The following is a 230,686-nucleotide window of genomic DNA, read 5'->3' on the forward strand; positions in this document are numbered from 1 at the left end:
GAATGGCATCACCAATAAAAAATTCATTGAAGAGTCGGTGGAACGTTCCCTCCGCCATGCTGCGTTGTGGGAGGAAGTGAAGGATGATCTGAAAAAATCTGCGTTGTCAATCTCAGGCGGACAGCAACAAAGGTTATGTATCGCAAGGGCTTTGGCGGTGGAACCGTCCGTAATCCTGATGGACGAACCTTGTTCTGCCCTTGACCCGATCAGCAATGCCAAAATTGAAGAACTGATCTATGAACTGAAGAAGCAGTACACCATCATCATTGTAACACACAATATGCAACAGGCTGCCAGGGTGAGCGACCGTACCGCATTTTTCTACCTGGGAGAATTGATTGAATACAACGACACGAAAGAAATCTTTACCAATCCAAGAAATGAACGTACCCAGAATTACATCACGGGAAGATTCGGATAAAACCATCCACTGTTAAAAAAAAGATAACATACCACGGAGGAGTGGTATAGATGCTTCGCATTAACTTCCATCTGGTGAATCAGCTGAAACACTGTAACACCTGGTGATTCAAAACAACTGAAGAACAACAAACCATGCCAAACGAAGAATTGACAACCCGGAAAACCACCCACCTCGATGCTGAACTGGACCGGCTGAAAGGCCAGATTGAAGAGATGGGAACACTGGTGCAGAATCAACTGAAGAAAAGCATACTGGCCATCACAAAACTCAATAAGGAAATTGCGCGCGAAGTAATCTTCCAGGAACGCAGGGTAAATGCGGAGGAATTGAAAATTGACCGCGACTGCGAAAACATCATGGCACTCTTTAATCCCGTTGCCATAGACCTGCGGCTGGTTTTTGCTTCTTTCAAAATCAACAGCCACCTCGAACGTATCGGTGACAACGCAAAAGGCATTGCACGCTATGCCGTGCAGATTGAACAACCCTATGATGCCAAGTTGCTGGAAAACCTGCGGATCATGAAGATGTATGAGATAGCAGATGCAATGATCAGCGATAACCTGCTGGCATTCGCCAAATCAAATGCGTTACTGGCCAGGAACATCTTCAGCAAGGATGAACTGATGGATGAAATCAACAAGAGCGCCGACCAGGTGATCGCTGATTACCTGAAGTATCATCCTGAAGAAGTGGTGAACGCGCTACATATCGCATCGGTCATACACAAGCTGGAGCGCATCGGTGATCTGAATAAAAACATCGCTGAAGAAATCATCTTCTTCGTGGAAGCGAATGTGTTGAAACATGAAAAAGAAAAAATCTGATGATGTTCACGCTTGGTAATCCGACACCGCTTCATAAAACGCGCCTTATGGAAAATGTTTCCAAAATCCTGATTGTTGATGATGAAATTGATGTGCTGGAGTTTATCGCTTACAACCTGGAACGGGAAGGATTCAGAACGTTTATTGCCAAAGACGGGCTGGAAGCCATACGCATTGCCAAACAGGAGAAGCCCGACCTTATCCTGCTTGATGTCATGATGCCCAATCTCGACGGTTTCGCCGCCGCTGAACATTTCCGTAATCTGCGCGATCTTAAAAATACGCTGATTGTATTCCTGACCGCACGCAATGATGAAGAATCAGAATTGAAGGGATTTACGGTCGGCGCTGATGATTATATCACCAAACCCATCAAACCGAAACTGCTGGTGAGCCGTATCAAAGCACTGCTGCGCCGTAAGTCAGCCGGCAGCGACACGGAAATAGTGATGGTGGGTAATATCTCCATCGACCGCGACCGTCATGTGGTGAAGGTGAAGGAGGAGGAGATTTTTCTTGCCAGGAAGGAATTTGATCTCCTGTCATTGCTCGCTTCAAAACCCGGCCGTGTTTTTCCAAGGAATGAAATCCTCAATAAAGTCTGGGGCGATGATATTATCGTTGGCGACCGTACCATAGATGTTCATATAAGGAAGATACGGCAAAAGATCGGTGATGAGGTTATCAAAACAGTGAAGGGTGTAGGCTACAAATTTGAAATGTGATGTGAATAACAGGCCACACCAGGCCATTGCGGATAGCGTAGCTTTACCGCACATCAAATCTGCTGGATGCATACATGAAGAATCAGAATCCAAGGACACTTGCTTTCTATATTTCGCTGGCGGTAGCTCTCGTGGCAACCACAGTGGTCGCTGCCACCCAAACATTCCGCCTTGCCAACTGGCTGAGTTGCTTTGTACTATTCATAGTGGTGATGGGCATTTCTTATTTCCTTTTTTATTATGTACTCGAGGCCTTTATCTACCGCAAAATCAAACTCGTTTATAAAACGATTCATAATCTTAAGCTGAACCGTTTTACCAAAGATATACTGGGCAAATCGCTGCGTTCTGATGATCCGCTCACCGATGTGCAGGAAGAAGTGCAGCAATGGGCGGAGGACAGCCATAAAGAAATTGAAGGATTGCGAAAAGCGGAACAATACCGCAAAGAGTTTCTTTCTAACCTGTCACACGAATTCAAAACACCGCTGTTCAGCATACAGGGATATGTGCATACCCTGTTGGATGGCGCCATGGACGACAGTGAAGTGAACCGGCACTTCCTCGAAAAAACAGCCGGCAGCATCGAACGCCTCTGCAACCTTGTGAACGACCTGGAGGAAATTGCCAAACTGGAAAGCGGGGAAGAACAACTGGAATACGTGACGTTTGATATCTATTCACTCACTAAAGATGTATTTGAGGAAATGGAGTACAAAGCCAATATGCACGGCATCCATTTTTCTATTAAGAAAGGATGCGAAAGGCCTTTCTATGTTTCTGCCGACAAGGACAAAATACGGCAGGTAATGGTGAACCTTATTGATAACTCGATCAAATACGGAAATGAAAACGGCAATACCATCGTGAGTTTTTATGATATGGCCGATAACCTGCTGGTAGAGATAACCGATGATGGCATCGGTATCTCGGAAGAACATCTGCCGCGTCTGTTTGAACGATTTTACCGTATTGACAAGAGCCGCTCCCGCGAACAGGGCGGAACAGGCCTCGGACTTGCCATCGTAAAACACCTCATTGAGGCGCACGGTCAAACCATCAATGTGCGCAGCAAGGTTGGCGTAGGTTCTACATTTGGATTTACACTGATGAAAAATCCGGATAGCTGATCTATCATTAACCTTCCATAATAAAAAAAGACGGGCATGCTTTCTCGTCTTGCTGCTGCGATGATCTCTTGAATACCATTGTTGAATGGCAATCTGTTTAACTCTTTGCAATATTAATTATCCAAAGTATAAAGAACACCAGCGCCGCAATGCCAGCAACAGTTGCGAATACGCCGAAAACCCATGACGCGGTGATCAATAAACTTAATACAATTGCCGCGCCTGCAAGAATGATCCACAGCAATAACAACTTGTGCTGATCCTGGGTGATATCTGTCGGGGCTAAGGCCTTCAGCTTTTTGAATGTAGGAGTGAAGTCATACGACGGTTGTCCTGTAATACTGCCATTGGCATTGCTTTCAGAGAGGGGAGATTGCAAAGCTCCGGTCAGTGGTTGCTCAGCAGGCGCAAGGAAATTATTGCTGCTATTGATTTTCCTGAGATCAGGTTTTACTTCCACAGATGCCATATCGCTTTCGGGTGACTGGAGCAGGGATGGCAATGTTTTATCTGTCTTTTTCAAATCCTCTTTACTAAAGTTTTGCACTGTGCCCGCTTGCTCAGTATCCTGTTGCTTTTTTACATACTTAAGATGCGAATACCTGCTCGCTTCGTAACCCGTTGAACAGGAATTCAACAGGGAAGTAACTAACAGCAGCAGGCACAGGGTTTTCAGGGTAGCATAGTGATTCATGACACAAGAGGTGGTTTGGATGAAATTATGTCTTCAAAAATAATTCATTGCCCTTACAAGTGTAAAATTTCCTTCGTTCCTTTTCAGGAGGCGAAGGGTTCTGTTCTTCGCTGGCTTACTTTTCCTATTTTCGTACCAACGAACAATCACCTCACTTCATCTTTGGAGGATTATACAGCATCAACATGAAAGGAATCATTCTCGCCGGCGGGTCAGGAACCCGGTTATATCCGATTACTTATGCAATCAGCAAGCAGATCATGCCCATCTACGACAAACCCATGATCTATTATCCGCTGTCAGTGCTGATGATGGCGGGCATTAATGAAGTGCTGATTATTTCAACCCCGCAGGATATGCCGCAGTTCAAAAGATTGCTCAGCGATGGTTCACAACTCGGCTGTAACTTTCAGTATGCGATCCAGGAAAAACCAAACGGGCTCGCCCAGGCATTTGTAATTGGCGAAAAATTTATTGGAGGCGGCAGTGTGGCTTTGATCCTCGGCGACAATATTTTTTACGGATCAGGGCTGGGTACTTTCCTCGAACACAACACACAACCGGATGGCGGAATTATCTTTGCCTATCACGTAAGCGATCCTCAACGGTATGGTGTAGTTGAGTTTGATGATAAAAATACAGTGCTCTCCATCGAAGAAAAACCTGTTCATCCCAAATCAAACTTTGCGGTGCCCGGCTTGTATTTCTACGACAATGCTGTGGTTGAAATTGCAAAAAACCTGCAGCCGGGCAGCCGTGGAGAATATGAAATCACCGATGTAAACAAAGAATATCTCCAAAGAGGAAAATTGAAAGTGGCCATCCTCGACCGAGGTACGGCCTGGCTCGATACCGGCACTTTTGACTCACTCATGGCAGCCTCACAATTTGTGCAGGTAGTAGAAAACCGGCAGGGATTAAAAATAGGATGCATTGAAGAAATTGCCTGGCGCAAAAAATATATTGACGATCATCAATTGAAACACTTGGCGGAGCCATTGCTGAAAAGTGGTTACGGAAATTATTTGATGGAGTTGATGCGTTTAAAAACAAATAACTAAATTTAAACAGAACTGCAAAGTGCGTAAAATATTAATCACCGGCGGAGCAGGATTTATTGCCAGTTGCCTGGCTGATAAATTAGTGCAGGATGAAAACAATTACGTGGTGATTGTTGACAACCTGCTTACCGGTACGAAAGAAAAACTGCCGTCGAAGCAATACAAAAACTGGCACTTCATCAAAGCCGACGTCAACAAATTCGCTGATGTTTCCTCCATCATGGTGGCGTATCAGTTTGATTATGTGTTTCACTATGCAGCCGTGGTCGGCGTACAACGGACATTGAATAATCCGGTGAATGTTTTGAACGATATAAAAGGCATTCGCAACATTCTCGATCTTTCCAAAAACACCGGCGTGAAATGCGTCTATTATTCCTCCTCTTCCGAAGTATATGGTGAACCGGTTGAGTTTCCGCAGAATGAAGAAACGACTCCATTGAATTCAAGACTTCCTTATGCGATAGTAAAAAACGTAGGCGAGTCCTTTCTCAAATCTTATCACAAAGAATACGGTTTGAATTACACGATCTTTCGTTTCTTCAATACCTACGGCCCTAAGCAATCGGTTGACTTCGTGGTTTCCAAATTCATCCGCGCGGCATTACATCATAAGGAAATTGTGCTGTACGGCGACGGAAAACAAACACGCACCTTTCTGTTTATAGATGACAATATTGAAGCCACTGTAAATGCCCTCAACCAACAGAAATACCTGAATGCCGTTGTGAACATCGGTTGCGACGAGGAAACCACCATCATCAGCCTGGCAAAAAAAATCATCCGCATTACCAAATCAAAATCCAAAATCATTCATCATCCGCCATTAAAGGAAGGTGATATGCTGCGCCGGAAACCGGATGCTGAAAAAATGAAACAATTGATTAACCACCCTTTGGTGACACTGGATGAAGGATTGCGCAGAACGATTGCCTCCGGCAATTTCTGACGAAGTCATTGAATTGCTTTATGGGCTTTATATTTGAACTTGTATTGACGGTCAGCGATATAATAAAAGTGCCTGCCATAGCAGCAGCTATTCAACCCGGGTTGTTATAGGTTTGATGCAACAAGGAAGATGAGATATGCAGCCGGAGGCACCGGCAAATTATAGAGAAGACAACTGCTAATTAAACTATCTTGTGACAATATGATCAAGCGCTGGGTACTTAAAGAAACAGATCCGCATCAACTGGCAAGATTGCAGACTGCGCTGAATATTCACCCTGTATTATTACAACTGCTGGTACAAAGGGGCATCTCCACTTTTGAAGAGGCCAGGAAATTTTTCCGTCCTTCACTCGCCGACCTGCATGATCCGTTGCTGATGAAAGATATGGACGTCGCCGTAAAGCGAATTGAAAGGGCCATAGCAAACCATGAAAAGGTTTTGATTTACGGCGACTATGACGTTGACGGAACCACCTCCGTAGCTACTGTATATTCCTTCTTCCTGGCCTTGGGTGTGATGGTGGATTATTACGTTCCCAACCGTTACACGGAAGGATATGGCATCTCTTCACAGGGAATTGACTGGGCAAAAGAGAGAGGGTTCACCCTTATTATCGCATTGGACTGCGGGATAAAATCGATTGATAAAATCGAATATGCACGACAACGGTCCATTGATTTTATCATCTGCGACCATCATCTACCCGGCGAAACAATTCCTGCAGCCATTGCGGTGCTTGATCCTAAAAGAAGCGACTGCAGCTACCCTTATAAAGAGCTGAGTGGTTGCGGCATAGGATTTAAACTGATCAGTGCATTCGCGCAGCAAAACAATCTTCCTGATGAAAGCTATCTCCGGTACCTCGATTTTGTGGTGGTAAGCATTGCATCCGACATTGTACCGATTACCGGCGAAAACCGTGTGCTGGCCCATTATGGTTTATTGAAGATCAATCAGCAGCCCAGCGAAGGCCTCCGCGCCCTGATGCAGTCTAACACGGTTAAAAAGGAATTTACCATCTCCGACCTTGTATTCGTGATCGGGCCGCGCATCAATGCCGCAGGAAGAATGGATGATGCACGCAATGCCGTGCAACTGCTCATCTCCGAATCTGCTCATCATGCTGCGGGCAATGCGGAAGTGCTGAACAAACACAATACCGACCGGAGGGAGTTTGACAGTTCCATCACACTGGAAGCACTGGCCATGCTGGAAGCCGATCCTGCTCAGGCCGGTAAAAAAAGCACGGTGCTCTTTCAGCCGCACTGGCATAAGGGTGTAATCGGAATCGTCGCCTCCAGGCTGATTGATAAGTGGTATCGCCCTACCATCATCCTCACCGAATCAAATGGGCTTGCTACCGGTTCTGCACGTTCCGTGGCCGGCTTCGATATTTATGAAGCGATTCTCGCCTGCTGTGATTTGCTGGAACAGTTTGGCGGTCATATGTTTGCAGCCGGGCTTACCATGCGCATCGAAAATATTGAAGCATTTACCAATCGGTTTGAAGAGGTAGTGGCATCAACCATTGAAGAAAGGTACCTCACGCCGGAAATTGAAATCAATGCGGAACTGGAGATGGAAGAAATCACACCAAGGTTTTACAGTGTACTGAAACAGTTTGCTCCGTTCGGTCCGCAGAATATGAAACCGGTTTTCATGACAAGTAATGTGGAAGATACCGGCTGGTCGCGCATCGTAGGCACGGATCATCTTAAATTTTCGCTTAAAAAGGGGCATGGATCTTTGAATGGCATCGGCTTTGGCATGGGGAGTTTGCTGCCCATCATTAAAGGCGGCCAGCCATTCGACATCTGTTACAACCTTGATGAGAATGAATGGAACAACAAGAAGAAGATTGAGATGACGGTTAAAGATGTAAGACCATCCCGCACTGTCAGCTGAAGTGAACTGATGAAAATTCACGACACCGGTGCATAACAATTCCCGAAGAAGTAAATGCCGGGATCACCTGCTGTGAGTATTCATCAACCAATACAAGAAAACATGATCCTCCGTACAGAAAATCTGGTAAAGGCATACAGGCAGCGCAAGGTGGTAGACCATGTGTCTGTCTTTGTGCAGCAAGGTGAAATTGTCGGACTACTTGGTCCTAATGGTGCCGGAAAAACCACTACGTTTTACATGACGGTGGGGCTGGTAAGGCCTGATGAAGGAAAAATTCTGCTCGATCAGCTCGACATCACGCATCAGCCCATGTATAAGCGCGCGCAGGAAGGAATTGGTTATCTGCCGCAGGAAGCGTCCATCTTCAGAAAGTTATCCGTGGAAGACAATGTTTCCGCCGTGCTGGAGATGACACGACTATCCAAAAAGGAACAGAAAGAAAAACTGGAGATCCTGCTGGATGAATTCGGCCTGAATCACGTGCGGAAAAACAGGGGCGACCTGTTATCCGGCGGCGAAAGAAGAAGAACGGAGATTGCCAGGGCATTAGCCGTTGACCCCAAATTTATACTGCTCGATGAGCCCTTCGCAGGCATTGACCCGATAGCCGTTGAAGATATTCAAATGATTGTCGCCAAGCTGAAATTCAAAAATATCGGCATCCTCATCACCGATCACAACGTGCAGGAAACATTATCCATCACCGACCGCGCCTACCTGCTTTTCGAAGGAAGGATATTGAAGCAGGGAACGGCGGAGGAACTGGCGGCCGATGAACAGGTACGTAAGGTTTATCTGGGGCGCAATTTTGAACTGCGGCGTAAAAATCCTGTTCCATGACCATGGAATTCCGCTGACCGATATATATTTCCGAATTTCTTTCCCATCTTTCAGCAATTGGTTTTGCGGTTAACCATCATTTCACCTTCATACACTATTGTTTGTCTTTTCTCCCATAGTACAATGGTTTCTCCGACAGCGTATCAGCCAGATTCAGCTGTGGATGGATTATCCGCTTGACGCACAGCAGAAAGTTTTTCAATACCTCATAGAAACAGCACGGGACACTGAATGGGGAAAGGCATATGGCTATGCCGACATCCGCTATGCTGATGATTTTAGAAAGCGTGTACCATTGCAGGACTATGAATCCCTGAAACCTTTTATTCAACGCCTGATGGATGGGGAACAAAACATCCTCTGGAACTCGCCTGTAAAATGGTTTTCAAAATCTTCCGGTACCACTTCGGATAAAAGCAAGTTCATCCCGATGACGGAAGAGTCGATTGAGGATTGCCATTACCGTGGCGCCATTGATCTGTTATCCGCCTATTGCAATGCCAATCCGAATACAAGGCTGCTGAGCGGCAAAGGATTGATCGTTGGTGGCAGTCATCAAATCAATCCGATGAACAGAACTGCCGTGTATGGCGACCTGTCGGCTGTCTTATTGCAGAACATGTCCTTCTTCGCGCAATGGTACCGTACACCCGACCTGTCTGTTGCACTCATGAATGACTGGGAGATGAAACTGGAAGCACTTGCCAAAGCTACCGTCCATGAAGATGTGACCAATATCTCCGGCGTGCCGACATGGACCATGCTGCTGATAAAAAGACTGTTTGAGCTAACCGGGGAAAATAACCTGAAAACCATCTGGCCAAATCTTGAATTGTACATACATGGCGGCGTTAGCTTCAAGCCATACCGTGCAGCATTCAGGTCTTTAATTCAGGCAAATGATATGTACTACTATGAAACATATAATGCCTCGGAAGGATTCTTCGGATTTCAGTATGGCCTGGAAGACGACGATCTCCTGCTGCACCTGAACAATGGTATCTTCTATGAATTTATTCCATCCACCGAATTTGGCAAGTCAGCTCCCCGGACGGTTTTGCTGCATGAAGTAATACCCGGTGAAAGTTACGGGCTTGTGATTTCCACCAATGGTGGCTTATGGCGATATGTGGTGGGTGATACGATCAGGTTTACTTCCGTACGACCTTTTAAAATACAGGTAACCGGCAGGTTGAAGCACTTCATCAATGCTTTCGGCGAGGAGGTTATCGTGGATAATACTGACCGTGCTATATCCGAGGCATGCCGGCTGACTGGCGCAGCGGTAAATGATTATACGGTGGCACCTATTTATCTCACCTTACAAAACCGTGGCGGACATGAGTGGCTTATAGAATTCTCAAAGCAGCCTGATGACCTTGCACACTTCACGCGGGTACTGGATGATACGCTCAGGGCTGTCAATTCAGATTATGATGCCAAACGCTCGCACGACCTTGCACTACTGCTTCCTGTGATTCATGTACTTCGGCCTGATACATTCTATAATTGGCTTAAATCGAAAGGGAAGCTCGGTGGTCAAAACAAAGTTCCACGCCTGAGCAACGACAGAACTTATGTGGAAGAAATATTAGCCTCAGCCAACCTGCAGCAGTCATCCTGATATGCAGCATGCACCGTTGAAGTTCTACTGCCGGAAGAACTCCTTATACGATTCGAAATTCGCCATAAATTTTTGCTTCTGCTCTGCTGATAACAAATCCTGGACTTGTGCTTTTAAATCCTGCCTGATACCCTGCATCTGCGATTTAATGTCGCCACCACCTGTTTTTGCGGCTTTGCGCTGCTCACGAAACTGCTGAAAAGCAGCCTTCATTTTTTCCAGTTGCTCTCCCGTAAGGTTAAGATCGGTTGTCAGCTGCGATAACATTTGCGCCGCCATTCCCTGTTTATCCGCTTTGGCACCGCCAAATAATTTATTCAGAAATCCCATAAAGGCATTTTTTACGAAGTACTTCATTAAATCTCAATAAACCAAACAGCAACCGGATGATCCACCTTTTGCGGACTTAACTAACAGCTGCAATTCTGCCCTGTGGTGAAATTCATTTCGATTTATGCCGGTATGCTTTCTTGAGCAGCCCCTTTGAAAAAGCATGTGCGAAGTAACAGCCTGCTAAGGAGTGTAAACATGAAGCTGCGTGCCGATCAGCTGCGTGGCATATTGTGGCAACGGAGAACTGGCAGGGCCCATTGTCACATTGCCGGAAGTATCAAAATGAGAACCATGGCAAGGACAAGTCATTTCATTATAGGACACATTATACTCTACATTGCAGCCCTGGTGGGTGCAAACTTTCGAAAGCGCATAGTAATTATTATCGAGTCCTTTGAAAACGATTACATTGCTGATGTACACATATCCGCCTAAATTCATCAGTATGCTGTACTGAGGATCCAGCAGATCAATGTAAAAATCCACATCCGGAATCGCGTCAATCTTGGAGCAACCGCTTAAAAAATCGGCTATAAAAAGTGCAGACGCACTATATCCCAGCTTCTTTAAAAATTCCTTTCTATCCATAATTTAAGAGGGCGAATTAATTAATTGAAGTCCCTGCCGACTGAAGCACATCATACGTTCCGGCCGATTTCGATACAAACCCAATCACCCTGCAATTGCCGGCATTCCATTCGACAGGAAGGGTAATGCTTCTTGTAATGGACCAGCTGCTGCCGGCCGTCTTTTCAGCATTCACCAGCTCACCGCTGTGACTGGTGAGAAATGTTCTCAACACATCTTCATGCACATAGTCTTCCACCACATCCGTAGGGCCGCTATCCTGTGCCGCCACCATTCCGCTTTCCGTAAGCAGCAAGGTGGCATTGATAATATCGCTTACATCTTTCAGGAAATCCACTTTCATGGTAACGGTTAATAACCTGCTGCCTGCATTGTAATCCTTTTCGATAGAGATCTTTACGGATGGCAGACTGTCCAGCTCCTGCCTGACCATCAGGTTCCAGTAGTTGCGGTCAATAAGGCGTTGCACATTTCCGGGCGTCAGCTCCCATGATTTGCGGTCAATGGCCGCTGAAGGCTGAAACGGAAATGGTCCGAGATAGGCTGTAATATTATCCGCATCCTCACATCTGAAATCAGGATCGGTGTTATGGATAGGAACAGCAAGATCGCCGCTATGTATCTCCACTACTTCAATCCTGCCGGGAAAGGAATCCAGCAGGTCGTTAATTATTTCGCGACCTGCGGGGCAATTAACACACCGTACGGCCGTAAATACTTCCATCAGCACCACTCTTTCATTCGTGGTGTCAACATTGCCACCGCCTCCGCCATAGTTTATATTCGGACCAATCTCATCACAGGAATGAAATAAACATCCGGCAACAATCAGGAAAAAAAGTAGGAGCGCTTGCTTTTTGAACATAATCTGATTACAAAATGAAAAAACAGCAATCACGACACTTCCAGTGATGATGATTTATGTTTTAAGAACGGTCTAAAATTAGTTTAAAAAGTTGATGTAAGATTAAACTTCAACCCTGCAAAAGCGGGCTCATACCTGCATACGCCTCCGGTACAATTGATGCCTGCCACCTGCCTCACATACGATAATGTGAAACGGTTTGCACTTTTTGTGTAGGCGACGAAGAAGTTATAGTAATGATTCTTATCGGTTGTTTTTTCAGGATTAGGATCGATATTGTACATGTCGGAAACTGCGAACGACCAATTGGGGGCGATGTTATATTCCGCAAGCGCAAATAGCCACGACCCGTAATCTTCCTTCGTAACCTGATATTGCAATTCAAACCGCACTGACTGCTTCCTGGTTGGTTTATACGTGAATTCCGCAAATGGCGTGACTGCCGTTTGATCGGGCAAAGGTTCACTGAGATACACCTGCTGATTATAAAAAATATATTGGCCGCCAATGAGGTACTGGAATTTTTTCGATTTGGTAATTTCCATCTGACCGTATAGTTCCGTCCATAGATGGGTATTGTTCAGGTCGCGGATATTGGAAAAACTGGCTTCTATGGTATATCCTTTTACCGGTGTGTACACGGCATCAAACTGGTAAGCCAGTTCACCGAGATATTGTGTAGCCGGCTGATAACGGGCCGGTAAGCGGAGAGAGTTCTGCCGGGCCATGGGCGGAATGTAATTCAGCACGCCATTCAGCAAGGTTTCGTTGGGTGAAGTGCGCAGCACAAAATTATCGGTGCGTTTAAACTGGCCTGTGAGACCAAGGCCTTTCTGCGAAAAAGACAATGAGGTATAAATGACATTGCCGTCTTCATCTACCAGTTTTCCGGTAGCATCCTTGATAGCTTCATGCGTTTTGGCTGCGGCTTCCAGGTACCAGCTGAATTTTTTGAAGCTCAGTGTGTAGTATCCGGAAAAAGCATAAACATTATACTTGGGAACAAACCGGTCAATAGAGTCATAACTGTTGATGGTAGCCACCACCACATCCATCGATGCCTGGTCCATGGTTCGGTTCAGAAAAGCTGCGCCGGGTAAAAGCCGGATATCTTCGCTCACATCAATACTGCCATCCACATTAAGTCCCTTGATGGTGGGCTTGTAAAATGAAAACAAATTTTTCTCCAGCCCCGCAATACCTTTTAACTGCCAGCGGTCATTCAACTGATACTTAAGATTAATTCCGTAGGTGGCATAATCGATACCCAGCCCGCGGTCTTCATAGGAACGATAGATGATTCCGCTTCCGAACTGATCATAGAAATGCCCTCCATGCACCGTCAGTTTTCCCACCTGCTTTTCCAGGTAATAATATCCGATGCCGACGCCGGTATAAGCGCCGGTTGGATTAAACAGGTTTGAATTGAGGAAACCATCGAGCCTGATGCCTGCATTAAACCCTGAAATGCTGTAGTTCACGCTCAGCCATGATTCAATACCGGTGAAATAATTATCGTACAAAGGCGTGTTGTAGGCGCCAATAGAGGAGTCGCGCTGGAAAATATTCACATTGGTTTGCAGGTCACCGGAGAGCGACCCCTGTTGCGCAAAAGAGTCTGCAGCAGTGAATAGTGCAAATACAAGGAAAATAAAATTTCGCATCATTATTGAAAAAGAGGCCTGGTAAAACTTATTACCTGTTAGGGTTTCAAAACAATATCAGGGTTCAAAGAAATCAAAATATTTCCGCAATCAGCTATTCTTTACCGATCAAATTCAGCGCACGTGGTAAAGATAATTTTTCGGGAATCGAAAATTCAACTGGTACATCAGCAGGTTGCATATCCGGCCGTAAGGTTTGTCCTGCAGGCAAATACGGCCAATCCGAATTTTGGTTATAAATTTGCCCGCCACCCTAAAAAAGAATAATCATGAATAAGCATCTCCTGTCAATTTTTTCATTATTGCTTTTAGTATCCCATGCGCATTTTACTGCTGCGCAGGAAAAGAAACTGCCTTCCGTTACCCTATCGGACATTGATGGCAATAAAGTAGATATCAGTCAGCTTGGCAATGATGGAAAAATCATTATTCTCAGTTTTTGGGCCACATGGTGTGTTCCCTGCAAGAAAGAACTCACCAATATCACCGATATATACGAAGACTGGCAAAAAAAATACAATGTGGAGCTGATAGCCGTTTCCATTGATGATTCCCGCAATGTGACCAAGGTGAAGCCTACCGTAGATGGCTCAGGATGGCCTTACCGGGTTTTACTTGATCCTAACCAGGATCTGAAACGAGCGCTCAGTTTTCAGAATGTCCCTTATACTGTGGTGACGGATAAATCCGGAACAATTGCCCTGGTACACAGCGGTTATGTGGAAGGGGATGAGTTTGAATTGGAAGAAAAACTCAAAGAATTATCTGCACAGTAATTTGAATGAAAGGGATTTGATTCACTCCGTTTCAATCCATCTTTAGTGGCAGCCATTGTTCAATGTATTTGAAATGCTAAGCGTTTGCTCAGCATTATGCTATTTCTTCAACAAATGGCTTTGAGCCTGCCATCCATAAGTGGAAGCTTGCAGGGAAATTTCCAGAAGCTTTCTCAAAATACCCGGAGTCATCCTGTCCCGATTGATCTGCATCAGGATCTCTTCAATTCATTGAAAGATGCCGAAATAAATTCTGCATGACCGCATAGATTGCCTGTTTTGAGATAGCTTCTGTTATCATTCAGGTTAACAGCGAGCTAAAAACCTGCTCATACCGCTTCAGGCAAAAAAAAATGCCCTGTCGCCAGGGCATTTTATCATAAGCTATGGTCTTTATTCTTTGGTAAAGGTTTTGGTTACCACTTCTTTATTGTTGCTGTAAACTCTTAAGAAGTAAACTCCCTTTTTTAAATCAGCTACCGGAACAGCTACGGATTTGCTGCCCGCATACACATTCACCGATTTCATTTTCTGTCCAACTACATTATAGATAGCAATGCTGTTTGCATTATTTATCCCATCAAAATTAATGTTAAGAATGTCTTTAGCCGGAATAGGATACATGGTTAAAGAGGTGCCAATGGGATCTGCTATTCCTGTAAAATCCTTCCCCACAGCATTCACATGAAGAACGGCATTGGTATTTGTGCTGTCGTAGATATCAAAAACCACTATCTGGTAATGGCCTTCACCGGTAACCAAATTGGGATTTACCGTCAGTCTTAAAAGTCCGCCGGCATTCGCTGCCAATACAAAATCCTGGCTGGCCGTAGCACTTGAATAGCAGTTGTTTTTATCACAGACCGTGGTTGTCCATTCTGCAGGCGCATCTTCCACAATCCGTATCCAGCGAAAAGTCCTGGTCGTATTGGTATTATTAGTTACTGTTGCATTAGCGTCGCCGTAATCATCGTAGCTGACCGTAAGGTCAAAATTACTTGGGCTGATGGTAACATTTTGTGATTGGGAATGCAACACAAATGACACTACAAACAGTGCAAGCGTAAAAAGTTTTTTCATGGGATGTAAAAATTTATACCTGTGGCCTGAAAAAATTATGCCGTAAATGTACAAACTACCTCTTAAACAGCGAATTTTTATTATAAAATATATTAGCGGCCTCCCACCGGCTTCCTTTTCTAACAAAACCATGACAATTGCAGTCAGCCTTACATAAGATTGGGCGCTTTCAAAGCGCCACTACATGAGTTATCACATTGCCGTAACATATTTATTATGCCGCAATGAATGATCTTCTTATCTTCGGGGTTTCAATTTTTCTCACCCCCAAACAAAAAATAGTACCGTGAAAAAATCTACTCTTGCATTCATTACCCTTGCGTTATTACTGCTGGCAGAAGCAGGATCGGCGCAGACAACACTGTATTCTCAAAATTTTGAGGGTACCGGACTTCCCTCCGATTGGTCACAAGTGACCAACGCTGACGACGGTGGCTGGAAATTTGGCACTAATACACAGCTGCAAAGCTCCAGCTTTCCCATTTCGGCGCATACTAAAATGGCATGCACCAACGATGATGCCTGCAACTGCGATAAAAGCAATGATATGCTGATCTCTCCCGCAATGGATTTTTCCGGATACAGCTATATCTTCATGAGCTTCGATAATTACTATTATAATTTATCTTACGGCGGCGCCACGGAATCGGCTTCCATAAAAGCTTCAACAGACGGTGGTACCACCTGGTCAACAGTAACAGAACTGGCCGGTAACACCGGTGACTGGGAAACACGTTTTGTTGACCTTTCGGCGTATGCCGGGCAAAGCAATGTAAAAATTGCATTCGCCTATGATGACGGCGGTGACTGGTTGTACGGATGGGCGATGGATAACATGCTGGTGTATGCACCGGTAGCCGGACTCGATGCCGGTGTTTCCACTTTTCAGATCGGCAAACTGGATCCTACACCTACTTTTACCGCATTCTCAAAATATATCACCAACCTGCCGTTGAGTGTTACTGCTACCATTTCAAACCTCGGCACGGTTCCCATTACTTCTTTTGATGCAACATGGACTGATGGAACAAACACCTATCCCGAAACCATCACAGGCATCAATATCGGAACATTTGAAAGCTATACCTACACTGCCTCTGCGGAATATGTTACCTTACCCGGAAGTCATAATCTGTCGCTCACCATCTCCAATATCAATGGCGGCTCAGCAGAGCTTGACGCCGACAATAACGATGGCAGTTTTACCATTTCCGGTGTAGTGCCGAATCCTGATCAGCATTATGTTGCCGAAGAAGCCACCGGCACCTGGTGCGGCTGGTGTGTCAGAGGCATCGTTTTTATGGATTACATGCGCGAAGCATATCCTGATCAGTTCATTGGCATCGCAGTGCATAACGGCGACCCGATGAAGCTTACGGCATACGACAATTGGGTGGGCTCCTTCCCCGGCTTTCAGGGCTACCCGAGTGTGATTATCAACAGAAACTACATCGTTGATCCTTCAGAACTGGAGGGAGATTTCATTAACAGTATCTCGAATGCACCTGCTGTGAAAGTTACGGTAGATCCGGTATATAACAGTACTACCAAAGAGCTCACGGCCACATTGACCGGTGATTTTCTTCAAAACCTCAGCGGAGATTATCGCTTTGTAGCTGTTTTGAGAGAAGACAGTGTACATGGCACAAGCGGCACCTATGCGCAAACCAATTACTATTCCATCGCAGATTATGGATATGCCGGACCGATGCAGGGATATGAAAATCAGCCGGGACACATACCGGCAGCACAGATGTATTATGATTTTGTAGGCAGGGCATTGCTCAGCAGCGTGGATGGAACTGCAGGAAGTCTTCCGGGCACCCTGAACAGCGGATCCAGCTATTCCTATGAATTCACCTATACGGTACCTGCTGCCTATAATGTCAACCGGTTGAAGGTAGTCGGCATGGTGGTTGACTATTCAACAGGTGAAGTACTGAATGCAGGCATCAACGGATTGAAATTCACCACGGGAATCGATAATCAACCTGTCAGTGGGTCTGTGTTTTTATATCCTAACCCGGCTAACCAGGCAGCCTACCTCGATTTGAAAATTACGCAGCCGGCTGATGTGACCTACCAGGTGGTGAACTTACTTGGGCAGGTTGTGGCTGATGAACATATGGGAACCCTCAGTGGCAGTCAGCTTGTGCCGGTTGATGTAAGCCATCTTCCTACCGGCATTTACCAGGTTAAGGTTACTATCGGCGATCAGCTGCTTACCCAAAAGCTGGAAGTCGTTCGGTAAGAAATTACAACAATCATCATTAAGCCGTTCCGCTTACCGGGAACGGCTTTTTTTGTGCATACTTTGTTAAAAACACTAACAGGATTCTCCTACTTTTGCCACTTGATGAAAATGCAGCAAGGTCCGCTACTTTCCACCGTATTTATCCATCCACGCATCCTTGCTTTTACCTGGTGTCTGATCATCCTGACCGGTTATTTGTTTTCAAAATTTGTACGCAAACCTGTCAGCCGGGTTAAAGCTGTAACCATGCTATGCCATGATTATTTTTTTCCCGCAGGAATTTTAACTGTTCCCCCTTCAGCCCTTATCTGTTTATCTTCAACTTTTTCAAATGCCCAGAGATAATACTATTCAGCATGTGCTCATTATCGGCTCAGGCCCCATCATTATCGGGCAGGCCTGCGAATTCGACTATTCCGGTTCACAGGCGGCGCGTTCCCTGCGCGAAGAAGGCATTAAGGTTTCGCTGATCAATTCCAATCCGGCAACCATCATGACCGATGCAGTTACGGCAGATCATATCTACCTGTTGCCATTGACTGCGAATTCGATTGTACAGGTACTGGAAGAATCAACAGAGTCAGGAAGAAGGATTGATGCCGTATTGCCAACGATGGGTGGTCAGACAGCGCTTAATCTGGCCAAAGAAGCTGATGAACTGGGTATATGGAACAAATACCAGGTGCGGATGATCGGTGTCGATATTAAAGCCATTGACCTTGCGGAAAACCGGGAAGCCTTCCGCAACCTCATGGGTGAAATAGGTATCTCCGTAGCACCCTCCAAAGTGGCTAACTCCATGCTGGAAGGGAAAGAGATTGCACAGGATATCGGATTCCCGCTTGTAATCCGGCCATCGTATACTTTAGGAGGAACAGGCGGCGGATTTGTTCACAGAAAAGAAGAATTTGAGGCGGCGCTCGATCGTGGATTGAGGGCATCACCCACCCATGAAGTGCTGGTTGAAAAAGCGGTTTTGGGCTGGAAAGAGTTTGAGCTCGAGCTGCTCCGCGATTCCGGAGATAATGTAGTGATCATCTGTACGGTTGAAAACTTCGACCCGATGGGCGTACATACCGGCGATTCCATCACGGTGGCACCTGCCATGACACTGAGCGACACCGGCTTTCAGCGAATGCGTAATATGGCCATGCTTATGATGCGTTCACTGGGCAACTTCGCCGGCGGCTGCAATGTACAGTTTGCCATGGATCCTGAAACGGAAGATCTGATCGCCATAGAAATCAATCCGCGTGTATCACGTTCTTCCGCCCTGGCTTCCAAAGCCACCGGTTACCCGATAGCAAAAATTGCGGCTAAACTTGCCATCGGTTATCACCTTGATGAATTGCGTAACCAGATAACCGGCACCACTTCCGCCTATTTCGAACCATCGCTCGACTATGTAATCGTGAAAATTCCACGATGGAACTTCGATAAGTTTGCCGGCGCCGATGAAACACTCGGGCTGCAGATGAAATCGGTGGGTGAAGTAATGGGCATCGGCCGCACTTTCATCGAAGCGGTTCAAAAAGCATGTCAGTCGCTTGAAAATGATGCCATCGGACTCGGTGCTGACGGCAAACACTGGAAACGCTCGGAAGAAATTCTCGAAAAACTGCAACACCCTTCCTGGGACCGCATCTTCAGAATCAAAGATGCAATGTCACTCGGTGTTTCCATCAACACAATTTATAAGTGGACACTCATTGACAGGTGGTTCCTCGAGCAAATCCAGGAACTGGTGAACACTGAAAAAGAAATAAAAAAATATACGCTGGATACCCTGCCCCGGCATTTCTTCCTGCAGCTCAAACAAATGGGTTATTCCGACCTGCAGCTCACTCACCTGCTGGGCAACGTCAGCGAAGAGGAGGTGTATGCGAAAAGAAAATCACTGGGTATCCGCCGTACTTATAAATTGGTGGATACCTGTGCAGCTGAATTTGGGGCGGCCACGCCCTATTACTATTCCACGTTCGACGTGGAAAACGAATCAGTGGTTTCCAACCGGAAAAAAATAATCGTGCTGGGGTCAGGCCCCAACCGTATTGGCCAGGGTATTGAATTCGATTATTGCTGTGTGCATGGCTTGCTGGCGATCCGTGAATCCGGCTTCGAAGCCATCATGATCAACTGTAATCCGGAAACGGTATCCACTGATTTTGACATCGCCGACAAGCTTTACTTTGAACCTGTATTCTGGGAACACCTGATTGAAATTATAGAACTCGAAAATCCGGAAGGTGTGATTGTGCAACTGGGCGGGCAAACCGCGCTCAAACTGGCAAAGCAACTGTCGGAGCGAGGAATCAGGATTATAGGCACTTCCTTCAAAGACATGGATCTTGCCGAAGACCGTGGTGCATTTTCCGATCTGCTGAAAGCGCTGGAAATTCCGTACCCGGAATACGGTGTGGCGCTCACGGTGGAAGATGCCGTTGCAGTGGCACGACGGGTAGGTTATCCTGTTTTAGTGCGGCCTTCTTATGTGCTCGGTGGTCAGCGTATGCGCATCGTGCTAAATGATGATGAACTGGAACAGGCCGTGCTGAAGCTGCTCAAGCACATGCCTGACAATAAAATTCTGATTGATCATTTCCTCGACCGTGCCGAAGAGGCCGAGATTGATGCCATTTGTGACGGGGAGCAGGTGCATATCATGGGCGTCATGGAACACATAGAGCCGGCTGGTATTCACTCCGGTGATTCAAGCGCGGTATTGCCTCCTTTCAATCTCACATATGAGGTGATTGATAAAATGGTGGAATATGCAGAAAAACTCGCCCTGCAACTCAATATCCGCGGACTGATCAACATTCAGTATGCCATCAAAAACGGAAAGGTGTATGTTATTGAAGCTAACCCGCGGGCATCAAGAACAACACCATTCATCGCGAAGGCCTACCAGATTCCCTACCTGAATGCGGCAACTAAAGTGATGATGGGTGTTAAGAAAATCAAAGACTTCAAATTTGACCGTAAGCTCACCGGCTATGCCATCAAAGAACCGGTTTTCTCTTTTGATAAATTTCCCAACGTGAATAAAGAACTCGGGCCTGAGATGAAATCTACCGGTGAAGCCATCCGGTTCATTAAAGATTTGTTCGATCCTTTTTTCAGGCAGATGTATAAGGAGAAAAGCATGTACCTGAGCAAATAAAGGCCGGCTTCAAAAGCCTTGTGCAAAAGACCGGCTAACTGCAATTTATCTACTTTTGTTTCGTCATTCCCGATCATGTTAGTACGCATTTTTGAAACACCTGTATTGGATGTCCTGCTGATTGTGCTCGCCATCCGTTTTATCTGGCCATCCTTATTTGGTATCAGGAAAAAGAAAACTGCAGCGGGCAGCGGCGAACAAAGTAATTATGTGAAACAGCCTCCTGCTGCCAATCCTCCCAAATCAACTGATCGCCGCGGAGAATATATTGACTACGAAGAGATCAAGTGAATTGATCATTCGCTTAATTACTGTTTGAATCATTGCCGCATTCAGCAGTGAATAACAACGGGTGATATACAACTGTATCATTGTTGCCGCTCAAAATAAATTACCGGAACAGTAATATTACCTTTGCCGGAAATTCAAACAATTATGTCGCTGGAAGAAAAAATAAATGGCGATTTGAAGCAGGCGATGCTCAGTAAAGATGAAGCCGCTCTTCGCGCCATACGTGCTATAAAATCCGCCATCATCCTGGCAAAAACAGAGAAAGATGCCAAAGAAGCGGATGCAGCATCGGAGATAAAGTTGTTGCAGAAACTGGTGAAGCAACGAAAAGATGCATTGGAAATTTATGAAAAGGAAAATCGTGCTGACCTTGCCAAAAAAGAACGCGAGGAAATTGAAGTGATCGAACGATATCTCCCTCAGCAGATGAGTGACGATGAATTAAGAAGCATATTGTCGAAGATCATTGCAGCAACCGGAGCCACAAAACCACAGGACATGGGAAAAGTGATGGGCATTGCCAGTAAGGAACTTGCAGGAAAAGCAGACGGGAAAACCATTTCAGCCATTGTGAAGGAATTGCTGGCTGCAGGATAATCAAAGCATGCATCCTGCATTTATACATTATCGCTTATGCCGTTCATGCACTGACAACACAGCTCTGTTTTCTTCATAATTACCTACGTAAATTACCTCTTTCATGTGGATTGATATTATCTGGTTAATGCTTGCTTTCTACGGCTGCTGGAAAGGATGGACCAATGGCCTCATTCTCTCCATATTCACTTTGCTGGCCTGGGGCATCGGTCTGCTGGCTGCCGTAAAACTGAGTACCGTGGCGGCAACAGCATTGCACGAACAACTGCATATCACTTCTGCTTACCTGCCGGTTATTTCTTACGTGCTGGTATTCGTAGTGATTGCACTGGTGATCTACCTGGTTGGCAAATCGCTGGAAAAAATTTTTGAACTCGCCCATATCGGTTTTGTAAACAGGATTTCCGGCGTGATCATGTATGTGGCGGTGTATACAGTTCTTTTCAGTGTATTCATCTGGTTGCTTGATCAGGTTGAACTCATCACACCTTATGTGAAGCAACAATCAAAGATGTATGCAGCTATCAACAGCATTTCCGGGTTCATGATAGAGCAGGCTTCGTCCTTCACACCGGTGGTAAAGAACCTGTTTGCAGAGTTTCAGACGATGATTGACAAGATCAGCAAATCCATTCAGCAATAAATGAGTCCGCGTTTATTATCTTCCAATACAGATGCTTAGCCCTTCAACTTCCTGCCGGTGCTCCTGTTGTTCGACAATTATGATTCCTTCACCTACAACCTGCAGGATTATTTTCTGCAACTCGGTAAGCCCTGCCTGGTAATACGGAATGATGAAATGCAGCTGAATGAGATCGAAGCCTTACAGCCTGAAGGCATCGTGATTTCACCGGGACCGGAAACACCTTCAAAGGCCGGCATCCTGCCCGAACTGATCCTTCATTTTCACCATCGGCTTCCGCTACTCGGCATTTGTCTCGGACACCAGGGCATTGGTGAATTTTTTGGTGCCGATCTCGTGCATGCGGCACAACCCATGCATGGCAAAACTTCTGTTATCACACACTCAGGGCATCCTGTTTTTGAGCAGGTCAGTAATCCTTTCACTGCTATGCGGTATCATTCGCTGATCCTGAAAAATCTTGACCGCACGCCGCTGGATGTGATAGCGCAAAGCGAGCATGGCGAACCCATGGCCCTGGCGCATCCTACGTTAAAGATTTGCGGTATCCAGTTTCACCCTGAATCCATCCTGACCCCTGATGGTATCCTGATGCTGCGTAACTGGCTGCAATGGTCAGGATTAAAATGAATGAACACAAACCCGTCAGGAATATTGAATGAAGTGCAGCACCCTTTGCATTGAAGCATATTTTCCTGCATAAATCAATTATCCTGCGCCTGAACAATTTACAGGCAACCAAAATTTTGTCTGTATGTGTGATTCGTGAATGATTACTCTTTTCAAATCCTTATTGTCTGTATCCAGAAACTATCTCAAAATACCTGGAGTCATCCTGTTCCGATTGATTGGGATCAAGGTCTTTTCCATTCATTGACAGATGCCGGAATAAATCCGGCATGGCCGCATTGATTGCCCATTTTGAGATAGCTCCCAGTAAGGTCTTGCACTGCAAACATGCAGGTGCAGCCATCATGTGATAGTTGATGTAAATGCAATGAATACAGCTAACCGGTAAAAGCCTGTAGCAAAACCGCTCATTTTTATCGTACAACTTGCACCATTGTATGTTCATGCTTCGGGTGATAGCCAAAGTATTTTTCAATAAAAAACTTATTTTAGCAGCATTAAGCACTGAAAGGAGTATGGAGATCAGCATAAAACAGGACGGCAAGTTCAGGTATATTGAGGAAGGCGAGGGCGAGGTGCTCCTGTTACTGCATGGACTTTTCGGTGCGCTCAGTAATTTCAAGGGAATACTGGATGAATTCAGCAAACGCTATAAAGTGGTGATTCCGTTACTGCCGATTTATGAAATGCCTGTCCTTGAATCTTCCGTTAACGGGCTGGTGAAATATGTACGGCAGTTTGTGGATGCGCGAGGATACGATTCGATGATCGTGCTTGGCAATTCACTCGGAGGCCATATCGCACAACTATACGCACTCGATCAGACTAAAAAAGTACGTGCCTTAGTGCTCACGGGCAGTTCAGGCCTGTTTGAAGATTCGCTTGGCGGCGGCTATCCGAAGCGTGGCGATTATGAATACATCCGCGACCGCACCGCCTACACCTTTCATGATCCGAAAGTAGCCACCAAAGAACTGGTGGACGAGGTATACGAGATCTGCAATAATCGCGGCAAGGCAATCAGGGTGATCTCTGTGGCAAAGTCGGCCATGCGCGAAAACCTCAGCAGGTCGCTGCATAAATTAACGATGCCTGTATTGCTTATCTGGGGCAAGCAGGATCGCATCACGCCGCCGTTCGTGGGTGAAGAATTTCACAAGTTGCTCGTGAACTCTGAACTGGTGCTTGTTGATGATTGCGGCCATGCGCCTATGATGGAAAAACCCGCCGAGTTCAACATTATTCTCGATGAGTTTTTGCAGAAACTGAACGTAGCCGCCTGACTATGAAAGCAGCCGAGCTGGTATCCAAAAGTATTGCTGCGCTCAGGACTTCCGATACAGGTGCCAGGGCACTGCAACTCATGAATGCCTACCATGTTTCTCACCTGCCGGTTGTAAATGAAAACCAATTGCTGGGACTTGTTTCTGAAGAAGATATTCTGAATTCACACGGCGAAGAAGAAGCCATCGGTAACCTCGCCCTTTCTCTTGCCAGGCCATTTATTCACAGCCATGAACATATGTTTGAAGTGCTCAAGATGGCGGCTGAGTTGCGCCTCACCGTGATACCGGTTACCGATAAGATGGATACCTACATCGGCCTTATCACACGGAATGACCTGCTCAACTATTTCGCAGAACAAACGGACATCCTGGAGCCGGGTGGCATCATCGTACTTGAATTGCAGGTGAAGGATTATTCATTGGCGGAAATTATCCGCATCATCGAAGCGAACCAGGTAAAGATACTCTGCCTGTTTGCCGGAACAGATTATGATATGTCAAAAATTGAAGTGACCATCAAGCTGAACAACGCGGATCTGCAGCCGGTCATATCCGACCTCAACCGTTACAATTATACTGTAAAAGAGACCTTCCTGGAGGCTGAATATTTTGATAATCTGAAAGAGCGATATGATTCACTTATGAATTACCTCAACATCTGATCACAGTTGTCTCCGTCTCCTCAGGATACTGTTTTTGTTTTACTTTCGTTTCTATGCCTCTTCTGAAAAGCGCCGCTGTAACGTTTGCGCTGATGATCTTCTTCCCCGTTATTTTTATAGCAAAGGCACAAACCGATTCATTGACTCTCGGCGATACGGCATCCGCTGATTTTGTGGTGGTTCATAATATTATAATTGAAGGCAACAAGCGAACCAAGCCGCAGGTGATTTTAAGGCAGATAACTTTTTCACAGGGCGATACCATTGCATTTGATGCATTGATGAAAAGAATGGAAGAAAGCCGCAACCACCTGATGAATATCGGCCTGTTCAATGAAGTGGTATTCAATATCAAAAACTGGGAAGGAGTAAATATTGATGTATCGGTAAGCGTAAAGGAAAGATGGTATGCCTTCCCGGTACCTGCACTGGATTTGTATGACCGCAACCTGACCGTCTGGCTTGTTGATCATAATGCCAGCCTGAAATACCTGCAATTCGGCATGCGGTTTTACCAGCAAAATATGCGTGGCCGTGATGAAGACCTGAAGCTGGTGGCACTATTCGGTTACTCACAGCTTTACCAGTTGCAATACAATATTCCATATATCAACCGCAAGCAAAACATCGGACTGAAGGTTACCGCTTCCTACGGCCGCACCCGGAACCTCACCTATGGCTTCAGCCGGAATAAGGACCTGATATACCTTGATGTGGATGCCTATCAGAAAACTAACTTTTATTCATTGATTGATCTTATCTATCAGCCTGCATTCAAATACAAGTACATTTTCACCTTGAGCTACAACGATAACCAGGTTACGGATACCATAGCAAAACTCAACCCCGATTATTTTCTGAATGGTGATACCCGGCAACAGTATTTCACCCTGCGCAGCATGTTCATCCGCGATTACAGGGATATCGCTGCCTATCCGCTGACCGGAAACTACGTAGAGGTATCCGTTTCAAAACTGGGACTCGGCCTCCACGATAATGTGAATATTTTTTCTTCCACCATCATCGCCAACCAATACCTGCATTTTGGCAGAAAATGGTATGCAAGCACCGTCAATAAGCTGAAAGTCTCTTTTCCAAAAAGTCAGCCATATAACCTCAACCGCGGACTGGGTTATTCCAACGACTACGTGCATGGCTATGAATATTACATCATCGACGGGCAAAGCTTTGCCTACAGCAGGTGTGATATAAAAAACGAGCTCTTCAAAATCAAAATAAAAACACCTGAGAAAAATCCCTTCCTGAAAGGAGCGAACATTCCGTTCACCTTATATGGCCGTGCCTTCGTCAGCGGCGGATATGTAAAGGACGATCTCTTTTATGAAGACAACCCGCTCAACAATACTTTTTTAATGGGTGGTGGTTTAGGGCTCGACCTCACGCTTATTTACGACACCACAATCAGGGTGGAATATTCCATCAATAAACTGGGTGAAAGCGGCTTTTTCCTGCACATGAATTCAATGTTCTGATTTTTCCTGTTAAGGCTTTTATCAAAACACCGGCACCTTCCGGAAGAATCGCAACTTGCCACTCCAATAACTTCCTGCCATGAAATGCTTCAGCCAGATCAAGACATTCACGGTGCGCATGCGAGCTGTCGGCCGGATTCCTTTGATGCGGAGCCTTGTTAAGCAGGCACATCCTATTTTTGTTGTTAGCTTTGCCTGTTGTGAATTTGAAAAGAATGAGTTGCAGTTTGACAGTATTCAATGTTTATCGTTTACGCGTATTGCATTAAATCACTAATCCATATACAGGATGAATGTAGCGCTCTATTGCCGGAATATTAAACCGCAGGATATTCCAGTGCTGCAGGAAATACTGGATCAGCTTGCAGCAAAAAAGATCGGCGTCTATATCTACAAACCATTCTTTGAACAGGTATGGCCTGAGATTAAAACCAGGTCGGGCATCAGCACCTTTGTATCGCATGAAGATATCCGTGATAAGATTGAATACCTGTTTACCCTCGGTGGTGATGGCACGCTGCTGGATACCATCAACTTCGTGCGTGATTATCCGATCCTGGTCATGGGCATCAATATCGGCAGGCTTGGCTTCCTTGCTGATATCGGCAAAGAAGAAATCGGGCATGCCATACATGCCATTACCAAGGGCTCCTATGTTACGGATCAACGCACTTTGCTTGAACTGGAATCCAGCGAACCACTTTTTGACGATGTGAATTATGCCCTGAATGACGTGACCATTCACAAAAAAGACACTTCCGCCATGATCACCATTCATGCATACATCAATGGTGAATTGCTGAATTCCTACTGGGCCGACGGGCTCATTATTGCTACGCCAACCGGCTCAACAGGCTATTCGCTCAGCTGCGGCGGGCCGATCATCATGCCTACGTCTGAAAATTTTGTCATCACACCCATCGCGCCGCACAACCTCAATGTGCGGCCTATTGTGGTGTCTGATTCCAGTGTCATCTCCTTTGAAATTGAAGGACGCTACGAACAATTCTACTGTACGCTCGATTCAAGAACGAGACCAATCGACAACCTGACACAGTTGGCCGTTAAAAAATGCCAGCATAAGATCAGCCTTGTCCGGCTTCCAGACCATCATTTTCTTGAAACATTGCGCACCAAGCTCATGTGGGGAGCGCATGCGAGAAAATGATTCAGGCAGTCATTGCGCGGGCTGTATAAACCGGCGGATAGTTTTTTGCATGCTTCACCATCATCCTTCGCCTTCTGCTGGCCGGACAAATAGCTAAAAAACCTTACTTTCGCGCAAGGAAATAAAGCAACCATCACTGCGTTATCGAAACAATCTTTTACTCCGTCGTTTCCATTAAACCTTTCTGTCAATTACTTGAACCAGAAATTCTGCATTCTACTTTCAGGCATTATTTTGCTTTGTTGCCTTTCCGTGCAGGCGCAAAAGAATGATTTTGGCATCTGGTTGGGTGGCGCCAACTATTTTGGCGACATCAATACGGGCACAGATTTCCGGTTTGTAAATCCTGCCGGAGGATTTCTTTACCGCCGCAATTTTGATGAACGTGTATCATTTCGTTTTAACCTCAATGCCGGGCGGGTTTGGGCCGACGATCAATATGCCAACAACTATTATCAGCAAACCCGTAACCTTGGCTTTTCTTCAAATATCCTCGAAACCAGCTTCCAGTTTGAGTTTAACTTCCTGCCTTATACCGCGGCTCCGGGTTCAACAACCGGTGAACGGCATCGCTTCGCGCCTTATGTAATGGCTGGATTTGGGGTCTTCCACTTTAATCCTTCCGCAAATTATAATGGTGAGAAAATACTGTTGCAGCCTGTTGGTACAGAAGGACAAGGCTATCCTCAATACCCGGAACTGAAGAAGTACAAACGAACAAGCTCTGCCTGGTTGCTCGGTGGCGGATTTAAATACAGGATATCAGCACTCACCGGCCTGACCCTTGAATTTGGGGTAAGAAAAACGGCGACGGACTACCTCGACGATGTGAGTGGTGTATATGCCGATCCTGTAATACTGCTCTATGAAGGCGGACCGATGGCGCAGTTTCTCGGTGATCCGTCCGCTGAAGTGCTGGCCGAACCGATTGGTGCAACGGGTAAAATGAGAGGTGACAATGTGAAGAGCGACGATTACCTCTTCTTTGGCATCGGCATCACCCATACATTGAAGCCATACCGTTGTCCTTATCCGCATTAAGATTTACTTCATCAAAATAGATGGTTACTTAGTACCTTGCGTACTTTTTAATTCCAGCCATGTCCTTATCCGAAAAGATTGATAAAACCAGGTTACCGGAACACATTGCCGTCATCATGGATGGCAATGGACGCTGGGCCAGGCTGCACGGCGAGAACAGAATTTTCGGACACCGTAACGGAGTGACTGCCGTGCGTGCTACCGCAGAAGCCTGTGCGGAACTCGGCGTCAGCTTCCTGACGTTGTATGCTTTCTCAACGGAAAACTGGGCGCGTCCGCAGCATGAAGTGGATGCCCTCATGGAGTTACTCGTGACCACCATCAGCAATGAAATGCATACGCTGATGGAGAACAATATCCGCCTGCTTTCCATCGGTAACATCGCATCGCTGCCGCCGAAATGCAACCGTGAATTGCTGGAAGCGATGGAGGAGACCAAACAGAATACCGGGCTCACACTGATCCTGGCCCTCAATTACAGTGCACGCTGGGAGCTGACTGAAGCCATGCGGAAAATTGCCACAGCCGTAAAAGAAGGCAACCTGCTTCCAGCAGAAATAAATGAAACCGTTATCAGCAGTTACCTGGAAACCGCTGACTTCCCTGACCCTGAACTCATGATACGGACAAGCGGCGAACAGCGACTCAGCAACTACCTGCTCTGGCAGCTGGCATACGCTGAATTATATTTCACACCTGTTTTGTGGCCTGACTTTGACAAGGAAACTTTGTATGAAGCCATCATCGACTTTCAGAAACGGGAACGCCGGTTTGGCAAAACCAGTGAACAAGTAAATGTGAAATGATCCGTATTCCTGTACTTATATTACTGCTGATGGCCGTATTATTCCGGCAAGCGACTGCGCAGGTCAACCAGCATTCAGCTGATTCGCTCGTTGTGGACTACGCTAACCCTAAAAGTTACGTCATCGGAGGTATTGAAGTGCGTGGCACGCAATACCTGGATAAGGATATCCTCGCTGCATTGGCGGGCATCAGGAAGGGTGACCGGATTGACATACCCGGAACAGAAATCAGCAAGGCCGTTAAGAACCTCTGGAAACAAGATCTTTTTGCTAATGTGAGAATATATGTGGAGCGTACCGTCAGCGACACAGCCTTTCTCACCTATGAACTGGATGAACGTCCGCGTCTCTCCGGCTTTACCTTTCGTGGCACAACCAAAGGTGAACAGGATGACCTTCGGGAAAAAATTAAGCTGAATAAAGGCAAGGTATTAACGGATAACATCAAGGTTAATACCTACAATACCATCAAGTCATTTTATAATGAAAAAGGGTTTACACATGTCAAGGTGACTATCAGTGAAGTGCCTGATTCCTCGCAGCAAAACAGCATGCTCTACTATATTTATATAGATAAGGGAAACAGGGTTAGAATTGATAATATCTGGTTTAAAGGCAATACGGCAGTCAGCAGCCGCAAACTGCGCGGCCTCATGAAAAAGACCAAGGAGAACCCCGTCTGGTCGGTGTTTACGGTTTCCAAGTTCAGGCCGTCTGATTACGAAGATGATAAGGGAAAGGTGCTTGCCTACTATGCTACCAAAGGTTATCGCGATGCACATATTAAGTTTGATACCGTTTATGAAAATGAAAATGGCAACCTGAACATACAGATCTGGATCGCTGAAGGGAATAAATATTATTTCCGCGACATCAGGTGGTCGGGCAATTCAAAGTATGCTTCGTCGCGACTGGATTCCGCGCTGCATATCAAAAAGGGCGATGTGTATGATGAGGAATTTCTTCAGAAAAGACTCAATGGCGACCCTAACGGCACAGATGTGGGTTCGCTGTATATGGATGACGGCTACCTTTTCTTCTCCGTTACGCCGGTCGAAGTATCCATTGAGAATGATTCCATTGATCTTGAAATAAGGGTGCATGAAGGTCCGCAGGCCACCATTAACAGGGTATTTATTGAAGGCAATACCAAGACACATGAACATGTTATCCGTCGCGTGATACGCACTACGCCCGGCAGCAAGTTCAGCAGGGCGGATGTGATACGTACACAACGTGAAATTTTAGCCACCGGTTTTTTCGATCCGGAGAAGCTGGGCATCAACACCGATCCGCATCCTGAAAACGGAACGGTTGACCTCACCTATTCCGTTGAAGAAAAGCCAAGTGATCAGGTGGAATTATCTGCGGGTTGGGGCGGCTCGGGAACGGGTGTCATCGGTTCACTGGGTGTTAAGTTTAATAACTTTTCCATGCGCAACCTGTTCGACACTAAAACATGGTCGCCGTTGCCTTCCGGTGATGGCCAGGTATTTTCAGTGCGGTTGCAGTCGAATGGCCGTTATTATCAATCATTCAACATTGGCTTTACGGAACCCTGGTTAGGCGGCAAGAAACCCAATTCATTGAATATCGGGTTGTACAGTTCGCGCTATGCAAGAGGCACCAGCAGGGATGATCCGGCCTACGGCACACTGGTAACCACCGGCGCCACCGTCGGGCTCGGTAAGCAACTGCAATGGCCGGATGACTTTTTTACGCTGATATCCGCCGTTAACTTCACCAATTATTCACTGGATAATTATACCACCAATTTCTTTATCAATACAGGCAATGCATACAGCATCAGCCTGAAGGAGACCTTTGGCAGAAATTCAACCGGGCCTGACTTCACTTTCCCCAAGTGGGGATCCAATTTCTATATCAGCCTGGCATTAACGCCACCTTACTCCCTGTTCAATGATAAAGATTATACCGACCTTCCTATTGCCGAAAAATACAAATGGGTAGAATTTCATAAATGGAGATTTGGCGCTGAATGGTACACGAATGTTTTTGGAAAGTTTGTTTTGAAGACAGCAGCCAAAGGAGGATACCTTGGCTATTATAATCCGGAAATAGGCCTCACGCCTTTTGAGCGCTTTGATGTGGGTGGCGACGGGTTGTCGCAGAATTATTCGCTCTACGGGGTTGATATCATCTCGCAGCGTGGATACAAAGAAGTGTATGCCACGGCTGCGCCGATCTTTAATAAATTCACACTTGAACTGCGGTATCCGTTCTCTACAAGTCCGAGCGCCTTTATTTACGGAACAGCTTGGGTGGAAGCCGGTAATGCATGGTATAGCTTCGATGATTATGATCCGTTTAATCTCCGTCGCGCTGCAGGGCTGGGCCTTCGTGTATTCCTGCCCATCTTCGGCACAGTAGGATTTGACTATGGCATCGGATTTGACAAACCACGCCCGTTAGTTGCGCCAAGAACACTGGGCGAATATCTAAGTGTTTATGGTGCATTTAATATCGTGCTTGGATTTGAACCGGAATAGCATGATGCTTACAAAGTTGACTGGTAACAATCAGGCAACGCATAATTGTGTATTGAATACAGCAACAGATGATTGACTTCCATTGATGGCCGCGCAAAAATTTTAGATATTTTTCATTTCATACGCTTTTCACAGCACAAGCTTTTAAACTATTAATCCTAGATTCAACTATGAAAAAATCAATTTTCCTGTTCGGTTTCCTGCTACTGACAATTACCGCCACATTTGCACAGAAGATCGCCTATGTGGATACGGAATATATCCTGAAAAATATTCCCGACTACAAGGATGCGCAAAAGAAACTGGATGACCTCGCAGCGGCCTGGCAAAAAGATATTGATACCAAATATGCGGAAATTGAAAAGCTGTATAAATCCTATCAGGCGGAGCAGGTATTGCTGACAGATGAGATGAAGCAGCAACGGCAGAAAGAAATACAGGACAAAGAAAAAGCCGCCAAGGAATTACAGAAGCAGAAATTCGGTTACCAGGGTGAGCTCTTTGTGAAACGCCAGGAGTTGGTGCAACCTATACAGGATAATGTATATGATGCGGTTTCAAAAATTGCCGTCAGCAAAGCTTATGATTTTGTATTGGATAAGTCTGGCGGTTCGGCAGTGTTGTATGCCAACACCAAGGTGAATATCAGCGACCAGGTTTTACAGTCGATGGGTTATGCACCGAAAACAGGCAGCGCCACCGACAAAACGGATAAAGACATTAAAAAGTAAAAAATTGATACTTTTGCCCACCTAAAATAATGCCGCCGATCCATTCAGGTAACAAAAGAAAAAAGAGCGGCAGACAAATTCGCACCTAAAAAACCAAAACAACAATGAAGTTTCTCTCTTACCTGGCAGTTGTGTTGCTGCTGTTGACGGCTGTATCTACACAGGCACAGTCACTTAAATTCGGACATATCAATTCTGCTGACCTGCTTGCCATGATGCCGGAAATAAAAAAGGCCGACTCCGTACTGCAGGCTTATCAGAAATCACTGGAAGATGCCAACACCTCGATGCTCACCGACTATCAGAAGAAAATACAGGATTTCCAAAGCCTACCGGCAACCACCACTGATGCCGTAAAAGAAATCAAGCAACAGGAAATCAAAGACCTGGAGAACCGTATTCAGCAATTTCAAGGCGGCGCACAGGATAAACTGCAAAACAAAAAAGAAGAAGTGTACTCTCCTATTCTCAAGAAAGCCGAGGATGCCATCAAAGAAGTGGCCAAGGCAAATAACTATGCCTATGTGTTTGATACGAGTGCCGGTGCTGTGGTGTATGCGCAGGAATCCGACAACCTGATGGAATTGGTGAAGAAGAAGCTAATGTTAAAATAGACGAAGTACCAACTCACTCCACACTACTCGCTACTCACTAATCTTTTGACTCCACAAAACCCAATTGGAATTTTTGATTCCGGCATTGGCGGCTTAACGGTCGCCAATGCTGTTTCTAAGCTGCTGCCCGAAGAAGAACTCATCTACTTTGGCGACACAGCGCATCTGCCTTACGGCGATAAATCAGCGGAAGCGATTCAACACTACTCCATCCGCATCGCTGATTTTTTGCTCGATAAAAATTGCAAGCTGCTGTTGATAGCCTGCAACACTGCCTCTGCGGCCGCATTCGATGTGGTGAAAGCGCACGTTGCACAAAAAACCAATGATACCGTACCGGTGGTTAACGTAATTGATCCGGTGGTGGAACGGGTGGCAGCCGATACGACCATTCACAAGATCGGTATCATCGGAACCAAAGGCACCATCAAATCAGGCACGTATGAACATAAGCTCAAGGCGTTACGGCCCGACCTGGAAACCGTTGGACTTGCCACAGCCCTGCTTGCTTCCATGATTGAAGCAGGCTTCTACAACAACAGTGTCAGCCAGGCTGTCATCAACTCTTACCTAGCCTATCCCGACTTCAGCGACATACAGGGAATGATATTGGCCTGCACCCATTATCCGCTGATTGAAAAAGAAGTAGCCGCCTACTTCAATCATCGCATAAAAATATTCGACTCCACCAATATTGTTGCCGGGCAGGTAAAAGACACCCTCGAATCAAAAAAACTACTCAACAACAAGCGCCGCAATCCGCATCACTTCTATGTTTCCGACTTCACTGATTCCTTCGAGCAAACCACCAAAATCTTCTTCGATGAAAAGATTCATTTGGAGCAGAGCGGGATTTGGGAGTGAAGATGAAGGGAGCTATTTAACTGAAACAATTCACTTGCTCCATAGTCGTAAGCCTTGCATTGCGCTGTCTGCTTTTTTGATTCACGCTTATGAAATAGGATCTGAGAAACTATTGTTAGGCTTTCCAATGAATCATACTGGAACTACTGCTTAGCATTTTAAGCAGCATTGTGATTCAATCATTCACAGAGGTAGTTCACAGATTGATGCAACGTGCATTGCAGTAACTAAATCTGATCACTGCAACAAGTTCTCCTCCAGCCACACTTTATGCTTCAATCCTTTCCAGCCATTCTCTTACATGCTCCTTCCATGCAACACTGCCGGAAGCAGTGAAACCATGGTAGTTTCCGGATTCGCTGACTGCCGTTTGCAGATCAAACAACTCCTGTGTTGCAGAGTAGCAGATGCCACGCTGCATGAGATTGTTCGACAGGTATTCCTGTTCCGTTTGCCCGGGCGTGGGAATGAAGATGGCTTTGCCGCCAATGGCTGCAAGGTCCATAATCGTAGTGTAACCCGGCCGTGCAATGATGAGGCCGGCTGAAAGTATCGCCGAATTGAGTTCCCGGGTGAGCAGGTAATCCACCTTCGTGAAATTTTCCGACAGGCTTACGGGCACATCCGTTCCTTCCATCACACCCCTGACCAGCAGCACCTTCAAGCGCGCACGCGAACCGGATGGATGAACAGTTTTTTCATACTGCATGAACTGACCTGTTAGTTTAGTTTCCAGCAGGGTGCGCTGCGGCTCCGGGCCGGAAAGCAAAATGAGGATATCATATTTCCTGCTTTCTTCCCGGCTGTTAAAACGTGAGAGTGGCCCGATAAAAACCACCTTCCCGGTTGCAGGTAACCCTTTCGACAAATCACCGGACCAATTGCCCGGGCCTTCTGCATCGGCAATCCAGCAATTGTCAAATTTTGAAATAAAGAAATGATTAACAACGTTCACGATAGTTGCCATCCATTGCAGTGTAACCGGTAGCCTTATGGTTGCCTGATGCGTAATGAAGACCGACGGGATATTGCGGGCAAATAAACCATACCGGTTGTCAGCAATCACCGCATCAATTTTTTCTGCAGCAATTATTTTTTTTAACTGCCTGTGTTCCGCTATTACAGCAGTCAGCAGTTTCGGCAGTTGCAGCATCAGCCGCAGGGCAAGGCTTCCTTTTTCCTGGTAGCGGACAACAGTGCCCGGCATGTGAATCCATTTTAGGGCGGGAAACTCTTTGCGCAGCAAGGCGAGTGCAGCTCCGTCGGCTCCAATGATTACCTCGGCGCCGAGATGTTGCATTTCACTGATGAGCGGAATGCAGCGGGCGGCATGACCGAGTCCCCAGTTCAGCGGAGCGACGAGGATTTTTTTGCCTTGCTTCATAGCTGATAAAAATAGAACACGGATGATAATGAAGCGGAAGAATTTGCAACAGCAGCAGCGTATCCTTTAGTAATATCGCGGCACTGCAAGCGTACAGCAATTATGTTGCAGAAAAAACAGGCTGTTGTCAGCGGCCATTTCAGCCTAAATCCGATATTTACCGCATGAAGATCAACCAAACATCCACCCTCCTTTTCATGCTGCTGTTGGCAGCCTGTCTGTTCAGCAGTTGCATCTTCAGGAAAAAATGCCAGACCTGCCCTTCCTTCTCCCGCGCGGATAAAAAAGTTCCTGCTGCTTCCATCGTAACGATGCCGTTAAACGGTGTTATCATTTGTGCTTCCCGATAGGATGGATAACCGGGCGAACAGCCACCTATAAACTCTTAATAAAGGTTTTGCATCCGGATAACCGCGGAAGTTTCCGCAGTCAACAGGTTGTCATGAGCTCATCGTTCTGAAATCTTTTAACATGCTGAGCAAGATCATTTTCACCTCTGTGAGAAATTGCTAACTTGCGCTATTTAAATTCAATCTAAATAAGCGGGTGACTCAGTATCGTGCAGTAATGCCACTTGGCAAAATGAAAGAAGGCGATTCCGGCGTGATCGTGGAACTGGAACGGGGTGATCTTTCCCTGAAACTGATGGAGATGGGATTTCTTCCCGGAGAAAAAATATCCATCGATAAAGTAGCGCCACTTGGTGATCCGATATCCGTTAAAATCGGAACCTACCTCCTCAGCCTGCGCAAAGAGGAAGCAAATGCCGTATTGGTGCAATCTGCCACCGTGGCAGGGTGATAATTTCTATGCCTGTTTTGCTGCATGTGCGCCATTTAGTATGGAACATAAGAAAGGAACAAGCCGGCTCAAGCGAATAATTAACCCGTTGAGTGACGCATGAAGAAGAATCTGAAAATCGGACTGGTCGGCAACCCCAACTGCGGAAAATCTTCGCTGTTTAATGCATTGACGGGTCTGCGGCAGAAGGTCGGCAACTTTGCAGGCGTTACCGTGGATAAAAAAACAGGTTACCTGCCATTGTCGAAAGATCTTTCCGCCAACCTGATTGACCTTCCGGGCACTTACAGCCTCTATCCGCGCCGCATTGATGAGTTCATCACCTTCGACGTTTTGCTGAACCCTGATAATGATTCGCATCCCGACCTATTGGTGATTGTAGCAGATGCCTCCAACCTGAAACGCAATCTGCTGTTTTGTTCACAGATCATAGACCTGAAGATTCCCACCATCATTGCCCTCAACATGATGGATGTGGCGCGTAAAAACGGCCTTGCCATTGATACGCAACAGCTGGCGGTAGAGCTTGGCGTAAAAGTGATACCCATCAATGCGCGCGAAGGAAAAGGCATCAACGATCTTAAACGGGCGATACAAACCACCATACCGGTTCCTGATAAGAATTTTGTGGAAGTGAAGCCGCTTTGCCCGGAGGTGATTGATGGAGTGAAAGAAATCACCGGCGTGAAGAGCGATTATACCGCCTTCCAGATTGCCTGTCACTATATCAATATTTTCTGTTTTAACGTGGAACAGAAAGGCCGCATCAAACGCCTGCTGGAGCAACACCATTTTACCATGGCCAAACTGCAAGGCGAAGAAATCCTGAAACGGTACGATAAAATCAATCCAATACTCACCCGGTGCACTTCGCAGGACAGAAGCAGGCAGCAGGCGCTTGATACAACGGCAGGCATTGATGCCGTGTTACTGCATCCTGTTTACGGGTACCTGATTTTTTTGCTGATATTCTATTTCGTGTTCCAGGCCATTTTTTCATGGGCTACTTATCCCATGGAAGCGATCAGCAATGCATTCAGTTACCTGCAGGCTACACTGAACCAATCATTACCGCAGAACATTGTAACGGATCTGTTAGTGGAAGGCGTGCTGGCCGGTATTGGCGGCATTGTGGTCTTTATACCACAGATCATGCTACTCTTCGGATTTATCTCAATACTGGAGGATACAGGATATATGACGCGCGTGAGTTTCCTGATGGACAGGCTGATGCGGAAAGTGGGTATGAGCGGTAAGTCAACCTTGCCATTGGTGAGCGGGATGGCTTGTGCTGTGCCGGCCATCCTCTCCACACGCGGCATTGAAAACTGGAAAGACAGGATCATCACCATCATGGTAACACCGTTGATGAGCTGTTCGGCCCGATTGCCCGTATATGCACTGCTGATCAGCTTTATTGTGCCGGATGAAAAGCTATTCGGTTTCATGAACCTGAAAGGCCTTGCCATGCTTGGTTTATACCTGCTCGGCTGGCTTATGGCATTGCTGGCAGCGCTGGTGATGAAGCTTATTATCAGGGCAAAAGAAAAAAGCTATTACCTGATGGAGTTACCTATCTACCGCTGGCCACGTTGGGGAAATGTAGGCATCACCATGTTGGAAAAGGCGAAGGTATTCGTGATGGATGCCGGAAAAGTCATCATCACCATTTCCATTATCCTGTGGCTGCTCGCATCCTTTGGCCCCGGAAATTCTTTACAGGCCATAGAGGAAAAATTCGCACAGCTGCACCCTACAGAGATGGTAACACAAACCGAACTGAATAACCGGCTGCAGGCAGAAAAACTCGGCGCATCCTATGCAGGCCAGATAGGCCATTTTATTGAGCCGGTGATAAGGCCACTTGGTTTCGACTGGAAAATCGGTATTGCCCTGATCACCTCATTTGCCGCGAGAGAAGTTTTTGTTGGAACGATGTCAACCATCTATAGCATTGGTTCGGCGGATGATGCCGACTTTGAAGCTATCCGCGACAAGATGCGCAATGAAGTTGATCCTTTAACGGGCATGCATGTCTATAGCAGTGCCACCGCTTTCTCGCTGATGATATTCTTCGCATTTGCCATGCAGTGTATGAGTACTGTTGCAGTGGTAAGACGGGAGACAAAATCATGGAAATGGCCATTGCTGCAGATTGCCTACATGACGGGGCTTGCCTACCTGTCGAGTCTGCTGGTTTATCAATTGATGCGTTAGTCACATCCTCAGCTGTTGCATGCTGCTTTCCTGTCACAGCATGTCGTTAGGAAAGTAAATGCTGTTGATTAATTTTCGGAAAATAAATCCATACCATGGCAGCCCGTCAATTTCAGACCATCAGGGAATTTTACCCCTACTATCTTTCGGAACACCGGCGTCCTTTCACCCGGCTGATGCATTTCAGCGGCACCGCGCTGTTGCTTGCGTGTTTTGTTTATGCTGTTTTCACACAACAGTGGAATTTACTTTTTCTTGTTCCTGTGTTGGGATATGGATTTGCATGGGTTGCGCATGCCTTTATAGAAAAAAACAAACCGGCAACTTTTACCTATCCGCTATTCAGCCTTCAATCAGACTTTATTATGTTCTGGCATATGCTCACCGGAAAAATTGGTGAAAAGATGGCTGAAGCGGAAAGAATATATCCGGGAGACCGGGCTTAGACCTATGCTGGCTTTTGCCGGTGAATGAATTCAACGGCAATGGATAACCGAATGACAGAAATCATTGGATTCGCGCTTCGAACTAATATAGCAGTACCGAACTGTTATTCCCTTATTCAATGCCGCCGGTTTCAAGCAGTGGCAATATTCAACGGCAAGCCATGTTTAAAGATCATTTACCTGTATTTATATTTGCCGATCTGATTTAAAAAATATTTTGCCATGTGCAGGATGATTGCGAAGGTAAGTCCCGGACCAAGTTCAATTCTTGATGAAATGCTCTTATGCCCGGTATCATTAAAATACCTGTCGAAGAACGGGCGTCAACTGCTTGATGCATCGAAGAGAGGTGAGCACAATGACGGATGTGGCATGGCATTTTTGCATGATGGACGGATTGAGATCCATAAGCGTGATCAGGCTTCTTCCTGGGACGAAAGTTATCAGGCGCTGATCAGGGAGGCTAGGTCGAGCTTTTTTATTGCTCACAACAGGCGGGCATCACAGGGCCTCAATGCCTCCATCGACGGTGCACATCCATTTTACCATGAGCAGGATGATACCCCGTTTGCATTCAGCCATAACGGTACCGTATTTTCTTATCATGAAGAAGCGAAAGCTGCCGGCACTTCCGATTCGAAAATTTTCCTGCAGCATATCATTGATGAAAAAGCCCGGTATCCACAGAAGAGTACTGAATCTATCGTGACAGCAATCGCCAGGGAAAAGTCGTATGACTCACTTTGTGCCTTTTTATTATCTCCGCAAAAGCTGCAGGCCTGGCGTATCTACCAAGATTCCGACCCGGAAACAGTAAATCTGTATGAACCTTATTACACACTCTACCTTAGCCTGCGCAACGGCAATGCGATTATATCATCTGAACCTCTGGATGATGGCAACTGGCAATTGCTGCCCAATAAAAGTTTTTTGACTTTACAGACAACGGATGGAAAGCTGCAGATTGATTATACGCAGCTCGCTGTTTAGCAGGTTCTTCTTACTGCAACCTGCTATTACAATTCATCACCAGCATTTACGGCTGCTTCGCAGGCATGCTGCGGAAAAAGCCGTCTTCCGCATTGCTGTAACCGCTTTTTCCGGGCGCCATGCCATCCAGAGCCTTATCGGAAATCATGAAGCCACAGGAGATATACATCAGCTGGCTTGATTGTGCATAATCCGGAATGTTCTTCAGGTAAGGTGCAGTAGGAATCTGTATTGTCAATCCGCCAGACTGATACTTGAGAAAATCGTTGAGGTAATATTTATAGCGGATATAGAATCCCTGCCTGAATTTGATTTCCGCAAGCAGTGAAGGGTTAAAGATATTCACGTTATCGGAAAACCACTGCAGCTCTTTCGTCTTAGTGAAATTCGGTACAATGACCTTTCTTTTCCAGGCAAACATCATCTCCAGCTCGCCGCCGATACCGATGTTCATGTTTTTGCTGAAATCACCAATCTTGATGACGATTGGAAGCCCAAGGCCATAAGCTCTTTCCTTTATCTTATATCCTTCTGCGGTATGGGAAATCAGACCAACGTTACGCAGGTCAAGCCCTGTATAAAAACCGAGCGCATTGTTGAAATCAACATTCACCTGTGTCCCGAAATTAAAGACCGGCGAAAAACGAACTATATTATTGATGTTTTCATCACCGGCTTCTACTTTGCCCCAGGAAAACATGGTTTCACCGGACGATGAGAGGTAAACATTAGTGCCGGAAGTTTCGGACTGTGACTTAACCGAAGTCGCAGTGAAAATCAACACAACGAAAAACAGTAAAGAGCTGGAAATACGCATGATTATTTTTTTTCGAAAGATATAGAATAACCGGAAAACAAACAGCCTTTTTATAAACGACTGACTGTGTTTTGAGAAAAGCAGGATCCACCTTTATTTTCAGCAACACAACCTGCAGGTGGCGCTACCTTTTATTTCCGGCTCCAGGCCGGACGGTGCTTCATGGTTTTTTTATAAACAGGGCAACTTTCAATATGAGCGCCCTGCAGGTAACCAATACTCATGAGAAATTCATTTACAATTTCTCCGCCTGTAAATCTGAAATTCTGTTTAAAAATTTTCACCCACTCATCCTTTGTTTTCGGATGATGATGGTCGAGCCAGTTTTTAAAAGATCCGAATTCTTTACGAATAATCTTCAGCCTTTTTGCATTCTCAATGGCTGCCGCGATTTTCAGCCTGTTGCGGATAATACCTGCATCATTCAACAGCCGTTGAATATCCCTTTGCCTGTAACCAGCCACCTTATCAATATCAAAACCATGGTAGGCACGGTGAAAATTTTCTTTCTTGTTGAGAATCGTTGTCCATGAAAGTCCGGCCTGGTTAATTTCCAGTATTAACCGCTCAAACAGCGCATGATCATCGGCAATAGGATAACCATATTCGGTATCATGGTATTTCCTGTGCACATTGCCGGCATCCATTTTTTCCACTGCTTCACAATAGGAGGAGGCCATCTGCTTAAAATTTTTCTTTGAACAACAAAAATAACAGGTTATGATTGCTTACCGCATAAAAAATTGATGCAATCATATCGAATGAATTGCAAATGCAATTGTGTATTTTGTTCCTGTTAAAAATAACCCGATATGAACAACGATCAGCTTTTCAGCGCTGTAAGCATGATGGCACTCTGCAGCTGGCTCATGCTGTTGATCCTGCCAGACTGGAAGTATACAGAGAAGGTTGTTTTTGGCGGAGTCATCACCATATTAGCAGCGCTGTATGCTTACCTGATTGCAGCGCACATCGGTGAAACACCTGAGGGCGGTTTCAGCTCGTTAACAGAAGTAGCAAACCTGTTTCAAAACCAATCATTGCTGCTTGCAGGCTGGATTCATTACCTCGCATTCGACCTGCTGACCGGTTTATTCATAGTGCACAATGCGCGGTTACATAAAATCAACCGATGGGTGCTTGTCCCCTGTCTTTTGCTGACTTTTATGTTCGGTCCTGCCGGACTTCTGCTTTACATCATCATCCGTTTGTTCAGGACAAGGCAATACTTTACAACAAACTATTAATTTATGCTGAAGTCGTTTTATAATGAATTACTCCGCCGTAACCGGCTGCTCGCCCTTTTTGGCCTGCTTGATTTTGCCGCTGCCGCGCTGATGCTGGTTTTAATGCAATCGGACAGCCACGAAATCCTTGGCATCAACAGGTGGATTAAGCCATTCAAGTTCTTTGCTTCTGTTGGTATCTGGAGCTGGTCAATGGCATGGTACCTTGTGTATCTGAAAAATCAACGTGCTGTAACGATCTATAACCGGATGTTTGTCATTTTGATGACACTGGAATTGTCAGCTATTGCCGGTCAGGCGGCACGAGGTGTGCCGTCACATTTTAATATTGCCACTCCATTTGACGGGATGATCTATTCGCTGATGGGAATCGTGATACTGACCGTTACGCTTTGGACATTGTACATGAATGTTCTCTTTTTCCGACAAAAAGAATTTACCATTCCCATGAGTTATGTATGGGGCATCCGGCTGGGGCTGGTATTATTTATTGTAGCCTGCTTTGAAGGCGGCTATATGTCCGGCAGGTTTTCACATTCGGTTGGTGGTGAAGACGGCGGCCCCGGTTTGCCGTTGCTGAACTGGAGCACGCAGTTCGGCGACCTGAGGGTTGCGCATTTTATCGGCTTGCATGCATTGCAACTGTTGCCTTTATTTGGTTACTGGATTTCAAAAAGAAATCCGGCCGGCAGTGTGCGATTTACACAGTCGTTTGCGGTGGCATATTTCCTCGCATTTCTGATACTGCTGCTACAAGCGCTGCAGTCGGTGCCGCTGATTGGATGACCGCAGCTTATACAGGCAAAAATTGGTTTATATATTTTGTCCCGGAATATTACGAAGCATGCTGCTGATTGATTTTGAACAACATCAACGATGCAATATTTCGCGCTCTCACGATGGCTTCATCCGCAATTTTTCCGTTGAACAACTCCTTAACAGTTTCTTCCCATAGCAGGAGCCACCGGTTAAAATGCTCCCGGTCCAGCTTCACTTTTTTGTCAAGTTCCAGGTGCTTCACCATAGGATTGCCGCTATAACCACCACTGCCTAACAAAGTGTTGCTCCAGAAAGCGTACATGACGGGCATATGTTGTTCCCAATTTATGCTGACAGCTTTAGTAAAAATAAAACCTATCACAGGATCTGCTAATACTTTCCGGTAAAAAGCATCTACCAGTGTTTTTACATCGGTCTCAGATTCAATATCATGCATGGTGATGTTTTTATCCTTGTGTCAGCAAACATACACTGTCTTCCAGTGCGGTTACCGAATGTGTTTTGTTAACAGGAATTTCCATTTCATCATATTGTCCCATTGCAGCATTAGTATCCGCATCTATGTAAATCACTTTGCCTTCCAGCACAATCAGTTTCGAAGGATGATGCGCCTGGTGCTCCTTCAGCGCCATTCCTTTCCTGAACCCAATTGCCAGCACTTTGAAATGATCATTCTTATGCAAAGCTTTTGCGACAGGATTGGTTGCAGTCATCAGTTGTAACTTAATTTCGTGTATGGTCATCTGATCGGATTTGATTTAAAAAAAAATTGACCTGCGCTTATTGCCGCCATTCCAAAGATAGTGAGATTAAAGTCCTGACCTTAAGTCCAATCAGGCCATCACTACGGTGTGTTTTGAAAGTGAAAAACAGCAAGGGAAGGTCTGTAGCGTTTCGCTGAATCAAAGACTCATGCCACTGCTTATGCAGCATTTATTCATACGTAATCCTTCACCTGGTATGCCTGTTTTTACAATAATGTATTGTTCACTGTTACATTAATAGCAGGCTATCCGTATCTTTAACCATGACAGAGCAGACATTCTTACTGTATGGCGCGAATGGTTATACCGGGGAATTAATAGCCCGCTACAGCCAACAATATCAGTTACAACCCATCCTGGCAGGCAGGAATGAAGCTGCCATCGCCGCGTTGGCTGCAAAACTCCACCTTCCTTACCGGATATTTGAATTGGAGAACACCTCAGCATTGCTGCAGTCCCTTCGCGAAGTGAAAGCAGTGGTGAATGCCGCAGGCCCTTTCACCCGTACGGCAAAAAAAATGGTTGATGCCTGCCTGCAGACCGGCACACACTATCTTGATATCAATGGCGATATCACTGTTTTTGAATTGTTGAAGATGGCAGATGACGATGCTAAAAAAGCGGGTATCATGGTGTTACCCGGTGTTGGCTTTGATGTGGTTCCGACAGACTGCCTATCGTTATTCCTGAAAAATTCGCTGCCCGATGCATTAAGTATTCAACTCGCTTTTGCCACAGCCGGTGGTGGTATCTCACATGGTACAGCTATCAGCATGCTCTCGAAGCTGGGAAAGGGAGGTGCGGTACGAAAGAACGGAATGATCGTCAATGTGCCGTTGGGTCATAAGCAAATGCATGTTGATTTTGGAGAAAGGAAATTTCTTACCATGTGTATTCCCTGGGGTGATATCTCCACAGCATATTTTACTACCGGCATTTCCGACATTGAAACATACACAGGAACGAAGCCATATATCAGCAACCTGTTGAAATTTCAATCGATGTACAATTGGTTACTTCGCACTTCCGTTATCAGGCAATTGATCGAGAGAAAAATTAACCGGCGGCCTGCCGGACCATCAGATATTCAGCGCAGTAAAGCTACTGCTTACATCTGGGGACAGGTAAAGAATGCTGCGGGTAAAACCATTACAGCAACTATGCGCTGCCCTGAAGGATATACACTCACTGCTATGGCGGCTTTGCTCATCACTCAAAAAGTGTTACAGGGAAATTTTAAAACAGGTTATCAGACACCGGCTTCCGCCTATGGTGCTGATCTTGTGCTGGAGGTGCCGGGCGTAAAACGTGCAGCCGGATAGCGGATTATTAAGCAATGGGAATTCAGTTTATTTTTGTTGTATAAAATGAAGCCGATGGCTTTCAGGAAGATTACACCAGGAGATGTGCTTTATTTTCAATCCGTGTGCGGTGCTGCGCAGGTGATAACTGATGAAAATATACTGTCTCACTACGGACATGATGAAACGGAAGATTTAAAATTCCCGCCTGAAATTGTTGTGAGGCCATCCTCAGCCGAAGAAATCAGTCTTGTATTACGCTATTGCCATGAACAGCTTATACCTGTTACACCACGTGCCGCAGGAACCGGTTTAAGTGGCGGCGCCTTACCTGTTTACGGTGGCGTTCTGTTGTCGGTTGAAAGGTTAAACAGGATATTATTTATTGATGAAAGAAATCACCAGGTAACAGTTGAGCCGGGCGTCATCACACAGGTGTTACAAGAAGCGGTAAAAGAAAAAGGATTGTTCTATCCTCCTGACCCGGCCAGCCGCGGATCTTGTTTCATTGGTGGAAATATCGCTGAAAATTCCGGCGGCCCGAAAGCCGTGAAGTACGGCGTGGTGAAAGATTATGTACTGAATCTTGAGATGGTGTTGCCTTCCGGCGAGGTCATCATGACCGGCGCCAATGTATTAAAGAATGCCACGGGTTATAACCTCACACAGCTAATTGTCGGCAGTGAAGGCACACTTGGTATAGTCACCAAAATAGTGCTGCGACTGATTCCGCATCCGCAACATGACTTACTGATGCTCGTTCCATACCGCAAAGCAGTGGAGGCCTGTGAAAGTGTGAATGCGATATTTATGGCAGGCATTACGCCGTCTGCCATGGAATTTATGGAGCGAGATGCCATTGACTGGACGATCCGATTCACGCATATTCCTTCATTTCACATAGCGAATGATGTGGCAGCACACCTTTTGTTAGAGGTGGATGGCAATGATCCTGATCAGTTATTCAGAGAAATGGAAAAGATAACGGCCATTGTTTCCCGATATGACGTGGGCGAAATATTGTTTGCGGAATCGGCACAGCAAAAAGCTGATCTCTGGAAGATGCGCAGAAGCGTGGCGGAAGCCGTTAAATCAAATGCTGTATACAAGGAAGAAGACACGGTGGTGCCACGTGCCGAGCTGCCTGCTTTGCTGCTAGGCGTGAAAGCCATTGGATTAAAGTATGGTTTTAAGTCCGTTTGCTATGGTCACGCCGGTGATGGCAACCTGCATGTAAATATCATTAAAGATGATATGGATGAATCAGCCTGGACGGTTAAACTGCCGCAAGGCATCCGGGAAATCTTTCAGCTATGCGTCAAACTTGGCGGCACCTTGTCGGGCGAACATGGCATCGGCTGGGTTCAGAAACCCTATATGGATATTGCATTTAATGCCACGCAGACAGGCCTTATGCGGCAGATCAAAGCCGTATTCGATCCGCATGGCATCATGAATCCCGGGAAAATCTTTGCCGATTAGTTTATTTACTTTTGTATCATTAAATCTATATACGGCCATGATGAAAACCCTGCACCTCAGCCTGGTTACATTTTTAGTTTTTGCCCTCAGTGATATCACGCTGGCACAGAATGCAGCAAATATGGGCAGCCCCAAAGTGCCATTCAAGGATCGCATATTTGTTGGCGGCAATTTCGGACTCACTTTCGGAACGATTACCAATATCGAAATAGCGCCTACATTCGGCTATATGCTGAAGCCTAACTGGTCAGCCGGAGTGGGCTTGCGATATTCGTATTACCAGGATAATTACTATACCCCTCCATACAAAACCAATATTTACGGCGGATTATTATTCAGCAGGTTTGTGGTTTACAAAGGATTATTCCTGGAAGCAAATTTTGAAGGCAACAATTTTGACGTGTACAAGTTCGATCCGCTGACAGAACTCTATTATCCTGAACGTGACTGGATTCCATCCTTGCTTTTAGGTGGTGGTTATTCACAGCCTATGGGTGCCAATTCGGCTTTTTTCATCAGTGTGCTGTATGATGTTTTGCAGAATTCCTACAGTCCTTATTATGGCGTTCCCATCATACGCGCCGGATTTGGAATCGGTTTGTAATTACTCCATGGCCGAAGTCCGGTAATCATTTGTTTCCTTTTACGTTGATGACTTTGTTTCAGTCAACCTGTTGTCTGTCGGCTCTCAGGATTTATTAAGTCGTAATGTGTATTTCTAAACCGGTTATATCCGGCCTCCTCAAAGCCATATAAAAGAAAGGAGAGCCGTATTCCATATCTACAGCAATGCGTAGCGATGCTGCAAATGCGGATCGAAAGCCCTTTTAATTTCCCTGCCGATCTATGCGGGAAGCAATTCGCCTGCAGATAATCACAACGGTTAATTCAGCGTGTTACGTTTCAAAAGGATGAAGTCATGCTTCATATGATATACCGTCCGTCAGCACAGCCCCGCAACAATTTTCAAACTTTTATCTATTTTCATTGCAACAATACCGAGGCACATGATCGACTTCACCCGTATTTTCGATGTTATTACCTATCAGCAGAAAAACTTTGCCCGTGAAGACTGTCTTGCCGGAAAAGTGAACGGCGAATGGGTGCGTTACAATACCCACACTGTGGTGGACTATATGAACACCGTCAGTATGGCGCTTGCCGGCTCGGGAATAAAAAAAGGAGATGCGATTTCCATCGTCGGGAATAACCGGCCTGAATGGAATTTTATCGACCTGGGTATCATGCAGATCGGCGGTGTTACCGTTCCGATTTATCCGACCATCAGCGATGAAGATTATGTCTACATAATGAACAACGCAGAAGTCAGGCTACTGTTTGTTTCCTCGCAGGAGCTTTATGAAAAGATGGTTAAGATCAAAAGCAGGATTCCTTCGCTACAGGAAATTTTCACATTTGACCTGGTGGAAGGCGCGGTGCACTGGAAAGAATTCCTGAAACGTGCTGTACACTGCGATATACGTGAAGTGGAAGCTATCCGTAAAACGATCGATCAGCATGATATCGCCTGCATGATTTACACCTCCGGCACCACGGGATTTCCGAAAGGAGTGATGCTTTCCCATTATAATGTGGTGGAGAACATGAAATCGGTTTTTGATGTGCTTCCAATCAATGAAACGCACACGGCACTCAGCTTCCTGCCGTTGAACCATGTATTTGAAAAGCTGGTGATTTATTGCTATTTCATGAAAGGCGTGTCAGTGTATTATGCAGAGAGCATGGAGACGATCGGTGAGAATCTGCGTGAGGTTAAACCGCATTTCTTCACCTGTGTTCCGCGCCTCCTCGAAAAAGTATATGAAAGAATTGTCAACAAGGGACTGGAGCTGAAAGGCGCCAAAAAAGCATTGTTCTTCTGGGCATTGCGGTTGGGAGAACGGTGGGACGGGCAGCGGCAACAGGGACTTTTGCTTAACCTTCAGCTGAAGCTGGCGAGGAAACTTATCTTCAGCAAATGGAAAGAAGCACTGGGAGGGAATATTTTTGCGCTGTGTTCGGGTTCCGCACCACTCAATGTGAAGATAGGAAGAGTGTTTTCTGCAGCTGGCATTGTGGTGATGGAAGGATATGGATTAACGGAAACGTCACCGGTTGTTTCCGTAAACCGATATGACCGTGAAGGCAATATGCTTGGCACCGTCGGTCCTGTGGTTCCCGGCGTAACGGTTAAGATTGCAGAAGATGGTGAAATACTGTGTAAGGGCCCGAATATCATGGTAGGATATTATAAGCTGCCTGATAAAACCACAGAAGCCATTGACAAAGACGGATGGTTCCACACTGGCGATATCGGCGAATTTGTGAATGGAAAATTTTTAAAAATCACCGACCGCAAAAAAGAGCTCTATAAAACTTCCGGCGGCAAATATGTGGCGCCGCAACCCCTCGAGAATAAATTCAAAGAGTCATTTTTCATTGAGCAGATGATGGTGATCGGCGACGGACGAAAATTTGTGTCAGCGCTAATAGTGCCGTCTTTTGCCAATCTGAAATCATGGTGTGAAAAAAACGGGCTGGCGTGGAGTTCCAATGAATCTATAATTGCCAATCAGAAAGTGCAGGAGAAATATCAGCAGGTAATTGATGAAAAGAACAAGGAATTCGGACATACTGATCAGATAAAAAAATTCCGCCTGTTAGCGGAAGAGTGGACGGTTCCCGGCGGGCAGCTTACACCAACCATGAAACTGAAGCGAAAAGTAATCATTGAGCAATACAAGGACCTTATTGAAGAGATGTATATTGATTGATACTTTAATCTGAATGGATCTACTGCTTAGCGTACGTGCCGCTTCTTGTATTAAACCGCTACAATTCACTACCTGGTATTTTTCATTGATTTAAGGCAACAACTTCCCGCCTTTATGTACAAACCTTTCAGACTACCGGTTAACAATAAAATATTTTAGTGGATGGAGCAGCCGACTTTCAGAGCAGCATTAAAATTCTGGATAAACCTTGGGTTTATCAGTTTTGGCGGACCTGCCGGACAAATTGCTATCATGCACGAGTTTTTAGTAGACAAAAAAAAATGGATCAGCGACAGTAAATTTCTGCACGCATTGAATTACTGTATGATTTTGCCTGGACCGGAAGCACAACAGCTGGCAACATATACAGGCTGGATGCTTCACGGTACTATAGGCGGACTTGCAGCAGGCATATTGTTCGTGCTTCCTTCCATGTTCATTCTTCTCGGACTAAGTGCTGTCTACGTTTCGTTTGGAAACCTTCCCTGGGTATTTGCAATATTCAGCGGACTAAAGCCTGCCGTAATTGCCATTGTTATTCTTGCACTAATTAAGATCGGTAAAAAATCTCTGCTAAGCACGTTCCACTATTTCGTTGCGTTTGCGGCATTTGTTTGCATTTTCTTTTTCAATGTTCCGTTTCCGTTAATTATTGTCGGTGCAATTGTTACCGCCACCATTTCCCGGCGGTTTTTTCCCATATTCTTTGAATCTAATAACAAAAAGACAATTCAAAATGAAGAAAGCGAAAAGGAATATTATATAAACAAGCATACCATATCACCAAACACCGGCTTTAACCCCTTGCGATTGCTGAAACAGTTAAGCATGGGTATTTTGCTTTGGTTAACTCCTTTAGTTGCATTTTACTTTCTCACCAGTGACTTTGCATTTTGGAAAAAACTTTCCCTGTTTTTTACGCAAGCTGCATTTGTAACATTTGGCGGCGCTTATGCGGTATTGCCTTACGTAGCACAGGTAAGTGTCGGGCAATTCAAATGGTTAACCAATTTACAAATGATTGACGGACTTGCACTTGGCGAAACAACACCGGGACCTTTAATTATGGTGCTTGTTTTTGTTGGATTCATGGCAGGTTATAATCATTTTGGCAGTTCACTGTTAATGGGAACACTTGGACTCCTAACGACAACGTTCTATACCTTTCTTCCTTGCTTTCTTTTCATATTGGCCGGCGCACCAATCATTGAACGGACACAAGAGAACAAACAAATAAAGCAAATACTTGCACTTGTAACTGCGGCGGTGGTTGGTGTTATTCTCAACCTGACAATATATTTAGCCAGAGCAGTAATATTTCCGACAAATATTTCCCTTGCAGGGCTGGACCTTATCACACTTGGCTGGACAATTATTTCATTCATTGCAATGTATCGCTTCAAGATTGGAATGATAACCTGGATCGGCGTTAGTGCAGTTTTCGGACTTGTATATTATCTGGCTGCGCATTAATAAATGAAAAGCAACGCAGCATTTGAAAGTGATATGACAAAAGTGCCGGTTCATTGTTCGGAAAACAGTTTCGCGGATAATGCAACATTACCTCTCCTCATCAACCTTTGCGGGAAAAATCGCCAGCTTAGTCAAAGTGCAAACCATTGTACCATATCTCTTAAGCAAGGTAATTTCTTGCCGTCCGGCCATGATATTTCAGGCATATTTGCCAACCAATATTACCGATTCAGGCAAGCTATTTTTTCATTCCCGCTCATGGTGCATTTCATCATCTCAAAGATTAGACTATCTTTGCGCGCATTATAGAGATGGACTTTGTCCTGACGACTAAAAAGATTTCAGATCTTCTCGCAGTTTACTTTCTCCCTCTCCTCCATTCGCAGCAAAGCATAATTGCTCACGGGCAAGGATGAATGGCTTTGCGCATTCACGATTAAAAGATTAACACATTAACATGTCATTTGAAGCATTGAATCTTTCCGCGCCTATCTTATCGGCGTTGAAATCAAAAGGGTATGTACAACCCACTCTTGTACAGAAACAAGCTATACCGGTTATCATGGAAGGCCGCGATATTTTCGGCAGCGCACAAACCGGATCCGGGAAAACTGCAGCTTTCGCATTGCCATTGCTGCAATTGATGAGTACAAAACCAGTCACACATCGCGGCGTACGCACCCTCGTTTTGGCTCCTACGAGGGAACTTGCATTGCAGATCGCGGACAGTTTCCGCGACTATGGCAAGCACCTCGGGTTAAAACATGTTACCATCTTCGGCGGCGTGTCGCAACATGCGCAAACCACTGCATTGCGCAATGGCGTTTCCATTATTGTAGCTACACCAGGCAGGTTGCTTGACCTCATGGACCAGGGATTTGTTAAACTGAACGATGTGGAATTCCTGGTGCTGGATGAAGCAGATAAAATGTTTGATATGGGTTTCATAAAAGACATTAAAAAGATCATCGCAAAAGTGCCGGCTCAACGGCAGACCTTGTTTTTCTCGGCTACCCTGCCGTCTGAAATCAAACAACTGGCTGCTGCCATACTGCGTCAGCCAGTTACAGTGGAAGTGATACCTGCAGCAGGTGCAGCCGTCCAGGTGGAACAGAAACTTTATTACGTAGATAAAATCAATAAAACCGCGCTGCTCTGTGATTTGCTGAAAGAAGAAAAAATTCACCAGGCACTGGTCTTCACGCGCACGAAGCATGGAGCAGACAAACTGGTAAAGGCTTTGGGCCGCAATGGAATAAAAGCAGCAGCCATTCATGGCAATAAAGCGCAAAATGCCCGTCAGCGTGCACTGGACGATTTTAAAACCAAACGGATATCCATCCTGGTGGCAACAGATGTGGCTTCGCGTGGCATTGATGTGAAAGAATTGCCTTATGTATTCAACTATGACCTGCCGGACCAGGCTGATTCATATACACACCGGATAGGTCGTACCGGCCGTGCAGGTGCAAGCGGGTTTGCCTTCTCATTCTGCAGCGCAGATGAACGCATGCTGTTGAAAGATGTGCAGAAAGCAACAGGCAAGCAAATTCCCGTAGCGGAACATGCTTACAAGATGCAGGTGAATGAAACTGCTCCGCGACCGGTTGCCGCTCAAGGCCAACCACATCATCAGGCACGTTCCTTTAACAGGCGCAGGAGATTTTCGAAACAATAGTATTGTTATAGCGTACACTGAACCGCCATACAGGATAATCTGTGTGGCGGTTTTTTATAAACCGGAACAATACGGGACACCGTCGTATCAAGCTCCATAATGTTTTTTCAATCCTTCCACTACTTCCGCTACAGCAGGGCATATCATGGTATTGTGATAGGTAATGCTTAATTTTTGTATGATTTTTCTTTGCTGCGTATGCGGATAGTCGCGGCAGGCTGCCGGCCGATCTTCATAAACAGAACAATACTTATCAGTTCCCAAGAAAGGGCAGGGCATCTTCTTAAATACATAATCATGGTCTTCATCAATGCGGAGGTATGCCAGCGTAAAATCTGCAGGCCGCATATTGAAATGCGCTGCCAATCTTTCAATGTCCTTGCGCAACAACAACGGACCTGTGGTGGCGCAACAGTTGGCACACTTGAGGCAATCAATGTGTTCAAAGGCGGCATCGTGGAGCTGATTGGTCACTAAATCAAGGTCAGCAGGTTTCATCTTTTTCAACCGGTCGAGGAATTTTTTATTTTCCTTCCGCCTGCCCATTGCATTTTCCAGTTGCTTACTATACGCTGCTTCCATCGCATCTGTGGTTTTGAAGAAAATTTGTTACCGGTGAATAAAATGAATATAGTGTGATTTAAGCAGCAACTGTCCTAATCATATTGCAAGAGCACATGTTTTTTCCGGTTGAACAATCCATACTATTCATCAGATTATTTCGGTCACTGAGCTGCTTCCTTTTTTCTTTTAAACACATAAACCTGCCGGTCTGAAGTTCCTTTAAAGTTTGCAATCTGTTCATTCCAGTAAAAGGTGCCTGCACGCAGATCATTCGGAATTTCCATAATCCCTACAGGATCATAGTATTGGTCGGAATAAGTTCTGATCCAGTCAAAAATTTCCTGTGGCGATTCGTCACGCATCAGCCATGACTGCGGAATCCGGCAAAACACCATCCATTGCGGCTGCCCATTTTCAATCTCAGCTATCATCTCCTTTTGCATCTGCACATTGTAGGCTTGCTCTTCCATAAGACTGTATGTGTAAATGTATCCGGTAGCAGAGAGCCGGTCGGCATAAAACAGTATTTCCGGTTCTGATCCGAGGATGGCAATCTTTTCCTCCGGCGCTGATTGGCTTTTAATATAACGTGCCATGGTTAATGCCTCCGGAAACGGGTTTCCGCCATATAAGCTTCTTGATACCGTAAACATATTTTGCTGAAACAGGTATGGAAATAACTGTACGATGCCGGCAAGGCAAGCTGCAAGAAAAATCAGTGAAGCTATCGTACGGCCATACTTAAGCTGATACCGCTCTGTAAGCAGTGTACTCAAAAATGCGATGGCGATTCCTGCAAGGAGCGAAAAAGCAGGAATAAACAATACAAAATAATGCTGGCGGAAATACAATCCGGGAAACACGGCAAGTACCGAAACAATCGTGAGCGCCGTAACAAATGCACGTGTGGCGGATGGAAATTTTGCTGTCCATAATACCAACAAGCCAACCGGAGCAAGCAGCCATAGAAAAATGAAATCATGCTGTAATCCATCGAGGTTTACTTGCAGGTTGGCCCATCCCCTGCTCCAGCTTTCCACACTTGCGTACTGACTTCCATACTCCATCGTCCAAAACCAGAAACGGCTGAAGGTGCCGGCTGCGGACATCCACAAAAACAATCCGGCAACAGGCAATACAACTCCGGCTGCCCAGACCATGCCTGAAAAGAACCATTGTGTGATGCTTGTTCTCTTAATGATTAGCTGATCATATAAAAAAACCATTCCGGCAAACAGGACAAAGAATACACCTGATTGCTTCATGAGAATACCCAGGCCGAATAAAAGACCAGAGAGAAATAAGTTAATGCGCCGTTGATTCTTTAAAGCTGCAAGCAAAAGACCTGTGCCGCCTGCTGCAAAAAAAACCACAAAATGTGTGGCATGTGCTGCACTACCCAAAACGGCAGGACTGATTGTGATCAAGCCATAGGTGGCTGCTGTTACTATGGCCACAAGGTTACCGAGGTATTTTCGCACAATGACGAACAGCAAGATAATCGTCATTGCATTCATGATGAGAAATCCGGCATGTATCCCTTGCTGTGTTTCTCCAAAAAGCATCATGAAGAGCGCATACATTAACGAAGTGCCCGGGAATTTCATGTTATAGGCATTCTCAAACGGAGCAAAACCTTTCAACAAAAGCTGCCCGATAAAAGCGTATTCACCTTCATCACGCTCCAGAGATAATCCAAGCAACCGCAACCTGACAACGGCAACGAATAACAAGACCACAACAAGCAGCCACCAAAAGATGGCATTACTGCCCGATTCATACTTGACAGGTTGCCGGGCTTCCTTTAAATGTATCACCGGTTGCTGTTTATTTCTGGCCATGTATAAAGATTGAAAACGACGAAGTTAGTACAGTTAACTTCCAAAAAAATAAGATGCCCGGCAATTCATGGCAGTTGCGGCAATATATTCAGCATGACTAAATTATGTTGAACAGATCGGAAGTTCTTCCGTTACAGTTTCCCATCAAATATTTTATCCAGCAACCTGTTGAGCTGCTTCACTTCCTTCTCCGTAAGATTGTACAGAACGCTTTCGATTTCATGATCGCGCTTTTTTATCTTTTCCAGCAACTCCATTCCTTTTCGTGTAATCGTGATGTCCACATGGCGCCGGTCATCTTTATTGAGTCTTCGTTCCACCAGGTTCATTTTCCGCAACCGCTCCACGATGCGCGACACATCACTGTTCTTGTCGATCATCTTTTCTTTCAGCAGGTTGAGGTTGGCAGGCTGAGGATGCCGGATTTTTAAAATGCGCAGCGCATAAAACTGCTGCCAGGTTATGCCGAAGTGGCCAAGGTGCTGCTGGTAATAGTATTCCATCCAGCGGCAGGTAAAAAAGATGCTGGCAATCGCCTTCTGGTATTCATTCCGGTAGGTGGTATTCCCCAGCGCTTTTTCAATATTGGCCATGCCTGTTGCAGCTTTGGAGGCAAATATATGTGATCACATTAAATGTTTAAACAAATAATTTTATTTTTGTTTCGCAAATGAACAACTATGTAATAACTTCGCCGCGCCTGCAGGTACCGTTTTACAACGGTATACAGCGGGGCATGGGGTGCCTTATTTATTCAAAAAAATATTCAAAGTGAGCCAACGTAAAATCAGGAAAGTCGCGATACTGGGATCAGGCGTAATGGGCAGCCGGATTGCCTGTCATTTCGCCAACATCGGCGTACAGGTGCTGCTGCTCGATATTGCACCTAAAGAACTCACCGCTGAAGAACAGGTAAAAGGACTGACCCTGGAGCACTCCGTTGTAAAAAACAGGATCGTGCACAGCGCATTGCAGGCTACCCTCAAATCCAAACCGGCTCCTTTGTATTCCGCTTCCGCTGTGAAGCTGATCACCACCGGCAATTTTAGCGATAACATGCAGGATATTGCCGGGTGCGACTGGATCATGGAAGTGGTGGTGGAAAACCTGGCCATCAAAAAGTCTGTCTATGAACAGGTAGAAAAATTCAGAACGCCGGGAACACTTGTTTCCTCCAATACCTCCAGTATTCCGATTCACCTGATGGCAGAAGGACGCAGCGATGATTTTCAGAAAAATTTCTGCGGCACCCACTTTTTTAATCCACCCCGTTACCTCCGACTGCTGGAAATCATACCGACACAAAATACAAGCGCGGAAGTAGTAGACTTCCTGCTGCATTTCGGTGATTTATACCTTGGTAAAGCAACGGTATTGTGCAAGGATACCCCGGCTTTCATCGCTAACCGGATTGGCGTATATGCCATCATGCACATCTTTCACCTGATGGAGCAGTTAGACATGACCGTGCAGGAAATTGATTCGCTGACAGGGCCAGCCATCGGGCGCCCGAAATCTGCCACCTTCAGGACAAGCGATGTGGTGGGGTTAGATACACTCGTGAAAGTGGCACAGTTTGTATATGATGCTTGTCCTGATGATGAAGCAAAGGAGTTGTTCCGCATTCCTGCCTGGCTTGAACAGATGGTAAAAAATAACTGGCTGGGCGATAAAACGGGACAGGGATTTTTCAGGAAAGAAAAACAGGACGGCAAAACCGTTTATCCTTCACTCAATATCAAAACACTAACCTATGAGTTGACGCCGAAGACCAGGTTTGCCACTATTGAACAGCTGAAACAAAGCGACGACCTGCGGCAGAAAATGAAGATTGCCGTGCTGGGAAAAGATAAAGCCGGTGATTTCTACCGTCATTTTTTTTATGGACTGCTACAATATGTTTCCTGCCGCATTCCGGAAATAGCTGATGACATTTACAGGGTTGATGATGCCCTGAATGCGGGCTTTGGCTGGGAACTCGGACCATTTGCCACCTGGGATGCCATGGGTGTGGAAGCAACGGTGAAAGCCATGGAAGTCAGTGGCAATAAACCCGCCGCCTGGATTTACAACATGCTTGCGCAAGGCCATACTGCTTTTTACAAGACAGAAAACGGAAGCAAAAAATATTATGATCTGCGAACGGGAAGTTATAAAACCATTCCCGGAACAGATGCCTTTGTGATTTTGGAGCATTATTCAAATAACATCATCTGGAAAAACAGCGGTGCCAGCCTTATCGATATCGGCGATGGCGTTTTGAATCTCGAATTCAAAACCAAGATGAATACAATCGGCGGTGAGGTTTTACAGGCCATCCCCAAGGCCATTGAGATGGCGGAACAGAATTTTGCCGGGCTTGTAATCGGCAACCAGGGAGAGAACTTCTCTGCGGGCGCCAATCTTGCCATGATGCTTATGCTGGCGGTTGAGCAGGACTTTGATGAACTGAGCATGGCTTGTAAAATGTTTCAGCAAACATCTATGCGTATCCGCTATTCCTCCGTGCCGGTAGTGGTTGCACCACATCACCTCACACTTGGCGGAGGCTGCGAATTCTGCCTGCATGCCGACAGTGTGCAGGCCGCAGCCGAAACGTATATCGGCCTTGTGGAATTCGGCGTCGGCATTATCCCTGCCGGTGCTGGCACCAAAGAAATGACGGTGCGTGCAAGCGATGCCTACCGGGAAGGAGAAATTGAATTTCCAGAACTGCAGAAACGCTTCCTCAACATTGCAACGGCAAAAGTTGCCACAAGCGCTGCTGAAGCATTTACAATGGATATCTTCAGAACCGGAACAGATGATATCAGCATCAACGAAAAAAGAGTGATAGCAGATGCGAAGCAGAAAGTATTACAGCTGGCAAGAGAAGGTTATACCATGCCTGCTCCGCGTAATGATATCTATGTGCTCGGAAGAAGTGCATTAAGCGCATTCTATGCCGGAATAGTTGCCATGCAATATGGTAATTACGCTTCTGACCATGACAGGCTGATAGCGGAAAAGCTGGCTTATGTGATGAGTGGTGGCGACCTTACGGCACCAGCTTATGTTAGTGAACAATACCTGCTCGACCTGGAAAGGGAAGCATTTCTCTCACTGGCCACCACAAAAAAATCAATGGAACGGATGCAGAGTATTCTGAATACAGGAAAGCCGCTGAGGAATTGATTTAATGTCAGATTTAACCACCATGAATGCGGCAGCTGAAATGGCGCAGGCGAATCGAAAAAGAATATGTGGTCATGAGCACTGCTGAAGAAATGGTAAAGAAAAACATGACTGCCTGAATAAATACAGCGTAACCCAGGATCTACACTAACAGTTGATCAATCCATAAAAATGTCAAACCAAGAAGCATACATTATTTCCGGTCTTCGCACTGCCGTTGGTAAAGCAAAAAAAGGCGGCTTCAGATTTATGCGGCCGGATGACCTTGCTGTTCAGGTAATAAAACGGTTGCTGTCAGACCTGCCGCAGCTTGATCCCGCAAGAGTAGATGACCTGATAGTGGGTAATGCTGTACCGGAAGCTGAACAGGGCTTGCAGATTGCGCGATGGATTGCCATTCAGGCTTTACCGGTAAGTGTTCCTGCCGTTACGATCAACCGGTATTGTGCCAGCGGCCTTGAGGCAATTGCCATGGCAACCGCTAAAATCAGGAGTGGCATGGCCGATTGCATCATTGCAGGCGGCACGGAATCTATGTCACTGGTGCCCACGATGGGATGGAAAACCGTTCCGAACTACAACGTTGCAAAAGAGCATGCTGAATACTTCATTGGCATGGGACTTACAGCAGAAGAAGTAGCCCGCGACTATCAAATTACACGTGAAGATGCTGACCTCTTTTCCTATCAGTCACATCAGAAAGCCGTTGCCGCCATCAGGGCCGGTAAATTCAAAGACGAAATTGTTCCTGTTACCGTGGAAGAGGTAACTGTTGAAAACGGAAAACGGAAAGTAAAGAACTGGATTGTTGATACGGATGAAGGGCCACGTGCCGATACTACGCCGGAAGCATTGGCAAAACTAAAACCCGCTTTCAAAATGGGCGGACAGGTTACAGCAGGCAATTCATCGCAGACATCAGACGGTGCATCCTTCGTCATTGTAATGAGTGAAAAAATGATCAATGAGCTGGGATTAAAACCCATCGCACGTTTGGTAAGCTGTGCATCAGCCGGAGTCAACCCGCGCATCATGGGTATCGGTCCGGTGGAAGCAATTCCCAAAGCATTGGTACAGGCAGGTTTGAAGTTGACCGACATTGCTGTAACAGAACTTAATGAAGCGTTTGCCACGCAATCCTTAGCCGTAATACGCGCATTGCAGATGGATCCTTCCACGGTCAATCCGAATGGCGGTGCTATTGCGCTTGGCCATCCTTTAGGTTGCAGCGGTACAAAACTGACCGTTCAGCTGATTCATGAACTGAAGCGCACCGGCAGGCAATACGGTATTGTTTCAGCCTGCGTTGGCGGCGGACAGGGAATTGCCGGGGTGATAGAAGCAATAGCATGAATAAAAAAGTAAATCTTAAAGCGTAATATTTTTTTCAGGATTTTTCTAACCAAAACAGATTGTAAAAATGACCACAATGATTGAAGCTGATCAAACTCAGCAATTGAGATTCCCGATCGGAATGTTTGAATTCGGAAAGAGCTATTCGAAGGAAGACATTCAGCAAATGACCCGCAAGATTGATGAGTTCCCGGGCAAATTAAAAAGGATCATCACCGGTTTGACGAAAGAGCAACTGGATGCAACGTACCGTGAGGATGGCTGGAACATCAGGCAGGTGATCCATCATATTGCAGACAGCCATATGAACGCTTTCATCCGTTTCAAACTTGCACTGACGGAAGACATGCCCACCATTAAGCCTTATAATCCGCAGGCATGGTCGGCACTCGAAGATGCTAAAAATGCAGCGCCTTCATTTTCATTCGACCTGCTGTTTAATCTTCACAAGCGCTGGGCAATTTTACTGCGATCGATGAATGACCAGGATTTTGAACGTGTGTTCTATCATCCGGAACATCAGATGAGTTATGATCTCAAGGAAATTCTCGCTTTGTATGTATGGCATGGTGAACATCACTACCATCATATCCTGAAAGCAAAAGAAAAATTGAGCGCGAACAGGGTAAAAACAAAAAAAGCTGTAGTAAAAAGTGCAGCCAAAAAGCCTGCCGTTAAAAAAGCAGACAAAGCGGAAGGGAAGAAAGAGATAAAGAAGTAAAAACAACCTTTTCGAAAATTCAATGAACGCAGCGAAACAGCGTGATTCCGTCAGCAGGTAATTGCTGCGTTCATTTTCAATTACCGTCGTCCGCGACGTTGCAGCCATTCAATCCATCAACCACCTAAAATAATTTTCCATGTCAACCGCAACCATCATCCGGAATGTAACAAGAGGCGGCGAATTCCTGGTAAGGGAAACTTCCGCTGCCGACATTTTTGTGCCTGAAGAAATAAATGAAGAACAGAAGATGATGGTGCAGATGGCGCGTGATTTTGTGGAACAGCAACTCTTTCCCAATGATGCACGCATTGAAAAGCAGGAAGCCGGCATTGCTGTTGAAATGATCAGGAAAGCCGGTGACCTGGGTTTGCTGGGTGCATCCATCCCTGAAGAATATGGCGGCTTCGGAAAAGATTTTATCACTTCCACATTCCTGACGGTAGCATTGGGTGATGCCGGTTCGCTCGGAGTTTCCCTCTCCGCCCACACAGGCATCGGCACTTTGCCGATCCTTTATTTCGGCACGGAAGCACAAAAGAAAAAATATCTGCCCGGCCTTGCCTCCGGTGAACTGAAAGCGGCCTATTGCCTCACTGAACCAGGGTCGGGTTCCGATGCGCTGGCGGCAAAAACAACAGCTGTACTCAGTGATGATAAACAATCATGGATCATCAACGGGCAAAAGATGTGGATCACCAACGGTGGTTTTGCCGACTTGTTTATTGTATTCGCCAAAATTAACGGCGAACAGTTTACCGGATTCATTGTAGAAGGCAACGCGAAAGGCTTGTCACGGGGTGAAGAAGAGCAGAAGATGGGTATCAAAGGTTCCTCAACCCGACAGATATTTTTTCAGGATGTTAAGATTCCGGTTGAAAATTTATTGGGTGAAGCAGGCAAAGGCCATCTCATCGCCTTCAACATTCTCAATATCGGCAGGCTGAAACTCGCGGCCGCCACCATTGGCGGTGGAAAGCGGATCAGCAATACCACCATTCAATATGCAACGCAACGTGAACAATTTAAAAAACCGATTGCATCATTCGGCGCAATACAATACAAGCTGGCTGAGCAGGCCATTCGTTTGTTCGCAGTAGAGTCAGCTATGTACAGAGCAGCGAGTGATATTGAAAATAAAAAATTGTCGTTGCTGGAAGAAGGAAAAAAGTACCATGAAGCGCTGATGGGAGCTGCTGAAGAATACGCTATTGAATGCGCATTGCTGAAAGTGATGGGATCCGAGATGATTGATTACCTGGTTGACGAAGCCGTGCAGGTGCATGGCGGAATCGGCTTTTCCGAAGAATACCTGCCCGCTCGCGCCTATCGTGATGCCCGTATCAACCGCATCTTTGAAGGCACGAATGAGATCAACAGGCTTCTTTCCGTTGATATGTTGCTGAAACGTGCTTTAAAGGGAAAGATCGACCTGATGACGCCGGCTATGGCAGTGCAAAAGGAATTAATGTCGATGCCGGATCTCACAGAACCGGAAGGCGATTATGGCTACGCAAAAAAACTGGTGAGCCAGATGAAGAAAACCACACTCATGGCTGCAGGTGCAGCTGTTCAGAAACTGATGATGGCGCTGGAAAACGAACAGGAGATTCTCATGAATGTTTCAGACATGCTGTCTGACATCTACGCCTGTGAATCCATGGTGTTACGGATTGAAAAGCTGCAATCGACGGGTCATGATGTAGCGCTGCTGCAGGATATGCTGCAAGTCTTTTTGCATGATTCTGTTATCCGGCTGGAGACATCGGCCAGGAATGCAGTGGAGTCATTCGCGGAAGGTGATGAGCTTAAAATGATGCTGGTTGGATTGAAAAGATTTACACGGATGGAACCTTTCAACTGCAAAAATGCAAGGCGACGTATTGCCGGCAAGCTTATAGCTGAAAACAGGTACTGTTTCTGAAGCCGTTCATATTTGCAACCAACTTAAAAAAGCGCCAACTATATCAGGCGCTTTTTTTCTGTATATGGTGCGCGCAGTTTAAATTTTTACACCAAAGGAAATTGTAACCGCTCTCCCGTCTGATGGCCAGATTCCCGGGTCAGGATAAAATGTCGGGCGTTTGGTAAAATATGAACGGTCGGCAAGATTCGTGACATTGAGCTTCAGGTTGAAGTTCTTATAATAACAGGCGAGATTCGCGTCCCAGATGTGATAGGAAGGCACGATACCCAATGTACCACTGGCATTAGGTTCTGCCGTATTGAGCGGATCGGTAAACACCTCGCTCACATAACTGTGCATCAGCGACGCGGCGATGTATTTATACCGGTACGAAATACCCGATCGTAAATTCCAGTCAGGTACGGTTTCCACTTTGTTGCCGGTAATATCCGTATTGATTCCGCTCACCACCACATTGCCCTTTGTATACCATGCATGCATATAAGCCGAAGATGTATACACTGAAAATCCTTTGAGCCATGGAGAAAAGTCACCGGTCATAAACGGGCTTACTTCCATGAAAACTTCTAATCCGTAATTCATGGAATTGCCAACGTTGGTTTTATAAAAGTAGGTGGCTCCGGTATCATCCACTTCCACCAGTGTTCCTATCCTGTCGTTGTATTGTACAGCAAACAGGCTGATATCATAACTTAACCAGGTGGAGATATCTCCCCTCACTCCCAGGTCCGCATTATAGCCGTTGGCATCTTTCAGATCCGGATCAATCTTATCGAAGCTGGTGGCGGGAACAATATCTTTGAGAATCATCGGGCGGTAGGCCTGCGACCAGCCAGCATACACATTGTTTTTGCCGTTAATCCGGTATTCACCACGTATGCCTGCCAGCAAATAGTTGTGATCAATTGTTTGCGGCAGATCGCTGTCGGAGATATAAACAATCTTCCCTTTAAGGTCAGATTGACCGAGCTCAAGGCGCAAACCGGGTGTCACCGAAAAGTTCCTGGTAAGCTGAAACAGATTTTCTACATATAAACCATTAGTAACGGAAATATAGTTGATGTCGCGTTTGAACGGAGGATCGGATACCACAGTGAGATCATAGTCAAAACCTGTTGTGCCGGTGCCTTGTTGCAGGCGGTGCAGGTTATTGTGAATAAAATGATATCCGGCGCTCAACTTATTTTGTTGTGTGCCCAGATGATATTTATGGATCAGCCTGATCTCTGCATTAAAGCTGTGAAAATGATCAATATCAACCTGCCGTGGGTTATAGGAACCAATCTTGGTATTGAAAGTATCAGGCGTTGTGGCAAGAGCGAGCCATTGCACGCTGTTGCGGTCTCCCAGCACCGCTGATGTAATCAGGTTTACCGAAGTCCTGGATTTGATATTCCACGATAAGTTCAGCGCGGGCACATAGATGTTGGGGTTGTAGTAGTTGCGGCTGCGAACAGATTGTCGCGGGTTTTCATAGAACATGGAATCATTTAATGCACCCGGCAGTTTGTTAAGATAATTCATGTGGCTCACCTCCGCTTTTAACCACAGGTTATTCATCAGCGGATAATTCAGACCAATATGCCAGGCATCATAATAATAATTGGAGTTATCACGGTAGCCATCTGCCGACCTGTGATTGTAAAAACCATAATACGACAGCTTACCGGCTTTACCTCCGCCTTCCGTGAATGTACTGATGAAATTGAAAGACCCGCGCGACACCTGCGTATGAAAAGAAAAAGGTTTTGTGGTATCAGCTTCATGCAACTTGTAATTTATCATGCCGCCAAACTGCGCTCCGTATTGCAGTGCCGCGGAGCCCCTGATCAGCTCCACTTTCTCCACCGCTTCCATCGGCGGATTGTAATGATTGGCAGGATAACCGTAGAGATCTGAATTGATCATAATATCATTCTGACGAATATTGAATTCCCAGCTCCGGTGTGGATCCAATCCGCGCGTAGATACGTTGACAGCGTTACCTGATCCGTCATATTCATACACAAATACACCGGGCACCTTGGCAAATACTGACCGCGCATAATTTTGCGCAACATTTAAATCTGTATTTTTAAGTGTAATCACCTCATTCTTGATACCGGCAACCAGGTAATTGCCAGCCACATCATCCAGCCGCTGCATGGTGATATTTTCCCTTGGCGCCTCCACCACAATATTGGAAAGTACAGTAGGATTCAGCACAAGCACAAAATCCAGCACCACCGGTTTGCCTTCTGTTACTGCCACCTGCTTTGACACAGACTGATAACCTAATATGGAAGCCTTTACCTCATAACTGCCGGGCAACAGACTCTTAAGCTGATAGATGCCATTCTCATTCGTGTAAGCAGTTTTACTGTTATCAAGAATGCCAACCAGCACATTATACATTGGAGCGCCGCTTTCATCTTTCACGGTACCGGTAATTCTGCCTGCAGTGTTCTGTGCGTTTAATGGATTACCAAAAGCCAGAAACAGAAGAACTGACACAGCGCATAGGATCCGTTTCATGCCGTTCATAGATTTCAATTTACTTTCAGTAAAGGTAAAAGACAGGTAAGCCTTCTAAGATGCCTGTATTAAACATTAAAGTATCATTAACAAAGCTTGAATCATGTAACGATAGTTACAATCCATGCTATTAATAATACATTTTATGCGCTGACGCCTGACGTTAAATCACCATGGATTATGACCTGCACTTAAACAAAATGTAAAAAATTGTTAATGACCTCACAACCCTGAATCATGGTATCGGTTCTAAAATATCTTTGCCGGATACCAATAAAAAAAACTGCAGATGATACTACAGAACACACAAACTTTTATGAACCGCATTTTATTGGCGGCGATACTTTTTGTTTGCTGTCAAAATGCGCATGCGCAGACACCAACAGATGCCGTGATGATGGATAAAGGCCTTATCTGTTTCGACTTGTCGTATAGTCACGACGCATGGCACGAATACTGGGAAGGCACGAAGAAAAGGGAAAATGGAAATATCGGCACACTGACCAGGCACACAATCTCCCCGATGTTTGACCTGGGCATCACCGACAGGATTAACGTGATGGGCGGCGTTGCTTATGTGCTCACCCGCCCTAGTGCAGGACAGATTGAAGGCACAGAAGGCTTTCAGAATTTGAACCTCGCCGTGAAAGTTTCCGCGCTGGAAACAGCACTGGGACCGGGACGAATCCATGCATTGGCAACCATTGGATTCTCTACTCCGGTCAGCGATTATGTTCCCGACTATGCTTATAGCATTGGCCTCGGCTGCACAGAAGGTTCACTGCGGCCTATCCTGCAATATAAACTGAACAATGGCTTTTATGCGAGAATACAGGGTGCGTACAACCTCCGCGGTAATTGCACACTGCCGCGCGATTACTATTATACTACACAGGCATATTTCAGTAATGAAGTGGATATGCCGGATGCCATTGACTATTCCGCCACTATTGGTTACGAAACGCATGATGAAACATTTAAGTCAGAGATCTTTTATGGCGGATTCAACACACTCGATGGTTTCGATATCAGGGTGCAGGATATGGGATTTCCATCCAACGAAATGGATTATACCAACATAGGCGCTATAGCACATTACTATCCAACCTTTGTGAAAGGTTTAGGTGTACATGTATCCGGAAGCTATGTATTAACCGGGCGAAACGTAGGACAATCTACCAGCATTGGCGGTGGCGTAAGCTATTTCTTCGCACTATGGAACAAAGACAAAAATTAATTCATCCTTACCACTAACAGGTATCATAAACTCAATCAAGATGACCAGAAATTTCTTACCGATTATCATGCTTATCATATCCGTGGCGCTTTTTCTGCAGGCATGCAACACGGATATCCCTACAGGTATGAGCATTCAGCCATACACTTACAAATCGCTGGACGAAAATGGAGGCAACTGGAAACCGGTGTTGCTGAGCAGTGGAAGTGAACTGACAGTTGCCGCACCTGCTGATGTAACTTCAACTGGCTATCAGCAGGAGTTGTCAGATCTGAAAACTTCTATCAGTCAGCTCACCGATGATCAGAAGGCCATTGTTGAATACTGGGGCACCAATTCACTCATCCGCTGGAATGAAATTGCCAGCGAAATGGCGGCCAAATACAATTTGCCGCCAACGCCAAATCCTGATGGCACTTACTCTGCTGCGGATCCGGCTAATCCCGGCAAGTATCCCTATTTTCCGTTTGCTCATCCGCAGTATACCTGCCGGATGTTTGCTTACTGGGGTGCTGCACAGTTTGATGCCTTGATTTCAGTTTGGCATGAAAAATACACTTATAACAGAATGGCTCCCTACAAAGCAGATGCATCCATTCAAACATTGCTGCCCAAAAATGATTTGCCGTCATATCCTTCGGAAGATGCGGCAATAGCAGCCGTTTCTGAAGTGATTCTTTCCGCCATGTTCCCGCTTGAGAAGGACTATATTCTTTCAAAATCTGCGGAACTGAAAAACGCGCGCATCTGGGCGGGCATGAATGTGGCAAGCGACATTGCCGCAGGTGATTCACTCGGCCGCGCCGTTGCTGCCAAATTTGTTGATCGTGCCAAGACAGACGGGATGAAAAATGCGCAGACACCTAAACCTGTTTCTGACTCCATTAAGAATGCAGCGATCGCGAACTTCGGCTGGTCGTGGAAAAACCTGGAGACACCGGAACGGCCGGTTGGCCTGACTCCTTTGTTCAGCAAGGTGAAGCCATGGTTCATTCCCGGCGTGGAAGCAGTTCGCCCTCCGGCTCCACCCGCGCCCGGTTCTGCAGCATTTATTGCGGCAACAGATGAACTGAAAGGTTACATGAAAAATATCACCAAAGAAGAAGCAGATATCGCCTACTTCTGGGCAGACGGTCCGGGCACGTACACTCCACCGGGACACTGGAACAGGTTTGCCAAGGAATATATTGTACAGGACCAGTTGAATCCTTTGCGTACAGCCCGTGTTTATGCCTATCTCAACATGGCCATGGAAGATGCCGGCATCAGTTGCTGGGATGCTAAATATCATTATCACTATCCACGGCCTTCAGGTGCAGATGAGTCTATAAAAACCATCATCGGCATTCCGAGTTTCCCATCTTACACTTCCGGCCATTCCACCTTCTCCGGTGCAGGCTGCAGTGTGCTGACTTATTTTTTCCCTGAAGGATCTGCACAGTTTAAGCAATGGGCGGATGAAGCATCCAATTCGCGGATTTACGCACGCATTCACTATCGCTTTGACTGTGAAGTTGGATTAACAACAGGGGTAACAATCGGCAACTATGCCGTTGAAGCTGCAAGGGCTGATGGTGCTGATTAATGCGCAGAGGCAGGATAGACAATAACAGGCAGCGGGCGCATCAGTCCGCTGCTTTTTTTTGCACGCATTTGTTTGTATCATGTCTTCACAATCCGATATTCAAAAATGTATACTGCCGCTGAACCATTCTTTTCAGAAAAGGTGATTTCATTTTATCGCGCACTCCGGCTGCAACTTCCGGAACACCTGCAAACCACTGTATTGAATCCCTATTGTGAACGCAACGTGATGGATTATGTGCAGCAGTTCTTCCGAAAATATTACAACAACCACCATACACGCACCTTTCTTTTCGGCATTAACCCGGGAAGGTTGGGTAGCGGAGCAACCGGCATTTCATTTACAGATCCTGTTGCCCTCCGGAAATACTGTGGCATCGAAAATGACCTTGGCGATAAACGCGAGTTATCCAGCGAATTCATTTACCAGGTGATTGAAGCCTATGGCGGCGCTGAGAAATATTATAAACGGTTTTTCATGACTGCCATTTGTCCGCTGGGCTTTTTAAAAGGGTTGAAAAACTATAACTACTACGATGACCAAAATCTGCTCAAAGCAGTTTTACCCTTTATCAAGGCCAAATGGAAAGAACAGATCAGCTTAGGGGCTAAACATAAAGTTGCCATCTGTATCGGTTCAGGCAAAAATAAAAAAATGATCACCACGCTCAATCAGGCATATCCATACTTTGAAAAAATCATCTTCCTCGAGCATCCGCGGTTTATCATGCAATACCGTCGGAAACGAATGGCGGAGTATATTGATGCATACCTCGAAGCGATGGAGTCTGCATAATATGGTCGCAGATGCAATGACCCCGACGATCGGAGAAGATACAGAAGCTATCTCAATATATCCGGAGTCATCCGTCCCGATTGATTGAGATCAGGATCTCTTCCATACATTGACAGATGCCGAAATAAATCCGGCATGACAGCATTAATTGCCTGTTTTGAGATAGCTTCTTTTTCCGGCAGCACTTCAGTGACAGCACACATACTATTTTCAGAACTTCTGCCCCGATTCCTATCACCTTTCCCTTTATCAGTTTTCATTTTTGTTAGGATCATCGACGGATAATCTTTCCATTCGAAAATTTTCCCACAGGAATTAATTACCTGACCGTGACCGGGATAGTTGCATCGAAAATGCAACTGTTTTCAGTGATGGCTCCATGATAAGACGGAGACTTCATCCTTCCGCATATTCAGTCGTCTGGCATGATCAACTCAATTCCAGGACCAAATCATCCGCTTCCACCAGTGTCTTTTCATGCAACACGATTCTTTTTATCGTGCCGGCTTTGACGGCAGTAACAGAAGTTTCCATCTTCATTGCTTCAATCACAAACAGCGGTTGATTCTTTTTCACCTTCTCGCCTTCTTTCACAAACATCTTTGATAACATTCCCTGCAACGGAGCACCGATTTGGTTTTCACCGGCTGCCTTTTGATGCGTCTGTTTCTTGACCAGTGATTTCTTATCCAGCATTTCCACAGTACGTGTTTGCCCGTTCAACCGGAAGTACACCGTGCGATACCCGCTTTCATCCGCATCACCTACATATAATAAACGGATCATGAGTGTTTTACCCCGCCCGATTTCAACCAGGATTTCCTCATTACTCTTTAAGCCATAGAAGAATGCCGGCGTTGGAATGGAACTCACATCACCATATTGCCGCTGATGATGATAATAATCTTCAAACACTTTTGGATAAAATTTGTAAGACAGGAAGTCAGGCATGGTTTGAGCAGTATCAAACTGTTGCTGAAAGGCACTGAACTCCTTCTCTATTTCAATCGGTTTCAGGTGTGCATTGGGCAGGTCGGTGAATGGCACCTCATCCTTCAGCACCAACTGCTGCAGCACCTTCGGAAATCCACCGTATGGCTGGCCTATTTCTCCTTTAAAAAAACCCTTTACCGATTCAGGAAATGAAAGCATTCCACCCTTCGACAACACATCTTCTTTGGTTAGTTTATTCGAGATCATGAACATGGCCATATCGCCCACCACTTTGGATGATGGCGTTACTTTCACGATATCGCCAAACAATTCATTTACATCCTCGTAAGCTTTCTTGATTTCATCCATCCTGTCGGCCAGTCCCAGTCCGATAGCCTGTGGCTTCAGGTTGGAATATTGTCCGCCCGGTATTTCATGATGATACACTTCAGCTGTTCCGGCCATCAGCCCGCTTTCAAACGGATAATAATATTCACGCACATTCTCCCAGTAATTGGAAAACCTGTTAAGTGAATGAATATCCATCTTCAGTTCCCGTTCATGACCGCGCATCATCTCTGCAATAGAATTGAAGTTGGGCTGCGATGTAAGCCCCGACAATGAACTCAGCGCAACGTCAATTACATCCACGCCAGCTTCAATGGCCTTTAAGTAAGTGGCGGATTGTATACCTGACGTATCGTGTGTATGAAGGTGAATGGGAATGCTGACCGCTTCTTTTAAAGCGGTAATCAGTTGTGTGGCGGCAAATGGTTTGAGTAAACCGGTCATATCTTTAATACCCAGCAGGTGGGCACCCATGTCTTCGAGTTCACGGGCGAGATCGAGATAATATTGAAGCGTGTATTTTTTCCTGGCCGGATCAGCAATATCACCCGTGTAACAGATGCAGGCTTCGGCAAGTCCGCCGGTACGTTCACGCACGGCATTGATACTTACCTTCATGCTCTTCGTCCAGTTGAGCGAATCAAAGATCCGGAAAATATCCACGCCGCTTTTCCACGATTCCTCAATGAACTTTTCAACCAGGTTATCCGGATAGGCGGAATAGCCAATCGCATTGTTTCCCCGGATAAGCATCTGGAAAAGAATATTCGGAATCGCTTCGCGAAGCAGCTGCAGCCGCTCCCACGGATTCTCATGCAGGAACCGCAAAGCGACATCAAACGTGGCACCGCCCCACACTTCCATCGAAAAAACCTCCGGGTGATGATGAGCAAAGCTCTCGGCAACAGCCAGCATATCACGTGTCCTCACGCGCGTGGCCAGCAGTGACTGATGTGCATCACGAAAAGTAGTATCCGTATAGTGTATCCGCTTCTCCGCTTTCAGCCATGCCGCAAATTTTTCAGGGCCAAGTTCTGTGAGCCGTTGTTTGGTGCCGGGTTGAATGGTTTCAAAATGATTGAAGTCGGGCACCTTTGGTTTTTGAAAGACTTTTGAATGATCGGTTTGCTGCACATCAGGATTTCCGTTCACGACAATGTTGGCGAGATAGCGTAACACTTTTGTACCACGGTCCTGCTTTTGTGAAACTTTTACCAGGTCAGGAAACAACTCAATAAACTTCACCGTTGCCCTGCCTTCGATGAAAACAGGATGCATGATGACTTTCTCCAGAAACGGGATGTTGGTCTTTACACCGCGAATCCTGAATTCGGTTAGCGTGCGGTGCATGCGGGCCGCAGCAGCATTCAGCGTTCGGCCATGCGCCGTAATCTTGGCGAGCATGGAGTCGAAGAAGGGAGACACCTTCACACCCTGGTATGAGCTGCCTTCATCAATCCTGATCCCATGACCGCCGGCATTGCGATAGGCAATGATGGTACCGTAGTCGGGCTTAAAATTATTGGCCGGATCTTCAGTGGTGATGCGGCACTGAATGGCAAAGCCGTAGCAGTGAATCACCTCCTGCGAAGGGATATCAATCTCCGCGGAATGCAGTGCTTTGCCATCAGCAATCAACAGCTGACTGCGTACGATATCGATGCCTGTTACTTCCTCTGTAACCGTATGCTCCACCTGTATGCGTGGATTTACTTCGATGAAGAAGACATTTTCGTCTTTGTCAACCAGGAATTCCGCGGTGCCGGCATTGTTATAATTTACTTTGCGAGCCAGCTGTAAGGCGTAAGCGAATAATTTCTCACGTGTTTCCCGCCGCAGCGAAGTGGAAGGCGCCACTTCCACCACTTTCTGAAACCGGCGCTGCACGCTGCAATCGCGTTCAAAGAGGTGAACGATATTGCCATATTCGTCACCGAGCAGCTGCACTTCTATATGCTTGGGATCTTCTACGAATTTCTCGATGAAAATAGTGTCATTGCCGAAGGCATTGCCCGCCTCACGGCGAGCTTCACCAAATGCTTTCTCCAGTTCTTCTTCTTTAAACAAAACACGCATGCCTCTTCCGCCGCCGCCTGCACTTGCTTTCAGAATCACCGGTAAGCCGATGCGCTTTGCTTCTTTCAGCGCTATCCTGGCATCCGTCAATGGCACTTTATTGTCTTCAATGACAGGCACACCACAGGAACGGGCTACCTGTTTGGAGGCCACCTTATCGCCAAGCTGCTCCATCACCTCCGGGCGCGGCCCTACGAAGATGATACCTTCTTCACCGCACCTCCTGGCAAAACTTACATTCTCCGACAGGAATCCATAGCCGGGATGAATGGCATCCGCTCCGTTCATCTTAGCAATGCGCAGTATCTCTTCAATGTCGAGGTAGGGCTTCAACGGTTCATCATCTGCACCAATCTGATAGGCTTCATCCGCTTTATAACGATGCAATGAATAACGGTCTTCATAGGTGTACACCGCTATGGTACGGATGCCGAGTTCAGAAGCAGCACGCAATGCCCTGATTGCAATCTCACCGCGATTGGCTACGAGTAGTTTTTTTATTTTCTGCATGAAGAGGGAATGAAAAAGTGGAATGAAAAAATGAAGTGAGCACTAAGTTACATGCCACCATCTGAATGAACAATGTACAAATCAAAGCTGTATACGGAATGAGAAGGTGTTAAGATTCCACTCTTTCGATTTCCGCCACCGGGCTAAACAAATATTGCTTTTTTGTCTTTACCTCTACACAGAGGTATCTCTTTCTCAGTTTAGCTCCCTTCCTGAACAACCTTCCGCCTCCATAGAGAAATAATCCATCCTGTTCCATGTCTTCCAAATGAAAGACGGGACGCCTGTTATACTTATTCAGCACTTTGGTCAGTACCGGATCTGCGCAATGTGTTGCCGAAGGATTGATGAAATACCGCTTTAAGGCCATGTGTGCATCCGGGGGAAAAATTCTGCGGCCGGCAAACTCATCCATCAATGCTTTGAATTCCTGCTTCCATTCCTTTCCGTGTGATGAAACGGTATGCCGGTACTTCTCCCATGTGGTAAGGTGTGCCACCTCATGCACGAATGTAACCAGGAACGCATACTTATTGAGATCGCCGTTTACCGTGATACGGTGGCCTTTACCACCACGCGGCCACTGGTAATTGCCCAGTATGGAAGTACGCTTACGGGTGATCGTCAGAGAGATCCTGTACATAACAATCCATTCCACTGCAATATCCACCGCTTCCGCAGGCAGGTAAGGCGACAGATGCTTTGTAATGTTTTCCGGAGCAGCCATTTTTCAGAACTGCATAAATGTCGCAACCATCATGAAGATGTCAAATTATTTCTTCGGCAGGAAGCACAAATATAAGCCGGACTGCAGCCCAAACGCCTGTTATTTTTTGTGTTTCTTATGCTGATGCTGTGCTTTCAGCAATGCACGGACCTCAAATACAGTAAAGCAGATATAAAATGCAAAGAAAGGAAGAATGAACATGGGATCTTTTGGCCTGGCTAAGAGCATATACACGATAATCAGTACTACACTGAGCATCAGTTTGAGCAGCACAATACCGTTTACACTGGCAACAAATCCGTAGCTGCTTTTTCCAAGACCATTTAAACCGATATAGATTGTTACGGCCGTAACCAAAAAGAAGAATGCCATCGAGATCCAGGAAAAGGCTTGAAATGGCAGCAAGGCAGGAATAAAAAAATTGGCAATTGCCGTAAGCACTGCAATGATCGCAGTGAAGATAACCAGTTTGATGAAGGCGGATCTGTACATTATTTCTTATCGTTCATCAGCTCCTTGTAAATAATATAAAGCGCCAGCAATACGGATCCGAAAGAACATACCACTTTAAAAAGGGGAAATGAAAATGCTGTCCATTTATCCAGGTAATAACCCGCAATAAATCCAAGTACCACGCAGGCAATGATCTGGTACGATAAGGAGATATATTTCAAATGAAGAAATCAGACAGCTTTTGATTCCTTCTGCATTTGTTGCGAAACTGGTTTTTCTGCCGGCTTCATCTCTTTAACGCCCATTTTGCAGCTACCGGTGAAACGTGCACCCGCTTCCACGACCAGCTTTCCGGTTACTATATCGCCTTCGAGGTAACCGGTGGCTTTAAGAAACAGCAGGTCACTCACTTCAACCTTGCCAAAAACTTTTCCGGAAATATCAGCGTTTTCGCAAATCATGTCACCATCTACAATGCCGCTCGCGCCAATCACCACCTTTGCCTTGGAGGTCAGCGTGCCTTTCATTTTTCCGTCAACACGGATGTCGTTGTCTGATTTAATTTCACCGTCTATCTGTGTTCCTGCACCAATAATATTAACTGCAGACTGATTGGGTGAAGGACTGGTGGTGATGGGCTTCGTCATGTGGTTTTCTTTCGTGTTGAACATGGCAATGAAATTTTAAAAAGTCAAAAAATTGAGTCGTTATTTAAAAACAAGGTAATCTTCCGGGTTCAATGGCAATCCTTTGTACCAAAGTTCAAAGTGAAGGTGCGGACCGCTGCTTAACTCACCCGTATTGCCGATAATGGCAATCACATCGCCCGCTTTTACGTAGTTTCCTTCTTCCTTTAACAGTACTGAATTGTGCTTGTACAAAGATATTAAATTATCATTATGCTGTATGGCCATTACATAGCCTGTTTCCGCCGTCCAGTTGGCAAAGATAACAATGCCGTCCAGTGTTGCTTTGATCGGTTCATTTTCAGGTGCCACGATGTCGACACCATAATGCTGTTCATTTCCATTAAAGGGTTCAGTAACATAACCTTTAAGGGGAGTAAAGAAATGAAAACCCCTGATGGCTGTTGATTTGCCGGTGAGTGAGGAAGTTTTAGACACCGAAAAACGTTGTTCTTCCTCCAAATCCTTGCGTAGCTTACGCTCCGACGGTGAAACCTTATCAAGGTCGATGGAGTCGTAACTTGGAGGCTGTGCAGGCGATGACTCCTCATTTACCTGTTCTGCATCCAACTCTCCGCTTATCACCCGTTTAATATTCTGCAGAAACAGGTTGTTCGCTTCCAGCACCCTTTCCATCGAATCGCTCCTGAGTTTCAGCTCCATCACATCGCGCCGCATATTTACATCAGCATAACCCGGAATATATTCCCTCAACGGGGTGTACACTATGGCTGAAACAGTCACCAGCACAAGTATGACAAGGATCGTACTCACCAGCACATATACATTCATCCTGGTAAGCTGAAAGGAGGATACTTCCTCAAAGGTCTCATCATTCAGCAAAACCAGCCGGTATTTGTCTGTAAGCCGTGCCATCCACGACTTCTTTTTCTTGATATCAACCGGTTCTTCCGACATAGAGAATTCAGCTGCAAAGATGACATAAACATAGTGTTTGAGGAAAATTTCTTTCGAACAGGATAAACAACTGTACCGCTGTTTTTCCGTCAGTTGGTTAAGTGACGCTTTCAAAAAAATATGCTCCGGGAAGATCAATCAATAAAATCACAGCGTACACTTTCCTGGCAGTATCACCTGTTGGCATGCCGCATAAAGTAACCACAATCACTTTGACGCTAACTCATTATGTTTGCGCTTTCATTATGCATAAACGGCTCAGTTCATTCTTATTCATCGGTGGCATCCTCCTGCTGATTGTTCCGGATGCTATCGTTTTTTACCTGATCATGCCGGTGCCCACGAGCCAGCATTCAGATCAGATCGCAGCAGGTCATTTTCTATATCAAACGCTATGGTATGCCAGGATCTTAGGTCTTTTATGCGTACTGCCGTTGATAATTCGAACCTGGAAACGGGGCCGGCTTATTTCAATTGGCTTCACTACCGGAATACTGGCCATTGCCGTTGTGCTGGTTTACCTGTTAGGGTTTCGCTACATGCCGGAAAATGTCTTTAAAGAACCCGAAACCCTGCTGTTTGCCCCTCCTTCCGGAAATACCATTCCCCTCAACAATTATGTATTGGGTATTGTCATGAACGGCGAAGCCAAAGCATACCCGCTGAAATTTGTAGGATATCACCATAAAATACAGGACCTCGTTGGTGGCGCACCGGTTTTGGTTACTTATTGCACGATGTGCAGAACAGCCATGGCTTATGATCCTGTTATCAATGGTAAACGGGAAAAATTCAGGCTCGTAGGCGCAGCCTTTAACAATGCCGTGATCGAGGATGAAACGACTAAATCATGGTGGTACCAGTCAACCGGCATTGCCGGCGCAGGACCCTTAAAAGGCACGGCCCTTAAAACAATTCCAGTTGAACAGATGACGCTTGCAACATGGATCAGCGAACATCCTAATACATTGATTATGCAAGCTGACCCGGCTTTCACCACGCAATATGCAAAGCTCAGGAACTACGACATCAACGTGCCTGCCGCCAATACAGATCCTTCCCGGAACAAATCCTTTTTGCCGAACAGTTGGGTGATTGGTGTAATAGCAGGTGACAGTTCAGCCGTCTTTCTCTGGAATGAACTAACTACAAAGAAAATCATCAATACTGTAGTCGACACGCAGCCCATTGTTATTGTGCTGCAGCAGGATGGATTTTCCTACCATGCCTTTAAGAGCAGCATGGATGGTGTTGCACTTACATTTACACAACTCAACGACAGCCTGATCACCGATCAGCAAACAAATTCTGCCTGGAGCCTTAAAGGTGAATGTTCCGGAGGACAATATGCCGGCAAAAAACTTGTGTCCATAGCAGCTTATCAAACTTATTATCATTCCTGGGAAAGGTTTTATGGAAATAAACACAAAAACGCACCCTATTCAATAAGCAATAACAAATTCTTAAATGCACCATCTGCCGGCAAACATTAAGCAATGATGTCATCTTTTTTGTGCAGCATACAACGGGCTTAACCTTTACACATTCACCAGTCCTGAACCGCCACCCCACCTGCGGGCTATGAAGCTGATTTTAAACAATAAGTACTTGAAAACCGGTGTGCTGCTATCAGCTATCATTGTTTGTTCCATGCCACTCTTTGTTAAACTCGGCACAGCACCGATTTACATGTGGGATGAAGCAACGTATGCCAACAATGCGCTTGATATGTACCTGGCAAATGATGCAATAGTAGTGCGCATGGAAGGCCAGCCCGACCTCTACAACACCAAGCCGCCTTTTGTATTATGGATGCAGACCATCAGCCTGCATCTTTTCGGATGGAATGAGTGGGCAATCAGGTTGCCTTCGGCGGTTTTTGCCCTCCTTACGATGTGCCTGTTGCTGTGGTTCAGCATGGTGGTGCTGGAAAACGCATTGATTGGCATTATGGCAATGTTTACGCTGGCCTCTGCGAATGGTTTCATAGCTGTTCATGTTGCCCGCAGCGGCGATCCCGATGCCACGCTTGTCTGGTGGACGACCTTATACACTCTCGTATTCCTTAAGTTCCTCTTGAAACCCGGAAATCCGAAGTCGCATTTTCTACTCATAGCGCTTGGTCTGTCAGGCGCTTTTCTGACCAAAGGCATTGCCGGTTGGTTTTTGCTGCCGCTCATGGTGATCACCGCCCTGCTGCATGGAGATTTCTGGAAGCTGTTACGACTGAAGGAAACATACATTGCCGGCTTGGCAGTACTGTTTGTCGCAGCCGGTTATTATCTGCTGCGCGAAAAAATGGCGCCCGGTTATTGGACCGTTGTTTATCACTCGGAAATTCTGCGGTTTAACAATACGGTGATGAGCTGGCATGTGCAACCATACTATTTCTACCTGCTGAATATGATACAGGGAAGGTTTACTCCCTTCTTCTATGTGTTACCCTTTACTTTATTGGCTTTCTGGATGGAACGTGACAGCGTCATCCGGCAATGCCTGATATACCTGTGGATATTATCACTTGGCTATTTGCTGCTCATCTCTTATCCAGCTGATAAACTGGAATGGTATGATGCCCCCATGTATCCGCAGCTGAGCCTGCTGATAGCTATTTTTTGCAACAGCCTTATCAGAACGGTCACCGAAGTCAGGATGAATAATAAATTAAACCGGCTTGTTCTCAGGGGGTTTCTGGCGACTTCCCTGTTTTTGCTTTTTGCTGTGCCTTATCAGCAGATGGTGCAAAGAGTTTTAGAGGAAGATGATATCACCTATGCCTGGGATCACAGCCAGCTGGATGAATTCCGGATAACAGGAGCATTCATGAAATTCCTGAAAGAAAAAAATCCAAACCTTAAAGAATACACTATCCTTAAATCACCACCGGCCGACCCGGAGCATTATGATCAGTTCTTATTTTACAAGCGGACGTATGAGTTAAAGGATCAATATGTAATCAATCTTAAAAACCACCCGAAGGATTTACAACGCGGGGAAAAGGTCTTGATCTGTGAAAAACCACTGATGGATTCGGTTCAGCGGTATTGGTCAACTACTCCTTTGCAGGTATGGAAAGACTGCCGCTTAGACAGCATTGAAGGGGTGATTAACAATGCTCTTGATGAACCAGCCAATATCCAATAAAAGGGCAGAGAATACGTTAGCATCCACCGTGGAACCGATTTCAATAATATTGCAGCAATTTGCCCCTTTTCGAATATTTTTACCGTTTAAGAATTACCTTACTGATCTTCAAACCTGATGCATTTGCGTAGTAAAACACGTTACCTTCTCCCGGCTTTCTTCACCGTTCTCCTTTTATCAGCCTGCTCTTCAGGCAAGAAAGGAGGACAGTCCTATTTCGGCAAGGTGTATCATAATACCAGTGCGCATTATAACGGGTACTATTATGCAAATTTGAAGATGACGGAAGCAGAGCAGCAGATGCGCATGGGCAAAAAAGACGACTACACCAGGCTGCTCCCCATTTATGACATAGGTAATACGGACGATCCTGCCGCAGGAAGTGAGATGGATTCGGTCATCAAGCGCCTTACCATCGTAGTGAAACTGCATCCGAAAAGCAAGTGGGCAGACGATTGTTACTTCAATATCGGCAAAGCCTATTTCTACAAGAAAGACTATGAAGCGGCATTGTCAACTTTCCAATTCGTATCCTCAGAGTTCAAAGAAAAGGTACCATCCGCCGGCAGCAGCAGCAGCTCTTCAGTCAAGAAAAAGCGTAAAGGAAAGCCAATGACAAAGGCGCAACGTGATGCACAGCGCGCCAAGGAAGAAGCAAAGGCTTCATCGGAAAAGGAAGGGGGAGCACTAGATTTTTTAAAGCACAAGCCCATTCGTAATATCGACTTATTATGGATGGTGCGTTCCTATGCCAACCTGAAGAAGTATTCTGATGCCAATGCCATTATCGCCTACCTGGAAGAAGGCAATAAGTTTCCGAAAGATCTGGCGGAAGAACTGGCGCTCACGAAAGCGTACGTGGGTATACAACAGAAACAATACGATAAGGCCATTGATCCGATGGCGAAGGCGGCAGCACTGGCCACCAATAAAAAAGATCAGACCCGTTATACCTACATTCTTGCACAATTGCATCAGCTGAATGGTGACTATAAAATGGCCATTCAGAAGTACGGTGAGATCGCTGCCATGCGGCCTTCCTATGAAATGGAATTCAATGCAAAAATAAATGCGGGAAAAATATTTGTGCAGTCCGGTACAGGATCCTATAAAGAGGTGATGGCGCAACTGACAGAAATGTCGCGCGACGACCGCTATGAGGATTATTATGATCAGATCTATTACTATATGGCGCTGGTCAACCTGCGGCAGGACAAGGATGAAGAAGCAATCAGCAACCTCGAGGTATCCATAAAGAAAAGCTTCAGAGACATCAACCAGAAAGGGCTCTCTTTTCTTAAGTTAGGTGAACTAAGCTTTGCGGAAGAAGACTACCTGACAGCACAACCTAATTACGATAGCGCAGTTGCCTTCCTCGATCCTAAATTTGATACGCTAACACGCGTGAAAGAAATCAATACATTGCTCGATCGCATCGTGGAAGACATGAGAACCATTTTTGTGCAGGACAGCCTGCAAAAACTGGCGAAAATGAGCGAGAAAGAGCGGAATAAGATAATAGACAATGCCATCACCGCTGCTGAACGCCAGAAACAATATGCAGCGAAAGACACCATGCTGAGCCTGGAGACGCAAAAAATTCAGGAACTGCCAGGCAATCAGGCCGGAACATCCGGCAACTGGTATTTCTACAACACCTCCATGAAGGCCACGGGCTACAATGATTTCATCAAGAAATGGGGCAACCGGCCTCCTGAAGATAACTGGCGGCGCAGCAACAAAAAGTCGAACGACGTACAACTCGCAGATAATACTGAGCCAACACCCGATGCGGACAAAGAAGGTGACCTCGCAGCCGGTGCTTCGGCAAGCGACCGAGAAAGAAAAGCCATGTATGAAAATCTTCCGCTGACAAGCGAGAAGCTGGCGGCTTCCAACAATATCATCTTTGATGCGTATTATGACCTGGCCACTATTTACAAGAGTGACCTGAATAATGCTCCGAAAGCCATAGAAATATTTGAAAAAATGGCTGCCCGGTTTCCGGATAATGAGAACATTTACTCCGTGTATTACAACCTCTATCTGCTATACAGTCAAACAGGAAACATTGCAAAAGCTGAGACATACAAGCAACTTATACTGCAGAATCCTTCCAGTGTTTTTGCAATGGTCATAACTGATCCGGACTATCTGAATAAAAAAGAAGCGAAGAAGCATGAACTGAGCAACTATTATGCATCTACCTATGACTATTATATCCAAGAAAATTATAAAGATGTAATGAAACGGATACGGGCAGCTGACAGCCTCTTCAGACCCAATCCGTTGCAGGCAAAATTCGAATTGCTGGAAGCTATGGTAACCGGTAAAACACTTGGGCGCCAGCAGTATATTGATGCCCTTGACTCCATCGTAAAAAAATATCCCGCAGGAGAAGTACACGACAAGGCAATTGAAATCCTGACCGCTTTAGGTGTGCAGCAGACCGTTGTGCCTGCCAACAAGCAGATAAACCCAATGAATAAAAGCAGCCAGAATGCAAAGGCTGCACCCTATCAGATGCATCCCGACAATCCGCATTACCTGGTGATCGTATTCCCGACTATATCGCCGAAAACAAAGGATGTTTCCAATGGGTTGGTTGATTTTAATAAAGCCAAACATTCACTCGACAACTATAAGGTCGCCCCGCAATTGCTGGATACTAAAACGCAGATGATTGTTGTGAAGCAGATGAAAAACCGTACAGCTGCAATGACTTACTACAATGAAGTATCCGAAAGCGAGACACTCTTTGAAACGGTGGAAGATATCGGATACACCGTCTTTGTGATAGACGATAAAAACTTCCCGCTTTTTTACCAGCGTAAAGATGTTGCGGAATATGCAGATTTCTTTTCCAGGAATTATGAAAATGAAGATGATGAAGGTGATGAAGAAGGTGAATGATTTCACTGCTATCTTCTTCGTAGCCAATGCCGCATCAGGGCCGTTGCAAAAAAATCTTTCCTTCATTGCATGATGATCAACCGGTATTGATAATCGGCAATATTGCAGCAACCGGTGTGGCACAGAAATGGTTTCACCTGATGAAAAGCAGGCATAACTTCACTTTATTTGCAAAACAAATTGCCCGACTGCAACTGATCCGTTTGCATCATGCCCCAGCGTAAACAAGGAAAATCCTTTATCAGCTATTTCTGGTACTGTGTAACAGGCAGTGTTATCTTCTTTTTTGCTATGCTGTTGCTGGCGGCGGCAGGCGTCTTTGGTAAAATGCCATCCTTTGAAGAAATTGAAAACCCGCGCAGCTCGCTGGCTACAGAGGTGTATTCGGCAGACGGTGTGTTACTTGGCAAATACTATTTTCAAAACCGCTCCACATCATCGTTTGAAGAGATACCGGTGATGATCCGCAACTGCCTCATCGCTACTGAAGATGTTCGCTTTTACAGTCATTCCGGCATCGACTATTGGGGAACACTCAGGGCGGCATTGTCTACGTTGATTGGAGACCGCGAAGGCGCCAGTACGATTACCCAACAGCTCGCTAAAAATCTGTTTCCTAGGCCTTCATCTAATATATTCGCAACATTACTTTCAAAATTTAAGGAATGGGTGATTGCCATCAAGCTGGAAAGACGTTATACGAAAGATGAAATCCTGAATCTATATCTCCAAACTGTCGCTTTCAGTGAGAATGCATATGGTATCAAATCAGCGGCAAGAACTTATTTCAACAAAACACCTGACTCATTGCGTGTGGAAGAGGCCGCGCTGCTCATCGGCATGTTGAATGGAAGCACCATTTACAACCCGCGCCGCCATCCTGATTTTGCTTTTGCCCGCAGAAACGTGGTGATGTCGCAAATGAAAAAAAATGGCTTTCTGACGCAGCAGGTATATGATTCACTGAAACAGGTTCCTATTAAATTAAACTACGTAAGCCCTGATCATAATGAAGGTGCCGCCACGTATTTCCGTGAATATCTGCGGCAGGACCTTACGCAATTCTGTAAAGATCACCTGAAGCCTGATGGTTCACAGTACAATATTTACAGGGACGGACTCCGGATTTATACCACCATTAACTATAAGATGCAGCGCTATGCAGAGGATGCCGTGCAAAAGCATATGCGTGATTTGCAGAAGCAATTCAATGACAGCTATAAAGGCAGTGCCCCGTGGGGAAAGAGCGAGAAATATATTGAAGATGCAATGAAACGCAGTGAACGCTGGTTAAAAATGAAATCGGCAGGTATGCCGGAAGATTCAATACGTCTTGCATTCCAAACTAAAATCCCGATGACCGTATTTTCATACCGTGGAGAAATTGATACCACGATGTCACCTTATGACTCCATCCGGTATTATAAATTTTTCCTCCACTGCGGTTTCTTAGCCATGGATCCAACCAACGGAAATATTCTTGCCTGGGTAGGTGGTATCAATCATCATTATTTTCAATATGATCATGTAAACTCCAATGCGAAAAGGCAGGTTGGCTCCACCATAAAGCCCATACTTTACACACTGGCAATAGATAACGGATACTCTCCCTGCTTCCAGGTAGCAAATGAAAAAATAACATTTCCCGATTTTCAAAACTGGACACCTTCCAACTCTGATGGCAAGTATGGTGGCGTGGTTACCTTATACCAGGGACTCGAACAATCCATTAATACAGTAAGTGCTTTTCTTATGAAGCAACTCGGGCCTCAGCCCATGATTGACCTGTCGCGCCGTATGGGCATTACCAGTGATATGCCTCCATATCCATCCATTTGCCTTGGCGTGCCTGACATTTCTGTTTATGAGATGACTGGAGCTTATGGCACTTTCGCCAACCAGGGCATTTACACCAAGCCTCGTTACCTGCTGAGAATTGAAGATAACAAGGGAAGCGTGATACAGGACTTTACTTCCAAGCAGGTAGAAGTGATTTCAGACCAGGTTGCCTATGTGATGGTTAAAATGCTTGAAAATGTTGTTGATCACGGAACAGCAAGCCGTCTTCGCGGAAAGTTTCAGATCAAAGGTGAGATGGGCGGGAAAACCGGCACCACACAGGATAATACCGATGGATGGTTTATGGGCATCACGCCACAGGTGGTGGGTGGCTGCTGGGTTGGCGGCGAAGACCGTATTATCCGCTTTAAATCCATGTTTTACGGGCAAGGTGCAAGCATGGCATTACCTGTCTGGGCTTACTTTATTAAAAGCTGTTATGCCGACAAATCACTGAGCATCTCTCCTGATGCGCATTTTGCAATGCCGGAAGGCGAGATGAGTATCGAAACAGATTGCTCGAAATATAATGAAGCAACAGGGCAACAAAACACGGATTTTATTTTTGGAACCGGCGAAAAGAACCAATAAAGATCTGTTCCTGGCATAGAATAACCGGCTGCCATTGGTAATTTTTATCAGATGAATAATCTTGGGAACAAATACAACTATGCAGCGGCTATTGTCAACCTGTTGATTACTGCGTTCGGTGTATTGATCCTGCAATGGAGTGTACAGCCGGTTATTTACCTGTTTTGGATGGAAATAATAATCATTGTGATTGTTGCCTGCATCAGGATGATGGGTGCAATGGATGGAAAACCATTTATACAAACCCTTCCCGGAAAAATTCCATTGCTTATTGCTGCTTTATTTACAGGTGCCATGATAATTTCACTTGCTGTTGCATTCACCATCGGTGTATTTGCCAATGGTACTGATTCAGAGAGTTTCAAAGGCATTGGAATAGCCGTTGCCATACTCTGGTGTAATTACCTCAGCGGGCTGATCATACAGTTTTTCCTGAGCGGACATTTCAGAGTTGCCGTGCCTTTCACTGAATTGATTTTCTCTTTTGTCTACCTGCTGATACTGCTCGCATTCATCATGGCTGTTACACAACACCTCATACCGGCACTTTCTTCCCGTCAGTCGCCAACGCTGACTGGCTTGTCGGTGATTGGCATTAAATTTATCATTGACTGTTTACGGGCTTATCTGACACCGTATGTGACACCAGGTAGTGAGGAGTCACCATCACCGTAATATTGAATACCTGATCTACAGCGCAAAAACAGATGGGCGCTGCATTTCAATAGGAGACTGGCCCGGCCGGATTTTATTGGGAATCCTGATATTCAGTTAAGTGAACAGGCGATCATACTGCTGCATTACAGTAATTCACTTCAGGAAAAATGATGATTAAACTATCATGTAAATAATGAATATTTGCAAGTAGCAAAAATGAGATCAGATGGAGAATAGCAAGTGGGATGTTTTTATTTGCCATGCGGGTGAAGACAAGAGTGATGTGGTGCAGCCGCTTACCATACATTTCAAGGAAGCGGGAATAACCTATTGGCTCGATGAAGGCGAGATTCTGTGGGGCGACAGCATCATCACGAAAATAAATGAAGGGCTCGTCAAATCCCGCTACGTGCTGGTGGTGCTGAGCGATGCATCCGTCAATAAAAACTGGCCGTTGTTTGAGCTGAATGCCATGATGAGCCAGGAAGCGGAAGAAGGCAATGTCAAAATTCTGCCACTGCTGAAAGGTACAGATGAAGTGATAAAAAGCATACGGTCGAAAATGATTTTGCTGAGAAACAAGTCATTCCTGAAGTGGAAAAACAATCCGGCTGAAATTGTTCATGCATTACAAAAAAGACTCGGCATCAATACTTCGCCTGCTCAGTCACAAATGCAGGATAACCTGGCCCTTCAGGCATCCGCCACGGAAGACGTAAACACACTTGTCGTCAGCAAAGCGGCAACCACACCGAAAGACTGGCTGAAATATAAATTAGTTGCCTTTGATCTTGATGGTACTTTATTAAAGGGTTATACCTTTTCATGGACACTGATTTGGGAATATCTCAAGTATCCGCGGAAGCTGCAAAAGACCGGCATGCAACGTTACCGTGCCGGCAAAACTACCTATAAACAATGGTGCGACTGGGCAGTGAATCTGTTTATGGAAAAAAACCTGCGACGCGAAGATTTTTCTGCCATTACACAGCAGGTGACGCTCACCAAAAATTTTATGGATACCATAAAATTGCTGAAACAGGAAGGCATCATCCTGGCTATTATTTCAGGTGGCATTGATACGTTCCTGCATGAAAAGATTCCGGATGCAGAAAAACTCTTTGACTATATTTTCATCAATAAGTTGCAATTCGACGAAGATGGAAGGTTAAGCGGGGTTACAACAACCGACTATGACTTTAAAGGCAAGGCCACAGCCCTGGAACTCATTTGCCGGGTGAATGGCATTGATATTTCAGAGTCTGTCTTTATAGGCGAAGGATTTAATGATGAAGACATTGCCAGCGCCGCCGGATTATGCATTGCTTATCCGCCTTCCACCGCGCAAGGTGTAAGCCAGGTAGCTGATGAAGGCATTGAAGATGATGATCTTTCAAAAATTATTGAATTCATCATCGGCAAATAATACGAACAGCGAATTGCATCATTGAGTGCGCCTTCAAAAAGCATCATACCGTCTAACTGACGCCATGCCATTCAACCGACATCATATAACTCAACCGACGTCACACCGAATTTATTTCGGCATCTCACGTTCAATGATATTGCTCCGCGAATTTTAAAGATCCTGAAACAAGTTCAGGATGACACATCGGTAATTGTACCTGATCACATTGACCGAAGTCATTCGCTTCAACGACGACATGCACTTCAGCCAGCGCCATGCCTTTCAATCCAACTCATGCCATCCAACCGATGTCATACAATCCAACCGACGTCATGCTATCCAACCGACGTCATGCAATCCAGCCGAAGTCATACAATCCAACCGACGTCATGCAATCCAACCGACGTCATGCCGAATTTATTTCGGCATCTTACGTTCAATGATATTGCTCCGCGAATTTTAAAGATCCTGAAACAAGTTCAGGATGACACATCGGTAATTGTAACTGATCACATTGACCGAAGTCATTCGCTTCAACGACGGCCTGCACTTCAGCCAGCGCCATGCCTTTCAATCCAACTCATGCCATCCAACCGATGTCATACAATTCAAGCGACGTCATCCAATCCAACCGAAGTCATGCAATCCAACCGAAGTCATACAATCCAGCCGACGTCATGCTATCCAGCCGACGTCATGCCGAATTTATTTCGGCATCTTGCCATCAAGAACAGAACTCCGGGAATACTAAAGATTGCTGAAAAAAGTTCAGGATGACGCATCGGCCAGTGCAACCAATACAATGAATTAATCGCATGCCATGCTCATAGATCACCCATGAAAACCGGCATTCATTACCATACCTCATAGCTGATTCAGAAACATAAACTTCGCCGAATCATATTTCCCGCTTTCTATCAATTCACGCAGCCTGACTGTTGATTCATAAGGCGCCTTCACGATAAACATATTCACCAGCCAATCCGGGATGTTGCCACCAGGATCAAAACGCACCTGGTAGTTGATGCTGATCGCTCCGCCGGCAAGCGGAGTAATTTCATAACCACCAACAAAAACTGGCAGTCGTACAAGACCTTCCTTAGCAGGAATATAATCGGCCACAGCCACTGAGGAAGTATACACTTTTTTAGTCTGAGCATCCTGCCATATTTTGAAATGTATGGCAATATCACGATCACTGAAAGGGTATGGCAAATCGTTTACCTGGTACTGATACTGCTCCGTTTCACTTATCTTATTAAGAACGGAAGAATACGTGCAGGAATAAATCCATTCACTATACCGGTCGGCATCTGTAATAGCAGCTACAACAGCATTCATAGGCGCGTTAACGGTGACTTGTGTCCGCAGCTCATCTATCGCATACCCTTCCACATGTCGCGTATAAATCCTGATGCCATTCTGATCTCTTGAAAGTTTCCAGTTTTCGTCCTGGCCAATGACGGTTTGACTTGTGAATAGTGCCACAGCCAGCAGTAACATATTTCCCGGTTTCATTTTCATTTCTTGATAGTGCGGATGGTCAAAACTACAAAAGTATAAGGCAATGCCCTTCCAGTCCGGCATCCTGCGAAACGTATCTGTATCAAAAATATTTCCTGTTTATGTTCGATTGATTTGAAAACAATCGCTCACGAAGCATGAGCTCGCTGATGAGTATATAATGTAAAATGCTCTCAAAGGTTACAGTCGCCGTGCAAAGAATTTACCTTCAGCAGCGATAAAAAGACCAAACATATTATTTCAATATCTGTTCAATATCCGGATCACCTTCCAGCTGATACATTTGTTTCACAATCCATGGGTAACGTTTGGCAACCCAACGGCTTAATGGTTTAACTTTATAGACCTTTGGATTGGGCAGGCTGGCAGCAATCATGGCGGCTTCTGTTCTGGATAACTTTGCGGCAGGTTTACCGAAATACGTCTGTGCCGCGCTTTCAATCCCAAATACTCCGTCTCCCATCTCTGCCACATTCAGGTACAGATCCAGTATGCGCTGCTTGCTGTATAAGCACTCAATCATGAAAGTGAAATATACCTCCATCCCCTTTCTAAACCAGGTCCTTCCCTGCCAGAGAAATACGTTTTTCGCCACCTGCTGACTGATGGTGCTGGCCCCACGCACCCTGTTCGGATGCTTCTCATTGTACTTCATGGCCTTTTCAATGCTGGTAAAATCAAAACCGCTGTGATCCGGAAACAATTGATCTTCACTCGCTATTACTGCAAGCTTTGCATGGCGACTGATCTGGCTATAAGCCACATAATCGCGCTTCATCCCATGGCCTTCAAACAAACTGACTAACTGTGTAACAGTTACCGGTGGGTTTACCCACTTCACCAAAAACAAATAAGCCAGCTGAAAAACAAACAACGCAAACAGCGTACGCAGGATGAATCGTCGTATTGTTGAAATCGATTGGGTGAGTTTCATGTTATCTGTCGCTTGCTGATACCCTATGACGTCAAATATAATATTCATCGTGTAGCTTTCCAGATGCGGTTTAACAAGGCTGTCGTCAGGAATGTTTGCCTGCCAGGCAGAAAAGCCAGATGTTATTGCATGATGATATCGTCAATAATAAATGCAGGCAGTACCGCAAATGTTCCTGCTTCGCCCACCGGATAGCAGGGCTATGGTTGCTAAATAAAAAAGGGGAGTACTGTAAAGCAGTTTCTGCTTGCGCCTTAATACACGAATCACTAATTTGACCGCGATTCCAACACATAAATCAAGAGTCATTGCATGAAGCCTCTTCAGCATCTATTCGACAAGAACAAAGCATGGTCGGACCGCATATCTTCCACGCAACCTGACTTCTTTGCCAAATTGCTGCAGCAACAATCACCCGAGTATCTCTGGATCGGTTGTTCAGACAGCCGTGTGCCGGCTAATGAAATTGTTGGATTGCTGCCCGGCGAATTGTTTGTGCACCGCAACGTTGCCAATGTAGTGGTACACACAGATTTTAATTGCCTTTCGGTAATTGAATATGCGGTGGAAGTACTGCGCGTAAAACACATTATCGTGTGCGGTCATTACGGATGCGGTGGTGTGCAGGCAGCGTTAAAAGACAATCAACTGGGCTTAATCGACAATTGGCTTCGTCATATTAAGGAAGTGTGGAAAAAATATGAGAAAGAGATCAGCTTGATAGAAGATGAAAACCAAAAAGTTGACCGCCTTTGCGAGCTGAATGTCATTGAACAGGTGGTGAACGTCTGTAATACTACTATCATACAAAAGGCCTGGGAAAAAAAACAACAGGTTACAGTGCATGGATGGATTTATAGTATCCGTGATGGAAAGCTGAGGGATTTGAATGTGCAACTCTCCAATTCAGACACCTTAAAAACATTTTACCAGGCCGAAGGACCATCTTCACCGGGGCAAGAATGAAATTGCTTACTTAAGCGAACCGTAATTTGACTACAGAAGATTTTAAGAATCTCTTTCCGCATCTCCCGGATGACCCGGGTGTATACCGCTTTATTGATGAAAACAATGTGATGATATATGTAGGGAAAGCCAAGAACCTTAAAAAACGCGTCACCAGCTACTTTGTAAAAAATCATGCGCAGTATAAAACCAGTGTTATGGTGCGCAACGCCAAACGCATCGAGTTTACCATTGTGGCCACCGAGCAGGATGCATTGCTGCTGGAAAACACACTGATAAAGAACTATCAGCCACGCTACAACATCAACCTGAAAGATGACAAGACTTATCCCTTCATCTGCATAAAAAAGGAAAATTTCCCACGCGTTTTTCTTACCAGGCATATTGAACGCGACGGTTCGGAATATTTCGGCCCTTATACTTCCGTAGCACGGGTAAGCAGCATTCTTGATTTTATCAGAAAGATGTATCCGCTGCGTACCTGCAATCTTCAGCTCAGTGAAAAAAACATTACGGCGAAAAAATTCAAAGTATGCCTCGAGTTTCATATAGGCAATTGCAAAGGGCCTTGTGAAGGCAGGCAAACAATGCAGTCTTATGATCACAGCATTGCGCAAATCCGGCATATCCTGAAAGGCAACCTGGGCGAAGTGATTCAAAACCTGAAAAAGGATATGCAGGACCATGCCGATCATTACAGGTTTGAAGAAGCAGAAACGCTCAGAAAACAGCTGTTATCGTTGCAGGATTACCAGAGTAAATCACTGGTAGTACATCCAACCATCACCAACGTCGACGTCTTTTCCTTTAAAGAGGATGAAAAGAATGCTTATGTAAACTGCATGCGCATTGTCAATGGATCCGTTATACAGACACGGACACTGGAAATCAACAAAAAGATAGAAGAACAAAAAGAGGAAATCCTGGTGTTCGTGATACATGAATTGCGCAATCAGCTGCAGAGCAACTCAAAGGAAATTATCGTACCCTTCAAACTGGATTTTCCTGAAAAGGACATTATGGTAACCGTCCCCTCGCGTGGTGACAAGAAAAAACTGCTCGAACTTTCAGAAAAAAATCTTGCTTACTACCTGCTGGCGAAAATGAAAGAAAGCATTGACAACAAACGAGAGTCGCCTGCCATAAGAATACTATCTCAACTGCAAAAGGATTTCCGGCTTACGGAGTTGCCCGTACATATTGAATGTTTCGACAATTCAAATTTCCAGGGTGCGTACCCCGTTGCTTCGATGGTCGTATTCAGGAATGGAAAGCCCGCAAAAAAAGATTACCGTCATTACAATATAAAAACCGTTACGGGCCCCAATGATTTTGCCTCAATGGAAGAGATCGTATTTCGCCGTTATAAAAGATTACAGGATGAAAAGCAGTCGCTGCCGCAGCTTATTATGATTGATGGAGGTAAGGGACAGCTGAACGCTGCCATGAACAGCCTGGAAAAATTAGGACTTACCGGCAGTGTTGCAATAGCAGGCATTGCGAAGCGATTGGAGGAAATTTATTTTCCGGGTGATCCGTTACCATTGTATGTCGATAAAAAATCACCATCTCTAAGGCTCATTCAGCAGCTGCGCGATGAAGCGCATCGCTTTGCCATTACGTTCCATCGCCGGAAGAGAGATAATGCTACCTTACAATCGTCCTTACTTCATATCAAAGGTATCTCCGACAAGACCGCAGAAAAATTATTAAGACACTTTCATTCTGTTGAAAAAATCAAGTCAGCATCCTCTGAAGAACTGAATGCTGTTATCGGAAAGCACCGGTCTGCTTTGATACAAGCTCATTTTCAGCATAGAAACACAGCTGAATCTTCATCACAACAGGAACAGGAACAGAATTAGATAATTACGATTGCACAGCCTGACAAAGTATCATCCGGTTATCCGCAGATTCATCTTGGTTCAATTTTCGCAGTGAATATGGATTGTTATTCACTTGAATGCTCATACTATGAAAGCGCGACTCCTTCCCCCAGCTTTTCTGTTCCTCACATGTATCCTGTTTCTTCCCGCCTTGCTTGCAGCACAGATAGATCCGTGGCCAAAAGTTATTGATAAAGACGAAGTAAAGATTACCATCTATCAGCCGCAACCCGAATCGCTGAATGGAAACCTGTTAAATGTGCGTGCTGCAATTTCTGCTAAAAATGCAGGCATGAAAGATCCTGTATTTGGTGTTATGTGGGCCGAAGTAAGATTAAATACTGACAGGGACAACAGGATGGCCACACTGGAAACCATCAAGGTTATTGATTTGCGCCTTCCTGCTTATCCGGATTCTGCCAAGATAGATGCAATGGCAGGTATCATCGAAACTGATGCCCAGTCGTGGAACCTCGAAATATCAATTGACAGGCTCCTGGTAACACTGGATGAAAACAAACAAGCAGACGAACTGGCGGCAGGCATAAAGAATACACCTCCGAAAATCATAGTTGCCGACAAGCCTGCTGTGTTGGTATTGATAGATGGTGAACCGAAATTCGCCGACTTCCGTGAAACCGGTTTACAGCAGGTGGTTAATACACCCTTTTTAATACTATATGAGCCAAATGAAAAGAAGTATTATTTAAATGGTGATGGCATATGGTATGCTTCATCATCTGTTATGAATGGCTGGGCACCTGCAGAAAATCTGCCGGCCACAATCAACCAGGCTTCACGCACGCTTGAAAAAGAAGGTAACATTCCATTACGTGATACGGTAAATCGTGAACCGGAACAGGAAATACTGGTATCTACGGAACCTGCCGAGTTGATTCAATATGATGGCGAACCTGACTTTGCCTCTATTAAAGGGACTGATTTACTCTACCTTAGAAATTCGACGAATAATGTTTTTTTACATATGCAATCACAGGAGTATTTCATCTTGATTGCCGGCCGCTGGTATAAGGCGCCTGCACTGACGGGAAACTGGAGCTATGTGGCCAGTGATCAGTTGCCTGCTGATTTCAAAAATATTCCGGTGGGTTCTGAAAAAGATATTGTGCTGGCAAATGTAGCCGGAACGACACAGGCCAATGACGCATTGCGAGATGCACAGATTCCGCAAACGGCAGTGGTAGACAGGAAGTCGGCTTCCGCATCGGTAAGTTATGATGGTGACCCTCAATTTGAAAGAGTTGAAGGTACCGATGACCTCTACTATTCCCCAAATACTGCAGCTATTGTGCTTCGTGAAGGCACCAAATATTACGCAGTTGACAATGGTGTTTGGTTCGAATCTTCTTCTCCCGGCGGACCCTGGCAGGTGGCCCTTGATCGTCCTGATGAAGTGGATCAGATTCCGCCTTCCAGCCCTGTTTACAATGTGAAGTATGTTTACGTTTATGATTATACACCTGATGTTGTTTACGTAGGTTACACTCCCGGATATCTTGGCTCTTACATAGTTGGGCCTACGATTGTTTACGGTACCGGTTGGTACTACAATCCGTGGTATGGAAATTATTTTTACCCGAGGCCCTATACTTATGGATTTAATATGTTCTATAACCCATGGTCAGGGTGGAGCTTTGGGTTGTCATTCAATTTTGGCGGTTGGTTTTATCTGCCCTATGGCTACTATTTCAACTCCTGGTATGGCGGTTGGTGGGGACCGTCATACTATCATCCTCCGTATCATTACTGGTGCAACCACTACTACGGTGATAAACCAGTGTACTCCTACAACAATTATTATTACGGGCCAAGAAATACCTATAGCAGCAACAGTAAACCTGATTACAAACCGGTGGAACATATTGGACCGAATGAAGCAAATGGATCCGGAAATCTTTATATCAGCCGTCCCGGTATTTTTTCCGGAACAGTTAATACAGGCAATGGCTCGGGTAGTATCGACCGGCCGGGCACTACAGGAGGAAAGGGAAATAACATTGACAAAGGAAATGCCTCCCGCACTGCCACTGCTGCAACTCCGGCAAACGGTACACGGACAGGAACGGTTAAAAATGATGTTTACACCGATCAATATGGAAACATTTATAAAGGGCGTGATGATGCGTGGAAACAATATGATAGCAAGAGCAACAGATGGACAAAACCCTCGTCAGGAAAGATGACGCCATCGAAACCCGCGAGTCCGGTTGCTGACAAACCGCAGAAAAAAACAGGTACTTCGGTCAGCAATACATTTGACCGCACTCAGTTGCAAAAGCAACAACAACAAAGAGATCTGGGTCAGCAAAGAAATCAAAGCTTTAAACAATATCAGCAAGGCACACAACGGCAGCCGAAAACCAACAATGCCGTTTCAAGGCCGTCAACCAATCCAAAGTGAATGCTGTGCAGGTCGAAAGCAAAACAGTAAAAAAGAAAGCAACAACTTCAACAGCCACTTACTAAAAATCGATGACTTCAAACAAAAAATAATTATTGATAAAGGCTTTGGGCTAACCTGATGACTTCCCATTTTTTGAAAAAGGGATTTGCTCAAGTCTGATTGACTAAATGCATCCCCAGATAGTTATCGCTGTATATCTTGTATGAGTGCCTGCGCAGTGCGGAAAGCAATCTCATTACATTCATTAGAAATGAAGGCAGACAGGAGCAGATAAATGTCTTGCATATTTGAAATTACTTTTCTTAGTTTCACTTTCATTCATGCACGATTACCATCATATCAACCGTCATTTGGATGAGCTCAAAAAATGCGCATCGGCAGATATAGCAACACATGCGGTGGCCTTTTTTGAATCTGCTATTTTATTAGAAAGGTCCAAACTGCTCGATTTGGCGGAGAGCCATTATAAATGGACAGAGCAGCATGCAAAGCACAAACAACTGAGGTTTGCTTATTCGAAACTGATCCTTGCATTCAGCCGGTTCTACAATGAGCAATATGAATTAGCGATGCCCATGCTTACGGAATTAACAGACCTATTTAATGGGCAGAATGATCGCAACGGCGCTGCAGTCTGCACTCTCCTGCAGGGAAGTATCTATCGCACACTTGGAAATTTTGATATGGCCCTCATGGCACTTTGGGAGGCACATGAGCAACTAAAAAAAACTGAATTATTCCGCCATTTCTATATGGCATGTGGTGTCACGCTTGGCGGAACGCTCTTAGAGATGAAACAGTATGAAGCAGCGATCAGTCATTTCACCACGAGCCTGGAAAAGGCAGAGGCTACAGGTTCATTTTACTGGAATATTTACGCTTTGCATGGCCTTGGAAAAGTTTATCTTATTAATCAAAATTATCCCGCAGCAAAACTATGCTTTGAAAAAGCGAAGACGGTTGCAGAAAAATATAATCATCCATTATCGCTTTGCAATTCAATCGGTGAACTGGGCAATTACTACTATGCTGTTCAGGATTTTGAAACAGCAGGGAAATTGCACCTCGAAGCCCTTACCATGAGAGAACAATATGGATTTACAGGCGGAGTCATAACAAGTTGTCTGCAGTTGGGAGAAACATATATAAAACAGCAACGGTGGAAGGATTCAGTTGATATTCTCGAAAAAGGATTGAAAATGGCCTTGCCACTCAAAGTGAAGCTCAAAATGTATCAGATGCACCTGCTGTTGTCGGATATATACGAACGAAGGGGCGATCTTACAAAGAGCCTGCAGCACTATAAAGATTTTCATCATCTCCGTGAGCAGGTGGAAGCAGAAGATAATGCCAGGAAATTAATAAATGCACGGATTATATTCGAAGCCGAGCAGACTAAAAAGGAAAACAGTATCATCAAAAAACAAAAACAGGAGATTGAAAAGAAGAACATTGAACTGCAGGAAATCGTTGATGAACTGACGCGCGCCAAAATCGGAAGAAAAGCGAGGGCGATTACGCTTGTTATTGCCATCGCGCTATTTATACTGGACGACACAATTTTACATTTTGCCTTATCTGTTGTTCCGGCAAACAATTATTTTATTTCATTGATCGTAAAAATGGTGATCATCTTTTCGTTGGGACCGATCAATAAATCCATTGAGCATTTTCTATTGAAGAAAGTAATACATAAGGAGAACAAAGCAAAAGTGAGATAACGAAGGAGTCACAACTGCATGCCCGGCTTGTTGCAATACAGTGTCAGTTTGATGAACTCAACGTCTTTATGAAAATCGCCCCGGATAAAATTTGTTACACCATCAGGGAATTATTCCGGGCGGGCGGGCTGGTGTTCACAGAAAAAAATATACACCAGATTCTCTGCGAGCTTCGGTTAATACGACCACAGATTATGCTCGTACTCAAAAATTTCCTGCTTGATCCGGTCTGACTCGCGCAAGGCATCCGTGCCGGTAGCATAGTCCTGTATCCTCCGGTCAAACACATTGGACTCTTTGTAGATGTAACTGCTGAACATCCGCATCTCAAAAAGATCATCCCATGATAATCTTATGGCATCATTACGGGCATTAAACACCTCCTGCTTTACCAGCACGTTTCGGGTGGTTGGATAATATGCCCAGAACATCGGAAGATCCAGCTGAATCTGATCATCATAATAAAGCGGTGCAATGGCAAGTATGCGAACCTGCATGCTGGAAGTCTCCTTATCAAAAAACCAATCTTCCTTTATACGGTATTTGCTGACCTTCGTGGGGTCAAACTCTCTTACGAGAACAGTATCTTTCACATAGTTACCATCAAGGTCTGAGAGTTGAATGGTATCATTGCCGGCGCCAATCTTGGCAACATCGGCGGGCAATTTCACCGTCTTGAAATTATCCTCCTGGTATACAGTGATTTCGCCCGAGATAGCAGCATCACGAAGGATGAAAACGAGTGGTTTCAGGTCTTTCCAGTCGATGCCCTCATATTTAAACGGCAGGTTCATCTTTTCCCTGGAATCAATGATTCTCCAAACACGCTTTTGCCACAGAACATCCGCTTCACGGATATTATCGTAAGGAACAACTTCCCTTTCCACGGGGCTTACCTTGTCATAAAACAGATCCCTTGGCATAGTTTCATCAGCCTGCCCGAAAGCACTGAATGCCCCCGCAAGCATGATAACTGAAAAGACGGGAAGGATGCTCATTTTCTTCATAACAACTGATTTACGGATTGAATCCTTTATTTGATCTGAAGCGGAATACTATTAAGATTTCTAGGTGTTTTATCAGGACCTACTGCTCTTATCTTTCTGAAGATGATCTGATCTCCGGGTTTACATCCCTGCACAAACTGCGCAACCTTTGCATTAAATTTTGCGCCGGAGTTTTGTTCTATCCGCGCATCTTGTCTCTTTGGAATATAAACACATTCAAACGAGGTTACATCAAAACGCACGCCCTGGAAGTAGAAGTCCTTCAGGATTGCACCGATACCGGGCACAGCCTTCAAAGTGCTTGTTGGGATATCACCTTCCGTAATCGTACCATTGATGGCAGCAATTGGATCGGGTATTCTCTTAATAACAAATTCCTGCGAGCCAATCTGCCGGTTGCCCCCTTCCAGTGCCACGGATACATTCACAGTGACTTTCTGATTCACCAGTGAACCGGGCATATCAGCGGTATATTTGCCGGACCCTGATTTCGTAAAGCTTCCCTGGGTTGCGGAAGCACTCACTTTGTCGGCAGGAAATCCCGGAACTGAAACCGAGAAAGGATTCGGAATACCGGCATAAATGATATTCAGGTTCTCAGATGATACCACAACCGAACCTTTTGCTGTCTGGTATTCTGATTCAAAAGGATAATATCTTGGTTTGCCATCAGGGCCCTGCACCATTACAGCACCTGAATATTTCTGTATCCCTTCTCCACCGGCCACCGTTTCATACTTTCCCATTCCATCCACCACTTCTATTTTCTTGCCACCGCCGGAAACAGGATTCTCGGTCAGTTCTTTGAAGTTACCGTTTTCATCCTTCTGTGCAATACCATAATTCAAAGGTCCTACATATACTTCAGGGTTCACGGTTGAGCTGTATGCAGCCACAAAAATGTCGGCTTTGTATTGTTGTCCGGCCATGATATAGCTTGTGGGCGCAATCACCTTTGCCAGGATCCTGTCTACTACCACCGTTTTTGCATTCACCTGCTTAAAGAGATATTCCACAATCAGATCTTCCGAATTACGGATATCGTTCTGGTATTTGTTCAGCAAGGTAAGTGCAGCGATGGTTGGCACCATTTCAAAATTAGTGACTGTCCAGTTTTTTAATACCCCATCAATTTTCTCAGTCGGATCTACTGCATGCACTGAAATCTGTGTTTCCAGTGTTTTCTTGTCTTGCGGATTATCAACTAAAGTAAGCAGGTCGGCCCGCAACTTGTTGATTTTTGCCTTCAGTTCATCCCCCTTTCCTTTATTGATCATGAGATTCGTGGAAACCTCGAGATTGCGATCATCAAATAATTCTCCCTTTTTCATCAGTTCAGCTACCGGCATTGATTTCACATCCAGCTTCTCACCGGTTTCATTGCTCACGATACCGCCTGATTCAGCAATCAGTTCCCTCTGAATATCTTCAATCTCCGCATAAAGCTGATCGGACATCACTTTCGCTTTCTTTGCCTTTTCAAGGAATGGGCCGGTGCGCTGTGAGTCGTTTTTAAACTGCTCCTCAAATGCGGCGAAAGTCTGATTATTCTTGCTGGTTATGGCAGCGGATGAAACAGCAAGGCCGGAATTCACAACATGAAATGCATGCAGGATTTCAGCCGACACATTTAATGCAAGAAGGGCTGTCAACACCAGGTACATGAGGTTGATCATGATCTGGCGCGGTTCCTTAGGTATGGACATTCTTTAATTCAATTTTGATAACTGTTGGAAAAACGAACTATACTATACTCTTCTCTCTCTATCCCTCGCGATGCTGACCACCCATGGTCATTGCTGTCAGCATATTGCCGTACACGTTGTTGAGCTGTGACAGGTTTTTAGCCAGGCCAGACATTTCTGAACGGTATTTCCGGGTGTCTTCCACAGATTCGGAAAGATTATCCATAGCCTGCGTGAGCGAGCCATAAAACTTATTCATCGTTTTCAGGTGACTGTTGGTATCCTGCAGTTCCAGTTCATAAATGGCATTGAGCTGTGCAAGATTTTTAGAAACCTGTTGTACCTGTTCATGATAGCTTTTTGTTTCAGCAGTTGCATTACCAAGCAGTTTGGCTGCTTCTGTAGCGTTGGCATATGCTACCTTCATCTCTGCCAAAGCACCGGCTGCCTGTTTGGCGCTGGCAGAGTATTCATTGGTGGCCATGGATGCGTCAGTAAAATCATGCAGTTGAGAAATATTATCTCCAAGCCGTTTCAGATTATCTCCCAATCTCCTGATCAGCTCAGGTTCCAGCTTTGCTTCTGACATCATCTGATCCAGCTGATTGGTTAAAGAGCCATGCGTGCTGGTTTCTTTAATCATTTTCAGTTCATCTTCATCAGGTGCGAAATCGAGTTCCGGATAAATCTTCTCCCAGTAATAATCCTTATGCGGAGGAAGAATACCCAGCAATGCGAAAATGAACGCCTCAGTACACATGCCGATGATGAGGAATTCACTGGCAAAATCCCAGTGCTGCAATTTAAAAAGTGCACCTAATAATACAACGGAAGCACCAACTCCGATGATCAGGTTTTTCAACCTCTTGCCTCTTTCGGATTCAAAGAATACAACGATTCTATTCATTGATAAGCTGTTTTAAATGTTTAAAAAATCGAAATACTATTCAGAAATTGATTGATTCGATGTTATTGCCTGTCATCAATAGACCGTCCCAGGAATGTAATGACATCCCTGAAACCGATGTAACACTTGGCAGTGTCCTGGTATTCATAGTTGCGCGTACCCACCTGGCACAAATAAGCAATATCCTTCCACGACCCGCCACGAATAACTTTGCGTTTCATCGTAATAGGGTCGCCTGCATCCACATCGTAGCGAATATCAGGATTCAGGTCATGCTCAAAGTGGTAGCTGTTTTCATAGAAAGCGGTGGATGTCCATTCGGCAACATTTCCAGCCATATTGTATAAGCCGTAGTCATTCGGGAAATAAGCATCAGCCTTCACTGTGTACATGCCGCCATCGTCGGGATAATCTCCGCGGCCCGGTTTGAAGTTGGCAAGAATACAGCCCTTCTTATTTCTCATATAAGGTCCGCCCCAGGGATAAGGTGCGAGATCCCTTCCGCCGCGTGCCGCATATTCCCATTCCGTTTCCGTAGGAAGGCGGAATTCATCGTTTGTTGCTTCACCGTGCGAAGTGAGAAAATCATTCCACAGCCTTGTCCTCCATTTGCTGAAAGCCATTGCCTGGTTCCAGGTTACTCCGATAACCGGGTAATTGTCAAATGACGGATGCCAGAAATAATTTCTGGTCATTGGCTCATTATAAGAATATGCGAAGTCATGAACCCAGCTAAGTGTATCCGGAAAAACATTCACCACCTCTTCTTTAATCACGGTTGTACGGTCAAAATCCGGATTCAACCTGTTTACATCACGGGCAGCCTCTTTATAGTCAACCCAGTAATAAACATAGTTAAGTTTTCTCGGATCAATTTCTTTCTTACCAAGTATCCGTTGCTCTTCAGGAAAATATAGTTCGTCGAGTGATTCCTGTAATTCAGGATCCGAGTAATCTATATATGCATCCCAGTTTACTTTTTCATTCCCGTTATCATCTTCGAGCATATAATCTTCGCCTAAAATAGTATGCGCTATGGAATCCCTAACCCATTCCACAAATTGGCGGTATTCATTATTGGTCACCTCTGTTTCGTCCATGAAAAATCCCTGTACGGAAACAGTTTTCGTACGTTGAATCATGGAATTGTTAATGTCCTGATCATTTTGCCCAATGTGAAGTGTGCCGGACTTGATGTAAACCATTCCGTATGGAATAGTAACGTTCCAACTCGGACGATCAAGTGAACCCAGCAACTGTCCATTGTAGCCACCCTGGCAGCCAGCCAAAACGGCAACAATGCCCAGCAGAAGAAAACTGTGCTTATTCAACATACCCGGAACTGTTTAAAAAGTGGTTGAACTTTCGAAAGTTTGTAAAAGTAGAAAAATTAAACAATTAAACAAACAAATGGGGATTAACCGGAATATTCAGCAAACCAAGGACTTAATAATGCGTTTTCAGGTTTTTTATTGTATCCGCGGCAACCTTTTTTCAGAACCGAGGTGTATAGATGATTTTTCCAGGCTTGACCGGTTTCATCAGGTCAATCCTGTAATTCAACACTACCTCGTGTGATCCGTTATTCACAGTGTTCAGTGCCGAAACCGAAAAATCATAAGAATAGCCCAGCCTGAAATTCTCTGCAATGTTGATACCGGCAGTGGCAATAATTGCATCTTCACTTTGGTTGTTAAAACCGCGATAGCCTGCTCCCATCCATAGGAAATCCTTATAAAGGAAAAGCAAGTCGGCTTCCGCCTGCAAAAAGTTACCATCAGATTTTACCATAACCGATGGCCTGATGCCAGCCTGTTTGCTGAATTTCGCCAGGTAACCCAACTGCAGGTAGTATTGCCGCTCATAATCGAATAAAAGGCTGCTGCCTTCGGTGTTTAACTTAACCGTTTGTGGCAACACGTGGCTGACGGAAATTCCTCCTGAAAGGTTTTTTCCATTGAAGAAGATTCCGGTAGCAAAATCGGCCGCAAATCCATTGACCGGCACAACCGGCAGCAGGAAATCATTGTGGTTGATGTCGCCATTGAGATACTCACCGTCAGGTGCACGCAGTTTCGACCCATCCACTTCCACCTGCACTGCACCGCCACTCACACCAAAAGAAAATTCACCGGCTTTTGTCTTAATGATATAGGAATAGTTAACCGTAACGCCAGTGTTACGAAGCACACCAGCCTGTTCATTGAGCAGCACGATACCGAGGCCGCCATGCAAAACCGGAACCGGTGAATGCACTGCAATATTTTGCGAGATGGGATGTCCTTCAATGCCCATCCATTGACTCCTGAACTGTGCTGTCGCACTCAGTGACTTGTCTAATCCGGTAAAAGCAGGATTGTATGCAGCCTGGTTCAGGAAATATTGACTGAACTGCGGATCCTGCTGCGCAAATGACCTAAGCCCCATGCATAGCAGTAACACTACACTTATCTTCTTCCATTGACCTGGCTGCATAGATAACTTCTGGTTGCTGTAAATTAAGAACAATTTTACGTAACCATCAAAAACTGCGATGATGCTTCGCAGAAATGCTGTAATGGCCAATGAAAAATTTATGGAAGCACGGATCAATGAGCTAAACACCACAATTCACACTAACCAGTAAGCACATCGCAACCGGGATAGACCTGATGACCTACCCAACCAATGCATCCCAAGAATGGAAGCTGATGAGTGTGATTTAATTCAGCAATGATCAGGAATAACTCAGCCGATGCTATTCAGATAATTATCAATAGCCATCGTCATGCTGGGCGCTTGTGGTGCAGGGGCCAGTACATCAATATGCAGGCCTGCATCCATCACCGCCTGTGCTGTTACCGGACCGAAGGCGCCGATCTTCATAGATTTTTGTTTGAAATCAGGGAAGTTTTGTTTGAGTGCATTAACACCGGTTGGCGTAAAGAACACCACCATATCATACTTCCGCAATTCATTTTCGACAAGTTCTACAGGGACCGTTTTAAAAATAACCGCTTCCGCAAATTCATATTTTTTCTTTTTCAGGTAATCCGACGTATCTGACTTATGAATATCGGAACAGGGCATCAGGAATTTCTCCCCATCACGGTGCTTTTCAATTATCTCTGTCAATCCCTGAAAAGTACCATCCCCAAAAAAGACCTTTCGTTTTCTGAATAAGATGTATTTCTGCAGATAGAGCGCAATAGCTTCTGTCATGCAGTAGTATTTGGCATCCGGTGACATCCTGACGCGCAGATCATCACATAGTTTGAAGAACTGATCAACTGCACTTCTGCTGGTGAATATTAATGCTGAAAAGTCAGCGGGATTTATTTTCTGCTTGCGGAATTCTTTAGCGGAAACACCTTCGAGATGAATAAAGGGTTTAAAATCAACACTGATTTTATGTTTGCGTGCCAGTTCATAATACGGATTCTTATCATTCTCCGGTTTCGGTTGAGTGATCAGAATCGACTTGATGACTTGTTTTGCAGAATTCCCGTTGATGGGCTTTGAAGATGATGTACCGGAATCCGCTGCTGTTTTAAGTTGCCTGGTATTTTTCTCAACCATCAATTTCATTTAAATCCTGATTTTTCTAGAAAGAAAACCTGAGCGGTCCCAGGTTTTGTAACAATCGAATGATGATCAGCACAGGTGCAATTTCAAGGGCGCAAATATACAATAAAAAGTGGAACAAATGACTTCCGAAATAATTGAACCCGATGTTAAAACCTTTCAGGTAACGGAGCAAAATACATCCCGCAGATACTGCCAATGCCGCATACAGCGCATAGGTGCTCAACGGCGCAGGCGCGAAAATCAGCAACAATACCAAAGGAAAAAGTGCCACGCCGAGCAAGCGGTTAAGTTGTATTTCATAGAAGTTATAAAGGGTAATTTCCTTTCTGAACGGGAGCAGCAGCGATGCAGCCTTCAGCAGCAGGTAACGCGCAAGCAGGAAGATCGTCACAGCAGCCACTGCGATCAACATTAATATCCATGGCGGATCAACCTGCAGATACCCAAATTGCCCAAGTAATAGAAATGCAAACAGGGAAAGCACCAGTAATGAAAACAGGTTCAGCAGCACGGTACCAAATGAAACCCCAGTTCCCAATTCGCGAAACATCTGCTGACTGGGCCCCCAGTTTTTAAAGGCCGAGAACAGCTCGTCAAATTCCTTTGCGTATCCAAAGCGAATAAACGCCAGCAGGATCAGCAATGAAAAAGCGAGATAGAATTTCCAGTCTTCACGCTGTTGCTTACGCGGAATTTCATATAATACCGCCACTGCGGAACCATAACTATGGTGCACAACAGGAGACGGAAACTGATCATGCCATAACCGGTAACGGATAGCAAGCTGATCAAGCAGCGCACTGCCGGATGAATCGCTGAATACACCAACAGCGGCGCTAACAGAATCATGACTATCCAATGCAATGGTATCACCATCATATACCAGGTGTTGCGCTGTTGACAAAGCCGGTTCTTCAGCCTGAAGCGCAGCTGCCCCTAAAGAAAAAAAACAATTAATGGCTGATGCGATAATGAACATCAGGCAGCGGTAAGGTGTCCTCTGCATCAGCTAAAAATTATTGAGATATCCAAAATGAATTTTCGCCGCGCGGAGTTCAATGGGGTTGTTTTGTTGATGCCCAAGAGCATAGCTTACGCCAAAGATACCAGCTTTAGTTTCGAAATTAAAGCCTGCGCCAAAGCCATAGGGCGTATCGTGGATAAGCGGTTCAACTGACCGGTCTTCCACATAACTTCCATCAAAGAACAGATAGAAGAATGAGTTCCTGCTGATGAAGTAATGATATTCACCGGTGAACACATGATAACTGGTAGCGAGAATGGCATGTTCATCAAACCCTCTTAACAAACGGAACCCGCCAAGTAAAAACCGTTCATTTGCGTAAATCTTATCGGCAATAATGGCGCCACCATGATATGCTGCAAGGAATGAACTCCGGCCGGCTACCTGCCAGTATTTGTTTACGCTGCCCATCAGCCTGAACTGTGTTTTTTTTTCATTGACAGAATCGTATAATGAACCAAAATCAAATGCAGGATCGGATGGATCTGTCAGCGTGGTGATCTTTGCATTTTCCTTTATGGTCTTATTGCCGCCTTCCGCATTAATAAGCAATGCAACACCACGGCGTGGATTGATGCGGTAATCAAGCTTTTCGAAAACAAAGCCGACACCGTAAAGCCGGGTGTTGTAGTCGATATTCGCAGGTAAAGTTTTAGTCTGCAATATGCTTAGTGTGTCAACCGATAAAACTGCATTGGAAATATTTCTGAAATAAAACTTAAAACTGTTCACACCAGTAAACAGGTATTGCAGTCCAATCATTTCTTTCACCTCCAGGTACAGTGTATCGTTTTTATAGAGGTCGAAGCCTGCCTCTATGCCGAAAGGCAAATTGAACAGATAGGGATAAGCACCTTTCAGATTCACCTGCGTTGCTTTTCCGGGCAACTGGTTAAACCGCAAACTGAGTGATTCTCCTCTGCCGAATGGATTAATAAGATTCAATTGCCCGTCGCCGGTGACCTGCAGCTTACCGTCAGATCCGCTGTTTGGCAACACACCTAACAGGAAATCAAAACTGCTGGCATTCTTTTTCTTCAGGTATAAAAGCACCGTTGCAGTAGCGTTATTAAACTGAACTGCCGACGGGCGCTCCTCGCTGAGAAACGGGAGCTCCGCAAGCTTACCTGTGATACCTTTAATGGCGTCATCATCATATACTGCCGGTAACCGTAAACCAAGATAACCCGATAGATATTTGGGCGAGATTTTTGCATCCCCTTTTACATTAATACTGTCGACTGTGATCAGCTTATTTTTTGTGACAAAAATTTTAGCATGCAACTGTTGCTCCTGAATATGCAAACTATCCAGCTTCACGGAAGCGAACGGATATCCGTTATTTTCTAAATAGGTAAGCAGCTTATCCATCATGCCGGCAACTCCTTCGCTGCTGAACGTGCTTCCGTCAAATAATTTTTCCCGGAAACCAATCCGGTCAAGCATAACTTCATCGGCATTGCCATTGGAAAGACTGGCCCATCTCCATTGATTACCGGTATAAAGTGTCGCCGATAACCGCATGGAGTCGGCGATGATGGATGAATACGTTGCTTCGAGAAACCCTTTTTCATAGAGTTTATTGAGCAGGCTGCGCATTTCAGCTACAGCGGACATTGAATCGCGCTGGTTTCTTTTGTAGGCAAAATCCTTCGTTAAAAAGCCGGTATCTTTGTCGGCAGGAATAATGCGGAGGAGGAAGTTTCCCTGCGCATGCAGGTTATAAGTTGCCAGGAGCAGTAAGATAAAAATCAGAAAACGCATGCCAATATTGCGGTAAATGAATTTACAAAACTATCAATGATCAATGACAAATCTACCATTCAGGGAAACAGCGGTCTGAAACCCTTTCCGCGAATGTTGCACCTGTTGCTTCATTGGTTGTTGCCGGCAGCAATAAACAACGATGAATGATTTAATTCAGCATGCATGGCAGGTATTTACATTCATATTCCATTCTGCAGGCAGGCATGCCATTATTGTGATTTTCATTTTTCTGTAAACCAGGCAAGCAGGCCGGCAATAGCAGATGCTATAACAATGGAGATTGCCTGGCAGAAAAATTATATCGGTAATGAAATTATCAGGACTATTTATTTCGGTGGCGGAACACCTTCCTTGCTTGATGAAAATGAACTGGCAAAAATTTTTGAACAGCTGCAAAGGCATTTCAACATTGATCAACATGCGGAAATTACGCTGGAGGCCAATCCCGATGATCTGACAAAGGAAAAAATAAGCATCCTTTCGCATTCACCGGTTAACCGCCTGAGCATCGGCATACAGTCGTTTAACGACCATGATCTGCAATGGATGAACAGGGCGCATCGCGGATGGCAAGCTTCAAAGGCGATACAGGATGCACAGGATGCGGGCTTCAACAATTTATCAATCGACCTGATCTATGGATTGCCTGATTCAACGGATACCGGCTGGAATCAGAATATGGATACAGCGCTTGCAGCCGGCGTGCAACATATTTCCTGTTATTGCCTAACTGTTGAACCGAAGACAGCACTCGCTCATTTCATTTCGTCGGGAAAGAGTAAGCCGGTCAATGAGGAGCAGTCTGCCAGGCAGTTTGAGATGCTGATGGAAAAAATGAAGCGCCAACAATGGTTGCATTACGAGATTTCGAATTTCGCCATTGATGAGCTTCATTGTTCGAAACACAATACCGCCTACTGGAAGGGTGAAAAATACCTCGGCATCGGACCTTCCGCACATTCTTACAACGGCGTGTCGCGGCAGTGGAATGTTGCAAACAACCATCATTACCTGTCGGCAATCAGACAAGGCATGATCGCTTGCGAAAAAGAAATCCTCACCCCTACACAACAAATCAATGAGCGCATCATGACACAGCTAAGAACTGTCTGGGGGTTGCAGCTTACCGACTTCGATACAACAATTTCCCGTCAATTGCATAGCAACAGTCTTCCGTTTATTGCTGCAGGCCTTGCCACTTTACACGAAAACCTGCTTACCCTGACGGATTCTGGCAAGCTGATTGCCGACCGCATAATTGTAGAGCTGATGCTGGAAGATCCATCATAATAGCATACGGATCAGTTTTGAATTTCGATTCACCAGTTCACTTATTTTCGATAGGTACCAGGTTATTGAATCCTTTGGCAATAATCTTTGTATACGGCAAAGCGTTTTTCAGTTCCTTATATATTGCAGCATCAAGCTTATTATAGCTTACATCAACCACCTCCAGTTGTTGCATGTGCTGTAATTGTTTTACGGCTGCGGGCATATCAAGCGATTCATTAAAACTCAGATTCAGGTTCTTTAACGATGTAAGGCGCTCAAACTGCGCCGGTAATCTTATAAGGAGGTTTGCTTTCAGGTCGAGATTGTTCAGTGCCGTGAGCCTTGAAAAACTATCGGGCAGCGTTGACAGCAGATTACCGCGCAGGTTTAGCAAATGAAGTTGGCTGCACTGCGTGATTGTGACTGGAAGCGCCGTCACAACCTGATCATTCAGGCTCAATACCTGCAGTTGTTGCAGGTTACCGATTGTCGCTGGCAACAGCTTTATCTTATCCACCGGGTAAGCGAAAAAATCAGCGTCGGCATGCAGTTCGCGTAATGCTGACAGTTCGCCTATCCAGTCCGGCAGCCTGCTGATGTGGTTGTGATCAATATTCAGCACCTCGAGGTGTTTCAACCCGCGAATAGCCGGTGACAATTCAAAGAGTGTGCACCAACTGAGGTTCAGTACCTTAAGTTTCAGAAACTTTGCAACGGCTGACGGCACGGACATGACTGAGTCGCCACTCAGGTTCAGGTCTTCGAGCTGAATAAGTCTATCAAATCCGGCAGGAAAATTCTTCAATCTGTTTCTGCGCTGACCGTCCTTATCCATTCCGAGGTTAAGTGCTTTCAATTGCACCAGTTGTTCAATGCTACCCGGAAGCGATTGCAATCGATTGCCGCTTAGATCAAGTGATTCCAAAGCAACAAGGCTTCCTGTACTTTCCGGCAGTGTCGCCAGGTCGTTGGAAGCAAGCGACAGATGACGGAGGGATGCAATCGCCGACAGCTTTACCATTTCATCCTGCAACTTCAGTGATAAATTATTGCTGAGATCAAGCGATGAAAGTGCGTGGAAATCATTCAAGTTGCCCGGCAATGCGAGCAGCCTGTTATCTGAAAGATTAAGCCGCTGAAGTCCCGGCAGCTCATTCAAGCCGGGCGGAAAATTCTTCAACAGGTTGTTGGAGAGGTCGAGCGCAATGAGCTGAGGGATTGACTTGAGTATTCCACTCAGTACTGTAAAATTCAATGACCTGTTAAATGATAAATTGAGATCTGAAAGGTTCCGGCAATTTTGCAAGGCATCCGGCAAGACGGTGAGCTGATTTGATTTCAGGTTCAATGACTGAATCTGCTGCAGCCTCCCTATTTCATCAGGCAAAACACTGATGCCGCAGATGCTGATCTCAAGAAAACTTAAACCAGGCAGTTCCGCCAACTGTGACAATATCTGTTTCCAATCGGCCTGCAGGCAATACCTGAATGTGATTCCCTTAAGGTGGTTTAGACTGGAAAAACCTGCAGGCAGCCGCGTAAGTGTATCATGTTCGAGGAAAAGATAATAGCACTGTTGCGGTTTTTTTAAGGCAAGGTCAAGCCGGTAAAAAGTGCTGTCGCTGTCATAAGGCACCTCCTTTACCTGTCCGGATGCGGCAAAGGTCATTGCCAGACATAGCAGCAGGCTGCATAAACCCATTAGCCTTTTAACCCTGTGAATCTTCATACTGAAATGAGATAAGCTCATGCCTAGCGTTCCGCACGCATCTGCGGGAAAAAAATTACATCCTGAATGGACGGCGCATTGGTCATGATCATGGTGAGCCGGTCAATACCAATGCCAAGTCCGGCTGTTGGCGGCATACCATATTCAATGGCACGAAGAAAATCTTCATCGAGCATCATTGCTTCTTCATCGCCGCGTTTACCTAAATCAAGTTGCTCTTCAAACCGCCTGCGCTGATCAAGCGGATCATTCAATTCACTGAATGCATTGCACATTTCCTTGCCGTTGCAGATAGCTTCAAAGCGTTCCACGAGGCCTGTTTTAGCCCGGTGCTTTTTCGCCAGCGGCGACATTTCAACCGGATAGTCGGTGATGAAGGTTGGCTGAATCAGGTGCGGCTCGCAGAGTTCACCAAAGATCTGGTCAATAAGTTTGCCTTTCCCCATGGTATTATCTGCCGGCACTTTTAATTGTCGCGCTGTTTCCCGCAGCTGTTGCTCATCCATTTCACTGATATCAATTTTAGTGAAGTGTTCGATGGCTTCAAACATCGTGAAGCGTTTCCAGGGACGCTTAAAGTCGATCTCGTTACTGCCTACCGTTATCCTGGTAGTACCGTGCAATGCAATGGCAATACGTTCCACCATTTCTTCCACCAATTCCATCATCCAGTAATAATCCTTGTAGGCTACATACAATTCCATCATGGTAAATTCAGGATTGTGTGTCCGATCCATGCCTTCATTGCGAAAATCTTTTGCAAATTCAAATACGCCTTCATAGCCGCCGACAATCAGGCGTTTGAGGTACAGCTCATCGGCAATACGCAGGTACAATGTCATGTCGAGCGAATTGTGATGCGTCTTGAATGGCCTGGCGAGTGCGCCACCGTACAACGGCTGCAACACCGGTGTTTCCACTTCCAGGTACCCTTTCTCCAGCAGGAAATTACGCATGGTCTGCAATAGCCTGCTACGCATGACAAAGATCTCCTTCGACCTAGCATTCACATTTAAGTCGACATACCGCTGACGGTACCGCAATTCCGGATCAGTCACCTCATCAAACAAATGACCTTCCTTTTCTTTCACAACAGGAAGCGGCCGCAATGCTTTGCTCAGCAACTTCATGGATTTAACATGAATTGAGGTCTCTCCTGTTTTGGTGATAAAGACATACCCGGTTACGCCGATAAAATCGCCAAGGTCAAGCAGTTTTTTAAAGACAGTGTTGTAAAGGGTTTTGTCGTCGCCCGGACATAACTCATCACGGCTCACATACAACTGGATTTTACCAACGGCATCCTGCAACACGGCAAAAGACGCGCTGCCCATGATACGTTTTCCGGTTAACCTTCCGGCGATTGATACTTCCTTCCACTCCGCGGCGTCTGTATTGTTCGAATAATTAGTAAGAATGTTAGCCGATGTATTGTTCACGGCAAATGATTCCGCCGGATAAGGATCAATACCCATAGACACCAGTTCTTCCAATGCCTGCCTGCGCTGAATTTCATGTTCACTTAAATGCATCATATTTCCAGTTATTGCCGGCAAAAATAGTTTTTCGAAATGAGTACTTTGCATGCCGTGAGGATAATTTCATGAACCACTGAGAATCTGTTTCTTCCAGCATGGATTCCGTCTTCAAAATAAACTATCAAGTATCTCTTCAACATCTCTGACGCTTGAACGCCGGATCAACAAACATCAGAATTCAGACCTGGGTGGTAGCCGTTGGCATACTGTTACTGATTGCCAAGTTCATCGCTTACCTGCTTACACATTCCAATGCTATTCTTACCGATGCACTGGAAAGCATTGTCAATATTGTTGCCGGAGGCATTGGCTTGTACAGCCTTCAGCTTTCTGCCAAGCCACGTGATGCCGATCATCCTTACGGTCACGGCAAAATCGAATTCATTTCAGCAAGTATTGAAGGCACCATGGTATTGTTTGCCGGACTTGTGATAATTGGAAAATCTGTTTACAGTTTTATCTATCCTCAACCGTTAAGTGATCTCGATACCGGTATATTCATTATCCTGGCCACCGCCCTCATCAACTATGGTTTGGGATTCTTATGCATTCGTCAGGGCAGCAAATCGGGATCACCAGCATTATCAGGCAGTGGCGCTCATCTGCAATCTGATGCTTTTTCAACATTCGGCATCATTGCGGCGCTGGTGCTGATTTATTTCACCGGTTTGAAAATGCTGGATAACATCATTGCCATTGGTATGGGAATCTTCATCTGCTTTACCGGATACCAGGTGGTGAGAAAAGCCATTGCCGGCATCATGGATGAAGCTGACTATGATCTGTTGCGGCAGATCATTTCTCAGCTCAACCATGAAAGGCATGATGAATGGGTTGATCTTCATAATATGCGGGTGATCAAATACGGTAATGTGGTACACATTGACTGCCATCTGACGCTCCCCTGGTACATTAATGTGCGGGAAGCACATGAACAGGTGAGCAGTGTTGACGAGAGTGTAAAAAAGGATTTACTGAATCCGGTAGAATTATTTATTCATACTGATCCCTGTGTGCCGCAGTCGCAGTGCCGGATCTGTATCAACCGTGATTGCCATGCACGGGAGGCGCCATTGGAGAAGGCCATAACATGGAACCTGGAAACTTCGCTTCAAAACAAGAAACATGGATTGGCGTGATGGCGCGTCTATTCTTTGGCAGACATAACCCTTCTTAATTCAGCAACAAGGTCGGCCATTTTAAATGGTTTTGCGATGTAGCCGTCCATACCGGCTTTGAGGTATTTCTCCCGATCACCTGCCATGGCATAGGCCGTAATGGCAATGATTTTCGGTGCGTTGTCAGTAAACCGTTCGCGAATGAGTCTGGTTGTTTCTTCTCCGCCCATTTCAGGCATTTGAATATCCATAAGCACCAGGTCAATCTTTTTTTCATTTAAAGACCGCAGCACATCCAGTCCGTCTGCTACCGCTTCTGCCTTATAACCTAATATAGCAAGGATATTCAACAGTAACTTCTGATTAATCACATTATCTTCTGCAATCAGAATCCTGAGGGGAAGCTCATCGGCGAGTTTATCGTTTGACTTATCAGACAAATTCTTATTTGTCAAGTGGCAGAAATATGATGGTTATTAATTTGTCGGAATACGGACTGCTATGCTGCAATCACCATCAGCATAACACCGCCACATTAACCTTGTTCATTTCAACTGAAGCATTCAATCGAAAAATTGCGCTTCAGCGTGAAGTTGCAGGGTGGTGTATACACGCACTGTGGATGGGAAAACGGTATTGTGGTTCACTACTTTGGTATGCGGAAGGCTTTCCTGATTTTGTCTACATAATCCAGCTTCTCCCATGTAAAGAACTCCACTTCCCGGAATTTTGATTTGCTGTTTTTGCCTACGTTTACTTTATGCCTGAACGGTTTCTTTCCCATATGGCCATACGCTGCAGTTTTACCATAAATGGGATTACGCAATTTCAGCCTTTTAACAATCTCATACGGCCGCATATCGAAAATCTGCTGAACGATCTCTGCAATTTTACCATCCGTCATCGTCTTGCCCTGCTCATCTTTGACAAGCGTAGTACCATATGTGGTGATATATAAACCAACCGGTTCCGCCACACCAATGGCATAAGCTACCTGCACCAGCACCTGGCTTGCCACTCCGGCAGCCACCAGGTTTTTTGCAATATGGCGCACCGCATAGGCAGCGGAACGGTCAACCTTGGAAGGATCTTTTCCGGAGAAGGCGCCACCACCATGTGCGCCTTTTCCGCCGTAAGTGTCAACGATGATCTTTCTGCCGGTGAGGCCGGTATCTCCATGAGGACCGCCAATTACAAATTTTCCCGTGGGGTTGATGTAGTACTTGATATCATTGCCAAACAGACTTGTGATCCGGGAAGGGAAACTCTTTTTCGTCCTTGGAATCAGATACTTGTTTATATCTTCTGAAATGATCTTCTGCATCTCAGCATCAGAAGCAAAATCATCATGCTGTGTGGAGATGACAATGGCATCAATCCTGAGCGGCTTATGATCGTCACTGTATTCAATGGTAACCTGCGATTTGGCGTCGGGACGCAGGTATTTCATCACCTTTCCTTCGCGCCGGATGGCAGAGAGTTCTTCGAGCAGCTTATGCGCGAGGTCGAGCGCGAGCGGCATATAATTATCCGTTTCATTGGTGGCATAACCAAACATCATTCCCTGGTCTCCCGCACCCTGATCTTCCTTTTTCTTCCGTTCCACACCCTGGTTAATATCAGGCGACTGTTCATGAATTGCCGTAACAATACCGCATGAATCCGCATCAAACATGTATTCTGATTTCGTGTAGCCTATCTGGCGAATCACTTTACGGGCAGCCCGCTGAATGTCAACGTATGCTTTGGATTTTACTTCGCCGCCAACAACAACAAGTCCTGTCGTCACGAATGTTTCGCAGGCGACTTTGGCATTGGGATCCTGTTTCAGAAACTCATCGAGTATGGCATCAGAAATCTGATCGGCAACTTTATCCGGGTGGCCTTCGGAAACGGATTCCGAAGTGAAGAGGTAAGGCATCGAATGGGTTAAATTTTACAGAGAAAGTGTGCGAAGATAGGGCAGCCAAGTGAAATATCCGATTAATATTTATGCTGCGGGTGATGGCAAGAATTACCCGTTACCGGCCGATGACATTTACATATAATTACCGGGAGCAACTGTTCATTCGGGAAGCAACCATACAGAATGTTAGAAAAAGTTAGCAGCTATGCCGTTTACCTTTCGGCATAACGGCATTATTGCACTATCAATGGCTGCACGGCAAAGTGTCCTGCTGAAGTGATGACTTTAAGGAGGTAATTTCCTGCGGGAATATTGTTCAGTTCGATGCTGCCCTGACTTTGGTGAAGAAAAAATTCATGCACCACTTCACCGTGTATATTAATCAGTTGTTGAACCTGTGGTATTTCCCTGCCTGACAAAGCGAAGTTTACTTGGTTGACTGCAGGATTGGGATAGAGTTGTAAGTCACCCGCACTGATTTGAATTTCGTGCATACCCGAATACCATTGTTTTTCCACCTTGATATTATCAATGATCCATCCATCATAATTATCAAAGTCACTATCGGTATCAAAGTTGAATCGTACCAAAATGGTATCGGGTGTAAAATTATCCCGGTTTGTTTCGACGCTCAGAAACCAAAACCACTGGTATGAAGAAAACACCCAATCAGTTGAAATACCTGACATCACATTTTCTTTCAATACCGGAAGAGGCGACTGCATCAGCGGTGAATCCCAGAAAAAGGCGCTGTAGGGATAGCCATTAGTGCCCTGCACGCTGTTTGTATCCGTCATCGAAAGCCAAGTCAGGCCATTGTCAATTGAATACTCAATAAATCCCGAATCCTGCAGCGCGTTGGTCTGATATTTATGCCAGAAGGATATGCCGGTGCGGTTCCAGTCAATGGCATTATCAATGTTGTTGGCAAATTTCAGCGTAAATGCTGCATGCGAATTCACAGGGTAAGGATTGACGGTATCTGTCATCATCGCATGGGGGACGGAGAGCGCGTTGCCGAAGAATGGTTTTTGAGGAGTCCCGGCCTGCCAAATATTTTGATCCGAAGTATCAAACGAAAACAAACAATTGTTGAAAACGTTGTCAAAATCACATTCAGCAATCAGCATTGGATTCTGCGCTGTGAGGCTGATGGTGCAGCAACCGGTAAAAAGAACAAGTAAAATTCCTTTCATGGTTTTGATTTTTATTAAAGTTACTCCTTACTTGCTAAAAATATTTGGATAAAATTTACTTTCGCAAAATTCTTTTCCCTTGAAAATTCCCGCAGTCCTTTTACTTGAAGACGGATCCGTTTATCATGGCTTTTCTGCCGGTGCGGCCGGCACCACCACGGGTGAAATATGTTTCAACACCGGCATGACCGGTTACCAGGAAATCTTTACCGACCCCTCCTATTTCGGACAGTTACTGGTAGCCACACACGTACACATTGGCAACTATGGCGTGTTCCGCGAAGAAGTGCAATCCGATTCTATCAAAATCGCTGGCCTGGTTTGCAAAAACTTCAATACTTTTTTTTCAAGAAGAATGGCAGAGTCGGGCATCCGGGAATACTTTGTAAAAGAAAATAAAGTGGCCATTGAAGGAATTGACACCCGCTCGCTGGTGCGTCATATCCGGAGCCGCGGCGCGATGAATGGTATCATTTCATCCGAAACCACAGATGTGGAGGCACTCAAACAAAAACTGGCAGCCGTTCCGTCCATGGCAGGACTTGAGCTGTCTTCCATGGTGAGCACCACAGCGGCTTATGAGGCTGGCGAGGCAAATGCCGGATTAAAAGTGGCTGCCCTTGATCTGGGCATCAAGAAAAATATTTTGGATTGCATGGTGTCACGCGACATACAGGTGAAAGTTTTTCCGGCAAAAACATCTTACCGGGAAATGAAAGCATGGGGTGCTGATGGCTATTTCATTTCGAATGGACCCGGTGACCCCTCCGTGATGGATTATGCCATCGATACCGTCAGACAGATTCTCAGCGATAACCAGCCATTGTTCGGTATCTGCCTTGGTCATCAACTTCTTGCCCTGGCGAGTGGCATTCCTACTTTTAAGATGCATCACGGTCATCGCGGACTGAATCATCCGGTAAAAAACATCATCACGGGCCGCTGCGAGATCACCTCGCAGAATCATGGATTTGGTGTGGATCCGGAAGCCATCAAAACATCAGCCAACGTAGAAGTGACCCATATCAACCTTAATGACCGCTCGATTGAGGGATTGCGGTTAAAAGACAAGAAGGCATTCTCCGTACAATATCATCCGGAATCTGCGCCCGGACCGCATGACAGCAGGTATCTATTTGATGATTTTGTTCAAATGATGAAGGAGGCAAAAAGCTAAACAACGCATAACTGATTTTCCTCACCTCCTGATAATACTCAGGATTGCAGTTTGGCAACAATCTGCGCGGCGGCTTTTCTTCCTGTTTCAGCGCCGCCATTCATAAATCCCTGGAAAGCATAACTGCAATGTTCGCCGGCAAAAAACAAGTTACCCACCGGCCGGATGGTAGCATCACACATCGTTGTGTACTGGCCAACCTTGTAGGATAAATAACTGCATTTAGAAAAAGCATAACCGGGCCAATACCATCGTTGAAAATTACCATTGAACTGCTCGGTCACACCAGGGAAAACAGCATCGAGGGCGGGAACATACTGCTGTTGCAGGATGTCCATCGGAACAGTACCACAATCCACACCTGCTTTGCCTCCCAGGAAAATAGTGTAACCGCCTTTGCCTTTATTGTTATGCTGCATCTGCGTATGGTCGTAGCCATTCATCATTCCGTTATCCGAAAAAGCATAACCGGCATAACCCTGCTGCCGCCAGACTCTCTCATTCACACCAACAAACAATTTGGAGTTGGTGCCGTATCCAACATGCTTAATCACATTCATTTTCCAGTCGGGCAACGGTACCCTGATATCCACTTCGCGAAGCGTGGTAAAAGGGATAGTCATCAGCACGATATCGGCTTTGGTGCTGATTTCACCTTGCCCGCCAATTTTGAAAGTCAGCGAATAACGGTTATCTGCATTCAGCTGAATCGCGGTAAGCATATACTCTTCCCTGATCTGATCTTTCATTACGTCGGAAAGGGCGGTGCAGATCCTGGAATTGCCTCCTTCTACAGAATATCTTTCATCACTGTCTCCATATAGTTTTACCGCCGTGCCGTTTCCAGGATCAAAAATCGAAAGCAGGTTGATAGCTGATTGCTCCGATGCTTCCATACCATATTCTGCAGTATAACTTGTATTAATAAATTCCTTGAACCATCCGGTGAGTCCTAATCTTTCGGTGTACGCGGTTATCGAAATATTATCAAGTGCCACATCAGCGGCGGTATGATGGTCAAAAGCGATTAACTCAGATAAGGAATCAATATCCGATTGAATCTGTCCGGCCACAGGATGAATTGCAGCCACTATGTCGCCGAACAAATATCTCTTCCCATCAAAAAAACAGGCAAACTCATTTAATCCCGCCTCACTGGGTGCCTGACGGTCAATCAGCGGGAGATGCAGTTCCGCCGCAAGATTCAGCATATCGGCATGTGTGCTGTCTATAAATTCACCCCCCATTTCTGTCCATAAACCATCGCCCATCATGCCATCCACCGACATGATGCGCCCGCCGGTACGAGGGCTTCCTTCATAAATTTGCGCGACAAATCCTGCCTGCTTTAAGATATAGGCCGCATGCAATCCTGCAATACCACCACCAATAATGGCAATTACCGGCTGCGTCTTCTGATTCACCGGTGTACATGCTTCATACAATCCGGCAACACCGGCCAGCGCTGCCACTGCGGAAACATCCTTTATGAATTTCCGCCGGCTGATGAGGCGCGGCAACGGATCAGCAGCTAACGTTGCAAAATCCATTGTACCATGCTTTGCCGCATTTCGCGAAATTTTAAATGCCGCCTTTAATTGCTGCAGCGCAGTGCCTTTTATAGATTTTCCACCCATGTTATTGCAGGTTAAAAAAGAATCCTGTTAATATGATCATTTTATTGCGGTACACAAAGCTGCTTTATTGTGCATGCAATCCTCCGTTCCTGTTGTACAAAAAGCTAAGCAAGCTTAACCGTATGGAATCTGTAACCCTTCCATACAGCTACATCGCGTGGCTGATGCCGGAAAAGACCATAAACAGCAGAACCGCTTCCACTCATAGAAGCATATACTGCTCCTGCGTCATACAGTTGCTTTTTGATCAGCGCAACTTCAGGATATCTTTCATTGATGACCGTTTCAAAATCATTGACAAGCAACTGTTGCCATTGTTCCGGCGGCATGTTTATCAACCTGATGAGGTTATCCGGCTGAACATCACCGGAAGCAGTTTTCGCTTGCGCATCATATTCACGGAATGCCCAGGCAGTATTTATTCCGATGGGCGGATAGACGATGAGCAGATAATAACCGGAAAGATTGATGTCGATTGGTGCGAGTTGTTCACCCTTTCCAGTGACAAGCATGGGTTTGTTTTCAATAAAAAATGGGCAATCGCTACCAAGTTGCAGCGCAAGCTTTTTTAATTCGGCCACCGGCAACTGCAACCTGAACAAATCATTCAGCATCATCAATGCAAATGCGCCATCAGCCGAGCCGCCGCCTAAACCCGCACCGGAAGGAATATTTTTCAGCAGGATCATTTTCACCGGTGGCACTGCATATAAATTTTGCATCAGCTGAAATGCCTTCACACAAATATTATCGTTGACCGGGCCTTCAATTTTTATTCCCTCGTTTTTAAAATCAAAATCATCGGCCTGCACCATTTCAAGGGCATCACACCACAGTACCGGATAAAAAACAGAAGCAAGATTGTGATAACCATCAGCCCGCACTTTGCCAATGCGAAGCCCGAGATTGATTTTGCAATTAGGGAATGTGATCATCTGTCTTTTACAAATGTTTAACCGGCACTATGGCCAATGAATGCATCCGCAGGAATGGAACGATGCAAGATAAAAGCCAAAAGGTTCAAACGCTTTTCAGTTAAATTTCTCACGCTTCATCAGGTAAGGCAACAATACCGGCCGGAAACCCTGATTGACATCCGCTTCCACGAGGTCAATTTTATATTGACCGCACCGCAACTTCAGCTGCTGATAAAAATCCTGCATCTGCCGTACATAATTTTCCTTTACCTGGCTGGGATTCAGTTTAAGCTGTTCGCCTGTTTCAAGATCAATAAAACGATAAGGACGATTCACAAAATCAAATGCCATTTCCTTCGATTTATCGAGCACGTGGAAGAGTATCACTTCATGTTTATTATGTTTCAGATGCTGCAATGCCGAAAACAATGACAGGTATTCGTGGCTGTCAGGCATCATATTCTCAAACATATCGCTGAAGATAATGACCATCGAACGGCGATGCAGCTTTTCCGCCACTTCATGCAGGCAGGCAGCAGCGGCTGTTCTCTTTTTTACCGGTACCCTGCTCATCGCATTTTGCAGCTGCCCCAGCAACAATTTGTTGTGCACAGAACTTGACTTAACCGCGCTATGCTGTTCCACTTTATCGGAAAAAATCGTCAGCCCGAAAGCATCACGTTGTTTTTTAAGAAGGTGCATCACCGATGCAGCCGCAATAGCAGAGAAATCAATTTTGCGGAGGCCACTTAGGGATTCGGCAGCTTCCGGAAAATACATGGAGGAAGAACCATCGAGCACAATCTGGCAACGCAGATTGGTTTCCTCTTCAAATTTCTTTACATAAACACGGTCGGTGCGTGCCAGCACTTTCCAATCAATATGCCGTGTGGATTCACCGGGATTATACAACCTGTGTTCGGCGAATTCAACGGAAAAGCCATGAAACGGACTTTTATGCAACCCGATCAGGAATCCTTCCACCACCTGCCTGGCAAGCAATTCAAGATTAGCGATCTTGCCGGCTTCCCCAATTAATTCACGGTACTGTTCCAAATGTTTTGCTTTATAAATGAAATGTAAGTTACCGCATTACGGCCCGATTGCACAAATATTACAGGCATAATAAAGTTTCCGTGCATGCAAAACTGTTTCAGCGAAATTAAATATTCAGTTTCATGCCGTTCAATCTGCATGGAAAATGCTGCACCGGTAAAGTGCAAGCATCTTTAAAACAGTGGGTAAATCATGCCACAGCTGTTTTCGTGCAATCCTGATTAAACCATGCAAAATGTGTGTTTAAATTTATCTTTGGAGAAATAGTGCATTCAATTTACTTTTGAAAGTGCATCAGCGCACCCATATTCAACAGCCGGCTGGAGATAAATCGTGAAAATGAAAAAACTGATACTGTCTTTATTTTTATTGTCCATACTATTATTTAATAACGCCACCGGACAGTGCATTACTGACGCCAACTTCAAAGCAGCTATTGCCAGCGATTGTCCCGCCTGTATAGATATCAATGGTTGCCTGTTGCCGACGGCGAGCACATTGCAGGAACTTGATGTAGCCGGAAAGAATATTGCTGATATTTCAGGAATCGAAGGATTTACCAGCCTGCAGACATTCTATTGTAATAATAATCTGATCGGCAGCATTCCCCCGCTTCCCGACTCACTCAAGGTACTGTATTGCAGCGATAACGTGATCACGAGCCTTCCATCGGAATTGCCTTATAAACTTCAACAGCTAAAATGCGAGAATAATCAACTTACTTCTTTGCCATTATTGCCCGGTTCGCTGCAGACGCTTTTCTGTTCAGATAACCTGCTCTCTGAACTTCCCCCGCTGCCAAATAACCTCGACAACCTGACCTGCAATGACAATCACCTGTTTTCGCTTCCTCCTCTACCTGCACTTTTAACCTCTATTCATTGCAATCTCAATCAGCTTTACCAGTTACCTGAACTGCCTTCTGGCCTGAAGAAACTTTTCTGCGAACAAAATCAGCTTATTTCCCTGCCGTCGTTACCGGCATCTCTTACGACCCTCGATATCAATGGAAATCCAATTGCCTGCCTGCCGGAACTTCCATATGATCTTCAATTGCTGTCGATTGACTTCACCAATATTACTTGTCTTCCCAATCTGCCGGCCATATTCCAGGTATTTTCACCGCTGCCACTTTGCCTCAGCGGTTCAGGTAACAATTGCGCACTCAATCCTGTAGTCAGCGGAAATGTTTTTGTTGATTTTAACGGCGATGGATTCAAAGATGCTGAAGACGTCCCTTTTCCCGGCATTGCCATTAAAGCAAGCGCTGAAAACTGGGCCGGCTATTCAGATCAATTCGGCAATTACGCTGTGAATGGCCCGTTCGGCGGCACCTATTCTTACAGTGCAGTGCTTCCGCCGGGCAACTATTCCGTGAATCCGGCAGCACCTTATTCTTTCACTTTTAATGATACTTCCGGGCAAGAGAAAAAAAATATCAATTTCGGAATACACCCTGCTGCCGATGTGTATGATCTTGGTATCAGCATCACACCGGGACAAATTGTGTCAGGCGTCAAAACAAATTACTATATCACCTATACGAATAAAGGACCCTTTGCGATTAACGGATCGGTGCAGTTTCAACATGATGATAAGGTTAGTTTTATTGGGGCCGATATTAATCCGTTCCTGCAAAACGGCACGGTGCTCACCTGGGCCATCAGTGCATTACCACCCTTCACTTCTCAGACCGTAACGGCAAAATTTGATATCCCTTCTTCCGTGCTTGCAGGCACCGAGCTTGCCTTTACGGCACTTGGCATTATCAGCGGAGCTTCGGACATCTACCTGAACGACAATGTTGTTACCGATTCGGTAACCGTGACAGCAGTGGCCGGCTCCAATTACAAGACCGTCAACAAGACACAAATCATCCCCACGACGCTGGCAAGCGGTAATGAAGAAGTTGAATACACAATTTATTTTCAGAACAATGGCAGTAACCCGTCTCAAAACCTGGATATCACCGACACCTTAAGCGCTAACCTTAACACTGCGTCATTTGCCATGATTGGTTCCAATGAGGCAGGCACGCTGGAGATCATGAATGTGGCAAAGAACCCGGCTCATCCGCTGGTACTTCATTGGAATTTCGATGATATTAAGTTGCCATTCGCCGCTAACGATCCTTTAGGCAGCCGTGGTTTTGTAAAGTTTATAGCAAAGCCACTGACATCGCTGGTGCAGGGTGAAAAAATCCTGAACAAGAGTATTATTCAATTCAGCAACAATGCCAATCCGATTTACAGCAATACGGTAACGACCAACATTATGTTTCCTGTATCGGTTGCTGACATTTTGAATGGAACAATTGAATTATATGCCGCACCCAACCCTTTCACCAATTCTCTACAGGTAAAATACCAGTTACGGCATAAGGAAGAAGTCACGCTCTCCGTCCTTAATATGTATGGTACTGTGATCTGGGAAAAAACAATGGACGGGAAAAGTGAAGAAACCATAAACATTAATATGGATAACAATCCGCCGGGATCGTATATCATTACACTGCATGGTAAGCATACTGAAGCACATGCTCAAATGGTAAAATTGTAAGTTACTCTGAGCAATCCTCTTGTATTATCTACAAGTTTATACAGCCAGTTCGCTCTTCAAAGTTTGAATTAACCTGCGCCAGAAAAATCAAGGCTAAACAGAATGGAATCTTAAAAAGGAAACCCCTTTTTCTGCGATCAGAAAAAGGGGTTACATAATTCCTTTACCGCTGTAAACTATGCGAGGTGTGATTTCAGTTTAGACTCGAGTACGGATTTAGGTACCACGCCAACCTGCTTGTCAACCAACTGCCCGTTTTTAAAGAAAAGTATGGTCGGAATACTCCGTATGCCAAACTGAGTAGCAGTTTCAGGATTATCATCCACATTCACCTTTCCAATTATCACTTTACCCTCGTATTCATGTGATAATTCTTCAACTACAGGCCCGATCATTCTGCATGGTCCACACCATTCTGCCCAAAAGTCAACAAGTGCAACCTGGTTACCATCCAGCACGGTTTCTTTAAAGTTGGAATCTGTTAATTGTACAGCCATTTTAATTGTTTTGGTTTTAAATTAATGAATCAGTTACTTGAAACAATCCGAAAGAATAATAGTTCCGAAAGAAGAACGGACGCAAAATTAAACTTAATGTTCCGAATGAAACGGCTCATTATTAATTTGTTGACAATTGAACCCTGCAACAATCAGTCATCGTCCTTTTTATCAAGCTTTTGTGCAAGGCGATAGTAAGCGGCCTTTTTCCCCGGCAAAACTTCCATCAGTTTCCATTGCATCAGTTCATCCTTTACAAGTGTCAGGTATGGCAGCAGGTCCTCATCGAAGTGCTTTCCTATTTCCCGGTTCAGTTCAGCAAACAGTACGGCTTCCGTCACTTCTTCCTTCCGCCATAAAACAGTGATGATCGTTTGGCGGACGAGGTCGCGTTTCAAAGGATCAGGGCTGAAAGCTGCTGCTGTCTTTTCCCTGTGAACATATTGCTTCCTGTCTTCACCGGGTTTCTTTGCTTTTACCCCTTGGGTTGTGCCGGCCACTTTTTCCCTTATTGCTTTCTTCTTCTTCACGCTTACGTTTTAAATGAAAAAAATAAAAAAACGGAGTAACAGGGCAGGTGCATCATGATGCGATTAATTCAACTTGAGTTCCACTTCCGGGAATTCATCGACCACCTGCATAAATTCCGGGCTCAACGCGACAGCCGCTTTCATCGCATTAAAATGAAGCGAAAAATTCTCCGACAAGTCATTCACCTGTATAGCTACCGGCAAATTGCCTTTGTACCTGGTGATCAGATCTTCGATCTTTCCAATCAGCTGATCATTTACATCCTGCAGCGCAATATTCAGTGTCACACGTTTCGTCAGCCGTTCCCGGATATCCTGTAGCAGCTGAATCGAAGAAATTTTGAGCTCATAACGGTCATCAGCATTGTACCGGAGCTGATACTTGCCCTTCACAAAAAGCATAGTGCCTTCCGCGAGGAAGTGTTTCATCTTCAGGTAGTCTTCACCAAACAATACGAGTTCCGTGCTGCCGGTAAAGTCTTCTATGGTAAAGGTGGCAAATGACTTCCCATTCTTGCTCATCCTGTGTTCCACCGTGGTAATGATGCCGGCAATAGCTGTCTCCATATTTTTATGGCTGTCAAGATCAGCGATTGCGCTCGTACAAAAATTATTCATCTCCAGCTTATAATCTTCCAGCGGGTGCCCGGAAAGGTACACTCCCGTCACTTCCTTTTCCCGTTTAAGCTTTAAGAGCCCCGGCCATTGCTCTGCCTGTGGCAAAGCTGGAGTGCGCATTTCTTCATGGGCAAGTTCGCCAAACAGTGTCTGCATCTGTGCACCGGCCTTTGCCTGATCCGCTGCAGCATTCTTTATCGCTTTTTCAATGGCTGTCATGTTTTCACCGGGCAGCACTGCAAAATACTGTGCACGGTGAGTGCCGTCGAAGCAATCGAATGCTCCGGCGGCAGCAAGACTTTCCACTGCCTTTTTATTTAATGCCCGTGCACTTACTCTCTTGGTAAGGTCAAACAGGTTTTTGAATATTCCATTCTTTTCCCGTTCGGCCACTATGGCACCGACCGCTGCTTCTCCTACGCCTTTAATAGCCGAAAGAGAAAACCTGATTTCACCTTTCTGATTGGCAGAAAACTTGTGTTCACTTTCGTTAATGTCGGGGCCCAGCGTGGTGATATGAAACCGCTTGGTTTCATTCAGGTAGTATTGCGTATCATCGGTGGATCCCATGTAGTTAGAAAGCGTGGCAGCCATAAATTCCGGCGGAAAGTTGGCTTTCAGGTAAGCGGTCTGATAAGCGATGATTGCATATCCGGCTGAATGAGAACGGTTAAATCCATACTCTGCGAATTTCTCCATGATTGTAAAAACCTCATCTGCTGCCTTCCCGTCAATTCCTTTATTCTTTGCTCCATCCACGAAAATGGCGCGTTGCTTCTGCATCTCCTGCATATTTTTTTTACCCATGGCGCGCCGCAGCAGGTCAGCAGCGCCGAGCGTATATCCGGCCATTATCTGCGCAGCCTGCATAATCTGCTCCTGGTATACCATTATACCATTTGTTGGTTTGAGCACTTCTTCCAGCAACGGATGCGGGTAGGACACCTTCTTTCGTCCATGTTTGCGATCAATATAGTCCGGTATGTAGTTCATCGGGCCCGGCCTGTATAATGCATTCATGGCAATTAGGTCTTCGATATGTGTTGGTTTGAGGTCACGTAAGTACTTCCGCATACCGGGTGATTCAAACTGAAAAATACCGATCGTATCGCCGCGTTGAAAGAGTTCAAATGTCTTGCTGTCATCATAGGCTATCTTATCAAGATCAATCTTTATGCTGTGATTTTTTTCTATGTCGGCCAATGCATCCTTAAGGATGGACAAGGTTTTTAATCCGAGAAAATCCATTTTCAGCAATCCGGCATCTTCAATCAGCTTGCCTTCATATTGTGTGACAAGCAGTGTTGAATCTTTCGGCGAGATAACCGGAATGTGATCACGGATATCGCTGGGCGCAATGATTACTCCTGCAGCATGAATACCATGATGCCTGGTGCATCCTTCCAGCGTTTCAGCAATGCGGATTGTTTTTTTTATCAGTGGATCAGGACTGTTCCGGAGGGTATCCAGTTCTTTCACTTCACTGTAAGCACGTTTGAAACTCATGCCGGGCATTTCGGGAATGAGTTTGGCAATACGGTTTGACTCCGTTAAAGGCAGACCCAATACGCGGGCTACATCACGGATACCGGTTTTAGGTCCCATTGTTCCGAAGGTGATGATCTGTGCCACCTGGTTCTGGCCATATTTGTGAACGACGTAGTCTATCACCCTTTGCCTGCCGGCATCATCAAAGTCAATATCCATATCGGGCATGGAAACCCTTTCCGGGTTGAGAAACCGTTCAAATAAAAGATTGTATTGGAGCGGGTCAACATTGGTGATTCCGATACAATAGGCAACTGCGGAACCTGCCGCTGAACCACGACCGGGCCCGACCCATACCCCCAGTTTCTTAGCTTCATTGATAAAATCCTGTACAATTAAAAAGTAACCGGCAAACCCCGTTTTTTCGATAATGCCCAGTTCATATTGAAGCCTTTCCCTGGTACTTATTGAAATTTCGGAATATCGTTTTGCAGCACCCTGCCATGTGAGATGCTCAAGGTATTGCTGATTGGAGTTGTATCCCTCCGGTAATGGGAAAAACGGCAATAGTATTTTTTTCTTCAGGTCAAGGTGTTCGATCTTCGAAACAACCTCCATGGTATTGTCGAGCGCTTCCGGTATATCAATAAATCGCTCTGCCATTTGTGCTTTCGTCTTGAAAAAGAACTGGTTGTTGGAAAAGCGCATCCTTCCGGGATCGTTGAATGCCTTGTTGGTCTGCAGGCACAACAGGATATCCTGCGCTTCTGCATCCTCCTGGTTCACATAATGCGAATCATTAGTAGCGATAAGCTTTACATTGTATTTCCTGGCAAACCTGATTAATACCTGGTTTACTTTGTCCTGCTCCGGTATACCATGCCGTTGAAGTTCTATATAATAGTCTTCACCAAACACGGCCAGCCATTCTTGCAGGATGGCTTCCGCTTCCGCTTCTGATTTGTAAAGTATATGCTGCGGAATTATTCCGGCAAGGCAACAGCTGGTGGCAATCACACCTTCGCTGTGTTGCTTAATCAGGTCAAAATCAATTCGCGGATTGTAATAATAGCCATCTATAAATCCCAGTGAGCACAGCTTCATCAGGTTTTTATAACCGGTTTCATTTTTAGCCAGCAACACCTGGTGAAATGCCTTTTTCCCGCGAGTGCCATCTTCATCATTTCCAAAACCGGCAATCAGTTCTTTCTTAAACCGGTCCGGCACTACGTAAAACTCACAACCGACAATTGGCAGAATATTTTTTTTGTGTGCCTCTTTCACAAATTGAAAGACACCAAACATGTTACCATGATCAGTGATGGCAATGGCCTTCATCTCTTCCCTGACGGCTTTGTCGACCAGCGATGAAATATCAGCCGCGCCGTCCAGCAGGGAATATTGTGTATGACTGTGTAAATGACAAAAATCAGGCATCTCTATCTTGTTGCTTATTCTATTAATTGTTTCTGTCTGCGGTGATCAATACGCTCATTGCATATGACGTAAACGCCGGTAAACATCACTTGGAAACAAATGCTGTAATAATATCACACATTTACCTCACCATGGCATTTGCGGTTTCTAAAAATCATTTGGCATTATAACCCATTTCAATCAGCATTTTTACTAACCGTTCTTTCAGGTCACCCTGCATAAGAATCAATCCGTCTTTCACGCTGCCGCCCACACCGCATTTCTTTTTAAGTTGCTGACCAAGTATCTCCAGATCATCTGTGTGGCCGGTAAATCCGTCAACAACGGTAACTGTTTTGCCACCCCTGTGATTCTTTTCTATTCTTATCCTCAGGTTTTGCCGGCTGCCCGGTAATGTCTGTGATTCTCCGGCTTCACGCAGCTGATATTGATACCCGGGATCGGTAGAGTAAACTACTCCCTTGAAATGTTTATTTTTATTTGACATGCGCTATAAAGCTGTATCGTAATTGTTGTTTCTCCTTATCTGCAGGCAGCACCTCAAAGTTAAATCAAAGCTCCATCCACGACAGCGGATCTTTTCCACAATTGACGCATCTGAGTAAGCAGATACTTTTTCCCTGCATATTCATTAACCTGCTGAAAGCGGACTGAAAGTCACCTGCAATTCCGAAAAAACTTATCATGCTATTAATGTCAAATGGAATGCAAAACCCGATGTGGTACCAAGCTGACATTTTTTCTAAGGTGAACATTTAAAGACAAACAAGCCGAAAGTGAGCAGGAGATCAGCATTGAAAAACTTTTCCAACCATACGAGCACAGCGCTAAATCCTTTTGTTCCATTCATTAATTAATTTCTATTTTTGCCATCTTTCAACTCACCCTTCCACAACATCAGAAAATGATACATTATAAGTACATATGGTCATTTCTTTGTCTATTAAATATCCTGTTGATTTCAACAGTTTCAGCACAAAGCCCGGTTCAGCTATCGGATATCGGACCTTCCTCCGCCATAGTTACCTGGAAAGGAAGCGATAATAATAATGAAGCAATAAGATACCGGAAAACCGGCACCACTGAATGGGTTATGGTAAATACCGGTGTTCAGACCGTTTACAAGATTATCAACCTTAAACCGAAGACGCAATATGAAATTCAGGCTAAGGTAAAAAGTATCAATGGGCAGGAAGAATGGTCGGCCAGTGAAAAACTGCTGACCATCGGCAGGCCGAACCTCCTCGTGATCATGGCTGATGATGGCCGCTACGATAATTACACGGTGAATGGCGGCCCTGATTTCTTTCCTTCACCCAATATCAACAGCATAGCCGAAGAAGGTGCCAATTTTAAGTATTGCTTCCCGGCATTATCACTCTGTTCACCCAGCCGTGCTTCTCTTGTCACCGGCACCTACCCACATCATCATGGTGTATTTGGCAATGCCGTTATTGACACGATGCTTTTGCCAACAGTGGCAACGATTTTACATGACTCCGGATATTACGTAGGGTTGGTGGGCAAATACGGTTTTGACAAATGGCCCATAGCCGGATATGATTACTGGCTCCAATCAGCAAGCGATCCTTATACCAATGTTATCTATGATACACCAACAGGCCAGCAGTTTATTCCTGGTCATAAGACCAATGTTTTCACCAATGGTGCAAAGGATTTCCTGAGCTCGGTTCCGAATGACAAACCATTTTGCCTTTTCCTTTTTCATAAAGCACCGCATGTGCCGCTGGATCCACGCCCCGATGATACTACTTTGTTTCTTACAGATACTATGCCTTTCCCAGATGATTTTTATGCATATACGGAGGCATTTCCCAGTTACCTGTATGATTGCCATGCATTTGTTAATAATACTGACACCCTTGCCTATGAATGGCTTAAATACTATCAGCTGCTGGCCGGTATTGACTGGAGTGTTGGCACTATTTTAACAAAGCTGGAAAACCAGGGGAAACTCGACAGCACATTAATCATGTATACCAGTGACAATGGTTTGCTGAAGGGTGAACACCTGTTGCGTGGCAAACAGATTCCACAGGATGAATCAATGCGATTGCCCATGTTTATCCGGTATCCTGCATGGTTTGCGCCGAATACAAAAATTACTGATGAGATGGTCATGAATATTGACATTGCACCTACCCTCATTGATGCAGCCGGATTTAATAATCCGGCACAGATGGATGGCTGGTCTATTCATGACATTACTACCGGCGTGAAGCACCGCAAACAGTTTATGTATGAATTTTATAACAAAGAAGAATGTACGCCTACCCTGCATGCCGTAAGGTCATTTGAGTACAAGTATGTTTTCAACTCCTGTGATAATGTTGTGGAGGAATTTTATGACCTCATCAACGATTCATTGGAAACCTACAATAAGATTAATATTCCATCTTATCAGCCATTGATTCAATTGTACCGACTGAAGCTGGATTCCATGCGTAAATTTTACGGTGATACTATCCTGCTGGATACCGTCATCAATTGCGAATTGTACAATGGCATAGAGACAGAGGGTGATGAGGAACAAGAATCGGGAATACTCTATGCCACCGTCTTCCCTAATCCTGCGCATGATCTGCTCAATATCAACTGGTCGTATGTTTATGCACCGGAAACGGAGGTGACTATCAGTGACATCACCGGCAGGATGATCTTTCACCGGACGTTCCGGCCGGGTGAAGAAAGATCGTTATCAGTCAATACAGGCGATTGGGCTAATGGTGTCTATGTAATTGCAATTGATGCCGGCAACGAGCAAAAACGATTGAAGTTTATCAGGGATTAATTGGTTGCGATGGTTGACGGCAGATGCTTGCCAATGGACGCCGACAGTTTCATGCTGTCTTCAGGCTAACTGATAAAATTTGCTTTATAAAAACGGGGAGCGCTAATATATTTTGGCTTTCAAACTGAGGTCGAGGCTGCGATAGGAATGGGTTAACGCGCCTACCGAAATATAGTCGACACCGGTGGAAGCAATATCACGAACACTTTGCAGCGTCACACCTCCGGATGCTTCTGTTTCTGTTTTGTGGTTAATCATTGCCACGGCACGTGCAGTATCATCCAGCGTAAAATTATCGAGCATGATGCGATCGACATGCCCTGTTGCAAGGATCACCTCCACATCTTTCAATGACCTTGCTTCAATTTCCAATTTCAGGTTTAGCTGTTTTGCATGCTGATATTTTACCACCGCATGAATCGCCTGCGCAATTCCTCCGGCAAAATCTATATGATTATCCTTTATCAAAATCATATCGAATAAGCCAAAGCGGTGATTATAGCCGCCTCCAATCTGCACAGCACGTTTTTCCGCAGCCCTGAACAATGGCGTTGTCTTTCGTGTATCAAGAATCTTTGTCCCGGTACCTTCCACTTTTCTCACATATTCACGGGTAAGCGTTGCTATTCCACTCATTCGTTGCATACAGTTCAATGCCAATCGTTCTCCCATGAGTATGGCACGTGCATTTCCTAACAGTTCAAAAGCGATCTGGCCGCGGGTCACTGGTGAGCCATCACTGATCAATATGTGTTGTTGAATGGCAGGATCGAGTTGCAGAAATATCTCCTGTGCCAGTTCAACGCCGGCAAGAATACCTTCGTCTTTTATGTGTAATTGCGCCCTTCCGGATGCGCCTTCTTGTATGCAGGCAAGGGAAGTATGATCACCTTCCCTGATATCTTCTTCTAATGCCTTTTGAATAAACTGACGCCAATCCACTAGTGCTGTTTTTCAAATCTCATTTCCTGAATGGATGAAACAGCACCTTTCTGTTTAACATAAAAATATACCCTGAAAGATTGATTGGCTGATTTCATTGGCCCGATGCCATAAGATGAGCCCTCACCGGAATTTCCACGGTGTACCACTTCAAATGACTGAACAGGATTTTTGGAGAAAAAATCACGGAGCACCATTTCCGCCTGCACTTTGCTGTACACCGCCTCTTTGTCGAGTATGGTGATTTCAACATTCGAATCAAAATATTTCGCCACTTCCTTTGCATTCCCGCCCCTGATGGCGTTGGCGATATTGTCGATGATATCAAAATTGGAATAAACGGCAACAGGAAGAGCAAGAATCAACAGCAGTAGTGTTCCTCTCATAATCGGAAAATTCATTTTGGATTAATTTTCATTTTATTAACAAAAATACTGCCAACAGCAATAAATCAAGCAGGTAGCCGCTCTATATGCTTTTACCTGTAAACGAAGGTAATAAATATTTCTTTGCGCCTTCGTGTGAGGCATCTCGCAGTCTACACCATATTATCATTCTATAGTAAGTTGTTATTTCCTTTGCAACCTGCAAAACGTATCCCATAAATAGCAAGTCACAGCGTCCAAATGCATAGATGCTTGCTACTGAAGTGCCCTTTCAATATGAATCAGGAGGATTTTGCGCCGTTATCGGTTCCTCGTAAACAAAGGTTTTGTGGCCTGAAGAAAGGAGAACTGCTTAATCGGAATGATACCATGATTCCCGTTTGGTATGAGCTGCATCAACTTTCTCCTCCGCCTTACTTCAGGGAATGAGTTGTAATTTTATGACCGAAACCTGTTCTGCGAACACTGACTACGATGAAAAAAATGATGCTTATTATTATGGATGGATGGGGCCATGGGGCGCATCCGGCAAGTGATGCGATTTACCAGGCTGATGTACCCTTTGTCAAAAGTCTCTATGCAAAGTATCCGCATTGCGAACTGACCACATGCGGTGAAGCTGTCGGGTTGCCCGAAGGACAGATGGGAAACTCCGAGGTTGGCCATATGAATATCGGTGCCGGCCGTATCGTTTACCAGGAACTGATGCGCATCAATAAAGCAATAGAAAGCAGGGCTTTGTATTCAAATGAAGCATTACTGGCATCTGTGCAATATGCAAAGAATCAAGACAAGCCACTGCATTTGATAGGCCTGGTATCAGATGGCGGAGTGCATTCACATATCAGTCATTTGATGGCATTATGTGATATCGCCCGGGAACAAGGGCTGAAGCAAGTGTATATTCATGCCTTTACCGATGGACGTGATACAGATCCGCAAAGCGGGCTTGGTTTCCTGGAGTCTCTGCAAGAGCATCTTGATCAAAGTACCGGGCAGATAGCATCGGTAACGGGCCGTTATTATGCAATGGATCGCGATAACCGCTGGCAACGTGTTAAGCTGGCCTATGATGCATTGGTGAACGGAACAGGAGAAAAATCAACCAACATCATTGAGAGCATCAGGAAATCATATTCGGAGAATGTAACCGATGAATTCATCAAGCCGATTATTAAAACAAATAACAATGGCGAACCGCTTGCAACCATCAAAGACGGGGATGCCGTGATCTGTTTTAACTTCAGGACAGACCGTTGCAGGGAAATTACCCGTGCGCTGACGCAGGAAGATTTTCCGGAGTTCTCGATGAAGAAACTTTCATTGCACTATACCACTATGACTATCTACGATCAGACTTTTGAGAAGGTGAACCATATCTTTTCAAATGATAATCTGAATAATACGCTTGGTGAAGTATTGTCGGTGAAAGGATGCACGCAGTTGCGTATGGCGGAAACGGAAAAATATCCTCATGTCACTTTCTTTTTTAACGGCGGAAGGGAATCACCTTTTAAGGGTGAACACCGGTTTATGGTGCCTTCACCCAAAGTGGCAACATATGACCTGCAGCCTGAAATGAGTGCCATAGCAGTAAAGGATCTCCTGATTTCGAAACTCAGAGAAATTGCACCTGATTTCATTTGCATCAATTTTGCCAATGCTGATATGGTTGGGCATACCGGCGTGATGCCTGCTGTGAAGAAAGCGGTTGAAACCGTGGATCGTTGTGTGAAAGAGGTAACAGAAGTCGCGCTGGCAATGGATTATTCCATTTTGCTTACTGCCGATCATGGCAATGCAGATTATATGATCAATGATGATGGCAGCCCCAATACCGCGCATACACTCAATCCTGTGCCGCTGTTTTTGCTCATGAATGCTTCACCGCTGACAATAAAAGACGGCAAACTAGGTGATCTTGCGCCAACTATCCTGACCATCATGGGCATTTCCATCCCTTCTGAAATGACAGGAGATGTACTGGTGAAACACGCTTAAACCTGTTGAGGGCTTTAGAAATGCACACTGTTAAAAAATGATGAAACCAGCCGGAAATCAACTATCAAAAACAGTCACCGGTATGTTCATAGCAGCAACATTAGCTATGAACTCCTGCCAGATGACTCCTGCATCCAATGGGAATCCAACTTATTTCGACCTTTCAGGTTTCCTGGATCAGCAGGTGGAAACATTATATAAGGATTCATTTCTTGTATTGAAAACATCCAGTATTAACCTCAATACTGATCAGCATGAAATGCCATGGACGGACTGGCGAAAGGAGTTGTCGTTGTTCTATGCTTCAGACATAAATAAGGTGGCATATTCCGGAAAATATAAGGCAGACACCATCTTCATTGACAGCACTCAAAAACAAATCGTGTATCGCAGTACGGATCCCAAACTACGAACATCATTGATGGAAATTACATTTACACTGCCGGAAGAAACCGTAAAACTTATTCATATCAATAACCAGTCACAAAATATTATCTATTCCAATACGGAAGATCTTTACCTCGAACCTCTTAAAACTTACATCATCAAATCAAAACAGCAAATGATCCTTTTTGGCGTAACAGATCTTGCAGTGAAAGGCGATTTCGTGCAAAAGCAACGGAGCTATTTTTAATGCTGCAATCAATGCAGCCTGCAGCAGAAAAAGCAATCACTGATCAGCGATTTTTGAGCGAATTAAAATTCATTGCTTCATCCATTACTGCAAAACTGCATGTACTGCAACAGCGTGAAATTTCTTTCCTTAGTTTTACGATGATTGTGATCGCAAACCGCATTGTTAAAATAACTTCAAAAGAAATTTACTACCCTTGAATTTTGCCATTTGTGATTTGTCGGTAATTCCCCTGCGCGCGGAAACTTCTGAAAAGAGCGAGATGATTTCTCAGATCCTTTTTGGTGAAGTGATGGAAGTGCAGGAACGTGCGAAGCAATGGCTGCGTATCCGCTCCTACTGGGACAGTTACGACGGCTGGATTGATGAAAAACAGGTACAGCCCATCACACTGAAAACTTTCAGGGAACTGACAGCAGCACCCAATTCCTGCACCATTGATACCACCGGCATTGCGCAAAGCAAATTCCGGTCGTTGCAGCTGCTGACCGGCAGTTCCTTACCCTTTTACCGCGATGGCAGTTTCAGGATCAATGAAGAAGAATTTACTTACAACGGACGGGTGGCTGATCCTGCATCACCCGGTGCGTCTGAACAAATACCCGCATTTGCCCGCAGCTTTCTCAATACACCCTATCTGTGGGGTGGCAGATCAGTCTTCGGCATTGACTGTTCCGGTTTTACCAATGTGGTGTTCAAGCTCGCAGGAATACAGCTTCGCCGCGATGCATGGCAACAGAGTGAGCAAGGGGTATTAATCAGCTTCATCGATCAGGCACGTGCCGGAGACCTTGCATTTTTTCAAAATGAAGAAGGAAGAATTAATCATGTAGGCATTATCCTGGAAAATCAACAGATCATTCATGCTTCCGGCCGTGTAAGGATTGATACGATTGATCATTATGGCATCTTCCAAGAAGAACAAAAGAAGTATTCCCATCAGCTGAGGCTGATAAAAAGAATGATCAGCTGAAGTGAAAATTTAGTGACAAAAACAGAAGTGCCAACCAATACGAAGACGTGTGATCAAAATACTTTCTGCAACTCAGATAAAGGAAGCCGATCAATATACCATTGAACACGAACCTGTACTGAGCGTTGATCTGATGGAGCGTGCCGCTGAAGCATTTACAAGTGTGTTTGTATCATCCTATTCGGTGGAAAGCAGCGTTTATCTCTTCTGCGGATTTGGAAATAACGGTGGAGACGGCCTTGCCATTGCCCGGTTGTTACAGCAAAAAAATTACCGGACAACCGTTTATCTGCTTGCCGGCGACCAGCAATATTCCCCCGATCTGCAGGTAAACCTTTCTCGCCTGCAGCAAATTGATGCTTCAGCTGTACATACGATTACGGATGAGGCAGACTTCCCGGCAATAGAACATGATGCGGTGATTATCGACGCGCTGTTTGGATCAGGCCTCAACCGGCCCTTGTCAGGTCTGCCGGCAAAGCTTGTGGGTTATCTTAATAAACAGCTATGCATCCGTGTTGCTGTTGACATTCCAAGTGGTTTGTTTGCTGATCGCTGGAGTAGCGGCGATGTATTGATGGCGCATCATACGATTACCTTTCAACAACCGAAGCTGTCTTTTTTATTTCCGGAGAACGCAATGACAGCAGGCCGGCTTGATATCGTTTCCATCGGCTTGCACGAGGGCTTCCTGCAAGCCGTTACCACTGATCATTTTATTACCGAACAGAAGGACATTCGGATGATATTGATGAACCGCGGGAAGTTTGATCACAAAGGAAAATTCGGTCATGCATTTATTCATGCCGGAAGCCTGGAAAAGATGGGCGCGGCTATCCTCTGCGGAAAAGCATGCATGCGCGCCGGCGCAGGACTTACCACGCTACTGGCAGGTGAAACTACAGTAGCCACTCTCAACATCGCCATTCCGGAAGCGATGACTATGACGTTAGGCACCAGGCATAAAAAATCAATTAACCGGGATGCTTTCTCTGCTGCCGGTTTGGGGCCTGGGATTGGTACAGGAAAATCTGCCACCACTGCGCTGCTTGCATTAATGAAAAACATGACTGTTCCGGCAGTCTTTGATGCAGATGCCCTGAATATTATTTCAAGACAGAAGAAAGGCATGCGTATGCTTCCTGTCAACAGTATCATCACACCGCATCTCAAAGAATTTGAAAGGCTGGCAGGGCCCACTTACAACTGGCAAGACAGGCATGAGTTGCAATTGAAGCTTTCAAAACAACATTCCATTTACATTGTGCTGAAAGGAGCTTACACCTGCATTACCACACCTGAAGGCATCAGTTACTTTAATCCAACAGGCAATCCGGGAATGGCGAAAGGCGGCAGTGGCGACGTGCTCACAGGTATTATTACGGGCTTGCTGGCACAACATTATGATCAACTGAATGCCTGCCTCCTTGGCGTCTATCTGCATGGCTTAGCCGGTGATCTGGCTATGGAAAAGGAATCAGAACAATCTTTGCTCGCAGGTGATATCATTGCCTCCATTGGTGCCGCATTTAATACTTTGTCAGCTGAACAGTAGCAAGACCTTCCTGCTCTCAATGATCGTGCTGATGCTGCTGGCTTCCTGCAGCACACAAAAGAAGACTGCCGCTTCAAAGCCTGATGCATCAAGGTCAATCAATAAACCACCTCCTTCCGGCCTTAGCGGAAAAGCCCGTGAGCTTGATGCCATAAACGCCGCAAGGCTGGTTGCTTACCAGGAAAAATACCAGGGAGTGCTGGGATCGCAGACTGCCGTAAATAACCTTGCACTCTTCGACTTTATTGACGAATGGATGTATACGCCTTACCAGTATGGCGGCAATTCAAAATCAGGGATCGATTGCTCGAGGCTGTCTATTTTGTTGCTGCAGGAAGTGTATCATAAATCCGTTACCGGCAGTTCCGCCGACATTTCAAGGCAGACGGAACCCGTCGCAAAAAACAAACTTAAAGAAGGGGATCTTGTATTCTTCGATATCAACAGTGATGAAGTGAGTCACATGGGAGTGTACCTTGCAAATGACAAGTTTATTCACTCCACCGCGAAGGCTGGTGTGATCATCAGTGATCTGAATGATGCCTATTATAGCAAATATTTCACCGGAGGTGGAAGGGTGAAACAATGAACCCTGCTTTGTTCATTCATCGATTCTGCCATTTGCCGGTAAAATGAATGTGTAACGATAACGACCTGCCGAAGCGGCGTAACCTACATTTTGCATTTTCAAACGTCAACTTAAAAATTGAAGGCACGGCATTTCCTGATAAATCCGACAACTAGTCAAATGAGCATCCCTTGCAATAAAAAATGACAGGTCCCGGAAAAACCGGTTTTTACCACGCAGATAATTCTGCTCGCTTATCTTTGCGTGATGAAGCTCACACCGCTCACTGCCATTTCTCCTGTTGACGGCAGATACCGTGATAAGATCAGTGCACTGTCGCAATATTTTTCTGAATATGCACTTATCCGTTACCGTATACTGGTGGAAGTCGAATACTTTATTGCCTTGGCATCGCAGGGCATTCCCGCTCTGAAGACCTTTGATCATAATATTGTTGAAGACATACGTGCATTGTACAGGCATTTTACCGAAGCTGATGCCTTACGCATCAAGGAGATCGAAAAAGTCACTAATCACGATGTAAAAGCAGTGGAATATTTCCTGCGCGAAAAATTTGAGTTGATGGGATGTGGTGCATTTGTAGAATACATTCACTTCGGCCTCACCTCGCAGGACATCAACAATACGGCGATCCCGCAGCTGCTCAGAGACTACCTGGTACAGGATTACAAGCAATTGCTCACGCAGGTGACCGGGCTGATCAAAGAAAAATCACTGGCCTGGAAAAATGTGGCCATGCTGGCCCGGACACATGGTCAACCCGCTTCACCCACTATTTTGGGGAAAGAACTTTATGTATTTGCAGAACGGCTGATGGTGCAGTATGAACAACTGGCAGCGATACCGTTCTCAGCAAAATTCGGTGGTGCCACGGGCAACTTCAATGCGCATATTGTTGCTTTTCCGGATACAGACTGGAAGGCCTTCGCCGATTTATTTGTGAATCAGACGCTGGGCCTGAAGCGTTCACAGCATACTACGCAAATTGAACATTACGATAATCTTGCGGCCACCTTCGATGCGCTGAAGCGAATCAACACCATCCTGATTGATCTCTGCCGCGATGTATGGCTCTATATCTCCATGGATTATTTCAAGCAAACAATTAAAGCCGGTGAAGTCGGGTCGTCGGCTATGCCACATAAAGTAAATCCGATAGATTTTGAAAATGCTGAAGGAAACCTTGGCATCGCGAATGCCCTCTTTGAACATTTTTCTTCAAAACTACCGGTATCGAGGTTGCAGCGCGATCTGACGGATTCCACTGTATTGAGAAACATCGGTGTACCGATTGCACATACGGCTATTGCACTGCAATCGATCCTGAAAGGATTAAACAAATTGATTTTAAATGAAGCAGCCCTGCAATACGATCTCGACAACAACTGGGCGGTGGTGGCAGAAGCCATTCAAACCATCCTGCGACGGGAGAATTATCCTGACCCTTACAATACCCTTAAAGAATTAACACGCAATAACCATAAGATTACGAAGCATGATATAGATGCTTTTATTCTTACGCTGAATGTGAGTGATGCAGTAAAAGACGAACTGAGGAAGATAAGCCCGAATAACTATACCGGCACATTTACCATCTAGTTTTCCAGCCGTTATACCTCACTGTTAAATTCATACCGACCCGTATTTATTACAAGAGCAACGTGCATGGCGCCATTAAAAGAAGGGATTGATTATTATGTAAACAGTGACGGACTGTTTGTATTTACCGCTGCCTATCACCTGAAAAGAGGATTCTGCTGCAAAAGTGGTTGCCTGCATTGTCCGTATGGTTTCAACAGGCAATCCGACGAAAAAGAGGTGAGCACGACGGGAAAAAATAAAAGTTCTGCAATTACTTGAAGCGAATGGCTTTCACGGGTGTTATGCGGGCCACAAGGTATGAAGGTATAATCAGCGTCAGCAGGCAGATGAGCATTGTTCCGGCATTGATAGCCAGTATATAAACCGGATCCATCAGCACAGGTGCCACGGATACATAGTAGGATTCCTCCGGCAGGGTGATGATCTGCAGGTATTTCTGCGCAAGGCATAAACCGATGCCGAAAATATTTCCCAGCAACAGGCCAAGGCCGGTGATATAGGCAGCGTGATACAGGAATATCCTGCGGATCATCCAATCTGAAGCTCCAAGAGATTTCAGGATACCAATCATGTTGGTTCGTTCAAGAATAAGGATGAGCAGAACGGTGGTCATATTAATTATCGCCACGAGTATCATAAGCAGTATGATCACAATCTCATTCATCGTCTGAAGGTCAAGCCAGTCGAATAAATTTGGATTCACCTGCTTCATTGTCTTCGCTTCCAGTTCCTGCCCAATGTATTCGCTGTTGATCAGGGCTCCCATCCTGTCCAGTTCACTGACGTTATTGATAAAGATTTCAAAGCCGCCTACTTCACTGCTTGTCCAGTTATTTATTTTCTGCAGTAAGGCTATATCTACAATAGCATAAAGACGGTCATACTCATCAAGTCCTGTTTTATAGATTCCGGCGACAGTGAGTTTCCGGTAACGCATCGGCTGTTGTACAAAATATACAATCACATCATCGCCCACTTTCAGGTTTAACCGGCCGGCAGTAGTCCTGGAAATCATGATCTGCCTGCGTGCAGCGGAATCACCTGCAAGGAGTATTTTTCCTTCCACGAGGTAATTTTTCAGAAATGTCCAGTCGAAATCGTTTGCAATGCCACGCAGTACGATGCCTTCGATTTCCTTATTTGTTTTCAGGATACCTGCTTTTGTGGCAAACACCTGAATATGCCGGATACCGGGTACTTTTTCCAGTTTCGGATAAAATGGCTGACTGACTGAAATGGGAATTTCGCCATACGACCTGCCCTGTTCCATGCTCCTGACCGTTATATGTCCCCAGAATCCAAATACCTTCTCACTTATTTCCTGCTGAAATCCATTCACTATTGCTCCTGCCACAATCATAACCGCCACACTTAGTGCCACTGCAGTTACTGCCACACGAACAATAAGCCGTGAAAAAGATTTGCCGGTTGAAAATGCCAGTCGCCGCGCAATAAAATAGGATATCTTCATCATCGGGAATTCATAGCACCTCCATCACAATGCATTTTTATGCTGCAGACAATTTCCATTAACATTCATTCATAACGACATACTTCGGTAATTTCGCCAGGTACCGCTGATGAAAGCCGGCGACCTCTTCTGCAAATCAATGCAACCGGATCAAAACAGAATCTGCTTACAGTGCGTTGGCATTTCCGCGTTACTGTTTCTCAGCTTAGAAATCGAACCCGGCTTCCGGTGCAGCAGGTTGTCTTACCTTTATCGTTTTCATCTCAGCGCTAAATTTATGCAAATAAGCAGTTACCGGCTTACATCCGTTTCTAAAAAGACTATTGCACTGTTTGCAATATTGGTTATTTCTCACTGTATGCGGCCCGGTTTTTCTTCCGCAAACGTTGTGGTTGGCGCCGAGAGGATGGATCAGTACCTGCCGTCACTGAAGGGCAAAGAGATTGCACTCGTGGTGAATCAAACTTCTGTTGTTGGCAAAAAGCATCTCGCCGATACACTGACAGATCTCGGCATCCACATCAAAAAAATATTTGCACCTGAACACGGTTTCAGGGGAGATGCCGATGCAGGGGAAAACATTGCAGGAAGCATTGATGAAAGAACCGGTATAGCCATCGTCTCTATCTATGGCAACAAACTAAAGCCGGCGCCGGAAGATCTTGCCGGCATTGACCTCGTTGTATATGACATACAGGATGTTGGGGTCAGGTTTTATACTTACATCTCCACCTTGCATTACGTGGTGGAGGCCTGTGCTGAAAACAACAAACCATTGCTTGTCCTCGACCGGCCGAATCCGAATGGATACTATGTAGATGGTCCGGTATTGCAGCCGGCCTATGCTTCCTTTGTAGGCATGGATCCTGTGCCGGTAGTTTACGGGATGACACCTGCTGAGTATGCCCGCATGCTGGTCGGCGAACAATGGCTGGCCACGAAAGCAGTCTGCAATCTCAGTTATATTTTATGCGAAGGGTATGATCATTCCACATTTTACGATTTGCCCATCCAACCTTCGCCCAACCTTCGATCCATGACAGCCATCCATTTGTATCCATCCATTTGTTTACTGGAAGGAACACCTGTGAGTGTAGGGCGCGGCACTGACCGTCCGTTTATGCTCATCGGCTATCCCGGATTTAAAAATGGCAATGCCGGATTCAATCCGAAAAGCATGGCCGGCGCAAAAGAACCTCCTTACCTGAACCAGGTCTGCAAAGGCTATGATTTGTCGGGGTTGAATACCGGATTCTTCCGTGATAATCCAAGGCTGATGCTGCATTGGGTAGTAGATTTTTATACTTCGTACCCGGAAAAGGATAAATTCTTCACTGCATTTTTTGATAAGCTGGCAGGAACGGATCATTTACGAAAACAAATACAGGCCGGAACGCCTGAAATGGAGATCCGCAGAAGCTGGGAACCGGCCCTGACACAGTTCAAAACCTTGCGGAAGAAATATTTATTGTATCCTGATTTCGCGGGCGGCTGAACGACGGATATACCGAAGCGCAGCAACAGCAAATCAATAAAAAGGAAAAGTTATCAAATGAATGCACCTGAGCAGAAACTGAAGATTGTATTCATGGGCACGCCGGAGTTTGCCGTTCCCTCACTGCAACTATTGCTGCAAGCGCAATATAATATCGTTGCCGTCATTACTGCGCCCGACAAACCTGCCGGACGTGGTTTGCACCTTCAACAATCGGCAGTGAAAAAATTTGCCGTTGAAAACGGGCTGCCTCTCTTTCAACCGGTTAAGTTAAAAGATGATGCATTCATTCACGGCCTCCGTGCTTTGCAACCAGATCTGCAAATTGTTGTTGCCTTCAGAATGCTGCCCGAAGTGATTTGGCAATTGCCTTCCCTCGGAACATTCAACCTGCATGCATCGCTCTTGCCGCAATATCGCGGCGCGGCGCCTATTAACTGGGCTATTATGAATGGAGAAAAAGAAACGGGTGTGACAACATTTTTCCTGCAACATGAAATTGACACCGGTAAAATACTTTTCCGGGAAAAGCTGCAGATAGGAGAAAATGAAACCGCCGGCGAACTACACGATCGGCTGAAGATGACAGGCGCCGGATTGGTGCTGAAGACAGTCAAGGCCATTGAAAGCGGCAACTATCCTCAGCTTCAGCAGGAAGAAAGCGTTGACCTGAAAAAAGCGCCGAAGATTTTCAGCCACCATTGCCGGATTGACTGGCATCAGCCGGTGCATGTTATCTTTAACCAGATACGGGGATTAGCTCCCTATCCTTCCGCTTTCACCATGGTGAAGGGCAAGGTGATGAAGATACTCTCTGCAAAAAAAATAATTGCATCACACACCCTGCCGGCCGGAACCATTTCCACGGATGGAAAAACATACCTCCATTTTGCAGCGGCTGATGGAATGATTGCCGTAGAAGAATTGAAAATGGAAGGCAAAAAACAAATGCAGGTGCAGGAATTCTTACGCGGCTTCCGCCTTGATTAGCTTTTCACAAATCAGGCTTGAGTGGAATAGCTGCTTATCTTCATCAATGCCACATTCACATTTCAGATTGTTGTTGTGCCGGCAAATACCTGTTGCACGGGGCCTTCTAAAAAAATATTGGTGTAATGTGCTTTTGCATCCTTGCTGAAGTACACTTTAAGCTGCCCGCCAATGGCCTGAATGTCATACACCTGTGAATGCGCATTATTCTCCTGTCGTACCGATGCTGCAATGGCCACTGCCACCGTACCGGTGCCGCATGACAAGGTTTCATTTTCAACGCCCCGTTCATAAGTGCGCATACGGCAACCGGTGCCCGATAATTCAGCAAAATTAACGTTGATGCCATCGGCACGATACATATCTCCATACCTGATTTTTCTTCCTTCTGCCACTACATCCATATCCTGAATATTATCCATAAATTTTACCAGATGCGGTGAACCCGTATTTAAAACATAGCCGTCACCGGTAACCTCCACTGCCTTCACCGGACTCATTGAAATTTTTACCTGACCCGTAGCCGCAATAGTTGCCGAATGTGGCCCGTCAACTGCCAAAAAGTTAGCCTTTTCACCAATGAATCCTGATTTACGGGCAAATATTACAGCGCACCTGCCACCATTTCCGCACATTGATCCGGGCCTCCCATCGGCATTGTAATACTGCATTTCAAAATCAAAATCAGGATGTTTCTCCAGCAATATCAGGCCATCGGCACCAATACCGTAATGCCGGTGGCAAAGTTGTGCGATCAGGGATGTTTCTTTGGGGAAGGTATGCAGCGAGTTGTCAACGAGTATGAAATCGTTGCCTGCACCATGGTATTTCTCAAATGAAAGTTGCATGTAACAGAAAGAATAGGCAAAGTTGGATTTTTCGGAACATGCTTTACGCACTTGCCAAAGGTAGCCTGCTATGCTTTCTATTGCATGAACCAATTTAATTGCACAGCTGTTAAATCTTCCGTTGCCGTTAAAATTTAGTTAAAGTAAAAGCGGTGCAAATTTAACTGTTCTACCTTCGTTCTTCGAGGCATATTTTTTGACAGACAAAATCATCCTAAAAAAATGAAACCCATGAAATTGAGAAATCTGAGTCTTACAGCCTTTGTGGCTATTGTGAGTGCGCTGATTGCTGTTGGTGCATATCGTTATCTTGATAACAATCAGCTGCGCACCTTCGAAGAAAAGCAAGCTTCTGCGGCGCGATTTGCACAAGTGAGCTATGCAGGCAACAGTGAAGTGCCGGCAACACTGGATTTCAGGTATGCCGCAAAACGCACAACACCGGGCGTGGTACACATTAAAACCAGTTATGCTCCCCGCCAGGTTTCGCGCAACGATCAGTACAATCCATTCCGTGATTTCTTCGGTGATCAGTTTTCACCTTTCGCACAGCAGCAACCTTCCGAATCATCAGGTTCAGGCGTAATAATTTCAGATGACGGCTATGTTGTAACGAATAACCACGTTATTGATGACGGTGATAAGATTGAGGTCATATTAGCCGATAAACAGAGTTATGAAGCGAAGGTGGTAGGCACAGATCCTTCCACTGATATTGCCTTGCTGAAAATTGATGAGAAGAATCTTCCTTTTATTGCTTTTGGCAATTCAGACTCCGTGGAAGTTGGTCAGTGGGTGCTGGCAGTAGGTAATCCGTTTAACCTTGAGTCAACCGTTACGGCTGGCATAGTGAGTGCCAAAGGCAGAAATATCAACCTGCTGGCCAGCAGGGATACTGCTGCGGTAGAATCTTTTATTCAAACTGATGCGGCAGTAAATCCGGGAAACAGTGGTGGAGCGTTGGTGAATATTAACGGCGAACTGGTCGGAATTAATTCAGCAATCGCTACTCCTACCGGCACATTTGCCGGTTATTCCTTTGCCGTTCCGGTAAATATTGTTTCAAAAGTGGTGAATGACCTTATGAAGTTCGGCATGGTGCAGCGTGGTTTCCTTGGTGTACAGATCGCTACCCTCAATGCCGACCTTGCCAAAGAAAAAGGGCTTGATGCAAAAAATCTTACAGGTGTATATGTTGATGGGGTAAAACCCGGTGGTGCAGGCGAAACGGCCGGACTAAAAGCCGGTGATATCATCACGAAAGTAAACAGTACCATAGTAAATACTTCCCCTGAGTTGCAGGAACAGGTTTCGCGTTATCACCCTGGTGATAAAATCACTGTCACTTACCTGCGCGACGGAAAAGAAAAAACCGTGGATGTGATCCTGAAAAATAATGAAGGCAATACTTCATACCTTAAAAAGGATGAAGCCTCAGCCATTGCCGCACTTGGAGCGGAATTTCAGAATCTAAGCGATAAAGAACTGAATCAACTGGGTCTCACCAGTGGCGTAAGAGTAAGTAAGCTGATGGACGGAAAACTCAGTGCGAACACCAATATGAAAGCCGGTTTCATCATTACCAAAGTCGATAATAAACCGGTGCGAACGGTGGATGAATTAAAATCCATTCTTGCAAATAAGAAAGGTGGCGTAATGATAGAAGGAAGGTATCCTGACTATCCGGGTCAATACTTTTATGCATTTGGTCTCTGAAAGGCCTGCATAATACATCTTACCAAAGGGTTGCAGCTACAAAACTGCGACCCTTTTTTTATTACAGCAATATCTTGTTTTCGAACCACGCAGCCATAAGCAATAACCTTAAACAAGGGGTTTTGAATATTTCCATTGTGATTGATTTGCCTGTTCCCATATTTGCCTTACCGCCGGAAATTTGCAGGCAATTAAATTGCATACAGCATTTCACTGAACCTAAAATCAAACGCGGCTGTGAGATCTGCTTCCCCGCAATTCATTGAAAGATGCCGAAACACAAAGATGTTCAGCAAACCTTAAAGAGTGTGCCTTTTTGGATAAACTCAGGCTGCTCTGTAAGGTATAATGCGAATCCACATTGATGCTGAAGGCAGGAAGCCGGTCGCTGACATGGCTTTTACCCGGATACATACCTGCAGGTATTGAAAATGATTTGTAAGCATATTGTCATGTTTCATAGCCGGAAATCGCATTTGCAGACATCAATTGGCACCAACTTAATGATATACAGTCACTTTGTTTTAACTTCGCCGAAATTTCCAATAATACCATGAAAAAATTCTACCTCTTAAGCTTGCTGCTGTGTTGCTTTACACTTAAATCATCACTGGCCAGCATCTATTATGTAACCAATAACAATCCGAGCGGAACAGGCTCATTGGGTGGCGCTATTACCAGTGCAAACAATCACATTGGTAAGGACTCCGTGTATTTTAATATTCCGGTAGGAAGTGTTGCGAGCAGAACCATCACACTCAGTGCTATTTTCCCTTTGCCTTCCATTACGGATCCATTAGTGATTGATGGAACATCTCAGCCGACAGGCGGTAGTTTTGGTATCACGAATGCAAAGATTCAGATCAAAGCGGCCGACTATCTCACTTCAGCCCTTGTTGTAGCTGCCGCAGATTGTGAGATCTATGGTTTATATATTCACCATTTTGTTGACGGCGTCATCATTTCAGGTGGCGATTTTAAATTCGGAGCCGTGAATTTCGGCAACGTGATAAATGATTGCACGTCCAACTGCATCAAGGTCACCAATGTTATCACCGGATCATTTCTTTCACTCTTTGTCGGAACCGATACATTAGGCAGTGCCGTTGCAGCTCCAACGGCCAATGGCATTTATATCTCTGGATCAAAAAAAATAACGATTGGCGGAAAGCAGGCCGGTGTTCGAAACACTATATCAGGCAACAACAATGGTATTTATGTGGCAGACAGTAAATTCATCGATATTCAGGGTAATTATATAGGCACAGACTATAACGGCGCTTTTGCAGTGCCAAATACCAACGGCATAGTAATGACGCAGGGAACTTATAACTGCGAAATAGGCGGTGATTCAGTTAAAGAGAGAAATCTGATTTCCGGCAACAGCGCTGCAGGTTTTGATTTGGAAATCTATTCTTCGCTGATTGACGGTAATTATATCGGCGTGGATGCTACCGGCACTTTGCCGCTGGGCAATGGAACCTACGGCATTTACTTCCGGAACCTCTCGCATGACAACGTGATTGGAGGAACCACCGCCGGCGTTGGAAATACCATTGCTTACAACGGCAGTGAAGCAATATATTTTCAGAATGAAGGCGTGAAAAATATTTCCATCCGCACCAACCATATCTATTGCAACTCACAGACAACGGGCACCGGAGGCATCGTTACCAATGGCGGTAACCAGGGCATCCTTCCTCCAATCATCGTGATTGTAACACCAACCTACATTTCAGGTTATGCGCAGCCTTATTCGCAGGTAGATGTGTATGCTGCCAGTACCTGTGAGAAGTGTGAGGGAGCCACGTTTCTTGCCACTATTGATGCAGATGGATCCGGAATTTTCATTGCCAATGTAAATTCTTCCGGTAAGGTTACCGTGACTGCCAATGATGCTGTTGGAAACACTTCCGCTTTTGCAACCTGCCAGGATACTTCCAGCACCAGTTGCATTATCTCCGGCTTTGCGGCATCATCCAGCGAAGCCTGCAGTAATGTCAACATTACTTTTACCGATCAGTCGCTGCCCGCACCAGGCCTGACAATCAGCTCATGGGAGTGGGATTTTGGCGATAACAGCTATTCCACTGAAACCAATCCATCGCACGTTTATACATCACCCGGAAATTATACGGTGCAACTCGTGGTGGGCACCACATCCGGATGTACTGATACCACCACACAACTCATCACTATCGCCGAAGGTATCAATACGATCATTTCCGCAGACAGCGTTGGCTGTATCGGCACGGTACTGCATTTTAAAGATGTTTCGATACCCATCAGCGGCACCTTTATCGTTTCCTGGGCGTGGGACCTTGGTGATGGTACGACCTCTTTCTTCAATGAATTTGATTATGCTTATGAAGAACCCGGATTTTATACCGTAGTGATGTCGGTGCTCAACAGCGATGGCTGCCCTGGTACCGACACGCTGACAGTAAACATTCAGTCTGCACCTTCTGCAGATTTTTCGGTATTGCCGCTCTTATGCCCCCTGGAAGCTGCGACGTTTACAGATCTTTCAACGGCCGGGGTGGGCGACAGTGTGGTATCATGGCATTGGGATTTTGGTGATGGTGATACCAGCACGCTTCAAAATCCTTCGCATGCTTACCTCGCTTCCGGCATCTATACCGTGGATTTAACAGTAGAAAATAGCCTCGGTTGTGCATCTACCGTCAGCAAACAAGTGGAGGTTGTATCCGGCGGTGAAGCCGATTTTACCTTTGTCGTTTCAGGCAATACGGTTTTCTTTACCAATACTTCTGTATTTCCGGCTGACTTTGATGTTAAATGGAAATTCGGTGACGGCGCAACCAGCAATCAGGTCAGTCCGACACACACCTTCCCTTCAACAGATAACTACCTCGTTTGTATGATTGTGTTAGACAATACCTGCGGGCTCAATGACACCACCTGTAAAAACGTATTCGTAATTGTAGGCGTTGATGAACCGGAATGGTTGAGCAATACCAATGTTTACCCCAATCCAGCTACAGACAGGATTTTCCTTGACAATCTGCCTGCTTCAGCCAGCATCCAATCACTCAGGTTGCTAAATACCATGGGCATGGAGATGCAAAGATGGAACGATCTTCCGCTGAGCACCCCTACACTTTCATTACGCCTTGCGGATACCACAAACGGTTTGTACTACCTGGAGATGAAACTGGATGACAAAATTTATATGAAGAAAATATTGATTCTTCAACAGGAATAATTTTTTAACAAAAATACTTCTTACATGAAGTTGAGACTTATAGCCTCCATCCTGTTTATCAGTGTACTTCAATTGGCAAAGGCCGATGTGTTTACGGTAATCAATAACCAGGACAGCGGGCCGGGCTCTTTGCGGCAGGCAATTACAGATGCTAATAACCATGCCGGCAACGACAAGATTAATTTTGATATTCCTGCAGGCGACGTTGCATCGAGAACCATAACGCTGCAAACCGTACTGCCTGATGTAACGGGGCCAACTATTATTGATGCCACGACGCAACCACTGGGTAATGCATTCGGTATTTCTTATGCACGCATTCAACTGACAACGAATGCAACCGGTATGCAACAGGCATTTGCTTTCTATGCCGACTCCTGTGAAGCCTATGGATTCTTTATCAATAAATTTGAGAATGGAATTATTATCAACGGAACTTATTCGAAAGTAGGCGCCATTCAAAAAGGCAACGTTATATTTAACTGCAGCACCTCCGCCATTGATATCGAATTTACCAATCATGCGGCCTTACAAGGCAACCTGATTGGTGTGGATACTGCCGGTGTGATGATTACCGGAGCAACAGGCGATGGCATTAAGGTGGTGAACTCTTACCTCGTTAGTATCGGCGGGAAAACACTGCTGGCCTATAATGTTATTTCTGGCAACAACAATGGAATACGGCTGCAGAATGCCACCTTCGTGGATATTAACAGTAATAACATCGGCACAAGCCCATCCGGTGTTATTGCACAACCTAATGCTTATGGCATTTACTGTACTGGCATCAATAATAATATTGAAGTCGGCGGTGATTCACTCTTTGAGCGAAATCTCATTTCAGGGAATCTGAACAGCGGCATCTACGGTGTACTTTCCAATTCCGCCATTCAAGGCAATGTAATTGGATTAAACATCAACGGAGTTGCATTAGGAAACGGAGGTTATGGGATCTATCTCACTTTTGGTTCAGCAGACAATATTATCGGCGGCGAGCTGCTGAAAACCAATGTGATTGCCAAAAACGGGCAGGAAGCGATTGCTTTTCAGAATGGTACCTGTGTACGCAATACCATTACAAGAAACAGCATGTTCTGCAATTCAACTGTGTCAGGCAACGGTGGCATCAAACTGAATCAGGCAAACGGAGCGATTGCCGCGCCACAATTGCAGATCGTGAATCCGGCAGGCATTGCCGGCTCCACTGTTCCCAATGGGCTGGTTGAAATTTTTGCCAACGACAGCTGCAACTTTTGCGAAGGAAGTTATTACCTCACTACCCTGACTGCCAACGCGAATGGTGTATTTGTATACACTGCGCCTGTCACAGGATCCGTAACAGCCACTGCTACTGATGCCAACGGAAACACTTCCGCATTTGCCAATTGTCAAGATACGAGCGCTGCTGTATGCATCGTTGCTGACTTCATGGCTACTGGTGTAAAATGCGAGAACCAGCTAATCACGTTTCTCGATCAAACAGTTACAAAACCATTTACCAATGTCACTTCCTGGATATGGAATTTCGGTGACGGCGTAACCTCTACACAGTCCTCACCGGCACATGCTTATGCCGTTGCGGGTACTTATGCAGTAAAACTGATTGCTTTCAATTCAACCGGTTGTTCCGATACCGTTATACAAGATCTTGTGATCAATGCATTGCCGGAAGCTGATTTTAATACGATACCCGTTTCCTGTGTTGGTGACATTGTTCACTTTGATGATGCATCAAGCGGAGATGTCACGCTGCGCTACTGGGAATTCGGCGATGGCGGTACCAGTACCAGTATTTTTCCGACGCATAGTTATGGAACGCCCGGACTTTACACAGTAACGCTTACCGTTACCAATGGCAACGGCTGCACTGATTCCAAATCATCCAACATTGTGATCGCGCCGCAACCTGTTGCAGGATTTACCGCCGCAGTTACTGATCTGACTGCCGCCTTTACCAACACTTCCAGTTTCAATGCACAGCATTCCTTCTCCTGGAATTTTGATGACGGCAATACAAGCACATTGCAAAACCCAACGCATACTTATGCCAATGCCGGCACTTATAATGTTTGCCTGTTTGTGTATGATTCCCTTTGTCAATCCGGGAGCATGTTATGCAACCTTATTGATGTGATAACCGGTATTAATGATCCGGCAGGCAGTGAAACGCTCGGCATCTTCCCTAATCCTGCTTCGGGATACGTGGTAGTCAGCAGCAGTCTCAATGTAAAGCAGATTCGCCTCACTACAATGCAAGGGAAAATGATGGCCGACCTTATGCAACCAATAACACAAGGCTCCATCACGCTCTCATTACCTGAACTTGCCCCTGGTTGTTACCTGCTTTTCCTGGAAACTGATAAAGGAACAATTGCCCGCAAAATTTTTATAGAGTGATTGAGCGATGATTTTGCATTCACCTGAAACAAACGCCCCGGAAAACTTCGGGGCGTTTATTGTTGCCGGGTAAATGTTGATCTTTCATTGCCGGTCATAAAAATCCACCTTAATCAATTCCGAACTTTATCTTTGCAGGTATAGCTGATTTATGGTGAATGATTTTCGTGTTACGGGTTTCTCCATTTTAATTTTGAAAATGAAGGGCCGTTTTACTTTTCGCCACATGAATTCTTAACCGATCATTAAACAATAACAAATGGAAGGAACAAAAATTACCATGAGCCGCGGGAATTTAAAAGTCCCGAATGATCCTGTCATCCCATTTATCGAAGGCGACGGCACAGGACCGGACATCTGGCGTTCAGCTGTACGCGTGATAGATGCAGCAGTTGATAAAGCTTATAAAGGAAAAAAGAAAATTCACTGGAAGGAAGTGCTGGCAGGGGAAAAAGCCTTCAATCAAACCGGTAGCTGGCTGCCGGATGCTACATTAGAGGCATTCAAAGAATATCTCGTAGGTATTAAAGGACCGTTAACCACACCTGTCGGTGGCGGTATCCGGTCGTTGAATGTCGCGTTGCGGCAGATCCTCGACCTGTATGTCTGCCTGCGGCCGGTACGTTATTTCAATGGGGTTCCGTCACCGGTAAAAAGGCCGGAAGCGGTGGACATGGTCATCTTTCGCGAAAACACAGAAGATATTTATGCAGGAATTGAATATGCCGGCGGCACACCCGAAGCGGAAAAAATATTAAAGTTTTTCAAGAAGAACTTTCCTGCGCAATACGGGAAAATCCGTTTCAATGAAAAGAAAAGAGGCAAGGAATTTTTGAAGATGGCCAAGAGCAAAGCCAATCCTGACACATGCGTGGGCATCGGTATTAAACCTGTTTCACGAATTGGTTCTCAGCGGCTGATTGGTGCCGCCATTGAATATGCCTTGCAGCATAAAAGAAAGAATCTGACACTCGTGCACAAGGGTAACATCATGAAATTTACGGAAGGCGCATTCCGTGACTGGGGATATCAGCTGGCACAAGAAAAATATGGTGATCAGGTTTATACCTGGTCGCAATGGGAACGCACGAAGAATGAAAAAGGAGAAGAGGCAGCCAATGCGGAGCAGAAAGCAGCCCTGGCAGCCGGCAGGTTGCTGATAAAAGATGCCATCGCTGACATCACTTTGCAACAGGTGCTTACCCGGCCAGAAGATTTTGACGTGATTGCCACACTTAACCTCAATGGTGATTATTTGTCGGATGCGCTGGCTGCACAGGTTGGCGGCATCGGCATTGCGCCCGGCGCCAACATCAATTATGTAACCGGCCACGCCATATTTGAAGCCACGCATGGAACTGCTCCAAAGTATGCAAACCAGGATAAAGTAAATCCGGGTTCAGTGATCCTTTCCGGCGCCATGATGCTGGAACATCTGGGATGGCTGCCGGCTGCCAAAATGATCTATGCGGGCCTTGAAAAATCCATAGCAGCCAAACGTGTTACCTATGATTTCGAACGGCAGATGGAAGGAGCTACTTTGCTCAAGTGCTCCGAGTTTGGCGATGAGATCATCAAAAACATGTAACGATGATTGCCAGCAATAAGGCAATCAGCGCGCTTTCCAACCCTTCAAATGTAAAGATGATTCATTCCTCATTCGGTAACGAATGAGGAATGAAAGTACCATGCCTTCTTTGCTCAGCTACATCAGGCTGAAAAAATGCTGCCCATCCGCACATCAACTAATCACCTGTATCGAAGTGCTGTGGCTATTCCAATAAATATCTTTTACAGCATTCAGTGCCATCGCAAGATGTTCCGGGATATCAAACTGCGCGGGTTACCCTGCAGTCATGGATGCATTGAGCTCATATCACTTTCTTACCGCCGGAATACACAAAATGTACATCGGAGGATTCAAAAATTTCCGTCATAGCTGCATTGCATATCCGGTGATTGCGCCGCACCGTATCGGTTATCGGATTAAAACAAAAAATTATAGAGCGAATTCCGATCGCACTGAATCAATTTGATATTTTTACATGGTATGGAACCAGTAACCATCAGCGAATTAAAAAAAGTAATCGCACTCAGCGACCTGCCTGATGACCACCTGCAATGGATTCTTGATCATTCCGTGACTTCAGAATATGAAGATGGAACAGTGATTATGAAAACCGGTGAGACCCCCGAATTCATGATGTTTATCATTGAAGGCAAACTTTCATTTTACATGAATAATAATGGAACGCTGGTCCATTTTTTTGAATTTGCCAACGATGAAGCCACCGGTGGAGCCACCGGCTTACTGCCTTATTCGAGGATGAAAGCTTCTCCCGGCTACTCTATTGCCAACGGAAAGCTGCGCAGCATCCGTATGAATAAGATACACTTTGCCGCACTGGAGCAACTCAATCCAGATCTCATTCAGCGGCTTATCGGTTATATGACGGAACGTGCCCGTTCATTTGCCACTACGCAGCTGCAGCATGAAAAAGTTAACGCATTGGGTAAACTTGCAGCCGGCATCGCACATGAGTTGAATAACCCGGCTGCCGCCATCAACAGGATATCTGCAGAACTCAGCAAGCGGCTCGATGAAAATTACCTTTTAACTGAAAAACTGCTGCAATACAATATCAGTGCAGATCACTTGCGGAATATCCGCAGCATGGTGCTGCAGAAAGAAAAGGAACTCAGCGGCAGACCTAAACTCAGCCCGATGCAAAAGCTGGAAAAAGAAGATGCAATCTATGACTGGCTCAAAGAACATGCACCGGCTGCCGGCAACCTGGCTGGTGAAACATTTGCGGATGCCGGATTCTCCGGTGAAGATCTTGGCATCATCTGTAAGGATGCCGGCAAGGAAGCTTTCATACATGTGCTTTACTGGATTGAAAACCTGTTAAGCTCTCAACGTGTCATCAAAGACCTTGATGAAGCATCTTCCAGGATTTCCAACCTGGTGGGTGCCATTAAAAGCCATGTTCACATGGATCGTACCGCTGATTTGCAGCTCACGGATATTCACAGGGATATAGAAAACACATTGACACTGCTCGGATACAAGTTGCGGGAAAAAAATATTTCGGTTAAAAAAATCTTCGCTGAAGATCTTCCTGCCATTCCTGCCTATGTAGGCGAACTTAACCAGGTTTGGACCAACATCATTGACAATGCGATCTTTGCAATGCCTAAGAACGGTGAGTTACTTATTGAAACCGGCTTCAACAATAAGGATGCAAATATCAAGTTCATTGATAATGGTTCGGGCATCAGCGCGGATATACTCTCACGCATATTTGATCCGTTCTTCACCACCAAAAAAGTAGGCGAAGGAACTGGAATAGGATTAGATCTTGTAAACAGGGTCATCAAGCATCACAACGGGGAAATCAAAGTGAATTCAAAACCGGGCAGAACGGAGTTCCTCATCTGCCTGCCGACCGGTGAAATAAAACAACTGAGAGATGAAACTACCGTTCATCATACTGGTGGATGACGATCAGCAGGTGCTCCACGCCATACAGCGCGATATCAGAAATGAATACCGTGATGCTTATCGTATCAGTGCCAATGCATCAGCCAGGGAAACACTGGAGCTGATGCGGGAGCTGCACCTTAAAAATGAAACAGTGGCACTGATCATCTCCGATCAGCGTATGCCGGAGATGGAAGGAGTTGATTTTCTGGCCAGGGCCAAGGAAATATATCCCGATTCAAAATCTGTTTTACTCACCGCTTACTCCGATATCGAAGCGGCTATCAGGGCTATCAACCTGATTAAGCTGGATTACTACCTGTTGAAACCATGGAATCCACCGGAAGAAAAACTCTATCCCATTGTTGATGACTTACTCGATGAGTGGAACGCCCTTTATAAACCTGATCATGAAGGCATCCGTATCATTGGCTTTCAATGGTCGCCCAAGTCACATAAGCTGAAAGAATTTCTTTCCGGAAACCTCATTCCTTTTTTATGGATGGATGCGGAATCCGATAAAGGAGCGGATCAATACCTTAGCAGCGCAAATATCACGGCTGCCCAGCTACCGTTGGTTATATTGAAAGACGGCTCATTCCTGGCAGATCCTTCCCTGCCCGATCTTGCATCCCGGGTTGGACTGCAGCAAACCGCCAGCCATGAAGTGTATGATGTATTGATTATCGGTGCAGGGCCGGCAGGACTGGCAGCTTCCGTGTATGGTTCCTGCGAGGGACTTAAAACATTACTGATTGAAAAGAGCAACCCTGGCGGGCAGGCCGGCAGCAGTGCAAGGATTGAAAATTATCTTGGTTTTCCCAAAGGCCTTTCCGGTGCGGAACTCAGTCAGCGCGCCATTGCACAAACCCTTCGATTCGGAACAGAAATACTGACGCCCAAGAGTGTAAAAAACATCCACCTTCAAAATGGTTACAAGATGGTGGAGATGACGGATGGCATACAGGTAATGACGAAATCTATCGTGATAGCGACCGGCGTGGAATACAGGAAGCTGGATATTCCGGGTATTGAAAATTTTACGGGTGCGGGCATTTACTATGGCGCAGCTTCCGTGGAAGCACGCGCATGCAAAAATCAAAGTGTATATATTGTCGGCGGCGCCAACTCAGCCTGCCAGGCTGCGCTGCACATCAGCAAGTTTGCCAGCGAAGTGCACATGCTGATCCGGCGTGATTCCATCAGAAGTACGGCGGCAAATTACCTGGCGGAAAATATCAGCCAGACACCCAACATCTATGTGCATCCAAACACAGAAATTGCAAAAGTGGAAGGCGAAAAGGAACTGGAAAGAATTACGCTGAAGAATGGTGCAACCGGTGAAGAAAAAACCGTACCTGCAAAAGCCCTTTTTATCTATATCGGTGCAAGGCCCGGCACAGCGTGGCTGAATGATATTGTTTTGAAAGATGAAGCAGGATTCATCATTACCGGGAGTGACCTGAAGAAGACAAAATCATTTCATTCCATGTGGAAACTGCAGCGCGATCCTTACATAGCCGAAACAAGCGTGCCCGGAATTTTCGCTTCAGGCGATGTGCGTTATGGTGCCATGACCGGAATTTCTGCCGCTGTCGGTGAAGGTGCCATGGCCATACGTTTCGTGCGGAAATACCTGAGTGAAATGTAATCTTGTAACTGTTGCCGGAGAGACTCGCGGTAAAGGTTTAGCCGCATCAAATTTTAATGTTCCGGCAGATTTGTATGAAACTTCCGTATAAGACACAGGTCGCCGGTTATTAAAATTATGGCCGGTCAATCGCAGTCCGTAACAACACAGTTTATGACACTTTAACAATAGAAGAAGATAACGTTGCAAGATGTTGCAAAAATGATCATCGGCCATTCATTGCAGTTAATCCCTGAAAATTCATAAACACAGATGATGACGAAGCAGCAGGTTTTATCTGATCTCAAAAAACACTTACATACCGCAATAGCACTCGAACATTCCACTTTGCCGCCATATCTCACTGCCTATTGGAGCATTCATGGTAACTCAGAAAATGCATTGCATGTAAAAGACTATTTCCTGTCAGTTATCCGGGAAGAAATGCTGCACATGGCAATGGCATGCAACATATTGAATGCTATCGGCGGTACGCCATTCATCAATGATCCATCCATCTTGCCTTCATTTCCCTCTGCGTTGCCGGGCCACAGCAAAACGAATAATGCATTCATCGTTCACCTGGATAAATGCTGCCCACAGGCTGTTGCAAACTTCGCGCAGATAGAGATGCCGGAAGAACTGGCCGGGAAGAAACACTATGACGACGGATGGAGTACAATAGGAGAATTTTATGATGAGATAGCAGCGCTCATACGCCATGATTCACTCAGTGATCTTGATTTTGCCGGAGGAAGACAGGTTGACAACTCCTTCAATCCCGGTAAAGGCACACTTTATACAGTGCACAGCAGGCAGGATGCACTGAATGCACTGGACGAAATAATTGATCAGGGTGAAGGTCATTCCGGGAAACTGTATAACAAAGATCATGAACTCACACACTATTGGAAATTTATTACTATCCGCGACCTGATGGCGAAAAATCTCTGGCACTATGAAGCGGAGGTGATGAACATGGGCAGGGATCCGGATGAAAAATATTTCTCGGAGGATGCGCGGCAAATCAATTACCGTTTCAACATGCTATACAGTGAATTACTGGATGCCATGCAGGTGGCATTCAGCAGCGAGGTGCCATCACTGGCCGAACCGATTCGCATCATGTATATGCTGAAAAAACCTGCCATCACGCTCATGCAATTACCTTTAATTGGCAAGGCGGGAAATGCCGGACCAACTTTCCGCTACTTATCTCCGGAAGAAAGGATAGCGTTGTTGCACCCTTGAATCCTTTTAATCTGCTATCTGCGTATCGATATGGTGTGCCGGCAGTCAGCAGAATGGTGATAATCGCTGCGGTTATTCGTACAGGAATTCTTTCACGGTTTCCGTTAATCCATTAACAATTGTTGCGTAATTTTATAGTGTAAAGTTATTGGTGTATGATGATATAGCTACAAAACCGTTTAGGGTTTTTTATTGTAATCATCCGGCGGTGAAACTTCAACTCTAAAGTGTAAGCACAATGGAAACCAGTCATAAATTCAAGCCTGAGAGCCTGATGATGTCGTATGGATACAAGCCATCACTTTCAGAAGGCGCCATTAAGTCGCCTGTTTTTCAGACCAGCACTTTTGTATTCAAGAGTGCGGAAGAAGGCAAATCCTTTTTTGAAGTCGCCTATGGCTTACGCGAAAAAAGAATCAATGAAAAGCCAGGTTTGATTTACAGCCGCATCAATAATCCTGATCTCGAAATATTGGAAAACCGATTAACCTTATGGGATGAAGCGGAAGACTGCGCGGTGTTTGAAAGTGGTATGTCTGCCATCTCCACCGTATTGCTGGAGTTTCTTCAACCCGGCGACCTGCTGCTGTTCAGCATTCCTGTATATGGCGGAACTGATCACCTGATCAATCATTTCCTCACTAAATTCGGTGTACATGTGCTGCCATTTAAACCCGGCATGGAACAGGATGAGATAGAAAACCAGATCGAACAAACCGGATTGGCGGATAAGCTGGCAATGATTTTTGTGGAATCACCCGCGAACCCCACCAACTCACTCATCGATATAAACTGCTGCAAAGCTATTGCTGATAAATACAGCAACAGGAATAAGCAGGTCTATCTGTCGGTTGACAACACTTACATGGGTCCGCTTTGGCAACACCCTTTGAAGTTAGGTGCTGATTTTTCTATTTACTCCGCCACAAAATATATCGGAGGACACAGTGATGTGATAGCCGGCGCCTGCTGTGGAAGCAAAGCGCTGATTGGCAGGGTTAAAACACTGAGGACCTTTTTAGGCAATATGGCGTCACCACATACCGGATGGTTGCTGATGCGCAGCCTTGAAACATTAAAGGTCAGAATGGAACAACAGACATTCAATGCAGAAAAAGTTGCCGACTTCCTGAATTTTCATCCCAAGATCGAAAAGGTAAATTACCCCGGGCTGATTCCGAAAGACACTAAAGAATATGCAATCTTTAAACGACAATGTTCTGCACCGGGTGCCATGCTCTCATTTGAAATTACAGGTGGCGAAACGGAAGCATTTATTTTTATGAATGCTTTGAAACTGATCAGGCTGGCGGTGAGCCTTGGCGGAACTGAATCATTGGCGGAGCACCCTGCAACCATGACACATGCAGGCGTTGAACCACATCAGCGGATGGAGATGGGAATAACGGATAAACTTATCAGGCTTTCCATTGGTGTGGAAAACTATAATGATATCATCTGGGATCTGGAGCAGGCATTAGCCAAATTACAATTGCAGTAGTCAGCGCAATTAAATGTTTATAATTCCGGATCTACCAGTAAAAATCCGTGAGGCTATTGTACGAAGTGTACACAGCGTGCTCATTATTGCAGGTAAGAAACTGATTTGCAGTCACTGAATATTTCAACGTGAGTGCTAAAGCGAATGCTGCTTTGAGTTACTGCATACAGAAGGATGCAACCGGTTGCATCACAGCGCCTGTTCAGCGAAAATCGCCATTCCTTCACTAATCGTTATACTGTTGCATCTTGGTGAATGGTGCTGTTCACTTTGCTTTCGGGCAATAACTTCCCTATTTATTCTGCAAAATGACCATTGTCATTTTTCATGGCTGGCAGCAGTTCTAATTTTATGCTTCAATAAATCACTTTAGCCATGAAACTCCTGCTAACCTTTATTCTGGCATTATGGCTCACGTTGCCCTCTTATGCGCAGATTACCATTACATCAGCCAATACCCCTGATGCAGGTGACAATTTTGTTGCACAGGGTTGTGATACTACAGGTGTTGAACCCGGAAACAGTGGAGCGAATATTACCTGGAATTTCAGTTCGCTTGTCCCATCTGGCGAAACAGTTACTTATGAATATGTTGCACCGGAAGGAACGCCATTTGCATCCTCTTTCCCTTCTGCCTCCATCGTTCAGAATGTACTGAACAGTTTATACATATACTACAATGTCAATGAATCCTCTCAGAGTTTATTAGGTATAGGAGGAAGCGTGATGGTGGAAGTATATGACAATCCTGAATTATTGATTTCATTTCCATTCACTTACAATTCCACTTTAACAGATCCCTTTTCAGCTTCATATGAGATACTGGGCCTTACAAACTATCATTTCGGCACTCATACACTTACTGCTGATGCCTATGGAACACTCATCCTTCCAACAGGTACATATAACAATGTGCTTCGCGTAAAATCCAATACCGATGCCAAAGACTCCATGTACATCTTCGGTTCATCAACAGTCAACCATGATGTTACGTCATCATGGATTTGGTACACCGCCGGTGGTAAAAGTCCCATATTGGAAATCGTAAAAACAACAACAACTTCGCAAAGCGAAACCATTCATAGCAAATCGGTAGCTTATAAGAGCGAGGGCACCTTCATTGCTGAAAATAATGCCGTGCAAAATATCAGCATCAGTCCTAATCCGGTTGCAGATGCAGCAATCATCACCGTCAATTTTAAAAATGCCGGTGCTGCTGTAATCAATGTGCTCGACATGGCCGGAAATAATGTGCAGCCAGTATACAGCGGACCCTTTCATCGCGGTGTAAATAATTTTCAGTTTAACAGGGTTCAGCTATCTGCCGGTATGTACCTGTTGGAAGTCAATGCAGGCGGAGTACGTGAACTGGTAAAATTTGTTATCTGGTAAGCAGAAACTAATGCATAGCAATGATGAGCGGCGGCTAACAAATTCCTTGCACAAGTTTGCAGGCGGCATGAAGGTATCCGGTGGTGATGTTGGGAGATCGTGTGGTGATCTGTATACATTATGCAGGAACAATGAAAACAGGCCAGAGCGTAAGAAGATGGGTGATTCCATTAAACACAACAGCTAACATCTTTTGCCACCGTCACGGTTCGGCTCCGTTGGCTGAACGCAGTGTTCACGGTGGAATCATTTCATTTTCACAATCCAGTATTGACAACCGGTTACAACATCATCGGCCGTTTTATATGCATCCATCAACCAGCAATCCATGAATCATCATCTCTTACCGGTGGCTGAAACTTATGAATTGTATAACAGCAGCGCTGACGGATTGAGCACTGATGAATCCGAACTGCGTTTGCAGCAATATGGGGAAAACAAGCTGGAAGAAAGGAAAAAGGTTTCTGCAGCCTTAATACTATTGCGTCAGCTGAAGCAGGTAATGATACTGATACTGATAGCGGCAGCAGTGATATCAATAATTACCGGCGATATAAAAGATGCCATTGTAATTATGGCCATTGTGGTACTGAATGCCGTGATCGGTTTTGTTCAGGATTACCGTGCGGAAAAAGCAATGGAGGCATTGAAGAAATTATCTGCATCATTCGCGGCGGTGCGGAGGGCAGGATACATACATCAGCTTCCGGCTGCATCACTGGTTCCGGGCGATGTGGTTTTGCTGGAGGCGGGTACCATAGTGCCCGCTGACATCCGGCTGACACAGGTTCATTCATTAAGAATTGAAGAAGCTATGCTCACCGGTGAATCAGGTGCCGTGGAAAAACGCACGGATGCAATCAACCTGCCCAATCTCCCGCTGGGCGACCGGCTTAACATGGCTTATAAATCCACGATTGTCAGCTACGGCCGCGGGGAAGGCATTGTAGTAGCCACCGGCATGAATACGGAAATCGGCCGCATAGCGCAGCTGCTAAGGGAGAAGGAACAACTGACGCCATTGCAAAAACGATTAGATGACTTTGGAAAGAAGTTGTCCATCATCGTCATCGCCATCTGTATAGTCCTTTTTACAGCAGGATGGAAACAGGGAGCAAACGCCATTACTATGCTGCTCACTTCTATCTCTGTCGCGGTGGCTGCTATTCCCGAAGCCTTACCTGCCGTCATCACCATCGCCCTTGCATCAGGTGCCAAACGAATGATACGTCAAAATGCACTTATCAGGAAACTGATGGCAGTGGAAACATTAGGTGCTGTCACCTACATCTGTTCAGATAAAACCGGCACCATCACACAAAATCAGATGAAGGTGACTGACCTCTGGCTCTCACCCTCTTCCACCGGACTCCATGATTTATCTTCCAAAGAACTGTTGCTGCTTGCAATGGCTATGAACCATGATGTGGTAAAAGATGAAAACGACCTCCTCATCGGCGATGCAACGGAAATTGCCCTTGCCAGCTATGCAAGCAGCAATTTTGATCACCCGGTTTACTCCCATGGGAAAAGGACACATGAGCTGCCTTTTGATGCTGAAAGAAAAAGAATGACCACCATTTATCCTTTTAATAACAAGTGGCTGATAGTGACAAAAGGCGCCGTCGAAAGTATATTGGAAATCTGCCATCCACGCCTGGATGATCCTGTGGCAGAAAAAGCTATTCAGTTTGCGCAAGAAGGCAAGCGCGTGCTGGCTTATGCCATTGGCATACTCAACACTTTGCCGAATGTAATTGCCATTGACACCATTGAATGCAGGTTACGCTGCATCGGGCTGGTAGCCATGATGGATGCGCCCAGAGAGGGCGTAAAACAAGCAATCATGGATTGTTATACGGCAGGCATCACACCGGTGATGATTACCGGCGACCATCCTGTCACGGCAAAAACAATTGCCATGGAAACAGGTATCATGCGCAAAGAATCAGACAGGCTCATGACCGGTGCGGAGCTCGACGCTTTAACAGATGATGCATATGCTGATATCATAGGTGATGTAAAAGTGTATGCGCGTGTTTCACCTGAACAGAAACTCAGGATCATCAGGATACTGCAACAGAAAAACGAACTGGTGGCCATGACCGGAGATGGCGTGAATGATGCCCCGGCGCTGAATAGCGCGAACATCGGAATTGCCATGGGCATCACCGGCACAGATGTTTCGAAAGAATCCGCTCATATGATCCTGCTCGACGATAACTTTACGTCCATTATTCATGCGGTGCGGGAAGGAAGAAGGATTTTTGATAATATCAAAAAATTTATAAAGTATGTAATGGCATGCAATGGGGGTGAGCTTTGGACCATTTGCCTTGCCCCGCTGGCGGGATTGCCGATACCCTTGCTGCCGGTGCAGATACTATGGATCAACCTGGTGACCGACGGGTTACCTGGCCTTGCCTTAACTGCGGAACCTGCAGAAGAGAATGTGTTAAATCGACCGCCAAGAAAACAGGGAGAAGGATTTTTCGCCGGTGGGCTTGGCATTCATATACTATGGGTAGGTTTCCTGATGGGCCTGGTGTGTTTTGGCATACAAGCCTGCGCTTTGTTCTTTGGTAACGACAACTGGCAGACGATTATCTTTACTGTGCTGAGTATCTCCCAAATGGGCCATGCCATGGCAATAAGAAGTGATACAAAATCACTTTTCAGCCAGGGTGTCTTTGGCAACAGGCAACTGTTTGTTGCTGTTTTATTTACATTAGTATTACAGGTTGCCTCGATCTATGTTCCATTTATGCAGGAAATACTGGGTACCCGTCCGCTTTCATTTTCTGAATTGATTTTTTGCCTTATCATGTCGGGTATCGTGTTCTGGGCAGTGGAAGCAGAAAAATACTTTAAAAGAAACCGCATGAAGAAAGGCTGTGCCTGAATCATCATCAGTAGCATATCTACCGGCAAAAAAAATAATGCAGTCCGTAAAAACAGATGCCTTTTTCCCCAATCGCATCTTACCTTCGGCAGCTGAAAGAAAACAATCAATATGACAACAAATAAAATAGCACTCATTACTGGAGGCAGCAGGGGCCTGGGAAGCAATATGGCTGTTCGCCTGGCGGAAGAAGGGCATGATGTAATCATCACCTATCGCTCGCAAAAAGAACTTGCTAAAAATGTGGCCGGCACTATTGAAGCCATGGGCAGGCAGTGTGGAATAATCCCATTTGATGCTGCGCATTTTAATGCCTTAGACGGATTCATTCAAATGCTGCTGAAACTACTTGATGATAAATGGCAGCGGTCAAATTTTGATTTCCTGATTAATAATGGCGGCATTGGAGCAACGATTCCGTTTACAGAAGTAAAGGAAGAAGACTTTGACCGGTTCCTCAACATCCATTTTAAAAGTGTTTACTTCCTCACCCAACGTGCGCTGCCATTTATGAATAACGGAGGAAGAATCATTAACATTTCTACAGGCACGACACGGTTTTGCGTTCCGGGATATTCAGTTTATGCATCCATGAAAGGAGCCATAGAAACCTTCACCAGATATCTCGCGAAAGAAGTTGGTGGCAGGGGAATTACCGCTAATGTACTGGCACCCGGACCGATTGAAACGGATTTCAATAATGCCGCACTCAGAAGCAACCCGGAAAGGAAAGCAATGATGGCAACACTGACGGCACTGGGCAGAGTCGGACAGGCATCGGATATTGGCGGCATCGTTTCATTTTTGTGCTCTGATGCTGCAGGTTGGATTACCGGTCAACGCATTGAAGCTTCCGGCGGCATTAACCTCTGATCACCTGCGCTGTTAATAAGCGAACATGCTGTTACCATCTATACATGCACGGCTAAGTATCAAACTAACTTTCATTTTCAGGTTCATCCTGCATTTTGAAATGGAAAAATTCCATGATGCTAAGACGTTGTTTCTTTGAAGGTTGGCAGTTTTGCTGAAAAAAAGAACAAGCTTTGCCGGTCACAGCTAGTGTAATACCGGAGCCATTCGCAACAACCTTCTCACCTGTAAAATCTGATCATGCTCACACTGAACTTTACCCCATTTCCGCTACTAACCACCAAGCGGCTTTTACTGCGGCCATTGACGATTGCAGATGCAGGTGAAGTTTATGTTCACCGCTCCGATGAAAGAATCCTGGAATTTATTGACTCGCCGAGAGCAAAAAGCAAGGAAGATGCAATTGCTTTCATTGAGAAAATAAGCAAGGCCATTGCTGCCAATGAATCCATCTTCTGGGCCATTCAACTGAATCCAATGCCTGCAATGATCGGAAGCATCTGCATATGGAATATCAACAAAGCCGAAGAAGAAGCGGAAACGGGTTACGTCTTACACCCCGACTACCAGGGCAAGGGGCTCATGCAGGAAGCTTTGAACGCCGTGATTGATTATGGCTTTCACGACATGCATTTGAGGCGTATACTTGCTGATGTCCATCCGCAAAATATAAGATCGCTGGCTTTGCTGATCCGGAACGGATTCAGGCAGGAGTCCGCTGCGGATGGATTTGTCATTTATGCATTAGAACAGCAATGGCGGAAATCGCAACAAGAAGTTCCATGATACTGTTCTAATACATCTTGCTCATCAGTTCCTTAAATAGTTTATACGCCACCATTGCAGTCACCTGATGTGTATCACGCAGCGGATTATATTCCACAATATCAGCACCCACAACAGGCACATGTATCCGCTGAATCATGTCAATAACTTCCCGCGTGCTCAGCCCGCCCGGTTCATGATGCGAAACGCCGGGCGCAAAGGCCGGGTCAAGTGCATCAAGGTCGAGAGAGATATACAACGGGCCTTTCAGTTCGTCAACAAATGAATGGCTGAAGCCTGCTGCTTCAATGATGCTAACACCAAATTTTTTTGCCTGCTCCCGCTGATGCGTGGTTAACGTGCGTATACCGGCCTGCGTCAGCGATGCAATAAGATTGCGCTCCAGGATTCTTGCAAAGGGGGAAGCGTGCGAATATGGGTTATCATCGAAATTATGGTAAAGGTCGGCATGTGCATCAATATGCAGCACATGCAACGGATGATGAAAGCCTGCAACAGCAGCGATGAGCGGATACGAAACAGAATGATCTCCGCCCAGCGAAAATATTTTTTTCTCACGTTGTAATAACCTGCCAGCGCTTTGCAGGATATTTTCAAACGCTGTAACAGACTGCTGATCCGGAAACTCAAGATCGCCGCAATCTACAAAGCTGATCCCTTCCCTGATTTCCATTCCCTGCTCTGAAAAATCATTCGACGAGCCATCCATCCACATCTTACGGATGAGCGCAGGCGCCAATGCAGGTCCGCGCAGGTAAGAAGAATTTGCATCGAAAGGTATACCGAGAAGTTGAACCATATTTTAAAGATATAGCAAATAAGTACTGCCTGCCTCTTGTCAGTACGCGGCATGACTGACGGCAGGCAATCGCTTAACAACCTGTTAATATACAGTTCTTGCTGCTGAACGACATTGCTTTTCAAGCTATATCGTAAAATATAATTAACTATTTTCACCATCCATAGACTGATGATGACAGGATACCAAAAAAGATGCTCAGTCCTCCTGATTGCAATGGCCGGCCACACCACAAAAAATTGTTAACCCAATCGATTTTCTGATGATCAAAAAATATGCTTTCTGGATCAAAGGAGCCATTCTGTTTCAGGCAATCACTGCATTGGCACATTCAGCAAGTTTCTTTTTTACACCTGTCGGAGCGAATGACACTGAACGGCAGTTGATAGCGCTGATGCAAACCTACAAAACGGATATGGGTGCCGGCTTCACACCTTCCACGCAGGATATTTTAACGGCATTCAGCGCGTGCTTCGCCTTGCTTTACCTGTTGGGAGCACTGATGAACTGGCATTTGCTGCGAATGAAAACAGCGCCGGACATACTAAATGGCGTCATCATCATAAATTTACTGGTGTTTGGAATCTGCTTTGCTGTCATGGCTTATTTTACTTTCCTGCCTCCCATCATACTTACCGGCCTTGTGTTTCTGTGCCTGCTGATTTCAAGGATCACCTTACCAAAGTCATAGCGTATGCCTGTTATCGCACAGCTGGCGACTTCGATGAACCGCCGCGACGAAGAACCGAATATTGCTCTTGCAAAAAAGATAACCGCCAAAGCTGATCATGCGGCAGTAAAAGAGCTCGTTTCCTATCTGTGGCACAAAGACAAAAACATCAGGCATGACAGTATAAAGGTCTTGTATGAAGCAGCAGCCATTCATCCTGCCATGATTGCTCCTTATTACAATGACTTCATCAGGTTAATTGAAACCGGCAATAACAGGATGTTGTGGGGTGCCATGACTGCACTTGACTATGTGGCACAGGAAATTCCGGGTGAATTATTTAAAGTGCTGCCTAAAATTGAAGCCGGCGCAGAGAAAGATTCCGTTATCGCCCGTGATCATGCTGTTGGTATTTTTGCAAAGCTGGCATCGTCGGAAAAATATGCCAAAAAAGTTTTACCCGTCCTGATTAGGCAACTGCTGACCTGCCCGCTTAATCAGCTTCCCATGTATGCAGAGATAACATTGAAACATATTCAGCAACGCGAGAAACCGCTTATCAGGGAAGCGCTGTTAAAAAGACTGCCGGAAGTGATCAAGGATTCGCAGCGCAAGCGGCTGGTGAAAGTGATTGGTAATCTATAAGTTGTTCCGGCACTTTACAATTTACAGCTTGCACATATTATCATACCCAACAGACCAGCAATTTATATGATGACTGAAGAAATCAATTCCGCCCTGATCAGGATTTCACCCTTCATTGTCCTGATATCAGTTATCTACCTGTTTTTGCGCCTGAAGCGATTCAGCCGCAATGACATTTATTTACAACCACCCGTTTCCCTGTTCAGGTATGCAGTCTGGTGCCTGTCATTTTTGATCTTTATCATTTTCATTGAAATAATAATGTACAAAACCGCTTACCTGCAGGTTGATACATGGCAACATAGCTGGTTGCCTTCTGTCATCCGTATAACAGGGGCCGTATTACTGGCGCCGGTGGCAGAAGAACTTTTTTTCAGAGGGCTCCTCTTGTACAGGCTGGAGAAAATGAAGTTGAATATCCATCTGGCCATTGCGCTGCAGGCTGTTTTATTTGTAATCGCCCATAACTTCGCTTATGAAAATACCCTGCAATCAAATATTGCAGTGGCACAGACCTTCTCTGATGCCACCTTGTATGCATATGCCAGGCAACATACAAAATCACTGCTGACTCCTATTACCATGCACATGACAGGCAATATCATCGCTACACTGGAACGCTTTGTAGTGTAGGGTTACATTGCATGCGTCGGCAATCATCTCCCTCCTGTCACCGGCAGTGCTTTTACCCTTTCCGGTGTCATCAAATTTTCATAAAATGAATATCTTTAAGTGGAATTTCAAACAATTCATCATTCACCCAATAAACTATTGAAACAATGAAAAGAGTAACAGGCATCGGTGGTATCTTTTTTAAATGCGATGACACGGCTAGTCAGAAATCATGGTATGAAAAACATCTTGGCATGCAGATGAATGACTGGGGAGGAGCTATCTTCCGTTGGCGCGATGCAGAACATCCGGAAAAAGAAGGAAGCACTTCCTGGAGCACTTTTAAAAAAGATACTTCCTATCTTGACCCAAGTACAAAATCATTCATGATCAACTACCGTGTTGAAAATCTCGAAGAATTACTGAAGGTGCTGAAAGAAGAAGGTGTGGAGATTGTTGGTGAGATGCAGGTTTATGAATACGGGAAGTTTGGCTGGATCATGGACCCTGAAGGCAACAAAATTGAATTGTGGGAACCTGTTGATGAAAAGTTATGAAATGACGGTTGTCCTGAAAAAATTATCCTTACAGGATTTTGTCCTGTTGCAGCTAAGCTGAATCACGAACTTCTGCCATGAACGGAATCCATTGTGCAGGCTCCGGACGGCGACTGTCAGCATGACACAAATTCATAACCAGTCTAACTTTTCCGCGACTTTTCCTCGATGCTGCTACCGGAACATGATTGAATGATAACGGCAAAAACTTCAACTGGATCATTTAATGTATGATGAAACATAAACTGCGAGGTCTACTGATTATTCCCCTGCTGCTATTGCTGCTGGCAGCTTATCAGTACCTCGTTTGTCCGAAATACAACTTCCCGTCCGCTAAAAAATTCTCCGGGCCCTTATTCTACAATCCCTATGCAGGTATTGACAGTTGCAGCTGGATCAAATGTAATTTTCATACTCACACGAGTGCCTGGTCAGGTATCACCAACGGTAAATCTACTCCCGCGGCGGCAGACAGTCTGTACAAGAAGCTTGGTTATACGGTACGGTGCATTTCAAATTATCATTGCATTGAGGAAGATAGAACCGGTAACCCCGCTTATGTGGAGGCTTATGAGCATGGCTTTGGTTTGCTGAAGACTCATCAGAACATATTGGGAGGTACGAAAATAACCTGGTCAGACTTCCTGTTTCCGCAAACCATTCATAACAAGCAATACATCCTCACACTTTTGCAGGATGGCGACAGCAATGTCATTGCCATCAATCACCCCAACAACAGGAACGCTTACAGGCCGCATAATTTCTCCTTCCTGAGAGGCTATCATTGTATTGAAATCTTTCCGTCGGGTTCCATTGCAGCATGGGACTCCGCACTATCTGCCGGCAAGCCTGCATTTTGTATTGCCAATGATGACGCACATGATATAACCAATCCAAAGCAGGTGGGGCGCAACTTTACATGGGTGGCGGTAAAAGAAGTAAACAAAAAAAACATCCTTGCGTCTTTAAAGGCCGGTCGTTGCTATGCCGTTTCGGTACCTGAAATCCCGGGTGAAACCATGGATGAAAAAGTGGCCCGTGCACAACAGGGCCATGTGCATATTAAATCAATCAGCACAACCGGTGATTCATTGCATATTACAGTAAGCGATACCGCTTCCTTTCGCTTTGTAGGTCAGGGAGGAAAATTGCTTGCATCAGTCGACCGGAACAAGAAAGCTTCCTATGGCATGCAGCCCAGGGATTCTTATGTGCGAACGCGCATTTTTTTCCCCGACGGCAGTGAGATCAATGTGAATCCGGTATTCAGGTATGACGGACGTTTTCCTTCACCGATGATGCCACTCATTGATGAAAACAAAACGAAGTGGTTCAGGATGGCCGGCATTGCCGCTATAGCAATTGTCAGCATCCTTATGAGCATTCTGCTCTTCAGCTATTTTTTTCAGATACGGCCGATGCGAAACAGGTTGTAAGATCAGCTTGCCTGTTGCATCTTACCCTTAAGCCAGGTTCCAGTGAAGTGAAGAGGCAAACGATTTTTTCATTTAAAAAAATAACACTTTACGATTAAAGACATGATGAAATCAATGACTGCCACCAGATATTTCATCCATTAGTGTATATTTATCAGGAACATATAAAGCAGATGAAATTGCCGCGCACTGCGTGCTGAATGCACTAAAACAATTCAGGTTAACCGCCAAAACAGCTGATAATGCCCGCCAGATCATTTCCGTTCGCTTTGCTGATTGCTTTGGCAGGTGCATTATTCTTCATCCCTTTTTTGGGCGCCGTTCATTTGTTTGACTGGGATGAAATCAATTTTGCGGAAAGTGCGCGCGAGATGATTGCCAGCGGCAACTATGCGCAGGTACAAATCAACTATCAGCCATTCTGGGAAAAGCCTCCGTTGTTTATCTGGTTACAGGTAATCAGCATGCAATTGCTGGGCATCAATGAATTTGCAGCCAGGCTGCCTGATGCCATAACCGGTATTATTACCCTGATGACATTTTACTTAGTAGGAAGAAAATATTACAGTGCCCGCCTTGGTTGGCTATGGTGCCTTTGCATGGCAGGTTCATTGCTCCCACATCTCTATTTCAAGTCAGGCATTATTGATCCGGTATTTAACTTCTTCATCTTCCTCGGCATCTTTCAGCTTCAGTTGCTGACGGCCGATCAGTACCGCTCCATAGCTTATAAGGAAGCCATTCTGGCCGGAATTTTTATCGGACTGGGAACACTTACTAAAGGCCCGGTTGCGCTCCTCGTCTTTATTCTATGCGGCGGCGCTTACTGGATCGTTACACGCTTCAGGCCCTTGATCAAAATCAAAGAGCTGTTGCTTTTTGCCTTCGCATACATTATTACCACCGGCACATGGCTCCTGACTGATGTCTATCAAAACGGATGGAATTTCACCTCACAGTTTATACAGTACCAGGTAGAACTGCTTACCAAACCTGTAGCCGGCCATGGTGGTCCGCTCTATTACCATTTTGTGGTGGTTTTTCTTGGCTGCTTCCCAATGTCTGTTATAGCACTTCCGGCACTGTTCAGCGGCCATCCAAAGAAAGAAAAAACGGACATGCATCGTTGGATGCTGATTCTATTCTGGGTGGTGATTATATTGTTTTCGCTGGTTAAAACAAAAATTGTTCACTACTCTTCCCTCACCTACTTTCCGCTTTCATTTTTAGCGGCTTTAACACTGGACAAGTCATGGCAACAAAAACAGCGTGTCAGCAAATCGGTGTTGCTGCTGACACTTGTTATTGGAACAATCATTTCCATCGCATTTACTGCTGCACCGTGGGTAGCACAACACCCTGAGTTAATTATTCCGTATATCAACGATCCTTTTGCCGTTGACTGCCTTCACACACCTGTTGCCTGGAACGGTTATGAAGGTATGATTGGCATTGTTTACTGGCTGTTAATCATCGTTGCCGTATGGTTGCTGTGGACCAATCAGACGCGCAACGGAAGCCTGGTGCTTTTTGGCGCCACCGCTTTATTTCTCCTGGTATATCTGAAAGCTGTTGTTCCTAAAATAGAATCCTACTCACAGGGGCCTGCCATAAAATTTTATCAGCATCTGAAAGGAAAAGATGTTTATGTTATACCTGTTGGATTTAAAAGCTATGCCCACTATTTCTATTTTCAAAAGCCACCGGGCCGCAGGGAAGAGAGTAATTCAGAGCAATGGCTGACAGAAGGACCATTGGATCGAACCGCCTATTTTGTTGTTAAAACAACTTCACTGCCGCAAATGCAGGATCGTGAGCAGCTGACATTTTTGTATCGTGAAGGCGGTTTCGCTTTCTTCAAACGCGAACCGCCGGTATCAACAAATCCTATACTGCCTGCAGGTAAGTAATCGTGTAATAGCTGCAGAGTAATAAGTCCGCGCTTTACATAAAAATAATTGTACCGCCGACCCGAGTTTTTGATGCCTTGTATTTTTTGTAAAACAAAAGATGAACAACTTCCCTTCCGCCTGTCCGTAAATGATGTTTTTATTTTTGAGTTTCAGTCAAGCGCCGGACTATGGGCTTGTATTTGAAAAAATCCGGACTTTACCAAGCAGCAACACTGCTTAAGAAAGATGAATCATTTTCCATTTCAGCATCAATGCGTCAGCCAATTGTTGTTGCAGGATATTTGCGGGACTTAACTCCGTGTTAAAAACCAAACCGCAATGCAAATGAAACGGCAATACCAAACCTTGTGGCAAATGATTCACCGTTCAGGTACACCTGCTTGCTGATTTTGCCCTCTATATTGGCAAAGAGGCTGAGCTGATCAGCAATGCGTAATGAGCCGCCGAATGGAAATCTCATCTCCAACAGGAAAGAGGTGACGGCAGGAATTGTGTTCTTCGTATCCGATATGCCTTCAAAATACTGCACCGTATTGATACCATTTGAAAACGTATCGGATACGATGGTTTGCGAAAAGCTGCCGTAATTCTCCAGGATAACAGGATGAACAGCAATACCGGTTGCTGCACCAAAACCAAAATAAGCGCCAGCCCGCTTCGCCGGATCAGTTTTAAAAATATAATCTGCGGAAAGCCCTAACATGGGAGACCACTCTGTATAATAAACGTAATTGCCCAAAATGGAATCGGTACGAATTGTATCACGATTCATGAAATTGGTACGATGCACTACATACGGCTGGTAATAAAGTCCGAATAAAAGTTCACGGTTATAAAGGTATTGCTCCTTTCGCTTGCTGTATGGAACAAAACCGGCCTGGCAATAAAACCGCATGGATTTAAACGCCCCCGATGTATTCACCTTATCGTCGGGCAAAACAAACGGCACTCCGTTCTTACTGCTTCCGCTGATACTGATCCATCCCTCATGGTATTCATCAAGTTCAATGGGCGTAAAGTCATCCGTCTGGCTGGCTAACAACATTATTTTATTCAGCGTTGCCGGCTCCGACGGCGACCACAGCTGCAACCCGGCATTCAGCGATGAAAATTGCAGAAATGTTGTTGCCTGCCCAAAAGCAATGCATGGAGAGAACCAAATGAGCGGCAGTAAAATTAACCGGATGAACTTCACAGGGATCAGTTACAAAGTTGCTGAATGAAAGTATCACAAATATACTGTGAGCGGATCAATGGCAGAATGAATTATCATGTTGCAGGGTGTTAATCCTTCCACTGCAGTGTACTGATCAGTTTTATGATATCGGGCTTGATAAAATCCACCACCGGCGCAATGGAATCGGCATTTGGTGTATTATAAAAATAGAGCGAGCCGCGTAAAAAATGCCTTATGCTGTCGGTGACAAAAAACTGCACTGCCGATGCGGCGTTTCCACCTACTTCATAGTAAATGCCCGAAACATGATTAGGTGTGTGCAGCAGGTTTTCATCTATGTAATCCGCTTTAATGGTGTGCTTGAAGGTAAGCTGATGGGCGTCTTCCACCAGTTGCTGCAACATCTCCTTGCCTGCTATCTCCTTATAACTCAAATACAAATTCCCATTCAAAGCAGGAAAGGAAATATTGAACCAGCAGGGATTGTCGGGCACGGTATCCAGGAAAACCGTGTCGCGGTTGATGACGCCATAGGTAGGATATTCAAAAGTAAAAGGGCATGTGGCGCTTTCGAAATGCTGATAACCTCTTTGCGGCATAACAATCTTAAAATAACCTCTTGGCTTCGGCGTATAGGAATTACCGCAACCCATCACAAATAAAAAAATGAGGATAAAAGAAATCGCGGAGACGCGTGAACTGCCTGCTAAGACGGATGTAATCACTGACTGTGCCTGCCTGCTTTTCATGATAATATATCAGGCTTAGGTTCCAACCTCGTCACCTTCACCGAAGTGATGCGGTAATTTTCTACCGATAATACGGTGAACAGGAAATTCTCATACTGAACGGATTCATTCGGCTGCGGTATTGTGCCGCGAATCTCCAGTATCAACCCGCCCAGTGAATCAGTGTCGCTTTTCACATCATCGAAAAAATCTTCAGGCAGGCTCATCATCTTGCAGAAGTCGTTGATTGGTGTTTTAGCTTCGAAGATGAAATTGTTATCATCCACCTTCGTGTACTCCAGTTCAATTTTTTCATCGGTTTCATCGCGTATGTCGCCGATGATCTCTTCCACGATGTCTTCCAGCGTTACCAGCCCTGCCGTGCGGCCATATTCATCAATGACAACCGCCATATGGCGCTGATTGCTTTGCAATTCTAAAAGCAGTTGTGAGATTTTTTTTCCTTCCGGAACAAAGTAGGCCTCGCGGATCAGTTGCTGCCAGTTCTGATTCGCCGGTTCCTGTAAAAATGCGAGCAGGTCTTTCGTGTAGAAGATGCCGATGATGTGATCGAGGTTATCACGATAAACAGGCAATCTTGAATAACCCACTTCGCGAATAGTTTTAAGCAATTGTGTGAATTCCGTTTTTTCATTCAGGCAAAACATATCTATGCGTGACTTCATGATCTGCCTGACCACTATCGTCCGGAACTTAAGTATGCCCTGCATGATAGGAATGCCATCATCATGCCCTGTTGTCTCTTCCACCAGTTGCTCTTCGGGTTTTTCCATCACCTCTTCTTCAAGGCCTTCATTGGCCCTGCTGAAGCGCTTTTCGATGAAGTAAGATGATTCAATAATAAATTCCGTAAACGGGAAAAAGAGCCGGCTCAGCAGGAAGAGCGGAGTACCCATGGTCTTTGACCACATGATATTATTTTTACCGCCGAAAAATTTGGGAAGTATTTCCTGGCAAACGAGCAGCAATAAGATTAATGCCAGTATTTCAAGCAGGTATTCCAGCCAGGAAAAAGAAGAGCCCCCAAACAGGTGAATGCCGATTCTTACCGCAATGAATAGCACGGTTACATTCACCACCATCTGCAACATCTTAACCAGCACCAGCAGCTGACGCGGCCTTGCCATAAGGTGTTGTATATGGCGAAACGTGCGGGGACTCTTCTTCTCTAAATCAGCCAACTCACGGGACGTAAGGGAGAAAAGTGCATGCTCTCCCCCGGAAATCAGGAAGGTGATAAACAGCAGCAGTATCACTGATATAATAAGTAACGATACATCTACCGGAACCGAATAAATAAGTGCCAGTGGCACTATCAACCGGTCCGAAACTGCCACACTGCCTGTAAGATCCAAATGAGTTTTGCTTTAGTCAGACAACTTTAGAAGGGAAGGTCATCCGCTGCCCCGACCGTTTCAGGTTCAGGCTCACTAGTCCCGCCAGAACCTTCGGGCTTGCGATCGAGCATGTTAAAAGTGTCGGCAACGATCTCGGTGCGGTAACGCTTGATGTTATCCTTGTCTGTGTAGTTGTTTGATTTGATTTTCCCTTCCAGGTAAATAGCACTCCCTTTTTTAAGGTACTTCTCGGCAACTTCAGCAAGTTTCCGCCAGCACACAATGTTGTGCCATTCGGTTTGTTCTTTGCGTTCGCCGTTTTTGTCATTGTACACCTCAGTGGTGGCTAACGTGAACTTTGCAACGGCAATACCACCTTCGAGGTGGTTTACTTCGGGATCTTTTCCAAGATGCCCAACGAGGATAACTTTGTTAATGCCTCTCATAAGAATAAAATTTTGGGTTAAGAAATAAATACAGAGCTAAAATAACATTTTTTTGATTCGATGCCTGAAAAAATTACTCATACAAGGCAGACTTGCCATCTTGTTTTAACAGGTACGATGACAATATGGAGAGTGCATAACGAGATGGACATTTGCGTTACATGCATTTCATATTAACAACATGGAAATTTCCGGGAGATGTTGAAATTATGCCAGTCCACGGCTTCGCATAACAGCGTGACTTACCTGTTTCAACTTTCTACTGCTGCCAGATATTTCCTGATCACCACCGGGAAAGCCAAGCCTGCCAGCGATTTTTTTTTCACCTTCAGCCATCCTTCCGGCAACTGCAGACGGCTTTTCTTCAGCTTTACACTGAAAAAACGCGCATGAATAGACTGGTGCGTCAGCTGTTGACGCATTACGCCGGAAGCTGATCTGATGTTCAGCTTCCTTCCGTCAAAAAATGTATTTCGCTTCCAATGCTGCTCAAACCGACTTCCTGACATTGGTGCTTTTGATTCGAGCAGCGGAAACTGATACAAACCTTTCCAGATATCCTTACTGTCACGCCTTTCCACAATGATTTCCTCCTCATTTTCCAGCACCAGGAAATTGAACCACCGGTTACGCATCGTTACCTTTTTTTCCTTCACCGGAAAATCAAACACTGCATTTTTTGAAAAAGCAACACATTCCATTTTAAAGATGCAGGCATCACAGGAAGGATTGGCAGGCTTGCAAACCAGGGCACCAAAATTCATGATGGCCTGATTGTAATCTGCCGGATATTTTTTATCGAGTAGCTCTTGTGCCAGCGCTGAAAATATCCTTTTACCGCTTGTGGAATCCGCCGCTTCCCTGATGCCGAAATACCTGGCAAGCACACGAAAAACATTTCCATCCACGACCGCATACGGCAGGCTGTAAGCAAAGGAGGCAATCGCTGCCGCTGAATAAGCGCCAACACCTTTGAGCTTCAATATTTCATCATATGAAGACGGGAATTGCCCATCATATTCATTCACTACCTGCCTGGCAGCTGCGTGCAGGTTGCGGGCACGTGTGTAATAACCGAGACCTTCCCATAGCTTCAGCACTTCATCTTCGGCCGCACCGGCAAGATGACGAATCGTAGGAAATCTTTTCGTCATGCGCTCATAGTATGGCAGTCCCTGCTCCACACGCGTTTGCTGCAGAATAATTTCCGACAACCATATTTTATACGGATCGTGCGTATTTTTCCACGGCATGCTGCGCGGGTTTGCTGCATGCCATGCTAATAGTTTTTTGGCAAAGGAATTATTCATTGCTGTGCAAGAAGCACAAAATTGAGAAAGGTTTTATAAGTTGTTTACTGCAGGAAGCTGCTGCCGGATTACATTGCTTGTGGCTGAACCGGTTTTCCTGCAAGGAAAAGTTTCCATGGATTCCAGTAATAGGTAGTCCATCCTTTCTTGATGCTGTCAGCATGCTTATCCGGAAGATTCGCATGCACCATTTGCAGTATTGCATCCTTACCGCTTTGTTTAATAGTGAGCAGGAAAATGGAATCCGGATCTTCCTGCTCCCATTCCGAAGCCCGCCATGTTTGAACAATCATCTTATTTTTCACCAGCAGCAGGTTTTTGCCCGTGATATATCCGCCGCTTGCCGTAAACTTAGTCCCCTCCTTTTCCGTAATCCTGGTGGGATAGCCTGTTGACGCCGTATGCTTTTTTGCATCCATGTACAATTCATATAGCACATTAGTGGCAGTGTTTTTAAACACGACTTTTTGTGTGATGGTTTTTGCCATGACAATAGATTATTTGTACGGGCTAAAATAATGCTTTGGAAGAAATATCGGCAAGGTGAAATATGTTGTCGCTGCCACGACTGTTTGTTTTAGCCAAGGCTTGAGTTAGGTATACACCAGCAGCCTATGATTATTTAATAAAAGGAATCATCAATGTATAAGCACAAGGTTATTTTAATAAAACTGACAAAAGTTGATACAAAGCACGAACCGCTAAACTTGCCTGGGCCACTAACAATACCGGTAACCTTTTGCAGCTTGGCGAAGGTGCCGATTTTTAATGCAAATGGTGTTGCAGAGAACAAAACATTTATTCCCGCACAAGTCTTCCTTTCCTTGAGGTTATGCTTCGATTTGTGTTAGCTACGAGTTAGAGTGATAGAACGCGGACGCTGTAAAATGGAAAACACCGGCGGACGCTGGCGCCATGCGGTGTTCTCTTTATTAGTTGTGGCTTCGACAGGCTCTGCCACCGGCTAAGATTCAGGCACTGAACTTGTCGAAATGGTATTGTTCGTTTCAACAAGCAAAATGAACGATTACTCTTCGGTACCCTGAGCTTGTCGAAGGGTGCGATCAGGTGCACCAAATCGGGCATAGTTTTTTGAAAGCTCCGGTAATTTGCCGTACTGTCCATTTATCAACGCTTACTTCTTTTTGCGACTCCAACCCTGCACTTACTTTTCACACTAGAACGCTTCATCTATTTTCTCAGACTCTTCGCAAAAAAGCAACTTCACAGGCAAATGTTTCTTAGTGAAATTTGCCCCCTCACCTTTCTGATGTTGCTGTAAACGCAACTCAAGATTATTGGTGCTTCCTGTATAGTAAGCGCCATTGCCACATTCCAATATGGACATCCGGCCTTTAGACATCAGCAATATTTAAATAGAGTGCCAGAGGATACTCTCTCACCGGTGCTGAAATGAAAACACGCTTTATGTCGCTAGTCTTAACAGCGCTTACTGTAGGCTAAGACATCCTTCCCTTCAGGCCCTGGTAAGAATAACGCTAGCCTGTAGCTGACATCAGGCAGCATTGGCGACCATGCTTTGACCGCTGCTTTTTTGATATGATTATATCCAGTCCAATACAGCTTTTGTGAATTCAGCGTCTTCCACATCTCCAGTGTTGCGTGTTGTTGCCGGTTCAAAAAGCATTATGCTACATTCCACCGGTGCGACCGGACGATGAATCACACCACGAGGCACTATCAAAAATTCCCCTTTCTCGAGTCTCACCGTATGGTCTTCAAATTCCATATTAAACCAGCCATTCAATACGAGAAACATCTCATCTTCATGGTCATGCTTATGAAAAATAAATTCTCCTGAAAGTTTAACCAGTTTAACGTGTTGCCCATTTAGTTCAGCCACAATTTTTGGGCTTCGGTGCTCCGAAAAAAGTGACAATTTTTCTTCAATATTTACTTTATTCATTACTTGTTGTTTTTTGCTGATAATTTCCTAGAACGATTTTCGATTTGGCGAAAGTTGCGATTTTTAAGACAGATGTTAATGCACAGAACCAAACATTGACTAATTGCCAATATGCTTGCGGAGCGCTGAACCGCCACGCTGCCCAAACCACTGTTAGCTGTAGTTTTTCTTTTATCATTAAAAAGCTGTCATTATTTTACTGTCATCAAATATCCCATTACGATTCTTGACTGTCACTTGATATACTTAATTAGCTGTTGCAAGTGCTGATGCACGCATATTCAGTTCAATGTTTTGTTCACCGGCAGGTAAATCGTTTCTCTGCATTGTTCTTGCTTTTTCCCTTGAAGGTCATACAAGTCCAAAATCAGGTCAGCAGGTTGCACTAAGTTAATTGGAATGGTAGTTTGATTGGTATATGGGTTTTGAAAATTTTGTCCGAGTGCAAAATTCCTGGTGTTTTCCTTTTCCGGGTGTCCGATAACTGCTGTACCTGAGACTTGTACGGTAACTTCGAAATAACTTTCGTAATCACCCGTGGCGGTATGTGGCGTTAACGTGGCCATTTGATATTGGTAACCGTCAGAAAAAACATTGTCAGATGTCAAAGACATCGGGCCTGCTCCAGAAGTATATAAATCTGAGTTGGCAGCATACTGTGCTTGTTTGTCGGCTATTGGAAATGTAAATTGGGATATAGCCGCGTAAGAAGAACTAACAAAAACCTGAAAATGAATATGACAAATTCTGCCATTATACCAGCCATGAAATATGGATATAAACTCCACTTCTCCATTAGCATTTGTGAACTGAAAACCACTTAGATAAGTTAATCCTGCTACACCGCCCCCGTGCTTCCTCCTGAAGGCTTGCGCAGCGAGGTGGCGGGACACGTGGGAATTCTTGGTCTGTATCTCAAAATTAGCAATACACTTTCTTATCTTACATCGCCGCTGCGTCAAAATCGGAGGACATCCCGCGGAGGACATCCCGTGTTACGAGGATTAAAAATCCTCTTCTCATAAAGCCCGGATTACAAATCATAGGTGTTCGAAACCTTCAGAACCCATAACTGGCGTAACTTTCATTCATATTTCTATTAGGAAAAGTGAACATAAAATTCTATCTCAAATAGTCATGAACTATTCTCCCCTCAGGAAAAGCATGGTGCCAATTGTAACCCATTGCATTTTCAGTATAAAAATCTCTAAAGCAGATTGCCTGTAACGTATGCCCAGCAAGCTTTTGAGCATGTTCCGAACAGAAGTGATTACAAATCCGGACTAACGGGGAAAGAAGTTTGACCTTCTTAAATCATTTACTGAAAACTTCTAAATAGTCACAAAGAGCATCTCCTATTTCGAATAGACGATTACTTTCCGGCTTAAACTCAGACTTCCGGATTTAGCATTCAATATTAGAATACAACTTGGCAAGTTATAGGGTAATTGAAATGTGTAAGAGGCATTTGCAGTTAGCGGGATTGTTACAGTTTCTAGAACCCTTTGTCCGAGAGCATTTAGAACATCAACCGAAATTCCATTGGGATAATTATCATTCCCACTAACAAGTTGGACAGTATGAGTTTCTGCTTCATACACCATTGAAAAATTGATTCCATCCTGTTCTGAAATTCCAGAGCAGACAACCTGAATTACACTGATTGAATCAGTGGCAAAGCAACCGTTCGTTTCAACTGTAACAGCGTATGTACCCGGATTAGTAATGGTAATTGACGCGGAGGTTTCTCCTGTCGACCAAGAATAACTATCATAAAAATTTCCGACATCAATTAATAGGGACCCACCAACACAAATCACAGTGTCCTCCGGTAAATTTACTATAACAGGCTTTCCCATTATCACATTTATTGTATCATTTGCATAACTGCAACCATCAAAAACAGAAACCCAATATTGTCCCGGTTCATTTACGGTAAGTGTCGAAGATTGAGAACCATCAGACCAGAGATAAGACTGAATATCTCCGACAGTGGTTGGTGCAAGTGTTGTTTCGCCACCGGAACAAATACTCACATCAGCTCCAAGACTTACGGACAATACTCCATAAGGGCTTGGGTAAGAATGAATGGTTTGCAAATCACTTAAAGAAAGTTCACGATGATAAAATCTAAGCTCATCCATCGAGCCTTTATAATAATATGTTCCTGCCACAACATCATAAATTCCAGAGGCACCATTTGCTGAGGTGTATTCCATATCACTTCCTGAACCATCGTAAAACCCAGGGTCATATCCACAATCAACATACAAATCCATGTCTGTAGGGCCTCGCACCACACAAGCTATAAAATGCCATTGGTTATCATTTATCGGATAGATTCCACCTTTCGAACGTCTGTGTTCAGGACTAGTAGTTCCACCGTCACCATAATGTACTTCCAGCACACCTCCCCAGGAAACCTGGATTTGAAAGATTAATCCTGTGTAAAGATTTGTCGCGTTATCATTTCTAAAAAAAGTTCCGACATCTGAAGGAGTGTTGGGTTTTATCCAGGCTGTCAGACTTACAGGAAATGTCTCAGGCTTATATTTTGATCCAGCAATGTATTCAATGTAATCATTAACGCCATCAAATTTATAGGCAGCATTTGGGTTTCCAAACCGGTCTGTAGTGAGCGTCGCACCGTTCGCAGTTCCGTGATTTCCATTTCCGGATGCATCAAGAGCATCACCATCGAAGGGATAGTAGGCAATTAAACTGTCCGTCAATGGATTTTGAGAATAAGCATTGCATCCGAAGATGACTAAAGTTGCAAACATGAATAAGTTGTGTTTCATAAGATATAGTTTAGATTCGAAAGATAACAAGTTTTTTAATTGTAGGTCGCGTTTATGAAAAAAAAATATACATGCAATCAGGCTTACTTTTGTATCAAGCATTCAGATTTATTCTGATTAATGTTTATTCACATAACAAGGTATTTTTGGGGAAATTATCGCATCATGAAACGCAGTCTCTTCCACTCATTGCTGAATTGCAGCGATTTCGGAATTTGTAAATGAATCAGTTTTCTTGAAACATTTGCATTGATGCAAATACTATACATTCCAATTTGGAACATCTATGAAAAAGCAAAAACTCCCTAAGCCACACCATTTATAATTATCGCAAATAGCAATATGTTCTGCCGGAACACCACCAGCTGACTTAAAAGGCCCTGCAGCATATAGTTTATCTTCTTACGTAGTAATATCATAAATATTTCCATTTGCCCATCCTGGAACTGTGCCAGTGCCTCCACCCATTGAATGCCATGTTGTGCCATCCCATGCCTGAATATTATTATCCGCATTACCTTCTAGTGTGGATAATTCGCGTATGTTGACCACCCCAATTCGCCGCAAACTGACCACCCAAAGTTAAGTTGGATTAGTTGCGATAAAAAGGTTGTTTCATTTTGTTAAAAATAAGATTTTAATCGTTGCTGTTTTCTGATTTTTTCTGTTGATTTTTTCTTAAGGATTCTCCTTTGAGTTCTATCCGTTGTGCATGATGCAGGATTCTGTCAAGGATAGCATCTGCCACTGTTTTTTCTCCAATCACTTCATACCATTGTTTGACTGGAAGCTGTGAAGTAATGATAATAGAACGTTTGCCATGCCGGTCCTCTAAAATCTCCAGTAGAGAAGTTCTGCTTGCCTGATCAAAGGGCTGTATTCCAAAATCATCCAGGATGAACAAGTCCTGTTTTTCTACTTTGGCAAACTCTTACACCGCCCCCGTGTCTCCGCCTGAAGTCTTGCGCAGCGAGGTGGCGGGACACGTGGTAATTCTTGGTCTGTATCTCAAAATTAGCATTACACTTTCTTATCTTACATCGCCGCTGCATCTCCACTTGCGGGTAGGTGTTGTTAAGGACGAGAGATTGGGTTATTATGATTGACTCTTATTTCCCAAATATATTTATCATCTTATTTATGCCGGTAAAAACTATTAAGGATCTTCCCAATGAACTTTACTGCTGTACATTTACCTGCACTAATTGGCTGTCGTTGTTTGAAATTACCAAATCGTATGATAGAGTTTACAATTGGTTCAGCATTGCACACAAGTGTGGATTCCGAACTTGTGCTTTTGTCATTATGCCAAATCATTTACATTTTATCATCGCCACACCCTATCGCAATTCGAATTTGAATAAGCTTATTGGCAATGGTAAAAGGTTTCTGGCATACGATATCGTTGAACAGTTAAAGAAAACTGTATAAGCAAATTTGCTTCAGCAATTGGTTGATGAAGTTATTCCCAGTGACCGCAAGAGAGGCAAACTTCACCAGGTGTTCAAACCTTCATTTGATGGGAAGTCTCATTACCAGCGAAAAGATGCTTTTCCAAAACATAACCTACATACATCACAATCCGGTAAAAGGTAAATGGAACCTGGTTAGTGATTATGTTTTATTGGAGCATTCAAGCGCTGCATTTCATGAATCAGGAATATCCTGCAAATTTCCGCTAACCCATTATTCAGAAATTTTAAGTGGTTAGATGATAAATTATTTAAGACACCTATGAATTCCCCCGTGTCCCGCCACCGCTCAGCACAAACCTGCAGGCGGAGACACGGGGGCGGTGTAAAAAAGGCTGTGTTGGCAGTTAAATCAAGTGGAAATAGTCCTGCTGATTCAGCTGGAATGAAAGTGCAACCGGAAACCTTATTTCCATCATGCACATCCGCAAATATTTTGTTGGCAGTAATGTTACAGAAAGCCAACTGAATGACGATTATCATATAGCATACTGACAAAAGTCAACAAATGTTTTAAGAGTATAGCGACCTTTGACCCGTAAAGTAGTGAAACAATTATCGCACATATTATTGATAATCATTTTCCTTCCATACCTATTTCAAGGATTGGCATTTGTTGACTATTATGTTCGCCTTGAGTACTATTCGACAGTGCTTTGTGAGAACAAAGAAAAACCTGAATTGAAATGCAACGGAAAATGTCAAATTAAGCATTTTATCAATGATAATTATGGCGAAAGTAAAAAACCGACATTGCCCCCAAGTCAATTTAAATTTGAGGCATTGATTACCGACCCATCTGTAAAGAATGATTATAAATATTTAGTCAAGGCCTCTTCATTCAATATCTTCTATGATAAATTAATCGTGGAAGAAGGGGTTATCTTTAGAGTGTGGCAACCGCCAGAAAAAGAGTTTAATCAGGCATGAGATTTCTATTTCTGTCCGATTAAACTAAATAATGGAAAGCATTTGCATTAAAAATATTCAAAACTTTAAAAGTTAATAAACATGAAATCATTTTCAAAAATACCGCTATCATTAAGTTTATTCTTTATGATAGCCATTGTTTCCTCTTGTAAAAAGGAGGAACCCACACCCACACCCACAAAAGGTGATGTTAAGGTAGAGGTAAATTATGTGTTTGGTTCCAGTGCTTTGCCTTGGGATGTTAATCAAACCATGGTACATCCTGCAACAGGCGACACTCTTACTTTCACTGAATTTGCATTTTATTTGTCAAACGTAAAACTGAAAAAGGAAGATGGCACTTGGTGGTCTGAACCGGAGAGCTATCATTTAATTTGTGCTAAGTGCACAGAAAAAAACATGTTTATCATGAAAGATGTACCTGCCGGCATATACACCGAAATGGCCTATACCTTAGGTGTTGACAGCCTTCGCAATGTATCTGGCGCGCAAACTGGTGATCTGTCGCCAACAAAAGGAATGTTTTGGGATTGGAATACCGGCTACATTATGATAAAAGCCGAGGGTTCATCTCCTCAAAGTCCTACTGGAACATTTACATTTCACCTTGGAGGCTTTTCAGGGCCGAATAATATAGTTACACCCAAAACTATTACATTTGGAAGTGCTGTAGTTAATGTTGCAGAACCAGCTATACCTACTATTGTATTACAGGCAAATCCTGCTCGACTTTGGCATACTTCACCGAGCGTGAGCGTAACCAGTGCTATTCACATGCCTGGGCCCGAAGCAAAAATTATGGCTGACGATTTCTTTGGAAATATTTCATTTACAGAAATTAAATAGTTTGCCTTCTTTTTCTTTAGTAGTCTATTTAATCAGGAAGAGCAGTGCGCTGCTCTTCCTGATATTCCTTTTGTCATCATGTCAAAAAGATCTTGCCGAACCGCAAACGATTGACCCACTGAACAATCCTATTCGTCCGGCTCATTTTCCCCCTGCATGCTATAATTACGAAAACAATGCTTACTCCAAAAAGGGCTTCGAGTTAGGGCGTAAACTTTTTTTTGATCCTATACTTTCAGTAGATAATAGTATTTCATGTGGAAGTTGCCACCATCAAAAAGATGCATTTGCTGATGGAGGTCGGAAGCTAAGTATTGGCGTCTTTGGGCAAACTGCAGATAGGAACAGCCTGGCTATTATCAATATGGCATGGAATACTTCTTTTATGTGGGATGGAGGAATAAATCATTTAGAAGTTCAGCCATTTTCACCAATTATCAACCCTAAAGAAATGGGTGAAGATTTAAACAACGTAATTACTAAACTTCGCAGCCATTCTGAATATCCAGCCCTTTTTCAAAATGTATTTACGGAAACGCCCCTAGATGATCAACAATTGTTTTTTGCATTAGCTCAATACATGGGTAATCTTGTCTCTGCTAACAGTCGCTATGATAAATATATAAAGGGTGAGATTTCATTTTCACAAGATGAAATCATTGGGTTGAATGTTTTTCGAGCGAACTGTGCTGGATGCCATGAAGAACCATTATTTACCGATTACTCATTTCAAAATAATGGGTTAGATACTTTGTTTCTGGATAAAGGAAGATATCGAATTACTCAGGATAGCAATGACTTGGGTAAATTTAAGACACCGACACTTCGAAACATAATGCTTACAGCACCTTATATGCATGATGGAAGATTTGAAAATATTCAAGATGTAATTAATCACTATTCCGCTGGAATAAAATATTCCAATACATTATCTTCTTTATTACAAAATCATGTTGGGGGTATTCAAATGAGCAATTCAGAGAAACAGGCCTTAATTGATTTCTTGCACACTTTAACTGATTATGAATTTATAAGTAATGCAGATTTATCAGAATAGTATATTACGATAGCAAAATAACCTTTTTGTTAGGTGCGTAACTAAAAAATTGACTTGATGATGCTAACAAGGTAAACACTACTGCCAACAGCACCTACAAGAAATTGGCATTCCAGTGGTTAAATGAAGCTTTGTGCCTCTATTCAAATTCAGTGCAAGTTGAAAGTTTTGTGCTCCGAAATCGCCAACTTCTTGTAGCTGTAAACCGTTGTAAGGCATTAACGATGCCGCCCTTAAAAGTCCTGTTGCTTTGATCCAATCTCTTTTGCTCTTGCTCATTTTGCTATTTTTTTGCCATTTTATTTACGTATATAAAATTAATCCGATTAAAATTTTTGAGGGGGCAAGTGCCGATTTCTCAGTTGAATGTGTTGGATAGAACTGCAGCCAATGGTTTGCCTCTACCTGTAAGATAGATTTTCAGCATCAAACTTCATTCGGAGAGTTGAACTTTCAGTTTTCGCAAATGCGTCTGCGAACTATGTATCCCACCTTTAGGGTAAGTGCCGCTATGTTGTGTTTTTATTCTTTGGTTTCAATTGCCCTTTGTGAGCTGTCTGATTGCTACCAAGTGTCCAAATAAAACTGTCGGGACAACAATTGCAGGTAATAGATTGAATGGAAAATATAAAATAGCAACGTTCGGCTGGTCAAATGCTAACATCTGGAATGGTGATGGAAATGCAAATATCGCCGTAATAACCACGTTTAGCAGAAGCAACAGGCAAATGATATTCCATAGCAACAAGAGCTTTTTGTTTTGGCCGGTTGTCCGAAAAACCAAATAGCCAACAATAGGCGCAGTAATACCGGAAAACAAGTCAAAGTTTGTCCCCTCAAATGTCATAAACACAGATACAAGGCCTTGATGAAAAAGCGAAGCCAAAACAAATTCTACCGGTATGCGAATGCTGTGGAAATATGTCAGCGTTTGTAAGTTAATATTGTCTATAAACCTTCTGCCTTTTGATGTCATAAAAGTGCATGCAATAGACGCCAAAGCCGGGAAAATTCCAAACAACATCAGTCTTGGCGGCATGGCTTGTGTGTCCTGGTAAATTCTACTAAGCGCAATCACAGATTGTATAATTGTCCACCCGATTGCCACAAGCAAGAAAGCTTTTGATCCGGATGCAATGTAGAACCAAATAATTGTCCCGATTACTGTTAATCCGAATGAAAGGGAGATGTATACCTGCACATTTTCCATTATTGTTTAGATGTCATTTTAAAATGCCAAATCATAAGCCGGAGCCTTTCGATGGCAGTTATTGTGAAGCGCTACACAGTCGGCAACTCCAGACCGCTACAACTCTTTGCAGAACTCAAATGGAAGGAAGACTTGTGCCCGTCAATTCCATCACCAAAGCCCTTCAATTTTTATCAAGCCTTTTTCGATAGCATAGTCTGCAACGCAGGTATAAAGTTAATCTCCAGCCCGGAATACCAACCCGAGCTTCAACAGGTCTTTGACGAATATAAACTACCTTTTGTTCAATCCTGTCTGTTGCAATCAATTCAGTTCAATGATTATCCTGCAGCAAGCACTGTGGGATATATATTTCCTGTTCACAGGTCTATTCATTTATACAAGTGCAACAAAAATATAGCAACACAGATTGCCGCTCAATTCTCCCAGCATATGAGGCTCTCATACTACTTGCGCTAGTTGCGGGTTAGAGAGGCAGAAAGCAGACGTGTTAGAATACAAGACAGCAGCAGCCACCAGGGCCACACGATGATTAAAAAAAAAAGATGATTCAAAAAAACACCTTCTCTCCAATTATTTTTATACCGTTTCCGATTTCAATCTTTTTCCCAATTTCTGTTGCCGGAATGTAACAATTAACCGTCAGGTAATAGTGATGGCCGTATTCATCAAGAGTTGACCATTGAGGAAGAGTATAAGCACGTCGTCTTGAAAATATTTTTGGGAAGCCATGTAACACTTCGCCGGTTTCCGGATTACGTGTCGGGACAACACACCTTGCACGGGGGCTCATGCCAATCATCGTAACATCGCCAACTTTAAATTCGATTCCCTTTCCTTCTCCGGAGAATAAATGATCTTCCCAAAAAGCAGGCACATCCTCGATTTCTATCGTTGCCCTGAAGCGCTTCCTGGTTTCCGATAAATCCATATTATCAAACCATGATGAAACTTCTTTTAAACTTGAACTGGAAAGTACTGTAACACCGCTTATATCAGGGATGTCCATAAAACGACCCTGTTTATTCTGTAGAAATAAAGTCTTTACACCAAAATAGTCTGACAAGAAGGATTGTATAGCTAATTTTTCTTTTTGCAGGTGGAAATCTCTCCAACTTTTTTCAGATATAGAACGAAACGAAATAATTTCCTTTTCAAAATCAACCATAGATCGTAATGCATGAACCAGGTGATTTGATTTTCCAATAATAAAATTTCCTGCATCATCGCTCATTGCATATTCTCTGTCATGCAAAAGACAGCCGCCATCAGAAATGACTGCATTTTGCAGTTCCATCCCATCCAGCGATTTAACCGGATAGATTGTTATTCTACTCAAATAAGGTTCAATCTTCATCCGTGGTTAAAAAGTAATTTAAGCTTGAAGCACAACTAATCTATGTCCTGCCAAATCAGAACAAACTTTGGCAAAGTTTTCCGCCGTTATTGGTCTTAGCGGGGGCTTGAGCGAGGCACCGACCAACAAACTGTGTCGCTTCAAATAAAGCAACTATGGCTGAAAAAGCCGGATGCTGACGCAAGGTACTGTCTTCCCCTGCTCCAGGCTATTCATAGACTTGCGCCGGTTGTGTTGTTCGTCTTTTATTTCAAATACTCTTCAATGAAAATTTTTTTCTGCTTCATCATTATTTCCCAAGAATCAGGTTTACTCATTAATTCACGCAAGTTTTTCGGAATGATTTGCCAGCGAAGTCCGTATTTGTCAATGCACCATCCGCATTGCGATTCAGTTCCTTCTTGTGTAAAGTAGTCCCAAAAGTGGTCGATTTCCTTTTGGTCATCGCAGTTAATCATAAATGAAATGGCATCATTTAGCGGGTGATGTTCACTTTCGGTGCTCATCAGCGAATATTTCTGTCCGAATATTTCCACTTCGCACATTTCTGTATTGCCGCTTGGTGTTTGTCCAAGCGGAATAATGTGTCCTGATTGAATTTTATTGTCAAATACTTTTTTGTAATACGCAATGACATTTGAAAGTTGTCCTCTGTCTGCGGTCAACCAAATGCAAGGCACAATTTTGTTGTTGCTCATTTTTTTAGTTTTTCAGTTGTCTGTTTGCCGCGCTGTTTGTTACAACAACCGCCAACGAAGAAAAGATTACAGATTAAACAAGTACAAAAAAAAGGGATCAGAAGCACGACAGTTCGTTTACCTACATGGTTTATTAGTAGCTCAACTGTTTGATTACCGAACAACGCCCTTCCTTTTTCTTTTCTTTAATCATACAATTATCAGCCGTTTTGCTGTTGAGAAAATGATTATCCCCTTTAAGTCCGCATTAAAGATTGTTAGATGTATTATTATACACATTAATTGTTCGCTGAATCTATTAGCGGGCTGATTTTTTCTATTTCATAACTGAGGGGTTTGCAGTAAAAAATTCATTGGGTATATTACCTTCAGCTTCCACTATTCTGCTTGTGGTTTCATCTACAATCCATGCACCATAATTAATACCGGTACAGGCATCAAGGGTATATCTATGGCCTTTTTCGGCCTGGAAGGTCAGGCAGATTATCTTATAGGTTAATGTAGTTCCATTCATGACAACACCCGCCATCATGTCAACCTGTAAACAGATATCCGTTTTACCCGGGAGCACAGCAACACATTTATTATTTTTGATTGTTATTATTCGAACCTTGGTTTTTAACGAGTCCTGAATATAGGTTTTAAAATGGCCGCCAAATTTTATTGAATTCATTCCTTCTGGACAATAATCAATTCCCTTACATATTATCGCAACTTCAGCAGGCGATTTTTTTTCTCCTTCGTATAATTTGGTTGCTTTTATCTCAGCTTGATTGTTTTGGCAATAAATATTGTTACACAAAAAGCAGAAAACAATGCAGGGAAAAAAATTTTTCATAAATGTTATTTTAATTTCATTAAACTATTTAATTGATGCAGGGTATTCAATTAATTGTCTATTCATAAATACAAAATCATAAGTATTAAACTTAATGATAACTTTTTCATCCGGCTTGGCTTCATTGACTGAATTTATAATCATGAACCTACCCTGATCTACTGAATATTTGCTGTGTCCTTCTGCAATTAACTTCTGATCAGGATATCCTAAAAACTTTTGCATAAAATCATACAGATCATCAATTGACATTCCAACGGCTATTTTGCTTGTCCGACTATCAACAATTGAAAGACTATCCAATGTATTATTTGCCTGCAATGCATATTTCCCGTTTGGATTATCGGCAATATATTTTTTAAGAATGGTAGTCCTGAAATCTCCATAAGCCAAGGGCGAACAGAGTGCAAGAGGAAAGGGCCAAAACACGAAGGAAATATCTGCTATGGTCTTATTCTTATCGCTAAAACTGAAATTTACCCCGATCAGGTCACTATAATATAAGATAGTATCTTTAAAATTTAAAGATGGTAAATTGGCTTCTGCAAAAGATTCATCAATGTTGATTCCATTTATTTTAAGAGTGCCGGTAAATGTTTTTTTAGGACCTTTTGCTGGCTTTTGATAAAAGATAAATAATTCCAGGCGCTCAGGAATAGAATAACCATTAGAATGCGATGCAGGATATCTTGCCACCCGAATTCCTTCATCCGTATATGTGAAACCGATGTGTCGGGAGTTATTTTTCGTATTGCTATAAAAGAAGCCATCCCAGTATTCTCCGGGAGAATTAATGCGATCTTGAATTTCATTTAATTTTGGATCAACACTTAACTCAACGCCATTTATTAAACAATGTCCGTTGGACAATTCAATATTTATTTGAGAAAATAATAAAAACGGAATCAAGAGAAATAAAAATCCAAAAAGAAATATTTTTTTCATTTGCATATAGTTTTTGTTTTTTTCATTCTGGTATTATCACTACAGTTCATTCGGAGCGTTAAAATGGCTGATAGCACCTGTATAATCGCACCCCCATCCTCCCAACCTCTTGCTTTTCCACACTACCGCTACCCGGATATGCGAAGTAACAGACAACCGGAAGTTTCACTTTTTGTCATAACAGTTTGTAACCGGCCATTTGCGCCTCGCAGATCTTCTTCCTCAAGATATACATAAATAACAATTACATGCTATTTTTTTATCATGAATGTGCTGCCGTTTCTGCTAATTGCCATACAATGGATGACGTTGGTCTAAGCAATGGCTTGAGAGAGGAATAGACCAAGAATGCACCAATCAACTGTTCCCGGTAACCGGGAAGCCTCATGCAAAGCAGCAGCAACCCACCGATCGGCAGCCAAGGCAAAGGAATGCAACCCAATTCCGCCACCGCAACCCTTCCCCAACCCGAAAAAAGGCGGGGTGTCACTTAAAATTGAACTTATTCTTCCCCGTTCAGATTTTTTTTCGAAATTTGCGCCCTTAACTTTTACAAAACCAATTAATAGTTAGTCAGTTATAAATCAAATTACTCCATGAGAAAAGCGGATTTGATAACAAAGATTTCAGATAAAACCGGTATCGCCAAAGTTGATGTATTGGTAACACTGGAGTCTTTTTTCAAGGAAATAAAAGAATCGCTGAAGCAGGGCGAAAATATCTATGTGCGTGGCTTCGGAAGCTTTATTGTCAAGAAACGCAGGCAGAAAATAGGGCGCAACATCAAGAAAAACGAAGCCATTATCATCCCGGAACATTTTATTCCCGCCTTCAAGCCTGCAAAAACCTTCATGGATAAGGTGAAAAGTGCTGTTCCTGCGAAAAAATAGGATGTTTTGAGAATTCAACAAATTATTCTGCTGTTAACAGGTGCCGCTCTGGTAGCGGTGCTCTACGTTTTTGGCATTACCAAAGCGCCAAAGAAACCGGAAGCAGCGATGCCGGGCGCCATGGAAGCTATGGCCAGTTCCGGCAGTTCTACCATTGATTTCCAGTCTATCCTCGATAAAGCCATGACCACCTTGCCGGAAAAGCTGCGTGATTCCGTAGCCATGGCCGCCCTGAGCCTGGAAAAAGTGCGCGGTGAGACAGAAAAGGTAAAAGCGCTGCAAAGTCTGGGCGACGACTGGACCAAAACCGGGAACATCATTGTTGCCGGCAGATACTATGCAGACGCTGCTGCCATTAATAACGATATCAAACTCTGGGAAGCGGCTGCCGACCGGTTTTTCATGGGTTTCCCCACGGCAGCAGATTCACTTGTGAGGATGTATGCCGTGCAGGAAGCCATCCGGTGCTACGACCAGTTACGCAAGCTGGATTCTTCCAACATGACCTATCCCGTACGCGAGGCCATCTGTTATGTTGACGGACAGGGTCAGATTATGCAAGGGGTAACTTTGCTGAAAGCCGTTGAGAAGAAGGATCCCGACAACAAAGACATGAACCTTATATTGGGCCGGCTATCCGTTGTTTCCGGTCAATACGATAAGGCCGTTGCCCGCCTGGAGCACCTTGTTAAGACCGATCCGGGTAATGCCGAAGCCTATTTTCACCTGGCAGAGGCTTATCGCGCCCTGGGCAGAAAGGAAGATGCCATTAAAGCACTGGAAACGTGCAAGTCGCTGGTAAAAGATGACGACTTTCGCGCTCAGATAGATTCATATATTAACCAAATAAAAAATTAATAAACAATGCCATCAGGTAAGAAAAGAAAAAGACATAAAATGGCTACCCACAAGCGGAAAAAACGCTTGCGCAAAAACCGTCATAAGAAGAAGTCACGATAGATTTCTTTGCTGCAGTTTTTTGCGGGAAGAGTATCTGCCGTTTGCCGGCTTTTCAGGATTCAAACCACCACTGCAATAACCGGATTATCAGTACATCATTCCCGGCAACTCTTCCATCAAGACTTTCCCGGCATGCCATACCATTCAGACAGTGCTACAGCCCGTGTGCAGCATATCCAGCTGCATGAACAGGTGCAGCGCCGGCATACCCGGAATTTTTTAACCGCCGTAATCACACTGCCTTCTGTCAGCCGTCACCAAATCCCGTGATGAATGGATAGCGACCAGTTTCAGCCATGATCGCTTTTCGCGTCAACTGCGCAGTTGTATTGCACCCGTTTGCCTGTCGTGCTGCTGACTGCACAGACAAGGTTATGCTGATTTCTTTTTGATATGCTGCATGGCACATTTCCCGCAAGGGAATCACCTTTAATTGTGGTGTCGTGAACAGGGAATTAATTATTGACTCCGGAGCAAACGGAGTAGAGATTGCGTTGCTGGAGGATAAGGTACTGGTGGAGCTTCACCAGGAGAAACTGAACCAGAATATCGCAATAGGCGATGTTATTCTCGCCAAGGTCGGTAAGATATTGCCCGGCCTGAATGCCGCCTTTGTGGATATAGGGCAACCGAAAAATGGCTTCCTCCATTATTCTGACCTTGGCCCGCAAATCAGGTCTGCACAGAAATTTACCAGGCTGGCACAGGAAGGCGCAATGCCTCCCGACCTGAATGATTTTAAACTGGAACCGGAAACGCAGAAAACCGGCAAGATCGCCAACACCATTTCGAAAAGAGTTCCGTTGCTGGTTCAGATTACCAAAGAACCCATTTCCACGAAAGGCCACCGGTTGTCATGCGACATTTCATTGCCGGGCCGTTTTATCGTGCTGATCCCATTCATAAATACCATCAGTATTTCCAAAAAGATTAACTCGCCTGAAGAAAGAAAGCGGCTGAGCCGGCTGATGGAAAGTATACGGCCTAAAAATTTTGGCGTGATTGTACGCACGCTGGCCGAAGGCAAATCGGTGCAGGAACTGCATGAAGACATGACGCACCTCACGGAAAAGTGGAAACAGCTCACCTCCGAACTGAAAGGTGCGGAGGCACCAAAGAAAGTGATGAGTGAGATGAGCAAGACCTCCACCCTGCTGCGTGATATGCTCAATCCTTCTTTCAACCGCATCATGGTGAATTCGAAAGAGATGTTCCAGGAAATAAGGAACTATATCGGCCGCATCGCACCGGAAAAAGAGAACATCGTGCAGCTCTATTCAGGCCGTACACCCATCTTTGATCAGTATGATATTACCAAGCAGATTAAAGTCGCTTTCGGAAAAACCGTTAACCTGAAAAGCGGTGCCTACCTGGTGATTGAACATACGGAAGCACTGCACGTGATTGATGTGAACAGCGGTCATAAGATGGCCGGTGATGACACACAGGAAGCCAATGCCATGACGGTCAACATGGAAGCAGCGGAAGAAATTGCCCGTCAACTGCGGCTGCGCGATATCGGCGGCATCATTGTAATTGATTTCATTGATGTGAGAAGCCCGGAAAACAAGAGGTTGCTGAATAAGAAGATGACTGATATGATGAAGCTGGATAAGGCACGTCATACCATTCTACCACTGAGCCGCTTCGGCATTCTGCAGATAACCCGTCAGCGGGTGAAGCCACAGGTCACCATCGTAACCGATGAAGACTGCCCGGCATGCGGCGGTACCGGCAAAATCGGGCCTTCCATTTTGGTGATGGACGATATTCAGAAAAACATCGACCACCTGATCACCAAAAACAGTCAGCGCAAAATCACCTTGCTGGTACATCCTTACCTGGAAGCGTTTATCCGGCAGGGATTGCCTTCTATCAGGATGAAATGGTTTTTCAAATACCGGCAATGGATCCATCTCGACTCCAGTGATAATATCAGCATCATGGAGTATCACTTTTATGACAGGCAGGGCGAAGAGATCCTGACGAGCTGAGCGATGGCACCATAGCTGACTTTCGATTATGTTTCAGCGATACGCTTTTTGTAAAAGAATCAGCAGCATTGCCGGATAATCCTTGATAAATCATCGATGGAAATTTTGTTAAACAATGGAAGGTATTCAATGACCAACCTGCTTTTCCATTCCGGCAACTATACTGATCTTCAAATTTCAGGTGCCGGCAACATCAATATTTAAAACCTCAAAATATATTCCGTGAAGAGTATATGGACTGATTAGCGGCAAGCCTTCACTTTCATGGCTGCCTGTATTTTCAACAGGCAGGCAGTAGTTTCTGCAGACAGATGGTTGCAGGATATTCGCGGCAATATGTATCTTGTTGGAGTTAATATACCTGCGCATTGATTACCGAAAGGTTACATCAGCGGGAATCAGCGCTTCAACACTTCCGGAAAACACAGATGTACTGCTATCATAAAATTTTTGCTCTACTTTATTTCACGGCCATCCTGTCATCGGGTTGCACTTATGAAGTTGCGGTACCTGAATCGGCCGGCAACAACATCATTGTTGTAGTGATAGACGGACCGCGTTATACGGAAACGTGGGGCGAATTAACCCAGCAACACATTCCTTATCAGGCCGGCATCTTAAAACCAAGGGGCGCATTCTTCACTCATTTTATAAATGACAGCATCACTTACACCACTGCCGGCCATGATCAGCTGTTAACCGGCGTAAAGGAATCAATAGAAAATACAGGATTGCAGTTGCCGGGCTTCCCTTCCTTTTTTCAATATTGGCTGAAACAAACAGGCGCATCAAAAAACGATGCATGGATCATCACTTCCAAAGACAAACTGGAAGTACTGGCGGACTGTAACGATGACGCCTTTCATCAGCAATACAACCCATCAACCGATTGCGGCGTAGCGGGACTTACAACTGGCTATCGCGAAGATACCATTACACTGAATCATACGCTGCAGTTAATGAAGCAGTATCATCCGCGACTCGTACTGATAGAGTTTAGAGAACCGGACTACAGTGCGCATAAGAATGACTGGGAAGGTTATATCAGCGGCATTCAGCAAACAGACGGATACATAAAAGTGATTGATGAGTTTCTGCAGTCTGATTCATTTTATAGTGGCACCACCGATCTCATCATTACCAATGATCACGGGCGGCACAGTGAAGGATGGAAAAATGGATTCATCAGCCATGGTGACAGCTGCGAAGGATGCCGTCATATTTCATTGCTGGCAGCCGGCCCTCATTTTAATGCTCAACAGGTAGTAACCGACACCTTCAATCTCTGTGACCTCAACGCTACAATCAACTATCTGCTTGCAATCAATAATCCATACAGCCAGGGAGAGGTCATGCATATTGCGCTGAAAAAATAACAGGCGGCTCATGCGGCCAATAACGATCGTTTACTCTTGAATCCAGGATGTCCTGCCGCCGCGGATATACAATGATGATTCCTATTCTATCTCTTGCAATGGCGCAGTATGCAGACTTATCAATTAATTAAGATTCATAGCGTGTTGTGCTACAGACAACTTCATAAAGCGGTTTGATCTTCATCATTTTCCCGGATGACGAAAGTCATGATCCTCCACAATCAGGCGAGCTACTTTTGTATTGACTTTCCTCTCAACATTCATCAAAAATTTTATTCCATGAAAACAAAAATTGTAGTATTCATCTTCAGCATGCTGATAGCGGCAGGTGCTTCTGCGCAGTGGACCATTGATTCGCTGAGCAATACGGGGTTGTATCCTTACAGCGCAGCAACAACAGGCAAAGCAGTTTTCACCAATGGCGGTACCTGGGACATCTTCGATGCAACCAGCAACATACACACAACAGGTCTTTTGTCATTTTCGCGGCCACAGATAAGAGTGGTCAGCTATGGGGAAAAAGTGTACCTCGGTGGCGGCAAATACGGTTCTTTCGCCGATCCGCAATATTCCAAAAATGTTGATGTGTATAACGCTTCGACAGACAGCTGGACCACACTCTACCTGACAAAAAACCGCGAAGTGGGCGGTGCCGGTGCTGCCGGAAATAAAGTTGTATTCGCGGGTGGAACCGGCAGAACTGATATTGGCGGACCTGTATACATGTATGCTACAGCCGATATTTTTGATGCAACAAGCGGTGCCAGAACAACAGGCAAACTTTCCAAAGCACGCACGAATATTTCGGTTGGCGCTGCCGGAAACAAAATAGTTTTTGCCGGTGGCTGGTTTTGGGATATGAGCTACAATGTCATACCCTCCAATGCAGCAGACATTTATGATGCTTCAACCGGTACATGGACGAAGGCCACACTCTCAATCAAACGGGAAAATATGGCCGTCGCTGTTGTAGGCAGCAAAATAATTTTTGCCGGCGGTTCCGGCACTACCGGCAATGTAAAAAATGTGGATATATATGATGTCGCTTCCGATGTATGGACCACTTCTATGTTGCCCACGGCCAGGTACGCCATGAAATCTGCCGTGATTGGTTCCAATGCATATTTTGGCGGTGGTTACTTTGATCCGGTGGAAAATGAAATAGATATATGCAACACTGCGGCAGATAGCTGGAGCACAATCTACATGCCTGTTGCACTATCCGCTTTTTCGATGAGTGTGATTAATGACAAGCTGTATTGTGCCGGAGGCTATATATCGGCTACAACCACCTATTCCAATCTCGTACAAGTGTATGATCCGGCAACTTCTACCTGGACCACCGATTATCTCTCCATTGGAAGAAGCAACCTGGCTGCACTCGTTTGCGGTAATAAGGGTTACTTTGCCGGAGGAACAATTGCTTACGGTTATCCAGCTTCACCCACCACCAAACGGGTTGACATACTTGGAACGCTGAGTCCAGTAGCTGCTTTCAGTGCCAGTATAACCAACATCACTGCCGGTCAGACGGTGGATTTCACCGATCTGAGCACCAATTCACCTTCTTATTGGTCATGGACTTTTACCGGCGGAACACCTGCGGCATCCAACCTGCAAAATCCATCTGTTGTCTATAATACTGCAGGCACCTATGATGTGACGCTGACCGCAGGCAATGCTGTAGGAGCAGGCAGCATCACGAAGTCAGGTTTTATCACAGTGAATCCTGCGCCTTGCTTAGTTCCGGACGGATTACTTACAACAAATGTCACCACTACGTCTGCCACCTTCAACTGGAATGCCATGAACGGGGCGATTAAATATAAAGTGAGTTATAAGGTCTCCGGAAATAACCCGTGGCTTACTACCACTGCTAACACTAACTCATTTACATTGAATGGTCTGGCACCCAATACCAACTATTACTGGAAGGTGAAAACCATCTGCAGCAATTCACCCAATGTAAGCTCTGATTTCTCAGCCAGCATAGGATTTAAAACTAACCCTGCGAAGCTGACGGAATCAGCGATGCAGACCGGTATAAAAATTTATCCAAACCCGGTTGATGATCAGTTGCATATTTCTTTCAGCAATGACGCTGCATTCCCGCTTATCTGCATGATCTATGATGTTTATGGCAGAATGCTGCTATCAGTCATGATCACGGAACCGATGCAAACGATTGATGTGAAGGAGCTGACTTCCGGTAACTACTTCATATCCGCAGTTGCCCGCGATAACCAAAGGTGGAGTTCGAAATTTATGAAGTAATAATTGTAGCATTTTAGTTTGAGAAAAACGGCAGTGAACCTGCCGTTTTTTTTGAAGAAGGCACAGTAAATACAACATCAAAACCAGTCGTTGGATGGTTACCGGTTAACGGATTCCGAATTTCACGAATCAAAAATGAAAGCACATTGCTGACACTTTCGCAAGATTTAGTTATACGCCTCTGCAGTTTGATACCAATTCAACGCGACGCATAACAACTGTCTGCCCGGCTGTAGCTGAAGCAGAACGATCACCTGTAGATAGATTCATCCTCTTATGGTCAGCATCATAAAGCGTGAAAAGCCACTTCCATGAAAAGTTGAAGCAGGCGGTTAATGGTTCAGCATTTACTGCTATTTTACCATCCATTTCCCTGTTGAATTAACGCTTTTTTTTCGATGAAACGTAAATTCATACTACTGGTTTTCACGACTTGTTTCATCTCCTTCAGCCTGCGTGCGGGAGACCGGCAGAATGTCTTTTTTCTTTCCGACAGTCTTTTCCATGAGATCACACTTTTTAATAACGGATATGCTGAGATAGTCAATATCTGGAAATACAAACGTGACAGCGCCGGCATGCCGCCGGCAGCGTATGCGGGTCCGGCTGTTGATGATACAGGCTGGGAGCTGGTTAATTCAACATTACCTGCTGACAGCTTACCCGCATCAGGATGGCACGGCGGCGGCTGGTTCCGCTTACACCTGGTAGTTGATTCAGCCCTACTCAATAAAGCACTTGCAGTGACAGTGCTGCATCATGGTGCGTCAGAGCTTTACATCAACGGTAAATTATTATACAGTCATGGTCATATCGGTACTTCAGCTGCCGATGAAGTGGGCTATTTCGCCCTGACGCAGGCTCCTGGCAGCGTAGTCTTCCACAAAACAGATCAGCTTGTTGCTATTCATTATACCGGTTACAATGTCTTACACAACAAGCCGCCTAACCTCGATGAATTGGGCTTTAAGCTGGCAATCGGAGATCCTGACATTGTAAACAAAACCATCATCAGTAACCAACGTTTCTTCAAGGTGATTGAGGCGCTGGTTATTGCCGTACCCTTCACATTCATGTTAATACACCTGTTGCTGTTCCTGTTTTACCGGCGGGAAAAAAGCAACCTTTATTTTTCCCTTTTTGCCGCTGTAATGGCCGTATGGGGAATCATCGAGCATGAATCGATTGCCAACCGCAATGCTGAACTGGGATTGTTGCTGCAAAGAATGATGGTTCCTTACGTTGCCCTGATGCCTGTTGCCGGCTTATTGTTTCTCTATTCTCTTTTCTACAAAAAAATACCGGTCCGGTTTTACATCATTTTCAGCGCGGCAACGGCATTAGCCATTGTATCATGGTTTTACCTGTTTGCCTGGGTTTCCCTTTTCCTGTTCGTCGTGTCGATTGCCGAAATGCTCAGGATTGTGGTAATGGCCATCCGTAAAAAAATGGATGGAGCATGGATCATCGGCATTGGGTTTGGTTCATTTTGTCTCAGCCTGTTAGTATTGCTTGTGGTAATGGTAACCGGAAATTTTTCAATTCAGTTTTGGTACACACTGCTGTATATAACAGGTTTGCTGCCGGTACTGCTGTCCATGTCCGTTTATCTCTCGCAGCGCATTGCCGGTACACAACGGACGCTCGAGTCGCAGATGCGAAAAACGATGGAGCTCGAAATAGAAAATGCCCGTAAGGAAGCGGAACTGCAGAAAGCGGCAGAACTGCAGGATGCCTACCATGCTTTGGAAAACGCTCACAGCACGCTGAAAGCGACACAGGCACAGCTTGTTCATGCGGAGAAGATGGCATCACTCGGTGAGCTCACCGCAGGCATTGCGCATGAAATTCAGAACCCGCTCAACTTCGTCAATAATTTTTCTGAAGTAAACAAAGAACTGATTGATGAAATGCAGCGGGAAATTGAACAGGGAAATTATGACGAAGCAAAAGTGATAGCCAATGACATTGCGGACAATGAACAAAAGATAATCCACCATGGCAAACGGGCTGATGCCATTGTGAAGGGAATGCTGCAACATTCACGCAGCAGCAATGGCGTTAAAGAATTAACCGACATCAATGCTCTGTGCGACGAATTCCTGCGCTTAAGCTATCATGGTTTAAGAGCAAAAGATAAGACCTTCAATGCTGTCATGAAAACTGATTTTGACCCGTCAGCCGGCAGTATCATCGTGAATCCGCAGGATTTCGGCAGGGTGATACTGAACCTCCTCACCAATGCTTTTTACGCTGTAAATGAGAAGAAGAAATCAGGCGCCGTGAACTATGAACCCACTGTTACGGTGAGTACCCGTAAGCAGGATGGCAAAACGGTGATTTCCGTTACGGATAACGGCAATGGCATACCACAGAAAATAATCGATAAGATTTTTCAACCCTTTTTCACCACCAAGCCATCCGGGCAGGGAACAGGCCTCGGCTTGTCCCTGTCATACGACATCATTACCAATGGCCATGGTGGTGAACTGAAGGTGGATACGAAAGAAAATGAGTTTACAAGGTTTACAATAACCTTGTAATTTTAAACATCACTAACACGTCGCGCATGCCTGTTACTTTATTACCGCTGCTGGTGAGCATGCTTCTTTCACAACGGCTCAGGAAATTTGCCTCGGTCAATAAAAAGAAAACGTGGGAGATCATTTTTACAGCGAACCTCTACTTTTCATCCATCCTTTTCGTAGCTCAGTTTCTTTTCGATTCAAGCCTGTATGTCAAGCTGGTCTGGGATATTTTACTCATCGCCATCATCACGTTCTGCCTCGTGCAAAAGGAACTGCGCCCGTTGCGGATGTTCGTATGGGCTTTTATACCCGTGGTGGCAGTAATGGTTGCCGGCCACCTGGTGGAAATCATCAGTAATGATTTTTATAATCAATGGATAACGTATTTCAACAACGTGCGATCGCTGATGCTGATCTGGATGGCCGCCATATTGTTCAGTCAGAACAGGATGCAAAAGGCGCAGGAGAAGGAACGGATCAAGCGGCACCAGGAAGATGAACTGAACAGGGCCATAGCAATACGGAAAGTGGAGCTGGAAGGATTGGTGGCTGAACGTACTGCAGAACTGACCGGTCAGAAAGAAGAGCTGCAAAAAACACTCACGGAACTGCGCAGCACGCAAAACCAGCTGATACAATCGGAAAAAATGGCATCGCTGGGTGAACTTACCGCCGGTATCGCCCATGAGATACAAAACCCATTAAACTTCGTGAATAACTTTTCGGAAGTAAGCAATGAGCTGCTTACCGAAATGAAAAATGAACTGGCCAATGGCCATACGAGTGAGGCGATAGCGCTGGCCGACGATGTCAGTCAGAATCTTGAAAAGATTATTCATCATGGCAGGCGCGCCGATGCCATTGTAAAAGGCATGCTGCAACATTCCCGCGCAAGCACCGGCAAGAAAGAGCTGACAGACATTAATGCACTGGCGGATGAGTACCTGCGGCTTGCTTACCATGGCCTGCGGGCAAAGGACAAATCATTTAATGCCACCCTGAAGACCGACTTCGATCCGTCGCTGGGCAAGATCAATATCATTCCGCAAGACATCGGCCGCGTGATTCTCAATATGCTGACTAATGCATTTTATGCCGTTATGGAAAAAAAGAAACTGCCGGGCAACACGCCTCAGGCGTCTTCCTTTGAGCCCATCGTGTCTGTTACTACGAGGAAGAACGGCAGCAATGCCGAGATCAGCATCAGTGATAATGGTAATGGCATACCACAACAGGTCATGGATAAAATATTTCAGCCCTTTTTCACTACGAAGCCAACAGGGCAGGGTACCGGCTTAGGGCTTTCGATCTCGTATGACATCATCACGAAAGGACACGGTGGAGAACTGAAAGTGCAAACAGAAGAAGGATCAGGCACTACCTTCACTATTGTTTTACCCATTTAAAAAAATAACAGCTGCATGAAAATCCTGGTGGTCGACGATGAGCATGACATACAACTTCTTTTCGAGCAGCGCTTCAGGAAAGAAATCCGGGAGCACCAGATGGAGTTCGCCTTCAGCTTCTCCGGGGAAGAAGCGCTTGATTATCTCCGGCAGCATCACCACGAGGCGGTGCTGATCCTTTCGGATATTAATATGCCCGGCATGAGCGGACTGGAATTGCTGAAACAGATCAAACAAAAGTATGCCACGCCACCACCTGTGGTGATGATCATTACCGCCTATGGTGATGAGGAAAACTACCGGCAGGCGATGAAACTGGGGGCTGATGATTTCCTCACGAAACCGTTAGACTTCACTGCACTAAAGCAAAAACTGAAATCCAGAATCCTATGACAAAAATACTGGTTGCAGATGATGAAGCGGACCTGGAAGTGCTCATCAAGCAGAAGTTCCGCCAGAAGATAAGAGAGAAAAAATATGAATTTGTTTTCGCCATCAACGGCAAAGATGCGCTGATAAAGATTCAGCAGCATCCTGATGTGTCGGTCATTCTGCTTGATATCAATATGCCTGAGATGGATGGGTTGACCTTGCTCTCGAGGCTCAGTGAAGATTGCCCGCTGATCAAAGCCGTGATGGTATCGGCGTATGGCGATATGGATAATATACGCACTGCCATGAACCGCGGCGCCTTTGACTTCGTGACCAAACCCGTGAATTTTGAAGACCTGGAACTGACCATGGAGAAAACCATTCAGCATGTGAATCAGATCAGGAAAACATTGGAGGCTATTAAAGAAAACAATATCCTCAAGATGTACGTGGATGAAAATGTGCTGAAGTTCATGGGCAGCATCGAGTACGAAGCATCGCTGATGGCGAATGAAACAGTGGAGGCCACCGTCGCATTCGTGGATATCTGCAGCTTCACTTCCATCAGTGAGAAAGAGACACCGGACGTAGTCGTGTCGCTGTTGAACCGTTACTTTGACCTGATGGCAAAAGAAATTATTGCACAGAATGGCATCATTGATAAATTTATCGGCGACTGTGTGATGGCGGTTTTTAAAGGTGCTTATCACCTCGACCGTGCGATCGATGCCTGTCTCTCCATTCGCGACAAGATAGAAGCACTGCCTGCAGCAGGTGATAACTTCTCCGCAAAAGTTTCTATTGGCATTAACAGCGGCGAAATGATCTCCGGCAATATCGGATCGGCTACTATCAAACGCCTGGATTATACGGTGATAGGTGATGCGGTAAATACGGCACAAAGACTGCAGTCAGCAGCCGGCGTCAGCCAGATCCTGATTAATGAAGCCTGCTATGAGAAAGTGAAACAGTCATTTAATTGCAGGCTGATTGGACCCGTGAAGCTTAAAAACAAATCACAGGCAGTGGTGGTGTATGAAGTCGTTAATTGAGCAGTGATATTGATTTGAAGGATGTAGGGTGAAAAGTGAATGGTGGATATTGAATATTGAATATTGAATATTGAATATTGAATATTGGATATTGATTATTGATTATTGGATATTGGATATTGGATATTGAATATTGGATATTGGATATTGAATATTGATTATTGATTATTGAATATTGAATATTGAACACTCAATATTCAACACTCAATAATCAATATTCAATACTCGCTACTCACTACTCACTAATCACTACTTTCAACACGGAATGCCTGCCTTCACCGGTAACCGAAACAAAATATAACCCTGCCGGAAAATCTGTGGTTTGCACTTTAAGCAACTCACCGCCGGCTTCTTCACTGAAGACTTTTCTTGCTTTCATATCAAATATTTCCACATGGCTGTTGGCGGGAAGGCCCTGTATGAATACATAACCGGCAGCGGGATTCGGATATACGGAAATGGCAACGGCCTCCGTCGCATCATCCACCACGCGCAACTGTGGATCGGCGAGGCGTGCCACATACAAATTTGATTTGTTCACTTTGATGGCATCAAAATACATGGCTGACCCGCCGATGCCGGCAATGCCGGCGAATTTCTTTTTCTGATAGATATCGAGGCAACTGACGGCATCATAATTTTTACCGCCGTTAACTGTTGCCCATTGCTCCGTGCCGTTATTGTTATATTTCACCAGTGCAATCTCATTGGATCCGGGATGGGCAGTAGTGGCGCTTACCGTTCCAAACGTTACTGTGGCGCCTGATGTAAATGCGATATAGGCGTCACCATCATTTGCTACCGCAAGATCATTTGCAAAATCACCGGTCGAAGCGCCGCCACCGGTTCGCAGCCATTGCATCACATAGTCAGCATTATACTTGGCAATAAATATTTCAGCGTTGCCCGGTGAAGTGACCGTTGTGCCGCTGATAGTGGCAGTAAATGGCGCGAAGCCGCCGAAATTACCCGCGAGATAAATATTTCCCGCCACATCGGCATCAATATTACAGATATAGCCATTGGGCAGATCACCTACATCGCTGGTATAAATAAAATTGCTTGACTCATCAAAACGTGAAACAAAATAATCGTTGAACGTACCGTAGATCGTGTAATCGCCAAACGTGGTGTATCCTTCGCCGAAATTGCCAAGCACATACGTATTGCCCAAACCATCAACAGCAATCCGGTTGCCGGATGAATTGCCCCCAAACTGGCTATTGGTCTGTCGTGCCCATGACAATGCACCGGTGCCTCCGTTATACTTTATCACGCACATATCATACACCGTTGCAGGTGAACCAAAATAATACACCCCCTGCACATTCATGGATCCGGCAAATTTGCCGGTTACGTAAGCATCACCGGCAGGGTTTACCGCCACATCATAAAAGAACTCTGATCCTGTTCCAATAGTGTGATCCCACCACTGCAGGTTTCCGCTGTTATTGATTTTCAGGATGAAGGCATCATTTTGACCTGTACAAGGCAAAGTATTTCCATCATATACGAGGTCTGCCTGGTAGTATCCGCATAAAAACACATTGCCCGCACCATCTGCTGCGATTCTCTGCACGGTTGAACTTTCATTGCTGCCGATTGTCTTCACCCAAAGCACAGCGCCACTCTTACTGGTCTTGGCCACAAAGCTGTTGTATTTGAATGGAGTGGTGGATGTGATATAGTTTCCGCCGACATAGTTATCACCATAAAAAGTTCCTGCAACAAACATGTTGCCGCTATTGTCAAAAGCAAATCCGTTGACGGATGAACAACAACTGATATTCTTGGCGGCAGCCCAAGTGTAAGATTGTGAGAATGCTGTTCCGGAGAATGACAGCAACAGCAAAATGATAGTGAAGGTCTTCATTTTTAGATTTGATTTTATTATCAATTGTGAAATTTAGTAAAAAATCCATGCGGCAAATATTTTACTTTCTTTATCGCAATTTGTCGCCGAACCGCTCATGGCAGCAACAATTGAATAATAACGTGCCTGCATTAAATAATCAGGCGCAATAGCTTATATTCAACATTTGAGAACGCTGATGGAACTGATGAAACGATTATTCCCATTCCTGATAATTTTCAGTTATTGTTTACCAGGGCATGCCATTTTCGCTCAGTCGGAAGTACCGCACTTTGAATACCTGACCATTTCAGAAGGACTGCCGCATAACACTGTTTATTGCATTGCGCAGGACAGAAACGGACTGATGTGGTTTGGTACACAGGATGGACTTGTTCGATTTGACGGATATACATGCCAGGTCATCAGGCAACAGGAACCGGATACTGCAGGCTTTCTCGGGAAAAGCATTCATTGCCTGCTGCAGGACAGCCATGGCAACTTATGGGCAGGCACACGCGGCAATGGCATCAATTTTCGCGACAACAGAACCGGTACATTTTTAAATCTTAAAAGTGAGCCGGCTCTGCAAACCATTTCCAAAAGCTGGATCAATACCTTATGCGAAGATCATTCCGGCTGTATATGGATCGGAACCATCGACAATGGTTTATTGATTTACGACCCAAAAACACATACATCAAGGCACTTCGATAAATCAAACAGCCAGTTAACTGATAATGCCATTTCAAAAATAATCATTGATAAGACTGGTAAAGTATGGATTGGCGCCAGCGGCAAAGGCATTTATTATTACGATGAAAAAAGCAATGATTTTGTAAAGTTGCATTCATCGGTCAGCGGCGATACGGATTTTGAAAGTTTCCGTAAGACAATGCATGCAGATGACAAAGGTCACTTATGGATTGGCACGGAAGGTTCTGGATTGTATCAGCTTGATCTTGCTTCCGACAAGCTGCAACGGTTTACGATGGAGAACGGGCTTGCTTCCAACAACATCATGGGTATTGCAGAAAACAAACAGGGCCATTTACTATTGGCGACCGATGGTGGCGGACTGAACATACTTGATCCGTCAACGCAGCAGTTTTCCATTTACAAAAGCAATCCGGGACAGAAATCATTAAACACAAATGCATTGTACAATGTATGTATCGACCGTGATCAAAATGTCTGGATTGGCACTTACAACGGCGGAGTGAACGTGAATAAAATCCACAAAACATGGTTTGAGACCATATCGCTCACCGGAATTAAAAGTGCGGAACCGACAACACAATCTGTGTTGAGCTTATGCGAATCAATAGATGGTTCCATCTTCATTGGCTCTGATGGCGGAGGCCTTTTTATACTGGATAAAAAAGACAAGGTAATGCAGGCCATACCCAACCATCCTGCGGGCTACGGCAACGTGGTGAAAACAATATTGGAAGACAGCCACAACCGGCTTTGGCTGGGATACTTCAATGACGGGCTTAGTTATTATGACCGTAAGTCGGGCACCTTCTGTCATTATCGTGCGAATGCCGCCGATACAATGAGTTTAAGCGGCAACAATGTATGGTCCATTACTGAAGGAGAGGATGGAAAGTTATGGATCGGAATTATTGGCGGAGGCGTGAATCTCTTCGACCCGGAAACCGGACTTTTTAAAAGATACCGCCATCATTCAAACGACACTTTCAGCATCACCAGCGATGACGTGATGACGGTGCTGGTTGACCGGCAATCGGAAGTCTGGATTGGAACGGCAACGGATGGACTTAATCTTCTCGATAAAAACACCGGGCATTTCAGGCACTTTGTACACGAACAGGCAAAAGACAAAAGTCTTTCGGCCAACGATATAAGATGCATTTTTCAGGACAGTAAAAACAGGATATGGGTGGGAACGGAAAGCGGAGGGCTTAACCTGTGGCAAGGCAAGAATGAGTTTGCGCACTTTACCATGGAAGACGGTTTGATTTCGAATGCGATCATGGGGATTGTGGAAGACAGCGACGGTTATCTATGGCTCAGTACGTTTAAAGGCATCACCCGCTTTGAGCCGGCAACAAAGAAGTGTCTGAATTTTGATTTTCATCATAATCCTTTTATCACCGCCAACCAATTTAACCAGGCGGCGATTTTAGCAGCTGCGAACCGTACCATTTATTTTGGTGGCATTAACGGATTAACATTTATTCATACTGATGATGTCCGGATCTACGAAACCAAACCATCCGTCGCCTTCACCGATTTCAGGATATTTAATAAATCGGTACCGGTCGGTCTGTTGGCTGATGGCCGCACCATCTTAAGCCAAAGCCTGCAGGAAGTTTCAGAGATTCATTTATCCTATTACGACAATGTATTCTCATTTGAATTTGCAGCGCTGGATTACACTGAACCGTTCAAGAGTCAATATGCTTTTAAAATGGACGGCTTTGACCGCGGCTGGCGCAACACGTCAAGCGATCAGCGGGTGGTGACTTATACCAATCTCGATCCCGGCACCTATTTTTTCAGGGTGAAAGGAACCAACAGCATAGGAATATGGAGTGATGAGAAAATCATGAAAGTAATTATCGCCCCGCCGTACTGGCAAACATGGTGGTTCAAGACTATCGTACTGTTGTTGATGGCTGCACTTGTATGGCTGGCACTCCGCATCTATACCACTCGGCGGGAAATGACTTTGAAACAAAAGGTATTGGAATCAGAACGGTCCATTCTTGCCCTTACAAATGAAAACCTCGTATCAGAACAGACCATTTTGCAACTCCAGAACGAAAAGCTGGAAGTGGAAATTAAGTCGAAGAGCGCTGAACTGATGTCCAACGCTGTGCAGGCCGCGCATAAAAATGAAATCCTGATCGGCGTGAAAGAAAAACTGGAAGAAATTCAAACTGCTTCAGACCAGGAGAAGGCCAGCCGGCTGATAAAAAGTCTGAAGTCAATGCTCAGTACTGAAATTGAAGGTGAAAAAAGCTGGGAACAATTCACTACCTATTTCGACCAGGTGAACCAGAACTTTATTACCGAATTGCTCAGGAAACATCCCTCCCTCACGCAAAATGATCTGCGAATGTGTGCTCTCACCAGGCTCAATATGAGCAACAAAGAAATGGCCGCTTTACTGAATATATCTGTTCAGGGCGTGGAGAAAAGCCGTTACAGGTTAAAGAAACACCTGGGACTGACCGCTGAAGATGATCTCGGAGCCTATTTAAGAGTCATCTGATTAGTCAAATAAGCTGTTTAAGAGTTCAATTCTGCACAAATATTTACTGCTTTCGCAAAAATTTCAAGCTGTCCAGCATTTGTCCGGCCACTCAATTAGGTTAAGGGTGCCTGTCTGATTTACATTCGCCTCAACCTTTTTACGTCCTTTTTGTTCATCATCTCTAAACTCAAAAACATGGAAAAAATCATTACAAAAGCTTTCCTGATTATTTGCTGCTTAAGCAGTTTCTCTTTGCAGATCGCCAGGGCGAGTGATCCCACTTCCTCTGCCCCAACCCCCACGCAGCCTGCGGCCAATGTCATCTCCCTTTTCAGCAATGCATACAGCAATGTCACTGTTGACACATGGTCTGCAGTCTGGGATGCTGCCGACCTCAGTAATTATGTAATCGGCACAAGTGATTCAGTAAAAAAGTACAGCAACCTTCAGTATTGTGGTATTGAATTCACCTCTCAGACTATTGATGCCACCAATATGACACATTTTCATACTGACCTGTGGACGCCTGATGCAAGCATCTTCAGAATCAAACTTGTTGATTTCGGTGCCGATGGCGCTTATGGTGGTGGAGATGATACCGAACAGGAACTCACTTTCGATGCCACTACTTCACCTGCCGTAACTACCAACAGCTGGATCAGTTTTGATATCCCGCTTTCCCTTTTTGCCGGCATGACTTCCAGGCAACATGTTGCACAACTGCTCTATGTTTCTGAAAGTAACACTGCCTTTATTGACAATGTTTACTTCCATAGTGGCGGAACCTCTGCACCAGAACCAACATCCTCTGCGCCTGCTCCCACAGCAATACAGTCCGACGTAATTTCCCTGTTCAGCAATGCTTATAACAATGTAACTGTGGATACCTGGTCAGCTTCCTGGGATGCTGCCGACCTCAGCAACTATGTGATCGGCACCAATGACTCTGTGAAAAAATACAGCAGCCTTGTGTTTTGTGGTATCGAATTCACTTCACAGACCATTGATGCTACCAACATGTCTTATTTCCATACTGACATCTGGACACCGGATGCCACCACCTTTGGTATGAAGTTGGTTGATTTCGGTGCCGATGGTGTTTTTGGCGGCGGAGATGATACCGAACAACAGCTGGATTTTAATGCAACCACCTCGCCGGCTATCGTTACCGGTAGCTGGATCAGTTTTGATATTCCGCTTTCACAGTTCACCGGTCTGGCATCACGGTCACACCTGGCACAATTAATTTATGTTGCCGGAGGCAGTACCGTTTATGTAGACAATGTATATTTCCATAAGCTGTCAACAGGTATCCAGGATATTCAGCCTGTCAGCAATCTTTTCAGTGCATACCCTACCGTGGCTGATGCCGGCATTAATATTCAGATGAATAATATTTCTTCGGCAAAGAAAACCACGCTTACCATGTCGAACATGCTGGGTCAGGTTGTTTACAATGGCACCATTGAACTTCAGCTTACAACTATTCCGGTGCATGCAATGCCGGCAGGGTTATACCAGGTTACAATCCTTTCGGGTAACCAGATACAGTCACAAAAAGTGATCGTACGCCATTAAGCTGCATACTTTAAGATTCCTTCATCATTGCTGAGCCTGAAGGGTGGGAAATTTTTCCCACCCTGATCAGGCCGGTTAAAGTAAGATAACCCACCATGATAAAATCATTGAAGCTCGGCATCATACTGCTCTTATGGCTGAGCAGTTCATTAGTAAAGGCACAAGGCACCATGGCTGTTACCGGCACAGTATCTGATGGAGCCGGCCCGCTGATCGGTGCAGTCATCGTAGAAAAAGGAACACAGAATGGAGTAGTCTCCGATGAAAATGGAGATTTTGCCATTAACGTGGCAGGCAAATCATCCATACTCCTATTTTCCTATGTCGGCCATAAAGACCAGGAAATAGCCGTAGGTAATCAGTCCACCATCAATGTTTCGCTGCAAAATGAAGACCTGCTTAATGAAATTGTAGTAGTGGGTTATGGTACGCAGAAGAAAAGTGTAACCACCGGCGCCATTTCAAAAGTGCGCGGCGATGATCTTGAAAGTATGCCCGTCATGCGCATTGAGCAATCGCTGCAGGGCAGAACCTCCGGTGTTTGGGTTACTTCCAGCTCCGGCTCACCCGGCGCTGCGGCTACGGTAAGGGTGCGCGGCACAACATCCATTAACGACTCCAATCCGCTCTATGTGGTAGACGGCGTACCGATTAATGGTGGCATTGACTACCTGAACCAGGGCGATATTGAAAGTATTGAGGTGCTGAAAGATGCAGCCTCTGCAGCAATTTATGGTGCAAGGTCGGCTAACGGCGTCATCCTGGTTACTACCAAAAAAGGCAAGAAAGACATGATGGAAGTGTCATTGAACAGTTATTATGGAATACAAAATCCAACAAAAAAACTCTCCCTGCTGAATGCTACGCAATATGCCATCCTCATGAATGAATCATCGGTAGCAGCAGGTGGCGATGTATTGTTTTCCAATCCTGATTCTCTAGGGGAAGGCACAGACTGGCAGGATGCAGTGTTTGAAAAAAATGCACCTGTTCAGAATCATGATCTCAGCATCTCGGCAGGATCAGGTAAATCATTGTATTATGGTTCCTTCAGCTATTTCGATCAGACCGGTATCGTATCCTCCAGCCAGTCCAGTTTTCAACGTTACTCCGTTAGGTTCAATGGCACACATAATATCAGTAAATACATCACGGTAGGGCATACGCTGGGATATACCCGTAATAACGGCCAGGGTGTTCCGGACAATACCGAATATGGTTCACCGCTCGGACGCGCCATCAACATCGATCCCATCACGCCGCTGATTGAAACAAGGCCCGATGTATTGAACAGCAATATATTTCAAAATTTTGCCGTGGTGCTCGATGATAACGGACAGCCCTATGGCATTTCTCCCTACGTAACATCGGAAATTGTAAATCCTGTTGCAGCCATTAAAGTGAACCAAAGCAATGGCTGGGGTGATAAGATTGCAGGAAATGTATTTCTTGAGTTGATGCCTTTCAAAGGATTCAAATACCGTAGCGCTTATGGTGTTGACTTTGCGTACTGGGGCGCCGAAAGCTTTTCACCCGTCTATTACCTGAATGCCTCCAACCGGCTCGATATTAACCGGTATGCCCGTTCACAAAACCGCGGTGTGTATTGGAACTGGGATAACACTATTTCTTACCAGAAAACATTCCTTGAAAAACACAACTTCAATTTCCTCGCCGGCATGGTGGCAGAACATAACCAGGGCGAAGGCCTCAGTGGTTCTGTGCAGGACATTCCCGCTGATGATATTTCAAATGCTTCACTGTTGTATGCCGTTTCCCCCGAAAATCAGGGCTTTGGCGGTTATGAATATGAAGGTGCACTGGTTTCCTACCTCGGCCGAATCACTTATGACTATGCAGGTAAATATCTTTTCTCTGCGCTTTTCAGGGTGGATGGATCACCCAAATTTGGCGAGAATTATCGCTATGGAACTTTTCCATCCGTATCCGCAGGATGGGTGGTTACAGAGGAAGAATTCTTAAAGTATAATGACTATATCAATTTCTTAAAGATCAGGGGCTCATGGGGCATAAACGGTAATGATAAGATCGGCGATTTTCGCTTTGTCTCCACCATTGGCGGCTTCCGCAATTATACTTTCGGTGTTGACGAATCACTCATCAACGGTTCCACACCTAATGCACTGGCCAATCCTGACCTTCGCTGGGAAGAGACGAAGCAGACCAATTTCGGTTTTGATGCAAGAATATTCAAAGACTTCACGCTGACCTTTGACTGGTTCATCAAAAAAACCAGCGGCATGTTGCTGGACATTGCAGTGCCGGGTTATGTAGGCAATGCCGGACCGGTTGGCAATATTGCATCGATGGAAAACAAAGGAATTGAATTTGAATTAGGCTACTCCAAAAAAATCGGGGAAGTGGCGCTGGATATAAGCGGTAACCTGTCGCACTTTACAAATGTTGTAACAGACCTTGGTCCTGACAAAGAATATATTGTCGGACAAACATTCAGTCCGCAGGCTTTGGAAATCACACGCACCTCAGTGGGTGAGCCATTTGGTTATTTTTTTGGTTATCAGACTGACGGCATCTTTCAGAACCAGGACGAAATCAACAGCTACGTGGGTAACGATGGCATGCTCCTTCAACCGGACGCAACGCCCGGCGACTTCAGGTTCGTTGATATCAATAGTGACGGCATTATTGATGCAGACGACCGTACAAAAATCGGTGACCCGGTTCCTGACTTAGTGTATGGGTTCACTGTTGGAGCAAGCTGGAAAGGCTTTGACATTCTTTTATTCGGACAAGGTGTAGCCGGTGTGCAGGTATTTGATGCCACCCGCAGGTTTGATCTGCAAATGGCCAACATGACGACTGATGCACTCGACCGCTGGACGGGAGAAGGCACTTCAGATGCCTATCCGCACCTGGTGATGAATGACCCTAACAAGAACTTCAGCAGTTCCTCTGATTTTTATGTGAAAGATGCATCCTTCTTCCGCATCCGCACCTTACAACTGGGTTATACCCTGCCACTGGAAATCACTTCAAAAGCCGGCATCAAAAAAGTACGGGTTTATATTTCAGGAAACAACATTGGCACCATCACAAAATATGATGGATTCGATCCTGAAATCGGCGGCAGCAGTTTTGGAGTGGACCGGGGCGTCTATCCACAGGCGACGTCGTTCCTCATCGGTGGTAATATCACATTTTAGTCTTTCTGCATTTGAAATCACTTCTAAAAAAGTTAGCAAAATGAAATATCTCAATAACAAAATCCTGATGTTCTCCCTGGTGATACTTTCGCTGATGTCTTGCAGCAAAAGTTTCCTGGAGCTGGAACCTATCGGCACACAGCTCGAATCCAATTTCTACCAGACGGATGAAGAGATTTTTGAAGGTGTTGTGGCAGTGTATGATGTAACACAATGGGGCGGCACCAATGGCTGGACCATGAAACTGGGATTACTCAACGCCGCCTCCGACGATTGCTATGCAGGAGGCAGCGATGCATCGGATCAGCCAAACTGGGTGGCCTGGGACAACTTCACGCTCGATCCGTTTCTCGGGCCCCAGCGTGGATTATGGAATAAAAATTACACAGGCATTTACCGCGCCAACCTGATACTGGAAAAAATGGAAAATCCTGATATCAAGGACCTGACACCGGAGAAAAAGGCGCGCTACATCGCCGAAGTGAAATTCCTGCGAGCTTATTTTTACTTCGACCAGGTGCGGCTGTTTGGCAACATTCCGCTCATCACAAAAACGCTGGGTGCGGATGAAATATATAATCAAAAGCAGACCACGCCGGCAGCTATTTATGCGCAGATTGAAGCCGACTTGCAGGCTGCAGTGAATGAATCGCAGCTTCCCGAAACAGTTTCTCCTGATGAACTCGGGCGCATCACCAAAGGCGCGGCTAAAGCCCTGCTCGGAAAAGTAATATTGTTTCAAAATGATAATGCAAGGATGGCAGAGGCGGCTGCTTTACTCGAAGATGTCATCACTTCCGGCATCTATGCGCTGGAATCCAACTATGCCGACATCTTCAAACCGGATAATAAATTCGGTGTTGAGTCTGTTTATGAAATTGTTCACTCCGATAATCAACATGGCGGCTACGAAAACTTTAACAATTTCACGGAAGGAAATTATAATGTTCAGTTTTTCGGTATCCGCGATTTTGTAGGACCTGATTATGCAAACGGTTGGAGCTTTTGCCCGATCACCGAAGACCTCGTTGATTTTATGAAAGATGATCCTCGTTTTGCCGCAACCATTATTGACGGCAACGCATTAAAAAATGCCGGTGCATCCTATACGGCAAGTTATCAGAATACGGATTACTTTATTAACAAGTATGCGCCGCTGCAGGAGTTTAAAGCCACGTCCGGTGAGCCTGCTCTCAACTGGGGATACAATATCAAAGAGATCCGGTTGGCGGATGTGATGCTGATGGCTGCAGAAGCTTTTGCCAGGTCGGGCGACGAAGGAAAAGCAAAATTCTACCTGAACCAGGTTCGAAACCGTGTTGGCTTGCCCGACAGGGTTTCCAGCGGTGCTGCATTACTCGATGATATTGCCACAGAACGCCGCCTCGAACTGGCCACAGAAGGGTTGCGCTTTTGGGATCTGATCAGGACCAATAAAGCAGTGACGGTTTTAGGACCACTTGGATTCCAGCCTAACAAGCATGAATATTTACCAATCCCCCAGCAGGAAATTGATATCTCGCAGGGAGCAATGGTTCAAAACCAGGGTTACTAAAGTGTTTCAATAAAACAACCTTTATTCATCACAACATTCATTTTCTAAAAATAATAAGACGTTGGTGACCATGAAAAAACTGATTTCCTGCAGCTTCCTGCTTGCAACCCTGCTCAACATGACCGCATGCAATAAAGAAAAAGTTACCGAATTGCCTGTTCCGCCAGCCGCTGCCTTTGACGTACAGACTACCAGTGATCCTAACAGGTTGTTATTGGTGGATCAGACACCGGGCGCTTTCCTGCATAAATGGGATCTGGGCAATGGTGAAAAAGCGGATTCATCCGTAGTGACCGCTTACTATCCTTACCAGGGAACATACACAGTTACATTACAGTCATTCAATGCCGGTGGCTTTGGAACTGCTTCCAAACAGGTAACGATTGACCAGGATGATCCCAATGCATGCTTTGGCAATCTCCAGTTGCTCACCTCCTGCAGCACCAAAACATGGGTACTTGAACCGGCGGCAGGCGCACTGAAAGTGGGGCCGGATGCAGACTTCACAACGGTATGGTATCAGACCGGCCTCTCTGATGTCGGCGTCCGCAGCTGCATGTTTAACGATGAGTACAGCTTCAGCTTAGACGGAACTTTTTCTTATGACAACAAAGGTGATTTTTGGGCCGACACTGATAACTCCGGCAATGTTACACCTGCAGATTTAGGATGCGCTCCTGGATGCCAGCCATCATCTGCATGGCCGCCTCAATACAGCGACTGGAACTCCAACATCAACAGTTTCGTCGTTAATGAAACGGAACTGACCCTCAGCGGGCCGGGTGTGTTTTTAGCGCTGTACAAAGTAGCCAACGGGATGGAAGTAACAACACCTCAGAGCAGCATCACCTATCAGATCAAAGAATTAACAGAAAGCAGACTCGTGGTGCTTATTAATTTTGGTCCTGGCTTCTGGCAATTCACTTTCGTTCCCAAATAGTATTTGCCGCAGGTAATTTTTCCAAACGCGGATAACAAAAATTAAATTAACCCGAAGATGAAAAACATGTTGCTCGTCCTTTCTTTGTTCATCTGCGCTTCTTGCGGCGACAAGAATACAGAGGCCCCACTCCCGACATTGCCTACCGTTTCTATTAACAGTGTCACGCTCTTCGAAGGAGATGCCGTCGCCACCTTTCCTTTTAAAATAAACTTAAGCAAGGCAACCGACAAAGATGTTACTGTAAATTTTATGACGAAAGACAATACCGCCTTAGCAGGAATAGATTACGAGATGCAGAATGGCAGCATAACGATTCCTGCCAACAGCACGGAAGCCACCATCAGTATTGTGGTGATTGGAGATACGGTGAAGCAGCCCGATAAACAATTTGACGTGGTACTGTCCGATCCTGTAAACGCCACACTTAATACAGATAAAGGAACCGGAACCATCCGTAACGATGACACTTATGTGTATGTGCCGCTTGACGGTTATATCACACCCGAAAGCTATGCGGGTTATGTCAGTCTCTGGAAAGATGAATTCAGCGGCACAGCCATTGATAATACAATCTGGGGTTACGACATCGGTAACAACGGATGGGGAAACAATGAGTCACAGTATTACACTAATAGCCCAAACAACTCATTTGTTTCCAATGGTAACCTGGTGATAGAAGCAAGAAAAGAAAATTACCAGGGCAGTGAATATACTTCAGCAAGGCTGCTTACAAAAAACAAGCAATCGTTCACATTTGGCAGAGTTGATATACGTGCCGTTCTACCCAAAGGGCAAGGCATCTGGCCTGCACTGTGGATGCTGGGTTCAAAGATTGATCAGACAGGATGGCCCAATTGCGGTGAGATTGATATCATGGAAATTATCGGAAGCCTGCCGGCTGAAGTTAACGGAACCATTCATTTCGGACCGCAGGGCGCTACACAAAGCACAAAGCTGACAGGCACCTACACATTGCCCTCAGGTGATTTCTCTGAAAAGTATCATGTGTTTTCACTGGTATGGTCAGAGGATAATATTCAGATACTGGTGGATGACATCTCCTACTTCCAGGCTACCAAGGCACAGGTTGGTGCCATTTATCCATTCAATGAACCCTTCTTTGTCATTTTCAACATTGCAGTCGGTGGCAACTGGCCTGGCTACCCGGATGCTACAACAATTTTCCCGCAGCAAATGCTGGTAGATTACATCAGAGTATTTCAGAAAATATAAGATACCTGTACATTATTTCATGACAGGGAATGATCGGGCTGTCCGTGCGTATGAAACGTGCTGATACGGGCGGCGCCTGAGCAATGTGCCGGCTGGTGTTTTCAAAAAGATGGTAATAAAATCACAACCGATGAATTATAAAAAATACACTTTGCATCCGGGTGGCTTGTTGCTCCTTTTAATATTGTGTTCAGGTCAGCGTACACCGGAAAATAAAAACCCGCTAACCGTTTCAGCAAAAGATGAGTTTATTGAATCGCTGCTTTCAAAAATGACATTGGAGGAAAAATGCGGCCAGTTAAATTTTGTTGTTGGCAGTATATTAACCGGTCCGGCCGCTACTGCTGATGTGAACGTGTCTGACTATGATGAAGCCATCCGCAAAGGAAGAATAACCGGCATATTCAATACCAACGGCGCTAAAAACATCCGTCATCTTCAGGAAGTGGCGGTGAAAGAATCGAGGCTTGGCATTCCATTACTCATCGGTGCCGACATCATTCATGGCTATAAAACGATTACTCCCATTCCGCTGGGCGAGGCGGCGAGCTGGGACCTTGCAGCCATCGAAAAGTCGGCCCGCGTTGCAGCCATTGAGGCCAGTGCTTCCGGCATCAACTGGACCTTTGCTCCCATGGCTGATATCACACATGATGCACGCTGGGGCCGTATTGCCGAGGGTGCAGGTGAAGATCCTTTTCTCGGCGGCCTGATTGCCGCCGCACGCGTAAAAGGTTTCCAGGGTAACCTGAAAGATGCGAATACAATTGCTGCTTGTATCAAACATTTTGCTGCCTATGGAGCGCCGGAAGGTGGCCGTGATTACAACACAGTTGATATGTCGGAAAGGCGGTTGCGCGAAACCTATCTGCCGCCCTACAAAGCGGGATTGCAGGCCGGTGCTGCTACCATCATGACTTCCTTCAATGAACTGGATGGAGTACCTGCATCAGGCAATCCATTCTTGTTAAAAGAAGTGCTGCGTAAGGAATGGAACTTTGAAGGCCTCGTGGTTTCTGACTGGCAGTCGATTGAAGAAATGATTTCACATGGAAATGTAGCCGACCGGAAAGAAGCTGGTAAACTGGCAATCAAAACAGGTGTGGATATGGACATGATGGCCGACATCTACATTAAGGAACTACCGGAACTGGTGAAGAACGGCAGTGTTGATATTGTGTTTGTCGATAACGCCGTGCGCCGCACACTGGCACTAAAGTATGACCTCGGATTGTTTGAAAATCCATATCAGTATGGCGATGAAAAAAGGGAAGCCACTGAAATTCTATCCAAGGAAAACCGGGCCGCTGCGCTTGACATTGCAAAAAAATCCATCGTGCTGCTGCAGAACTCATCCGGTATCCTGCCTTTGAACAAATCAGTTAAAAGCATTGCACTGATTGGTCCGCTGGCAGAAGATAAAGCCGAACAAAACGGCTGCTGGGCATTTTTTGGAGAAGCAAAAGATGTAGTATCAGTGGCTGAAGGCATAAAAGAAACAGCTGGTGCGAACAGCAAAGTCATGATTGCAAAAGGTTGCGACTTCTATAGCAGTGATACGAGCGGATTCCGTGAAGCAAGAAAAATTGCACAGCAGGCAGAGGTGATTATCCTTGCCGTTGGTGAGTCAGCGGTGATGAATGGCGAAGCCGGCAGCCGGTCAGATATCCGCCTTCCGGGCGTACAGGAACAACTCGTAAAGGCGATGATGGCTACGGGAAAACAAGTGATCGTATGTGTGTTTCATGGCCGGCCGCTCGACCTGAGCTTTTTAGAAGACAAGTCTCCGTCCGTGCTTGCCTGCTGGACACTCGGATCAGAAACAGGCCACGCCGTGGCAGCGGTGATTTTTGGAGATTACAATCCATCCGGAAGGTTACCGGTTTCATTTCCACGCAGCGTTGGCCAGGTGCCTGTTTACTATTACACCAAACAAACCGGCAGGCCTTATTCCGGAGCATACAATGAACCGGCTACTGAACGTGTCTACCGTTCAAAATACCGCGACGTGGAAAATTCACCGCTGTTTCCTTTTGGATATGGATTAAGCTATACCACTTTCAAATATGAAACGGTGGAAGTAGACCATTCAACAATAAACAGTGATGGTATTGTAACCGCTTCAGTGAAGGTCAGCAACACCGGAGGCCGCGATGGTGAAGAAGTGGTGCAACTGTATATCCGCGACTGGGTTGGCAGTACCACAAGGCCGGTGAGGGAGCTGAAAGGTTTTCAAAAAATAATGCTGAAAGCAGGAGAATCAAAAACCGTTTCCTTCACTATTAATAATGAAATGTTATCCTTTTACAGGCAGGATATGACGTGGGGTGCTGAACCGGGAAAATTCACTGTTTACATTGGAGAGAATTCCGCTACCAACAACGGGCATGATTTCTTTCTCCGGTAGGTATGTTGTATTTTTTCAAAGCCGGGCAATTGTAACAATCATATTTCCCTTCTTTCATTTTTACCAACTGACAATAAAAAACCCGGGCAGATAGATACCCGGATTTATTATTGCACGGTTGACAATCAGTCTTTCAACAGTTTAATATTTCCGGATCCTGATGTAGTGTTCATTCTCAGCAGGTAGATTCCTGTTGCGTATGCTGATGCATCAATGATTACTTCGCGGCTGCCCGGACTTACATTGTAAACCTCTTTACCCATTGCATCATAAATTGCTATTGAAGAAATTTTTTCACCGGAGGAAATGATCCAACTGCTATTGGAAGGATTAGGATAAACAACGATTCTTTCAGTTGCAGGATCATGAAGCCCAACCGGCGATTCACCAAATGCCACATCATCAAAATAATAAGTCTTTTCACCGGCCGCAGTGCCATCAGTTCCAAAATTAAAAAACAGAGAAGCCATATTGTAGTACCAGCCCATGCTCAGGCCCACACTGAGTAATTCAGTTCCTGGTGCCTGGTTAAGAAAATCAAAAACCAGTGTTTCCCAATTGGCCGTTACAGTGGTATTCACTTCAGTTTCGCAGGTGTGTGTCGGATCATTGGCATCCTCTACTTTCAGTCGAATCGGCGTACCGGCAGCCGGCGACCATACGCGAACGTTCATCTTACTGTCTATTAGTGTTAATGGAATATTGGTGGCGAAGCCTGCCGGTGTGCCAATGGTAGTGCCGGCCCATGTGGCAGCGCCTGCTGTTTTTATCACCTTCACCACTGTATTGCCGGCATTAACCGGATCCGCTGACAGTGCGGACACATTGCCTCCAAAATCTGTAGTGCTGTAATTGGTGGTGCTTCCTTCAAAGTTAACCGGTAAATCAATCTGCGCGCCGGTATACAGCTGTTGAATATCATCGAACAGAAAAACGGAGCCGGCTGAACCATTGCCTACATTGCCAAAGTCAAACATAAAAACCAGGTTGTTGTAAATCGCCGGCTGCCCAGAGAAATTCCACGACAAAGTTTCCCATTGATTCGCCACTGTTGTTGGTACATCAAACTCTGCTGAGCCGGTACCGTTCTCCAACTTCAATTTTACAATCGTTCCAACAGGAGCAGCGGTAAACACTTTCATCGTGATGATGCCGGCAGTTGAAAAATCAAGATTGTTATCCAGGATCAGCTTGCTGCCTGCCCAAACCTGACCTCCGTTACGGATGATTTGTGCAACAGTTGAACTGGTGTTACTACCCGAAGATTGAGGATTTGCAATGACGGTGGCAGTTCCACCATCAAAATTGATAAAGTCGGCTGTAGCGACGGCTGACTCAAAGTCGATGGGCAATGATTGTGCGCGGACAAATGATCCGGCAAACAGAAAAATAATCAGCGTAATTTTTTTCATGAACGATATTTAAATAATTACAAAATTGTCCATGTAAAATACGCATAGTATTCCAGCTTTGGCTTTATTAAATTCAGCATTTTGAACTGCAGGTTGATCGTCGCAATCAGATCAGCAAATTCCTGTATCAATCTGTCCGGTGAATCATAATTAGGAAGAGATATTATGAAAAAAACTGTTCAATAAAACATGAAAATCCCGCCGGACAGTATAACGCCCGGCGGGATTATGGTACACTAATGTTGTACAATCAGCTTCTGTATGTAAGAGGCATCGCCTGATCTCAAAACACACAGGTATATGCCATTGGGAAATTCAGTTGTATTAACATCAGCTTTATAATGAGGCGTTTCAAGCTGCTCGTCATGAAGCATCCATTGCATCACCCTTCCTGTTACATCGGTTACATACAAATCAAGCGGTTGCGTGTCATTCCAGTCAAACTCAATTGTTGTATTGTTGCCGGCCGGATTTGGATAGATGCTGACTACCCGGTCGGCGGCAGGTTCATTCAACGCAGCTGCATTATCATGATCCGTTTTGAGATCACCCGGATTATAATCGCTTTTCTCACAAGGATCAATCAAAGCGGTAAACAAGCTGCCGCTGAGTGCCGTGAATCCGGGATGGAACGAAATGATGCTACCGCTTTCCACGGTCACAACTGCTCCGGTATTGACCGTAGTATTGCAGTCGGATAAAAAATTATTAAACAGGATCGATGCATTGCGCACTTCTTCGGCGGCATCAATGGATGCTACGGTGGCATAAGTGCCGCACATGGAAGCAAGGTTATAGGCAGTGTAATGCGTAATACCGGCTGCCATAAACGCTTCTCCTACTGAAATCACCTGCTGCGAGCAGCTGCCAAATAAATCCTTAGCCGACTGAATCCATGCATTGCGTGCCGTGACATATCCATCATCGCCATCCAGGTAGCTCATCATTGCCTGCCATGCAATATCACGTGCATCGGACCATCCGATACCTGTTACGTTGTACTCCCAGCCCTGATCATTGGTGCCGCTTCCTCCTTCAGCCAGGAGATAGAAGATATGGTTCTGCACGCCGCTGTTGGTATGCACGCCGCCGTTATCAGCACTGCCACTCTCCCAGTTCACACCCAGGTAGGTATCCGGTTGTCCCTGTGACTTGGGATCGGAAAAAGAGCGCAGGCCGCCATCTGATTTATCACCGCCAACATTCCAGTCAATAGAACCTTCCACATAGTTCTCCACCATTTCACCAAAAATATCAGCAAATGATTCGTTCAGCGCTCCGGACTCATCTGAATAATCCAAAGCATCAAAATGCGCATACTCAATAACGCCATGCGTGTATTCATGCCCAACGATATCGACTGTGTTGAAGTCATCTGTAGTACCAGATGAACAATCCCATCCGGCGCCAAAATTCAGGTTGTCGATGATGTTGGTGAAGTTGGCATTATGACAGTGTTGCGTGCCATCCGTGTTGGTGTATTTCCGGTTACTGAAAACGTCAATCAATCCATCACTGCCATCAAAGCTCTCATGGCCGTGAACATTCAGGTAATAATTATATGCCTTCTTGGTTGACCATAAAGAAGTCATTGTCATCTTGCTGCTGCCCGTCGCTGTCCAATTGTTGTCGGCGTCACATTTGAAGTAATCATCACCGGTAAAAGAATCGGCAAACCAGCTTTTTATTTCCGTATCCGGATTACAATCGTCCCAGGAGAAATAGGCAATTTCCGTATCACCATCATAATCACAGGCAGCAACTGTGAATTTAGTCTGCACGGTTTGCGTGCCGTTGAAGGTGGTTTGCGCTGTACCGTTTGAACAAAACACATCCAGTGAGCGGGACCGGAGTAATGCACCGGATTCCGCATCGATGTAAACATACTTCGCTGTCCATGGCTTTTCGGCAAATACCGCCACACGATACGCCAGTACATAATTGTCCGCGGACTTTTCGCCTTTGGTATCCGCTTTCACAATCAGCAATTCGGCTTTCGGTTGCAACGTGGCATTGGGATCATTCTTTTTTATTTTATAATCTGCTTCGCTTACTGCGTTTTCCCAGAGATATCTTTCTGCCGGCACTGCTTTCAGGGCAGTTGCAACTGCGGTTGATGCGTCAATAGCAGGCTGCACATTCATATCAAGGTCAGCTATGAAATCGCCGTTGGCCAGGTAAGCCCTTCCCTTTTTTTCATGCACAAGCTGTTCCACCATTTCCACTCTCACGCCCTTATAATACTGCCCATAGCGGAAGTGAACATTGCCGGCCGGATCTGTATGTTCGTTCATGACGCGCATCTCATCAAGGTTGCTGCGCAATCCAATCAGGTCAGGCTGTTCATTGAAGATATTAGCGGCAGTGTAAGGTGCATCATCCCTGAATTCAATCCAGCCCTGCCTGCTGTCAGGATGCAGATAACGGCTGAATTTTTTGTTGAGTAAATCAGTGCGCTGCAATTGCTGCGCCCGGATGCCCTGCATCATCAGTAACAGGATGAAGCAGGTTGTCATAAGTGTCCTTTTCATGATCTTTTTTTTTATGTATGAAATGAAACACTCTTACTGTTGTTGCTTTAAGGCATCAATCTGATCCTGCAGCTGAATGATGTAGAGTGAAAGTTCTTCCACCTTTTGCATCATCTTCGTCTGCATCTCACCTACTGATAATCCCTGCTCTTTCATCTCATCAGCAGGCGGAATGCCGGGCAGGTGCTTGTTGGTGCTCACAAACTTTTTCAGTTCGCTGATGGATGGCATGGAATAGCCTTCATCAAAAACATAGTCAGGCCACGACTCCGATAGCTGTACTTTCAGCTCCTCACAAATAACCTTTCCATCTACACTCAACAAGTATCCGGTAGCAGGAACCGATGCACCAATCATCACGTTGCCTCCTGCATAACACATGGAGATGTCGCCGCCGTCATTGTTCAGATACAGTTTTGACACAGCGCCATTGTTGCGGGCCATAATTTCATTGTTGTCGATGGCGATATTGGAAGAAGCCATGCTGCCACTGATGATGTAACCGCCACCGGTTGGTTCAGCATCTTCACCATAATCAACATGCAACTGCGCCTGCGGATTGGTTACGCCAATACCAACATTGCCGGTGCAATAAACTTTTCCATAAAGAAATGCCGAATAGCTCCCGCTGTTGTTCTCGTCAACTACGGAGAACAGACCGTAGTTCGTTCCTGTGGTGCTGGGAATATTTACATACACACCAGTCTTTGTATTACTGCCGGAAGCGGACGGAATTGATATGTATTGCCCATACAAACTGCCGAGTCCCTGTATCGTTTTATAATCACCGTACAAGGTGCCTGACGCGCCGGAAGTCATTGAAGTATAATTGCCATAGTTTGTACCTGATCCAAGCAAATCCATGACGGTACGGTTACCATAACCTACACCTGTGCCATAATTCTGAATATCATTATAAATGCCATTCACCACACCGGAGGTTCCTGTAGTCTGCCACACCTGGTTATAAAATCCATATTTGGTTCCGGTGCTGGCTGTAGTTACAAAACTGTGGATACCTTCTGCCTGTCCGCTTGTACTGTACGCAGTTTCAATATTTAATCCCTTTGAAGTGGTGGTATTATGCAAATCCAGTTTGCCACGCGTGCCGGCGAATGCAGGTGAACCCGTCCAGAGATTCGTACCATTATCCTGCAGCACACCGGTTACCAGCGCCGACCCATTCCATTTGGGAACATAATTGGTCGTGTTGGTTCCTACCTGCGGATCTGTTTCTGCACCACCGCCACCACCGGCAGTAGATTGAATGGTACCATCAGCAAACTTAATATTGGTAACATAAGCATCTCTCCATTTGTAGACATCGCTGCCAAGGTCAATCGCTCCCGAAGCATTGGGTACCAATGAAAGATTGATGGCCGTTGCATTGAGGTTTGACAGGTCTTTCTTCAGCTGCAATACAGATTTCCAGCTGCTGCCGTCATAGTAATAAAAGCCGGGCTGACTGTTGGTTTGGTAAATAAGCAGGCCTTCTGTGGGCGCAGCAATTCCATCACGTTGCGTCTTTGTCATGCGCGGCAACAGCACACCTTTGGAGGTTGAGCTGATATCGAGCAATGAAGAACCATTCGGCGTTGTGGTTCCGATACCTGCTGCGCCGGATGAAGGAAATGTATTTTGCGCTGATGACTGTTGTATGGCTCCGCCTGTTAAGAACAGAACCAAAAGGATGATAATTTTTTTCATGATTGTTTTTTTTAGTGGTTGAATTAATTTTCGTCAAACATATCATGACGTGACAAGCCGTATCAAATCGGTTTTGTGAACGGATGCTTTGAATTAGTGAAAGGAAATTAAAATGGCAGGCCGCCCCTTTTCTTTGCAGCGCCTATTGGAGAAAACAAAGGCTTTTCTAACCGCTTAAAAAATATTCCGGTGATATGCCTTGGAAAATAGTAACCTGAATAAATATCCGGCAATGTAAATTTAATCAGTGAGCTGGCAGTTCGCCCACTTCAAGAATGTTGCCTTTGCCGATTAAGACCGGACAGTTCATCGCGAACTCACTGCAGTTAAAAAAAGCAAAGCGTCCGGTAATCATTTTTGCTGTCACCATCCTTTCATCGTTCGGCAATTTCTTTGATGTGATCGAGAAAGGCATCCATATTCGATTCCGTATGATGATGCCCCTCTTCATTGGCAAATCCCTGCTGTGTCCAGGTTAACTGTGTCAACCCGTCACCCGACGCAGTGAGCGTGCAGGTGATGGTTGAATAATTTTCCGGTTTGTCTTCAAGACCGGAAAAGCCGCTCCAATAACTATAGCTTAATTTTTCACTGGGAATATTATCCAGAATCCGTCCATGGTCACGGTATTGCTGACCATTGTATTCTCCGTGAAAAACAATTTCACTGCCCTTTAGCCAGTCGGTGACTGTTTCCGTACCAAACAAATATTCCTTGATTATTTCCGGCGTCGTCAGGCATTGCCATACCTTTTGACGGGAAGCTTTTATCAAAACAGATTTTTCAACTTTAAGATCTTGTCTCATACGCAGCATTAATAAGCGGTTAAATGAAAAATGATTACACAAAGACAGTTTTTCAACTTCAATTTCTTTACGACAGGTATTTGGCAACAATCGGCAATCTTCTGCCTGAGCCAAACGCTTTCGAAGAAACCCGTAATACCGGCGGCGACTGATGCCGCTTATGCTCACTTGTATTTACCAGCTTCAATACACGGCTAACGAGTTGCCTTTCAAAACCCAGATCTATCAGTTCTTTTGGCCCCTTTCGCTTTTCAATGTATTGAAACAATAATTTATCGAGTATTGGATAATCCGGCAGTGAATCAGCATCCTTCTGCCCATGACGCAGTTCAGCCGACGGAGGCTTTGAGATGATGTTTTCCGGTATCAGCTTTCTGTCGCGGTTGATGTGTTTCACCAGCTCATACACTTCTGTTTTATACACATCGCCCAGCACAGCCAGTCCGCCGCACATGTCGCCATAAAGGGTTCCGTATCCAACCGCCATTTCACTTTTATTGGAAGTATTCAATAAGATAAAATGGTGTTTATTGGCAAAAGCCATCAGGTACAGGGCACGTATCCGTGCCTGCAGGTTCTCTTCCGTTACATCAAATGGTTTGTTATCAAAAAAAGGCGTCAGCACCTTTAATGCTGCGTCGTATACTTCATGCAGTGGAAGTGTTTCATACGAAATGCCAAGGCGGCTGGCCAGTTCAACTGCATCATCCACCGAATGACCGGTAGAAAACTGAGATGGCATGATCAACGCCTTTACGTTTTCCTTTCCGAGTGCTTCAACGGCAAGACAGGCTACCACAGCGGAATCAATGCCACCGCTCAGGCCAATAATCGCTTTGCTGAAATTCAACTTGTTGAAATATTCACGGATGCCCACTACCAGCGTCTGAAAGATGAGCGGGATCTTATCCTTTGGTTGCTCGCGGTTTCCGAGATCATGGGCATGCATCACTTCATCCAGGTCATAGAGCTTCAGGTCCTCGCGGTAATACTCCATCTCATCGAATACTTCGCCATTCGGCGTAATCACCACCGATCCACCATCGAAAATCAGTTCCGTCTGCGCGCCAACGCAATTGCAGTAGAAGATTGGCAGGCGGTAGCTCTTCGCGGTTTGCTTCAGCAAATCAATACGCTCACGTGAATGATGATAATCGAACGGCGATGCAGAAATGTTCAGCATATAATCAGGCTGAAAGGCTGCAATCCTTTCTACCGGTGTTGTGACATAAAGCGGATTAATACCAGCATTCCATAAATCTTCACAAACGGTGAACCCCAATTTTCTTCCCATAAACTCAAATGTGCCGAATTCATGGTTAGGTTCGAAATAACGATACTCATCGAATACATCATAATTCGGCAACAGCGATTTGTTGATTACCTGTTGTATGACACCATTGTAGAGGAAGTAAGCTGAGTTATACAGGTCTTTTCCCTCCGGCTTAGGGTTAACGGTTGGTGCACCGATTACTACAGCGATGCCCACCGCTTCACGGGCAATTAGCTGAACGGATGCCTTGCACTGATCAATAAAATCACGGAACTCGAGGAAGTCGCGGGGTGGATAACCACAGACACTCAGTTCTGAAAATAACACGAGGTCAGCACCCATTTCCTTTGCGCGCCTGATCGCGCCGGTGATCTTCTTCCTGTTGCCCTCAAAGTCACCAATGAGGTAATTCTGCTGTGCCATGGCAATCTTCATATCGTCGGTTTCTGATTGCTCAAATGTAAAGTTTCCACGCTGCAATTACATGCTGTGGCAAATGCAGATAGTACGGATGATTCATTTAAGACGATAATTTGCCGGTTACTCTCTATTCCCCACAATACGGTGCCTGCTGTTTATTCAGCACGAGCTTACCTTGTGCGGCGTAAACTCACCTTGCACGAATAAAATATTTTTTTGAAAAAAAATTTTGCGGCGTCCGCTTTTCCTCCTTTCTTTGCAGCATTAACCATTTGGTTAAATCATTTGGTTAATTTGCCTTATGCCGTCCCGCGACCTCTCTACCGAACAGAAAATTCTGTCTGCCGCCCGTAAAGTGTTTCTGTTACGCGGCATGCATGGTGCGCGCATGCAGGAGATTGCCGACACGGCCGGCATCAATAAAGCATTGCTGCATTACTATTTCAGAAACAAGAACCGGCTGTTTGAAGCGGTATTCAGGGAAGGATTCCAGCGCTTATTACCAAAATTTGAATTAATGGGTTCGCCTGACCTCCCGTTATCCGGCAAAGTAGAACAGTTTGTACACGGTTATATGGATGTACTGATGGATAATCCGTTCCTGCCCGGATTTGTATTACATGAGATCAATCAGGATCCGGATAAATTTGAAAAGCTTTTTATGCCCAAAGGCGCCGTGAGCCGGAATAAAAAATTCATGCAGCAACTGGCAGATGATATCAAGAAAAAATCCACTGTACCGGTTGATCCCCGACAGCTGATGGTGAATATGCTTTCGCTCTGCATTTTTCCCTTCGCTGCAAAACCGATGATCTGTAAGATGATGGGAATGAGTGATAAAGAATTCAAACAATTCATAGCAATCAGAAAGCAGTTAATTCCTTCCATGATTCTTCAATCCATAAACAGGCAATGAATAAAAAGTCCAACCCGTCCATCCTGTGCAGCTTTCTTTCAATCATGTGGCTCAGCATGCTATCCGCAACAAACGCATTGGCGCAAAACGATGGCCAGCTTACTTTAGCCGGCTGCCAGCAGCTGGCCCGCCAAAACTATCCGCTGCTGAAACAGAAAGAACTCTTACAGCAGACGAATGACCTCACCATTGAAAATATCTCCAAAACCTATCTCCCTGCCTTTGAACTCAACGGGCAGGCAACCTATCAATCTGATGTGCTGAAAATTCCATTCTCGATTCCGGGCCAGGAAATTCCTGACTTCCCCAAAGATCATTACCAGGTAACGCTCGACATTAAAGAAACTATCTATGATGGCGGCATTTCACGCGGACATAAAAAAGTGCAGGAAGCATCACTGCTCACCGATCAGCAAAAGGTGGAAGTGGAGTTGTACAAACTGCGGCAGCAGGTGAACCTCATCTACTTTGCCGTATTGCTGGGAGATAAAACTATTGATCAGCTTAACCTGACGAGGGATGACCTGCAGAAAAAATATGACCAGGTGAATGTTGCCGTGAAAAATGGTGCTTCGCTGAAAAGCAATGCAGAGCAGATTAAAGCGGAAATCCTCAGAACTGATCAGCGGATCACGGAAGCCGTATCCGTCAAATCAGCTTATCTGCAGTCGTTGTCGCTGCTCATCAATCAGCCCCTGGATGCTGCTACGGTCCGCCTGCAGACACCGGCTCCGCTGCCGGAAATGCCTGCCTATTCCATTGCCACACGCCCCGACCTGCTGCTGTTGCAGCACCAGCAAATGAACCTGGAAGCAATGAAAAGCCTCACTAAAACGAGTACCACACCGAAAGCCGGTGCCTTTGCACAACTTGGCTACGGACTTCCCGGCCCTGATCCGTTCAATACGGAGTTTGCTCCTTTTTTCACCGGCGGACTGAAAATAAGCTGGAATATATGGAACTGGAATGCCTCTTCAAATGAACGGCAGATTTACACCATTCAACAGGATATGATCAACAGGCAGATCGAAGCGCTTGACATCAATGTTAAACTGCAGAGCATTCAGCAAATGGAAGAAATGCGGAAACTGACAACACTGATTGCACAGGACCAGGAACTGATTACGCTGCGTAAAAGCATCTCTAAAACGGCTTCCAACCAGGTCGACAACGGCGCCATCACCGTCACTGATTATCTCACCCAGGTAAACGCCCAATACCTTGCGGAGATTACCTACAATACGCATGCATTACAGCTGATTTACGCGCAAATAAATTACCTGACTACCATCGGGCAATAGTTAAATGATGAAGCAATCAATGCAACAACCGAAAGCGGTTTTTACGGCCGGAAAGAAATCAAGAGAATTTGCCGTCAGCATAAAATTAAACTACACCCTAATCATGAAGCACTTCCTGTTACTTCCTGCACTGATCATTCTGCTATCTTCCTGCAACAACGGCAATGAAGCCGCAGACGCGTATGGAAATTTTGAAGCCACGGAAATCATGGTAGCCTCCCAGGCAGCCGGGCCGCTCATCGTATTTGATGTGAATGAAGGCTCCGTACTGAAAGCAGGTTCACTCGTTGGCATCGTAGACACCGTTGCCCTTGATCTGAAACGTAAACAACTGCTGGCACAGAGAGAAGCCATAAGGTCAAAAAATCCGGGTGTCGCCGCACAGATTGCCGTACTGAATCAGCAGATGAAAAATGCAAAGGTTGAACAGCAGCGCATACAGAATATGTATAGCGAAGGCGCAGCAACACAGAAACAACTGGATGATGTCAACGGTCAGCTTGATGTGATCGCAAGGCAAATCAGTTCTGTTGAATCACAGAATGCCGGTATTGCCGCTGAAATGAAAGCTATGGATGCACAGATCGAACAGGTCAACGATCAGCTCCGCCGTTGTTACATCTACAATCCTGCAGACGGCACGGTGCTTACCAAATATGCTGAACAAACTGAAATCACTGCGCCGGGAAAAAATCTGTATAAGATCGGCGACTTGGGCAAGATGGAGTTACGTGCTTACCTCGGTGGCAGCCAGCTCTCCTCGGTAAAAATCGGTTCAACGGTGCGTGTAAAATATGATACGGAAGGCGGACAGTCCGGTGAGACCACCGGCACCATTACCTGGATTGCCGCGGAAGCGGAGTTCACGCCTAAAATTGTACAGACCAAAGAACAACGCACCAACCTCGTCTATGCAATGAAGGTTAAAGTTGATAATGCGAACGGACCGATTAAAATCGGAATGCCCGGTGAAGTTTTTCTAAAATAAAAACATGACAACACCACTCATCATAGAGCAGGTTGATAAGAACTTTGGCGATATCAAAGCACTGAGCGGGATTTCCCTGCAGGTGCAGCAGGGAGAACTGTTTGGGCTCATCGGACCTGACGGCGCGGGAAAAACAACACTCTTCCGCATCATGACTTCCCTGATGATTCCGGACAAAGGCAGTGCCACGGTGCTGGGCTTTGATGTGGTGAAAGATTATAAGCCGATACGCAAAAAAACCGGCTACATGCCGGGCAGGTTTTCACTCTACCAGGATCTTACGGTCTCCGAAAACCTGCAATTCTTCGCCACCATCTTCGGGACGACCATTGAAAAAAATTACGACCTCATCCGGGAAATTTATATACAGATCGAGCCATTCAAAAAACGGCGGGCAGGAAAACTATCCGGGGGCATGAAGCAGAAACTCGCACTCTGCTGCTCACTCATTCATGCGCCGGAAATATTATTCCTCGATGAACCTACTACCGGCGTAGACCCCGTTTCAAGAAGGGAATTCTGGGAAATGCTGCAACGGTTAAAACAGAAAGGAATCACCATTGTGGTTTCCACACCTTATATGGATGAAGCCACGCGCTGCGACAGGATGGCGCTCATGCAAAACGGTACCATTCTGCGGGTGCAGACGCCGGATGAAATCAGGAACAGCTTCGCAAAAAAACTCTTGCAAATCTCAGCAGTCAGCAAACCCAAACTCATCCGCGATCTGCGTAACTATCCCTTTGCCGAAAGTGTTTTACCCTTCGGCGACGCCGTTCATTACACCGACTCGCGCAACGACTTATCAGCAGAAATGATCAGGGAAATCAGCAACTATCTGAAGCAGCAAGGCCATCAGCAGGTGGCCGTTACCCTGATCAGTGCCACCATAGAAGATGTATTTATGCAACTCATGCAACAGGCAACAACATGAATGATCCTATCATCAGGGTGAATAACCTGGCAAAAAAATTTGGCTCCTTTACGGCCGTTGATCATATCTCCTTCACGGTGCGCCGCGGAGAAATATTCGGCTTCCTGGGCGCCAATGGTGCAGGCAAAACCACAGCTATCAAAATGCTCAATGGCCTGCTGCGACCGACGGCAGGCACCGCCACTGTGGCGGGCTTCGACGTATATACGGAAGCTGCACGTATCCGTGAAAATATCGGATATATGAGTCAGCGTTTTTCCCTCTATGAAGACCTTACGGTGAAAGAGAACTTCCGGTTTTATGCCGGTATCTATGGCTTAACCAGAAAAGTGATTGCCGAAAAAACGGATGAACTGCTGCATAAGCTGAACTTCATGCAAACAAAAAATCAGCTCATCGGATCATTGCCGCTTGGATGGAAACAGAAGCTGGCTTTTTCGCTCGCCGTTTTTCATGAACCGAAGGTGGTGTTTCTCGATGAACCCACGAGTGGTGTTGATCCCGTAACACGAAGGCAGTTTTGGGAGATGATTTATGAAGCAGCGGAAAACGGCATCACCGTTTTTGTAACCACGCATTATATGGATGAAGCAGAATACTGCGACCGGATTTCCATCATGGTGGATGGAAGAATCGATGCCATGGATACGCCGGCAGCGCTTAAAGAGAAGTTCGGTGCAGCAAATATTGATGAAGTTTTTGTGCAACTGGCAAGGCCTGCAGCCATCAGCAACTGAATGATTACTATGGAAACTTATACAGCAACATTCACCATCAACCTTACAACGGGATCATGAACAGGTTTCTTGGATTCGTTACAAAAGAATTTCGCCACATCTTCCGCGACTACCGCACGCTGATTATATTATTCGGCATGCCCATAGCGCAGATCATGATATTCGGTTTCGCCATCTCCAATGAGATAAAGAATGCCAATATATCCATCCTCAATCAATCGGGCGATGAGGTATCACTT

General features: G+C 45.1%; 187 protein-coding genes and 1 pseudogene (2 of these 188 only partly in view). 114 read left to right on the forward strand and 74 right to left on the reverse strand.

Translation table 11 applies throughout. From position 1 onward, the window contains the following. The 4 genes from pstB to K1X61_01280 all read left to right on the forward strand — a co-directional run. Window positions 1-424, forward strand: partial view of a phosphate ABC transporter ATP-binding protein PstB gene (pstB, locus tag K1X61_01265; protein MBX7107252.1) — the 3' portion only. 329 nt of this gene lie to the left of the window's left edge; only the last 424 of its 753 coding nucleotides appear in the window; the start codon falls outside the window, past its left edge; it ends in the stop codon at window positions 422-424. A gap of 134 nt (window positions 425-558) precedes the next feature. Beyond that, window positions 559-1,254, forward strand: a complete 696-nt coding sequence (gene phoU, locus K1X61_01270; protein ID MBX7107253.1) for a phosphate signaling complex protein PhoU — start codon at window positions 559-561, stop codon at window positions 1,252-1,254. 47 nt (window positions 1,255-1,301) lie between these two features. Further along, window positions 1,302-1,979 (forward strand): response regulator transcription factor, encoded by a 678-nt coding sequence (locus K1X61_01275; GenBank protein ID MBX7107254.1) that lies wholly within the window; start codon window positions 1,302-1,304, stop codon window positions 1,977-1,979. Window positions 1,980-2,053: 74 nt separating this feature from the next. After that, entirely contained in the window at window positions 2,054-3,109 is a 1,056-nt protein-coding gene (locus tag K1X61_01280; protein ID MBX7107255.1) for a sensor histidine kinase, read from the forward strand. Between the two features lie 97 nt (window positions 3,110-3,206). On the opposite strand, the gene K1X61_01285 is transcribed toward K1X61_01280, so the two are convergent. Next, window positions 3,207-3,803, reverse strand: a complete 597-nt coding sequence (locus K1X61_01285) for a hypothetical protein (GenBank protein MBX7107256.1) — start codon at window positions 3,801-3,803, stop codon at window positions 3,207-3,209. Between the two features lie 185 nt (window positions 3,804-3,988). Here K1X61_01285 and rfbA point away from each other — a divergent pair, with 185 nt between their 5' ends. The 5 genes from rfbA to K1X61_01310 all read left to right on the forward strand — a co-directional run bounded on the left by rfbA (window position 3,989) and on the right by K1X61_01310 (window position 10,188). After that, window positions 3,989-4,864, forward strand: a complete 876-nt coding sequence (gene rfbA, locus K1X61_01290; GenBank protein MBX7107257.1) for a glucose-1-phosphate thymidylyltransferase RfbA — start codon at window positions 3,989-3,991, stop codon at window positions 4,862-4,864. 19 nt (window positions 4,865-4,883) lie between these two features. Next, the gene (locus K1X61_01295) at window positions 4,884-5,813 is read left to right on the forward strand and encodes an NAD-dependent epimerase/dehydratase family protein (GenBank protein ID MBX7107258.1); all 930 of its coding nucleotides are present in this window, start codon (window positions 4,884-4,886) and stop codon (window positions 5,811-5,813) included. A 201-nt stretch (window positions 5,814-6,014) separates the two neighbouring features. Next, complete coding sequence (gene recJ, locus K1X61_01300; protein MBX7107259.1) at window positions 6,015-7,721, forward strand: single-stranded-DNA-specific exonuclease RecJ; 1,707 nt, start codon at window positions 6,015-6,017, stop codon at window positions 7,719-7,721. A gap of 102 nt (window positions 7,722-7,823) precedes the next feature. Beyond that, window positions 7,824-8,564 (forward strand): LPS export ABC transporter ATP-binding protein, encoded by a 741-nt coding sequence (gene lptB, locus K1X61_01305; GenBank protein MBX7107260.1) that lies wholly within the window; start codon window positions 7,824-7,826, stop codon window positions 8,562-8,564. Between the two features lie 163 nt (window positions 8,565-8,727). Further along, window positions 8,728-10,188: a GH3 auxin-responsive promoter family protein gene (locus K1X61_01310; GenBank protein MBX7107261.1), complete on the forward strand. Its 1,461-nt coding sequence runs from the start codon at window positions 8,728-8,730 to the stop codon at window positions 10,186-10,188. A 24-nt stretch (window positions 10,189-10,212) separates the two neighbouring features. Here the strand turns inward: K1X61_01310 and K1X61_01315 are convergent, their stop codons facing one another. The 4 genes from K1X61_01315 to K1X61_01330 all read right to left on the reverse strand — a co-directional run bounded on the left by K1X61_01315 (window position 10,213) and on the right by K1X61_01330 (window position 13,641). Then, a complete protein-coding gene (locus K1X61_01315; GenBank protein ID MBX7107262.1) occupies window positions 10,213-10,545 on the reverse strand; it encodes a hypothetical protein in 333 nt (110 codons plus the stop codon). A 156-nt stretch (window positions 10,546-10,701) separates the two neighbouring features. Next, window positions 10,702-11,109, reverse strand: a complete 408-nt coding sequence (locus tag K1X61_01320) for a Rieske (2Fe-2S) protein (protein MBX7107263.1) — start codon at window positions 11,107-11,109, stop codon at window positions 10,702-10,704. A 16-nt stretch (window positions 11,110-11,125) separates the two neighbouring features. Continuing rightward, window positions 11,126-11,974, reverse strand: coding sequence for an Omp28-related outer membrane protein (locus K1X61_01325; protein MBX7107264.1), 849 nt, complete (start codon window positions 11,972-11,974; stop codon window positions 11,126-11,128). An 83-nt stretch (window positions 11,975-12,057) separates the two neighbouring features. Beyond that, window positions 12,058-13,641 (reverse strand): hypothetical protein, encoded by a 1,584-nt coding sequence (locus tag K1X61_01330; protein MBX7107265.1) that lies wholly within the window; start codon window positions 13,639-13,641, stop codon window positions 12,058-12,060. A gap of 266 nt (window positions 13,642-13,907) precedes the next feature. Between K1X61_01330 and K1X61_01335 the strand changes: the two genes are divergently transcribed. Further along, window positions 13,908-14,414 (forward strand): TlpA family protein disulfide reductase, encoded by a 507-nt coding sequence (locus K1X61_01335; protein MBX7107266.1) that lies wholly within the window; start codon window positions 13,908-13,910, stop codon window positions 14,412-14,414. A gap of 393 nt (window positions 14,415-14,807) precedes the next feature. Here the strand turns inward: K1X61_01335 and K1X61_01340 are convergent, their stop codons facing one another. Then, window positions 14,808-15,494: a T9SS type A sorting domain-containing protein gene (locus K1X61_01340; GenBank protein ID MBX7107267.1), complete on the reverse strand. Its 687-nt coding sequence runs from the start codon at window positions 15,492-15,494 to the stop codon at window positions 14,808-14,810. Between the two features lie 286 nt (window positions 15,495-15,780). On the opposite strand from K1X61_01340, the gene K1X61_01345 reads away from it, so the two are divergent. From K1X61_01345 to murI, 16 genes are all read left to right on the forward strand, one after another. Beyond that, entirely contained in the window at window positions 15,781-17,745 is a 1,965-nt protein-coding gene (locus K1X61_01345) for a T9SS type A sorting domain-containing protein (protein MBX7107268.1), read from the forward strand. A gap of 334 nt (window positions 17,746-18,079) precedes the next feature. After that, window positions 18,080-20,911, forward strand: coding sequence for a carbamoyl-phosphate synthase large subunit (gene carB, locus K1X61_01350; GenBank protein MBX7107269.1), 2,832 nt, complete (start codon window positions 18,080-18,082; stop codon window positions 20,909-20,911). 75 nt (window positions 20,912-20,986) lie between these two features. After that, a complete protein-coding gene (locus K1X61_01355) occupies window positions 20,987-21,202 on the forward strand; it encodes a DUF4834 family protein (GenBank protein ID MBX7107270.1) in 216 nt (71 codons plus the stop codon). Between the two features lie 144 nt (window positions 21,203-21,346). Beyond that, entirely contained in the window at window positions 21,347-21,799 is a 453-nt protein-coding gene (locus K1X61_01360) for a GatB/YqeY domain-containing protein (GenBank protein MBX7107271.1), read from the forward strand. Between the two features lie 103 nt (window positions 21,800-21,902). Continuing rightward, a complete protein-coding gene (locus tag K1X61_01365) occupies window positions 21,903-22,442 on the forward strand; it encodes a CvpA family protein (protein MBX7107272.1) in 540 nt (179 codons plus the stop codon). 57 nt (window positions 22,443-22,499) lie between these two features. Then, a complete protein-coding gene (locus K1X61_01370) occupies window positions 22,500-23,072 on the forward strand; it encodes an aminodeoxychorismate/anthranilate synthase component II (protein ID MBX7107273.1) in 573 nt (190 codons plus the stop codon). Window positions 23,073-23,587: 515 nt separating this feature from the next. After that, window positions 23,588-24,355, forward strand: a complete 768-nt coding sequence (locus K1X61_01375) for an alpha/beta hydrolase (GenBank protein MBX7107274.1) — start codon at window positions 23,588-23,590, stop codon at window positions 24,353-24,355. A gap of 2 nt (window positions 24,356-24,357) precedes the next feature. Continuing rightward, entirely contained in the window at window positions 24,358-25,020 is a 663-nt protein-coding gene (locus K1X61_01380) for a CBS domain-containing protein (protein MBX7107275.1), read from the forward strand. Window positions 25,021-25,073: 53 nt separating this feature from the next. Further along, a complete protein-coding gene (locus tag K1X61_01385) occupies window positions 25,074-26,513 on the forward strand; it encodes a BamA/TamA family outer membrane protein (protein ID MBX7107276.1) in 1,440 nt (479 codons plus the stop codon). A 289-nt stretch (window positions 26,514-26,802) separates the two neighbouring features. Then, a complete protein-coding gene (locus K1X61_01390; GenBank protein MBX7107277.1) occupies window positions 26,803-27,681 on the forward strand; it encodes an NAD kinase in 879 nt (292 codons plus the stop codon). A 195-nt stretch (window positions 27,682-27,876) separates the two neighbouring features. Then, entirely contained in the window at window positions 27,877-28,722 is an 846-nt protein-coding gene (locus K1X61_01395) for an outer membrane beta-barrel protein (GenBank protein ID MBX7107278.1), read from the forward strand. Window positions 28,723-28,781: 59 nt separating this feature from the next. Further along, the gene (locus K1X61_01400; GenBank protein MBX7107279.1) at window positions 28,782-29,528 is read left to right on the forward strand and encodes an isoprenyl transferase; all 747 of its coding nucleotides are present in this window, start codon (window positions 28,782-28,784) and stop codon (window positions 29,526-29,528) included. After that, the gene (locus K1X61_01405; protein MBX7107280.1) at window positions 29,525-32,038 is read left to right on the forward strand and encodes an outer membrane protein assembly factor; all 2,514 of its coding nucleotides are present in this window, start codon (window positions 29,525-29,527) and stop codon (window positions 32,036-32,038) included. Before K1X61_01400 ends, K1X61_01405 begins: the two co-directional genes overlap by 4 nt. 170 nt (window positions 32,039-32,208) lie before the next feature. Next, on the forward strand, window positions 32,209-32,769 hold the full coding sequence (locus tag K1X61_01410) for an OmpH family outer membrane protein (protein MBX7107281.1): 561 nt from the start codon (window positions 32,209-32,211) through the stop codon (window positions 32,767-32,769). Window positions 32,770-32,873: 104 nt separating this feature from the next. Beyond that, entirely contained in the window at window positions 32,874-33,383 is a 510-nt protein-coding gene (locus K1X61_01415) for an OmpH family outer membrane protein (protein ID MBX7107282.1), read from the forward strand. A 45-nt stretch (window positions 33,384-33,428) separates the two neighbouring features. Beyond that, on the forward strand, window positions 33,429-34,247 hold the full coding sequence (gene murI, locus K1X61_01420) for a glutamate racemase (protein ID MBX7107283.1): 819 nt from the start codon (window positions 33,429-33,431) through the stop codon (window positions 34,245-34,247). 268 nt (window positions 34,248-34,515) lie between these two features. On the opposite strand, the gene K1X61_01425 is transcribed toward murI, so the two are convergent. Then, entirely contained in the window at window positions 34,516-35,631 is a 1,116-nt protein-coding gene (locus K1X61_01425; protein MBX7107284.1) for a hypothetical protein, read from the reverse strand. A gap of 157 nt (window positions 35,632-35,788) precedes the next feature. Next, the gene (locus K1X61_01430) at window positions 35,789-35,965 is read right to left on the reverse strand and encodes a hypothetical protein (GenBank protein ID MBX7107285.1); all 177 of its coding nucleotides are present in this window, start codon (window positions 35,963-35,965) and stop codon (window positions 35,789-35,791) included. A gap of 233 nt (window positions 35,966-36,198) precedes the next feature. Here K1X61_01430 and K1X61_01435 point away from each other — a divergent pair, with 233 nt between their 5' ends. From K1X61_01435 to K1X61_01450, 4 genes are all read left to right on the forward strand, one after another. Further along, on the forward strand, window positions 36,199-36,432 hold the full coding sequence (locus K1X61_01435) for a ferrous iron transport protein A (protein ID MBX7107286.1): 234 nt from the start codon (window positions 36,199-36,201) through the stop codon (window positions 36,430-36,432). 99 nt (window positions 36,433-36,531) lie between these two features. Beyond that, entirely contained in the window at window positions 36,532-38,649 is a 2,118-nt protein-coding gene (feoB, locus tag K1X61_01440; GenBank protein MBX7107287.1) for a ferrous iron transport protein B, read from the forward strand. A 95-nt stretch (window positions 38,650-38,744) separates the two neighbouring features. Further along, complete coding sequence (locus tag K1X61_01445; GenBank protein ID MBX7107288.1) at window positions 38,745-39,095, forward strand: DUF962 domain-containing protein; 351 nt, start codon at window positions 38,745-38,747, stop codon at window positions 39,093-39,095. Window positions 39,096-39,317: 222 nt separating this feature from the next. Continuing rightward, on the forward strand, window positions 39,318-40,085 hold the full coding sequence (locus K1X61_01450; protein ID MBX7107289.1) for a class II glutamine amidotransferase: 768 nt from the start codon (window positions 39,318-39,320) through the stop codon (window positions 40,083-40,085). Between the two features lie 46 nt (window positions 40,086-40,131). Here the strand turns inward: K1X61_01450 and K1X61_01455 are convergent, their stop codons facing one another. Beyond that, complete coding sequence (locus K1X61_01455) at window positions 40,132-40,902, reverse strand: hypothetical protein (protein ID MBX7107290.1); 771 nt, start codon at window positions 40,900-40,902, stop codon at window positions 40,132-40,134. Window positions 40,903-41,033: 131 nt separating this feature from the next. Continuing rightward, window positions 41,034-41,582: a DNA-3-methyladenine glycosylase I gene (locus K1X61_01460; GenBank protein MBX7107291.1), complete on the reverse strand. Its 549-nt coding sequence runs from the start codon at window positions 41,580-41,582 to the stop codon at window positions 41,034-41,036. A gap of 132 nt (window positions 41,583-41,714) precedes the next feature. Here K1X61_01460 and K1X61_01465 point away from each other — a divergent pair, with 132 nt between their 5' ends. Together K1X61_01465 and K1X61_01470 are read left to right on the forward strand one after the other, a co-directional pair. Beyond that, entirely contained in the window at window positions 41,715-42,149 is a 435-nt protein-coding gene (locus K1X61_01465; protein ID MBX7107292.1) for a DUF4281 domain-containing protein, read from the forward strand. A 3-nt stretch (window positions 42,150-42,152) separates the two neighbouring features. Next, window positions 42,153-42,935 (forward strand): hypothetical protein, encoded by a 783-nt coding sequence (locus K1X61_01470; GenBank protein ID MBX7107293.1) that lies wholly within the window; start codon window positions 42,153-42,155, stop codon window positions 42,933-42,935. A gap of 49 nt (window positions 42,936-42,984) precedes the next feature. Here the strand turns inward: K1X61_01470 and K1X61_01475 are convergent, their stop codons facing one another. Together K1X61_01475 and K1X61_01480 are read right to left on the reverse strand one after the other, a co-directional pair. Next, window positions 42,985-43,371 (reverse strand): group III truncated hemoglobin, encoded by a 387-nt coding sequence (locus tag K1X61_01475; GenBank protein ID MBX7107294.1) that lies wholly within the window; start codon window positions 43,369-43,371, stop codon window positions 42,985-42,987. Between the two features lie 4 nt (window positions 43,372-43,375). Continuing rightward, window positions 43,376-43,672, reverse strand: a complete 297-nt coding sequence (locus K1X61_01480; protein MBX7107295.1) for a hypothetical protein — start codon at window positions 43,670-43,672, stop codon at window positions 43,376-43,378. A 284-nt stretch (window positions 43,673-43,956) separates the two neighbouring features. Here K1X61_01480 and K1X61_01485 point away from each other — a divergent pair, with 284 nt between their 5' ends. The 7 genes from K1X61_01485 to K1X61_01515 all read left to right on the forward strand — a co-directional run bounded on the left by K1X61_01485 (window position 43,957) and on the right by K1X61_01515 (window position 52,401). Then, window positions 43,957-45,015, forward strand: a complete 1,059-nt coding sequence (locus K1X61_01485) for a saccharopine dehydrogenase NADP-binding domain-containing protein (GenBank protein MBX7107296.1) — start codon at window positions 43,957-43,959, stop codon at window positions 45,013-45,015. Between the two features lie 54 nt (window positions 45,016-45,069). Beyond that, window positions 45,070-46,476 carry an FAD-binding protein gene (locus tag K1X61_01490; protein ID MBX7107297.1) on the forward strand — a complete coding sequence of 469 codons (1,407 nt, stop codon included), beginning with the start codon at window positions 45,070-45,072 and terminating at the stop codon, window positions 46,474-46,476. Between the two features lie 37 nt (window positions 46,477-46,513). Next, window positions 46,514-47,080, forward strand: coding sequence for a hypothetical protein (locus K1X61_01495; protein ID MBX7107298.1), 567 nt, complete (start codon window positions 46,514-46,516; stop codon window positions 47,078-47,080). A gap of 403 nt (window positions 47,081-47,483) precedes the next feature. After that, window positions 47,484-49,250, forward strand: coding sequence for a long-chain fatty acid--CoA ligase (locus K1X61_01500; protein ID MBX7107299.1), 1,767 nt, complete (start codon window positions 47,484-47,486; stop codon window positions 49,248-49,250). Window positions 49,251-49,412: 162 nt separating this feature from the next. Continuing rightward, window positions 49,413-50,723: a chromate efflux transporter gene (chrA, locus tag K1X61_01505; GenBank protein MBX7107300.1), complete on the forward strand. Its 1,311-nt coding sequence runs from the start codon at window positions 49,413-49,415 to the stop codon at window positions 50,721-50,723. Between the two features lie 3 nt (window positions 50,724-50,726). Beyond that, window positions 50,727-51,032: a hypothetical protein gene (locus K1X61_01510; protein MBX7107301.1), complete on the forward strand. Its 306-nt coding sequence runs from the start codon at window positions 50,727-50,729 to the stop codon at window positions 51,030-51,032. Between the two features lie 148 nt (window positions 51,033-51,180). Further along, window positions 51,181-52,401, forward strand: a complete 1,221-nt coding sequence (locus K1X61_01515) for a DEAD/DEAH box helicase (GenBank protein ID MBX7107302.1) — start codon at window positions 51,181-51,183, stop codon at window positions 52,399-52,401. Window positions 52,402-52,488: 87 nt separating this feature from the next. On the opposite strand, the gene K1X61_01520 is transcribed toward K1X61_01515, so the two are convergent. The 3 genes from K1X61_01520 to K1X61_01530 all read right to left on the reverse strand — a co-directional run bounded on the left by K1X61_01520 (window position 52,489) and on the right by K1X61_01530 (window position 55,399). Next, window positions 52,489-52,983: a YkgJ family cysteine cluster protein gene (locus tag K1X61_01520; GenBank protein ID MBX7107303.1), complete on the reverse strand. Its 495-nt coding sequence runs from the start codon at window positions 52,981-52,983 to the stop codon at window positions 52,489-52,491. 143 nt (window positions 52,984-53,126) lie between these two features. Next, window positions 53,127-54,806: a glycosyltransferase family 39 protein gene (locus K1X61_01525; GenBank protein ID MBX7107304.1), complete on the reverse strand. Its 1,680-nt coding sequence runs from the start codon at window positions 54,804-54,806 to the stop codon at window positions 53,127-53,129. 131 nt (window positions 54,807-54,937) lie between these two features. Further along, the gene (locus tag K1X61_01530; GenBank protein MBX7107305.1) at window positions 54,938-55,399 is read right to left on the reverse strand and encodes a MarR family transcriptional regulator; all 462 of its coding nucleotides are present in this window, start codon (window positions 55,397-55,399) and stop codon (window positions 54,938-54,940) included. Between the two features lie 178 nt (window positions 55,400-55,577). Between K1X61_01530 and K1X61_01535 the strand changes: the two genes are divergently transcribed. From K1X61_01535 to K1X61_01550, 4 genes are all read left to right on the forward strand, one after another. After that, the gene (locus tag K1X61_01535) at window positions 55,578-57,980 is read left to right on the forward strand and encodes a 3-hydroxyacyl-CoA dehydrogenase/enoyl-CoA hydratase family protein (GenBank protein MBX7107306.1); all 2,403 of its coding nucleotides are present in this window, start codon (window positions 55,578-55,580) and stop codon (window positions 57,978-57,980) included. Window positions 57,981-58,151: 171 nt separating this feature from the next. Then, entirely contained in the window at window positions 58,152-59,333 is a 1,182-nt protein-coding gene (locus K1X61_01540) for an acetyl-CoA C-acyltransferase (GenBank protein MBX7107307.1), read from the forward strand. Between the two features lie 103 nt (window positions 59,334-59,436). After that, window positions 59,437-60,054, forward strand: a complete 618-nt coding sequence (locus K1X61_01545; GenBank protein ID MBX7107308.1) for a putative metal-dependent hydrolase — start codon at window positions 59,437-59,439, stop codon at window positions 60,052-60,054. Window positions 60,055-60,193: 139 nt separating this feature from the next. Next, complete coding sequence (locus tag K1X61_01550) at window positions 60,194-61,978, forward strand: acyl-CoA dehydrogenase family protein (GenBank protein MBX7107309.1); 1,785 nt, start codon at window positions 60,194-60,196, stop codon at window positions 61,976-61,978. Between the two features lie 78 nt (window positions 61,979-62,056). Here K1X61_01550 and K1X61_01555 read toward each other — a convergent pair whose 3' ends face one another. Beyond that, on the reverse strand, window positions 62,057-64,474 hold the full coding sequence (locus K1X61_01555) for a TonB-dependent receptor (GenBank protein ID MBX7107310.1): 2,418 nt from the start codon (window positions 64,472-64,474) through the stop codon (window positions 62,057-62,059). Between the two features lie 310 nt (window positions 64,475-64,784). On the opposite strand from K1X61_01555, the gene K1X61_01560 reads away from it, so the two are divergent. From K1X61_01560 to K1X61_01570, 3 genes are all read left to right on the forward strand, one after another. Continuing rightward, window positions 64,785-65,732, forward strand: coding sequence for a hypothetical protein (locus K1X61_01560; protein ID MBX7107311.1), 948 nt, complete (start codon window positions 64,785-64,787; stop codon window positions 65,730-65,732). 40 nt (window positions 65,733-65,772) lie between these two features. Beyond that, window positions 65,773-67,317, forward strand: coding sequence for a phosphatase PAP2 family protein (locus K1X61_01565; protein ID MBX7107312.1), 1,545 nt, complete (start codon window positions 65,773-65,775; stop codon window positions 67,315-67,317). A 105-nt stretch (window positions 67,318-67,422) separates the two neighbouring features. Beyond that, entirely contained in the window at window positions 67,423-68,112 is a 690-nt protein-coding gene (locus K1X61_01570; protein MBX7107313.1) for a DUF4918 family protein, read from the forward strand. Between the two features lie 47 nt (window positions 68,113-68,159). Here the strand turns inward: K1X61_01570 and K1X61_01575 are convergent, their stop codons facing one another. The 7 genes from K1X61_01575 to K1X61_01605 form a co-directional block, all read right to left on the reverse strand. Then, a complete protein-coding gene (locus K1X61_01575; GenBank protein MBX7107314.1) occupies window positions 68,160-68,372 on the reverse strand; it encodes a hypothetical protein in 213 nt (70 codons plus the stop codon). 169 nt (window positions 68,373-68,541) lie between these two features. Then, on the reverse strand, window positions 68,542-71,979 hold the full coding sequence (locus K1X61_01580) for a pyruvate carboxylase (GenBank protein ID MBX7107315.1): 3,438 nt from the start codon (window positions 71,977-71,979) through the stop codon (window positions 68,542-68,544). 109 nt (window positions 71,980-72,088) lie between these two features. After that, window positions 72,089-72,706: a SprT-like domain-containing protein gene (locus K1X61_01585; protein MBX7107316.1), complete on the reverse strand. Its 618-nt coding sequence runs from the start codon at window positions 72,704-72,706 to the stop codon at window positions 72,089-72,091. Between the two features lie 99 nt (window positions 72,707-72,805). Continuing rightward, a complete protein-coding gene (locus K1X61_01590) occupies window positions 72,806-73,198 on the reverse strand; it encodes a hypothetical protein (protein ID MBX7107317.1) in 393 nt (130 codons plus the stop codon). After that, window positions 73,198-73,380: an AtpZ/AtpI family protein gene (locus K1X61_01595; protein ID MBX7107318.1), complete on the reverse strand. Its 183-nt coding sequence runs from the start codon at window positions 73,378-73,380 to the stop codon at window positions 73,198-73,200. The genes K1X61_01590 and K1X61_01595 overlap by 1 nt, the downstream gene beginning before the upstream one ends. Before the next feature lie 9 nt (window positions 73,381-73,389). After that, complete coding sequence (locus K1X61_01600; GenBank protein ID MBX7107319.1) at window positions 73,390-73,830, reverse strand: polymer-forming cytoskeletal protein; 441 nt, start codon at window positions 73,828-73,830, stop codon at window positions 73,390-73,392. Between the two features lie 36 nt (window positions 73,831-73,866). Further along, the gene (locus K1X61_01605; protein MBX7107320.1) at window positions 73,867-74,877 is read right to left on the reverse strand and encodes a M23 family metallopeptidase; all 1,011 of its coding nucleotides are present in this window, start codon (window positions 74,875-74,877) and stop codon (window positions 73,867-73,869) included. Between the two features lie 131 nt (window positions 74,878-75,008). On the opposite strand from K1X61_01605, the gene K1X61_01610 reads away from it, so the two are divergent. The 6 genes from K1X61_01610 (at window position 75,009) to K1X61_01635 (ending at window position 85,333) form a co-directional block, all read left to right on the forward strand. After that, the gene (locus tag K1X61_01610) at window positions 75,009-76,256 is read left to right on the forward strand and encodes a DUF3179 domain-containing protein (GenBank protein ID MBX7107321.1); all 1,248 of its coding nucleotides are present in this window, start codon (window positions 75,009-75,011) and stop codon (window positions 76,254-76,256) included. Window positions 76,257-76,413: 157 nt separating this feature from the next. Beyond that, complete coding sequence (locus K1X61_01615) at window positions 76,414-77,907, forward strand: glycosyltransferase family 39 protein (GenBank protein MBX7107322.1); 1,494 nt, start codon at window positions 76,414-76,416, stop codon at window positions 77,905-77,907. A gap of 123 nt (window positions 77,908-78,030) precedes the next feature. Further along, entirely contained in the window at window positions 78,031-80,820 is a 2,790-nt protein-coding gene (locus K1X61_01620; protein ID MBX7107323.1) for a tetratricopeptide repeat protein, read from the forward strand. Window positions 80,821-81,030: 210 nt separating this feature from the next. Continuing rightward, the gene (locus K1X61_01625; protein MBX7107324.1) at window positions 81,031-83,250 is read left to right on the forward strand and encodes a transglycosylase domain-containing protein; all 2,220 of its coding nucleotides are present in this window, start codon (window positions 81,031-81,033) and stop codon (window positions 83,248-83,250) included. 51 nt (window positions 83,251-83,301) lie between these two features. Next, window positions 83,302-83,925, forward strand: a complete 624-nt coding sequence (locus K1X61_01630; protein MBX7107325.1) for a hypothetical protein — start codon at window positions 83,302-83,304, stop codon at window positions 83,923-83,925. A gap of 208 nt (window positions 83,926-84,133) precedes the next feature. Further along, window positions 84,134-85,333 (forward strand): HAD-IB family phosphatase, encoded by a 1,200-nt coding sequence (locus K1X61_01635; protein ID MBX7107326.1) that lies wholly within the window; start codon window positions 84,134-84,136, stop codon window positions 85,331-85,333. Window positions 85,334-86,179: 846 nt separating this feature from the next. Here K1X61_01635 and K1X61_01640 read toward each other — a convergent pair. Together K1X61_01640 and mtgA are read right to left on the reverse strand one after the other, a co-directional pair. Next, window positions 86,180-86,833, reverse strand: a complete 654-nt coding sequence (locus K1X61_01640) for an START domain-containing protein (GenBank protein ID MBX7107327.1) — start codon at window positions 86,831-86,833, stop codon at window positions 86,180-86,182. 241 nt (window positions 86,834-87,074) lie between these two features. Then, entirely contained in the window at window positions 87,075-87,773 is a 699-nt protein-coding gene (gene mtgA / locus K1X61_01645) for a monofunctional biosynthetic peptidoglycan transglycosylase (protein ID MBX7107328.1), read from the reverse strand. A 312-nt stretch (window positions 87,774-88,085) separates the two neighbouring features. Between mtgA and can the strand changes: the two genes are divergently transcribed. The 4 genes from can (at window position 88,086) to K1X61_01665 (ending at window position 94,771) form a co-directional block, all read left to right on the forward strand. After that, on the forward strand, window positions 88,086-88,739 hold the full coding sequence (gene can / locus K1X61_01650) for a carbonate dehydratase (GenBank protein MBX7107329.1): 654 nt from the start codon (window positions 88,086-88,088) through the stop codon (window positions 88,737-88,739). A 26-nt stretch (window positions 88,740-88,765) separates the two neighbouring features. Then, on the forward strand, window positions 88,766-90,604 hold the full coding sequence (gene uvrC / locus K1X61_01655) for an excinuclease ABC subunit UvrC (GenBank protein MBX7107330.1): 1,839 nt from the start codon (window positions 88,766-88,768) through the stop codon (window positions 90,602-90,604). 109 nt (window positions 90,605-90,713) lie between these two features. Further along, the gene (locus tag K1X61_01660) at window positions 90,714-93,047 is read left to right on the forward strand and encodes a hypothetical protein (GenBank protein MBX7107331.1); all 2,334 of its coding nucleotides are present in this window, start codon (window positions 90,714-90,716) and stop codon (window positions 93,045-93,047) included. Window positions 93,048-93,337: 290 nt separating this feature from the next. Continuing rightward, window positions 93,338-94,771 (forward strand): tetratricopeptide repeat protein, encoded by a 1,434-nt coding sequence (locus K1X61_01665; protein MBX7107332.1) that lies wholly within the window; start codon window positions 93,338-93,340, stop codon window positions 94,769-94,771. 176 nt (window positions 94,772-94,947) lie between these two features. Here K1X61_01665 and gldN read toward each other — a convergent pair whose 3' ends face one another. The 8 genes from gldN to K1X61_01705 form a co-directional block, all read right to left on the reverse strand. Then, window positions 94,948-95,778, reverse strand: a complete 831-nt coding sequence (gene gldN / locus K1X61_01670; protein MBX7107333.1) for a gliding motility protein GldN — start codon at window positions 95,776-95,778, stop codon at window positions 94,948-94,950. 26 nt (window positions 95,779-95,804) lie between these two features. After that, entirely contained in the window at window positions 95,805-97,484 is a 1,680-nt protein-coding gene (locus K1X61_01675) for a hypothetical protein (protein MBX7107334.1), read from the reverse strand. A gap of 58 nt (window positions 97,485-97,542) precedes the next feature. Continuing rightward, window positions 97,543-98,370 (reverse strand): gliding motility protein GldL, encoded by an 828-nt coding sequence (gldL, locus tag K1X61_01680; protein MBX7107335.1) that lies wholly within the window; start codon window positions 98,368-98,370, stop codon window positions 97,543-97,545. A gap of 62 nt (window positions 98,371-98,432) precedes the next feature. Further along, window positions 98,433-99,704: an SUMF1/EgtB/PvdO family nonheme iron enzyme gene (locus tag K1X61_01685; protein ID MBX7107336.1), complete on the reverse strand. Its 1,272-nt coding sequence runs from the start codon at window positions 99,702-99,704 to the stop codon at window positions 98,433-98,435. A gap of 160 nt (window positions 99,705-99,864) precedes the next feature. After that, window positions 99,865-100,845 carry a type IX secretion system membrane protein PorP/SprF gene (locus K1X61_01690; protein ID MBX7107337.1) on the reverse strand — a complete coding sequence of 327 codons (981 nt, stop codon included), beginning with the start codon at window positions 100,843-100,845 and terminating at the stop codon, window positions 99,865-99,867. A 252-nt stretch (window positions 100,846-101,097) separates the two neighbouring features. Beyond that, window positions 101,098-101,928 (reverse strand): uroporphyrinogen-III synthase, encoded by an 831-nt coding sequence (locus tag K1X61_01695; protein ID MBX7107338.1) that lies wholly within the window; start codon window positions 101,926-101,928, stop codon window positions 101,098-101,100. A gap of 25 nt (window positions 101,929-101,953) precedes the next feature. Further along, window positions 101,954-102,943, reverse strand: coding sequence for a DUF4271 domain-containing protein (locus tag K1X61_01700; protein MBX7107339.1), 990 nt, complete (start codon window positions 102,941-102,943; stop codon window positions 101,954-101,956). Window positions 102,944-102,946: 3 nt separating this feature from the next. Then, complete coding sequence (locus K1X61_01705) at window positions 102,947-104,725, reverse strand: BamA/TamA family outer membrane protein (protein ID MBX7107340.1); 1,779 nt, start codon at window positions 104,723-104,725, stop codon at window positions 102,947-102,949. A 165-nt stretch (window positions 104,726-104,890) separates the two neighbouring features. On the opposite strand from K1X61_01705, the gene hemW reads away from it, so the two are divergent. After that, the gene (gene hemW, locus K1X61_01710; GenBank protein ID MBX7107341.1) at window positions 104,891-106,018 is read left to right on the forward strand and encodes a radical SAM family heme chaperone HemW; all 1,128 of its coding nucleotides are present in this window, start codon (window positions 104,891-104,893) and stop codon (window positions 106,016-106,018) included. 37 nt (window positions 106,019-106,055) lie between these two features. On the opposite strand, the gene K1X61_01715 is transcribed toward hemW, so the two are convergent. After that, window positions 106,056-107,669: a hypothetical protein gene (locus K1X61_01715; GenBank protein ID MBX7107342.1), complete on the reverse strand. Its 1,614-nt coding sequence runs from the start codon at window positions 107,667-107,669 to the stop codon at window positions 106,056-106,058. 83 nt (window positions 107,670-107,752) lie between these two features. After that, window positions 107,753-109,264: a lysine--tRNA ligase gene (gene lysS / locus K1X61_01720; protein ID MBX7107343.1), complete on the reverse strand. Its 1,512-nt coding sequence runs from the start codon at window positions 109,262-109,264 to the stop codon at window positions 107,753-107,755. A 152-nt stretch (window positions 109,265-109,416) separates the two neighbouring features. Here lysS and K1X61_01725 point away from each other — a divergent pair, with 152 nt between their 5' ends. Beyond that, complete coding sequence (locus tag K1X61_01725; GenBank protein MBX7107344.1) at window positions 109,417-110,406, forward strand: cation diffusion facilitator family transporter; 990 nt, start codon at window positions 109,417-109,419, stop codon at window positions 110,404-110,406. Between the two features lie 8 nt (window positions 110,407-110,414). Here the strand turns inward: K1X61_01725 and K1X61_01730 are convergent, their stop codons facing one another. The 3 genes from K1X61_01730 to K1X61_01740 form a co-directional block, all read right to left on the reverse strand. Then, complete coding sequence (locus K1X61_01730; protein MBX7107345.1) at window positions 110,415-110,840, reverse strand: response regulator; 426 nt, start codon at window positions 110,838-110,840, stop codon at window positions 110,415-110,417. 191 nt (window positions 110,841-111,031) lie between these two features. After that, on the reverse strand, window positions 111,032-112,306 hold the full coding sequence (gene metK, locus K1X61_01735; protein ID MBX7107346.1) for a methionine adenosyltransferase: 1,275 nt from the start codon (window positions 112,304-112,306) through the stop codon (window positions 111,032-111,034). Between the two features lie 218 nt (window positions 112,307-112,524). Next, window positions 112,525-113,487, reverse strand: coding sequence for a T9SS type A sorting domain-containing protein (locus K1X61_01740; GenBank protein MBX7107347.1), 963 nt, complete (start codon window positions 113,485-113,487; stop codon window positions 112,525-112,527). A gap of 79 nt (window positions 113,488-113,566) precedes the next feature. On the opposite strand from K1X61_01740, the gene carA reads away from it, so the two are divergent. Beyond that, complete coding sequence (gene carA, locus K1X61_01745; protein ID MBX7107348.1) at window positions 113,567-114,664, forward strand: glutamine-hydrolyzing carbamoyl-phosphate synthase small subunit; 1,098 nt, start codon at window positions 113,567-113,569, stop codon at window positions 114,662-114,664. A gap of 38 nt (window positions 114,665-114,702) precedes the next feature. Here carA and K1X61_01750 read toward each other — a convergent pair whose 3' ends face one another. The 3 genes from K1X61_01750 to K1X61_01760 form a co-directional block, all read right to left on the reverse strand. Next, complete coding sequence (locus tag K1X61_01750; protein MBX7107349.1) at window positions 114,703-116,301, reverse strand: FAD-dependent oxidoreductase; 1,599 nt, start codon at window positions 116,299-116,301, stop codon at window positions 114,703-114,705. A 104-nt stretch (window positions 116,302-116,405) separates the two neighbouring features. Beyond that, window positions 116,406-117,236 carry a 4-(cytidine 5'-diphospho)-2-C-methyl-D-erythritol kinase gene (gene ispE, locus K1X61_01755; protein ID MBX7107350.1) on the reverse strand — a complete coding sequence of 277 codons (831 nt, stop codon included), beginning with the start codon at window positions 117,234-117,236 and terminating at the stop codon, window positions 116,406-116,408. Between the two features lie 96 nt (window positions 117,237-117,332). Further along, window positions 117,333-118,274: a DUF58 domain-containing protein gene (locus K1X61_01760; GenBank protein ID MBX7107351.1), complete on the reverse strand. Its 942-nt coding sequence runs from the start codon at window positions 118,272-118,274 to the stop codon at window positions 117,333-117,335. A 339-nt stretch (window positions 118,275-118,613) separates the two neighbouring features. Between K1X61_01760 and K1X61_01765 the strand changes: the two genes are divergently transcribed. After that, window positions 118,614-120,833, forward strand: coding sequence for a leucine-rich repeat domain-containing protein (locus tag K1X61_01765; protein ID MBX7107352.1), 2,220 nt, complete (start codon window positions 118,614-118,616; stop codon window positions 120,831-120,833). Between the two features lie 176 nt (window positions 120,834-121,009). Here the strand turns inward: K1X61_01765 and trxA are convergent, their stop codons facing one another. The 4 genes from trxA to K1X61_01785 all read right to left on the reverse strand — a co-directional run bounded on the left by trxA (window position 121,010) and on the right by K1X61_01785 (window position 125,890). Beyond that, window positions 121,010-121,330: a thioredoxin gene (gene trxA / locus K1X61_01770; protein MBX7107353.1), complete on the reverse strand. Its 321-nt coding sequence runs from the start codon at window positions 121,328-121,330 to the stop codon at window positions 121,010-121,012. A gap of 152 nt (window positions 121,331-121,482) precedes the next feature. Then, a complete protein-coding gene (locus tag K1X61_01775) occupies window positions 121,483-121,860 on the reverse strand; it encodes a hypothetical protein (protein MBX7107354.1) in 378 nt (125 codons plus the stop codon). 63 nt (window positions 121,861-121,923) lie between these two features. Next, the gene (gene dnaE, locus K1X61_01780) at window positions 121,924-125,403 is read right to left on the reverse strand and encodes a DNA polymerase III subunit alpha (GenBank protein MBX7107355.1); all 3,480 of its coding nucleotides are present in this window, start codon (window positions 125,401-125,403) and stop codon (window positions 121,924-121,926) included. Window positions 125,404-125,557: 154 nt separating this feature from the next. After that, window positions 125,558-125,890 carry a translation initiation factor gene (locus tag K1X61_01785; protein ID MBX7107356.1) on the reverse strand — a complete coding sequence of 111 codons (333 nt, stop codon included), beginning with the start codon at window positions 125,888-125,890 and terminating at the stop codon, window positions 125,558-125,560. Window positions 125,891-126,358: 468 nt separating this feature from the next. Here K1X61_01785 and K1X61_01790 point away from each other — a divergent pair, with 468 nt between their 5' ends. Beyond that, window positions 126,359-128,215, forward strand: a complete 1,857-nt coding sequence (locus K1X61_01790) for a sulfatase-like hydrolase/transferase (protein ID MBX7107357.1) — start codon at window positions 126,359-126,361, stop codon at window positions 128,213-128,215. A 102-nt stretch (window positions 128,216-128,317) separates the two neighbouring features. On the opposite strand, the gene nadC is transcribed toward K1X61_01790, so the two are convergent. After that, complete coding sequence (nadC, locus tag K1X61_01795; GenBank protein ID MBX7107358.1) at window positions 128,318-129,157, reverse strand: carboxylating nicotinate-nucleotide diphosphorylase; 840 nt, start codon at window positions 129,155-129,157, stop codon at window positions 128,318-128,320. Continuing rightward, a complete protein-coding gene (locus K1X61_01800; GenBank protein MBX7107359.1) occupies window positions 129,157-129,543 on the reverse strand; it encodes a DUF4783 domain-containing protein in 387 nt (128 codons plus the stop codon). Before K1X61_01800 ends, nadC begins: the two co-directional genes overlap by 1 nt. A gap of 474 nt (window positions 129,544-130,017) precedes the next feature. On the opposite strand from K1X61_01800, the gene gpmI reads away from it, so the two are divergent. The 7 genes from gpmI (at window position 130,018) to K1X61_01835 (ending at window position 137,155) form a co-directional block, all read left to right on the forward strand. Further along, the gene (gene gpmI, locus K1X61_01805) at window positions 130,018-131,544 is read left to right on the forward strand and encodes a 2,3-bisphosphoglycerate-independent phosphoglycerate mutase (protein MBX7107360.1); all 1,527 of its coding nucleotides are present in this window, start codon (window positions 130,018-130,020) and stop codon (window positions 131,542-131,544) included. 37 nt (window positions 131,545-131,581) lie between these two features. After that, window positions 131,582-132,178, forward strand: coding sequence for a hypothetical protein (locus K1X61_01810; GenBank protein ID MBX7107361.1), 597 nt, complete (start codon window positions 131,582-131,584; stop codon window positions 132,176-132,178). Window positions 132,179-132,374: 196 nt separating this feature from the next. Next, window positions 132,375-133,151, forward strand: coding sequence for a C40 family peptidase (locus K1X61_01815; protein MBX7107362.1), 777 nt, complete (start codon window positions 132,375-132,377; stop codon window positions 133,149-133,151). A gap of 49 nt (window positions 133,152-133,200) precedes the next feature. Then, window positions 133,201-134,706, forward strand: coding sequence for an NAD(P)H-hydrate dehydratase (locus K1X61_01820; protein MBX7107363.1), 1,506 nt, complete (start codon window positions 133,201-133,203; stop codon window positions 134,704-134,706). After that, entirely contained in the window at window positions 134,672-135,295 is a 624-nt protein-coding gene (locus tag K1X61_01825) for a C40 family peptidase (GenBank protein MBX7107364.1), read from the forward strand. The genes K1X61_01820 and K1X61_01825 overlap by 35 nt, the downstream gene beginning before the upstream one ends. A 246-nt stretch (window positions 135,296-135,541) precedes the next feature. Beyond that, on the forward strand, window positions 135,542-136,894 hold the full coding sequence (purB, locus tag K1X61_01830) for an adenylosuccinate lyase (protein ID MBX7107365.1): 1,353 nt from the start codon (window positions 135,542-135,544) through the stop codon (window positions 136,892-136,894). A 66-nt stretch (window positions 136,895-136,960) separates the two neighbouring features. Continuing rightward, window positions 136,961-137,155: a hypothetical protein gene (locus K1X61_01835; GenBank protein ID MBX7107366.1), complete on the forward strand. Its 195-nt coding sequence runs from the start codon at window positions 136,961-136,963 to the stop codon at window positions 137,153-137,155. Here the strand turns inward: K1X61_01835 and K1X61_01840 are convergent. Continuing rightward, complete coding sequence (locus K1X61_01840; protein MBX7107367.1) at window positions 137,148-138,368, reverse strand: ABC transporter permease; 1,221 nt, start codon at window positions 138,366-138,368, stop codon at window positions 137,148-137,150. The two genes, K1X61_01835 and K1X61_01840, sit on opposite strands and share 8 nt — an antisense overlap. 358 nt (window positions 138,369-138,726) lie before the next feature. On the opposite strand from K1X61_01840, the gene K1X61_01845 reads away from it, so the two are divergent. Next, window positions 138,727-139,863, forward strand: coding sequence for a DUF1343 domain-containing protein (locus tag K1X61_01845; GenBank protein ID MBX7107368.1), 1,137 nt, complete (start codon window positions 138,727-138,729; stop codon window positions 139,861-139,863). Window positions 139,864-139,956: 93 nt separating this feature from the next. Beyond that, window positions 139,957-140,853, forward strand: coding sequence for a methionyl-tRNA formyltransferase (fmt, locus tag K1X61_01850; protein ID MBX7107369.1), 897 nt, complete (start codon window positions 139,957-139,959; stop codon window positions 140,851-140,853). A 62-nt stretch (window positions 140,854-140,915) separates the two neighbouring features. Here fmt and dapF read toward each other — a convergent pair whose 3' ends face one another. Further along, on the reverse strand, window positions 140,916-141,701 hold the full coding sequence (dapF, locus tag K1X61_01855) for a diaminopimelate epimerase (protein ID MBX7107370.1): 786 nt from the start codon (window positions 141,699-141,701) through the stop codon (window positions 140,916-140,918). A gap of 231 nt (window positions 141,702-141,932) precedes the next feature. On the opposite strand from dapF, the gene K1X61_01860 reads away from it, so the two are divergent. The 12 genes from K1X61_01860 to K1X61_01915 all read left to right on the forward strand — a co-directional run bounded on the left by K1X61_01860 (window position 141,933) and on the right by K1X61_01915 (window position 162,859). Then, a complete protein-coding gene (locus tag K1X61_01860; GenBank protein ID MBX7107371.1) occupies window positions 141,933-143,417 on the forward strand; it encodes a Do family serine endopeptidase in 1,485 nt (494 codons plus the stop codon). 553 nt (window positions 143,418-143,970) lie between these two features. Next, window positions 143,971-146,643 (forward strand): PKD domain-containing protein, encoded by a 2,673-nt coding sequence (locus K1X61_01865; protein MBX7107372.1) that lies wholly within the window; start codon window positions 143,971-143,973, stop codon window positions 146,641-146,643. 24 nt (window positions 146,644-146,667) lie between these two features. Next, complete coding sequence (locus K1X61_01870; GenBank protein ID MBX7107373.1) at window positions 146,668-149,040, forward strand: PKD domain-containing protein; 2,373 nt, start codon at window positions 146,668-146,670, stop codon at window positions 149,038-149,040. Window positions 149,041-149,299: 259 nt separating this feature from the next. Then, on the forward strand, window positions 149,300-150,628 hold the full coding sequence (gene icd / locus K1X61_01875; protein MBX7107374.1) for an NADP-dependent isocitrate dehydrogenase: 1,329 nt from the start codon (window positions 149,300-149,302) through the stop codon (window positions 150,626-150,628). A gap of 462 nt (window positions 150,629-151,090) precedes the next feature. After that, a complete protein-coding gene (locus K1X61_01880) occupies window positions 151,091-152,545 on the forward strand; it encodes a GHKL domain-containing protein (GenBank protein ID MBX7107375.1) in 1,455 nt (484 codons plus the stop codon). Continuing rightward, on the forward strand, window positions 152,514-154,175 hold the full coding sequence (locus K1X61_01885) for an FAD-dependent oxidoreductase (GenBank protein MBX7107376.1): 1,662 nt from the start codon (window positions 152,514-152,516) through the stop codon (window positions 154,173-154,175). The genes K1X61_01880 and K1X61_01885 overlap by 32 nt, the downstream gene beginning before the upstream one ends. 252 nt (window positions 154,176-154,427) lie before the next feature. After that, entirely contained in the window at window positions 154,428-155,405 is a 978-nt protein-coding gene (locus tag K1X61_01890; GenBank protein ID MBX7107377.1) for a ferritin-like protein, read from the forward strand. A gap of 238 nt (window positions 155,406-155,643) precedes the next feature. Next, entirely contained in the window at window positions 155,644-156,906 is a 1,263-nt protein-coding gene (locus tag K1X61_01895; GenBank protein ID MBX7107378.1) for a cystathionine gamma-synthase family protein, read from the forward strand. 375 nt (window positions 156,907-157,281) lie between these two features. Continuing rightward, entirely contained in the window at window positions 157,282-158,298 is a 1,017-nt protein-coding gene (locus K1X61_01900) for a T9SS type A sorting domain-containing protein (protein ID MBX7107379.1), read from the forward strand. 328 nt (window positions 158,299-158,626) lie between these two features. Further along, window positions 158,627-161,200: a cation-translocating P-type ATPase gene (locus K1X61_01905; protein ID MBX7107380.1), complete on the forward strand. Its 2,574-nt coding sequence runs from the start codon at window positions 158,627-158,629 to the stop codon at window positions 161,198-161,200. A 111-nt stretch (window positions 161,201-161,311) separates the two neighbouring features. Next, window positions 161,312-162,073, forward strand: a complete 762-nt coding sequence (locus tag K1X61_01910; protein ID MBX7107381.1) for an SDR family oxidoreductase — start codon at window positions 161,312-161,314, stop codon at window positions 162,071-162,073. Window positions 162,074-162,313: 240 nt separating this feature from the next. Then, complete coding sequence (locus tag K1X61_01915; GenBank protein MBX7107382.1) at window positions 162,314-162,859, forward strand: GNAT family N-acetyltransferase; 546 nt, start codon at window positions 162,314-162,316, stop codon at window positions 162,857-162,859. A gap of 7 nt (window positions 162,860-162,866) precedes the next feature. Here the strand turns inward: K1X61_01915 and speB are convergent, their stop codons facing one another. Next, on the reverse strand, window positions 162,867-163,658 hold the full coding sequence (gene speB, locus K1X61_01920; protein ID MBX7107383.1) for an agmatinase: 792 nt from the start codon (window positions 163,656-163,658) through the stop codon (window positions 162,867-162,869). A gap of 262 nt (window positions 163,659-163,920) precedes the next feature. On the opposite strand from speB, the gene K1X61_01925 reads away from it, so the two are divergent. The 6 genes from K1X61_01925 (at window position 163,921) to K1X61_01950 (ending at window position 169,488) form a co-directional block, all read left to right on the forward strand. Continuing rightward, window positions 163,921-164,349, forward strand: coding sequence for a hypothetical protein (locus K1X61_01925; protein ID MBX7107384.1), 429 nt, complete (start codon window positions 163,921-163,923; stop codon window positions 164,347-164,349). A gap of 3 nt (window positions 164,350-164,352) precedes the next feature. Beyond that, a complete protein-coding gene (locus K1X61_01930; protein MBX7107385.1) occupies window positions 164,353-164,973 on the forward strand; it encodes a hypothetical protein in 621 nt (206 codons plus the stop codon). A gap of 66 nt (window positions 164,974-165,039) precedes the next feature. Next, window positions 165,040-165,606 carry a CPBP family intramembrane metalloprotease gene (locus K1X61_01935; protein MBX7107386.1) on the forward strand — a complete coding sequence of 189 codons (567 nt, stop codon included), beginning with the start codon at window positions 165,040-165,042 and terminating at the stop codon, window positions 165,604-165,606. A gap of 146 nt (window positions 165,607-165,752) precedes the next feature. Next, window positions 165,753-166,142, forward strand: a complete 390-nt coding sequence (locus K1X61_01940) for a VOC family protein (GenBank protein ID MBX7107387.1) — start codon at window positions 165,753-165,755, stop codon at window positions 166,140-166,142. Between the two features lie 230 nt (window positions 166,143-166,372). Next, window positions 166,373-167,578, forward strand: a complete 1,206-nt coding sequence (locus tag K1X61_01945) for a hypothetical protein (protein ID MBX7107388.1) — start codon at window positions 166,373-166,375, stop codon at window positions 167,576-167,578. 242 nt (window positions 167,579-167,820) lie between these two features. After that, window positions 167,821-169,488, forward strand: a complete 1,668-nt coding sequence (locus K1X61_01950; GenBank protein ID MBX7107389.1) for a glycosyltransferase family 39 protein — start codon at window positions 167,821-167,823, stop codon at window positions 169,486-169,488. Window positions 169,489-169,792: 304 nt separating this feature from the next. Here the strand turns inward: K1X61_01950 and K1X61_01955 are convergent, their stop codons facing one another. The 13 genes and pseudogenes from K1X61_01955 to K1X61_02015 all read right to left on the reverse strand — a co-directional run bounded on the left by K1X61_01955 (window position 169,793) and on the right by K1X61_02015 (window position 180,085). Further along, window positions 169,793-170,686, reverse strand: a complete 894-nt coding sequence (locus K1X61_01955; GenBank protein ID MBX7107390.1) for a hypothetical protein — start codon at window positions 170,684-170,686, stop codon at window positions 169,793-169,795. Window positions 170,687-170,775: 89 nt separating this feature from the next. After that, window positions 170,776-171,417, reverse strand: a complete 642-nt coding sequence (gldD, locus tag K1X61_01960; protein MBX7107391.1) for a gliding motility lipoprotein GldD — start codon at window positions 171,415-171,417, stop codon at window positions 170,776-170,778. Further along, a complete protein-coding gene (gene gldE, locus K1X61_01965; protein ID MBX7107392.1) occupies window positions 171,414-172,772 on the reverse strand; it encodes a gliding motility-associated protein GldE in 1,359 nt (452 codons plus the stop codon). Before gldE ends, gldD begins: the two co-directional genes overlap by 4 nt. A gap of 26 nt (window positions 172,773-172,798) precedes the next feature. Beyond that, window positions 172,799-173,200, reverse strand: coding sequence for a single-stranded DNA-binding protein (locus K1X61_01970; GenBank protein ID MBX7107393.1), 402 nt, complete (start codon window positions 173,198-173,200; stop codon window positions 172,799-172,801). 251 nt (window positions 173,201-173,451) lie between these two features. Then, window positions 173,452-174,510, reverse strand: a complete 1,059-nt coding sequence (mutY, locus tag K1X61_01975; protein ID MBX7107394.1) for an A/G-specific adenine glycosylase — start codon at window positions 174,508-174,510, stop codon at window positions 173,452-173,454. Window positions 174,511-174,578: 68 nt separating this feature from the next. Next, window positions 174,579-174,998, reverse strand: a complete 420-nt coding sequence (locus tag K1X61_01980; protein MBX7107395.1) for an SRPBCC domain-containing protein — start codon at window positions 174,996-174,998, stop codon at window positions 174,579-174,581. Window positions 174,999-175,687: 689 nt separating this feature from the next. Then, window positions 175,688-175,873 (reverse strand): GIY-YIG nuclease family protein, encoded by a 186-nt coding sequence (locus K1X61_01985; protein MBX7107396.1) that lies wholly within the window; start codon window positions 175,871-175,873, stop codon window positions 175,688-175,690. A 201-nt stretch (window positions 175,874-176,074) separates the two neighbouring features. Then, on the reverse strand, window positions 176,075-176,437 hold the full coding sequence (locus K1X61_01990; GenBank protein ID MBX7107397.1) for a cupin domain-containing protein: 363 nt from the start codon (window positions 176,435-176,437) through the stop codon (window positions 176,075-176,077). After that, the gene (locus tag K1X61_01995; protein MBX7107398.1) at window positions 176,430-176,615 is read right to left on the reverse strand and encodes a hypothetical protein; all 186 of its coding nucleotides are present in this window, start codon (window positions 176,613-176,615) and stop codon (window positions 176,430-176,432) included. The genes K1X61_01990 and K1X61_01995 overlap by 8 nt, the downstream gene beginning before the upstream one ends. A 103-nt stretch (window positions 176,616-176,718) precedes the next feature. Beyond that, a complete protein-coding gene (locus K1X61_02000) occupies window positions 176,719-177,330 on the reverse strand; it encodes a hypothetical protein (protein ID MBX7107399.1) in 612 nt (203 codons plus the stop codon). A 462-nt stretch (window positions 177,331-177,792) separates the two neighbouring features. Next, window positions 177,793-179,238 carry a LamG domain-containing protein gene (locus K1X61_02005; GenBank protein MBX7107400.1) on the reverse strand — a complete coding sequence of 482 codons (1,446 nt, stop codon included), beginning with the start codon at window positions 179,236-179,238 and terminating at the stop codon, window positions 177,793-177,795. 305 nt (window positions 179,239-179,543) lie between these two features. Then, window positions 179,544-179,753 carry a hypothetical protein gene (locus tag K1X61_02010; protein MBX7107401.1) on the reverse strand — a complete coding sequence of 70 codons (210 nt, stop codon included), beginning with the start codon at window positions 179,751-179,753 and terminating at the stop codon, window positions 179,544-179,546. A 122-nt stretch (window positions 179,754-179,875) separates the two neighbouring features. After that, a pseudogene (locus K1X61_02015) lies at window positions 179,876-180,085 on the reverse strand (ATP-binding protein). 1,231 nt (window positions 180,086-181,316) lie between these two features. On the opposite strand from K1X61_02015, the gene K1X61_02020 reads away from it, so the two are divergent. From K1X61_02020 to K1X61_02030, 3 genes are all read left to right on the forward strand, one after another. Further along, the gene (locus K1X61_02020; protein MBX7107402.1) at window positions 181,317-181,640 is read left to right on the forward strand and encodes a hypothetical protein; all 324 of its coding nucleotides are present in this window, start codon (window positions 181,317-181,319) and stop codon (window positions 181,638-181,640) included. Between the two features lie 81 nt (window positions 181,641-181,721). Next, window positions 181,722-182,486: a hypothetical protein gene (locus K1X61_02025; GenBank protein ID MBX7107403.1), complete on the forward strand. Its 765-nt coding sequence runs from the start codon at window positions 181,722-181,724 to the stop codon at window positions 182,484-182,486. Further along, on the forward strand, window positions 182,455-183,543 hold the full coding sequence (locus K1X61_02030; GenBank protein ID MBX7107404.1) for a cytochrome-c peroxidase: 1,089 nt from the start codon (window positions 182,455-182,457) through the stop codon (window positions 183,541-183,543). The genes K1X61_02025 and K1X61_02030 overlap by 32 nt, the downstream gene beginning before the upstream one ends. A gap of 535 nt (window positions 183,544-184,078) precedes the next feature. Here the strand turns inward: K1X61_02030 and K1X61_02035 are convergent. The 5 genes from K1X61_02035 to K1X61_02055 form a co-directional block, all read right to left on the reverse strand. Next, on the reverse strand, window positions 184,079-184,753 hold the full coding sequence (locus K1X61_02035) for a hypothetical protein (GenBank protein MBX7107405.1): 675 nt from the start codon (window positions 184,751-184,753) through the stop codon (window positions 184,079-184,081). 550 nt (window positions 184,754-185,303) lie between these two features. After that, the gene (locus tag K1X61_02040; protein MBX7107406.1) at window positions 185,304-186,110 is read right to left on the reverse strand and encodes an MOSC N-terminal beta barrel domain-containing protein; all 807 of its coding nucleotides are present in this window, start codon (window positions 186,108-186,110) and stop codon (window positions 185,304-185,306) included. 245 nt (window positions 186,111-186,355) lie between these two features. After that, window positions 186,356-186,808, reverse strand: a complete 453-nt coding sequence (locus K1X61_02045; GenBank protein ID MBX7107407.1) for a VOC family protein — start codon at window positions 186,806-186,808, stop codon at window positions 186,356-186,358. 316 nt (window positions 186,809-187,124) lie between these two features. Continuing rightward, entirely contained in the window at window positions 187,125-187,646 is a 522-nt protein-coding gene (locus K1X61_02050; GenBank protein ID MBX7107408.1) for a hypothetical protein, read from the reverse strand. A gap of 24 nt (window positions 187,647-187,670) precedes the next feature. Then, window positions 187,671-188,591, reverse strand: coding sequence for a hypothetical protein (locus K1X61_02055; protein ID MBX7107409.1), 921 nt, complete (start codon window positions 188,589-188,591; stop codon window positions 187,671-187,673). Between the two features lie 596 nt (window positions 188,592-189,187). On the opposite strand from K1X61_02055, the gene K1X61_02060 reads away from it, so the two are divergent. The 10 genes from K1X61_02060 to K1X61_02105 all read left to right on the forward strand — a co-directional run bounded on the left by K1X61_02060 (window position 189,188) and on the right by K1X61_02105 (window position 201,443). Further along, the gene (locus tag K1X61_02060) at window positions 189,188-189,481 is read left to right on the forward strand and encodes an integration host factor subunit beta (protein ID MBX7107410.1); all 294 of its coding nucleotides are present in this window, start codon (window positions 189,188-189,190) and stop codon (window positions 189,479-189,481) included. Window positions 189,482-189,487: 6 nt separating this feature from the next. Then, a complete protein-coding gene (locus K1X61_02065) occupies window positions 189,488-190,339 on the forward strand; it encodes a tetratricopeptide repeat protein (GenBank protein MBX7107411.1) in 852 nt (283 codons plus the stop codon). A 545-nt stretch (window positions 190,340-190,884) separates the two neighbouring features. Continuing rightward, a complete protein-coding gene (locus tag K1X61_02070) occupies window positions 190,885-192,435 on the forward strand; it encodes an Rne/Rng family ribonuclease (protein MBX7107412.1) in 1,551 nt (516 codons plus the stop codon). A 96-nt stretch (window positions 192,436-192,531) separates the two neighbouring features. Continuing rightward, on the forward strand, window positions 192,532-192,639 hold the full coding sequence (locus K1X61_02075) for a hypothetical protein (GenBank protein ID MBX7107413.1): 108 nt from the start codon (window positions 192,532-192,534) through the stop codon (window positions 192,637-192,639). Between the two features lie 224 nt (window positions 192,640-192,863). After that, window positions 192,864-193,811 carry a hypothetical protein gene (locus K1X61_02080; protein ID MBX7107414.1) on the forward strand — a complete coding sequence of 316 codons (948 nt, stop codon included), beginning with the start codon at window positions 192,864-192,866 and terminating at the stop codon, window positions 193,809-193,811. Window positions 193,812-194,090: 279 nt separating this feature from the next. Next, complete coding sequence (locus K1X61_02085) at window positions 194,091-196,085, forward strand: fibronectin type III domain-containing protein (GenBank protein MBX7107415.1); 1,995 nt, start codon at window positions 194,091-194,093, stop codon at window positions 196,083-196,085. Window positions 196,086-197,605: 1,520 nt separating this feature from the next. Next, window positions 197,606-198,628: a GHKL domain-containing protein gene (locus tag K1X61_02090; GenBank protein ID MBX7107416.1), complete on the forward strand. Its 1,023-nt coding sequence runs from the start codon at window positions 197,606-197,608 to the stop codon at window positions 198,626-198,628. Between the two features lie 26 nt (window positions 198,629-198,654). Next, window positions 198,655-200,019: a hypothetical protein gene (locus K1X61_02095; GenBank protein MBX7107417.1), complete on the forward strand. Its 1,365-nt coding sequence runs from the start codon at window positions 198,655-198,657 to the stop codon at window positions 200,017-200,019. Between the two features lie 15 nt (window positions 200,020-200,034). Then, a complete protein-coding gene (locus K1X61_02100) occupies window positions 200,035-200,412 on the forward strand; it encodes a response regulator (GenBank protein MBX7107418.1) in 378 nt (125 codons plus the stop codon). Next, entirely contained in the window at window positions 200,409-201,443 is a 1,035-nt protein-coding gene (locus tag K1X61_02105; protein MBX7107419.1) for a response regulator, read from the forward strand. Before K1X61_02100 ends, K1X61_02105 begins: the two co-directional genes overlap by 4 nt. 235 nt (window positions 201,444-201,678) lie before the next feature. On the opposite strand, the gene K1X61_02110 is transcribed toward K1X61_02105, so the two are convergent. Next, on the reverse strand, window positions 201,679-203,316 hold the full coding sequence (locus K1X61_02110) for a T9SS type A sorting domain-containing protein (GenBank protein MBX7107420.1): 1,638 nt from the start codon (window positions 203,314-203,316) through the stop codon (window positions 201,679-201,681). 178 nt (window positions 203,317-203,494) lie between these two features. Here K1X61_02110 and K1X61_02115 point away from each other — a divergent pair, with 178 nt between their 5' ends. From K1X61_02115 to bglX, 7 genes are all read left to right on the forward strand, one after another. Continuing rightward, entirely contained in the window at window positions 203,495-206,539 is a 3,045-nt protein-coding gene (locus tag K1X61_02115; protein MBX7107421.1) for a hypothetical protein, read from the forward strand. A gap of 177 nt (window positions 206,540-206,716) precedes the next feature. Continuing rightward, a complete protein-coding gene (locus K1X61_02120; protein ID MBX7107422.1) occupies window positions 206,717-208,099 on the forward strand; it encodes a T9SS type A sorting domain-containing protein in 1,383 nt (460 codons plus the stop codon). 95 nt (window positions 208,100-208,194) lie between these two features. After that, window positions 208,195-211,284 (forward strand): TonB-dependent receptor, encoded by a 3,090-nt coding sequence (locus K1X61_02125; protein MBX7107423.1) that lies wholly within the window; start codon window positions 208,195-208,197, stop codon window positions 211,282-211,284. Window positions 211,285-211,324: 40 nt separating this feature from the next. Next, window positions 211,325-212,839 (forward strand): RagB/SusD family nutrient uptake outer membrane protein, encoded by a 1,515-nt coding sequence (locus tag K1X61_02130; protein MBX7107424.1) that lies wholly within the window; start codon window positions 211,325-211,327, stop codon window positions 212,837-212,839. Window positions 212,840-212,909: 70 nt separating this feature from the next. Continuing rightward, the gene (locus tag K1X61_02135; protein ID MBX7107425.1) at window positions 212,910-213,779 is read left to right on the forward strand and encodes a PKD domain-containing protein; all 870 of its coding nucleotides are present in this window, start codon (window positions 212,910-212,912) and stop codon (window positions 213,777-213,779) included. Window positions 213,780-213,836: 57 nt separating this feature from the next. Continuing rightward, entirely contained in the window at window positions 213,837-215,015 is a 1,179-nt protein-coding gene (locus tag K1X61_02140) for a family 16 glycosylhydrolase (GenBank protein MBX7107426.1), read from the forward strand. Between the two features lie 130 nt (window positions 215,016-215,145). Continuing rightward, window positions 215,146-217,422: a beta-glucosidase BglX gene (gene bglX / locus K1X61_02145; protein MBX7107427.1), complete on the forward strand. Its 2,277-nt coding sequence runs from the start codon at window positions 215,146-215,148 to the stop codon at window positions 217,420-217,422. A 125-nt stretch (window positions 217,423-217,547) separates the two neighbouring features. On the opposite strand, the gene K1X61_02150 is transcribed toward bglX, so the two are convergent. The 5 genes from K1X61_02150 to K1X61_02170 form a co-directional block, all read right to left on the reverse strand. Further along, window positions 217,548-218,834 (reverse strand): T9SS type A sorting domain-containing protein, encoded by a 1,287-nt coding sequence (locus tag K1X61_02150; protein ID MBX7107428.1) that lies wholly within the window; start codon window positions 218,832-218,834, stop codon window positions 217,548-217,550. A 236-nt stretch (window positions 218,835-219,070) separates the two neighbouring features. Beyond that, window positions 219,071-221,365 (reverse strand): M4 family metallopeptidase, encoded by a 2,295-nt coding sequence (locus K1X61_02155; GenBank protein ID MBX7107429.1) that lies wholly within the window; start codon window positions 221,363-221,365, stop codon window positions 219,071-219,073. Window positions 221,366-221,398: 33 nt separating this feature from the next. Next, window positions 221,399-223,072 (reverse strand): hypothetical protein, encoded by a 1,674-nt coding sequence (locus K1X61_02160; protein MBX7107430.1) that lies wholly within the window; start codon window positions 223,070-223,072, stop codon window positions 221,399-221,401. Between the two features lie 374 nt (window positions 223,073-223,446). Then, window positions 223,447-223,878, reverse strand: coding sequence for an SRPBCC domain-containing protein (locus K1X61_02165; GenBank protein ID MBX7107431.1), 432 nt, complete (start codon window positions 223,876-223,878; stop codon window positions 223,447-223,449). A gap of 67 nt (window positions 223,879-223,945) precedes the next feature. Continuing rightward, window positions 223,946-225,586: an NAD+ synthase gene (locus tag K1X61_02170; GenBank protein MBX7107432.1), complete on the reverse strand. Its 1,641-nt coding sequence runs from the start codon at window positions 225,584-225,586 to the stop codon at window positions 223,946-223,948. A gap of 286 nt (window positions 225,587-225,872) precedes the next feature. Between K1X61_02170 and K1X61_02175 the strand changes: the two genes are divergently transcribed. The 6 genes from K1X61_02175 to K1X61_02200 form a co-directional block, all read left to right on the forward strand. Further along, window positions 225,873-226,487 carry a TetR/AcrR family transcriptional regulator gene (locus tag K1X61_02175; GenBank protein MBX7107433.1) on the forward strand — a complete coding sequence of 205 codons (615 nt, stop codon included), beginning with the start codon at window positions 225,873-225,875 and terminating at the stop codon, window positions 226,485-226,487. Beyond that, entirely contained in the window at window positions 226,484-227,788 is a 1,305-nt protein-coding gene (locus tag K1X61_02180; protein MBX7107434.1) for a TolC family protein, read from the forward strand. Before K1X61_02175 ends, K1X61_02180 begins: the two co-directional genes overlap by 4 nt. A gap of 103 nt (window positions 227,789-227,891) precedes the next feature. Beyond that, entirely contained in the window at window positions 227,892-228,776 is an 885-nt protein-coding gene (locus K1X61_02185; protein MBX7107435.1) for an HlyD family efflux transporter periplasmic adaptor subunit, read from the forward strand. 4 nt (window positions 228,777-228,780) lie between these two features. After that, entirely contained in the window at window positions 228,781-229,710 is a 930-nt protein-coding gene (locus K1X61_02190) for an ABC transporter ATP-binding protein (protein MBX7107436.1), read from the forward strand. Then, entirely contained in the window at window positions 229,707-230,447 is a 741-nt protein-coding gene (locus tag K1X61_02195; GenBank protein MBX7107437.1) for an ABC transporter ATP-binding protein, read from the forward strand. Before K1X61_02190 ends, K1X61_02195 begins: the two co-directional genes overlap by 4 nt. Window positions 230,448-230,503: 56 nt before the next feature. Then, window positions 230,504-230,686, forward strand: the beginning of a protein-coding gene (locus K1X61_02200) for an ABC transporter permease (GenBank protein ID MBX7107438.1). 924 nt of this gene lie beyond the right edge of the window; the window shows 183 of its 1,107 coding nt (coding positions 1-183); it begins with the start codon at window positions 230,504-230,506; the stop codon falls past the right edge of the window.

This window comes from Chitinophagales bacterium (assembly GCA_019694975.1).
Classification (GTDB): Bacteria; Bacteroidota; Bacteroidia; order Chitinophagales; family UBA10324; genus JACCZZ01.

What these genes read in the sequence shown, in the direction of transcription:
- K1X61_01460 (MBX7107291.1), bottom strand. Translation starts at nt 41,582, where the DNA reads ATGGCCTCCTCCTATTGTGAAGCAGTGGAAAAAATGGATGCCGGCAAT.
- K1X61_02130 (MBX7107424.1), top strand. Translation starts at nt 211,325, where the DNA reads ATGAAATATCTCAATAACAAAATCCTGATGTTCTCCCTGGTGATACTT.
- K1X61_01490 (MBX7107297.1), top strand. Translation starts at nt 45,070, where the DNA reads ATGGCTTTCAGGAAGATTACACCAGGAGATGTGCTTTATTTTCAATCC.
- K1X61_02055 (MBX7107409.1), bottom strand. Translation starts at nt 188,591, where the DNA reads ATGAAAAAAATATTTCTTTTTGGATTTTTATTTCTCTTGATTCCGTTT.
- carB (MBX7107269.1), top strand. Translation starts at nt 18,080, where the DNA reads ATGCCCAGAGATAATACTATTCAGCATGTGCTCATTATCGGCTCAGGC.
- K1X61_01390 (MBX7107277.1), top strand. Translation starts at nt 26,803, where the DNA reads ATGAATGTAGCGCTCTATTGCCGGAATATTAAACCGCAGGATATTCCA.
- K1X61_01940 (MBX7107387.1), top strand. Translation starts at nt 165,753, where the DNA reads ATGAAAAGAGTAACAGGCATCGGTGGTATCTTTTTTAAATGCGATGAC.
- K1X61_01435 (MBX7107286.1), top strand. Translation starts at nt 36,199, where the DNA reads ATGCCACTTGGCAAAATGAAAGAAGGCGATTCCGGCGTGATCGTGGAA.
- metK (MBX7107346.1), bottom strand. Translation starts at nt 112,306, where the DNA reads ATGCCTTACCTCTTCACTTCGGAATCCGTTTCCGAAGGCCACCCGGAT.
- lysS (MBX7107343.1), bottom strand. Translation starts at nt 109,264, where the DNA reads ATGATGCATTTAAGTGAACATGAAATTCAGCGCAGGCAGGCATTGGAA.
- K1X61_02125 (MBX7107423.1), top strand. Translation starts at nt 208,195, where the DNA reads ATGATAAAATCATTGAAGCTCGGCATCATACTGCTCTTATGGCTGAGC.
- K1X61_01910 (MBX7107381.1), top strand. Translation starts at nt 161,312, where the DNA reads ATGACAACAAATAAAATAGCACTCATTACTGGAGGCAGCAGGGGCCTG.
- dapF (MBX7107370.1), bottom strand. Translation starts at nt 141,701, where the DNA reads ATGCAACTTTCATTTGAGAAATACCATGGTGCAGGCAACGATTTCATA.
- mtgA (MBX7107328.1), bottom strand. Translation starts at nt 87,773, where the DNA reads ATGAAACTCACCCAATCGATTTCAACAATACGACGATTCATCCTGCGT.
- K1X61_01375 (MBX7107274.1), top strand. Translation starts at nt 23,588, where the DNA reads ATGGAGATCAGCATAAAACAGGACGGCAAGTTCAGGTATATTGAGGAA.
- K1X61_01575 (MBX7107314.1), bottom strand. Translation starts at nt 68,372, where the DNA reads ATGAAAACTGATAAAGGGAAAGGTGATAGGAATCGGGGCAGAAGTTCT.
- K1X61_02035 (MBX7107405.1), bottom strand. Translation starts at nt 184,753, where the DNA reads ATGGAAAATGTGCAGGTATACATCTCCCTTTCATTCGGATTAACAGTA.
- K1X61_02120 (MBX7107422.1), top strand. Translation starts at nt 206,717, where the DNA reads ATGGAAAAAATCATTACAAAAGCTTTCCTGATTATTTGCTGCTTAAGC.
- fmt (MBX7107369.1), top strand. Translation starts at nt 139,957, where the DNA reads ATGGGCACGCCGGAGTTTGCCGTTCCCTCACTGCAACTATTGCTGCAA.
- gldD (MBX7107391.1), bottom strand. Translation starts at nt 171,417, where the DNA reads ATGAAAAGCAGGCAGGCACAGTCAGTGATTACATCCGTCTTAGCAGGC.
- K1X61_01380 (MBX7107275.1), top strand. Translation starts at nt 24,358, where the DNA reads ATGAAAGCAGCCGAGCTGGTATCCAAAAGTATTGCTGCGCTCAGGACT.
- K1X61_01340 (MBX7107267.1), bottom strand. Translation starts at nt 15,494, where the DNA reads ATGAAAAAACTTTTTACGCTTGCACTGTTTGTAGTGTCATTTGTGTTG.
- speB (MBX7107383.1), bottom strand. Translation starts at nt 163,658, where the DNA reads ATGGTTCAACTTCTCGGTATACCTTTCGATGCAAATTCTTCTTACCTG.
- K1X61_01485 (MBX7107296.1), top strand. Translation starts at nt 43,957, where the DNA reads ATGACAGAGCAGACATTCTTACTGTATGGCGCGAATGGTTATACCGGG.
- K1X61_01935 (MBX7107386.1), top strand. Translation starts at nt 165,040, where the DNA reads ATGATGACTGAAGAAATCAATTCCGCCCTGATCAGGATTTCACCCTTC.
- K1X61_01330 (MBX7107265.1), bottom strand. Translation starts at nt 13,641, where the DNA reads ATGATGCGAAATTTTATTTTCCTTGTATTTGCACTATTCACTGCTGCA.
- K1X61_01930 (MBX7107385.1), top strand. Translation starts at nt 164,353, where the DNA reads ATGCCTGTTATCGCACAGCTGGCGACTTCGATGAACCGCCGCGACGAA.
- K1X61_02135 (MBX7107425.1), top strand. Translation starts at nt 212,910, where the DNA reads ATGAAAAAACTGATTTCCTGCAGCTTCCTGCTTGCAACCCTGCTCAAC.
- K1X61_01740 (MBX7107347.1), bottom strand. Translation starts at nt 113,487, where the DNA reads ATGAAAGGAATTTTACTTGTTCTTTTTACCGGTTGCTGCACCATCAGC.
- K1X61_01870 (MBX7107373.1), top strand. Translation starts at nt 146,668, where the DNA reads ATGAAGTTGAGACTTATAGCCTCCATCCTGTTTATCAGTGTACTTCAA.
- K1X61_01925 (MBX7107384.1), top strand. Translation starts at nt 163,921, where the DNA reads ATGATCAAAAAATATGCTTTCTGGATCAAAGGAGCCATTCTGTTTCAG.
- K1X61_02110 (MBX7107420.1), bottom strand. Translation starts at nt 203,316, where the DNA reads ATGAAGACCTTCACTATCATTTTGCTGTTGCTGTCATTCTCCGGAACA.
- K1X61_01660 (MBX7107331.1), top strand. Translation starts at nt 90,714, where the DNA reads ATGAAAGCGCGACTCCTTCCCCCAGCTTTTCTGTTCCTCACATGTATC.
- K1X61_01625 (MBX7107324.1), top strand. Translation starts at nt 81,031, where the DNA reads ATGCCCCAGCGTAAACAAGGAAAATCCTTTATCAGCTATTTCTGGTAC.
- K1X61_01285 (MBX7107256.1), bottom strand. Translation starts at nt 3,803, where the DNA reads ATGAATCACTATGCTACCCTGAAAACCCTGTGCCTGCTGCTGTTAGTT.
- K1X61_02100 (MBX7107418.1), top strand. Translation starts at nt 200,035, where the DNA reads ATGAAAATCCTGGTGGTCGACGATGAGCATGACATACAACTTCTTTTC.
- trxA (MBX7107353.1), bottom strand. Translation starts at nt 121,330, where the DNA reads ATGGCTGTACAATTAACAGATTCCAACTTTAAAGAAACCGTGCTGGAT.
- K1X61_01945 (MBX7107388.1), top strand. Translation starts at nt 166,373, where the DNA reads ATGATGAAACATAAACTGCGAGGTCTACTGATTATTCCCCTGCTGCTA.
- K1X61_01615 (MBX7107322.1), top strand. Translation starts at nt 76,414, where the DNA reads ATGCCACTCTTTGTTAAACTCGGCACAGCACCGATTTACATGTGGGAT.
- K1X61_02080 (MBX7107414.1), top strand. Translation starts at nt 192,864, where the DNA reads ATGTACTGCTATCATAAAATTTTTGCTCTACTTTATTTCACGGCCATC.
- K1X61_02170 (MBX7107432.1), bottom strand. Translation starts at nt 225,586, where the DNA reads ATGAAGATTGCCATGGCACAGCAGAATTACCTCATTGGTGACTTTGAG.
- K1X61_01800 (MBX7107359.1), bottom strand. Translation starts at nt 129,543, where the DNA reads ATGAGAGGAACACTACTGCTGTTGATTCTTGCTCTTCCTGTTGCCGTT.
- K1X61_01640 (MBX7107327.1), bottom strand. Translation starts at nt 86,833, where the DNA reads ATGAAACCGGGAAATATGTTACTGCTGGCTGTGGCACTATTCACAAGT.
- K1X61_01845 (MBX7107368.1), top strand. Translation starts at nt 138,727, where the DNA reads ATGCGGCCCGGTTTTTCTTCCGCAAACGTTGTGGTTGGCGCCGAGAGG.
- K1X61_01700 (MBX7107339.1), bottom strand. Translation starts at nt 102,943, where the DNA reads ATGCAGAGGACACCTTACCGCTGCCTGATGTTCATTATCGCATCAGCC.
- K1X61_01865 (MBX7107372.1), top strand. Translation starts at nt 143,971, where the DNA reads ATGAAAAAATTCTACCTCTTAAGCTTGCTGCTGTGTTGCTTTACACTT.
- K1X61_01675 (MBX7107334.1), bottom strand. Translation starts at nt 97,484, where the DNA reads ATGTCCATACCTAAGGAACCGCGCCAGATCATGATCAACCTCATGTAC.
- K1X61_01990 (MBX7107397.1), bottom strand. Translation starts at nt 176,437, where the DNA reads ATGAATAAAGTAAATATTGAAGAAAAATTGTCACTTTTTTCGGAGCAC.
- K1X61_02010 (MBX7107401.1), bottom strand. Translation starts at nt 179,753, where the DNA reads ATGCGGATAATAATATTCAGGCATGGGATGGCACAACATGGCATTCAA.
- K1X61_01565 (MBX7107312.1), top strand. Translation starts at nt 65,773, where the DNA reads ATGACCAGAAATTTCTTACCGATTATCATGCTTATCATATCCGTGGCG.
- K1X61_02040 (MBX7107406.1), bottom strand. Translation starts at nt 186,110, where the DNA reads ATGAAGATTGAACCTTATTTGAGTAGAATAACAATCTATCCGGTTAAA.
- K1X61_01840 (MBX7107367.1), bottom strand. Translation starts at nt 138,368, where the DNA reads ATGAAGATATCCTATTTTATTGCGCGGCGACTGGCATTTTCAACCGGC.
- K1X61_01860 (MBX7107371.1), top strand. Translation starts at nt 141,933, where the DNA reads ATGAAATTGAGAAATCTGAGTCTTACAGCCTTTGTGGCTATTGTGAGT.
- K1X61_01530 (MBX7107305.1), bottom strand. Translation starts at nt 55,399, where the DNA reads ATGGCCAATATTGAAAAAGCGCTGGGGAATACCACCTACCGGAATGAA.
- K1X61_01995 (MBX7107398.1), bottom strand. Translation starts at nt 176,615, where the DNA reads ATGATAAAAGAAAAACTACAGCTAACAGTGGTTTGGGCAGCGTGGCGG.
- bglX (MBX7107427.1), top strand. Translation starts at nt 215,146, where the DNA reads ATGAATTATAAAAAATACACTTTGCATCCGGGTGGCTTGTTGCTCCTT.
- K1X61_01410 (MBX7107281.1), top strand. Translation starts at nt 32,209, where the DNA reads ATGAAAAAATCAATTTTCCTGTTCGGTTTCCTGCTACTGACAATTACC.
- K1X61_02190 (MBX7107436.1), top strand. Translation starts at nt 228,781, where the DNA reads ATGACAACACCACTCATCATAGAGCAGGTTGATAAGAACTTTGGCGAT.
- K1X61_01915 (MBX7107382.1), top strand. Translation starts at nt 162,314, where the DNA reads ATGCTCACACTGAACTTTACCCCATTTCCGCTACTAACCACCAAGCGG.
- K1X61_01525 (MBX7107304.1), bottom strand. Translation starts at nt 54,806, where the DNA reads ATGGCCAGAAATAAACAGCAACCGGTGATACATTTAAAGGAAGCCCGG.
- K1X61_01890 (MBX7107377.1), top strand. Translation starts at nt 154,428, where the DNA reads ATGATGACGAAGCAGCAGGTTTTATCTGATCTCAAAAAACACTTACAT.
- K1X61_01470 (MBX7107293.1), top strand. Translation starts at nt 42,153, where the DNA reads ATGCTGAAGTCGTTTTATAATGAATTACTCCGCCGTAACCGGCTGCTC.
- K1X61_01450 (MBX7107289.1), top strand. Translation starts at nt 39,318, where the DNA reads ATGTGCAGGATGATTGCGAAGGTAAGTCCCGGACCAAGTTCAATTCTT.
- gldL (MBX7107335.1), bottom strand. Translation starts at nt 98,370, where the DNA reads ATGAATAGAATCGTTGTATTCTTTGAATCCGAAAGAGGCAAGAGGTTG.
- chrA (MBX7107300.1), top strand. Translation starts at nt 49,413, where the DNA reads ATGGAGCAGCCGACTTTCAGAGCAGCATTAAAATTCTGGATAAACCTT.
- K1X61_01520 (MBX7107303.1), bottom strand. Translation starts at nt 52,983, where the DNA reads ATGGAAGCAGCGTATAGTAAGCAACTGGAAAATGCAATGGGCAGGCGG.
- K1X61_01355 (MBX7107270.1), top strand. Translation starts at nt 20,987, where the DNA reads ATGTTAGTACGCATTTTTGAAACACCTGTATTGGATGTCCTGCTGATT.
- recJ (MBX7107259.1), top strand. Translation starts at nt 6,015, where the DNA reads ATGATCAAGCGCTGGGTACTTAAAGAAACAGATCCGCATCAACTGGCA.
- K1X61_01365 (MBX7107272.1), top strand. Translation starts at nt 21,903, where the DNA reads ATGTGGATTGATATTATCTGGTTAATGCTTGCTTTCTACGGCTGCTGG.
- K1X61_01905 (MBX7107380.1), top strand. Translation starts at nt 158,627, where the DNA reads ATGAATCATCATCTCTTACCGGTGGCTGAAACTTATGAATTGTATAAC.
- can (MBX7107329.1), top strand. Translation starts at nt 88,086, where the DNA reads ATGAAGCCTCTTCAGCATCTATTCGACAAGAACAAAGCATGGTCGGAC.
- K1X61_01495 (MBX7107298.1), top strand. Translation starts at nt 46,514, where the DNA reads ATGATGAAAACCCTGCACCTCAGCCTGGTTACATTTTTAGTTTTTGCC.
- K1X61_02075 (MBX7107413.1), top strand. Translation starts at nt 192,532, where the DNA reads ATGGAAATTTTGTTAAACAATGGAAGGTATTCAATGACCAACCTGCTT.
- K1X61_02160 (MBX7107430.1), bottom strand. Translation starts at nt 223,072, where the DNA reads ATGAAAAAAATTATCATCCTTTTGGTTCTGTTCTTAACAGGCGGAGCC.
- K1X61_01360 (MBX7107271.1), top strand. Translation starts at nt 21,347, where the DNA reads ATGTCGCTGGAAGAAAAAATAAATGGCGATTTGAAGCAGGCGATGCTC.
- K1X61_01585 (MBX7107316.1), bottom strand. Translation starts at nt 72,706, where the DNA reads ATGGCTGCTCCGGAAAACATTACAAAGCATCTGTCGCCTTACCTGCCT.
- K1X61_02005 (MBX7107400.1), bottom strand. Translation starts at nt 179,238, where the DNA reads ATGAAACACAACTTATTCATGTTTGCAACTTTAGTCATCTTCGGATGC.
- K1X61_01510 (MBX7107301.1), top strand. Translation starts at nt 50,727, where the DNA reads ATGAAAAGCAACGCAGCATTTGAAAGTGATATGACAAAAGTGCCGGTT.
- K1X61_01600 (MBX7107319.1), bottom strand. Translation starts at nt 73,830, where the DNA reads ATGTTCAACACGAAAGAAAACCACATGACGAAGCCCATCACCACCAGT.
- rfbA (MBX7107257.1), top strand. Translation starts at nt 3,989, where the DNA reads ATGAAAGGAATCATTCTCGCCGGCGGGTCAGGAACCCGGTTATATCCG.
- lptB (MBX7107260.1), top strand. Translation starts at nt 7,824, where the DNA reads ATGATCCTCCGTACAGAAAATCTGGTAAAGGCATACAGGCAGCGCAAG.
- K1X61_01445 (MBX7107288.1), top strand. Translation starts at nt 38,745, where the DNA reads ATGGCAGCCCGTCAATTTCAGACCATCAGGGAATTTTACCCCTACTAT.
- K1X61_01415 (MBX7107282.1), top strand. Translation starts at nt 32,874, where the DNA reads ATGAAGTTTCTCTCTTACCTGGCAGTTGTGTTGCTGCTGTTGACGGCT.
- K1X61_01985 (MBX7107396.1), bottom strand. Translation starts at nt 175,873, where the DNA reads ATGTCTAAAGGCCGGATGTCCATATTGGAATGTGGCAATGGCGCTTAC.
- K1X61_01455 (MBX7107290.1), bottom strand. Translation starts at nt 40,902, where the DNA reads ATGCGTATTTCCAGCTCTTTACTGTTTTTCGTTGTGTTGATTTTCACT.
- K1X61_01280 (MBX7107255.1), top strand. Translation starts at nt 2,054, where the DNA reads ATGAAGAATCAGAATCCAAGGACACTTGCTTTCTATATTTCGCTGGCG.
- K1X61_02150 (MBX7107428.1), bottom strand. Translation starts at nt 218,834, where the DNA reads ATGAAAAAAATTACGCTGATTATTTTTCTGTTTGCCGGATCATTTGTC.
- K1X61_01885 (MBX7107376.1), top strand. Translation starts at nt 152,514, where the DNA reads ATGAAACTACCGTTCATCATACTGGTGGATGACGATCAGCAGGTGCTC.
- K1X61_02025 (MBX7107403.1), top strand. Translation starts at nt 181,722, where the DNA reads ATGAAATCATTTTCAAAAATACCGCTATCATTAAGTTTATTCTTTATG.
- K1X61_02090 (MBX7107416.1), top strand. Translation starts at nt 197,606, where the DNA reads ATGGTAACCGGAAATTTTTCAATTCAGTTTTGGTACACACTGCTGTAT.
- mutY (MBX7107394.1), bottom strand. Translation starts at nt 174,510, where the DNA reads ATGAATAATTCCTTTGCCAAAAAACTATTAGCATGGCATGCAGCAAAC.
- K1X61_02155 (MBX7107429.1), bottom strand. Translation starts at nt 221,365, where the DNA reads ATGAAAAGGACACTTATGACAACCTGCTTCATCCTGTTACTGATGATG.
- K1X61_01635 (MBX7107326.1), top strand. Translation starts at nt 84,134, where the DNA reads ATGGAGAATAGCAAGTGGGATGTTTTTATTTGCCATGCGGGTGAAGAC.
- K1X61_01785 (MBX7107356.1), bottom strand. Translation starts at nt 125,890, where the DNA reads ATGTCAAATAAAAATAAACATTTCAAGGGAGTAGTTTACTCTACCGAT.
- hemW (MBX7107341.1), top strand. Translation starts at nt 104,891, where the DNA reads ATGGCAGGTATTTACATTCATATTCCATTCTGCAGGCAGGCATGCCAT.
- K1X61_01715 (MBX7107342.1), bottom strand. Translation starts at nt 107,669, where the DNA reads ATGACCTTTGCCGCATCCGGACAGGTAAAGGAGGTGCCTTATGACAGC.
- K1X61_01880 (MBX7107375.1), top strand. Translation starts at nt 151,091, where the DNA reads ATGGAACCAGTAACCATCAGCGAATTAAAAAAAGTAATCGCACTCAGC.
- K1X61_01480 (MBX7107295.1), bottom strand. Translation starts at nt 43,672, where the DNA reads ATGACCATACACGAAATTAAGTTACAACTGATGACTGCAACCAATCCT.
- dnaE (MBX7107355.1), bottom strand. Translation starts at nt 125,403, where the DNA reads ATGCCTGATTTTTGTCATTTACACAGTCATACACAATATTCCCTGCTG.
- K1X61_01335 (MBX7107266.1), top strand. Translation starts at nt 13,908, where the DNA reads ATGAATAAGCATCTCCTGTCAATTTTTTCATTATTGCTTTTAGTATCC.
- K1X61_01325 (MBX7107264.1), bottom strand. Translation starts at nt 11,974, where the DNA reads ATGTTCAAAAAGCAAGCGCTCCTACTTTTTTTCCTGATTGTTGCCGGA.
- K1X61_02115 (MBX7107421.1), top strand. Translation starts at nt 203,495, where the DNA reads ATGGAACTGATGAAACGATTATTCCCATTCCTGATAATTTTCAGTTAT.
- K1X61_01895 (MBX7107378.1), top strand. Translation starts at nt 155,644, where the DNA reads ATGGAAACCAGTCATAAATTCAAGCCTGAGAGCCTGATGATGTCGTAT.
- K1X61_02195 (MBX7107437.1), top strand. Translation starts at nt 229,707, where the DNA reads ATGAATGATCCTATCATCAGGGTGAATAACCTGGCAAAAAAATTTGGC.
- purB (MBX7107365.1), top strand. Translation starts at nt 135,542, where the DNA reads ATGAAGCTCACACCGCTCACTGCCATTTCTCCTGTTGACGGCAGATAC.
- K1X61_01695 (MBX7107338.1), bottom strand. Translation starts at nt 101,928, where the DNA reads ATGGTTGAGAAAAATACCAGGCAACTTAAAACAGCAGCGGATTCCGGT.
- K1X61_02140 (MBX7107426.1), top strand. Translation starts at nt 213,837, where the DNA reads ATGAAAAACATGTTGCTCGTCCTTTCTTTGTTCATCTGCGCTTCTTGC.
- K1X61_01690 (MBX7107337.1), bottom strand. Translation starts at nt 100,845, where the DNA reads ATGCAGCCAGGTCAATGGAAGAAGATAAGTGTAGTGTTACTGCTATGC.
- K1X61_01500 (MBX7107299.1), top strand. Translation starts at nt 47,484, where the DNA reads ATGATCGACTTCACCCGTATTTTCGATGTTATTACCTATCAGCAGAAA.
- K1X61_01515 (MBX7107302.1), top strand. Translation starts at nt 51,181, where the DNA reads ATGTCATTTGAAGCATTGAATCTTTCCGCGCCTATCTTATCGGCGTTG.
- K1X61_02105 (MBX7107419.1), top strand. Translation starts at nt 200,409, where the DNA reads ATGACAAAAATACTGGTTGCAGATGATGAAGCGGACCTGGAAGTGCTC.
- K1X61_01590 (MBX7107317.1), bottom strand. Translation starts at nt 73,198, where the DNA reads ATGTACAGATCCGCCTTCATCAAACTGGTTATCTTCACTGCGATCATT.
- K1X61_02185 (MBX7107435.1), top strand. Translation starts at nt 227,892, where the DNA reads ATGAAGCACTTCCTGTTACTTCCTGCACTGATCATTCTGCTATCTTCC.
- K1X61_01405 (MBX7107280.1), top strand. Translation starts at nt 29,525, where the DNA reads ATGATCCGTATTCCTGTACTTATATTACTGCTGATGGCCGTATTATTC.
- K1X61_01685 (MBX7107336.1), bottom strand. Translation starts at nt 99,704, where the DNA reads ATGTTGAATAAGCACAGTTTTCTTCTGCTGGGCATTGTTGCCGTTTTG.
- K1X61_02045 (MBX7107407.1), bottom strand. Translation starts at nt 186,808, where the DNA reads ATGAGCAACAACAAAATTGTGCCTTGCATTTGGTTGACCGCAGACAGA.
- K1X61_02165 (MBX7107431.1), bottom strand. Translation starts at nt 223,878, where the DNA reads ATGAGACAAGATCTTAAAGTTGAAAAATCTGTTTTGATAAAAGCTTCC.
- K1X61_02050 (MBX7107408.1), bottom strand. Translation starts at nt 187,646, where the DNA reads ATGAAAAATTTTTTTCCCTGCATTGTTTTCTGCTTTTTGTGTAACAAT.
- K1X61_01275 (MBX7107254.1), top strand. Translation starts at nt 1,302, where the DNA reads ATGGAAAATGTTTCCAAAATCCTGATTGTTGATGATGAAATTGATGTG.
- K1X61_01970 (MBX7107393.1), bottom strand. Translation starts at nt 173,200, where the DNA reads ATGAGAGGCATTAACAAAGTTATCCTCGTTGGGCATCTTGGAAAAGAT.
- K1X61_01810 (MBX7107361.1), top strand. Translation starts at nt 131,582, where the DNA reads ATGATGAAACCAGCCGGAAATCAACTATCAAAAACAGTCACCGGTATG.
- K1X61_01550 (MBX7107309.1), top strand. Translation starts at nt 60,194, where the DNA reads ATGTCAACCGCAACCATCATCCGGAATGTAACAAGAGGCGGCGAATTC.
- K1X61_01980 (MBX7107395.1), bottom strand. Translation starts at nt 174,998, where the DNA reads ATGGCAAAAACCATCACACAAAAAGTCGTGTTTAAAAACACTGCCACT.
- K1X61_01540 (MBX7107307.1), top strand. Translation starts at nt 58,152, where the DNA reads ATGTCAAACCAAGAAGCATACATTATTTCCGGTCTTCGCACTGCCGTT.
- K1X61_01315 (MBX7107262.1), bottom strand. Translation starts at nt 10,545, where the DNA reads ATGAAGTACTTCGTAAAAAATGCCTTTATGGGATTTCTGAATAAATTA.
- K1X61_01425 (MBX7107284.1), bottom strand. Translation starts at nt 35,631, where the DNA reads ATGAAGCAAGGCAAAAAAATCCTCGTCGCTCCGCTGAACTGGGGACTC.
- gldN (MBX7107333.1), bottom strand. Translation starts at nt 95,778, where the DNA reads ATGAAGAAAATGAGCATCCTTCCCGTCTTTTCAGTTATCATGCTTGCG.
- K1X61_01900 (MBX7107379.1), top strand. Translation starts at nt 157,282, where the DNA reads ATGAAACTCCTGCTAACCTTTATTCTGGCATTATGGCTCACGTTGCCC.
- K1X61_01430 (MBX7107285.1), bottom strand. Translation starts at nt 35,965, where the DNA reads ATGATAACACCGTTTAACGGCATCGTTACGATGGAAGCAGCAGGAACT.
- K1X61_02175 (MBX7107433.1), top strand. Translation starts at nt 225,873, where the DNA reads ATGCCGTCCCGCGACCTCTCTACCGAACAGAAAATTCTGTCTGCCGCC.
- K1X61_01570 (MBX7107313.1), top strand. Translation starts at nt 67,423, where the DNA reads ATGTATACTGCCGCTGAACCATTCTTTTCAGAAAAGGTGATTTCATTT.
- K1X61_01765 (MBX7107352.1), top strand. Translation starts at nt 118,614, where the DNA reads ATGAAAAAACTGATACTGTCTTTATTTTTATTGTCCATACTATTATTT.
- K1X61_01465 (MBX7107292.1), top strand. Translation starts at nt 41,715, where the DNA reads ATGAACAACGATCAGCTTTTCAGCGCTGTAAGCATGATGGCACTCTGC.
- K1X61_02060 (MBX7107410.1), top strand. Translation starts at nt 189,188, where the DNA reads ATGAGAAAAGCGGATTTGATAACAAAGATTTCAGATAAAACCGGTATC.
- K1X61_01950 (MBX7107389.1), top strand. Translation starts at nt 167,821, where the DNA reads ATGCCCGCCAGATCATTTCCGTTCGCTTTGCTGATTGCTTTGGCAGGT.
- ispE (MBX7107350.1), bottom strand. Translation starts at nt 117,236, where the DNA reads ATGATCACATTCCCTAATTGCAAAATCAATCTCGGGCTTCGCATTGGC.
- K1X61_01750 (MBX7107349.1), bottom strand. Translation starts at nt 116,301, where the DNA reads ATGGGTGGAAAATCTATAAAAGGCACTGCGCTGCAGCAATTAAAGGCG.
- K1X61_01835 (MBX7107366.1), top strand. Translation starts at nt 136,961, where the DNA reads ATGGCGCCATTAAAAGAAGGGATTGATTATTATGTAAACAGTGACGGA.
- K1X61_02180 (MBX7107434.1), top strand. Translation starts at nt 226,484, where the DNA reads ATGAATAAAAAGTCCAACCCGTCCATCCTGTGCAGCTTTCTTTCAATC.
- K1X61_02085 (MBX7107415.1), top strand. Translation starts at nt 194,091, where the DNA reads ATGAAAACAAAAATTGTAGTATTCATCTTCAGCATGCTGATAGCGGCA.
- K1X61_02095 (MBX7107417.1), top strand. Translation starts at nt 198,655, where the DNA reads ATGCCTGTTACTTTATTACCGCTGCTGGTGAGCATGCTTCTTTCACAA.
- K1X61_01400 (MBX7107279.1), top strand. Translation starts at nt 28,782, where the DNA reads ATGTCCTTATCCGAAAAGATTGATAAAACCAGGTTACCGGAACACATT.
- K1X61_01560 (MBX7107311.1), top strand. Translation starts at nt 64,785, where the DNA reads ATGATACTACAGAACACACAAACTTTTATGAACCGCATTTTATTGGCG.
- K1X61_01705 (MBX7107340.1), bottom strand. Translation starts at nt 104,725, where the DNA reads ATGCGTTTTCTGATTTTTATCTTACTGCTCCTGGCAACTTATAACCTG.
- K1X61_01580 (MBX7107315.1), bottom strand. Translation starts at nt 71,979, where the DNA reads ATGCAGAAAATAAAAAAACTACTCGTAGCCAATCGCGGTGAGATTGCA.
- icd (MBX7107374.1), top strand. Translation starts at nt 149,300, where the DNA reads ATGGAAGGAACAAAAATTACCATGAGCCGCGGGAATTTAAAAGTCCCG.
- K1X61_01310 (MBX7107261.1), top strand. Translation starts at nt 8,728, where the DNA reads ATGGATTATCCGCTTGACGCACAGCAGAAAGTTTTTCAATACCTCATA.
- K1X61_01630 (MBX7107325.1), top strand. Translation starts at nt 83,302, where the DNA reads ATGAATAATCTTGGGAACAAATACAACTATGCAGCGGCTATTGTCAAC.
- K1X61_01610 (MBX7107321.1), top strand. Translation starts at nt 75,009, where the DNA reads ATGCATAAACGGCTCAGTTCATTCTTATTCATCGGTGGCATCCTCCTG.
- gpmI (MBX7107360.1), top strand. Translation starts at nt 130,018, where the DNA reads ATGAAAAAAATGATGCTTATTATTATGGATGGATGGGGCCATGGGGCG.
- phoU (MBX7107253.1), top strand. Translation starts at nt 559, where the DNA reads ATGCCAAACGAAGAATTGACAACCCGGAAAACCACCCACCTCGATGCT.
- K1X61_01385 (MBX7107276.1), top strand. Translation starts at nt 25,074, where the DNA reads ATGCCTCTTCTGAAAAGCGCCGCTGTAACGTTTGCGCTGATGATCTTC.
- K1X61_01320 (MBX7107263.1), bottom strand. Translation starts at nt 11,109, where the DNA reads ATGGATAGAAAGGAATTTTTAAAGAAGCTGGGATATAGTGCGTCTGCA.
- feoB (MBX7107287.1), top strand. Translation starts at nt 36,532, where the DNA reads ATGAAGAAGAATCTGAAAATCGGACTGGTCGGCAACCCCAACTGCGGA.